Annotated in this window: 223 protein-coding genes (2 of these 223 running past the window's edge); 88 read left to right on the forward strand and 135 right to left on the reverse strand. The window is 35.8% G+C overall.

What is annotated here, in order from left to right; genetic code table 11:
- From ypfJ to panB, 7 genes are all read right to left on the reverse strand, one after another.
- Positions 1–806: the 5' portion of a KPN_02809 family neutral zinc metallopeptidase gene (gene ypfJ, locus GS03_RS07950; protein WP_136152007.1), read on the reverse strand. Its footprint begins 49 nt before the window's first position; only the first 806 of its 855 coding nucleotides appear in the window; it begins with the start codon at positions 804–806; its stop codon lies beyond the left edge, outside the window.
- A 10-nt stretch (positions 807–816) separates the two neighbouring features.
- Positions 817–4,671, reverse strand: coding sequence for a PAS domain S-box protein (locus GS03_RS07955; RefSeq protein ID WP_168710287.1), 3,855 nt, complete (start codon positions 4,669–4,671; stop codon positions 817–819).
- Between the two features lie 152 nt (positions 4,672–4,823).
- Positions 4,824–6,155 (reverse strand): aldehyde dehydrogenase, encoded by a 1,332-nt coding sequence (locus tag GS03_RS07960; protein ID WP_136152009.1) that lies wholly within the window; start codon positions 6,153–6,155, stop codon positions 4,824–4,826.
- A gap of 60 nt (positions 6,156–6,215) precedes the next feature.
- Entirely contained in the window at positions 6,216–7,553 is a 1,338-nt protein-coding gene (locus GS03_RS07965) for a hypothetical protein (RefSeq protein ID WP_136152010.1), read from the reverse strand.
- A gap of 56 nt (positions 7,554–7,609) precedes the next feature.
- On the reverse strand, positions 7,610–8,302 hold the full coding sequence (locus GS03_RS07970; protein ID WP_168710288.1) for an RluA family pseudouridine synthase: 693 nt from the start codon (positions 8,300–8,302) through the stop codon (positions 7,610–7,612).
- A gap of 2 nt (positions 8,303–8,304) precedes the next feature.
- A complete protein-coding gene (locus GS03_RS07975; RefSeq protein ID WP_136152012.1) occupies positions 8,305–8,856 on the reverse strand; it encodes a hypothetical protein in 552 nt (183 codons plus the stop codon).
- Positions 8,857–8,866: 10 nt separating this feature from the next.
- Positions 8,867–9,685, reverse strand: a complete 819-nt coding sequence (panB, locus tag GS03_RS07980) for a 3-methyl-2-oxobutanoate hydroxymethyltransferase (protein ID WP_136152013.1) — start codon at positions 9,683–9,685, stop codon at positions 8,867–8,869.
- A 236-nt stretch (positions 9,686–9,921) separates the two neighbouring features.
- Between panB and GS03_RS07985 the strand changes: the two genes are divergently transcribed.
- The 4 genes from GS03_RS07985 to GS03_RS08000 all read left to right on the forward strand — a co-directional run bounded on the left by GS03_RS07985 (position 9,922) and on the right by GS03_RS08000 (position 12,284).
- Complete coding sequence (locus GS03_RS07985) at positions 9,922–11,085, forward strand: sigma-54-dependent transcriptional regulator (protein ID WP_136152014.1); 1,164 nt, start codon at positions 9,922–9,924, stop codon at positions 11,083–11,085.
- Positions 11,085–11,702, forward strand: a complete 618-nt coding sequence (locus tag GS03_RS07990; RefSeq protein WP_136152015.1) for a DEAD/DEAH box helicase — start codon at positions 11,085–11,087, stop codon at positions 11,700–11,702. Before GS03_RS07985 ends, GS03_RS07990 begins: the two co-directional genes overlap by 1 nt.
- A 62-nt stretch (positions 11,703–11,764) precedes the next feature.
- Positions 11,765–11,980 carry a putative signal transducing protein gene (locus tag GS03_RS07995; protein ID WP_136152016.1) on the forward strand — a complete coding sequence of 72 codons (216 nt, stop codon included), beginning with the start codon at positions 11,765–11,767 and terminating at the stop codon, positions 11,978–11,980.
- Positions 11,981–12,059: 79 nt separating this feature from the next.
- Positions 12,060–12,284, forward strand: coding sequence for a hypothetical protein (locus GS03_RS08000; RefSeq protein ID WP_136152017.1), 225 nt, complete (start codon positions 12,060–12,062; stop codon positions 12,282–12,284).
- Here GS03_RS08000 and GS03_RS08005 read toward each other — a convergent pair whose 3' ends face one another.
- Complete coding sequence (locus GS03_RS08005) at positions 12,285–13,508, reverse strand: MFS transporter (protein ID WP_136152018.1); 1,224 nt, start codon at positions 13,506–13,508, stop codon at positions 12,285–12,287.
- Between the two features lie 172 nt (positions 13,509–13,680).
- On the opposite strand from GS03_RS08005, the gene GS03_RS08010 reads away from it, so the two are divergent.
- Entirely contained in the window at positions 13,681–15,315 is a 1,635-nt protein-coding gene (locus tag GS03_RS08010) for an ABC-F family ATP-binding cassette domain-containing protein (protein ID WP_136152019.1), read from the forward strand.
- Between the two features lie 91 nt (positions 15,316–15,406).
- Here the strand turns inward: GS03_RS08010 and GS03_RS08015 are convergent, their stop codons facing one another.
- Positions 15,407–16,234, reverse strand: a complete 828-nt coding sequence (locus tag GS03_RS08015; protein WP_136152020.1) for a DUF6929 family protein — start codon at positions 16,232–16,234, stop codon at positions 15,407–15,409.
- A gap of 27 nt (positions 16,235–16,261) precedes the next feature.
- Between GS03_RS08015 and GS03_RS08020 the strand changes: the two genes are divergently transcribed.
- From GS03_RS08020 to GS03_RS08040, 5 genes are all read left to right on the forward strand, one after another.
- Positions 16,262–17,137, forward strand: a complete 876-nt coding sequence (locus GS03_RS08020; protein ID WP_136152021.1) for a PPK2 family polyphosphate kinase — start codon at positions 16,262–16,264, stop codon at positions 17,135–17,137.
- Positions 17,138–17,182: 45 nt separating this feature from the next.
- On the forward strand, positions 17,183–18,565 hold the full coding sequence (locus tag GS03_RS08025; RefSeq protein ID WP_136152022.1) for an MATE family efflux transporter: 1,383 nt from the start codon (positions 17,183–17,185) through the stop codon (positions 18,563–18,565).
- Between the two features lie 57 nt (positions 18,566–18,622).
- Positions 18,623–19,528, forward strand: coding sequence for a prohibitin family protein (locus tag GS03_RS08030; protein WP_136152023.1), 906 nt, complete (start codon positions 18,623–18,625; stop codon positions 19,526–19,528).
- A gap of 38 nt (positions 19,529–19,566) precedes the next feature.
- Positions 19,567–19,797: a hypothetical protein gene (locus GS03_RS08035; protein WP_136152024.1), complete on the forward strand. Its 231-nt coding sequence runs from the start codon at positions 19,567–19,569 to the stop codon at positions 19,795–19,797.
- Between the two features lie 130 nt (positions 19,798–19,927).
- Positions 19,928–20,605 carry a hypothetical protein gene (locus tag GS03_RS08040; RefSeq protein WP_136152025.1) on the forward strand — a complete coding sequence of 226 codons (678 nt, stop codon included), beginning with the start codon at positions 19,928–19,930 and terminating at the stop codon, positions 20,603–20,605.
- Positions 20,606–20,610: 5 nt separating this feature from the next.
- Here the strand turns inward: GS03_RS08040 and meaB are convergent, their stop codons facing one another.
- Positions 20,611–21,699, reverse strand: a complete 1,089-nt coding sequence (meaB, locus tag GS03_RS08045) for a methylmalonyl Co-A mutase-associated GTPase MeaB (protein WP_136152026.1) — start codon at positions 21,697–21,699, stop codon at positions 20,611–20,613.
- Between the two features lie 97 nt (positions 21,700–21,796).
- On the opposite strand from meaB, the gene GS03_RS08050 reads away from it, so the two are divergent.
- Both GS03_RS08050 and GS03_RS08055 read left to right on the forward strand, forming a co-directional pair.
- Positions 21,797–22,708, forward strand: a complete 912-nt coding sequence (locus tag GS03_RS08050) for an AEC family transporter (RefSeq protein ID WP_136152027.1) — start codon at positions 21,797–21,799, stop codon at positions 22,706–22,708.
- 88 nt (positions 22,709–22,796) lie between these two features.
- Entirely contained in the window at positions 22,797–24,200 is a 1,404-nt protein-coding gene (locus GS03_RS08055; RefSeq protein ID WP_136152028.1) for an FAD-binding oxidoreductase, read from the forward strand.
- Between the two features lie 197 nt (positions 24,201–24,397).
- On the opposite strand, the gene GS03_RS08065 is transcribed toward GS03_RS08055, so the two are convergent.
- The 10 genes from GS03_RS08065 to GS03_RS13430 form a co-directional block, all read right to left on the reverse strand.
- A complete protein-coding gene (locus tag GS03_RS08065) occupies positions 24,398–24,976 on the reverse strand; it encodes a hypothetical protein (RefSeq protein WP_136152030.1) in 579 nt (192 codons plus the stop codon).
- 84 nt (positions 24,977–25,060) lie between these two features.
- Positions 25,061–27,058, reverse strand: a complete 1,998-nt coding sequence (locus tag GS03_RS08070; RefSeq protein WP_136152031.1) for an OmpA family protein — start codon at positions 27,056–27,058, stop codon at positions 25,061–25,063.
- A gap of 68 nt (positions 27,059–27,126) precedes the next feature.
- The gene (locus GS03_RS08075) at positions 27,127–28,884 is read right to left on the reverse strand and encodes an Ig-like domain-containing protein (protein WP_136152032.1); all 1,758 of its coding nucleotides are present in this window, start codon (positions 28,882–28,884) and stop codon (positions 27,127–27,129) included.
- 156 nt (positions 28,885–29,040) lie between these two features.
- Positions 29,041–29,562 carry a helix-turn-helix domain-containing protein gene (locus GS03_RS08080; protein WP_246034036.1) on the reverse strand — a complete coding sequence of 174 codons (522 nt, stop codon included), beginning with the start codon at positions 29,560–29,562 and terminating at the stop codon, positions 29,041–29,043.
- A gap of 276 nt (positions 29,563–29,838) precedes the next feature.
- Positions 29,839–33,180, reverse strand: coding sequence for a preprotein translocase subunit SecA (gene secA, locus GS03_RS08085; protein ID WP_136152034.1), 3,342 nt, complete (start codon positions 33,178–33,180; stop codon positions 29,839–29,841).
- A gap of 93 nt (positions 33,181–33,273) precedes the next feature.
- The gene (locus tag GS03_RS08090; protein WP_136152035.1) at positions 33,274–33,495 is read right to left on the reverse strand and encodes a DUF2795 domain-containing protein; all 222 of its coding nucleotides are present in this window, start codon (positions 33,493–33,495) and stop codon (positions 33,274–33,276) included.
- 164 nt (positions 33,496–33,659) lie between these two features.
- Positions 33,660–34,229: a cob(I)yrinic acid a,c-diamide adenosyltransferase gene (locus tag GS03_RS08095; protein WP_136152036.1), complete on the reverse strand. Its 570-nt coding sequence runs from the start codon at positions 34,227–34,229 to the stop codon at positions 33,660–33,662.
- A 44-nt stretch (positions 34,230–34,273) separates the two neighbouring features.
- On the reverse strand, positions 34,274–35,134 hold the full coding sequence (locus tag GS03_RS08100) for an ATP-grasp domain-containing protein (protein WP_136152037.1): 861 nt from the start codon (positions 35,132–35,134) through the stop codon (positions 34,274–34,276).
- Between the two features lie 5 nt (positions 35,135–35,139).
- Positions 35,140–35,838 (reverse strand): ABC transporter ATP-binding protein, encoded by a 699-nt coding sequence (locus GS03_RS08105; RefSeq protein WP_136152038.1) that lies wholly within the window; start codon positions 35,836–35,838, stop codon positions 35,140–35,142.
- Between the two features lie 39 nt (positions 35,839–35,877).
- A complete protein-coding gene (locus tag GS03_RS13430) occupies positions 35,878–36,009 on the reverse strand; it encodes a hypothetical protein (RefSeq protein ID WP_262712297.1) in 132 nt (43 codons plus the stop codon).
- A 183-nt stretch (positions 36,010–36,192) separates the two neighbouring features.
- On the opposite strand from GS03_RS13430, the gene GS03_RS08110 reads away from it, so the two are divergent.
- Positions 36,193–36,861 (forward strand): hypothetical protein, encoded by a 669-nt coding sequence (locus GS03_RS08110; RefSeq protein WP_136152039.1) that lies wholly within the window; start codon positions 36,193–36,195, stop codon positions 36,859–36,861.
- 58 nt (positions 36,862–36,919) lie between these two features.
- Here the strand turns inward: GS03_RS08110 and GS03_RS08115 are convergent, their stop codons facing one another.
- Both GS03_RS08115 and GS03_RS08120 read right to left on the reverse strand, forming a co-directional pair.
- Positions 36,920–37,699, reverse strand: coding sequence for an O-methyltransferase (locus GS03_RS08115; protein ID WP_136152040.1), 780 nt, complete (start codon positions 37,697–37,699; stop codon positions 36,920–36,922).
- Between the two features lie 79 nt (positions 37,700–37,778).
- On the reverse strand, positions 37,779–39,641 hold the full coding sequence (locus tag GS03_RS08120) for an ABC-F family ATP-binding cassette domain-containing protein (RefSeq protein ID WP_136152041.1): 1,863 nt from the start codon (positions 39,639–39,641) through the stop codon (positions 37,779–37,781).
- A 39-nt stretch (positions 39,642–39,680) separates the two neighbouring features.
- On the opposite strand from GS03_RS08120, the gene GS03_RS08125 reads away from it, so the two are divergent.
- Positions 39,681–40,841, forward strand: a complete 1,161-nt coding sequence (locus GS03_RS08125; protein ID WP_136152042.1) for a glycosyltransferase family 2 protein — start codon at positions 39,681–39,683, stop codon at positions 40,839–40,841.
- Positions 40,842–40,915: 74 nt separating this feature from the next.
- A complete protein-coding gene (locus GS03_RS08130) occupies positions 40,916–42,208 on the forward strand; it encodes a dihydrolipoamide acetyltransferase family protein (protein ID WP_136152043.1) in 1,293 nt (430 codons plus the stop codon).
- Positions 42,209–42,226: 18 nt separating this feature from the next.
- On the opposite strand, the gene GS03_RS08135 is transcribed toward GS03_RS08130, so the two are convergent.
- A complete protein-coding gene (locus GS03_RS08135; protein WP_136152044.1) occupies positions 42,227–42,679 on the reverse strand; it encodes a hypothetical protein in 453 nt (150 codons plus the stop codon).
- Positions 42,680–42,943: 264 nt separating this feature from the next.
- On the opposite strand from GS03_RS08135, the gene GS03_RS08140 reads away from it, so the two are divergent.
- The 9 genes from GS03_RS08140 to ftsY all read left to right on the forward strand — a co-directional run bounded on the left by GS03_RS08140 (position 42,944) and on the right by ftsY (position 48,496).
- Positions 42,944–43,279 carry a helix-turn-helix domain-containing protein gene (locus GS03_RS08140; protein ID WP_168710289.1) on the forward strand — a complete coding sequence of 112 codons (336 nt, stop codon included), beginning with the start codon at positions 42,944–42,946 and terminating at the stop codon, positions 43,277–43,279.
- Positions 43,280–43,403: 124 nt separating this feature from the next.
- A complete protein-coding gene (locus GS03_RS08145; RefSeq protein ID WP_136152046.1) occupies positions 43,404–44,180 on the forward strand; it encodes a 3'-5' exonuclease in 777 nt (258 codons plus the stop codon).
- An 80-nt stretch (positions 44,181–44,260) separates the two neighbouring features.
- Positions 44,261–44,872, forward strand: coding sequence for a fumarylacetoacetate hydrolase family protein (locus GS03_RS08150; RefSeq protein ID WP_136152047.1), 612 nt, complete (start codon positions 44,261–44,263; stop codon positions 44,870–44,872).
- A complete protein-coding gene (locus tag GS03_RS08155; RefSeq protein WP_136152048.1) occupies positions 44,872–45,216 on the forward strand; it encodes an Hpt domain-containing protein in 345 nt (114 codons plus the stop codon). The genes GS03_RS08150 and GS03_RS08155 overlap by 1 nt, the downstream gene beginning before the upstream one ends.
- Positions 45,217–45,413: 197 nt before the next feature.
- Complete coding sequence (locus tag GS03_RS08160) at positions 45,414–46,670, forward strand: competence/damage-inducible protein A (RefSeq protein WP_136152049.1); 1,257 nt, start codon at positions 45,414–45,416, stop codon at positions 46,668–46,670.
- Between the two features lie 159 nt (positions 46,671–46,829).
- A complete protein-coding gene (gene rpmB / locus GS03_RS08165) occupies positions 46,830–47,066 on the forward strand; it encodes a 50S ribosomal protein L28 (RefSeq protein ID WP_121313180.1) in 237 nt (78 codons plus the stop codon).
- Between the two features lie 26 nt (positions 47,067–47,092).
- A complete protein-coding gene (rpmG, locus tag GS03_RS08170; RefSeq protein WP_035126304.1) occupies positions 47,093–47,275 on the forward strand; it encodes a 50S ribosomal protein L33 in 183 nt (60 codons plus the stop codon).
- Positions 47,276–47,303: 28 nt separating this feature from the next.
- Positions 47,304–47,456 carry a DUF4295 domain-containing protein gene (locus GS03_RS08175; protein ID WP_136152050.1) on the forward strand — a complete coding sequence of 51 codons (153 nt, stop codon included), beginning with the start codon at positions 47,304–47,306 and terminating at the stop codon, positions 47,454–47,456.
- Between the two features lie 86 nt (positions 47,457–47,542).
- Positions 47,543–48,496 (forward strand): signal recognition particle-docking protein FtsY, encoded by a 954-nt coding sequence (ftsY, locus tag GS03_RS08180; RefSeq protein WP_136152051.1) that lies wholly within the window; start codon positions 47,543–47,545, stop codon positions 48,494–48,496.
- A 186-nt stretch (positions 48,497–48,682) separates the two neighbouring features.
- Here the strand turns inward: ftsY and GS03_RS08185 are convergent, their stop codons facing one another.
- The gene (locus tag GS03_RS08185) at positions 48,683–49,756 is read right to left on the reverse strand and encodes a serine hydrolase domain-containing protein (RefSeq protein ID WP_136152052.1); all 1,074 of its coding nucleotides are present in this window, start codon (positions 49,754–49,756) and stop codon (positions 48,683–48,685) included.
- Positions 49,757–49,916: 160 nt separating this feature from the next.
- Here GS03_RS08185 and GS03_RS08190 point away from each other — a divergent pair, with 160 nt between their 5' ends.
- Positions 49,917–50,333, forward strand: coding sequence for a hypothetical protein (locus GS03_RS08190; protein ID WP_136152053.1), 417 nt, complete (start codon positions 49,917–49,919; stop codon positions 50,331–50,333).
- Entirely contained in the window at positions 50,333–50,629 is a 297-nt protein-coding gene (locus tag GS03_RS08195; protein ID WP_136152054.1) for a DUF721 domain-containing protein, read from the forward strand. Before GS03_RS08190 ends, GS03_RS08195 begins: the two co-directional genes overlap by 1 nt.
- Here the strand turns inward: GS03_RS08195 and GS03_RS08200 are convergent.
- Positions 50,626–51,069: a DUF4268 domain-containing protein gene (locus GS03_RS08200; RefSeq protein ID WP_136152055.1), complete on the reverse strand. Its 444-nt coding sequence runs from the start codon at positions 51,067–51,069 to the stop codon at positions 50,626–50,628. The genes GS03_RS08195 and GS03_RS08200 overlap by 4 nt on opposite strands.
- A 67-nt stretch (positions 51,070–51,136) precedes the next feature.
- Between GS03_RS08200 and GS03_RS08205 the strand changes: the two genes are divergently transcribed.
- From GS03_RS08205 to GS03_RS08215, 3 genes are all read left to right on the forward strand, one after another.
- Positions 51,137–51,775, forward strand: a complete 639-nt coding sequence (locus GS03_RS08205; protein ID WP_136152056.1) for an NUDIX hydrolase — start codon at positions 51,137–51,139, stop codon at positions 51,773–51,775.
- 44 nt (positions 51,776–51,819) lie between these two features.
- Positions 51,820–52,656, forward strand: coding sequence for a lysophospholipid acyltransferase family protein (locus GS03_RS08210; RefSeq protein ID WP_136152057.1), 837 nt, complete (start codon positions 51,820–51,822; stop codon positions 52,654–52,656).
- Between the two features lie 124 nt (positions 52,657–52,780).
- A complete protein-coding gene (locus tag GS03_RS08215) occupies positions 52,781–53,800 on the forward strand; it encodes a fibrobacter succinogenes major paralogous domain-containing protein (RefSeq protein WP_136152058.1) in 1,020 nt (339 codons plus the stop codon).
- A gap of 104 nt (positions 53,801–53,904) precedes the next feature.
- Here the strand turns inward: GS03_RS08215 and GS03_RS08220 are convergent, their stop codons facing one another.
- The 3 genes from GS03_RS08220 to GS03_RS08230 all read right to left on the reverse strand — a co-directional run bounded on the left by GS03_RS08220 (position 53,905) and on the right by GS03_RS08230 (position 56,090).
- The gene (locus GS03_RS08220) at positions 53,905–54,864 is read right to left on the reverse strand and encodes an alpha/beta fold hydrolase (protein WP_136152059.1); all 960 of its coding nucleotides are present in this window, start codon (positions 54,862–54,864) and stop codon (positions 53,905–53,907) included.
- 87 nt (positions 54,865–54,951) lie between these two features.
- Positions 54,952–55,590 (reverse strand): hypothetical protein, encoded by a 639-nt coding sequence (locus GS03_RS08225; protein ID WP_136152060.1) that lies wholly within the window; start codon positions 55,588–55,590, stop codon positions 54,952–54,954.
- A gap of 5 nt (positions 55,591–55,595) precedes the next feature.
- Positions 55,596–56,090 (reverse strand): RNA polymerase sigma factor, encoded by a 495-nt coding sequence (locus tag GS03_RS08230; RefSeq protein ID WP_136152061.1) that lies wholly within the window; start codon positions 56,088–56,090, stop codon positions 55,596–55,598.
- Positions 56,091–56,208: 118 nt separating this feature from the next.
- Between GS03_RS08230 and GS03_RS08235 the strand changes: the two genes are divergently transcribed.
- On the forward strand, positions 56,209–57,039 hold the full coding sequence (locus GS03_RS08235) for a CvfB family protein (RefSeq protein WP_136152062.1): 831 nt from the start codon (positions 56,209–56,211) through the stop codon (positions 57,037–57,039).
- Here the strand turns inward: GS03_RS08235 and GS03_RS08240 are convergent, their stop codons facing one another.
- The 11 genes from GS03_RS08240 to recF all read right to left on the reverse strand — a co-directional run bounded on the left by GS03_RS08240 (position 57,040) and on the right by recF (position 68,178).
- On the reverse strand, positions 57,040–58,266 hold the full coding sequence (locus tag GS03_RS08240; protein WP_136152063.1) for a serine hydrolase domain-containing protein: 1,227 nt from the start codon (positions 58,264–58,266) through the stop codon (positions 57,040–57,042).
- A gap of 146 nt (positions 58,267–58,412) precedes the next feature.
- Positions 58,413–59,207, reverse strand: coding sequence for an energy transducer TonB (locus GS03_RS08245; RefSeq protein WP_136152064.1), 795 nt, complete (start codon positions 59,205–59,207; stop codon positions 58,413–58,415).
- A 170-nt stretch (positions 59,208–59,377) separates the two neighbouring features.
- Positions 59,378–59,929: an RNA polymerase sigma factor gene (locus GS03_RS08250; protein WP_136152065.1), complete on the reverse strand. Its 552-nt coding sequence runs from the start codon at positions 59,927–59,929 to the stop codon at positions 59,378–59,380.
- Positions 59,920–61,026, reverse strand: a complete 1,107-nt coding sequence (locus GS03_RS08255) for a glycosyltransferase (RefSeq protein ID WP_136152066.1) — start codon at positions 61,024–61,026, stop codon at positions 59,920–59,922. The genes GS03_RS08250 and GS03_RS08255 overlap by 10 nt, the downstream gene beginning before the upstream one ends.
- A gap of 74 nt (positions 61,027–61,100) precedes the next feature.
- Positions 61,101–61,712: an FMN-binding negative transcriptional regulator gene (locus GS03_RS08260; RefSeq protein ID WP_136152067.1), complete on the reverse strand. Its 612-nt coding sequence runs from the start codon at positions 61,710–61,712 to the stop codon at positions 61,101–61,103.
- Between the two features lies 1 nt (position 61,713).
- The gene (gene murB, locus GS03_RS08265) at positions 61,714–62,727 is read right to left on the reverse strand and encodes a UDP-N-acetylmuramate dehydrogenase (RefSeq protein WP_136152068.1); all 1,014 of its coding nucleotides are present in this window, start codon (positions 62,725–62,727) and stop codon (positions 61,714–61,716) included.
- 27 nt (positions 62,728–62,754) lie between these two features.
- A complete protein-coding gene (gene asnB, locus GS03_RS08270) occupies positions 62,755–64,602 on the reverse strand; it encodes an asparagine synthase (glutamine-hydrolyzing) (protein ID WP_136152069.1) in 1,848 nt (615 codons plus the stop codon).
- 4 nt (positions 64,603–64,606) lie between these two features.
- Complete coding sequence (locus GS03_RS08275) at positions 64,607–65,674, reverse strand: glycosyltransferase (RefSeq protein ID WP_136152070.1); 1,068 nt, start codon at positions 65,672–65,674, stop codon at positions 64,607–64,609.
- Between the two features lie 7 nt (positions 65,675–65,681).
- The gene (locus GS03_RS08280) at positions 65,682–66,356 is read right to left on the reverse strand and encodes a DUF2461 domain-containing protein (RefSeq protein ID WP_136152071.1); all 675 of its coding nucleotides are present in this window, start codon (positions 66,354–66,356) and stop codon (positions 65,682–65,684) included.
- A gap of 1 nt (position 66,357) precedes the next feature.
- A complete protein-coding gene (locus tag GS03_RS08285; protein ID WP_136152072.1) occupies positions 66,358–67,059 on the reverse strand; it encodes a rhodanese-like domain-containing protein in 702 nt (233 codons plus the stop codon).
- 39 nt (positions 67,060–67,098) lie between these two features.
- Positions 67,099–68,178: a DNA replication/repair protein RecF gene (gene recF / locus GS03_RS08290; RefSeq protein ID WP_136152073.1), complete on the reverse strand. Its 1,080-nt coding sequence runs from the start codon at positions 68,176–68,178 to the stop codon at positions 67,099–67,101.
- 123 nt (positions 68,179–68,301) lie between these two features.
- Between recF and GS03_RS08295 the strand changes: the two genes are divergently transcribed.
- From GS03_RS08295 to GS03_RS08320, 6 genes are all read left to right on the forward strand, one after another.
- Positions 68,302–69,090 (forward strand): tetratricopeptide repeat protein, encoded by a 789-nt coding sequence (locus tag GS03_RS08295; protein ID WP_136152074.1) that lies wholly within the window; start codon positions 68,302–68,304, stop codon positions 69,088–69,090.
- Positions 69,091–69,163: 73 nt separating this feature from the next.
- Positions 69,164–69,658 (forward strand): 6,7-dimethyl-8-ribityllumazine synthase, encoded by a 495-nt coding sequence (gene ribH, locus GS03_RS08300; protein ID WP_136152075.1) that lies wholly within the window; start codon positions 69,164–69,166, stop codon positions 69,656–69,658.
- 157 nt (positions 69,659–69,815) lie between these two features.
- A complete protein-coding gene (gene mutL / locus GS03_RS08305) occupies positions 69,816–71,666 on the forward strand; it encodes a DNA mismatch repair endonuclease MutL (RefSeq protein WP_136152076.1) in 1,851 nt (616 codons plus the stop codon).
- Positions 71,663–72,496, forward strand: a complete 834-nt coding sequence (locus tag GS03_RS08310; RefSeq protein ID WP_136152077.1) for a rhomboid family intramembrane serine protease — start codon at positions 71,663–71,665, stop codon at positions 72,494–72,496. Before mutL ends, GS03_RS08310 begins: the two co-directional genes overlap by 4 nt.
- A 3-nt stretch (positions 72,497–72,499) precedes the next feature.
- A complete protein-coding gene (locus GS03_RS08315) occupies positions 72,500–73,369 on the forward strand; it encodes a rhomboid family intramembrane serine protease (RefSeq protein ID WP_136152078.1) in 870 nt (289 codons plus the stop codon).
- A gap of 20 nt (positions 73,370–73,389) precedes the next feature.
- On the forward strand, positions 73,390–74,439 hold the full coding sequence (locus GS03_RS08320; protein ID WP_136152079.1) for an endonuclease/exonuclease/phosphatase family protein: 1,050 nt from the start codon (positions 73,390–73,392) through the stop codon (positions 74,437–74,439).
- Here GS03_RS08320 and GS03_RS08325 read toward each other — a convergent pair whose 3' ends face one another.
- The 14 genes from GS03_RS08325 to GS03_RS08390 all read right to left on the reverse strand — a co-directional run bounded on the left by GS03_RS08325 (position 74,440) and on the right by GS03_RS08390 (position 86,683).
- On the reverse strand, positions 74,440–75,054 hold the full coding sequence (locus GS03_RS08325; protein ID WP_136152080.1) for a WbqC family protein: 615 nt from the start codon (positions 75,052–75,054) through the stop codon (positions 74,440–74,442).
- A 20-nt stretch (positions 75,055–75,074) separates the two neighbouring features.
- Entirely contained in the window at positions 75,075–75,452 is a 378-nt protein-coding gene (locus GS03_RS08330; RefSeq protein ID WP_136152081.1) for a four helix bundle protein, read from the reverse strand.
- A gap of 36 nt (positions 75,453–75,488) precedes the next feature.
- Positions 75,489–77,042: a signal peptidase I gene (gene lepB, locus GS03_RS08335; RefSeq protein ID WP_136152082.1), complete on the reverse strand. Its 1,554-nt coding sequence runs from the start codon at positions 77,040–77,042 to the stop codon at positions 75,489–75,491.
- Positions 77,043–77,109: 67 nt separating this feature from the next.
- Positions 77,110–77,814 carry a 4-hydroxy-tetrahydrodipicolinate reductase gene (gene dapB / locus GS03_RS08340; protein ID WP_136152083.1) on the reverse strand — a complete coding sequence of 235 codons (705 nt, stop codon included), beginning with the start codon at positions 77,812–77,814 and terminating at the stop codon, positions 77,110–77,112.
- Positions 77,815–78,372, reverse strand: coding sequence for a DUF5683 domain-containing protein (locus GS03_RS08345; RefSeq protein ID WP_136152084.1), 558 nt, complete (start codon positions 78,370–78,372; stop codon positions 77,815–77,817).
- On the reverse strand, positions 78,372–79,271 hold the full coding sequence (locus GS03_RS08350) for a ParB/RepB/Spo0J family partition protein (RefSeq protein WP_136152085.1): 900 nt from the start codon (positions 79,269–79,271) through the stop codon (positions 78,372–78,374). Before GS03_RS08350 ends, GS03_RS08345 begins: the two co-directional genes overlap by 1 nt.
- A 3-nt stretch (positions 79,272–79,274) precedes the next feature.
- Positions 79,275–80,042, reverse strand: coding sequence for a ParA family protein (locus GS03_RS08355; RefSeq protein WP_136152086.1), 768 nt, complete (start codon positions 80,040–80,042; stop codon positions 79,275–79,277).
- Positions 80,043–80,156: 114 nt separating this feature from the next.
- Positions 80,157–81,038, reverse strand: coding sequence for an SDR family oxidoreductase (locus GS03_RS08360; protein WP_168710290.1), 882 nt, complete (start codon positions 81,036–81,038; stop codon positions 80,157–80,159).
- Between the two features lie 111 nt (positions 81,039–81,149).
- A complete protein-coding gene (locus tag GS03_RS08365) occupies positions 81,150–82,076 on the reverse strand; it encodes a T9SS type A sorting domain-containing protein (protein WP_136152087.1) in 927 nt (308 codons plus the stop codon).
- A 198-nt stretch (positions 82,077–82,274) separates the two neighbouring features.
- Entirely contained in the window at positions 82,275–83,885 is a 1,611-nt protein-coding gene (locus GS03_RS08370; RefSeq protein WP_136152088.1) for a tetratricopeptide repeat protein, read from the reverse strand.
- Between the two features lie 70 nt (positions 83,886–83,955).
- The gene (locus GS03_RS08375; protein ID WP_136152089.1) at positions 83,956–85,083 is read right to left on the reverse strand and encodes a methionine aminotransferase; all 1,128 of its coding nucleotides are present in this window, start codon (positions 85,081–85,083) and stop codon (positions 83,956–83,958) included.
- Between the two features lie 78 nt (positions 85,084–85,161).
- Positions 85,162–85,668, reverse strand: a complete 507-nt coding sequence (locus GS03_RS08380; RefSeq protein WP_136152090.1) for a YybH family protein — start codon at positions 85,666–85,668, stop codon at positions 85,162–85,164.
- Between the two features lie 129 nt (positions 85,669–85,797).
- On the reverse strand, positions 85,798–86,256 hold the full coding sequence (locus GS03_RS08385) for an SRPBCC family protein (RefSeq protein ID WP_136152091.1): 459 nt from the start codon (positions 86,254–86,256) through the stop codon (positions 85,798–85,800).
- A gap of 16 nt (positions 86,257–86,272) precedes the next feature.
- On the reverse strand, positions 86,273–86,683 hold the full coding sequence (locus GS03_RS08390; RefSeq protein WP_136152092.1) for a DUF1801 domain-containing protein: 411 nt from the start codon (positions 86,681–86,683) through the stop codon (positions 86,273–86,275).
- Positions 86,684–86,812: 129 nt separating this feature from the next.
- On the opposite strand from GS03_RS08390, the gene pyrR reads away from it, so the two are divergent.
- Both pyrR and GS03_RS08400 read left to right on the forward strand, forming a co-directional pair.
- The gene (pyrR, locus tag GS03_RS08395; RefSeq protein ID WP_136152093.1) at positions 86,813–87,346 is read left to right on the forward strand and encodes a bifunctional pyr operon transcriptional regulator/uracil phosphoribosyltransferase PyrR; all 534 of its coding nucleotides are present in this window, start codon (positions 86,813–86,815) and stop codon (positions 87,344–87,346) included.
- A 44-nt stretch (positions 87,347–87,390) separates the two neighbouring features.
- Entirely contained in the window at positions 87,391–88,320 is a 930-nt protein-coding gene (locus tag GS03_RS08400) for an aspartate carbamoyltransferase catalytic subunit (protein WP_136152094.1), read from the forward strand.
- A 31-nt stretch (positions 88,321–88,351) separates the two neighbouring features.
- Here the strand turns inward: GS03_RS08400 and GS03_RS08405 are convergent, their stop codons facing one another.
- The 9 genes from GS03_RS08405 to GS03_RS08445 all read right to left on the reverse strand — a co-directional run bounded on the left by GS03_RS08405 (position 88,352) and on the right by GS03_RS08445 (position 99,614).
- Positions 88,352–90,580, reverse strand: coding sequence for a DUF349 domain-containing protein (locus GS03_RS08405; RefSeq protein ID WP_136152095.1), 2,229 nt, complete (start codon positions 90,578–90,580; stop codon positions 88,352–88,354).
- 173 nt (positions 90,581–90,753) lie between these two features.
- The gene (locus GS03_RS08410) at positions 90,754–91,872 is read right to left on the reverse strand and encodes an endonuclease (RefSeq protein WP_136152096.1); all 1,119 of its coding nucleotides are present in this window, start codon (positions 91,870–91,872) and stop codon (positions 90,754–90,756) included.
- 4 nt (positions 91,873–91,876) lie between these two features.
- Positions 91,877–93,097 carry an RsmB/NOP family class I SAM-dependent RNA methyltransferase gene (locus GS03_RS08415; RefSeq protein ID WP_136152097.1) on the reverse strand — a complete coding sequence of 407 codons (1,221 nt, stop codon included), beginning with the start codon at positions 93,095–93,097 and terminating at the stop codon, positions 91,877–91,879.
- 119 nt (positions 93,098–93,216) lie between these two features.
- Complete coding sequence (locus GS03_RS08420; RefSeq protein ID WP_136152098.1) at positions 93,217–95,181, reverse strand: KUP/HAK/KT family potassium transporter; 1,965 nt, start codon at positions 95,179–95,181, stop codon at positions 93,217–93,219.
- 144 nt (positions 95,182–95,325) lie between these two features.
- Positions 95,326–96,828 (reverse strand): hypothetical protein, encoded by a 1,503-nt coding sequence (locus GS03_RS08425; RefSeq protein WP_136152099.1) that lies wholly within the window; start codon positions 96,826–96,828, stop codon positions 95,326–95,328.
- 168 nt (positions 96,829–96,996) lie between these two features.
- Positions 96,997–97,458, reverse strand: a complete 462-nt coding sequence (locus GS03_RS08430; protein ID WP_136152100.1) for a sensor of ECF-type sigma factor — start codon at positions 97,456–97,458, stop codon at positions 96,997–96,999.
- Positions 97,459–97,462: 4 nt separating this feature from the next.
- Positions 97,463–97,876: a hypothetical protein gene (locus GS03_RS08435; RefSeq protein ID WP_136152101.1), complete on the reverse strand. Its 414-nt coding sequence runs from the start codon at positions 97,874–97,876 to the stop codon at positions 97,463–97,465.
- A gap of 30 nt (positions 97,877–97,906) precedes the next feature.
- Positions 97,907–98,449 carry an RNA polymerase sigma factor gene (locus GS03_RS08440; protein ID WP_136152102.1) on the reverse strand — a complete coding sequence of 181 codons (543 nt, stop codon included), beginning with the start codon at positions 98,447–98,449 and terminating at the stop codon, positions 97,907–97,909.
- Positions 98,450–98,507: 58 nt separating this feature from the next.
- Positions 98,508–99,614: a GyrI-like domain-containing protein gene (locus GS03_RS08445; protein ID WP_168710291.1), complete on the reverse strand. Its 1,107-nt coding sequence runs from the start codon at positions 99,612–99,614 to the stop codon at positions 98,508–98,510.
- An 85-nt stretch (positions 99,615–99,699) separates the two neighbouring features.
- Here GS03_RS08445 and GS03_RS08450 point away from each other — a divergent pair, with 85 nt between their 5' ends.
- On the forward strand, positions 99,700–101,304 hold the full coding sequence (locus GS03_RS08450) for a class I SAM-dependent methyltransferase (RefSeq protein ID WP_136152104.1): 1,605 nt from the start codon (positions 99,700–99,702) through the stop codon (positions 101,302–101,304).
- A gap of 25 nt (positions 101,305–101,329) precedes the next feature.
- Here GS03_RS08450 and GS03_RS08455 read toward each other — a convergent pair whose 3' ends face one another.
- Positions 101,330–101,518 (reverse strand): hypothetical protein, encoded by a 189-nt coding sequence (locus tag GS03_RS08455; protein WP_136152105.1) that lies wholly within the window; start codon positions 101,516–101,518, stop codon positions 101,330–101,332.
- Positions 101,519–101,596: 78 nt separating this feature from the next.
- On the opposite strand from GS03_RS08455, the gene GS03_RS08460 reads away from it, so the two are divergent.
- Positions 101,597–101,980, forward strand: a complete 384-nt coding sequence (locus tag GS03_RS08460; RefSeq protein WP_136152106.1) for a pyrophosphohydrolase domain-containing protein — start codon at positions 101,597–101,599, stop codon at positions 101,978–101,980.
- Positions 101,981–102,218: 238 nt separating this feature from the next.
- On the opposite strand, the gene GS03_RS08465 is transcribed toward GS03_RS08460, so the two are convergent.
- From GS03_RS08465 to GS03_RS08475, 3 genes are all read right to left on the reverse strand, one after another.
- Positions 102,219–102,710 carry a GNAT family N-acetyltransferase gene (locus GS03_RS08465; RefSeq protein WP_136152107.1) on the reverse strand — a complete coding sequence of 164 codons (492 nt, stop codon included), beginning with the start codon at positions 102,708–102,710 and terminating at the stop codon, positions 102,219–102,221.
- 10 nt (positions 102,711–102,720) lie between these two features.
- Positions 102,721–103,716, reverse strand: a complete 996-nt coding sequence (locus GS03_RS08470; protein WP_136152108.1) for a Gfo/Idh/MocA family protein — start codon at positions 103,714–103,716, stop codon at positions 102,721–102,723.
- A gap of 98 nt (positions 103,717–103,814) precedes the next feature.
- Positions 103,815–104,882, reverse strand: a complete 1,068-nt coding sequence (locus GS03_RS08475; RefSeq protein ID WP_136152109.1) for a branched-chain amino acid aminotransferase — start codon at positions 104,880–104,882, stop codon at positions 103,815–103,817.
- A gap of 282 nt (positions 104,883–105,164) precedes the next feature.
- Here GS03_RS08475 and GS03_RS08480 point away from each other — a divergent pair, with 282 nt between their 5' ends.
- The 5 genes from GS03_RS08480 to GS03_RS08505 all read left to right on the forward strand — a co-directional run bounded on the left by GS03_RS08480 (position 105,165) and on the right by GS03_RS08505 (position 107,935).
- Positions 105,165–105,659, forward strand: a complete 495-nt coding sequence (locus GS03_RS08480) for a DUF4920 domain-containing protein (protein WP_136152110.1) — start codon at positions 105,165–105,167, stop codon at positions 105,657–105,659.
- Between the two features lie 152 nt (positions 105,660–105,811).
- Positions 105,812–106,279 (forward strand): hypothetical protein, encoded by a 468-nt coding sequence (locus tag GS03_RS08485; RefSeq protein ID WP_136152111.1) that lies wholly within the window; start codon positions 105,812–105,814, stop codon positions 106,277–106,279.
- A gap of 2 nt (positions 106,280–106,281) precedes the next feature.
- Positions 106,282–106,944 (forward strand): tRNA (5-methylaminomethyl-2-thiouridine)(34)-methyltransferase MnmD, encoded by a 663-nt coding sequence (mnmD, locus tag GS03_RS08490; protein ID WP_136152112.1) that lies wholly within the window; start codon positions 106,282–106,284, stop codon positions 106,942–106,944.
- Between the two features lie 431 nt (positions 106,945–107,375).
- Positions 107,376–107,591 carry a hypothetical protein gene (locus tag GS03_RS08500; protein WP_136152114.1) on the forward strand — a complete coding sequence of 72 codons (216 nt, stop codon included), beginning with the start codon at positions 107,376–107,378 and terminating at the stop codon, positions 107,589–107,591.
- 149 nt (positions 107,592–107,740) lie between these two features.
- Positions 107,741–107,935 carry a hypothetical protein gene (locus GS03_RS08505; RefSeq protein ID WP_136152115.1) on the forward strand — a complete coding sequence of 65 codons (195 nt, stop codon included), beginning with the start codon at positions 107,741–107,743 and terminating at the stop codon, positions 107,933–107,935.
- A 34-nt stretch (positions 107,936–107,969) separates the two neighbouring features.
- On the opposite strand, the gene GS03_RS08510 is transcribed toward GS03_RS08505, so the two are convergent.
- A complete protein-coding gene (locus GS03_RS08510) occupies positions 107,970–108,911 on the reverse strand; it encodes a LysR substrate-binding domain-containing protein (protein ID WP_136152116.1) in 942 nt (313 codons plus the stop codon).
- 114 nt (positions 108,912–109,025) lie between these two features.
- On the opposite strand from GS03_RS08510, the gene GS03_RS08515 reads away from it, so the two are divergent.
- From GS03_RS08515 to can, 4 genes are all read left to right on the forward strand, one after another.
- Positions 109,026–109,310 carry a hypothetical protein gene (locus GS03_RS08515; protein ID WP_136152117.1) on the forward strand — a complete coding sequence of 95 codons (285 nt, stop codon included), beginning with the start codon at positions 109,026–109,028 and terminating at the stop codon, positions 109,308–109,310.
- 61 nt (positions 109,311–109,371) lie between these two features.
- On the forward strand, positions 109,372–111,027 hold the full coding sequence (locus GS03_RS08520; RefSeq protein WP_136152118.1) for a SulP family inorganic anion transporter: 1,656 nt from the start codon (positions 109,372–109,374) through the stop codon (positions 111,025–111,027).
- An 11-nt stretch (positions 111,028–111,038) separates the two neighbouring features.
- Positions 111,039–111,722, forward strand: a complete 684-nt coding sequence (locus tag GS03_RS08525; RefSeq protein ID WP_136152119.1) for a carbonic anhydrase family protein — start codon at positions 111,039–111,041, stop codon at positions 111,720–111,722.
- A 96-nt stretch (positions 111,723–111,818) separates the two neighbouring features.
- Positions 111,819–112,454, forward strand: a complete 636-nt coding sequence (gene can / locus GS03_RS08530; RefSeq protein WP_136152120.1) for a carbonate dehydratase — start codon at positions 111,819–111,821, stop codon at positions 112,452–112,454.
- A gap of 46 nt (positions 112,455–112,500) precedes the next feature.
- Here can and GS03_RS08535 read toward each other — a convergent pair whose 3' ends face one another.
- The 4 genes from GS03_RS08535 to GS03_RS08550 form a co-directional block, all read right to left on the reverse strand.
- On the reverse strand, positions 112,501–113,718 hold the full coding sequence (locus GS03_RS08535) for an LETM1-related biofilm-associated protein (protein ID WP_136152121.1): 1,218 nt from the start codon (positions 113,716–113,718) through the stop codon (positions 112,501–112,503).
- A gap of 120 nt (positions 113,719–113,838) precedes the next feature.
- Complete coding sequence (locus tag GS03_RS08540) at positions 113,839–114,414, reverse strand: YdeI/OmpD-associated family protein (RefSeq protein ID WP_210726610.1); 576 nt, start codon at positions 114,412–114,414, stop codon at positions 113,839–113,841.
- Positions 114,415–114,422: 8 nt separating this feature from the next.
- Entirely contained in the window at positions 114,423–114,950 is a 528-nt protein-coding gene (locus GS03_RS08545; protein WP_136152123.1) for a superoxide dismutase family protein, read from the reverse strand.
- A gap of 70 nt (positions 114,951–115,020) precedes the next feature.
- Positions 115,021–115,545: a hypothetical protein gene (locus GS03_RS08550; protein WP_136152124.1), complete on the reverse strand. Its 525-nt coding sequence runs from the start codon at positions 115,543–115,545 to the stop codon at positions 115,021–115,023.
- Between the two features lie 114 nt (positions 115,546–115,659).
- Here GS03_RS08550 and GS03_RS08555 point away from each other — a divergent pair, with 114 nt between their 5' ends.
- Positions 115,660–116,916: a TPR end-of-group domain-containing protein gene (locus GS03_RS08555; protein WP_136152125.1), complete on the forward strand. Its 1,257-nt coding sequence runs from the start codon at positions 115,660–115,662 to the stop codon at positions 116,914–116,916.
- Here the strand turns inward: GS03_RS08555 and GS03_RS08560 are convergent.
- The 3 genes from GS03_RS08560 to GS03_RS08570 all read right to left on the reverse strand — a co-directional run bounded on the left by GS03_RS08560 (position 116,913) and on the right by GS03_RS08570 (position 118,906).
- A complete protein-coding gene (locus GS03_RS08560) occupies positions 116,913–117,383 on the reverse strand; it encodes a hypothetical protein (protein WP_136152126.1) in 471 nt (156 codons plus the stop codon). The genes GS03_RS08555 and GS03_RS08560 overlap by 4 nt on opposite strands.
- 4 nt (positions 117,384–117,387) lie before the next feature.
- Positions 117,388–118,356, reverse strand: a complete 969-nt coding sequence (locus GS03_RS08565; protein ID WP_136152127.1) for a YitT family protein — start codon at positions 118,354–118,356, stop codon at positions 117,388–117,390.
- 79 nt (positions 118,357–118,435) lie between these two features.
- Complete coding sequence (locus GS03_RS08570; protein ID WP_136152128.1) at positions 118,436–118,906, reverse strand: hypothetical protein; 471 nt, start codon at positions 118,904–118,906, stop codon at positions 118,436–118,438.
- Between the two features lie 195 nt (positions 118,907–119,101).
- On the opposite strand from GS03_RS08570, the gene yaaA reads away from it, so the two are divergent.
- Positions 119,102–119,860, forward strand: coding sequence for a peroxide stress protein YaaA (gene yaaA, locus GS03_RS08575; RefSeq protein ID WP_136152129.1), 759 nt, complete (start codon positions 119,102–119,104; stop codon positions 119,858–119,860).
- 61 nt (positions 119,861–119,921) lie between these two features.
- On the opposite strand, the gene GS03_RS08580 is transcribed toward yaaA, so the two are convergent.
- From GS03_RS08580 to GS03_RS08650, 15 genes are all read right to left on the reverse strand, one after another.
- The gene (locus GS03_RS08580) at positions 119,922–120,272 is read right to left on the reverse strand and encodes a hypothetical protein (RefSeq protein WP_136152130.1); all 351 of its coding nucleotides are present in this window, start codon (positions 120,270–120,272) and stop codon (positions 119,922–119,924) included.
- A 101-nt stretch (positions 120,273–120,373) separates the two neighbouring features.
- A complete protein-coding gene (locus GS03_RS08585; protein ID WP_136152131.1) occupies positions 120,374–121,963 on the reverse strand; it encodes a DHA2 family efflux MFS transporter permease subunit in 1,590 nt (529 codons plus the stop codon).
- 39 nt (positions 121,964–122,002) lie between these two features.
- Complete coding sequence (locus tag GS03_RS08590) at positions 122,003–123,085, reverse strand: HlyD family secretion protein (RefSeq protein ID WP_136152132.1); 1,083 nt, start codon at positions 123,083–123,085, stop codon at positions 122,003–122,005.
- 13 nt (positions 123,086–123,098) lie between these two features.
- Positions 123,099–124,424, reverse strand: coding sequence for a TolC family protein (locus tag GS03_RS08595; RefSeq protein ID WP_136152133.1), 1,326 nt, complete (start codon positions 124,422–124,424; stop codon positions 123,099–123,101).
- Positions 124,414–125,037 (reverse strand): TetR family transcriptional regulator, encoded by a 624-nt coding sequence (locus GS03_RS08600; protein ID WP_136152134.1) that lies wholly within the window; start codon positions 125,035–125,037, stop codon positions 124,414–124,416. Before GS03_RS08600 ends, GS03_RS08595 begins: the two co-directional genes overlap by 11 nt.
- A 159-nt stretch (positions 125,038–125,196) precedes the next feature.
- Positions 125,197–125,958, reverse strand: a complete 762-nt coding sequence (gene trpA / locus GS03_RS08605) for a tryptophan synthase subunit alpha (RefSeq protein WP_136152135.1) — start codon at positions 125,956–125,958, stop codon at positions 125,197–125,199.
- A gap of 2 nt (positions 125,959–125,960) precedes the next feature.
- Positions 125,961–127,148: a tryptophan synthase subunit beta gene (trpB, locus tag GS03_RS08610; protein ID WP_136152136.1), complete on the reverse strand. Its 1,188-nt coding sequence runs from the start codon at positions 127,146–127,148 to the stop codon at positions 125,961–125,963.
- 3 nt (positions 127,149–127,151) lie between these two features.
- Complete coding sequence (locus GS03_RS08615) at positions 127,152–127,751, reverse strand: phosphoribosylanthranilate isomerase (protein WP_136152137.1); 600 nt, start codon at positions 127,749–127,751, stop codon at positions 127,152–127,154.
- Between the two features lie 26 nt (positions 127,752–127,777).
- The gene (gene trpC, locus GS03_RS08620; protein WP_136152138.1) at positions 127,778–128,563 is read right to left on the reverse strand and encodes an indole-3-glycerol phosphate synthase TrpC; all 786 of its coding nucleotides are present in this window, start codon (positions 128,561–128,563) and stop codon (positions 127,778–127,780) included.
- Entirely contained in the window at positions 128,560–129,558 is a 999-nt protein-coding gene (gene trpD / locus GS03_RS08625) for an anthranilate phosphoribosyltransferase (RefSeq protein ID WP_136152139.1), read from the reverse strand. The genes trpC and trpD overlap by 4 nt, the downstream gene beginning before the upstream one ends.
- Positions 129,555–130,127, reverse strand: coding sequence for an anthranilate synthase component II (locus GS03_RS08630; RefSeq protein ID WP_136152140.1), 573 nt, complete (start codon positions 130,125–130,127; stop codon positions 129,555–129,557). Before GS03_RS08630 ends, trpD begins: the two co-directional genes overlap by 4 nt.
- 48 nt (positions 130,128–130,175) lie before the next feature.
- Positions 130,176–131,570: an anthranilate synthase component I family protein gene (locus GS03_RS08635; protein ID WP_136152141.1), complete on the reverse strand. Its 1,395-nt coding sequence runs from the start codon at positions 131,568–131,570 to the stop codon at positions 130,176–130,178.
- A 253-nt stretch (positions 131,571–131,823) separates the two neighbouring features.
- Positions 131,824–132,390, reverse strand: a complete 567-nt coding sequence (locus GS03_RS08640) for a YceI family protein (RefSeq protein ID WP_136152142.1) — start codon at positions 132,388–132,390, stop codon at positions 131,824–131,826.
- A 22-nt stretch (positions 132,391–132,412) separates the two neighbouring features.
- Complete coding sequence (locus tag GS03_RS08645; RefSeq protein ID WP_136152143.1) at positions 132,413–133,045, reverse strand: NAD(P)H-dependent oxidoreductase; 633 nt, start codon at positions 133,043–133,045, stop codon at positions 132,413–132,415.
- A 9-nt stretch (positions 133,046–133,054) separates the two neighbouring features.
- Positions 133,055–133,513 (reverse strand): MarR family winged helix-turn-helix transcriptional regulator, encoded by a 459-nt coding sequence (locus GS03_RS08650; protein ID WP_136152144.1) that lies wholly within the window; start codon positions 133,511–133,513, stop codon positions 133,055–133,057.
- 165 nt (positions 133,514–133,678) lie between these two features.
- Between GS03_RS08650 and GS03_RS08655 the strand changes: the two genes are divergently transcribed.
- Genes GS03_RS08655 through GS03_RS08665 form a run of 3 tightly spaced genes read left to right on the forward strand, consistent with a single transcriptional unit; the run spans position 133,679 to position 136,004 of the window.
- Positions 133,679–133,999, forward strand: a complete 321-nt coding sequence (locus GS03_RS08655; protein WP_136152145.1) for a rhodanese-like domain-containing protein — start codon at positions 133,679–133,681, stop codon at positions 133,997–133,999.
- A gap of 10 nt (positions 134,000–134,009) precedes the next feature.
- Complete coding sequence (locus tag GS03_RS08660; protein WP_136152146.1) at positions 134,010–135,314, forward strand: NAD(P)/FAD-dependent oxidoreductase; 1,305 nt, start codon at positions 134,010–134,012, stop codon at positions 135,312–135,314.
- 3 nt (positions 135,315–135,317) lie between these two features.
- Positions 135,318–136,004: a M15 family metallopeptidase gene (locus GS03_RS08665; RefSeq protein WP_136152147.1), complete on the forward strand. Its 687-nt coding sequence runs from the start codon at positions 135,318–135,320 to the stop codon at positions 136,002–136,004.
- Here GS03_RS08665 and GS03_RS08670 read toward each other — a convergent pair.
- From GS03_RS08670 to tsaD, 6 genes are all read right to left on the reverse strand, one after another.
- Positions 136,001–136,570 (reverse strand): hypothetical protein, encoded by a 570-nt coding sequence (locus GS03_RS08670; protein WP_136152148.1) that lies wholly within the window; start codon positions 136,568–136,570, stop codon positions 136,001–136,003. The genes GS03_RS08665 and GS03_RS08670 overlap by 4 nt on opposite strands.
- A 3-nt stretch (positions 136,571–136,573) precedes the next feature.
- Positions 136,574–137,752: a THUMP-like domain-containing protein gene (locus GS03_RS08675; protein WP_136152149.1), complete on the reverse strand. Its 1,179-nt coding sequence runs from the start codon at positions 137,750–137,752 to the stop codon at positions 136,574–136,576.
- A 76-nt stretch (positions 137,753–137,828) separates the two neighbouring features.
- Complete coding sequence (locus GS03_RS08680) at positions 137,829–138,788, reverse strand: zinc metalloprotease (RefSeq protein WP_136152150.1); 960 nt, start codon at positions 138,786–138,788, stop codon at positions 137,829–137,831.
- A gap of 211 nt (positions 138,789–138,999) precedes the next feature.
- A complete protein-coding gene (locus tag GS03_RS08685; protein WP_136152151.1) occupies positions 139,000–139,641 on the reverse strand; it encodes a DUF4159 domain-containing protein in 642 nt (213 codons plus the stop codon).
- Between the two features lies 1 nt (position 139,642).
- Positions 139,643–140,350 carry a 16S rRNA (uracil(1498)-N(3))-methyltransferase gene (locus GS03_RS08690; RefSeq protein WP_136152152.1) on the reverse strand — a complete coding sequence of 236 codons (708 nt, stop codon included), beginning with the start codon at positions 140,348–140,350 and terminating at the stop codon, positions 139,643–139,645.
- Between the two features lie 5 nt (positions 140,351–140,355).
- Complete coding sequence (gene tsaD / locus GS03_RS08695; RefSeq protein ID WP_136153092.1) at positions 140,356–141,378, reverse strand: tRNA (adenosine(37)-N6)-threonylcarbamoyltransferase complex transferase subunit TsaD; 1,023 nt, start codon at positions 141,376–141,378, stop codon at positions 140,356–140,358.
- 100 nt (positions 141,379–141,478) lie between these two features.
- Between tsaD and GS03_RS08700 the strand changes: the two genes are divergently transcribed.
- The 5 genes from GS03_RS08700 (at position 141,479) to GS03_RS08720 (ending at position 149,925) form a co-directional block, all read left to right on the forward strand.
- Positions 141,479–145,996, forward strand: coding sequence for a translocation/assembly module TamB domain-containing protein (locus tag GS03_RS08700; protein ID WP_136152153.1), 4,518 nt, complete (start codon positions 141,479–141,481; stop codon positions 145,994–145,996).
- Positions 145,997–146,142: 146 nt separating this feature from the next.
- Positions 146,143–147,129, forward strand: a complete 987-nt coding sequence (gene pfkA / locus GS03_RS08705; protein WP_136152154.1) for a 6-phosphofructokinase — start codon at positions 146,143–146,145, stop codon at positions 147,127–147,129.
- A gap of 117 nt (positions 147,130–147,246) precedes the next feature.
- Positions 147,247–148,254, forward strand: coding sequence for a type I glyceraldehyde-3-phosphate dehydrogenase (gene gap / locus GS03_RS08710; protein ID WP_136152155.1), 1,008 nt, complete (start codon positions 147,247–147,249; stop codon positions 148,252–148,254).
- A gap of 34 nt (positions 148,255–148,288) precedes the next feature.
- Positions 148,289–149,140, forward strand: a complete 852-nt coding sequence (locus tag GS03_RS08715) for an N-acetylglucosamine kinase (protein WP_136152156.1) — start codon at positions 148,289–148,291, stop codon at positions 149,138–149,140.
- A 410-nt stretch (positions 149,141–149,550) separates the two neighbouring features.
- A complete protein-coding gene (locus GS03_RS08720; RefSeq protein WP_136152157.1) occupies positions 149,551–149,925 on the forward strand; it encodes a methylglyoxal synthase in 375 nt (124 codons plus the stop codon).
- 3 nt (positions 149,926–149,928) lie between these two features.
- Here the strand turns inward: GS03_RS08720 and GS03_RS08725 are convergent, their stop codons facing one another.
- A complete protein-coding gene (locus tag GS03_RS08725; protein ID WP_136152158.1) occupies positions 149,929–151,665 on the reverse strand; it encodes a tetratricopeptide repeat protein in 1,737 nt (578 codons plus the stop codon).
- Between the two features lie 422 nt (positions 151,666–152,087).
- Between GS03_RS08725 and GS03_RS08730 the strand changes: the two genes are divergently transcribed.
- The gene (locus GS03_RS08730; RefSeq protein ID WP_136152159.1) at positions 152,088–152,405 is read left to right on the forward strand and encodes a hypothetical protein; all 318 of its coding nucleotides are present in this window, start codon (positions 152,088–152,090) and stop codon (positions 152,403–152,405) included.
- Between the two features lie 36 nt (positions 152,406–152,441).
- On the opposite strand, the gene GS03_RS08735 is transcribed toward GS03_RS08730, so the two are convergent.
- The 6 genes from GS03_RS08735 to GS03_RS08760 form a co-directional block, all read right to left on the reverse strand.
- A complete protein-coding gene (locus GS03_RS08735; protein WP_136152160.1) occupies positions 152,442–153,026 on the reverse strand; it encodes a hypothetical protein in 585 nt (194 codons plus the stop codon).
- A 61-nt stretch (positions 153,027–153,087) separates the two neighbouring features.
- Complete coding sequence (locus GS03_RS08740) at positions 153,088–153,585, reverse strand: hypothetical protein (protein WP_136152161.1); 498 nt, start codon at positions 153,583–153,585, stop codon at positions 153,088–153,090.
- Between the two features lie 147 nt (positions 153,586–153,732).
- Positions 153,733–154,161 carry a hypothetical protein gene (locus tag GS03_RS08745; RefSeq protein WP_136152162.1) on the reverse strand — a complete coding sequence of 143 codons (429 nt, stop codon included), beginning with the start codon at positions 154,159–154,161 and terminating at the stop codon, positions 153,733–153,735.
- The gene (locus tag GS03_RS08750) at positions 154,158–154,619 is read right to left on the reverse strand and encodes a hypothetical protein (protein WP_136152163.1); all 462 of its coding nucleotides are present in this window, start codon (positions 154,617–154,619) and stop codon (positions 154,158–154,160) included. Before GS03_RS08750 ends, GS03_RS08745 begins: the two co-directional genes overlap by 4 nt.
- Positions 154,616–155,032 carry a HEPN domain-containing protein gene (locus GS03_RS08755; RefSeq protein WP_136152164.1) on the reverse strand — a complete coding sequence of 139 codons (417 nt, stop codon included), beginning with the start codon at positions 155,030–155,032 and terminating at the stop codon, positions 154,616–154,618. Before GS03_RS08755 ends, GS03_RS08750 begins: the two co-directional genes overlap by 4 nt.
- 209 nt (positions 155,033–155,241) lie before the next feature.
- The gene (locus GS03_RS08760) at positions 155,242–156,912 is read right to left on the reverse strand and encodes an ATP-dependent nuclease (RefSeq protein WP_136152165.1); all 1,671 of its coding nucleotides are present in this window, start codon (positions 156,910–156,912) and stop codon (positions 155,242–155,244) included.
- 549 nt (positions 156,913–157,461) lie between these two features.
- Between GS03_RS08760 and GS03_RS08765 the strand changes: the two genes are divergently transcribed.
- The gene (locus GS03_RS08765; RefSeq protein WP_136152166.1) at positions 157,462–160,998 is read left to right on the forward strand and encodes a T9SS type A sorting domain-containing protein; all 3,537 of its coding nucleotides are present in this window, start codon (positions 157,462–157,464) and stop codon (positions 160,996–160,998) included.
- A 261-nt stretch (positions 160,999–161,259) separates the two neighbouring features.
- Here the strand turns inward: GS03_RS08765 and GS03_RS08770 are convergent, their stop codons facing one another.
- From GS03_RS08770 to GS03_RS08790, 5 genes are all read right to left on the reverse strand, one after another.
- Positions 161,260–162,840, reverse strand: a complete 1,581-nt coding sequence (locus GS03_RS08770; RefSeq protein WP_136152167.1) for a Na+/H+ antiporter — start codon at positions 162,838–162,840, stop codon at positions 161,260–161,262.
- Positions 162,841–162,984: 144 nt separating this feature from the next.
- Positions 162,985–163,614: a hypothetical protein gene (locus GS03_RS08775; RefSeq protein ID WP_136152168.1), complete on the reverse strand. Its 630-nt coding sequence runs from the start codon at positions 163,612–163,614 to the stop codon at positions 162,985–162,987.
- A 67-nt stretch (positions 163,615–163,681) separates the two neighbouring features.
- Positions 163,682–164,035 carry an MmcQ/YjbR family DNA-binding protein gene (locus GS03_RS08780; protein WP_136152169.1) on the reverse strand — a complete coding sequence of 118 codons (354 nt, stop codon included), beginning with the start codon at positions 164,033–164,035 and terminating at the stop codon, positions 163,682–163,684.
- Between the two features lie 69 nt (positions 164,036–164,104).
- A complete protein-coding gene (locus GS03_RS08785) occupies positions 164,105–164,485 on the reverse strand; it encodes a RidA family protein (protein WP_136152170.1) in 381 nt (126 codons plus the stop codon).
- A 94-nt stretch (positions 164,486–164,579) separates the two neighbouring features.
- Positions 164,580–167,246 (reverse strand): putative LPS assembly protein LptD, encoded by a 2,667-nt coding sequence (locus GS03_RS08790; protein ID WP_246034048.1) that lies wholly within the window; start codon positions 167,244–167,246, stop codon positions 164,580–164,582.
- Between the two features lie 133 nt (positions 167,247–167,379).
- On the opposite strand from GS03_RS08790, the gene GS03_RS08795 reads away from it, so the two are divergent.
- The 9 genes from GS03_RS08795 to GS03_RS08835 all read left to right on the forward strand — a co-directional run bounded on the left by GS03_RS08795 (position 167,380) and on the right by GS03_RS08835 (position 177,818).
- Positions 167,380–168,537, forward strand: a complete 1,158-nt coding sequence (locus tag GS03_RS08795) for an N-acetylmuramoyl-L-alanine amidase family protein (protein ID WP_136152171.1) — start codon at positions 167,380–167,382, stop codon at positions 168,535–168,537.
- Between the two features lie 15 nt (positions 168,538–168,552).
- Positions 168,553–169,725, forward strand: coding sequence for an N-acetylmuramoyl-L-alanine amidase family protein (locus GS03_RS08800; protein ID WP_317128564.1), 1,173 nt, complete (start codon positions 168,553–168,555; stop codon positions 169,723–169,725).
- A gap of 94 nt (positions 169,726–169,819) precedes the next feature.
- Positions 169,820–170,779, forward strand: a complete 960-nt coding sequence (locus GS03_RS08805) for an MlaD family protein (protein WP_136152172.1) — start codon at positions 169,820–169,822, stop codon at positions 170,777–170,779.
- A gap of 10 nt (positions 170,780–170,789) precedes the next feature.
- Entirely contained in the window at positions 170,790–172,094 is a 1,305-nt protein-coding gene (locus GS03_RS08810; RefSeq protein ID WP_136152173.1) for a (Fe-S)-binding protein, read from the forward strand.
- Positions 172,095–172,209: 115 nt separating this feature from the next.
- Entirely contained in the window at positions 172,210–172,656 is a 447-nt protein-coding gene (locus GS03_RS08815; RefSeq protein WP_136152174.1) for an LNS2 domain-containing protein, read from the forward strand.
- Between the two features lie 79 nt (positions 172,657–172,735).
- Positions 172,736–173,527, forward strand: a complete 792-nt coding sequence (locus GS03_RS08820; protein WP_136152175.1) for a (Fe-S)-binding protein — start codon at positions 172,736–172,738, stop codon at positions 173,525–173,527.
- An 8-nt stretch (positions 173,528–173,535) separates the two neighbouring features.
- Positions 173,536–174,303: a phosphatase PAP2 family protein gene (locus GS03_RS08825; RefSeq protein WP_136152176.1), complete on the forward strand. Its 768-nt coding sequence runs from the start codon at positions 173,536–173,538 to the stop codon at positions 174,301–174,303.
- 8 nt (positions 174,304–174,311) lie between these two features.
- On the forward strand, positions 174,312–174,794 hold the full coding sequence (locus tag GS03_RS08830) for an ABC transporter ATPase (RefSeq protein ID WP_136152177.1): 483 nt from the start codon (positions 174,312–174,314) through the stop codon (positions 174,792–174,794).
- Positions 174,795–174,806: 12 nt separating this feature from the next.
- Complete coding sequence (locus GS03_RS08835) at positions 174,807–177,818, forward strand: glycoside hydrolase family 3 N-terminal domain-containing protein (RefSeq protein ID WP_136152178.1); 3,012 nt, start codon at positions 174,807–174,809, stop codon at positions 177,816–177,818.
- Between the two features lie 2 nt (positions 177,819–177,820).
- On the opposite strand, the gene GS03_RS08840 is transcribed toward GS03_RS08835, so the two are convergent.
- Positions 177,821–178,495, reverse strand: a complete 675-nt coding sequence (locus GS03_RS08840) for a hypothetical protein (protein ID WP_136152179.1) — start codon at positions 178,493–178,495, stop codon at positions 177,821–177,823.
- A gap of 4 nt (positions 178,496–178,499) precedes the next feature.
- The gene (locus GS03_RS08845) at positions 178,500–179,030 is read right to left on the reverse strand and encodes a GNAT family N-acetyltransferase (RefSeq protein WP_136152180.1); all 531 of its coding nucleotides are present in this window, start codon (positions 179,028–179,030) and stop codon (positions 178,500–178,502) included.
- 96 nt (positions 179,031–179,126) lie between these two features.
- Here GS03_RS08845 and GS03_RS08850 point away from each other — a divergent pair, with 96 nt between their 5' ends.
- On the forward strand, positions 179,127–179,909 hold the full coding sequence (locus GS03_RS08850; protein WP_136152181.1) for a hypothetical protein: 783 nt from the start codon (positions 179,127–179,129) through the stop codon (positions 179,907–179,909).
- Between the two features lie 51 nt (positions 179,910–179,960).
- On the opposite strand, the gene GS03_RS08855 is transcribed toward GS03_RS08850, so the two are convergent.
- Together GS03_RS08855 and GS03_RS08860 are read right to left on the reverse strand one after the other, a co-directional pair.
- A complete protein-coding gene (locus GS03_RS08855) occupies positions 179,961–180,380 on the reverse strand; it encodes a ribosomal maturation YjgA family protein (protein ID WP_246034050.1) in 420 nt (139 codons plus the stop codon).
- The gene (locus tag GS03_RS08860; protein ID WP_136152182.1) at positions 180,337–181,539 is read right to left on the reverse strand and encodes a serine hydrolase domain-containing protein; all 1,203 of its coding nucleotides are present in this window, start codon (positions 181,537–181,539) and stop codon (positions 180,337–180,339) included. The genes GS03_RS08855 and GS03_RS08860 overlap by 44 nt, the downstream gene beginning before the upstream one ends.
- Before the next feature lie 215 nt (positions 181,540–181,754).
- Here GS03_RS08860 and GS03_RS08865 point away from each other — a divergent pair, with 215 nt between their 5' ends.
- From GS03_RS08865 to GS03_RS08875, 3 genes are all read left to right on the forward strand, one after another.
- Positions 181,755–182,972 carry an NAD(P)-dependent oxidoreductase gene (locus tag GS03_RS08865; RefSeq protein ID WP_136152183.1) on the forward strand — a complete coding sequence of 406 codons (1,218 nt, stop codon included), beginning with the start codon at positions 181,755–181,757 and terminating at the stop codon, positions 182,970–182,972.
- A gap of 93 nt (positions 182,973–183,065) precedes the next feature.
- Positions 183,066–185,165: a glycoside hydrolase family 97 protein gene (locus GS03_RS08870; RefSeq protein ID WP_136152184.1), complete on the forward strand. Its 2,100-nt coding sequence runs from the start codon at positions 183,066–183,068 to the stop codon at positions 185,163–185,165.
- 15 nt (positions 185,166–185,180) lie between these two features.
- Positions 185,181–186,833 (forward strand): MFS transporter, encoded by a 1,653-nt coding sequence (locus GS03_RS08875; RefSeq protein ID WP_136152185.1) that lies wholly within the window; start codon positions 185,181–185,183, stop codon positions 186,831–186,833.
- A gap of 91 nt (positions 186,834–186,924) precedes the next feature.
- On the opposite strand, the gene GS03_RS08880 is transcribed toward GS03_RS08875, so the two are convergent.
- The gene (locus tag GS03_RS08880; protein ID WP_136152186.1) at positions 186,925–187,548 is read right to left on the reverse strand and encodes a hypothetical protein; all 624 of its coding nucleotides are present in this window, start codon (positions 187,546–187,548) and stop codon (positions 186,925–186,927) included.
- A gap of 281 nt (positions 187,549–187,829) precedes the next feature.
- On the opposite strand from GS03_RS08880, the gene GS03_RS08885 reads away from it, so the two are divergent.
- Entirely contained in the window at positions 187,830–189,017 is a 1,188-nt protein-coding gene (locus GS03_RS08885; RefSeq protein ID WP_136152187.1) for a M28 family peptidase, read from the forward strand.
- Between the two features lie 49 nt (positions 189,018–189,066).
- Here GS03_RS08885 and uvrA read toward each other — a convergent pair whose 3' ends face one another.
- On the reverse strand, positions 189,067–191,856 hold the full coding sequence (gene uvrA, locus GS03_RS08890; protein WP_136153096.1) for an excinuclease ABC subunit UvrA: 2,790 nt from the start codon (positions 191,854–191,856) through the stop codon (positions 189,067–189,069).
- Between the two features lie 307 nt (positions 191,857–192,163).
- Between uvrA and GS03_RS08895 the strand changes: the two genes are divergently transcribed.
- Positions 192,164–192,751: an RNA polymerase sigma factor gene (locus tag GS03_RS08895; protein ID WP_136152188.1), complete on the forward strand. Its 588-nt coding sequence runs from the start codon at positions 192,164–192,166 to the stop codon at positions 192,749–192,751.
- Positions 192,752–192,970: 219 nt separating this feature from the next.
- Here GS03_RS08895 and GS03_RS08900 read toward each other — a convergent pair whose 3' ends face one another.
- Complete coding sequence (locus GS03_RS08900; RefSeq protein ID WP_136152189.1) at positions 192,971–193,636, reverse strand: endonuclease III domain-containing protein; 666 nt, start codon at positions 193,634–193,636, stop codon at positions 192,971–192,973.
- Positions 193,637–193,690: 54 nt separating this feature from the next.
- On the opposite strand from GS03_RS08900, the gene bcp reads away from it, so the two are divergent.
- Complete coding sequence (bcp, locus tag GS03_RS08905; protein ID WP_136152190.1) at positions 193,691–194,143, forward strand: thioredoxin-dependent thiol peroxidase; 453 nt, start codon at positions 193,691–193,693, stop codon at positions 194,141–194,143.
- A 33-nt stretch (positions 194,144–194,176) separates the two neighbouring features.
- Here bcp and GS03_RS08910 read toward each other — a convergent pair whose 3' ends face one another.
- On the reverse strand, positions 194,177–195,643 hold the full coding sequence (locus GS03_RS08910) for a TonB-dependent receptor (RefSeq protein ID WP_136152191.1): 1,467 nt from the start codon (positions 195,641–195,643) through the stop codon (positions 194,177–194,179).
- Between the two features lie 137 nt (positions 195,644–195,780).
- Here GS03_RS08910 and GS03_RS08915 point away from each other — a divergent pair, with 137 nt between their 5' ends.
- Genes GS03_RS08915 through GS03_RS08925 form a run of 3 tightly spaced genes read left to right on the forward strand, consistent with a single transcriptional unit; the run spans position 195,781 to position 197,560 of the window.
- On the forward strand, positions 195,781–196,548 hold the full coding sequence (locus GS03_RS08915) for an MBL fold metallo-hydrolase (protein WP_136152192.1): 768 nt from the start codon (positions 195,781–195,783) through the stop codon (positions 196,546–196,548).
- A 4-nt stretch (positions 196,549–196,552) separates the two neighbouring features.
- Positions 196,553–197,053, forward strand: a complete 501-nt coding sequence (locus tag GS03_RS08920) for a hypothetical protein (RefSeq protein ID WP_136152193.1) — start codon at positions 196,553–196,555, stop codon at positions 197,051–197,053.
- An 18-nt stretch (positions 197,054–197,071) separates the two neighbouring features.
- Positions 197,072–197,560 (forward strand): hypothetical protein, encoded by a 489-nt coding sequence (locus tag GS03_RS08925; RefSeq protein ID WP_136152194.1) that lies wholly within the window; start codon positions 197,072–197,074, stop codon positions 197,558–197,560.
- A gap of 57 nt (positions 197,561–197,617) precedes the next feature.
- On the opposite strand, the gene GS03_RS08930 is transcribed toward GS03_RS08925, so the two are convergent.
- From GS03_RS08930 to GS03_RS08985, 12 genes are all read right to left on the reverse strand, one after another.
- The gene (locus GS03_RS08930) at positions 197,618–198,262 is read right to left on the reverse strand and encodes an alpha/beta hydrolase (RefSeq protein WP_136152195.1); all 645 of its coding nucleotides are present in this window, start codon (positions 198,260–198,262) and stop codon (positions 197,618–197,620) included.
- Positions 198,262–198,585, reverse strand: a complete 324-nt coding sequence (locus GS03_RS08935) for a hypothetical protein (protein WP_136152196.1) — start codon at positions 198,583–198,585, stop codon at positions 198,262–198,264. Before GS03_RS08935 ends, GS03_RS08930 begins: the two co-directional genes overlap by 1 nt.
- A 7-nt stretch (positions 198,586–198,592) precedes the next feature.
- A complete protein-coding gene (locus GS03_RS08940) occupies positions 198,593–199,846 on the reverse strand; it encodes a dihydroorotase (RefSeq protein ID WP_136152197.1) in 1,254 nt (417 codons plus the stop codon).
- On the reverse strand, positions 199,843–201,771 hold the full coding sequence (locus GS03_RS08945) for a vWA domain-containing protein (protein ID WP_136152198.1): 1,929 nt from the start codon (positions 201,769–201,771) through the stop codon (positions 199,843–199,845). The genes GS03_RS08940 and GS03_RS08945 overlap by 4 nt, the downstream gene beginning before the upstream one ends.
- A gap of 47 nt (positions 201,772–201,818) precedes the next feature.
- Positions 201,819–203,162: a DEAD/DEAH box helicase gene (locus tag GS03_RS08950; RefSeq protein WP_136152199.1), complete on the reverse strand. Its 1,344-nt coding sequence runs from the start codon at positions 203,160–203,162 to the stop codon at positions 201,819–201,821.
- A 70-nt stretch (positions 203,163–203,232) separates the two neighbouring features.
- A complete protein-coding gene (locus tag GS03_RS08955; protein ID WP_136152200.1) occupies positions 203,233–203,715 on the reverse strand; it encodes a YdeI/OmpD-associated family protein in 483 nt (160 codons plus the stop codon).
- Between the two features lie 55 nt (positions 203,716–203,770).
- Positions 203,771–205,819, reverse strand: coding sequence for a M3 family metallopeptidase (locus GS03_RS08960; RefSeq protein WP_136152201.1), 2,049 nt, complete (start codon positions 205,817–205,819; stop codon positions 203,771–203,773).
- 179 nt (positions 205,820–205,998) lie between these two features.
- Complete coding sequence (locus GS03_RS08965; protein WP_136152202.1) at positions 205,999–206,235, reverse strand: hypothetical protein; 237 nt, start codon at positions 206,233–206,235, stop codon at positions 205,999–206,001.
- 210 nt (positions 206,236–206,445) lie between these two features.
- Positions 206,446–207,966 (reverse strand): carboxypeptidase-like regulatory domain-containing protein, encoded by a 1,521-nt coding sequence (locus GS03_RS08970; RefSeq protein ID WP_136152203.1) that lies wholly within the window; start codon positions 207,964–207,966, stop codon positions 206,446–206,448.
- A gap of 87 nt (positions 207,967–208,053) precedes the next feature.
- Positions 208,054–208,818: a TIGR02757 family protein gene (locus tag GS03_RS08975; RefSeq protein ID WP_136152204.1), complete on the reverse strand. Its 765-nt coding sequence runs from the start codon at positions 208,816–208,818 to the stop codon at positions 208,054–208,056.
- A complete protein-coding gene (locus GS03_RS08980) occupies positions 208,811–210,505 on the reverse strand; it encodes an LIC_10190 family membrane protein (RefSeq protein WP_136152205.1) in 1,695 nt (564 codons plus the stop codon). The genes GS03_RS08975 and GS03_RS08980 overlap by 8 nt, the downstream gene beginning before the upstream one ends.
- Positions 210,506–210,509: 4 nt before the next feature.
- Positions 210,510–211,169 (reverse strand): ABC transporter ATP-binding protein, encoded by a 660-nt coding sequence (locus tag GS03_RS08985; RefSeq protein WP_136152206.1) that lies wholly within the window; start codon positions 211,167–211,169, stop codon positions 210,510–210,512.
- A 149-nt stretch (positions 211,170–211,318) separates the two neighbouring features.
- Between GS03_RS08985 and folE the strand changes: the two genes are divergently transcribed.
- Entirely contained in the window at positions 211,319–211,990 is a 672-nt protein-coding gene (gene folE, locus GS03_RS08990; protein ID WP_136152207.1) for a GTP cyclohydrolase I FolE, read from the forward strand.
- A gap of 44 nt (positions 211,991–212,034) precedes the next feature.
- On the opposite strand, the gene GS03_RS08995 is transcribed toward folE, so the two are convergent.
- The 5 genes from GS03_RS08995 to serC form a co-directional block, all read right to left on the reverse strand.
- Positions 212,035–212,349 (reverse strand): DUF6787 family protein, encoded by a 315-nt coding sequence (locus GS03_RS08995; RefSeq protein ID WP_136152208.1) that lies wholly within the window; start codon positions 212,347–212,349, stop codon positions 212,035–212,037.
- A gap of 31 nt (positions 212,350–212,380) precedes the next feature.
- On the reverse strand, positions 212,381–212,890 hold the full coding sequence (locus GS03_RS09000) for a DUF6146 family protein (RefSeq protein ID WP_246034063.1): 510 nt from the start codon (positions 212,888–212,890) through the stop codon (positions 212,381–212,383).
- Positions 212,891–212,979: 89 nt separating this feature from the next.
- Entirely contained in the window at positions 212,980–213,384 is a 405-nt protein-coding gene (locus tag GS03_RS09005) for a hypothetical protein (RefSeq protein ID WP_136152209.1), read from the reverse strand.
- 152 nt (positions 213,385–213,536) lie between these two features.
- Positions 213,537–214,499: a D-2-hydroxyacid dehydrogenase gene (locus GS03_RS09010; RefSeq protein WP_136152210.1), complete on the reverse strand. Its 963-nt coding sequence runs from the start codon at positions 214,497–214,499 to the stop codon at positions 213,537–213,539.
- Between the two features lie 136 nt (positions 214,500–214,635).
- Positions 214,636–215,727, reverse strand: a complete 1,092-nt coding sequence (serC, locus tag GS03_RS09015) for a 3-phosphoserine/phosphohydroxythreonine transaminase (protein ID WP_136152211.1) — start codon at positions 215,725–215,727, stop codon at positions 214,636–214,638.
- Between the two features lie 350 nt (positions 215,728–216,077).
- Here serC and GS03_RS09020 point away from each other — a divergent pair, with 350 nt between their 5' ends.
- Positions 216,078–218,747: a T9SS type B sorting domain-containing protein gene (locus tag GS03_RS09020; protein WP_168710293.1), complete on the forward strand. Its 2,670-nt coding sequence runs from the start codon at positions 216,078–216,080 to the stop codon at positions 218,745–218,747.
- Between the two features lie 10 nt (positions 218,748–218,757).
- Here GS03_RS09020 and GS03_RS09025 read toward each other — a convergent pair whose 3' ends face one another.
- Positions 218,758–219,816: an acyl-CoA reductase gene (locus GS03_RS09025; RefSeq protein ID WP_136152213.1), complete on the reverse strand. Its 1,059-nt coding sequence runs from the start codon at positions 219,814–219,816 to the stop codon at positions 218,758–218,760.
- Between the two features lie 133 nt (positions 219,817–219,949).
- Between GS03_RS09025 and GS03_RS09030 the strand changes: the two genes are divergently transcribed.
- Entirely contained in the window at positions 219,950–220,300 is a 351-nt protein-coding gene (locus tag GS03_RS09030; protein WP_136152214.1) for a 4Fe-4S dicluster domain-containing protein, read from the forward strand.
- A gap of 51 nt (positions 220,301–220,351) precedes the next feature.
- Here GS03_RS09030 and GS03_RS09035 read toward each other — a convergent pair whose 3' ends face one another.
- Both GS03_RS09035 and GS03_RS09040 read right to left on the reverse strand, forming a co-directional pair.
- On the reverse strand, positions 220,352–220,879 hold the full coding sequence (locus GS03_RS09035) for a hypothetical protein (RefSeq protein WP_136152215.1): 528 nt from the start codon (positions 220,877–220,879) through the stop codon (positions 220,352–220,354).
- A 147-nt stretch (positions 220,880–221,026) separates the two neighbouring features.
- The gene (locus GS03_RS09040) at positions 221,027–223,480 is read right to left on the reverse strand and encodes a TonB-dependent receptor plug domain-containing protein (RefSeq protein ID WP_136152216.1); all 2,454 of its coding nucleotides are present in this window, start codon (positions 223,478–223,480) and stop codon (positions 221,027–221,029) included.
- 155 nt (positions 223,481–223,635) lie between these two features.
- Between GS03_RS09040 and GS03_RS09045 the strand changes: the two genes are divergently transcribed.
- From GS03_RS09045 to GS03_RS09065, 5 genes are all read left to right on the forward strand, one after another.
- Positions 223,636–224,793 (forward strand): hypothetical protein, encoded by a 1,158-nt coding sequence (locus GS03_RS09045; protein WP_136152217.1) that lies wholly within the window; start codon positions 223,636–223,638, stop codon positions 224,791–224,793.
- Positions 224,794–224,881: 88 nt separating this feature from the next.
- Positions 224,882–225,976, forward strand: a complete 1,095-nt coding sequence (ychF, locus tag GS03_RS09050; protein ID WP_136152218.1) for a redox-regulated ATPase YchF — start codon at positions 224,882–224,884, stop codon at positions 225,974–225,976.
- Positions 225,977–225,984: 8 nt separating this feature from the next.
- Entirely contained in the window at positions 225,985–226,638 is a 654-nt protein-coding gene (locus tag GS03_RS09055) for a porin family protein (RefSeq protein WP_136152219.1), read from the forward strand.
- A gap of 180 nt (positions 226,639–226,818) precedes the next feature.
- Entirely contained in the window at positions 226,819–228,675 is a 1,857-nt protein-coding gene (locus GS03_RS09060; RefSeq protein WP_136152220.1) for a DNA topoisomerase IV subunit B, read from the forward strand.
- A gap of 27 nt (positions 228,676–228,702) precedes the next feature.
- Positions 228,703–230,686 carry the 5' portion of a DNA gyrase/topoisomerase IV subunit A gene (locus tag GS03_RS09065; protein ID WP_136152221.1) on the forward strand. Its footprint extends 728 nt past the window's final position, so only the first 1,984 of its 2,712 coding nucleotides appear in the window; its start codon is at positions 228,703–228,705; the stop codon falls past the right edge of the window.

Consider the following 230,686-nt stretch of genomic DNA (forward strand, 5'->3'; position numbering starts at 1 on the left):
TTGTATCCTTTTTTGAACCATTCAATACGCTGCTTTGATGAACCATGTGTAAACGATTCTTGATTCACGTGACCTTGCATTTTACTTTGAATAGCATCATCGCCAACCGCATTGGCGGCACTCAGTGCTTCTTCAATATCGCCTGCTTCTAAAAGTTCCTTGTTGTAATGTGCCCAAACTCCGGCATAAAAATCAGCCTGAAGCTCCAGGCAAACAGAAAGCTTATTCGCTTCAGTTTCACTTCTCTCTGACTGTAACTGTCGAACCTTATCTGAAGTTCCCATCAGTTTTTGAATATGATGACCCATTTCATGGGCAATAACATAAGCAATGGCAAAGTCGCCACCTTGAGCGCCAAAACGTGATTTCAATTCTTCAAAAAAGCGTAAGTCCATATAGATTTTTTTATCTCCGGGACAATAAAACGGACCAGATGCAGAAGTTGCGCTGCCACATGCTGTTTCCACGCCATCATCAAAAATTACCATTCCGGGTTCTTCAAAAGTCATATTGTTTTCGTCAAAAATGGTCGTCCAGGTTTTGGTATTATACACAAATACCGATTCTGAGAAATCACCTAATTCCTTTTCCTCGGCAGTTAATTCCCTGGTTTGTGTTTGCTCTTCCGTTTGTGTTCCCTGTGTTTGTTCGATAATATTACCAATTGTTTGACCGGTTTCACCGCCAAACATGTTAAGTAGTAAAACTATAATACCAATTGCACCGCCGCCAAGAAGGGCTTTTCCTCCACCTGACATTCCTCTACGGTCTTCAAAATTTCCGCTATCCTGTTTTAACCATTTCATAATTGTAAAGTTAGTTAATACTTATCCATTGACTTATGATTTTAATTAAAAAATCTTTATCAATTGGTTTAGGAATGTAGTCGTCCATTCCAAATTGTATGCATTTTTCTTTTTCTCCAACAATGGTTCCTGCTGTTAGGGCAATTATCGGAATTTTTTCTGCTTTTGGTATTTTTCTAATTTCTACCGTTGCGTCATATCCGTTCATAATTGGCATTTGAATATCCATCAAAATCAAATCCGGAATCACGGTCTGTATTTTTTCAAGCGATTGTTTTCCGTTTTCTAATTCAAAAATTTGTGCATTTGGCAAGATTTGTTTCATCAACGTTTTTGCCAAAAGCATATTTATCTTATTGTCTTCAACTATAAAAATTATCTTTTCTTCGTCACTAACTATATTGTTTGAAGAACCTGCATTAGAAACGGTTTTAGAACTTTTAGCGATTGCTTGTTGGTTTGAAAAGTCAACTTCAAGCACGAAACTAAATTCACTTCCTTCTCCGAATTCACTTCCAAGCTCCAATTTGCTATCCATCAAATTTAAAAGTTGGTTTGAAATCGAAAGCCCTAAACCAGTTCCGCCAAATCGTTTGGTTGTTGAGGTGTCTTCTTGAGAAAACGCTTCAAAAATTCGCAATTGGTTTTTCTTTTTGATACCAATTCCGGTGTCTTTTACCGAAAATTTTAATTTGATTTTGTGGTCATTTATATATTCAAAAACCGAAACTGATAAATCAACTCCTCCTTTTTCTGTGAATTTTACTGCGTTGCTTAATAGATTGATTAAAACTTGTTTCAATCGAATATAATCTACGAATATGTATATTGGTACATTTTGGTCAATCGCTAAATTAATATTGAGCTTTTTTAGATCTGCTTCATATTTTACTAAATCAACTACCTGATTCGTAATTTCGGACAGACCGACTTTTTCAATATTGAGTTCTAATTTACCTGATTCAATTTTGGAGAAATCCAGAATATTATTGATAACTTCCATCAATGAATTTGCCGATTGATTGATTGTATCCATGTATTTCTTTTGGATGTCTTCGAGGTTTGAATTCATCAAAAGCTCAGTAAATCCAATAATCCCATTTAAAGGAGTTCGGATTTCGTGACTCATATTGGCCAAAAATTCCGATTTTGCTTTGTTGGCAGCCTGTGCATAATTTTTTTCTTTGATGGCTTCTTCGGCTTCCATTCTTTGGGTAATATCGATGAAAATACCAACGATAAATTCTATTTTTCCGTCTTTAAAAATTGGCTCTCCAAATTCTTCTACCCATATAAAATGACCGTCCTTATGAACTATTCTATAGATTAAATGGATTTTTTGTTTTTCATTAAATAATTCTTCGGCTTTACTTCTTATGATTTTTATGTCATCCGGATGAACCAAATTGATATAGTAAATTTTATTTTGCAGAAAATCTTCTTTCGGATAACCCGTTAATTTTTCAATTTCGTCGTTCAGATATATTTTTGACCATTTCTCATCATATTTTGAAAGATGAACAGAACCTGGAATATTATTTGCTAAAAGCTGGAACTTTTCCTCACTTTCTTTAATCATTGACTCGTTAAGATTTCGCTCTATCGCATAGGATATATTATTGGCTAATGTTTGCAGCGTTGAGATTTCATCACTTGTCCATTCTCTTTCTTTTTGGGTTACTATAAATACGATGAAGCCATACAGGTTTTCTTTAACAAAAATGGGCAGGAATAATGTTGATTTTGTGTTTAATGATATGAAAAGCTCTCGGGTTACTTCATTTTTTATCTTTTTGGTTACTGAAAAATAAGGTTGATTTTGTAGCAAATTTTCCATTACGTCTGCAATTTTATCGTAAGGAACATTCAAAATCATTGGGTTTAACTGGGTCAAAGATTTTGTTTCACCTGACCATCTGTATTTTTGGATTAGCGATTTATTTACAGGATCATTTTCAAAAAAAGACAATATATCAACTTGGGTAACATCACCAATATTTTCTAAAATACCATTAAAGATCTCATCATTGTTTTTAGACATTAAAAAGCGCTGTGTATTTTTACTGATAACAGTTAAAATATCACTCTTATAAGACAGCTTTTTATCTGATTCTAAAAGCAACTGAGATTCTATGGCAATGGCAATCAAATCGGCAACAGAGCGTGAAAAGTTTATATCTTCACTATCCCAGTCTACAGGTTTTTCTACTTTCTCAAAGCATAAGATTCCAATGATTTTACCATTTATCACTATTGGAGTATCCAACAAAGATTTGATGTTATATTTTGGAAAATAGTCATAACAAAGTTCCTGTGTAATATTATTGTCGTATACATTTGAAGCCACAATCTGCATTCCGGTTTCTATATTCGCAAAGTAATTAGGATGCGTTGCTTTATCAATAAAGAAGTTTTTTTCATAACGGTCACTTTCCAAATAATACATGCTTTCACAACGAATGCCATCGGGAATAGCTACCCAATAACTCACTCGGTCAAGGCTGCAATTTGTACTAGCAACTTTTAGAATGTTTTTGAGAATTCCGTTGAAAGTATCTTTGTTAGAATAACTTTGAGATGTTAGTTTTTTTAATGTTTCATTGTGGACTCTGACTTTTTTGCTTCTGTTATAATGTTCTATTTCGAGATTTTTTACCAGCGTAACATCTCTTGCAATAGCTGAAAAACCTACAATATCGTCATTTTGGTTTCTCTTCATGGTTACTTTTTGAGAAACCCAGATGGTGTCTCCGTCTTTTTTAACCAACGGAAAAACCAGGTCAACATATTGATTGCTTTCTTTTGGAATATCTTTATAGAAATCGACAACAAAGTCTATGTAATCGTTTCTGATAAACTTAAAAAATGGCATGTCTATAATTTCATCTTTTGAATAACCAGTTGTCTTTTCTGTATACTGATTGACATAAGTAACATTTGAATTTAAATCAATTTCATAAATCAAATCTGCTGCTGATTCAATTAGGCTTCTATATTGATTCTCAATGTTAATTTGCTCTGTTACATCCTGACCGATACCAATAACTACATCATCGGAGTATTTCTTGTCTTTCCACTGAATGTATTTGTAGTCGCCATTTTTACATTTTAGTTTTCGGACATACAATCGGTCATCAATATAATCATCATGATAACCTTCGCCAACAAATTCGGAATCTTCCGTTAAATCCCAGAATCCCATTCCCATTACTTCATCGACAGTATAACCCAAAATATCTTTAATAGATTCGCTGCAAAATGACACTTCTCCTTTTTTGTTGGTTGTCATAATCAATGAATTTCCATTGTTTACTATGATGTTTGCAAAAAGAAATTTATTTTTTGTTTCAATTAATGCCAAATGCCTAGCGCTATGAATTGTAGTGGTTAGTATAAAAGAACAGATGAGAATAATAGTGTAGTTATGCGGAATCAATTCAAAACCATACGAACTAATAAGAAGCAACAGGCAGGTAATTACGAATAGCCAATAGTGAAGAATGTTTTTTAAGACAAAATAGGAAAGGAAGTATATCAATATCAGACTAACATAGCATATCAATTCAAAATCATTAAAAAACACGTACGCAACAATAAGTCCAAAATATCCAAAATAACAGAGTAAAAAAATGGATTTAATACGTTTGGCAAAAAATCTTGTTCGGGTACAAAGCAGATAGAAAATTAATAATGCTATTCCAATCAAGACATTAGGAACTAGAAAACTGGTAGTGCGTACCTTAAAAACCTCCAGAATCGATTCGACCAGCGGAATTGTAATTCCAAAAAAGAGCAAGTAAAGTTCGTATTGTTGCTCTTTTGGTTCAAATTCTGAATGATTGCGCAGGTTTAATTTTTTTTTCAAAGAATTGCTTGTCGCAAAATAAGCTCCATAAAGTAGCAGCAGCAAAACGGCTATTATTATTAAATTATTGGTGTTTGAAAAAGTAAAAAAATCGGCCAACGTTATTCAGATTTATGAGGTTTTTGGTTTGGTTTTATCAAAAATAAATAAATTTAGGACAGCCATTTTAATATTTTCTTTAAAATATTTATTTTTCCTTTATAGGGCGCATACCGAATCGGAATATCAAGCCAATTTGCTTTTTTGACAACAGCTTTGCGATGCGTAAAAGTATCAAAACTTAACTTACCGTGATAGGCACCAATACCACTATGTCCAACTCCTCCAAATGGCAATCTTTTGTTGGAAAAATAAACAACTGTATCATTAATGCAGCCACCGCCAAAAGAATAATTTTGGATTATTTTTTTGGCGAAAGCGCTGTTATTGCTAAAAACATAAAGCGACAAAGGCTTTTCGTATCTTGAAATTATGGAAACCAAATCAGCTTCGTTTTCAAAAGATAAAACAGGAAGAATTGGGCCAAAAATTTCGTCTTTCATAATCATGCTGTCCAAAGCAGGCTCGTTAATAAGTGTTGGCGCTATGTAAAAATCGGTTTCATTGATTTGACCTCCGAAAATTACATTTTCATCTTTTATCATTAAAGCCAATCTTTTCCAGTTTTTTCCATTGATGATTCTTGCAAAATCGGTAGACTTTTCCGGATTTTCTCCATAAGCAGCTGTGATTTCCTTTTTTAATGATTCGATAAAAGCTGCTTTTATTTTATTCGAAACCAACAAATAATCTGGCGCAATGCAGGTTTGCCCAGCATTTAGGAATTTGCCCCAAACGATTCTTTTGGCTGCCAGTTTTATATTAGCCGTTTCGTCAATAATACACGGATTTTTTCCACCAAGTTCTAATGTTACCGGCGTTAGGTTTTCTGCCGCTGCTTTGGCTACTATTTTACCAACAGCAACGCTGCCTGTAAAGAAAATATAATCCCAGCGTTGTGCTAATAATTGTTGAGCAATTTCAATACCGCCTTCCACACATTTTACATGATTTTCATCAAAAGTTTCGTTTATTATTTTGGCAACAATCTTTGAAGTGTTTGGCGTTAGTTCCGAAGGTTTTACCACCACTTCATTTCCTGCAGCAACGGCAGCGATTAAGGGGCATAATGCCAATTGGTATGGATAATTCCACGGAGCAATAATTAATACTTTACCATAAGGTTCTTTATAGATATAATCTGTTGACGGGAAATTTAAAAGAGAAGGCAAAACCAGTTGAGGTTTTGCCCATTTATTTATGTTTTTAATGGTATGATTAAGTTCAGTCAGTATGTAAGCTGTTTCACTTATAACCGCTTCAAAGGCTGGTTTTTTGAAATCATCATAGAGTGCTTTTATGATTTCCTGTTCATGCAACTGAACACAATTCAATAATTTTAATAACGATTGTTTTCGGTAATTTATATCTGTTTTAAAATTCATAACTTGACCAGATTGGTTGAGCAAGTTACATTTTTAACAAATACAATTCAATTTTATTATTTATAAAAATGCCCAACGGAATCCGGTGTAAATATCGGCTTGTTTGCTATCGCTGATAAGTGCTGTTACGATAGAGCCTGAGCCAAGGTAGAAACCTCTGAATCGGAATCCGATGCCGACATTCGTTCCTGAAACTTCATTGTTGTTGATTGGTAAATAGGCTTCAAAAAAACCGATGTTAAATCGCGGTGTGACTGTAAATGAATTGATTGAAGTGATTTGATCGTTCCCGTCATCATCCTGCATTTTTTGTTGTAAAAATCCGGAAACATAGACTTTAGGTATAATTTTAAAATCAGCATATAAATTAATCATCGCTGGTAATTTTACTTTGAAATCCTTTTCTCCTGATATTTGGGTTAAATAGCCGTTGTCTAACAGTATTTGCTCTACTTCTCTTAAATTATCCACATCATCAAATTGACTCAAATCCAATGGGTCAGTACTTGGAATATTCAAAGTATAATTGGTCGATTGGTTATTATCGTCTTTCAAAGTCATGCTGCCAAGGTTTTTTATAGCTAAGCCACCTTTGATTTTATAGCCTTTACTTCCGTCTTTATATTGGTAATTAAATCCGATGTCTACAGCAGTACCGTTTAAACCTCCAAAAACAGATTTTCCATAATCACTAAAATTCGTAAAACTATCTGCTAAATTACCGGAATAAGCAATATTCAATGTTGCCGGAGAGTCTGTTGTCAGATAAGCACTGCCTAAATTTTCAGTAATTTCTCCGTTTAGATTTTTCAAACCAAAGTTAGAATACGAACCCGGAAATAAAAATTTTAATGTAAGACCAGCACTAAAGCTGTGCTTTTCATTTTCGAATAAAGTTCTGGCAGCGGACAGTCCAATTTCTCCATAGGCGACTCCGTTTAAACGCTGATTATTACGGCTATTGAGCGATGTAGTGCTTAGTATCAAATTATCATTGGCAATAGCATCTCCAATCGCAGGATCAACATCAATAATATTAAAATTTGCATGAGCTTTTGTGGTAATGCCGAAACCCCATTTCATCCATTTCATGGCAAAACCCGGTCCTAATATCTGTCCGTCAAAACGCATGTCTACGGGTTCTGTTCCCTTAAAAAGTAAATCTTCAAAATTGGCATCGGAGTTGATATCGCTGAACCCAATTTTGTTATTGGCTACATTAAAACTCAATCCGTAGATATTGACTTCAAATCTTTTAGAAAGATTGGAGAACTCTGCAGGGTTTTCGGATCCGTTTAAAATTCCAACGCGATTGGAAGTGCTAATTCCGGAGAAATGGTCTTGTGCAAAAGCGTTAAGACCAATCAGCAAAGTGAGGCTTACAATTATTCTTTTCATAGCTAGTATTTTTTACGTGAGGGTTATATATAAACGTAAAAATACACTTTTTAGTATTAAATCGAACTCCAAATGGCATCTTTTGGTGTTGGGCCAATAATTTCCAGTACTTCTTTTGAAACCGGATGTGTAAAAACAAGCTTCCGGGCGTGAAGATGTATGCCACCATCGGGATTGCTACGGTCAAAGCCATATTTTAAATCGCCTTTTATTGGACAACCAATAGCGGCCAGTTGTGCTCTTATCTGATGATGTCTTCCCGTATGCAGATTTATTTCAAGCGTAAAATAATTGTCGAGCGTTTTGATGATTTTATAATCCAGACTGGCTTTTTTGCTTTCGGGAACTTCTTTTATATGCGCTTTGGAAGTATTGTTTTTCTCATTTCTTTTGAGATAATGGACTAAAGTATCGCTATCTTTTTCAGGTTTGTTTTTAACAACTGCCCAATAGGTTTTTTGTGTTTCCCGATTGGCAAATAATTCATTCAATCGTGTCAATGCTTTTGATGTTCGGGCAAAAACTACAATTCCGGTTGTTGGCCGGTCTAATCTGTGAACCACGCCAAGAAAGACTTCTCCGGGTTTGTTGTATTTTTCTTTGATGTATTCTTTAACAACATCCGACAAAGGTTTGTCTCCGGTTTTATCTCCTTGCACAATATCGCCAACGCGTTTGTTTACCACAATAATGTGATTGTCTTCGTGAAGAATTTGGAGATTGTCTTTGGTGGAAATTACTTTAGGCATAATTAATATTTAACATCCAACAGTTTCCACGCCCCTTCGTTTTTATACTCATTTATGGCTTGTAAGAAAGAAGCTTTTTTGTCTTCGGAATAATAATCGGATTCTCCCTTAAAAACATATTTTTTTTTACATTTTATGACGTCCAGACTAACCATTCCGCATTTAACAGTATCCAAGGTTAAAACACTTTCTTCCTCTTCAGAATAATCATCATTTGCCGGACCATAAGTTACTTCCTTATCATCATAATCTAAAATAAGTTTTTTGTTTTCAATTTTAAAAGTTCCGGTGTTGTAGCTTTTTAAGGGAATACAATAAAAATCACTGATGAAAGTTCCGTTTTTTAAAAACACAATTTTACCATCACAGCAATCACAGCCATCATTATAAGCGATACAATCTTCTGTGTTTAATTTAGGTGAAATGTAAAAAACTTTTGAATACAAATCAGAAGTCTGCAAAGTCTCTTCAACAGGTTTTACGATGGTCTCAGTTTCTTTATTTTGACACGAAACCAAAGCAATAATAAGAAGTAAAACAATACTTTTTCGCATCAAAGGAGATTTAATATTGCTCTGATTTATTGGGAAAATCTTTAGACTTAACATCCGTCACATAATTTCCAATCGCAGTAGTCATTAGTTCGTATAAATTCAAGTAGCGTCTAAGGAAACGTGGACTGAATTCATTGTTCATTCCAAGCATATCGTGAATAACCAATACTTGTCCGTCAACGCCGCCACCGGCACCAATTCCGATGACAGGAATTGAAATTGTTTTGGCTACTTTTTCGGCAAGTGATGCAGGAATTTTTTCCAAAACCAACGCAAAACAGCCTAATTTTTCTAACAATTTAGCGTCTTCCAGCAATTGTTCTGCTTCGGCTTCTTCTTTAGCGCGAACTGTGTATGTTCCGAATTTGTATATAGATTGCGGTGTTAAACCCAAATGTCCCATAACCGGAATTCCGGCGTTCAAAATACGTTTGATGCTTTCCTTGATTTCACTTCCGCCTTCCATTTTTACTGCATGTCCACCACTTTCTTTCATAATTCTAATAGCTGAACGCAAGGCTTCCTTTGGATCCGATTGGTAACTTCCAAAAGGCAAATCAACCACAACCAAAGCACGTTCAATAGCGCGAACAACACCCGAAGCGTGATAAATCATCTGGTCTAACGTTATCGGCAAAGTCGTTTCGTGACCCGCCATAACATTACTGGCAGAATCGCCTACCAAAATCACATCAACACCGGCAGTATCAACAATTTTTGCCATCGAATAATCATATGCGGTAAGCATAGATATTTTTTCGCCATTGGCTTTCATGTCAAATAAGGACTTGGTGGTAATTCTTTTGTAATCTTTTTTTGCTGTAGACATAGTTGTTCGTTTTGAAATACAAAAGTATTAAATCTATTTTTGATGCAACAAAAGTAAGGCTGTTAATCTGAAATTATACTACTTTTGTCAAAACTGATTAGGAGCGAAAGGTTCGGTCTGCAGCATAAACCATTTTCCTGCTTTCCGCGTTACAAGGTAACTGCTTCAATCAGGGCTGGATAGTCAGCTATAAAAGGAATTCAAATAACCGAATAACCAGATAACCAAATTTACAAATGCCCAAAATATTAATCATTGAAGACGAAGTATCTATCCGCAGAGTATTAACCAAAATACTTTTAGAAGAGAGTGATACTTATATTGTTGAAGAAGCCGAAGATGGAAAGCTTGGTTTTGAAAAAATCAAAAACGAAGATTATGACTTGGTGCTTTGTGACATCAAAATGCCAAAAATGAATGGCGAAGAATTACTCGAAGCCGTTAAAAAAATCAAGCCCGAAATTCCGATGGTGATGATTTCCGGTCACGGTGATTTGGAAACTGCTGTCAATACGATGCGTCTTGGTGCCTTTGATTATATCTCAAAACCACCCGATTTGAATCGATTACTGAATACGGTTCGAAATGCTTTAGACAAAAAGCAATTGGTCGTAGAGAATAAAATTTTGAAGAAAAAAGTTTCCAAAAATTACGAAATCATTGGCGAAAGTGAACCCATCAATCAAATCAAACTGATGATTGAGAAAGTTGCGTTAACCGATGCCAGAGTTTTAATTACGGGACCAAACGGAACCGGTAAAGAATTAGTGGCGCATCAGTTACACGAAAAAAGTGAAAGAGCAGAAGCTCCAATGATAGAAGTGAATTGCGCTGCAATTCCATCTGAACTGATAGAAAGCGAATTGTTCGGTCACGTAAAAGGTGCATTTACATCTGCCGTAAAAGACAGAGCCGGAAAATTTGAAGCTGCCGATGGCGGAACGATTTTTCTAGATGAAATTGGTGATATGAGTCTTTCGGCGCAAGCCAAAGTGTTACGTGCTTTGCAGGAAAGTTTGATACAAAGAGTTGGTGCCGACAAAGACATCAAAATCAATGTTAGAGTTGTTGCTGCAACCAATAAAGATTTGAAAAAGGAAATTGCAGAAGGAAGATTCAGAGAAGATTTGTATCATCGTTTGGCGGTAATTTTAATCAAAGTTCCATCGTTGAATGACAGACGAAGTGATATTCCGTTGTTGATTGAACATTTTGCATCTAAAATAGCTGAAGAACAAGGAAATGCTACAAAAACGTTCTCTAAACAAGCCATTAAATTATTACAGGAATACGATTGGACAGGAAATATTCGTGAACTCCGAAATGTAGTGGAGCGTTTGATAATCCTTGGTGGAAACGAGATTTCGGAAACCGATGTAAAACTATTTGCCAGTAAATAATGAATCTAAAAAAAATAAATCCAAACCTCCAGAAAGCACTTATTGAAAACGGTTTAACCGAAGCCAATGAAATGCAGCAGGAAACATTTTCTACCATCAAAAGTGGGGCAGATGCCGTAATTCAATCACCTGGAGGAACCGGAAAAACAACGACTATTGTTTTAAACGTAATTCAGAAATTAGAAAAAACTTTAGACGAAAGTACCAGAGCTTTAATCATTGTTGAGAACAAAGAAAAAGTATTGGAAATGGAAGAACTGTTCTTAAAATACGGAGCTTATACCGATTTGAGTATTTTGGGTGTCCATGATAAAGGCGATCTCGATTACGATAAAAATGTGGTTTCTATGGGATTGGATATTTTAATTGGTACGCCAAATAAAATCAATGCCATGTTTTCATCGGCTGGATTTAACAGCAATACCATTAAGTTGATGATTGTTGATGATGCCGAAGTATTATTCAGAAGCAGAATGGACGCAATTGTCCATCGCTTATCAAACAGTATTGAAAAAACACAACGTTTATTCTTTTGTTCCCAAATCACCGAAAGAGTAGAATCGCTTGCTGATAAAATCATGATTGAACCGGTTTTCTTCGAAATGGAAGACGAATAACTCATAACTCATAATTAACTAACGTTCCGTTCGCCAAAAGGCTCGGGTCATAACTCAAAACAATGGGCTTAATAAAAATATTTTCAGGAGAAGAAATTCTGGCAGTTAGCTTAAAGGAAAAACTGGAAGAATCAGACATCAACGTTGTCATTAGAAATAACAATCAGGCTAATGTTTTGCCAAGCATACAAACGGCTAAAGCAGTCGAATTATTCATTCAGGAAATTGATTTTGGTAAAGCACATCCTGTGATTGAGGAGTTTCGATTGAGTATTTAAGGTGAAAAAAATAATCAGAATAGTACCTTTTTTTCTTTTTGTATTGATTCTCGATCGCTTTTTCTTTTTACCAGGCAGAATGGATGCGACCTGGGAGTATGAAAAAGGAACTAATCTGGGAGATCCAATTACATTCGACAATATTGAAATTATCAATAATTTTGAAGTTATGGTTCGAAAGGCAGGAGAATTTAATTCGTGTTATCTTTTAGGATGTTATTTTGGGAACTTGTATTTGCTTGATTCAAAAACCTTAAAATACACAAAATATGTTGAGTTGGAAGAATATGTTTTTCTGGATTAACTATTTAAAAATCTTCAATCTACTGACCAAAACTGAAATAAATACTCCAAAAACACCTATAATAGCAAAGGAGTATTTCAAACTTGTCAGCTCTGCAATAAAGCCAATCAAAGGCGGACCAATTAAAAACCCAAGGAAACTAATACTCGACACTATCGTCAACGCAATGCCTGTGGGCACATTTTCGTTGTTCCCGGCAATGCTAATCACTGTTGGAATAACATTGGAGACACCAAAACCAACCAACATAAAAGCAAAGGTACACGGAATGAGATAAGGCAGCAGCACCGCCATATATAAACCGGCAGATATAACAATTCCGCTAGTGATGAGTACTTTCTTGACGCCATATTTCGCAACAAATACATCACTCAAGAAACGCCCGGAAGCCATGCTAATCATAAACGAGGTATAGCCCAAAACTACTAAAGCACCGGGAACTTTGACAATCTCTTTAAAATACACACCACTCCAGTCGAACATGATGCCTTCGCTGGCCATGCAACAAAAAGCAATAATACCCAGCCAAATCAAACTGGTATCAGGGTTTTTGCGAAATGAATAACTTTCTTTTTTTTCGGTTTTTATGACTTTAGTAGCAATAATGAATTTGTAATTGGTTAAAACAATGATAATGACCAACACAAATGCAACTAAGAAATGATGATATGGAGTGAACTTCAAGCTCAACATCAGTAAGCTAACTAATGCGCCACAGAAACCAGCCAAACTCCACGAACCATGAAACGAACCCATGATAGGTTTGTCAAATAATTGTTGCGTATGCACGCCTTGTGTATTCACAGCAATGTTGCAAAAGTTTCCACAAACGCCAAAGATATACAATCCGGCAGCCAATTGCCATTTGGCAGAAGCCAAGCCCAACAAAGTAAGGAAAAACGAATAGAGTAAAAGTGCAATAATCAATACTTTTCGGCTACCATATTTGGTGACAGTTCTACCCGAAAAAGGCATGGCGGAAAGCTGACCCGCAGGCAATGCAAAGAGTAAGGTTCCCAATCCGGCTTCACTTAATTGCAGCATCGATTTGATATCCGGAATTCGGCTTGCCCAAGTCGCAAAACAAAATCCCATTCCGAAAAAGAACAAGGCAGTAGCGAGTCGAACCCTATTCAGATAGGAACGTTTCTTATTTCGAAACTTTTTTTTAATCTTGGCTTTGGGTAAAATCCGCTCTAAAAAACTATAGTCTATTAATGGCATGATTCCGAATTTATGCTTAAAAGTAAACATTTCCTTTTGGATAGAAAAGACTCAAAATCTTTATCAACCAATTATAACGTTATTGTTACTAAATTGCCTCTGAAATTAATCAGAAAAGAAGCATTTTCTGTTTGCTTAATTAACCTATCTTTGCCGCTTCAAAAAATGCTATATGATTACTGTTAACGACATAGCCGTTGAATTTGGCGGCACCACACTTTTTAGCGAGGTAACTTTCGCTATCAATGAAACTGATAAAATTGCCCTTATGGGTAAAAATGGCGCCGGAAAATCAACTTTACTTAAAATTGTAGCCGGAGAAAACAAACCTACACGAGGCGCAATTACAGCTCCAAAAGAAGCGGTGATAGCTTATCTGCCACAGCATTTATTGGCTGCAGATAATTGTACGGTAATGGAAGAAGCTTCAAAAGCGTTTGCTGAGGTTTTCAAAATGAGAGATGATATTGACGAAATCAACGAGCAGCTTACAATTCGCACTGATTACGAAAGTGATGAGTATATGAAGCTGATTGAGCGTGTTTCGGAGTTGAGTGAGAAATACTATTCGATTGAAGAAGTGAACTATGAAGCAGAAGTAGAGAAGGTGTTGAAAGGATTAGGATTTGAAAGAGACGATTTCAATCGCCCAACTTCTGAATTTTCGGGTGGATGGAGAATGCGTATTGAGTTGGCTAAAATTCTTTTGAAACAACCCGATTTGATTTTGCTTGATGAGCCGACGAATCACCTGGATATGGATAGTATTCAGTGGCTGGAAGATTTCTTAATCAATCAGGCGAAAGCCGTAATGGTGATTTCGCACGATAGAGCCTTTGTTGATAATATTACCAATCGTACGATAGAAGTTACGATGGGAAGAATTTATGATTACAAAGCCAAGTATTCTCATTATTTGGAGTTGCGTAAGGACAGAAGAGTTCACCAACAAAAAGCGTATGATGAACAGCAAAAATTCATCGCAGATAATCAGGCTTTTATTGATAGATTTCGTGGTACTTTTTCTAAAACAGATGCGGTTCAGTCACGCGTTAGAATGCTAGAAAAAATTGTTCCGATTGAAGTTGATGAAATCGATAATTCGGCATTGAAATTGAAATTCCCACCATCAGTTCGTTCGGGACAATATCCTGTAATTGTTCGTGATTTGGAAAAATCCTATGGCGACCATTTGATTTTTAAAGATGCTAATATGGTAATCGAGCGTGGTCAGAAGGTGGCTTTCGTGGGAAAAAATGGTGAAGGAAAATCGACTATGATTAAAGCCATCATGAAAGAAATCGAAATCAACAGCGGTAACGTTGAGGTTGGGCACAATTCACAGATTGGTTATTTTGCCCAAAACCAGGCTGCATTATTGGATGGAGATGCTACCATTTTTGAAACGATTGATAACATTGCCGTTGGTGATGTGAGAACGCAAATCAAGAATATTTTGGGAGCATTTATGTTCCATGGTGATGACATTCAGAAAAAAGTAAAAGTGCTTTCAGGTGGAGAAAAAACACGTTTGGCAATGATAAAACTATTGCTTGAACCGGTTAACTTATTGATTCTGGATGAGCCTTCTAACCATTTGGACATGAAAACCAAAGACATTATTAAAGAAGCTTTAAAAGACTTTGACGGAACGCTGATTTTAGTTTCTCACGACAGGGATTTCCTTGACGGATTAGCAACCAAAGTTTTCGAATTTGGTAACAAACGAGTAAAAGAACATTTTGAAGATATCAAAGGTTTCCTGGCTCATAAAAAGATGGAAAGTCTCAAGGAAATTGAGAAGTAACAGACACTTTTTATTTTTTGAAACTTTGTGTCTTTGATTCTTTTCGAGAAATAAAAAACAGCTCGCAAAGTCACAAAAGCGCAAAGAAAAGTTATTGTTTTTTGAGCACTAATTTATAAATAGTCGATACCAATTCCTCGGTATCATTATCCTCACAAAGCAGCAATTCGATTTGAGTTGCTGTTTTTTTGTACAATGTCAATCCTTCAAATTTATGCTTGTCACTGATTTGTATTGAATTTTCAAGCTTCATCGTTTTTAAATCGATTGTTCCGATGATACTGCCCAGAACTTCACCATCTAAATAGGTTGAGGTTGTGTCTTCGGCGGAAGCCAGAAAATAAATTTTATCATCAACTAAGATTGCATCAGTGAAAGTAGCTGGTACATTTTTGATTTTAGGCAGATTGAAAATCGTAAAGCCTATTTCTGATTTATTTCGACTATTGTAAACGGAAATTATTCCATTTTTGCCTTCAGTTCCATTACCTCTTTGAAATAAAAAAAGATTCTTTTTGTTCATAATGAATCCTTCAATATTGAATTCATCATCTGAAAAATTAAGTTGATGCTTAATCTTTTGATATAGATCGGCAATATCATTTTGTTTTACAGAATCAGCTTCAATATTGTATTGAAACGAAAGATTACGCTTTTTTGTTGAACCAGATCCAAGAATTGCAATTGCATCTCCATAAAAGGTAATTGACTCAAAATCGGGTTTATCTTTTTTGGGAATGTTTTCCTGGGCATTCTCTACCAATGGAATTTTGTTCAATTTTTCATTGGCAATATTATATTCATACAGATAGGTACTGTTATCTGAAATTATATAAAGCAAATCATTGTGATAGAGTAGGCCTGATGCTGAACCTATACCTATGATTTTGAAAAGTACCGTGAGTTGAAATTTTTCCATAGTTTTACAAATATAAATACTTACGTTATGAAAAACATAAATCCGGATGATTTTAGAGTTATCGATAAAATAGAATTGTCAAAAATTCCGACTGAGCTAAACATTGATGCCGATGATGATGAGAAAGAAGAAGAGTTATTAAAAATTCAGCAAAAGCTGAGTAAGCGACAGGATGCGATGTATGCTCACAATCGGTATGGTGTTTTGATTTGTCTGCAAGGCATGGACACCAGTGGAAAAGACAGTTTGATTCGTGAAGTTTTCAAAGAATTTAATCCGCGTGGCGTTGTGGTGCATAGTTTTAAAACTCCCAATTCAACCGAGCTTGAACACGATTATTTGTGGCGTCATTATTTAGCTTTGCCCGAAAAAGGAAAGTTTGCTGTTTTCAACAGAACACATTACGAAAATGTTTTGGTTACGCGTGTGCATCCCGAATATATTATGTTTGAGAACTTGCCCGGCATTGAAAAAGTAGAAGACATTACACCAAAATTCTGGGAAAACAGAATGGAACAAATCAATAATTTTGAAAAGCATATTGCCAATAACGGAACCCTTGTTTTGAAGTTTTATTTCCACATGAGCAAAGAAGAACAACGCAAGCGATTGTTGAAACGATTAGAAAATCCGGAAGACAACTGGAAGTTTTCGACCGGCGATTTAAAAGAGCGCGAACGTTGGGATGATTATATGAAATACTACGAAGAAGCCATCAACAATACTTCTAAAGAGCACGCACCTTGGTTTATAATTCCGGCCGATGATAAAGAAATGGCACGTGTTATTGTAGCTAAAATTATTTGGGAAGAAATGCAAAAACTTACTGATATTCAGGAACCTGAATTAGACCCAAAAGTAAAAGACAATATTGATTTGTATAAGGAACAATTGAAAGGGTAAAACGATATATCTTTGCATTCCAAAACTTCGGAAGAAAATTGCAAAATGAATTTATCCCAATACACCAAAGAGTTCTCCTATAATATGCAACTGGCGTATCCTGTAATTATTGGGATGCTTGGTCATACCTTAATTGGTATTGTCGATAACATCATGGTTGGAAAATTAGGAAGTACTGAGCTTGCTGCAGTTTCTTTGGGCAACAGTATGATTTTTGTCGCGATGTCACTTGGTATCGGATTTTCAACGGCTATTACGCCAATCGTTGCCGAAGCTGATGCCGAAAAAGACAATTCAAAAATCCGTTCGGCTTTTCATCATGGATTGTTTCTATGTGTTATTTTAGGATTTTCGCTTTTTGGATTGGTGGTTTTGGCCAAGCCGATAATGGAATTATTGCACCAGCCTAAAGAGGTAATCGCATTGGCAAAACCTTTTGTTGATTGGGTTGCTTTTTCGTTAGTTCCGCTTATCATTTATCAAGGATACAAACAGTTTGCCGATGGAATGTCGATGACCAAAGTTTCAATGTATGCCATTATCATGGCAAATATTTTGCACGTAATCATTAATTATTGTTTGATTTATGGTGTTTGGATTTTTCCAAAAATGGGAATCATTGGTGCAGCTTTAGGAACTGTCATTTCGAGGATTGCAATGGTTGTTTTTATGCACATGATTTTGTCCCGAAGAGAAAGATTAAAACAATACTTCCACGATTTTAGTTTTGATGAAATCAAGAAAGAAATGATTAAAAAAATCGTTAATCTTGGTTTGCCTTCAGCGATGCAAATGCTTTTTGAAGTGGTGCTTTTCACTGCCGGAATCTGGCTTTGTGGCAACATTGGAAAAACCAGTCAGGCTGCGAATCAGATTGCGCTGAGCTTGGCTTCCATGACGTTTATGTTTGCTATGGGTTTGAGTGTGGTTTCAATGATTAGAATCAGTACCCAAAAAGGTTTGAACGATTATAAGCAATTGGTTGTTGTGGCGCGTTCCATATTTTTATTAGCAATACTTATTGAAATTCTGTTTGCTATAATGTTTGTGGCATTGCATCAAATTTTGCCGTATTTGTTTTTAAATATGGAAAACCAATCCCAAATATTAGACAATCAGGAAGTGATTGCTATTGCGGCTAAATTGCTTTTGGTTGCTGCAGTTTTTCAGATTTCTGACGGAATTCAGGTTGTTGTTTTGGGAGCGTTGCGAGGTCTGCAGGATGTGAAGATTCCGATGTATATAACTTTCGTGGCGTATTGGATTGTTGGCTTTCCGATTTCGTTTTATCTCGGAGAGTATACTTCATTAAAAGCTGTTGGTGTTTGGATAGGATTATTGGCGGGATTGACTGCAGCTGCGGTTTTCCTGTTTATTCGATTCCATTATCTGACTAAGAAAATGATTTCAGAAAATGCTTCCAAATAATTTGTAACTTTTTTTGAGACTTGCGTATAATCACCGTATAATTTAAAAACTCAGAAAATGATACTTTCACTTATTATTGGTGTTATCTTAATTATTGTCAGCTTTACATTAAAAAACAACGAAAATCCCCTTTCCAAATTTGCAAATCTTTTTAGGATTTTTGGTTTCGTTGTAATTCTTATCGGTTTATTATCTTCAGTATTCAAACAAATTGACGCAGGAAAAGTGGGCGTAAAATCACTTTATGGAAACGTGCAGCCTGATATTTTAGAAAGCGGTTTGCATATTGTAAATCCACTTTTAGATATCACCGTTTTTGACATTCAAACCCAAAACTATACAATGTCGGCCATTCATGAGGAAGGCGCGCAGGAAGGTGATGATGCTATCAGAGTTTTATCAAATGATGGTTTGGAAGTTATTATAGATTTAACCGTTTTATATAAAGTTCTACCAACAGAAGCTCCTAAAATTTTAAAAGGAATTGGTCAGGATTATACCGATAAAATTGTGCGTCCGGTAACCAGAACACGTATTCGTGACAACGCTGTTTATTATGATGCAGTAGCTTTATATTCGACAAAAAGAGAAGAATTTCAACAACGAATTTTCAAATCGATTGAAGATGATTTCAAAAAAAGAGGTTTGGTTTTAGAGCAGCTTTTAATTAGAAATATCAATCTTCCAAGTTCTGTAAAAGCTTCTATCGAAAGTAAAATTAATGCCGAACAGGATGCTCAAAAAATGACCTTCGTTTTGCAGAAAGAAAAACAGGAAGCAGAGCGTAAAAGAGTAGAAGCACAAGGTATAGCGGATTATCAGAGAATTATTTCATCCGGCTTGACCGATAAACAATTGCAATACGAACAAATCAAAGCACAAAAAGAAATCGCGACTTCGTCTAATGCCAAAATTATTTTTATGGGCAAAGGAAGTGCTCCGGTTATCTTGTCGGATAAATAGATTATTCGTTTCTTTGTGTATTCAAAAAATAATACAACATGGAATTACCAAAATTTTTACTAGCAGACAATTCTGATTTACCCGAAGATGATATTTTTATCATTCATCTTGATTTTCCACGTTTTATAATCAATTTGAAAGATGACGAAGTAGAGTTTATGGAAGATTTAGAAGGTGAAGACGAAACCGAATTAGAAAGCGAGATGGAACATTTAATCACTTTGGCGGGAGAATTCTACGACAGAGAAATGGAACGCTACGGAGAGTAGTTCGGGTTTAGAAAATATATTTAACAGCTGTTTGAATTTTCAACAGCTGTTTTTTTATGAATTGAAATTAAGGTTGCTATTAATAAATAAACTAATTTTAAGGTATTATTTAATCTTAAAAATTGATATTATGAGAACTTTTACTAAATCAATTATTGCGGCTACTTTTATTTTAGGATGTTTTCTTTCTCTACAGGCGCAGGAATCCCAAAAAATTAATCCTATTAGTTCTAATGCTATGCCTAATCGAATTTCGATGAACGTTACCATAGCCAAACAAACACAAGGAGCAACATTTGGAGAGAAAGTTAAAAGCGAAAAAATAAATGTAACCGTTGTTGATGATGGTTGTGTAATTTTATTTTCTTCGGGTGAAGGATACAGAGTTAGTGGCACTAATAAAACTATAGTAGGATTATCTCCGGATGAAGCACGAACTTTTGGCGAAAAAGTAAATCAAGGTTTGCACGCTGCTGGAAGTGCCGTTGCACAACGAACTGCTATAGTGGGAGGTGCTTTGCCCGGAGGTGCTATAATTTCAGCAGCAGTTTCCAGTGTGGGTAATTTAGCTGGTGCAGGAGGTGGCGCAGCTGCCGCTTCGTATGCCAAAACACAAAGTAAAGTATATAAAATTCAGGACGCTGATGCCGACACCGCAATAGAATTAGCTGATGGAGAATATGAATTGAGCTTCATAGTGTTAAAAGGCAGATTGAAAACTCAGGTTCGTATCGGTTTTAGTGTTGAAAAAGGCATATTAAAAACGAAACATGATACCGCTAAGAATTCGGTTGGCAACATCAGATAAGCGTTTTATTTTTTAAAATACTTTTCCAGCAATTGCATAGCAGCAGCAAAAGGTGAGATTTCATTATTGGCTACTGCTTTTTTATTTGCTTCCAATAGTTTTATGATGTCTGCATGATTGTAGAAATTGGATTTTAACTGCTCATTGATGGTTTCCATCATCCAATATTGATTTTGCTCTTTGCGCTTTTCTTCAAAATAATGATTGGCTTTAACCAACTCAAAATAATTGGAAATCGTTTCCCAAACCTTGTCAATTCCTTCTCTGGTAATGGCACTACAAGTCGCCGCAGTTGGAATCCAACCTGATTTTTTTGCAGGAAATAAATGCAACGCGCGGTTGAATTCGGTTTTGGTTAGTTTGGCTTTATTGATATTATCGCCATCGGCTTTGTTGATGACAACAGCGTCGGCCATTTCCATAATGCCACGTTTGATACCTTGCAATTCATCGCCGGCACCGGATATTTTTAGCAATAAAAAGAAATCAACCATCGAGTGAACCGCGGTTTCGCTTTGTCCAACACCAACCGTTTCAATAATGATAGTATCAAATCCTGCCGCTTCACAAAGGATAATAGTTTCACGAGTTTTTCGAGCTACGCCACCCAAAGTTTCTCCCGAAGCCGATGGTCTGATATAGGCGTTTTCGTCTTTTACCAATTCTTCCATTCGGGTTTTGTCGCCCAAAATACTTCCGTGTGAAATAGTGCTGCTTGGATCAATGGCTAAGACTGCCACTTTTTTTCCTAATGAAGTCAGGTACTTTCCAAAAGATTCAATAAATGTTGATTTTCCAACGCCGGGAACGCCTGTAATTCCTATTCGAACCGATTTATTTGCATAAGGCAAACAGCCACTAATTATTTCATTGGCTTTCGCCAAATGAGTGAGATTGGTACTTTCTACCAAAGTAATTCCACGACTTAAAGCCACTTTATCATGCGCTAAAATACCGGTAATCAATTCAGTTGCCGAAGGTTGTATTTTTCTGCTTTTGGAAATTTTTTCCAATGAAGAAGCACTGAAACTTTCCGGCTGCGGAATACCTTCTTTTTCGTGTAGTGCTGATTTTTTGTTTTGCTTTTCGTTCAAAGGAAAATCATTTGGGTAAATTTAGTAAAATATTGTTTGCCAATAATTCTTTTCCGTTTTTTTGCCTTTCCTTTGCAGAATAAATTTTTTACCTCGAATGGATAACATTCTGTTGATTTTTCTCTGTTTACTCATGGGTTTGGGTATGCAACGAGTAGCAGCTTTTCCAAAAAGCGGACACTTAGCTCTTAACCAATTTATAATTTATATTGCTTTGCCGTCTCTGGCTTTGTATTATATTCCTAAGGTTTCGATTTCTACGGATTTACTTTATCCATTAGGCGTAGCCTGGATTGGATTTCTCTTGTCTTTTGTTTTCTTCTATGTTATCGGAAAAAAATTAGGTTGGCCCAATCGGCTTATCGGTTGTTTGATAATTACAGCAGGTTTGGGTAATACATCCTTTGTTGGTTTTCCGATAATTCAGGCGCTTTATGGTGACGAAGGTTTAAAAACAGCCATCATAGTCGATCAACCGGGAACGTTTGTCGTCATGGCAACACTTGGAATTATTACGGCCGGAATTTTTGCCAAAGGCAATACAAGCTCAAGCGATATTGTTAGAAAAATTTTGCTGTTTCCACCTTTTATTTGTTTTGTCATTGCGTTAACTATGAATGTTTTGAAAGTTGATTTTAATGAACATTTTGATACGGTTTTTCAAAAATTAGGCGCAACGGTAACTCCATTAGCTTTGGTTTCCGTCGGCTTGCAGTTAAAGGTTGATAAACGAAGCCAGCATTGGAAATTTCTCCGGTTGGGATTACTTTTTAAATTAATTATTACACCGGCGATTTTCTTTTTGCTTTACAAAATTTTATTAGGAGGCAAAGGCTTAGCAGTTGATGTTTCTGTCATGGAATCGGCAATGGCGCCAATGATTACTGGAGCCATTTTAGCTTCGAATTATGGTTTAAAACCAAAATTGAGCAGTATGATGGTGGGAATTGGAATACCTTTATCTTTCCTGACACTAGCTTTTTGGTATTTTATTTTAAACACATTTTAAATTACCATGGGTTTAAACCCACGGCAATTCAAAAAGTATTTGCCTTTTTCTTTTGTTATAGTTACTTTTACTTTTCAAATTATAGCTCATGTCATTATCTCCCGAAATACTTCAAAAATTATCCAATATAGTTGGTGATTCTTTCATTTTCACTGATAAAGAAATCTTAAATCATTACGGTCACGACGAAACAGAAGATTATGTTTTTCCGCCAAACGTTGTTGTTAAACCGGCAAATGCTCAGGAAATTTCAGCTATACTAAAAGTGGCCAACGAATATAAAATTCCGACAACGCCAATTGGCGCCAGAACTGGTTTGAGTGGTGGTGCTTTATCGGTTTATGAAGGTATTGGTTTGTCAATGGAACGTCTGAATAAAATTCTGGAAATTGACGAGCAAAATCTGCAAGTCACAGTTGAACCAGCCGTTATTAATCAGGTATTGCGTGAAGCTGTTGCCGAAAAAGGCTTGTTCTATCCTGTTGATCCAAGCAGTATGGGAAGTTGTTGGATAGGTGGAAATATTGCCGAAAATGCAGGCGGAGCAAGAGCTGTTAAATATGGCGTGACCAAAGATTATGTGCTTAATTTAGAAGTGGTGTTACCCAATGGTGAAATCATTTGGACAGGCGCAAACACACTCAAAAATTCTACAGGATATAATTTGACTCAATTGATGGTAGGCAGTGAAGGAACGCTTGGTGTAATTACAAAAGCAGTTTTAAAATTGTTGCCAAAAAACAATCATAATGTATTAATGTTGGTTCCGTTCTATGATGCAGCCCAAGCTTGTGAAGCTGTTTCTGCGATTTTCAGAGCGGGAATTGTTCCAAGTGCTTTAGAGTTTATGGAACGCGAAGCGATTGACTGGACGTTACGTTTGGTTGAAGGAATTAGTGTAAATGTCAAACCCGAACACCAGGCGCATTTGTTGATTGAAGTCGATGGAAATTATCCTGAAATTTTGATGCTTGAAGCCGAAAAAATCATGACAGTTGTTGAACAGTTCGATATCGATGAGGTTTTGTTTGCGGATACCGAAGACCAGAAAGCTGCTTTATGGAAAATGCGTCGTTCAGTGGCTGAAGCCGTTAAATCGAATTCAATTTATAAAGAAGAAGACACCGTTGTACCAAGATATATGCTTCCTGAATTATTATCCGGAATCAAGAAAATAGGAGAGAAGTATGGTTTCAAATCGGTTTGTTATGGTCATGCCGGAGATGGAAATCTTCACGTCAATATAATCAAAGGCGATATGACCGATGATAATTGGGAAACGCAAGTGCCATTGGGAATTCGTCAAATATTTGAACTAACGGTTTCTCTAAAAGGAACACTTTCGGGCGAGCATGGCATTGGTTATGTACAAAAGAATTTTATGGACATTGCCTTTTCCAAAGCACATTTGGAGTTGATGGAAAGTATAAAGCGCGTCTTTGACCATAATAATATTTTAAATCCGGGAAAGATTTTCCCTGATGAGTTATAAAAATAAAAATCCCGATTGCTCGGGATTTTTATTAATCTCTTTTTGGAGAATTTTTCTTTTCGCGTTTTTCAGCTTTCTTTTCTTTTGCCGTCTTCAGAGGTTCTTTTTTTACGGCTTTCTGAACGTCTTTTCCTTTTGCCATGGTATAAATATTTTTGAATGGTTAGTAATAGTGAGATAAAGGTAAATACTATTTTTTATAAACCCAATTGTTTTTTTATGCTTTCGCTAAAAATCGCCTGAAAAGAAGCTAACTGATTGGCATCATCCAAGTTAAAAAACTTCCATTCATTGTTGGTTGTTTCATCTATGACAGCTACATAAGTTGTCGTTCTTCTTACGTTAAAGCTATTTCTTTTGGGTTCAAATGTTACGTCTTTACTTTTAGTAATTTGCTTTAACCAAGTGGCTTTTTCTGCAGATGTTTCAGTAGTTAATTTGGTTTCAAAAAAGTAACGCAATGGATTTCTGAAGGTAATCACGCAAAACGATTTGCCTTCTATTTTCTTGATTACACCATATTGAAAAGGCAACGTTTCCAATTGTTCGCGTAAACGGTATTCATCGTTTCCATAATATTTATCGAGTTTTTCGAGCATCAAATCTTTGCCAATGCTCTTTACTGTTTCTGGATGTAATAATGAAACAATGCCTTCAAAATCCATTAGGTAATTGGCTTCATAAAATTTTTTGGAAGCTACTTTCATACTTTCAGATGATTGTGAGAAAGCTGAAATGCTTAGGAAAAAACAGCATAATGGTATTAGATTTTTCATTTTCATTTAAATTTGATATTCAAATATAAAAAATCCCCAACAGTTTTTGCCATTGAGGATAATTTAAAGTGATTAGACTAAAAGCTATTTTTTTGTCAAAATATCAATCACAACGGTTCTGTTATAGAAACGCTCTTCAGGATATTTGTTTTCAAATGGTGCGAGATTTTCATCTTCCCCATCTCCATGAATATCAAAAGTTATGTTGTTAGTGCCTGCATCAGCCAAACTTTTTATTAATATTCCTTTTACATCGTTGGCTCTGGCCAAAGATAAATTTTTGTTATAATCGGTTTCACCAATGATATCTGTATGTCCTGTTATAATAACGGTGTCACCATTTCTAATTTTAGGGGTTACGATATCGGTTAAATATTTTTCATAAATAGCAATCGATTTTGATTCATTGAATTCATACAATACACTAAAACGAATGCTTTCCTGAACTACTGGTGCTACATATGGCACTATATGCACGGTAGTTTCTTTAGTCAAGGTTTTACCAGCAGCAGTTGTTCCCGTTAAAGTTACCATATAGTCACCTTCGGGCTGATTACCCAATATGGTTTTGACAGGAATGCTAACTTTTGGTTGTGCAAAAGGACCGTAGTTTTTGCTTTTGCCTCTAGAATCTTTTAAATTAACAGACCAAGTGGTGAAACTTTCTTTAGAGGCTGATGTATCAAAAACTACTGCGTCACTATTGACTGCTTGTTCCATAGAAATAATTTCGATAGGTTTCAAAGGCGCCTCGGGACCACTTTGAAATTCCATTAACAAGGCTGGTGATGAACTTTCAATAGAAACTCTTCGGTCTCCTTCTCTCAATAAAGCTAGTTCTAAAGTTCCACCAGGTTGCTCAGAAGCGATTACAGGTTTTACTCTTCCTTCAATGGCGATACGGTTTCCATTAATACTGAAAACGTTGACCAAATAGTTCTTGATAGATTGTGCCATGGCACGACCATCATCAGCACCGTTATCAGAAGAACCTACTAAAGTAATTGTGCTTGATGGATTTTTACCCATTCGGTCACCAAGAATATTTAAGATATTATAATATACTACCATCTGACGTTCTGAACGACCTGACATGTTTTTTGGAGTATCAAATGAGATTTGGTCTTCTTTAAAATCAGCCACTTGATTTTTCTTAAGTAAAATATAACGGCTTGATATTTCTGATGAACCCGCATCAAAAAACACATAATTACGAATTGGGAACACTTCTCTTACTTTTCGAGCAGTAGTTTGTTGCGTTGGAGCCGTAACAGTAAGTTGTGCTTCACCCGCAACAGCAGTTTCTATTGGATGACCTTGACCAAATTTCAGAATTACACCGGCTCTTAAAGTAGATACATTCCACGTTTCAGTAGAACGTGGATTTTGACCAAAGTAAGGTTGATAAGCCACAAATGGTGATACTACCCATTGAGTTTTGGCAGTTTCTGAGTTTATCGGAATGTCATAACCCATTCCAATTTGCATTGAAACTATAGTGTTTTTAACGTCACTCAAATCACCTTTTACAGCTGGATTGGCAGGCTGCAAAGGAAAATTAGGATTGGTTCCCAATTGGTATTCAAAAGATTTTGACTGATTGAATGCTATTCTTGGTCCACCATATAAATAAAAGTTACCATTAAAAGGAGCAAAACGTAAACTTGGTTCAATTGTGATGTAGCTCAATTTGGTTTTCAAATCGGCTGGACAATCACAAGGAGTAATCACTTGATTAAATTTACCACTTCTATCATCATAACCTGCTTGTAACATAAAACCAAAACGGGAATTTGGTGCGTGATATTCTATGGTTGGAGCCAAATATAATTCGATACCAAATCCATTATGGAAAGCAGTCGGTGATGTAAAATCGGCATTTAGTTGCTGAGTTGAACCTCTATAAAAGTTAAAGTTGGTTCCTGCTGCTGCGCCAAACCACCATTTGGGTTTGCTATATTGTGTCTCCTGTGCGTATGCGGAAGTTAAGCCGCACAATAAAACTAAGGAAAAAAGGATAGTTTTATAATTGCTGACCTCGATATTCTGAGCGGTCATGGGTGTTAAATTATTGTTTTTCATAATTGTATGTTTATAAATCCCTTCCGAAGAAGGGATTCTATTAGTGTAGAAGAAATAAAAGTTTTTAATTAAGGTACGTTTACAGTAGTATTCACCATGGTAACTGACGCTATAAGCGAAAGTGCTCTTCCGTTCAATACAGTTTGAGCAGCATTTCCTGCTGTTGAAAACGTCACTCCCGAGTTGGCAATGATAGTTCCTACCATCACACCACCGCCGGCAGCGTTAATGGTTGCAGCACTTCCTACATACCAAAAGACATTTTTAGCCAAGGCACCATTGATAAGGTTGACACTTTTAGCTCCGGTTGGTCCGGCTATTCCAACAGTTAAACCTGAAGCTGTTTGGAAAACCCATACCGCATTTGGATCACCTTGCGCATCCAATGTTAGGTTTCCGTTACTGATATTGAATGAACCACTGGCGGATTTATATATTCCGGGCGTTAAAGTAAGACCTCCTAATTCACCTGCTCCAGGATCAGTTCCGCCGGGCATAGAAGCCGGAGAAATACTTAAATAAGCTGCATTTGCATCGGCTAAACCTTGTGTGGCAATAGCAAATGAAGTCGCAGTTCCCGGTGCTGGTGGTGCTGTATAAATGGCACCTGTTACAAAACCTTTATTCAAAGGTGTTTCCGTATAAATTGCAGTAGCATCATGAAAACCAGTTACAAGTGTAGAAGCCGCTGTAGTTGAAATACTTCCGTTATTAATAACCGTATTCAACCCCTGATTGGTAACCCCGGCGTTTCCGCCAAAGGCTCCAAACATGGCTGCTGTTCCTAAGTTAGGAGCTATAGAATTATTCAAAGTGGTAAAATTCCATACATAATCATTAGCCAACGCTACTCCGGCAACATTTTTGGCTGTTGTGCTAATGCTTGCGGTATAAACAGTATTTTCTAAAAGAGGACTATTGGGTGTAAATGAAGCTGTAGTACCAAGATAAGTTACATTTCCGTTTATTGTATTTGTTCCTTGTTTTAGTGTAAAACTTGCCGGTATTGTTAACGGATTCATAGTCATATCAAATGTTGCAGTAACTACTTTATTAAGTAGTACACCATTTTCATTTGGTGTAGGACTTGTTGAAATTACTCTGGGAGCAATGATAGTACCAGTTGTAAAACTCCATGTGTAATCAATATTAATAGGAGTCCCTGCTGTGTTTTCAGCTCCAGTCGTAATAGTAGCGGTGTAAACCATATTGGCACTCAGATTAACATTTGGTGTAAAAAAAGCAGTGTTGCCAAAATAAGTAACTGCACCCGATATAGGTGTCACTCCTTGTTTTAAGGTGAAAGTCGTTGTGTTTATTGTCAACGGATTCATAGGCATATTGAACGAAGCGCTAAGCACTTTATTCAATACTACATTGGTTTCATCATTTGTTGGATTTGTTGCTATAACTCTGGGTTGTAAAGTAGAACCCGTAGTGAATGTCCAAATATAATCTTGTTGTAGGGCATTTCCGTTTAAATCTTTAACAGCTGTTGTAACCTTACCAACATAAGTAGTGTTTGGTGTTAGATTAAAATCAGGTGTAAAGGTTGCTGTTGTTCCCGAATAGGATATTGTTCCCGCAATAGTGGATGCGCCAACAATAGTAAATGAAGTCAAATCAATTGTTTCGGGATTCATCTCTTCATTGAAGGTCACCGTAATGATTTTGTTTAATGGCACGCTTGTAGCACCATCTAAAGGATTAGTTGCTGTTACGATTGGGCACACGCCTAAGGCTTCCTGAAAATCATCCTTAGCACAACTAGTAATTAAAGTTACAATAGCAATAGCTAATGTGACTAGTAGGTTTTTTTTTCTCATTTTGTTTTTAAATTAAAGACAAAGGTGACTTTTACTAGCTAGCTATTGTTATACAACTATTTGTTATAGTTGTAAAATTCACGGTTTTCTAAAATGAAATAAAAAATCCCCAACAGTTTGAACCATTGAGGATTGTATTTATCGCTATAGACTTTATTACAATTCTTCCAGTTGAATGCGTTTTTTGTATTGTTTTATTTTTTTAAAATAGGTTGGTGTTAGTCCGGTTACTTTTTTAAACTGATGTGATAAATGGGCTACACTACTATATTCCAACAGGAAACTAATCTCCGTTAACGATAATTCATCATACAAAAGCAATTCTTTAACACGTTCTATTTTGTTCAGAATGATATAATTGACGATTGTTGTTCCGGTAACTTCTGAAAAAAGGTTAGCAAGATGCGTATAATTATAATCTAACTCTTTACTCAAATATTCTGAAATATTTACTTTAGGATACTTTTCTGAGTAGTGAATCAGTTCTATAATGGCAGTTTTGGTCCTCTCGATGAGCATTGATTTTTTATCATCCATCAATTCCAACCCCTTTTTTAACAAGCCTTTGCGGAGTAATTCTCTATCTTCACCATGAATGGTTTTTTTTAACGTGACTTCACCTAAATCTACTGTAGAGTGTTCTAATTTTAATTTGTCTAATTCCTCTTTTACTGCCATTTTGCAACGAAGCGAAACCATATATTTAATGTGTATTTTCAATGTAAATGAGAATTGCGTTATAAAAGGAAGCAACTTTTGAAATCCAATAGTTTTTATATTTCCGATTCCAGTAAAGGTACTCCATTTGACGGCGCAAATCTAATTTACTTTGCACTAATACTTTTGTATAATTCTTATTTAGATTTATATTGTTCACAGTTTTTTGATACAAGCAAAAAAAAACCCAACAGTTTGTACCATTGGGGATTGTATAAAATTATGTTCAAAAATTTACTAGTGAACCAAAACCCATTCACCAGATGCAATCATGCTTTCGGCTTTTTTGAATTTCATGGTTTCGGTTTTTCCGCTCATCACATGTTTGATTGTAACAGTGTCGTTACGGTTAATTTTTGGAGTTTCGCGAACTATAGTTTCAGTTACTTGTGGTCGTTGTTGCATTTGACTTGCTTCACGATTCGCACTTTCGCTGGATTGAATTTCGTCTTTACTTTCGGTGTAATTTTGTTTTTCACGAACCTGACGAGCTTCCTGAATGCTTTGGTTTTGCTGTGGTAAATCACCTTTAAACAAGAACGAAATCACTTCTTTATTCACACCGTCAAGCATAGTTCTGAACAGGTTGAACGCTTCTAATTTATAGATTAGCAATGGATCTTTTTGCTCATGAACCGCTAATTGTACCGATTGTTTCAATTCGTCCATTTTTCGTAAATGCTTTTTCCAGGCTTCATCTACAATCGCTAATGTGATATTTTTTTCGAAGTCAGCTACTAATTGTGCTCCTTGTGTATCGTAAGCTTTTTTCAAATCGGTAACGACATTCAAGGTTTTGATTCCGTCAGAGAACGGAACGATGATGCGCTCGAAAGTGTTTCCTTCTTTTTTGTAAACATCAGTGATAATTGGCAATGCTTCACGTGCACTTCTTTCCGTTTTCTCAGTATAATAGGCCAAACCGGCTTTATATACTTTTCCTGTGATTTCCATTTCTGATAATTTCTCGAATTCGGCAGCTGAAACCGGAGAAGTTATAGAGAAATAACGAATCAACTCAAATTCAAAATTTTTGAAATCGTTTCTGCCTTTGTTTTCGCTTACGATTAATTCGCAAGTGTCATACATCATATTGGCAATATCCAGTTTCAAACGCTCACCAAACAAGGCGTGACGGCGACGTTTGTATACTACTTCACGTTGTGCATTCATTACATCATCATATTCAAGCAAACGCTTACGTGTTCCGAAGTTGTTTTCTTCCACTTTTTTCTGTGCACGTTCAATAGACTTGGTCATCATCGAATGCTGAATCACTTCACCTTCTTTCAATCCCATTCTGTCCATGATTTTAGCAACCCTGTCTGAACCGAATTTACGCATCAAATCATCTTCCAAAGACACATAAAACTGTGAACTTCCCGGGTCACCCTGACGACCGGCACGACCACGTAACTGACGGTCAACACGACGCGAATCATGACGTTCGGTACCAATAATTGCTAAACCACCAGCAGCTTTTACTTCCGGAGTAAGCTTGATATCGGTTCCACGACCAGCCATATTGGTTGCGATTGTTACTACACCAGGTTTTCCGGCTTCTTCAACAATCTGTGCTTCCTGTTTGTGCATTTTTGCATTCAGTACATTGTGATTTACACCACGTATTTTTAACATTCGGCTTAATAATTCTGAAATCTCAACCGATGTTGTTCCAATTAATACAGGTCTTCCGGCTTGTGATAATTGGGTTACTTCTTCAATAACAGCATTGAATTTTTCACGAACCGAACGGTAAATCAAATCTTCTTTATCAATTCTCGCCATTCCACGGTTAGTTGGAATTTCAACTACATCTAATTTATAGATTTCCCAAAGCTCACCAGCTTCTGTTACCGCTGTTCCTGTCATTCCGGCCAATTTGCTGTACATACGGAAATAATTCTGTAGTGTAATCGTAGCAAATGTCTGTGTTGCCGCTTCAATCGTAACCTGCTCTTTGGCTTCAATGGCTTGGTGCAATCCATCAGAATAACGACGACCATCCATGATACGACCAGTTTGTTCATCAACAATCAAAATTTTGTTATCCATGATAACATATTCTACATCTTTTTCAAACAGCGTGTAGGCTTTTAGCAACTGTGTAAGTGTGTGAATTCTTTCTGATTTTATTCCGAAATCCTGGAATAACTTTTCTTTGGCTTCAGCTTCTTTGTCTTTATCAAGATTTTGTTTTTCGATGTTGGCAATTTCAGTTCCAATATCGGGTAAAATGAAGAATGATTCGTCAGTATCTTTTGAAAGGAATTTGATTCCGTTATCCGTCAATTCTACCTGATTGTTTTTCTCTTCGATTACAAAATACATCGCTTCATCAACTTCCGGCATTTTACGGTTGTTGTCTGCCATGTATTCGTTTTCTGTTTTTTGAAGTAATGCTTTTACACCTTCTTCACTTAAGAATTTGATAAGCGCTTTGTTTTTTGGCAAAGATCTGTATGCTCTCAACAATTGGAAACCGGCATCTTTCATGTTTCCTTCTTTAAAGAAACGTTTGGCTTCGGTTAAAAATCCATTCGCTAACTGACGTTGTAAATTGTAAAGGTTTTCAATTTTTGGTTTTAATTCGTTGAACTCATGACGATCACCATCCGGCACCGGTCCGGAAATAATCAATGGCGTTCTGGCATCATCAATCAATACCGAATCCACCTCATCGACAATCGCATAGTTGTGTTTTCTTTGCACCAAATCTTCCGGCGAATGCGCCATATTATCACGTAAGTAGTCGAAACCAAATTCGTTATTGGTACCATAAGTAATATCTGCTTCGTAAGCTTTTCTACGCGCATCAGAGTTTGGCGAATGATTGTCAATACAATCAACAGTCAATCCGTGGAATTCAAACAATGGTGCTTTCCAGGTGCTGTCACGTTTCGCTAAGTAATCATTCACGGTTACTAGGTGAACGCCATTTCCTGTCAACGCATTTAAATAGAGTGGAAGTGTCGCTACCAAAGTTTTTCCTTCACCCGTTTGCATTTCCGAAATTTTACCTTCGTGCAATACGATACCACCAATCAACTGAACGTCGTAGTGAACCATGTCCCAGGTAATTTCTTTTCCGGCAGCATTCCATTGGTTTGCCCAATTGGTTTTGTCACCAACTAAAGTTATATAGGGTTTTGTTGCTGAAAGTTCTCTGTCTTTTTCGGTTGAAGTAACCGTAATGGTAGTATTTTCTTTGAAGCGACGTGCCGTTTCTTTGATTACGGCAAAAGCTTCAGGAAGGATTTCTTTCAATACTTTTTCTGAAATTTCGTAAGCTTCTTTTTCTAGAGCATCGATAGCGTTGTAGATATCTTCTCTTAAATCAATATCAGCGGTATTTTCAGCCTCTAGTTTTTTGGCTTCAATTTCGGCATCTTGTTTTGCTCGGGCTTGTTTTATTTTTTCTTTAAACTCCGCTGTTTTAGCTCTTAATTCATCATGGGAAAGTGATGCTAATACAGGTTCTAAAGCTTTTATTTTGGTTATGTAAGGTTGTGTAGCTTTGACATCTTTTTGAGATTTGTCGCCTACAAAAGCTTTGATAATGCTATTTATGAAACTCATAATTGGGTTGGTATTTTATATTTTTAACGGTGTGCAAATTTAAACAAAAAAAAAGCCCTCAATGGACTTTTCTCTTTTGTGATTTTTTATTTTTTAATATTCATCCTCATTCCAAAGGTAATCTTCGTCGGTTGGATAATCTGGCCAAATCTCTTCCATAGATTCGTAGATTTCACCTTCGTCTTCTATAGATTGTAAATTCTCAACTACTTCAAGAGGCGAACCGGTTCTGATTGCGTAATCTATAAGTTCGTCTTTGGTTGCTGGCCAAGGTGCATCACTTAAATACGATGCTAATTCTAATGTCCAATACATCTTCTATCGATTTTAATTTAATGCAAAAATAAATTTATTACTGAAAAAGTCAAGTTTTTTTTGATTTATTTTTAAATATGTTTAAGAACGTGTTTTTTTAGTGGTCAGAGCTCAGTTTTTAGTGGTCAATGAACGACTGCTTTCTGAATACTTTTTACTGAACACTATTTCCTCGGAATCCATTGTACTTCATCCGCGTTCAGGTCTTTGGACAACTTCCGTGCCAAGACAAAAAGGTAGTCAGAAAGTCGGTTTAAGTACTTTATTACAAGTTCATCTGTTGGTTCTAATTCGTGTAAATGTGTGGCTAAACGCTCGGCTCTACGGCACACACAGCGCGCAATGTGACAATATGACACAGTAGTATGTCCGCCAGGCAGCACAAAGTGTGTCATTTGTGGTAAAGCCTCTTCCATTGTATCTATTTCCTTTTCGAGAAATTCGATATCACTTTCTACAATTCCCAAATTTTGTAATCGGGGTTGACCGTTTTTCAGGGTTTCTTTTTCCGGTGGAGTTGCTAGAATTGCGCCAACGGTAAACAAACGGTCCTGGACTTCAATCAGCACATTTTTGTATAGCTGATTGATTTCCTGATCACGGATTAAACCAATGTGAGAGTTGAGTTCATCAACAGTTCCGTAACTTTCTATTCGGATATGATGTTTTGGGACACGAGTTCCGCCAAAAAGCGCTGTAGTTCCTGTATCTCCGGTTTTGGTGTAGACTTTCATGGTTGTAAAGTTGCTAAGGTACTAAGGCGCTAAGGTACTAAGTTTTATTCAGAGATTAAATCTAAAATGGCATTAACGAATCGTTGTTGTGAACCTTCGCTGTGATTAAAATACAAATCGGGTTCAATACACTCAACTTCCATAAGATGCAGTTGGTTGTTGATAATGATTCCGTCGACTCTTGCGTATAATAATTTTTCACTAAACGTATTTACAACATTTTGTGCCTGATTGATTAAATCCTGATTGGGTTCGGCAGAAACATAGTTTCCACCAAATTGGATTTGCACTCTAAAATCGTCTTTCGCCGGTTTTTTATTGACACAGTGGGAAAACTTTTTGTTGAAAAAGATAAAGGAAGTTTCACCTTCCGAGACGATTTCAGGTCTGAATTCCTGGAGTAATAATTCTTTTTCGGAAGCTATTGATTGGTATTGTAAATTAATTTGTTCCAATTGGTCAATTTCAAAGACTTTGGTAAGATAGGCACCGCCGGAATAAGCTGGTTTTATTACCCCTTTTGTCCAGTTTTTTGGAATGATTTCTTCTAAATTTAATGTTGTAGTTTTATCTATAAAAACCGTTGGAAGTATTTTGATTCCTTGATTTTCTAATTCCCGAAGATAAAATTTATGTTTGTTTTTTTGGACTATTTCAATGGCGTTCAGGGTTTTGATTCCTGAAGTTTGAATGTAATCAAGCCATGTATTGAATTGGTATTCTTTTTCAAAATAATCCCAGGTATTTCTAAAAATCAGGTAATCAAAATCGTTCCAGTTGATGGTTGTATCATCCCAAACGGTTGCACTTGCGGTGATATTATGTTTGGCTAATTCCGGGATTAAGAATTGATCGGTTTGATAGAGTTCGGGAAATTTTTCACAGGTTAATAAGGCAATTTTCATCACAATTACAAATGATCAACGTTTGGACTGTCACTTTCTATCATTCCGTCTTTTAAACGAATGACTCTGTGAGCATACTTGGCAATGTCTTCCTCGTGGGTAACTACGATAACCGTATTTCCGTTTTTGTGAATGTCGTTGAAAAGATTCATGATTTCGACCGAAGTTTTGCTGTCTAGATTTCCGGTAGGCTCATCGGCCAAAATAATAGAAGGTTTGTTGACCAAAGCTCTGGCAATGGCCACACGTTGGCGTTGTCCACCCGAAAGTTGGTTGGGCTGGTGATCCATTCTGTCGGAAAGGTTTACTTGTGTCAAAACTTCTGTCGCGCGAACATTTCGTTCGGATTTGGAATGGCCTGCGTAAATCATTGGCAAAGCCACATTATCTAAAGCGGTTGTTCGTGGTAAAAGATTAAAGGTTTGAAACACAAAACCAATTTCTTTGTTTCTGATTTCGGCTAAATCATCATCATGCATCTGGCTAACATCATTACCATTGAGAATATAAGTTCCCGAAGTTGGTGTATCCAAACAACCCAAAAGGTTCATAAGCGTTGACTTTCCGGAACCTGATGGTCCCATTAACGCTACATATTCTCCTTTATTGATTTGTAAATCGATGCCTTTTAAAACGTTGATGGTTTCATTTCCGAGTTGGAAATCACGTTTTAATTTTTTGATGTTTATTAATGGATTTGCCATTTTTTATTGCAGAATTTTGATAAAAGTAAGAAAAGAAAATTAATTTGTTGCCTGATGGAACCATTGTCCAAAATCATAGCCGGCTTTCGCTATAATTATTATTCCTAAAACAATTACAAACCCCAACAGTATTTTAAACTGTTTTGATTTTAAGAAGTTGTGAGTTTCCATGATTTAAATTTTAGTTTGGCTATTGGTAGGCTAAAAGATTTAATTGTTACAGCTGCATGACTAAATACAGATTGCAAAACAACAATGTAGCAATTGTGTAAAAGCTTTACATAAATGTATAACAAGTCAGCATTGAAAAGAAAGTAATTTTACATATAACTAATAATAACAAATAATAGTATTATGAAAAAAAGTGTTTATGTAGTCGGAGTTTTGGCAATGGTAGTTTTAGGATTTGCATCTTGTAAAGATGAAAAGCAAGCTCAAGCCGAAAAAACAGTTAATAATTATGTAGTATATGTTGACTCATTAGATAATGTATCCGCTGATGATGCCAAATCAAATTGGGAAGCAATTGATCAAAGCTATCAAGTTAGAATTTCTGAAGCAGAAGCATCATTAGCTGAATCAGATAATGAAGCCTTAAGAGAAAAATTAGCGGTTAGCAAAGCAAAATATGAAGCATTAAAAGCTAAGTATCAAGCAGAGTTAGAAGCAGAAAAACAGGTTGTTAGAACCCCAAATCAATTGTTGAGAGACCGATTTTTTGGAGAAGGTAAAGTTGGCGAAGACATGAATTTTTCGTGGGTAAACAAAGACAATATTTTACAGGTTTATCAGGACTTTTTAGATTCATATGAAAAAAATAAAGGCGATTTCACCAGAGAAGATTATGATGAAGTGAAATTGATTTATGAAGCATTAGACAGCAGAAAAAATACCGTTGAAAAAGAAGGTTTAACTTCAGAAGACAATAATAAAATTGCCTCTATAAAATTCAGATTTGCACCAATGTTCAAAATGAACCGTATTGGAGCCAAAGCAAGAGAAAATGAAGAAGCAAAAGAATAAATGATTAAATTGGTTTTGTTTAATTCGGGGAATGGCAATCAGGGATGGTTGCCATTTTTCATGCTCTAATCACAAAATGTTCCTTTGGTTGTTCTTGGCGAAAGAAAACAATTCCCCATTGAAAAGTATCAATAGTAACGGTAACTTTTGGATGTTTTTTTATAATTTTCCAAGCTTCTGTCATATCATTACTCCAATGAATGTCATCAAAAATCCAAACACTTTCGTTGGTTATGGTTGGCAATAATAATTCGAAATAATCTAAGGTTGCTTGTTTGGAATGGTTACCGTCAAAGTAAATAAGTTGGAAGTTGGAAGCTTGAAGTTGGGAGTTTTGCAAATAGTTTTTGAATTCCGTATTTACACATTCAACATTATTGATATTGAATTTTTGCAATTGATATTGACATTGAATAAGTGTGTTTGGGCATCCTTCTAATGTTGTAATTTTAGCTTTCGAATTTCCCAACGAAAGGGCAGAAGTCGCCAAACCTAATGAAGTTCCAATTTCCAAAATCCTTTCAGGCTGAAAATAATTGGTAATCCTGAAAAGTAATTCCGCTCTTTTTTTTGAAATTCCGGCATTCCCGGCAATTTGGTTTATCGCTCGAGTGTTGCTTTTAAAAACCTTTGAACCGGCACCAAAATCGATTACCTCAATGGTATCGTAGTTTTCTAAAAGCTCTTTTCTGTAGTTTTTGAGAATGGAATATTCAGCATATTTTTCCTTGTCATAAAAGCATTTGGTTACCAATGAAAATACAAAAGGCGAATGCACCCCGTGTTCGTTTTTGGAGTTCCAGAGGAAGTTTAGATATGATTTTATTATTTGTATCATATTTTCTCGCGAAGGCGCAAAGGCGCAGATTTTACTTTGCGGCTCAGCGACTTTGCGAGCCAATTATATTTTATAAAAATTACTCCATTTTTGAAGAAAGCTCAAACCAGCGTTCTTCTTTTTCTTCCATTTTTTTGATGATAACTTCCAGTTCTTTGGCTTTTGCCGTAATGTCAGCATCAGCGACTTTGCCTTCTGAAAATAAGTTTTCGATTTGCTTTTTCTCGTATTCCAAATCCTTGATTTCGCGCTCAATTTTGTTGAACTCTTTTTGTTCATTGAAATTCAAGCCTGTAGCTGTCGAACTATTTTGCTTCCAATTGACTTTTTCAGTACTAACATTAGATAAATTCTTTGGTTCAGCCGAATCTTCATACGCTCTGAAATCGGAATAATTCCCGGGGAAATCTTCAATCTGTCCTTCGCCTCTAAAGATGAATAAGTGATCCACAATCTTATCCATAAAATAACGGTCGTGCGAAACAACCAATAAACATCCAGGATAATCCAATAAGAAACTTTCCAATACATTCAACGTCACAATATCCAAGTCATTCGTTGGCTCATCGAGAATCAGGAAGTTCGGATTCTGAATCAAAACCGTACACAAATACAAGCGTTTCAATTCGCCACCACTTAGTTTTTCTACAAAGTCATATTGTTTTTTGGCATCGAACAAGAAACGCTCTAATAACTGCGAAGCCGAAATGATTTTTCCTTTTGTCAGCGGAATGTATTCGCCATATTCTTTGATGATATCAATTACTTTTTGTCCCGGTTTTGGATTGATGCCACTTTGGGTATAATAACCAACTTTTATCGTATCGCCAATCACAACTTTCCCTGCATCGGGAATCATAGTCTTGGTTAGAATATTTAAGAAAGTCGATTTTCCGGTTCCGTTTTTGCCAATGATTCCGATGCGTTCGCCCCGTTGAAAGTCATAAGTGAAATTGTCCAGAATGACACGGTCTTTGAATTTTTTATACAATTTATGAAGCTCAATAATCTTGCTGCCCATACGTTCCATATTGATTTCAAGCTCGACTACGTTTTCCTTTCTTCGACTTTCGGCAACGGCTTTTATTTGGTAAAAATCATCCTGACGCGATTTTGATTTGGTCGTTCTCGCTTTTGGCTGACGACGCATCCATGCCAATTCTTTTACGAAAAGGTTTTGAGCCTTGTCAATCGTTGAGTTTTCCATCGCAATGCGCTCTTCTTTCTTTTGCAGATAATATGAGTAATTGCCTTTGTACTGGTATAATTTTCCGTTGTCTAATTCGATGATTTCGTTACAAACGCGCTCCAAAAAGAAACGGTCGTGTGTTACCATAAACAGCGTAATATTTTCTTTAGCAAAATAACTTTCCAGCCACTCAATCATCTCTAAATCCAGGTGATTCGTTGGCTCATCCAAAATCAACAAATCAGGACGATTGATTAGAATTATTGCCAATGACAAACGTTTTTTTTGTCCACCGGAAAGATTTTTCACTTTCAGTTTTAAATCGTCCAGTTTTAATTTGGATAAAATTTGCTTGAACTGTGTTTCAAAATCCCAGGCATTAAAACGATCCATTTCGTCAAAAGCCAATTGGTATTTTTCCTCGTCTTCCGGATTTTCGAGCGTTTTTTCATAGCGTTCAATTACGTGTAGAATTTCGTTATCCGATGCAAAAATACTTTCCTCAATCGTAAGTTCTTCCTGAAGCTGATTGGTTTGGGAGAGAAACGCCATTTTGATGCCTTTTCTAACGACAACCTGGCCAGTGTCTGGCTCGTCTTCGCCATTGATAATCTTCATGATACAGGTTTTTCCCGAACCATTTTTGGCAATGAAAGCGATTTTTTGGTCTTTGTTGATGCCAAAAGAAATGTCTTTAAACAAAGTTCTTTCGCCAAAGGATTTCGATATGTTTTCTACTGAAAGGTAATTCACGGGTAACAATTTTTTGCAAAAGTAGATTATATTTGTCAAATGCAACTATCGGTTATCATCCTTAATTACAATGTGCGCTACTTTTTGGAGTTGTGTGTTTTGAGTGCGGAAAAAGCCATTCAGAATCTGGATGCCGAAATCATTGTCATCGATAATAATTCTTCTGATGACAGTTGCGCGATGATGAAACAGCGTTTTCCAAGCATCAGACTGATTGAAAACAAAGAAAACTCAGGCTTTCCAAAAGGAAATAATATTGCGGTTAAGGAAGCCAAAGGCGAATACATTTGTATTTTAAATCCGGATACGGTTGTTGCTGAAGATACGTTTGAAAAAGTGCTGGCTTTCGCCAAAAGCAAAACTGATTTAGGAATTGTAGGTTGTAAATTGATAGACGGAACCGGCAACTTTCTACCTGAAAGCAAACGTGGAATCCCAACACCTTGGGTTGCTTTTACTAAGATTTTTGGTTTGTATAAGTTCTTTCCAAAATCATCGTTGTTTAATAAATATTACGCCCAGCATTTAGATAAAAACCAAACCGGAAAAGTCGAGATTCTGGTTGGTGCTTTTATGGTCATGAAACGCGAATTGTATAACGAAATTGGAGGTTTTGATGAAGATTGCTTTATGTATTCGGATGACATTGACTTGAGTTATACGGCATTGAAGAGAGGAAAATCGAATTTTTATTTCCACGAAACAACTGTAATTCATTACAAAGGAGAAAGCACTGTAAAAGACGGAACTTATATGAATCGTTTTCAGGAAGCGATGAATTTCTTTTATAAAAAACATTTCAAAGTGTCGGTTTTCTTTTCCCTATTCATGAAGATTGGAATCGTATTCTTTTCATTTGTTAAAATGTTTCAGGGAAAAGTCAAGTCAAAAACAAGTCCGGAAAATTATCTGTTAGTTTCTGATAATGAAAACATAAGAGAAAAATTAGAAAACAAACTTCAAAAAAACGTAGAAAGAACGATTTTAGAAAACGGAAAAATAGTATTTTCGCAATCGATTTCGGAGAAGAAAAATGCGGAAGTAATTTTGGACACAAATTATCTGAGTTTTGCCGACGCCATATCTTTTTTCGAAACAAATAAAAACAAGTCGTTTACGCTTAAACTGTTACCAATGCAAAGCAATTTTATCATTGGAAGCAACAGTAGTAACGATAGAGGTGAAGTAATTAATTTGTAGAAAAACACGGTAATCGCTTTTTCTTTTATTAATTTTGCAGACGAAATTGAAAAACACAACTTTAGTTTACACATATGGCAAAGTTTGAATTGAAATTACCAAAAATGGGTGAAAGCGTTGCGGAAGCAACCATTACAAATTGGTTAAAAAACGTAGGTGAGAAAATCGATGCCGATGAAGCTGTTTTGGAAATCGCTACCGATAAAGTTGACAGCGAAGTACCAAGCGAAGTTTCAGGAACTTTAACCGAAATTTTATTTCAGGTAAATGACGTTGTAAAAGTTGGACAAACGATTGCTATTATTGAAACGGAAGGCGGAAGCGCTGCTCCGGCACCAGAAGTAAAAGTAGAAGAAGCGCCAGCTGCTGTAGTTGAAATTGCTAAAACAGTTGAAGCCGCTAAAGAAGCAGTTGCACCAGCCGATTTTAAATCATCAGATAAATTCTATTCTCCTTTAGTTAAAAATATCGCCACTGCTGAAGGAATTTCTGTAGCAGAATTAGAATCAATTGCAGGTTCCGGAAAAGATGGCAGAGTAACTAAAGAAGATATCCTAAATTATATTAAAAACAGAGGAAGCCAGCCAGCAGTTGCTGCTCAACCAGTTTCTGCGCCGGCAACTCCATCAGTTCAGGCTGTTCCTGTTTCTGTAAATGGTGGCGACGAGATTGTGGAAATGGATCGTATGCGTAAACTGATTTCAGGTTATATGGTCGCTTCGGTACAAACATCAGCGCACGTACAATCTTTTATCGAAGTTGATGTTACGAATATCGTAAAATGGAGAGACCGCGTTAAAAATGCTTTCGAAAAACGTGAAGGTGAAAAACTAACGTTTACACCAATCTTTATGGAAGCTGTTGCGAAAGCATTAAAAGATTTCCCTGGAATGAACATTTCGGTTGATGGTGAGTTTATCATCAAACGTAAAAATATTAACCTTGGAATGGCTGCTGCATTGCCAAATGGAAACCTGATTGTTCCCGTAATCAAAAATGCTGACCAGTTAAATTTAGTCGGAATGGCAAAAGCGGTAAACGATTTAGGAAACCGCGCCAAAGCTGGAAAACTAAAACCGGACGACACACAAGGCGGAACGTATACGGTAACGAATGTCGGAACTTTTGGTTCTGTATTCGGAACACCAATTATCAACCAGCCACAAGTTGGAATCTTAGCGCTTGGTGCGATTAGAAAAGTACCTGCAGTTATCGAAACTCCGGAAGGTGATTTTATCGGAATCCGTCAGAAAATGTTCTTATCACACTCTTACGATCATAGAGTTGTAGATGGCGCATTAGGCGGAAGCTTTGTAAAACGAGTAGCCGAATATCTGGAAGCATTTGATGCGAATAGAGAATATTAAAATAAATAAAAACCCTGACTACTCGTCAGGGTTTTTTACTATATCTCCATCAACAATAAATGTAGACTTATCCGAGAACCTGTATTCACCCTTTTTAAAAACGATGGTGTCTGCCATAACTACTTCGTATGTATAAACACCTTTAGGCAATTCATAAAAATACTCTTTGCCTCCTTTTTGGATAACCAGTTCTTTTTTGATTTCGTCACCTTCTTCGGTTTTACGGGTAATAATGAAAGTAATTTTGTTGTTTAGTTTGTTTTTAACACAAACATTTTCAATAACCGTCAGGTTTGCATTTTTAGCTTTAGAGGGTGTGAAAATGGCGATTAATCCACTGAACAGTATTTCGCCTCCTTTAACTACATACGACAGGTCAGATTGAGAAAAGGCTAACATCGGGCATAACAACATTATCAGTAATGCAGATTTGCATTTTGTTTCAGCTTTACTTTTTGAGATTGGTTTCATGATATAAAAGTTTTGAGATTAAGTAAAGCTAGCTGTCCATAGAAGTATATTTTGTTTTTAAGATTATGAAGTAAAGTTGCAACCCATTTATAAGATATCCTAAAGGAGAACTTTTAAAATCCATAATGATTCTTTTAAACTTCAAAAGAAAACTGTTGAATAAAAAAATAACACTATTTATCACACAATAAAGTATTAAAAATCACGTTATTAGTATAAGTGTTTCTGTTGACACGAATGCCTCTAACCAACTTTTATTTACTAATGACAACCGGAACCAAAATTCGCCTCTTCAGAGAGAAAAAAAGATTGTCTCAGGAAGAATTGGCTCACCTTGTAGGTGTTAGTCAAGTCACCATCGGAAACTGGGAACAAGGGAAAAGCATCAAGCACGAGTTTATCCGAAAATTGGCAATCGCACTTGAAGTTTCTACCGATTTTTTATTGGAAGATATCCAAAATGCAAACCTGCAGGCAAATCCAAATATGGAAACTTTTGGTAACAACTTCGAAATCACCATCAAAGCACCCAATCATTTGTTTGACGATTTAAACAAGAAAATGGATTTTATCATCAACCGATTTGGTGACACAAAGTAGTTTTATAAGTATAGTATTGCAATTCAATCCTGCTTTAAAAAATCAGGATTTTTTTATGTAAAAAAATAAAATAATCGACCAACGGTAACCGCAATATTTTATATTTGTCAACTAACTTTTTAAAATGGAATTAAAACTCACGCGTCCTATTTGTTTTTTTGATTTGGAAACCACAGGTATTGAAGTGGCCAAAGACAGAATAGTGGAAATATCCATTTTTAAAGTATTTCCCAACGGAAACAAAGAAAGCAAAACATGGCTGGTGAATCCAACAATTCCAATTCCACCATTTGCGACCGCCGTTCACGGAATTACCAACGAGAAAGTAGCCAACGAACCAACATTCAAAGAACTGGCTTCCCAAATACATGCAATGATTAAAGATTCAGATTTGGCCGGATTTAATTCAGACCGATTTGATATTCCGCTTTTGGCCGAAGAATTATTACGTGCTGAAGTCGACTTTGATATGAAAAACAGGGTTTCAGTTGATGTGCAGACTATTTTCCACAAAAAAGAGGAACGAACATTAAGTGCTGCTTATAAATTTTATTGCAATCAAAGTTTGGAAAACGCACATAGTGCTGAAGCCGACACGATGGCAACCTATGAAATTTTGAAAGCACAATTGGACAGATATGAAGATTTAGACAACGATATGAAAACGCTTTCTGAATTTACGACCCGAAAAAAATCGGTTGATTTTGCAGGTTTCATAGCGTTGAATAATGAAGGGCAGGAGATTTTTACTTTCGGAAAACACAAAGGCGCATTGGTTGATGAGGTTTTGGATAAAGAACCGGGTTATTTTGGTTGGATACAAAACGCGGAATTCCCATTGTATACGAAGAAAGTTTTAACCGGAATCAAATTAAGAAAATTGAATAATAAATTTAATTAGAACAAAGAGCAAAGAAGAAAGAGTAAAGACAATTTAAGAAGAATGTCTTGCTTCTTGTTTCTTGCTTCTATTCTCTTATCATGAAAATAATCTGTATCGGAAGAAATTATGTCAATCACATTGCCGAGCTCAATAACGAGCGTCCGGATGAACCCGTGATTTTCATGAAACCTGATACCGCAATTCTTCCAAAGAAAACACCTTTCACCATTCCCGAATTCAGTAATGATGTGCATCACGAAGTGGAAATTTTGGTAAAAATATCAAAAGTGGGTAAATATATCGACACTAAATTTGCCCATAAATATTATGAAGAAATAGGTTTGGGAATCGATTTTACGGCAAGAGATCTTCAGAACAAGTTGAAAGAGAAGGGTTTGCCATGGGAAAAAGCAAAAGCTTTTGACGGTTCAGCGATGATTGGTGACTTTCATCCGATAAATCAATTTAATTCAACAGAAAATATTACTTTTGAGTTGCAAAACAACGGAAAAACCGTTCAAAAAGGTAATACTAGTCATATGCTTTGGAAAATTGACGAAATAATTTCACACATTTCACAATATTTTACACTCAAAAAAGGCGACATCATTTTCACTGGCACACCCGAAGGCGTTGCTAAAGTGACACCAAACGATATCCTCGAAGGATTTATAGAAAACAAAAAAGTACTAAGATTACATATTAAATAATGGCAATAAACTACAACCTTTCAAAAGTTTACGCTCTTTCAGACAATGACCCTGAATTCGTAATGCAAATTATTACACTATTTGTTACAGAAGTCCCTGAAGACTTGAAGCAAATTGATTTAGGTATCAAAACAAAAGACCATAAACTGGCGTATAGCTATGCTCACAAAATAAAACCGTCACTAGATTTAATAGGAATGACGGTTGCTCACCAGGAAATTCTTGAAGTTGAAGCTTGGGGAAAAAGAGAAGGAAAGCGCAAAGAAATCAATGATACTTTCGCAAGTATTCAAAGTCAAGTGGAAAAAGCGGTAAAAGAAATCAAGAAAGATTTCGAATTGTAAAAATTGAAGCGATTGGTTCGGGAGTTATCGGTTATGGTAATTCCCGCTTTTCGTTTCAATCTTTTTTAAATTACCACGGGTTTAAACCCGTGGCTATTCAAAAAAGGATTTCCACTGCAATCGGGGCTAAAAAGCTAACCTTTTGATTTTTTTTAAACTCTGCAACTTTGCTACTCTGCAACTTTGAAACTTAATAGATGAAGGCAACCATAGTTACAATCGGTGACGAAATTCTAATCGGGCAAATTGTTGATACCAATTCGGGTTATATTGCCAAAGCGTTAGATAAAATTGGTGTGCAAACTACCGAAATGCTTTCCATTTCCGACGATAAGCAACACATTCTAAACACATTTTCGTCACTACAAAACAAAGTCGATTTGGTTATCATAACTGGCGGTCTCGGACCAACAAAAGATGATATTACCAAACATACTTTTTGTGAATATTTTGATGATACTTTAGTTGTAAATCAGGCTGTTTTGGCTCACGTTACCGAGATGATTGAAGGATTTTACAAACGTCCAATCACACAATTAAATAAAGATCAAGCTTTGGTTCCGTCTAAATGTGAAGTGCTTTTCAACAAAATGGGAACAGCGCCGGGAATGTGGATGAAAAAGGAAAATACCGTTTATATTTCATTGCCCGGCGTTCCGTATGAAATGAAATATATAGTCGAAAACGAGATTATTCCAAAGATTGTTAAAGAATACAAACGACCATATATTATTCACAAAACCATACTGACTTACGGTCAGGGCGAAAGCTTAGTGGCAGAACGAATTGAAGATTGGGAAAACAATTTACCAGAATTTATAAAGCTGGCCTATTTACCAAATCCGGGAAGAGTGCGTTTGCGTTTAACCGCTCGCGGAGAAAATAAAGAAGTTTTAGAAAAAGCTATTCAGGAAAATGTACAATCATTAGCCAAAATCATCGGAGACATCATCGTCGGTTTTGATGAAGACGAAACCATAGAAGTTATTATTGGAAGATTGCTTCGTCAACAAGGCAAAACAATAGCCACAGCCGAAAGTTGTACAGGCGGGAAAATTGCCCAAATGCTGACAGCAGTTTCAGGAGCTTCGCATTATTTTCGCGGAAGCGTGGTAAGTTATGCAACGGATACCAAAATTTCAGTACTGGGTGTCAATGCTAAGACCATTGAAAAGTTTACAGTCGTAAGCGCAGCAGTAGCTTCAGAAATGGCAGAGGGAATCAAAAAGCTAATGAAAACAGATTATGCAATTGCCACTACAGGAAACGCCGGGCCAACAAAAGGTGATGCTGATGCTGAAGTCGGAACTGTTTTTATTGCAATAGCAACGCCTGCGACTGTTTTTGTGGAAGAATTCAATTTTGGGCAACCACGTGAAAAGGTGATAGATAGAACGGCAAATAAAGCATTGGAAATAATGCAGGCGGCAATTTTAAAAAATGCTTTTAACTAAAGTCGGTTGTTAATAAATTTGTTCAAAAAAAGGATTCTTTTCTACTGAAAAAAAGCAAATAAAAAAAAAGCAAAAAATCTGCAATAATAATTTTGCTACAATGATTTATTTTTCTTAAGTTTGCACCCTGATTTTGAATAACGATAAAAGATAAGCATAATGTCAAGAGTTTGTGACCTTACAGGTAAAAGAGCGATGGTAGGAAATAACGTTTCTCACGCTATGAACAAAACTAAGAGAAAATTTTCTGTTAACTTAGTTAAAAAACGTTTCTATCTTGCTGAAGAAGACAGATGGATTACTCTAAGAGTAGCTGCGTCTACAATTAAAACAATCAATAAAAATGGATTGGCTGCTGTTTTGAAAAAAGCAAAAGTTGAAGGATTTATTAAATAATCTCTATCCAATAAAAATAAAGTAAGATGGCAAAGAAAGGTAATAGAATACAAGTTATTTTAGAGTGTACTGAGCACAAAGGAACAGGTCTTCCTGGAACTTCTCGTTACATTACAAACAAAAACAAAAAAAATACTCCGGATAGATTAGAGATTAAAAAATTTAATCCAATCTTGAAGAGAATGACTGTTCATAAAGAAATTAAATAATTCCGTTAAGGATTAAAGATATACAATCATGGCAAAGAAAACCGTTGCAACATTACAGACAGCTTCTAAAAGATTATCAAAAGCTATCAAAATGGTAAAATCTCCAAAAACAGGAGCTTATACTTTTGTTGAAAGCATCATGACACCAGAAGAAGTGGATAGTTTCTTAGCAAAGAAATAATTCCAATAAAATTTTATATCAAAGCTACTTTCACTCGGAAGTAGCTTTTTTATTTTTATATTTACGCAAAATTTTTTCCTGATATAATGAGTTTTTTTAAAAGAATATTTTCCTCCGAAAAGAAAGAAACCCTAGACAAAGGTCTGGAACAAACTAAAACCACTTTTTTTTCCAAACTAACCAAAGCCGTTGCCGGAAAATCAAAAGTTGATGATGAAGTTCTCGACAATCTTGAAGAAGTATTAGTTACTTCGGATGTTGGTGTGAATACAACACTAAAAATCATAAAGCGAATTGAAGAACGTGTTTCCAATGATAAGTACATGGGAACAGACGAATTGAATTTAATTCTACGCGAAGAAATTGCCGGACTTTTATCGGAAACCAAATCGGGTGAAGAAACGGAGTTTACAGTTCCTGCCAATAAAAAACCATACGTGATTATGGTTGTTGGCGTTAATGGAGTTGGAAAAACGACTACCATTGGAAAGTTGGCGCACCAATTCAAAAAAGCAGGTTATAAAGTGGTACTTGGCGCTGCCGATACGTTTCGTGCTGCGGCGATTGACCAATTACAGATTTGGGCTGATAGAGTAGGTGTGCCAATCGTAAAACAACAAATGGGAAGTGATCCTGCTTCGGTTGCTTTTGATACGTTACAAAGCGCGGTTACCCAAAATGCTGATGTGGTTATTATAGATACTGCCGGTCGCTTACACAATAAAGTGAATTTGATGAACGAGTTGACAAAAGTAAAACGTGTAATGCAAAAAGTGGTCGAAGATGCACCACATGATGTCTTATTAGTTTTGGATGGCTCAACCGGACAAAACGCTTTTGAACAAGCGACTCAATTTACAGCAGCGACAGAAGTTTCATGTCTTGCAGTTACTAAATTGGATGGAACAGCTAAAGGCGGCGTTGTTATTGGGATTTCAGACCAGTTTCAAATTCCGGTAAAATATATTGGAGTAGGAGAAGGCATTGAAGATTTGCAGGTTTTTAATAAATTTGAATTTGTAGATTCGTTTTTTAAATAAAAAATTATGAATAAAGTTTTATCTTTTTTTAAGGAATCATCCTCATTAAAATTAATAGCAATCAGTATCGGAATAGCAGTGCTTAGCTATTTTATAGAAAAACCATTACCAAGCATTTTCCTTGGGTTGCGACTATTTGCTTTTGTATTATTTGTTTACGCCATAATCAGATACAGAAAGTAATTTTTACTGATACAATGCACTAATTTTTGTCCAAAGCAATTCATCAAAATCTGATAACGCCAGGTTCTCTGCATCAGCAGCATCGCCCATTCTGATGACTACCATTTTTTTACTCGGAATAACATAGATTTTCTGGTCATTTTTACCCAATGCCATAAACATATCGTTTGGTGCTGTTGGAATAATGCTTCCTGGAAATTCCAGTTGTACTTGTGGCATATGATAACTCGCTTTTCCATTCAGCCACCATAAATAACCATATGCAAGATTGATATTCTGTGAAGTAGTTGTCGCCTGATTAAAATAGTTTTCGTTGACAATTTGTGCTCCATTCCACTTTCCTTTATTTAAAATCATCAACCCAAAACGTGCCATGTTTCTTGTAGTACTCCAATATACGCTTAATCCATCGCCACTGTTAACCCATGCACCACCAGTCATTCCAAGTTTATCTCTTAGTTTGGTATTGAAATAATTTGTCCAGGTTTGCCCTGAAGCATTCGCAACAACATCTTGTAACTTTACATATACATTATGATAAGCCCAACGATTTCCTGCATCAGCAACATATTGAAGATTCGCAGGCGATACATCATCTCCCAGAGCATCATTCAAACCTGAGTTCATCGATAATAAATTCTTGCAGGTAATCAGGTTTTCTTTGGCTAAAGGAGCGCTAGTCCATCCTGTTCCTAAATAGTCTGAAACTTTATCATTTATGTCCAACAAACCTTCTTGTTCTGCAATTCCCGTTACTATTGAAGTTAATGTTTTTCCGGCACTTGCCCAATACCAAGGACTTGTAGCAGTATGTCCATTGAAATAATTTTCCATCACAATTCTTCCGTTAACCAAAATGATAAAAGATTTTGTGTGTTTCAATTCCAAATAATCTAATAAAGGCTGTACGGCACTTTGATTCCAATTTAAATCTGCTATCGATTTTGTTGTCCAGGTTGTAGTTCCATCATTAGGTGGAAAATACATTTGCTCCTCAATAACCGGATTTGAAGACGAATCGGAACTACAGCTTGAAAGGAAAAGTAAAAGAAATGGAAGTAGAAATATTTTTCTCATTTTGAATAAATTTGTCTTTGGACTTTAAAGATATAAAATAGTTTAATGTTCAATTGTGGTCAATTGAGATTTTATCAAATCTCTAATATTTAATATCTATTTCCTATGACTTTGTAAATTTTAAAATTAAATTTGTCATTCATCAATTCGATTTTAACCAATGAAAAAAATAGGTCTATTGCTTTTTGTTTTGCTGCTAATTTCGTGTCATTCCAATGTAAAAAAAGAAGACGTCACAAAACTCAATGGCTATTGGGAAATCAAGCAGGTTAAATTCTCAACAGGTAAAACGAAGGATTATAAAGTCAATGAAACTATCGATTATTTTGAGTTAAAAGATAAGCATGGCTTTCGCCAAAAAGTCATGCCTCAGTTTGATGGAAAATTCCAAACCAATGGCATCAGGGAAAATATCAAAGTAATAGAAAAGAATAACGCTGTTTTCATCGAATACAACACAAAGTTTGGCAAATGGAAAGAAGAAATTATAACCATTGATGACTCAACTTTAGTTTTGAAAAACAAAGAAAAAATAGAATACACCTATAAAAAATTCAAACCATTCTCATTTAAATAATGGCAAAACGCACAAGCAACGAAGGTTCTATTGGAGATGTTTTAAAACAGTTTATTGAACAAAATAGACTCCAAGTCGGCATGGATAAAATTGACGTGGAAGACGCCTGGAAATCACTAATGGGAAATGGTGTTAACAGTTATACTAAAGAGGTAGTCTTAAAAGGAACAACACTTTATGTTTCGTTGACTTCTGCGGTGTTGCGCGAGGAATTGAGTTATGGCAAACAGAAGATTGTCAAAATGATAAACGAAGAACTTGGTAAAGAAGTTATTAAAGATGTGATCTTGCGTTAAGTATTGATTTCTAAATCTTTAATATAATCTTCGTGTTCAAAATAAAAATACTCAAACTGTGTCATTGTCTCGTTGAAAAAGTCAAAAATGGCTTCCCAATTATTTTTATTATTCAAACTCACGCCTAATTTTTCTACCCAAATCCGGCTGATAATTTTGCCGCTTTCTAGATAAAAATTACGCTCCAAAATAGCTTCAGGAAGATAATCTTCAAGTAAAATTGTCTTTAATGATTCAATCTTTTCAAAGTATATTTTACGCTTTTCTTCGTCTTTGGGTTCAATATCCAGAAGCACTTGCGCCTTTTTATTATCGATGTAAAACTTGAATGTGACATCCTTTATTTTGGTGTCATAGAGTAGCCATTTTCTGGGATAAGCAGCAGCAAATGCGGTCCAAAATTCCTTTTTTATGAGTAATGTTTCTTCTTTGCTATACATTTTAGTGTCGTAAAAGTTTGAGTGCTTTGTTTTTTTAAGGTAACTTTATATTCCTAAACTTATCAAGATGCGTTTCGACGAGTTCTTAAAATATGCACCAAAAGTACTAAATGTCGAGCTTCCGGCAACGCATGCGCATGTAAAAATGGTTCCTCCAAACCGTGAAGAATTGCTGCGAAACACCGATTTTACCAGAATAACACCAAAAAAAGCAGCAGTTATGATGCTTTTTTATCCCAAAGAAGAGCAAACGCATTTGGCATTAATTCTTCGGACTTCCTATAATGGTGTCCATTCTTCACAAATTGCATTTCCTGGTGGGAAAGTTGAAGTGGAAGATTTTGATTTAAAACAGACAGCCTTACGCGAAACTCATGAAGAGATTGGTGTGCATCCAACAGATATAAATGTCGTACGGGCTTTTACCGAAGTCTATATTCCGCCGAGTAATTTTATGGTTTATCCTTTTTTTGGTTACAGCCATGAAGAGTTATCCTTTGAATTACAGGAAGATGAAGTAGCCGGAATTGTAGAATTACCGCTAAAAGATTTTTTAGATGATAAAATTGTTGTTACAAGCACTATGAAAACATCCTATGCAGGAAGCATTGAAGTACCCGGATTTCAGGTTGAGCAGCACTTTGTTTGGGGTGCAACAGCCATGATGTTGAGTGAATTAAAAGAAACATTAAAATTGGTTTTATAAAGTTTTACTTTTTGTAGATTTGCCTCCTTAATAAAAATTGAATTATGGGTTTATTTAAAAGAAATCCTTTTGGTCATATACTCTTTATCAAAAAATGGTTAATCCGAATTTTCGGTGTCATCACGCACAGAAGATACAGAGGTTTCAACGAATTGCAAATTGACGGTTCCGAAATCATTGCTGCTTTACCCGATAAAAATGTACTGTTTATTTCCAATCACCAGACTTATTTTGCCGATGTTGTAGCGATGTTTCACGTTTTTAATGCTAGTCTTTCAGGAAGACAGGACAGTATTAAAAACGTTGGCTATTTGTGGCAGCCCAAGATGAATATCTATTACGTTGCTGCCAGTGAAACGATGAAATCTGGTTTATTGCCTCGTATTTTATCTTATGTTGGTTCGATTTCGGTAGAAAGAACATGGCGTGCAGGAGGAAAAGACGTAACCGAAAAACGCGAAGTAAATCCAAACGATACGGAGAACATCAGAATTGCACTCGAAGACGGTTGGGTAATTACGTTTCCGCAAGGCACAACCAAATCCTTTAAACCGGTTCGAAAAGGAACAGCACACATTATCAAACAATATAAACCTGTAGTGGTGCCAATCGTAATTGACGGTTTCCGTCGTTCATTTGACAAAAAGGGTTTGCGTATGAAAAAGAAAAACATCCTGCAATCATTCATTATCAAAGAACCTTTGGTTATTGATTATGAAAATGAAACCATTGAGCAAATCGTAGAAAAAATAGAATATGCCATCGAGCAGCATCCTTCGTTTTTAAAGGTAATTCCAGCCGAAGAAATTGAAGAGCAGGAACGTTTAAACAAACTTAGAGAATGGCATGTAGAAAAAAAAGAGACAGACATAACGAGCTAACGAAGTGAATCCCGCCTTAAAAGCGGAATTTTTACGCTTTTTACCGATTTTAAATTTTTGCAGTTGCACCTATTTGGTTACAGTATGTTTTCATTATATTTGCTTTCGATTAAATTTAAATAACATGAAAAAAATCCTAATTTTTTGTTTGGTTTCAGTCCTATTAGTTGGCTGTGCTGCCGATAGTGAAACTGGTGGTGAAGTAATTATTGATCCTGTTTTTAGTGTACAAACAAAATCGGTTGCGAGCATTGGTCACGAATCGGCTAATGTTTTTGGAGCTATTAGTCCATCATTTGTTGCTGCAACCACTGAATATGGTATATGTTATGGTTTTTCACCAAATCCTACTATTGAAGGTTCTTTTGCTGTTGGGGAAGGAATTAATCCGTTGACAGGAGGTTTTTCATGTAACTTAACGTCGCTTGCACCACTTAGAAATTATTATGTTAGAGCTTACGGAACAACGTCTGAAGGAACGGTTTATGGAGCTCAACTTAATTTTTCTACTTTAAACAGACTATATATTAATGGAAGTGCAGTTGTCGATGCTGATGGAAATAATTATGAAAGTATTGTTATCAATGGAAAACAATGGATGAAAGGAAATCTAAACGTTAGCAAATATAGAAATGGAGATGTTATTCCTGAAGTTACTGATATGGCAGAATGGGATGCTTTAACAACCGGAGCATGGTGTTATTATGAAAATGTTACTGAAAACGGAACTACTTATGGTAAGCTATACAATTGGTATGCTATTAATGATCCAAGAGGATTAGCGCCAACGGGATGGCATATACCAAGCGATGCCGAATGGACATCATTAACTAATTTCTTAGGAGGCACAACTAAAGCCGGAATCAAAATGAGAGACTTGGGAGAAACATGGTCAACTTCAGCTGTTTTGGCAACAAATCAAGCTGGGTTTAGTGCACTTCCGGGAGGATATGGTTATTTAACACACAACTATGACCCAGAAGATCAACCTTTCAATAGTATGGGCGATGTTGCTTTTTGGTGGAGCGCTACTGCATCAAATCCGACTACAGCTTATAGTTTAAATGTGAATCTGAACAATTCGGTGACCAGAGGTTCTATTCTAAAGAAAACAGCGCTTTCTGTTCGTTGTGTTAGAAATTAACTGACTTAGAAAAAGCAATAAAAAATCCCGTCTTGTTTTTTGGAACCAGACGGGATTCTTTTTTATAAATCTTTTTCTTTACTAACCGAAACCTCTTTTACAGTTTAACTCTTTAAAAAATCGTCGATTATGGGAAATAATTTCTTAGGTTCTTCTATCTGCGGATTATGACCGCTTTGCTCAAACATAATAAATTTTGCCTGTGGACAATATTCTTTGTATTTCACCATCATACTGGGTACGGCAACCCGGTCATAACGTCCGCCATAAATAAGAATTGGCATTTTTAGCGCTTTTAACTGTTTTCGATAATCAAAATTACCGATATCATTACCAACAATAAAATCGCCATCCTTTCCCACCATTTGATAATATAATTCCGAATTAAATAAATTTGGATAATCTCTATTTCTTGGATTTAAAAAGTTATTAGGATTGTATGCATATAAAAAACCATAAGGAACCTGACCATAAATTTCCTGATGTCTACTGTCACTGCTAATTCCTCCCTGTTCTCTGTATTTCATTAATTCGTCCCATACTTCAGGATAATTTTCTTTAATTTCATGGTTACTATTATCATCATTTTCCTGCCACATTACAAAACTGTGAAACCCATTTGCTATGATGAGATGATTCAGGTTCTCACCATATTTTACTGCATAGCCTTGTCCAACCAGACTGCCGTAGGAATGACCGAGTATGCTTATTGTATTTAGGTTTAATGCCTTTCTGAGTCCTTCGATGTCTTCAATATCTCTATCTAAAGTATATTCTTTTGGGTTTTTTGCTTTATCAGATTTTCCACGACCGAAGCCATCAAAATATATTAGCTGTATATTTCTATTTACACTCAACGAATCAAAAGCCCGTAAACCTACATGTGCGCCACCGGGACCACCAGAGATCATTATTAAAGGTCTACCTGTTCCAACAGTTACAACCCAAAGGTTTGCGCCGTTTATTTTATAATATTTTCCATCTTTAACACTGTTGGGAAATTGTTGTGCAAATAAACATGTGCAAAAAAAAAGGAATGCGGTAATGATGATATTCTTTTTCATTATTTAGGTGTTCTATTTGTTGATTTTTAAGATTATAGCTTATCAAACTTAATAAAAAAATCCCGACTTATTGCCGGGATCTTATTTTTACAAATCTATTTTCTTTAATTCTTTATAGTTGGTATTCAGTTTTCGGAGCAAGATACCATATAATAATCGGTAAAATAACCAGAACAGACCAACAAAAACTACAATGGTTAATAGCATAATACCAATCGTTACGCACAAAGTATAGTAATTAGATTCGTTGGCAATTTTGTTTTTCAGCATTTCCATTTTTGGGTTGTAAGCAAACGCAATGACAAAACCGGCAATTAGGCTTACGACTATCATTCCCAAGTTGTACCAAACATAATATTTCACTGTTTTTCGGGTTCTTAAGATGTCCTGCATCAATTGTTTGGTCGAGGCTGTGGTTGAAATTTTTATATAATTTTTATAAAAATTGAAGATAAACAACAATATCACAGCATAGTTGACAAAATTCAACGCTTTGAAATATACTATCATATTTTCGGCATGGAGTTTTTTCATGTACTCATCTGTGTTATATCCAACACTTATTGCTGTCCAAAACAAGACTTCAATAACGCTGATAATCAAAATCCATTTTACAATAGAGGATGATTTTTTATGCAGCATTGTATAAATTTCGCTTTCCGAAATTTGCTCGTAAGAATGGCTGTCTTTTTGCCAAGCTTTTTTTAATAAATCCAACTCTTCCATAATCCTTAGGGATTTAATATTTTTTTTAATTTACCTTTAATCCTGTTCATTTTTACACGGGCATTTACTTCGCTAATACCAAGTGTTTCTGATATTTCAGTATAATCTTTATCTTCTAAATAAAGAAATACCAGTGCTTTTTCAATATCATTCAACTGTTGCACAGCCTGATACATCAACTTAATCTGTTCTTCTTCTTCAAAATTGTATTCTTCTTGCGATAAAAAGTGTTTTTGCGATTCATAAGGTGTAGTCGCAACTGCTCGTGTACTTTTTCTGTAAAGCGTTATGGCAGTGTTTAGTGCCACACGGTAAGCCCAAGTTGAGAATTTAGATTCACCTCTAAATTTTGGGAACGCTTTCCATAGCTGAATGGTGATTTCCTGAAACAAATCCTTGTGTGCATCTTCATCATTGGTATACAATCGACATATCTTGTGGATAATGTTCTGATTGTCCTTTAATTGTTTTACAAATAATTGTTCTAAGTTGTCACTCATAGTCTCGTTAGTACAAAAAGCATGGGTTTTGTTACATGGGCAAAACTACATATTTTAAAATGCAATTTCAAGTTTCTAATTTATGTATCTTTGCACTGCAAAATTACAAGCATTCAAGATGGAAATCGGACATTACAATACACTCAAAATAGCACGTGAAACCAAAGTCGGACTTTTTTTAACCGATGGAAAGGATGATGTTTTATTGCCTTTAAAGTATGTTCCGAAAGAATATAATATTGGTGATGAGTTAATTGTATTTGTTTATCTCGACCATGAAGAAAGACCAGTGGCGACAACATTGGAGCCGTATATCCTGATGGATGAATTCGGATTGCTGCGTGTGAATTATGTCAATAATATTGGTGCTTTTTTAGATTGGGGTTTGGAGAAAGATATTTTGGTTCCATTCAAAGAACAGGCAAGACCAATGGAAAAGGGAAAACGCTATTTAGTCTTTGCATACATTGATGAAAAAACCAACCGAATTGTAGCTTCAAGCAAAACCAATCAGTTTTTGAACAATGAAAATTTGACCGTTGCTGTTGGAGACGAAGTAGATTTAATCATTTCGCATATTACTGAAGTTGGGATTAATGTCATCATCAACGATATCCACAAAGGATTATTATACAAAGACCAGGTTTATGACGATATCAGAACCGGAGATAGAATGACAGGTTATATAAAAGCCATTCGTCCTGATAATAAAATTGATGTTTCGCTTCAAAAATTAGGCTATCAAAACATTGAACCTAATGCTGAAAAAATCCTTGATGAACTAAGAGCCAGCAGAGGTTTTCTGCGATTGAATGACAACAGCCATCCGGAAGACATCAAAACGGTTTTAAAGATGAGTAAAAAGACATTCAAGAAAGCCATCGGTTCACTTTACAAAGACAAACTTATCGAGATTAAAGACGACGGAATTTATTTGGTCAAAGAATAATTATTCCCCAAGTTCCAATTCAGTTGGAACCGGAGTTTCAATTTCTGTTTTCTTTTTATAAAAAAGACTGCTTACCATACTCAGAGTGGAATAAGGTCGGTTTGAATATTTATTCCCCAAACAAACAACAGTAACGGTATCTTTTTTCACTGGCACAAATGAAGTATTGTTACCATGCCACCAACCATTGTGATAGATCATTTTTTCATTGTTTGGCGGTAAAAAACGCATCCGCATTCCCAAACCGTAATCTTTAATTGGCTTTGCTACATGACCGGCGCTATACCCAAAATAAGCTTCCTGTAAAAGTTCAGGTTTGATAAAATCTGGCGAATACGTTCCCAAATCAAATTTTACCAAATCTCTTGGCGTTGAATAAATATTTTTATCACCAACTAAAGCATCAAATTGATCCCAAGGAAAAATGGTACTTCCTCGATACGATTTGGAAGCAGTTTCTCTATCGGTTTCATAATTAAAAACATAAGTATTTGTCATTCCTAATGGTTTGAAAACCAATTCCTGCATGGCCTGACGATAGTTTAAGCCAGTTACTTTTTCGATGATTAACGCTAAAATTATATAGTTGGTGTTGCAATAATCAAAATGTGTATCATTTGGAGTTCTCAATCTGAATTTATTTTGTACCAATAAATCTAAAACATCCTGATTGGAAAGTATTTTTTTTCTGTTCCATCTTTTTTTCATCATACCAGGAAAGTTGGCATAATGAGGCAAACCACTTCTGTGATTGAGCAATATTCGGATAGTTGTTTGTTTATAAGGAAATTTTGGAAGCCAATCGGTTACCTTTTGATCCAGCATAATATTGTCCTGTTGCACCAATCTCAAAATGGCAGCAGAAGTCAAAACCTTACTCACGGAAGCTAAGTGAATAGGTGTGTACTTGTCAATCTTTTGACCGGTTCTTGCATTGGCGTAACCTTTATAATCTTCATAAATTACCCGACCATTTTTGACCACAATGAAAGCGCCACTATAAAAAGGAGAATTGATGTTTTTGTTATAAAAGGAATCGATAAAATGTCTTTTTTCTGCAATGTAGGCCTCAGAAATAGCTCCCATTTTTATTGGAAAAGAAGAAGTTATATGCAGACTGTCATCCTTTGGATTACCGTCATTAGAATTCACAATATCTCCAGCAGTTTTTGGACTGGAAAAGTAGAATAGGGTTGATAAAAAGAAAGTAATTAAGGTAATCTTCATACTTGCAATAATACCGTATTTGGTCAAAATAAAAACCTTTAGTTTCTAAAAGTTTTAAACGAGTTATTAAAAATAATAAACCTGACAAGTTTTAAAATACCGGTCAGGTTCAAGGGCAAAAAAGCAACAAATACTAACTTAAATTTTTATAGCGTAATTTTTATCGGAAGCGTGTAAAGTGTTCTCATTTTATCTCCGTCTTTATAGCCTGGTGACCATTTTACATTTAGTGATTTCAGCACACGAATAGCTTCTATTTCCAGTTTTCTATCAGAACTCCTTAATACTCTGATATTACTCATCTCACCATTTTTTTCAATAACGAAAGACATGATGATTCGGATATCTCCCAGCTTTTCATCAACTTCAGGCTTTTCAAAATTGTTTCCAACATATTCATAGAATTTTTTAATGCCACCAGGATATTCAGGAAGTCGGTCTAATTCAGTAAGAGTTACAGGACCATTATCAATTATAGGGGCAGTAACGGTTACAGCCGGACCTTCATTACCTGTATTTGGTGTGTCAGTTCCAGTTCCGGGTGTGGTACTTTGAGTTGTTGGTAAACTCTCGTTAGTTGGAACGTCTACAGAAAGTGGAGTTGCCGCTACAACCATATGTGAAAGGTTAGGTATAGGCTCAACCGGACTCGGATTGCTTGGCTGTGTTTGCTTTGGTTTTATTTCAGGCAATTTACCTAAATCAACTGGTGTGATTGCTTCATCAATTGGAATTAAAGGAACATCGATTGGCATTTTGTCAAGAGAAGTCAAAAGAACTCCAATACTCAAAAGAGAAAAGAGAAATAGAATGCCACCAAAAAAGGCAAATAAAGTAGTTTTAGGATTTTCCTGGCGTAATTGATACGCACCATAAGCTTTGTTTTTGTCTTCGAAAACTAGATCTATCCAGTTTTTTTCATAAATACTAACGTTTGACATGGCTATTTGTTTTTGAGTTAAGTATCTATGTTACATAAGCGAGATGGTTTTTACTATATAACGCAGGAAATTATAAAATAGTATGCAGATTTTAAAAAATTTTAAAATACAAACAACAAACTCCCTTAAAAACAGCGTTTTCAATATAGTTTTTCACAAAAAAGAAAGAGTTATTTTTTGCTTTCGATAATTTCAGCCAGCAGTTTTTTGGCGCGAAGCAATTTGATTTTGACGTTGCTCAAAGGTTCGTTGAGTTGTTCTGCAATTTCCTGATAACTCATTTCCTGAAAATAGCGAAGCTGAATTACTTCCTGATAATGCGGCTTTAATTCTTTAATGAATTGCAATAATCGGGATAAGTTTTGTTCTGTTATTAAAGCATCTTCAATGGATGGCGTAGTATCAGCAATATTATAAGCCTGATGGTCTTCCTCATCTGTGATTTCAACAAAGACAGTCGATTTCTTTTTGCGAAGCATATCAATATGAACGTTTTTGGCAATGGCAATCAACCAGGTGTTGAACTGAAATTCAGGATTGTAAGTGGCAATTTTATCAAAAGCTTTAGAGAAAGTTTCAATGGTAATATCTTCCGCATCGGTTTCGTTTTCGGTGCGTTTCAGCATAAAGCCATACACTTCATTCCAGTAATGGTCGAGCAAATAAGTAAAGGCAACCTGGTCACCAGTCTTCGCTTTTTCTATGTATGGATTTATCTCCAATGTACTGGTTTTGAGAAAGTATTAGTAACAAAAATATTCAATTGTGTAAAAATCAAAACGATTTCAATGATTGGAAACCAATACATTACGTCTTTCTCTTTTAGTTTTCCTGCTGCAAATCCCATCGTAATCCAGGCAAAAATATAGCGGAAACCAATGATACTTACCACAGCAATCCATTGAAATTGAAAGGCTAATAAAATGATTGGCAATAAAAGAAATAACAATTGCGAAACATAAAAAAGGCCCAACTGATTTCTGTCAAATAGTTTATAATGTTTGGCTGTCGAAACATGACGGCGTTTTTGGGTAAACCAATCTTTGAAAGACGTTTTTGGTTTGGAATAGGTGAAACTATCCGGTAAATAACAAACCGTTGTGTTCTTTTTTTCCGCTGCCTGATTGATAAACAAATCATCATCTCCGGAACGTATTTTCATATGATCCATAAAACCACGCACTTTGAAAAACTCTTCGCGTTTGTATGCTAAATTTCGACCAACTCCCATATAAGGTTTCCCAAGTTTTGCCCAGGAAAAATACTGCGTTGCCGTTAATAAAGTTTCAAACCTGATAATCTTATTCAGGAAGGAACCGCCAATTTTGTCATACGCACCATATCCTAAAACAATCGTTTTCTCCACCGTAAACTGTGAACTCATATTAGAAATCCAGTCTTTGGAAGAAGGCAAACAATCGGCATCGGTGAACAATAAATATTCATGCTTTGCTGCTTTAATCCCCAGCGTTAAGGCATATTTTTTATTTCCCCAAAAAGCTTCGTTGTTTTCTACTTTAACTAATTTAATGTTGGAATGCAGTTTTTCAAATTCTTCAAAAATATCCAACGTGCCATCACTCGAAGCATCATCAATTAATACAATTTCAAATTGTGGATAATTTTGTTCAACAAGCAACGGAATTAAATTTCTAACATTTTCTTCTTCATTTTTTGCGCAAACAATTACAGAAATCGGAATTCTTTTGGGCGTTCCGTTTTGTGGTTTAGCAAATGAAAATTTGCCAAAAACAACAATATAATAAAAGAATTGTATAACAACAATGGCAATAAATAGACAGAATAAAGTTAATAACATAGGCTTTTTCGACGTTTAAAAAGGATTGCAAATGTACAAAATCAATTATGAACTTTAGATTAAGAAAGCTGAAATTATTTCCTGTTTTTTCTCATTTCTTCAGCTACAGCAATTGCCTGATTGTCATTTGAGTTTTCCAATTTTGAAATGATAGTTTGGTAGTTTTTGTCGTCTCTATTTTGAGACAACTTTTTCTTGGCTTCGATAGCTGTAATTTCAATTTCAAACGAAACAATTCCGCGAGCCTGAAGCATTGTTTTCTTTGATAAATCTTCTACGCGAACAGGTTTCTCTGATTTTGCTTCGTATTTATTTACCAATCTTTTCAAGGCTTCAATGCTTTCTTCCAACGAATGAAGTTTGACTTTCCCGTAGACATGAACTGCAAGATAATTCCATGTTGGTACATTTTCATGGTCGTACCAGGAAGAAGAAATATAAGTATGTACGCCTGAAAAAACAGCTAAAATTTCGTCATTGGTTTTAAAACTTTCAGCCTGTGGATTTTCTCTTGAAACGTGTCCGACCAAAATTTGTTTTCCGTTTTTTTCTTCCAAAAGCAGTGGAATGTGCGTTGCCCAGAGCTTTCCATCCGTTTGATTGACTAAAATCCCAAACCCATTTTGATGAATGAAATTTTGGATGTCTTCCTGGTTTTCGTTTTTATAGAGTTCTGGAATATACATCTTAAATCACATTAACTTCCGCTTCAATCGCAATTCCGAATTCCTTTAAAATTGTCGCCTGAATGTCTCTTGAAACCGCTAAAATTTCCTGTCCGGTGGCGTTGCCATAATTCACCAAAACAAGCGCCTGATTTTTATGAATTCCCGCATCTCCAAAACGTTTTCCTTTAAAACCGGCTCTTTCAATCAGCCAGCCAGCCGGAACTTTGACTTCGGTTTCTGAAACTACATAATGCGGCATTTCAGGATGCAAAGCGTGTACCTTTTCGTATTGCGTTTTTGGTATGATTGGGTTTTTGAAAAAACTTCCGCTGTTCCCTAATTCTTTTGGGTCAGGCAATTTACTTTGTCTAATCGCAATTACCGCATTGGAAATATCTTTTAAAGTAGGAGTAACGACGTTTTGTTTCTCTAATTCCTTAGTGATATCACCGTACGAAGTGTTGATTTTATGATTGCGTTTGGTCAGTTTAAAAATCACTGATGTAATGATGAATTGATCTTTGGCTTCGTGCTTAAAAACACTTTCGCGATAACCAAAATGACAATTTTCCTTTGTGAAGGTTTTCATTACCTGAGTCGCAATATTCATCGCGTCACACGAAACAAAAGTATCTTTGATTTCAGTGCCATAAGCACCAATATTCTGCACCGGAGTTGTACCGACATTTCCCGGAATTAGTGACATGTTTTCTAAACCACCAAAGTTTTGATCAATCGTCCAAAGCACAAATTCGTGCCAGTTTTCGCCAGCCTGACTTTCAACCCAAACGTAATCGTCATCTTCTTTAAGGACTTTTTTTCCTTTCAAATCAATGTGAATGACCAAAGCCTGAATGTCTTGTGTCAACAGCATATTGCTTCCGCCACCAAGAATGAATTTTGGCTCCGATTGGTGTTCCTGCAAAATGGTTTTTAAATCTTCAACGGAATGAATAGCAACAAACTGTTTGGCTTTGGCTTCAATACCAAAAGTGTTGTATTTTTTTAGAGAGAAATTATTCTGAATTGTCATGCTCACAAAAGTAAGACAAAAGATTTTTTAAACGAACTTGCTATAGTAGTTTTTTTGCCATTTGTGAAGCATAAATATCGGCATGAAATAGGGTAGGATTTTGGTATTTCCTTTTCTGATTTCGGCAACCAATTTCTGGCCATCAACGTTTTCTAAAAACGGCATTTCAAAAATAGGGCTTTTGGCAAAGTTGTCTAATTCATCAACAAATCTCGGGAAACTCAACAAATAACTTCCCCAAGGCGCGCTGAGACCAATTTTTCTGAAATCAACAATTTCTTTTGGAAGTTTGTCTTCCATGGTAGTTTTTAAAATGAACTTTCCTTTCTTTCCGGTAAACATCCATTTGTCATCCAAGGTTCCCAAACCGGCAATTAATCGTTGGTCTAAGAACGGTTCACGGCATTCGATGGAAGTTCCCATAGTGCAGCGGTCATTTCTATCCAACAACGAACACATATAAGTATGTTGGTCAAAGTACAATGCCTGACGCTGAAGGCTTTTTGGATATAATTCCTGCGCTTCTTTTAATATTTGATAACGATATTCATTAGCTGGTTTTTGTTTATTTCCGTAAAACATATTAATGTCATCGGGATACACATTACAACCATTAAATATAACCAAATCAGAATTGTTATTTATTTTTGAATAGCGCAATAATTTATCATATCGTGGTCTTTTATTAAAAGTTTCAAACTTGCTAAGCTGCGAAATTACTTTTAATAAAGATGGATTTTTTAATGCTTTGTAGCGAACATAACCGCCCATTAATTCATCGGCGCCTTCGCCCGAAAGCAGTACTTTTACTTTTGGTTTGGCCAATTTTGCAATAGCCAATAAATGCGGTTCGTTAAGATGCATTAAAGGCTCGTCTTGGAAATAGGAGGTTTCAATCAGGTTTTGATACAGACTTTCATTTTCAAGCTTGGTATGATTGAAAGTGTAGCCATATTGATCGGTTATTTTTTTTGCCAAATGGTATTCATTGTGCTCTTCTTCGGAAAAACTGATGTTGAAGGTTTCAATTTTTTCAATTTTTTGCTCGTGCAATGAAGACAATATTGAACAAGAATCCAATCCGCCACTTAACAAAACACCAACGGCAACATCGCTGACCATTCTCAGTTTTACAGATTCAAAAAACGTTTCTTCAAACCATTTTTTCGGATTCAGAATTTGGGCATGATTTTGAATTTTTTCCTTTAAATTCCACCATCTTGTAGTTTTGTTTTTTCCTTCTTCATCAATAGTCATGTAATGTCCGGGCAAAATCTTTTTGATGTGCACAAACAACGTATTTTCTCCAGCCACAAATCGGTTAAAGAAATATTCTTCCATACCATCTTCAGAAACTTCTAACGGCACACCGGCAGCGAAAAGTGCTTTTTGCTCAGAGGCAAAATATAAAGTGTTTTGATGAATGCAGTAATACAAAGGTTTTACACCCATTCTGTCACGACAAAGCGTCAACTTTTTTTCCAGCGTGTCCCAAATCGCAAAAGCAAACATTCCGTTGAGTTTGTGCAGCATTTCCATGCCATATAACTCATAAAGCTTTAGTAAAACTTCAGTATCAGAACCCGATTTCAGTGCAATTCCTTTACTTTTTAATTCGGGATAAAACGATTGATAATTATAAATTTCTCCGTTGAATACAATTACGTATCTTCCGTCATCAGAAAAAAATGGTTGATGTCCTGCTGATGAAGTATCGATAATTGACAAACGTCTGTGACCCAAACCAATATTATTGTTGATATAAATGCCCTTGTCATCCGGACCACGATGCTCCAGAATGTCGCGCATTTTTACCAGCTGATTTTGATCAACCTGTTTATAATTTAAATGGAAAATACCATTGATACCACACATACAGTTACAGAGTAGTTGACTTGTTATTTATCAAATTGTGATACGCTAACGCAATTTTTTTCATATTGATTTTGTAGTTGGCATTCTCTTCTACAAACTTTCGATTTTGGGTTATCGCTTTTTTTGTAAACTCATTATTGAGAAATGCCCATTCCAATTCTTGGGCTAAATTAAACTCATTTTCGATACTGACAAGTATTCCGTTAACTTTTTGTTGTATCCAGCTTCTATTTCCGGGTAAATCACTTACAATGGGAAAGCAACCGCATGCCATTGCTTCAAAAAGTGAGGCTGAAACGCCTTCGGTTATTGGTGTGCTGATATAAAAATTAGCTTGCTGCAAATACCTTGGTATGGCATTATTATTAACCCTTCCGACAAAATCGACTTCATTTTCTATTTTCAATGCTGTAGCCAACAATCTTAATTTTCTTAATTCTGTTCCGTCACCAATGATGGTCAGTTTAAAAGGAATCTCACGTTGTTTAATAATTGAAAATGCTTTCAAAATCAAATCATGTCTATATTCCGGTTCCAAAGCACGAGTCACGACAGCATTTATCATTGTGTTAGCTGAAGCATCATTAAACTGAAAGAAATCCAAATTAATTCCTTTAGGCAAAATCATTACTTTGTCCATATTTACATGGCTTTCCTTCATATGTTCCGCCATAGTATTTCCCCAGGCATGAATTAAATCTGCCTTTTTGAAAGCATAATTTTGAAGTCTTTTTTTGAAAATATATAAAGGAGAATTATATGGCCATAAATCGTTGATGCCTTGCTGCGCAATTGCCACTGGTTTTAAACCCGAAATAGCAGCTAAATAACCATAACTGGTGGTTCGCTCCGCAATAACCATATCAGGATTGAATTTTTTGACAATGCTTTTTATGGTCAAAATCGCGTTGGCTAATTCAAAAAGTCTCATAATTCTGTTGATGCCGGTACTGCTAACGTGAAGTTCCCAAGTGACAATTTCGAAGTCGCCAAATTCCTTTAGACCATTCATCCAAGTAATAGCATCAGCGCGATAGGTTTCCCCAAGAAATAAAATTCTCTTTTTTGACATAAATGATTTATTCTTCGGTTTCTAAGGCACGTTTTAAAAAGTCATTCATCGGTTTTAAAACGATTAACTTTTCGGCTACGATTTTACTAAAATTTGGATCTAAAAATAATTTGTCATCAATCTTTTCAGATGCCGTAAAACTTTTCAATTTTAAAAACTCAATGGCAGGATGATTTGGGTCGAAATCTTTTGGTGCTTTCTTTAATGTATTATTTTCGTCACGGGTTAACGCGCCAAACTCTGATTTGAATTTTTTGTCGTTAACTATGGCTTCCAAATCTTCATAAAAAAAAGCAATTTCTTTTCTGATGCGTTTTAATTCATCCGGTTCAGGACACCAAACACCACCAGCGATAAAGGATTTTCCTTTTTCGAAATGAATATAATATCCCGGACTGTTTTTAGAGAATTTATTTTGGGTAAACCAAACACCCATATTGGTTTTATATGGCGATTTGTCTTTTGAAAAACGAATGTCACGGTTGATTCTAAACGTACAGTTTTTAACTTCCAATGGTTCCAATGATTTGTCCAAAGGTTTTAGGGCTGCCAAGATAGCCGCAATATAATTGTGATAATCTTTCTTGTAGTTTTCATACCTTTTCTTGTTGGCATGCATCCATTCGGTGTTATTGTTGGCAACTAAATCTTCAAGAAATTGGGCAGCTTCTTTGGTTATCATATTACAAATGTTTTTTTAAATCTTCTTCCGAAATATAGCCAACGTTTCGCCAAACTTCTTTTCCTTTTTCATAAACGATTATGGTTGGCAAACTGTCTAATTTCATTTGTTCTACGATGGTTTTGTTTTCATCAGCATCCAACTGCACGATTTTAATCCGTTCCTTCATTTCTGTTTGAAACTTCAAAATATAAGGATTCATTTTTTTACAAGGCGCACACCATTTAGCATTGAAATCAATCATTACTCTATCACCGGATTTTATTAATTCGCCATATTCCTGATCGCACATTCCAATGATTCTGCCACTTGGTTCTGAATTAGCATTGCCTAATGCTTTCCATTTCATAAAGCCACCATCAAGATTATAGATTTCCTTGAAACCCAATTCGGCCAATTTATCCGCAGCTTGCGAACTTCTTCCGCCAACTTTACAATACACAAAAATTGGTTTTGATTTGTCATAGGTTTTGGCTTTGGCAACAAAATTATCATCATTCCAATTCACATTTTTTGCATCAGCTATATGTTCGGCGCTATATTCTTCCGGAGTTCTAACGTCTAATAATTGCGGATTTTCATTTGCTTTCAACTTTTCAGCAAATGATTTTGCATCAACAGTTTGAATAGCTTTTGATGTTTGTCCCTGGCAACTTATAAATAGAAAACTCAAGAATAATAAGGAAATGAATTTTGATTGCATGCTTTTAAATTTTACACAAAATTACAAATTTGAGCGATACTAAAGATTAAAAATTTTATAAGTCTGATGTGTTGTTTTTACTATGTTTTCTGTGCGTTCAGGATGCGTATCGGAAATAAATAACTGACCAAATTCTTCATTGTTTACCATTTCAATTATTTTGCTCACGCGAAATTCATCAAGCTTGTCAAAGATATCGTCAAACAGTAAAATGGGTTTTTCGCCGCTTTGTTTTTTGACAAAATCAAATTGAGCCAGTTTCAATGCGATGAGAAATGATTTTTGCTGTCCTTGGGAACCAAACTTTTTAATCGGATAATTATCAATTTCAAAAGACAAATCGTCTTTGTGAACGCCAACCGAAGTATAGTGCAAAGCTCTATCTTTACTGATGTTTTCTTCCAATAAAGTCAAAGTATCTTTTTCAAACAAATCACTTTGATAAACCAATTGCACCGTTTCGGCCGAGTTGGTAATTTCACGATGGTAATTATTAAAAATTGGAATAAAATCTTTCAGAAACTTTTTTCGTTTTTCAAAGATGAATTGTCCAAGTGTGTTGAGTTGCTCATTATAAATAGACAAAGTATCGGTTTCAAAAACATGGTTTAGCGCAAAATATTTCAGCAAAGCATTACGCTGACTGATGATTTTTTGGTATTGAATCAATTGCTGTAAATACGAACTGTCCAGTTGCGATATAACCGTATCAATAAATTTTCTGCGGGTTTCGCTTCCTTCAATAATCAAATCGCTATCGGCAGGCGATATAATCACCAACGGAATAAAACCAATATGATCTGAGAACTTTTCATAAACTTTACCGTTTCGTTTCAGGACTTTCTTTTGTCCTTTTTTTAAACTGCATAAGATTTGCTCGCTTCTTTCGTTTTTTTCAAATTCACCATCAACCACAAAAAATTCTTCTCCGTGTTTGATGTTTTGCACCGCCAGCGGATTGAAATAACTTTTACCGTTTGCCAAATGATAGATAGCATCAAGGATATTGGTTTTTCCAATACCATTTTTACCCACGAAACAATTGATTTTGGTATCCAATTCGAAGGCGATTTCCGAAAAATTTTTGTAATTGAGTAATGAAATTCGCTTTAAAAACAATTTGGTTTTTGTTTAAAATTAATGCTCTAAACTTAAGAGGTGCAAATTATTCAAAAATATCCATAAAAATAGCTTTTAAATATGAATTAATTTTTATTTTTGCGCACACTAAATTAAAAATAAATGGCAACTTTTAACAAAAGAGGATATAAAGCACCAAAAGAAAAAGCAGAGAAATTAGACAATAACTACATTGAAGATGTAAATGTTGATGAAAAAGACAGCGCAACAGCAAAAGCATTTGATACTTTAGATCAATCGGCTTCGAGAGCTGAAGATTTTGTAGCCAAAAATCAAAAATATATTTTAGGATTCCTTACTATTGTGGCGCTAGCGACAGTATCTTATTTATTATACCAAAAATTTATTGCTGAGCCAAGCCAGGAAGAAGCAGCAAATGAATTATTTGTGGCGCAACAAAACTTTCAAAAAGCGGTTGATGCTTCGGGAACCAAAGCAGATTCATTATATAGTTTAGTTTTGAAAGGGTCTGAAGGGAAATTTGGAGTAGTGAAAATTGCTGACGAATATTCAGGAACTGATGCCGGGAATTTAGCGAACTACTACGCAGGAATCTCGTATTTGAATACTAAAAAATATGCTGAAGCGATTGCTAGTTTAGAGAAATTCAAATCGGATGATATTATGTTGAGCACTTTAGCAATTGGAGCAGTTGGTGATGCTTATGCGCAACAAAACAAGCAAAAAGAAGCTTTAGAGCATTATATCAAAGCAGCTGATGCTAACAAAAACGAATTAACAAGACCAAGGTATTTATTAAAAGCTGGTAAAACAGCATTGGTTTTAGGAAATAAAGCAGATGCTTTAAAGTATTTCAATGATATCAAAGATAATTACGAAGCAACTCCGGAAGCGCAAGCTGTTGATGCTTTGATTGGTTTAGCACAATAATTCAAAGAAAAAGTTTAGAAAAAGGATTAAGGATTGTATCTTTAATCCTTTTTTGTTTTTAAAAATAAATTTTATGGCAACTGCAAATAAGAATTTATCTAATTATGATAAAAATAGCCTTCCAAACGCGAAGGACTTTCGGTTTGGGATTGTTGTTTCAGAATGGAACGATCATATCACAAACGGTTTATATAATGGGGCAGAAGCTGCCTTGTTAGATTGTGGTGCCAAACCGGAAAATATTATCCGTTGGAATGTTCCCGGAAGTTTTGAACTTGTTTATGGCGCGCAGCGAATGATTGTTACGCAGGAAGTTGATGTGGTGATTACCATTGGCTGCGTGATAAAAGGAGAAACGATGCATTTCGAATTTGTTTGCGAAGGCGTAACCCAAGGCATCAAAGATTTGAATGTGCAAACCGATGTTCCTGTGATTTTTTGTTTATTGACCGATAACAACGAACAGCAATCCATAGACAGAAGTGGTGGCGTTCATGGAAATAAAGGAACCGAAGCCGCGATTGCCGCGATAAAAATGGCTGATTTAAGAAGGAAAACGAATTCATAATATTTGTTTTTCAATATAAAATAGAAGCCTATTCCATTGTGAATAGGTTTTTTATTTTTAGGCAGTTATTAACAACAAATCCGAATACTTTTTTATTAAATTTGCTAACTTCGGTTTTCCTACTGAATACTTATTACTGAACACTGAACACTAAAGAATGTCAAGCATAATTCAATTACTTCCCGATCATGTTGCCAACCAAATTGCTGCCGGCGAAGTAGTACAAAGACCAGCTTCTGTAGTTAAAGAATTATTAGAAAATGCTGTTGATGCCAAAGCAACCGACATAAAACTTATTATTAAAGACGCCGGTAAATCATTGATTCAGGTTATTGATAATGGACTTGGAATGAGTATTACCGATTCCCGTTTGTGTTTTGAGCGTCATGCTACTTCAAAAATTCGTCACGCGGAAGATTTATTTTCGTTGCATACAAAAGGGTTTCGTGGCGAAGCATTAGCTTCTATTGCTGCGATTGCACATGTCGAAATGAAGACCAAGCAGGAGCAGGATGAATTGGGAACGCACATCATTATTGAAGGCAGTAAGTTTGTTTCACAAGAACCTTCCGTGTTGCCAAAAGGCACTTCGTTTTCGGTTAAAAATTTATTTTTTAATATTCCGGCGCGACGCAATTTCTTAAAATCAGATACGGTGGAACAACGCTATATTGTTGATGAATTTCAGCGTGTCGCGATGGCGCATCCGAATATTCATTTTACGATGTATCACAATGGCAGTGAAATGTTCAACCTGCCAATTTCGAATTTCAGACAACGTATTGTCAATATTTTTTCGGGTAAAACCAATGAAAAATTAGTGCCGGCAAAAGAAGAAACCGAAATCGTAAACCTTCACGGCTTTATCGGAAAACCTGAATTCTCAAAGAAAAACAGAGGAGAACAATTCTTTTTTGTCAACAACCGATTTATCAAAAGTGGTTATCTGCATCACGCCGTTATGGCTGCCTACGAAGGTCTGTTAAAAGACGGTGCGCAGCCAAGTTATTTTTTATACTTAGATGTGCCGCCACATTCGATTGATATCAATATTCATCCAACGAAAACCGAAATTAAGTTTGACGATGAACATGCTTTGTATGCTATACTGCGTTCATCAATTAAACACAGTTTGGGGCAATTTAATGTAGCTCCTGTGTTAGATTTCGATAGAGATCCAAATTTAGATACGCCATATCAATATCAAAATAAAGAAGCTGAATATCCAACAATTCAGGTCGACCGTACTTATAATCCATTTTCAGAAGAGAAGCCAAATAAAGCTTTTGCATCTTCTTCCAATTATAAAAAACCGGAAGCGCAACCGAGTTGGGAAAGTCTTTATGTTGGTTTAAAACAAGCGGGACAAGAGATAGCCGAAATGACTTTTGAAAATGAAGCCGTAACTTCTTCGTTATTTGAAGAAAATGAAATGGAGCAGGAAGTTAAGCGAACCTATCAAATTCAAAAGAAGTATATCGTTAGCCCAATAAAATCGGGTATGGTTATTATCAATCAGAAACGGGCGCACGAACGCGTTTTGTATGAAGCCTTTTTGACAAGCATGACGGTGCATCAGGCATCAAGCCAGCAAATGTTGTTTCCGTTGCAGTTGTATTATTCGTCAGATGAAATCGAATTAATAGCCGAATTAAAATCTTCTTTGGAAAGTACCGGATTTATTTTTGAAGCGATTAACGAAGACAATGTGGTAATTTCGGGTTTGCCTGTCAATGTGACCGAAAGTGAAATTTCTATCGTTTTGGAAGAGTTATTGAGTGACTTGCATGATGGAATTCCGGATAGCAGTTTTAGTCAAAATGATACCATTGCCAAATCGATGGCCAAAAGTCTGGCAGTAAAAACCGGAACCTATTTAACCGAAAAAGAACAGGAAAATTTGGTGCACAATCTTTTTGCCTGCAAAGAACCGAATGTGTCACCATTTCAAAAACCAACATTCATCACGATGAGTGTGGAAGATTTAGATAAAAAATTCAGCGTATGATGCGAATGACCGATACTGTTAAGCAGTTACTTATTATCAATATTATATTTTATGTAGGTTCCAATATTGTTGGCGATGTAGCCTATCAATTACTTTCAGAATATTATCCAGGAAATTCCAATTTTAGGTTTTGGCAGCCATTAACTGCAATGTTTATGCATGCTCCAGTTTATGGTCAGGGAAGTTCAGCGGGAATTATGCATATTGTTTTCAATATGTTCGCTTTGGTTTCTTTTGGAGCTGCATTGGAACATTTTTGGGGAGCCAAGAAATTCATTTTCTTTTATATTTCCTGCGGATTAGGTGCGGCAGCGTTGCATACGGCGGTAAATTATTTCCAAATTCAATATGCTTTAGAGCAGCTTTCGAGTTTGAATTTTTCGAATAGCGATATCCATATTCTTTTAAGTACCGATTATAGCAGCGTTTTTGATGAAAAAGGGCAGATGGTAGCGAGTAAAGTGAAAACTATTTTAGATAATGCCCATTGTACACAAGAGCAGTTTAATATTTTGGCATCAGCAGTTCAAAATTTTCAATCGACTTCACTTGGAGCTTCCGGAGCTATTTATGGGTTGTTAACAGCGTTTGCTTTTATGTTTCCATCCGCAGAATTGGGTATTATGTTTATTCCAATTCCGATTAAGGCTAAATATTTTGTGCCGGGAATAATTGCAATCGATTTATTTTTAGGCTTTAGAGGAAGTTCTCTTTTTGGTGCCGGCGGAACTGGAATTGCCCATTTTGCCCATGTTGGTGGAGCATTAACAGGTTTTGTAATGATGTGGTATTGGAAACGAAATCAGTTTAATAAAAACCGTTGGAATTAAAATATGAATTTAATACAAGACTTAAAATTTCAATACAAGATTGGGAATGTAGGTGTCCGATTGATTTTTTGGAATCTCATTCTTTTTGCTGTACCTGAAGTTTTTTTTGCTCTAGCTCAACTTTTCCATGTCAATATTGATTACCTCAGTTATGTTAGCTTGTCTACCAATTGGAGCGATTTAGCTTGGAAACCTTGGTCTGTTTTAAGCTATGCTTTTTTCCATTTTGGTGTCATTCATTTAGTGTTTAATATGCTGATGCTGCATTTTACCACTCGATTGTTTCTTACTTTTTTTACACAAAAGCAACTGTTAGGCGTTTATTTGCTTTCAGCTATTTTTTCAGGACTTATTTATTTATTGGGTTATCATTACCTTCCGATGTTGGTTAATGTTAGTACAACTATGGTTGGTGCTTCAGGTGCAATCATGGCTGTCTTAATTGCCACAACTGCTTATCAACCCTTTATGGATGTTAGATTGGCATTGTTTGGAAAAGTAAAGCTATGGCAAATTGCAATTTTGTTTTTGCTTCTTGATTTGATTCAACTGCCTATGAATAACACCGGCGGACATATTGCGCATTTGAGCGGAGCATTTTTTGGCTATATTTACATCAGACTGTTGCAAAACGGAACCGATTTGAGTAAGATTGTAGACTCAGTATTGAATTTATTCAGTAAAAAGCAATCAACACCTTTCAAAAAAGTGCATGTTAACCCCAAAAAACCTGCCGTAAAAAGAGAGAGTAAAATTGTTGTCAAAGACAAAACACAACAACAGCTTGACGAGATTTTGGATAAAATCAGTCAATCGGGTTATGATAGTCTGACAGCAGAAGAGAAAGAGTTTCTGTTTAAAGCAGGGAAATAAGTATTCAGTTAAAAAATTAAATGAAAAAACTTTCGTGGTTTAATAAAGTAGTATTTGCATTCAATATAGTTGTTACTGTATTGACTTTTGTTGCTTATGTTTTACCATTTCTGGCACCCAAAATGTTTCCGCTGCTTTCGGTGTTGACCTTGATTTTGCCGCTGTTTCTTATTATAAACGCCTTGTTTTTTATTTATTGGTTGTTGCAATTAAAACGTCAGGTTATACTTTCCGGTTTGGTTTTATTACTTGGGATTACGTTTATTAATAAATTCTACAAGTTTTCGTCCCATGATATTGAGGCAACCGAAAAGGATTTTACAGTGATGAGTTATAACGTTCGCCTGTTTAACTTGTTTGACTGGATTGATAATGATAATGTTGGTAATACTATTTTGAGTTTTATCAATGAGCAAAATCCTGATATTTTGTGTATTCAGGAATATTCTGAAAATGCTAAAATTGATTTGAGAATTTACAAGTACAAAGCCATTTTTATGGAAGGCAAACAAATCAAAACGGGACAAGCTATTTTCTCTAAATTTCCAATTTTTAACCAGGGCGATTTCAAAATTCCAACAGCGGGAAATAATATCATTTATGCCGATATCAGAAAAGGGAAAGACACGATTAGAGTGTATAACATTCATTTGCAATCCATCAAAATTTCTCCCGATGTGAATGAGATTTCCGAGCATGTTGATGCTATAAACCAAAGCAAATCCCAACAACTTTTTAGCAGAATACGTGATGCTTTTAAGAAACAGGAACTGCAAGCTGAGATTTTAGTTAAGCATAAAAACGAGTGTACTTATCCTGTGATTATTTGTGGCGATATGAATAATAGTCCGTTTTCGTATGTTTATCGAAGCATCAAATCTGATTTGAATGATTGTTTTGTAGAATCCGGAAATGGGTTTGGCCAAACCTATAAATTCAAATATTATCCTGCCCGAATTGACTATATTTTTGCCAGTAAAAAAATGAAAGTCAAAAACTTCAAAACGTTTACCAATTTTGAAAATTCCGATCACTTTCCGATAATGACGAGATTGAGTTTTATTGAGTAACTAAAATTGTTGTTTCTTCAAATAATCCAACGCATATCTTCCTTCATTGAAAAGCAAATCCAAAATAGAAAGGTTGTTTAGATAGCCATGTTTGTCGCCAAAAACCTGTGTATAAGATTCAAAAGATGTAGTATCTTTTTTGCCGTTGATTAGATTTCTGAAATCGACTTTGTCATTTACTTCATGGAAATATTCGGTAGTTTCATCATAATCAAATTCCAAACGCAAACACTTAGATACAAATGACATTGTTTCCAAGTTCAAGTCCATCAAAAAGGTATGTTTCTTTTGAAAAATTGGGGCAATATCATCTTCAAAATATTCGAAGAAAGGTGAAGTTCTATAAGCGGCTTCCAGCGATTTGAAGTGTTGCTTTTGCCAATCAAAATCGTTCTCAATTCTTACTTCTTTTATACGTTGATGTCTTTCTTTGTTATGCTTAATCGGAACATTCAACAGCTGAATTCCGTTTGGACTGTAAATATACATTCGGTTACGGTTGGTTTGCTTCTGAAAATTATCTTCCATTTCAAACGTTACAATATCAGCTTTGGCAATCGCCACAAAATGACTGATTGAAGGAAAGTAACTTGGATGGATTAAGATGTTGTTCATTTGGTTATTCGGTAATTTGGTTATTTGATTTCGTTCGATTTGTCGATTTGATAATTTCTTAGAGAATTTAGTTTGTTAGTGATACTTTCTAACTGCTCTCTTAATTTTAAATAATCAACTTCTGAAACAAAATTTAACTCAAATGAAATAATTAATTGGTTGAGTACTTCCACAGCAGAGCCGAATGCAATTGTAGTAAAATGGGCTTTATCTTTATAGTTTTTTCGTGCTGAACCTTCAGCAATATTAGATGCAATTGATATGGAAGCTCTTTTAAGTTGTGATGTTAATCCAAATTTTTCTGTATCAGGAAAGTGTGTAGTTATTTCATAAACAGACTTGGAAAACTCTTTAGCTTCTACCCAAACTTCTAATTTTTCAAAAGAAAAGACATACATACACTTTACGAATAACCAAATTACCGAATAATCAAATTAACTATTTTTAGCTTTTCGTTTCTTCCAGAAATAATCTCCAACAAAATACAAGGCTAACAAACCAAGGAAATATTTGAAATAGGATTGTGGTAGCCCGTCACCGCCAACGGTTGTGAATAATCTTTCCCAACGGATTTTGTTAAGTCCTTTTCCGTTGCTGTCCCAACTCATCCAAATAAAAACTGGTTTTCCAACGATATGATCTTCCGGAACATAACCCCAATAACGGCTGTCTTCAGAGTTATGACGGTTGTCTCCCATCATCCAATAGTAGTTTTGCTGGAAAGTATAGCTTGTTACTTTTTTGTCATCTATATAAATGTCATCGCCAACCACTTTTAAATCGTGTTTTTCGTAAACGGAAATCAATCTCTTATAGAAAGGAAGCGTTTTTAGATTTAACGCAACTGTTTTTCCAGCCTCCGGAATGTATATCGGACCAAAATTGTCTCCATTCCAATTTGGATTGTGCGTAAAAATATTTGGTTCACCTTCTTTAGCAACTATTTGCGTAACCGATTTAATTCCGGTAACACTTCTGAGTGTTTCAGCGCCAGCTTTGGTTAATGCTCTTAAGTATAAAGTATCTCTTGCTTCGCTTTTAAAACCTGCACCATCAGTAGAACCAACTTGATTTAACAAATACTCAAAATCAAGATCCGGATTATTCATATCATAAGTTACCGCATAAGAATACTGTGTCTTGGCTCTTTCCGGTAAGATTAATTCTTTTCCGTTGATATAAACGGTTCCGTTTTTTATTTGCAACGAATCACCAGGTGTACCTTGACAGCGTTTTACATAGTTTGATTTTTTGTCAACAGGTTTTGCAATGCTTCTTCCTGAAGTGTCAAAGAATTTGTAAACTGTATCGGCTGGCCAGTTGAAAACAACAATATCATTTTTTTCTATTTTTTCAAAACCAGGAAATCTAAAGTAGGGTAATTGTGGCCAACTCAAATAAGATTTTGTTTTTATGATTGGCAAAGTGTCGTGAACCATTGGTGCAGCTACTGTTGTCATTGGTGTTCTGGCACCATAATGAAATTTGCTCACAAAAAGGAAGTCTCCAATAAGCAATGATTTTTCCAAAGAAGAAGTCGGAATAGTGTAGGGCTGCATCACGTAAGTATGTACCAAAGTCGCCACAACAATTGCAAAAAGTAAAGAACTAATGGTGTCACCGGTTTTTGTGGTTGCTACCAAACTTCTATCTGTAATGTATTTAACATCCTGTGTATAATTGATATAATAAATATAAAATCCACAAGTGAAAATGCCTAACAAAGTATCAGCAGTTGAGTTTTTGCCAAAGCTTCTCAGGGTTTCTACCCAAATCACAGGAAACATTATCAAATTGACAATCGGAATAAATAGGAGTAATGTCCACCAAGTCTCTCTGTTGATGATTTTCATCAAAATGATGGAATTATATACCGGGACAAAAGCTTCCCAAGATTTTCTTCCTGCTTTTTCGTATAATTTCCAAGTTCCCAAACCATGAACGATTTGGACTAAAAGGAAAAATATGAACCACTGATATAATGACATAAGGCCGAGTTTAAAAGTTAATGAGCTATAAGTTTAACTGTTGGGCGATTTGTTACAATTTTATAATTTATTTATGTAAATCCAACACATCTTTCATAGAGAAAATACCTTTTTTACCAATAATCCATTCGGATGCAATCACGGCTCCAAGTGCAAAACCTTCGCGGTTGTGAGCTACATGTTTTATTTCGATAAAATCAACATCAGAATTGTAAAAAACGCTGTGTGTTCCCGGAACATCGTCGATTCGTTTTACATCGATAAAGACATCATCTTCTTTTGGATTTTCGATTGCCCAATTGTTTTTATCGGTACGATTGATGACAGCATTGGCCAATGAAATCGCAGTCCCGCTTGGTTTGTCCAGTTTATGAATATGATGAATTTCTTCCATCGACACTTTGTAATCTTTAAACTTAGCCATCATCTTTGCCAGATAATCATTTAGTTCAAAGAACAAATTTACACCCAGACTAAAATTGGAACCATAAAGAAAAGCGGCATTTTTTTCGTTACAAAGTCTTTCTATCTGATGGTAATTTTCAAGCCAACCTGTAGTTCCCGAGATCACCGGAATTCCATGGTTGATAGCAGTTGAGATATTTTCAACGGCAACACTTGGCGCACTAAAATCAATAGCAACATCAGCTTTTTCTAGACCATCAAAAGTATTGTGTTCATCCTTTTTCAAAACAATTTCATGACCTCTTTCCAAAGCAATTCTTTCGATTACTTTCCCCATTTTACCATATCCTAATAAGGCTATTTTCATTTAGAATTTATAATTTAAAGTTAGACCTAAATTGGGTTTATAGTTGATTTCGTTTGGATAAACTTCGGGCTGAAAAGACAATTTATCGTTCACGTTAAACTGTATCAAATGCGCATCTACATTGGCATCCACAATATTTAAAATATAAAGACCAACAGAAATCATCAAGGATAAATCTCTATTTCGTTGGTAAAAACGTTGGGCTTGTACTAACCGATTATCGTCAAGATATTGATATTGGTCATCGTTAAAACCCAATAATCTACGCTTGTAAGCATTACGAACTTTATGGTATTTTTTATTGTTATCAATGTAAAAGTAAAGGCTGCTTCCAATGGCACCATACACAATTGGAATTTTCCAGTATTTTTTATTGTAAGCCTGTCCTAAACCCGGAAGAATGGCAGAATAAAAAGCTGCTTTTGTTGGTCGAAGTGGATCAATTTCCCTTAATTTCAGAGTATCTTTTGCCTTTAAAGCGTCGCCAATTTTCTGAGAAAAAACCGATTGATTTCCAAATAGAAATAAAAGCAAAACTATGTAGAAAATCTTATTCACTAACCTTTTATTAGTTTGATAATGCGGTTAAAATCTTCTTCAGAGTGAAATGGAATCGTAATTTTTCCTTTACCGTTTCCTGCAATTTTTACATCGATTTTGGAGCCAAAGAAATTTACAAATGCTTTTTTCTGCTCATCGTCAACTTTAAAAGAAGCAGTCTTTTTGGCTTTCGTTGCAGTAGGTTTAATACTGTCCTGATAATTTTTTACCAAAGCTTCAGTCTCACGAACCGAAAGATTTTGGCTTACTATTTTTTGGTAAATATCGGTTTGAACGTCCTGATTTTCTATATTGATAATCGCGCGACCATGACCCATACTGATGAATCCATCACGAATTCCGGTTTGGATAATTGGGTCTAACTTTAACAAACGCAAATAGTTAGCAATCGTTGAACGTTTTTTTCCAACACGTTCGCTCATTTGTTCCTGTGTCAATTGGATTTCGTCAATTAATCTTTGATACGAAAGCGCAATCTCAATTGGGTCTAAATCGTGACGTTGGATATTTTCTACCAAAGCCATTAACAACGACTCATTGTCATTGGCAATTCGGATGTAAGCCGGAACTGTAGTCAAGCCCACCATTTTTGAAGCACGCAAACGACGTTCACCCGAAATCAGTTGGTATTTGTTGAAGTCTAATTTTCGAACGGTAATAGGTTGGATTAATCCCAATTCTTTGATAGAAGATGCTAATTCCTGAAGAGAATCCTCATTGAAATTACTTCTCGGTTGAAATGGATTTATGGCAATTGCCTCAATATCTAACTCGATGATATTGCCCACCAATTTGTCGGCATTTTTATCACCAATCGATTTAATATCATTCTCAGGATCTTTCAACAAGGCTGATAAACCTCTTCCTAATGCTTGTTTTTTTATAGCTTTTGCCATAGCTTAATTGCTGTTTTTCTTGATAATTTCTTGTGCCAAACTTAAGTAGTTTGTAGCGCCTCTGCTCGTAGCATCAAAGTTAATAATACTTTCACCAAAACTTGGTGCTTCGCTTAATTTCACATTTCGCTGAATGATTGTTTTGAAAACCATATCGCTAAAATGTTTTTGCACTTCTTCAACCACTTGATTCGACAATCGCAAACGAGAATCAAACATGGTCAATAAAAGTCCTTCGATATCTAAATTGGCGTTGTGTATTTTTTGAACACTTTTAATCGTGTTTAATAGTTTTCCTAAACCTTCCAAAGCAAAATATTCACATTGAATTGGAATAACTACGCTATCAGCAGCGGTTAAAGCATTTAATGTTAGTAAACCTAAAGACGGTGCACAATCAATTAAGATATAATCATAATCATCTTTCACACTTTCCAACGCTTGTTTAAGCATGTACTCACGGTTTTCTTTGTCAACCAATTCAATTTCAATGGCAACCAAATCAATATGCGCCGGAATTACCGAAACATTTGGAGCGCTGCATGGAATTATAGCTTCTTTTGGAGTATTGCTGTGTTCCAGAATTTGATATGTACCAATAGCAACATTTTCCACATCAATGCCTAAACCCGAGCTGGCGTTGGCTTGTGGATCAGCGTCTATTAAAAGCACTTTTTTTTCTAAAACTCCCAGTGATGCTGCAAGGTTTACAGAAGTTGTTGTTTTTCCAACACCACCTTTTTGATTAGCAATAGCAATGATTTTACCCATTTGTTTTTTGTAGATTTTGAGCGGTAAAAATACAATTAATTATGGCTTTGCCAACGTAATTTTGTTAACATTCTTGTAAAGTTTTGAAGAGGAAAGAACTAGTTGAAAACTAATCTATTTACTGCCTTTATTCTTAATCATCATCTCCAGCATATCCCACATTTCCTGTGGAATTTTTTCTAAAATGTTGAATTGTCCCGCGCCTTGCAACCATTCTCCACCATCAATCGTCACCACTTCTCCATTAATATACGCAGAGAAATCGGAAACTAAATAAGCAGCCAAATTGGCTAATTCCTGATGGTCGCCAACTCGTTTTAGCGGTACTTTCTTTGCCATATCAAATTTTTCTGCTAAATCTCCAGGCAACAATCTGTCCCAGGCACCTTTTGTTGGAAATGGTCCCGGAGCAATGGCGTTCATTCGGATGCCATATTTTGCCCATTCTACAGCCAAACTTCTGGTCATTGCTAAAACTCCGGCTTTGGCAGTTGCACTTGGTACCACATAACCCGAACCTGTCCAGGCATAAGTCGTGACAATATTCAGGACATTACAATTGGTTTGTTTTTCGGCAATCCAATGTTTTCCAAAAGCGAGTGTACAGTTTTTAGAACCTTTTAAAACGATGTCAATGATAGTATCAAAAGCGTTGGCAGAAAGTCTTTCGGTAGGAGAGATGAAGTTTCCGGCAGCATTGTTAAGTAATACATCTACTTTGCCAAAAGCTTCTAATGTCTGAGCAAGCATGGCTTCTACTTGGTCATAATGACGAACATCGCACTGAATTGGCAGGCATTTTCCACCGGTTTCTTTTTCTAATTCGGCTGCAGTGGTTTTTAGTTTTTCTATATCACGGGAAGAAATGGCAACTTTAGCACCTAATTCTAAAAAGTATTTGGTCATGGCTTTGCCCAAACCGCTTCCGCCACCAGTTACTACTATTACTTTGTCGGATAAGGCATTATCGCGAAGCATTTTTGCTGAGAAATTCATAAGGTTTAATTTTCAGTAAATATAGATAAAACCTTTGAAAAAAATATGCCGAATTGTAGCATTCACTAACAATTCGGCATAAGCAATTAACTTATTTAACAAAACGATTTTTTATTTTTTGATGAACTTTTTAGTGCTGTTTTTTGTTTCATCCTGAATGTTTAAGAAATACATTCCTGCACTAAGATCACTAACATCCATAGTGTAAACATAAGTTGAATCCTGATTCACCGTATTTTGTTTTACGATTTTGCCTTCAGAATTGATTATTTTATACGAAACCGATTCAGAGAAACCATTTGGAACAATGTTCAATTCATTGTCAGCCAGCGTTGGATACACTTTTGCGTCTTGTGAATGATTATCAACTATCAGAGCGCTAAAATTAACAATAACATTGTCAACAATTAAACGTGAGCCGAAAGTTGGTATTGAACCTGCTTTAGCCATATTGAAAGAAATATACATAAACGCCGGAGTTCCTGGGTGCGTTACAGCAATTGGTGCATAAACATAAGTGTAAGTGTCGTGTACACCACTGATATCAAGAGAAGCCGTGCCTATTTCATTTCCGTTAGCGTCATTCACCACCAATGTAGCTTCGGCAACATCATTACCAGCAGGCAAAAATTTGTAATCAAATCCAAGTAGAATTATCGAACTGTTTGGATCAACAGGCACTCCGGGATTCCATCCTGGACCGTCTTCTTCGGGATTTTCAAAAAGGGTAGCCGTTCCCGGAATAACAATGTCTTGAGTCCAATTATAAGCATTGGAAACTTCCATGGCATATTGACCATCTTTAGCTTCGAATGAGGCATACACCATTGATGGAAAACACCAAGTGTATTGGATTTGGTCGCCAAGCTGCTCACCGGTTTGAGCATCAAAAACAATTTCTTGCAAAAAAGTCATTCCCCAATTACTTGGAAGGAAATTGGGTTTGACATTTTCAAAGTTGCCATTAACAACTTGGGCTTGAGAGCAAAAAGGGGCAACTAAAAGCGCCAGACTTAAAATAAAATAGTTCTTTTTCATAACAATTATTTTTTGGTTAATAGAATGAATCTTTTGAAATTCTTTTTACTCACGCCCTATATTTTTTTGGTGTTCGTGAATCTTTCGATTTCATAGCAAATTTCAAAAACAAAGCTAATTTTAAATTTCTGTGCAAACTAAAATAATAGGTTGACAATAGGTAAACATCGTGAAAAAGCCCAGTATTATTGACTTTGTTTACACTGAAAGAATAAAATCGGTAAGGTTTTCTTCGGTGTTTAGTTGTAGTTTTTTGCGCAAGCGGTGACGTGCTGTTTTGACACTGTCAGGAGAAATGTTTAAGATAGAAGCCATTTCCTTAATCGATAAATTCAATTTGATCAAGGCGCAAATTTTTAAATCATTGGAACTGATTTCAGGATATTTCTGTTTTAAACGTGTGTAGAAATTCTTGTTGACGCTTTCAAAATAATTGTCAAAATCTTTCCAGTTGTTGTCCTGAATAGTGTATTTGCTGACCAGCTTTTTGATTTCTTTTTCCGATGTTGGTTCTTTTCTGTTGAGTATGGTTTTTATTTCATCGAGCAATTCGTTTTTTTCTAACATTTGAATTGTCACAGCACTCAGCTGACTTTCTTTATATTCGATGTCGTTTTGGAATTGCTGCTCTTTAAGTTGTTTTTGTTCTTCCATTAGATTTACCAATTCCTCTTTGGTTTTGAGTAATTGTTTGTCTCGCTTGTTGATTCGTTTCAGAAAGAAATATAAAATGGTAAACACTACAATCAATAAGCCCAAAAGCGTTATCAAAAGATAATTGGTCAGTTTGGAAACTTCTTTTTCTGCAGATATTAGTCGCAGCTTTCTGTTTTTCTCAGAAACATCAAATTGCACTTCCAGACTTTTTACAATTTGTTCTCTTTCGAAAGAGTAAAAACTGTCTTTAATGGCGATAACTTCATTTTGCAATTGGCTTACTTCTTTGAAATTTTCTTCTTTCCTTTTCAGTTCAATTAAAGCTTCTATCGTTTTGATTTCAAAAGTTTTATCCGAAAGTGGTATTGAAATTACTCTGGCTTTATTAAAAAGAGATTCAGCCTGAAGGAAGTTGTTGTCAAACTTAAGATACCATTTTCCAATGGCAACATAAGCGTTAACCAAAGCTTGTTTATTCTCAGAAGTTATGGCTAGATTCAGTGATTTTTTAAAATAATCTAAACTGATTTCTTTTTGGTTTTTGGCTGAAGCAATTTCACCCAATCGACAATAAGATGACGGAAGATAGGCGATGTTATTCCCTTTCTCAAATTCTTTTAAAGCCAAAGTATAATAGCTTTCGGCTTCGGATTTTTCATTCTTTAATTCGTGCAAAGAACCAAGACTATTGTACGCCAATCCCAATGTTCCGGAAGTATCGTTTTTGCCTTTTAGTTCCGCAACAACTTCACTGCTTAAACGCATGGCTTCGTCGTATTTTTTTTGACGAACGTAAATGGTACTGATGAGTTGCAAACATTTGTAACGGCCAATCAACGCTTTTTCGGGATTTGTTTTCTCCAGAAGTTTATATTCATTAAGTGATTGAGTGACAAATTGCAATCCTTTTTCAAGGCTGGAACCATAAGAACAGATTCCTAGATAGAGAAGCGATTCAGCATTGTCAGCGGTATTTTTAGCTGCCTTTGCTTTTTCGTGTGCCTGCCAAAAATATTGAAAAGCTTCGTTTTCGTTGTCTTTTACCAAGGCCGCCCAACCTTTTTGCATCAACGGGTTTTGTGACGGCGAGGCATTTCCGCTTAGCGAAAGAAACAAAATGATAGAAACTAAAACTGATCGGATGAAATTCATAATCCAAAATTAGATTTTTTTATTGGCATTCCTAAAATTAGAGGTGTACAATAAGTAAACAGTTATTTATTTATAATTTCATCAATCGTTCTGCGGCTTCAATTAGTGTTGAATCATCTTTGGCAAAACAAAAACGAATGCATTTAGCATCCTTTTCATTGGCATAGAAAATAGAAATCGGAATGGCAGCCACGCCAAATTCGGTTACAAGTCTTTTGGTGAACGTCAAATCATCTTCGTTTGAAATTCCAGCATAAGAAGCAACCTGGAAATAAGTGCCTTCGCAAGGCAAGAGTTGGAGTTTGGTTTCTTTCAATAAATTACGGAAGAAATCTCTTTTCTGTTGGTAGAAATTCCCCAAACTGTAGACATCAACTATATCTAAATATTCTGAAATCGCAATCTGCGAAATGCTGTTCACACTAAAAACCAGGAACTGATGTACTTTTTTGATTTCTTTCATCAAATGTTCCGGCGCAATGACGTAGCCAATTTTCCAGCCGGTAATATGAAACGATTTCCCAAAAGAAGAAACGGTGATGCTGCGATTCCACAATTTTGGACGATGATGTATTGAAATGTGAGGCTGTTCAAAAGTGATGTATTCATAAACTTCATCCGAAAGTACAATCAGGTTAGGGAAGGAGTCAGCAAGTTTTTCCAATTGAATAAAATCACTTTCTGTCCATGTTTTTCCTGTTGGATTATGCGGATTATTGGTGATGATAAGTTTCGTTTTCTCATTTGCCACTTCATTTATCTTTTCCCAATTGGGTGTATAATCATCATTGAGCGAAATCCGAATTGGTTTGGCATTACACAATAAAATTGGTGCTTCATAGCAATCATAACTCGGATCAAGAATAATAACTTCCTCATTTGCATTGACTAAAGCCTGAATCGTGGCAAATATTCCTTCGGTCGCGCCAGCGGTGATTAGGATATCCTCTTTTGGATTAACCACTCTTTGATAGGATTGCTGTGTAAGGTTGGAAATCTTTTCTAAAAGCGGCGGATATCCACTCATTGGGGCGTATTGATGTACGTTTTGGGTTGCCAATCGAGCGACAATATCAGTTAATTGTTTGTCAACCGGAAAATTGGGAAAACCTTGTGAAAGATTGATGGCATTGCACTCAGTTGCCATTTGTGACATTACTGTAAATATAGTGGTGCCAATATGCGGAAGTTTGGACATATACTTTTTTTAGGAATTTAAAAATACAAAAAAAGCACCTCCAATTGGAAGTGCCTCTCAAAATAAACTGTGATAGAATTATTTTTTTTCTTCTTTAGGCATATCTGATGCACCCATATCTCGAATGCAAACATATTTACCATCTCTTTTTTCAAACAGTGCCATATAATTCCCGCTGGCTTTTTTCGTTCCTGTAGAATCAACTAATTTGTAACTGCCTAATTCTACTACCTGATTTCCATCACTTGAAGGAAAAACTTCGTTGGCAGTATAAGAGATTTTATTACCGCTTCCCATATTTTTAACCTGGTCAGCTAACTTGGCATCAACTGCTTGCTTGCCAGCCAGCGGTGCTGCGTTTTGCTCATAACTAACTACATCATCAGAGTAATACACAATTGATTCCGGCTTTCCGGCATTCATGGCATCAGCAAATGCGGATTCCATAGTTTGTAATTCGGCTTTGATAGCTTCTTTGTCAACAACTGGTGCTGCTGCAGTTTCTTCTTCTTTTTTTGGTTGACAGGCAATAACTAAAGCTGTAATTATTGCTAGTCCAATCCCTTTTAACATCTTGTTTTTCATAAATTGGTTGGTTTAAATTAATATTAGTTTTTAGGCTAAACCACAAGACTAAGGGCAGTTAAAGGTAATGATAATTTATTTACTGTCAGATATTTATTCAATAAAATATTAACCGGTAGTGAGAAAAATTTAGGACATTTTGGCTAAGACTACTTCGAGCTTATCAAAGTTTTCTTCGTTTTTATCGACTACATATGGTTTTAGTTTGTTGCATTCTTCAACCGTATTAAAAAGCATTTTAAAAACAATCTTTGTGCTGTCGTTGGATAGTTCTTCAAAGGTTGCCAGAATTTGAAACAGCGGTTTTGAATGACGTTTCCAGGCGATTAGCGTTGGTTTTTCTATTTTGATGAACTCCACTTCATTGACGTAATTTCCTTTGTCCGGACCGTGCATTATAAAGCTCCATTTTCCACCAACTCTAAAGTCGAATTCGTTAAACGTGTTGGTAAAACCTTTTGGTCCCCACCAATTTTTCAAATGATTGGGTTCTGACCAGGCTTTGAAAACCAGCTCTATTGGGAAGTTTACAGTTCTCGTGCTTACAATTTCGCTGTCGGGTGTGGTTGCGATTATTTCTGATGACATTTCCATACCATTAGTTTTAGTTATTTTTTGCAGCTGTAGTAATGATTTCTTCCAAGACTTTCAGATTGATATCTTCCAGCTTGTTAATATAAAGACAGCCAACACCTGTTTTGTGTTTGCCCAATTTTTCTAACATTTCAGCCTGTGCCTGCAGATGCAAAGGAAACAGCGATAAGTTTGCCTTGCGTGGAGAAAAACCAATCTTAAGCCAATCGACTTCGCGCCCTGAGGCCGGACTTTTATACCTGATATTCCCAAAACCAATCACGGAAGCGCCCCACATTTTTGGTTCTAGACCAGTTGCCTTTTTCATCATTTCCAATATTACAAAACTGTCTTTGCGTTTTTGTTCCTCGGCAACGCCATTTAGAAAATCGAGTACACTGGCGTCGTTTTCCTTTGTTTTTATTTCTGCTGGTTTGGCCATGGGATTGTTTTCAGTATAGTAAAATTAACAAAAAACACACACGAAACATTTTGTCAAACACTTAAAATTTACCGCGCAGTTGACACACTCAATAAAAAATACTACTTTTACAACCCAAACAACACTATCATGAGTCAAAAAGTATTGCTCACTTCCAAAGAAGTCAATATCATACTCCATCGTTTGGCTTGTCAGTTAATCGAAAATCACCTCGATTTTTCCAACTCAGTTCTCATAGGCATTCAGCCACGCGGCGTATCACTTGCAGAACGCTTGAAGACCATTTTAGAAACCGATTACAACATCAAAAATATTTCGCTAGGCTTTTTGGATATTACGTTTTTTCGTGATGATTTCCGTCGTGGCGAAAAACAATTAGAAGCAAATAAAACGCAAATCGACTTTCTGGTAGAAGATAAAAAAGTAGTCTTTATTGATGATGTGCTCTTTACCGGAAGAAGTATTCGGGCTGCGCTGACCGCCATACAATCCTTTGGAAGACCAGCTGAAATAGAATTATTAGTATTGATAGACAGACGATTCAGCCGCCATCTGCCAATACAACCCGATTATCGCGGTCGTCAGGTAGATGTGATTAACGATGAAAAAGTAAAAGTCTGCTGGAAGGAGAAGGATGGGGAAGATGCGGTTTATTTGAGTTAAGTCAAAAGGGATAAGTATAAAAAGAAACACACAACTAAAATAAAATGTCCGAGCTATCAGTCAACCATTTATTAGGGATAAAATATCTGAACAAACAGGATATCGATTTGATATTTGAAATAGCTGACCATTTCAAGGAAGTCATTAATCGGCCAATCAAAAAAGTGCCATCACTGCGCGACATTACCATTGCCAACATCTTTTTCGAAAATAGTACACGAACCAAATTGTCTTTCGAGTTAGCTCAAAAAAGACTTTCTGCAGATGTGATTAGTTTTTCGACAGCACAATCTTCGGTAAAAAAAGGAGAAACGCTGATAGACACCGTAAACAATATCCTTTCGATGAAAGTGGATATGGTAGTTATGCGTCATGCCAATCCTGGTGCCGCTTACTTCTTATCACAAAACGTAAAAGCAAGCATCATCAACGCTGGAGACGGAGCACACGAACATCCGACACAAGCATTGTTGGATAGTTATTCTATCAAAGAAAGACTGGGAGAAGTAGGAGGAAAGAAAGTGGTAATCGTAGGCGATATTCTACACTCACGAGTTGCCTTGTCGAATATCTATGCGCTGCAAATGCAAGGTGCCGAAGTAAAAGTATGCGGACCAAAAACCCTGATTCCGAAGCACATTGAAAGTCTTGGCGTAACCGTTGAACCAAACCTGCGAAAAGCACTTGAATGGTGTGATGTGGCGAATATGCTTCGCGTTCAAAACGAAAGAATGGATGTGAATTACTTTCCGTCAACACGGGAATATGCTCAGCAGTATGGTGTTGACAAACAGCTTTTGGATTCTTTATCCAAAGAAATTGTAATCATGCATCCCGGACCAATAAATCGTGGTGTAGAAATCACTTCAGATGTTGCCGACTCCAAACAATCGGTCATCTTAGACCAAGTCGAAAACGGTGTTGCTATTAGAATGGCGGTAATCTATCTTTTGGCTTCTAAAATACAACCATAAAAAAATCCCGAACTAGTCGGGATTTTTTGTTTTATTCTGATTTGATACTTCTAAGTTGTTTTAGCTTTTCTTTCCAAGTGGCTAATTCTTCTTTTTGTTTCTCAATATTAGCCATTACTTCTTTCACCATTGGATTATCTGCTTTTGCTCTTCCAAAGAACTGAATGTTATTCTCCAATTGGAAAAGATTGCTTTGTACTTCTTCAATTTTACGCATGATGAATACTTTTTCGTTATCCAATTTTCTGGTGTTTTCTGCACCTGAAAGATTGTCTAAACGATTTGCATAGCGCACCATTTCATTGTCTTTTTTGCTTGAGCTTAATTTTTCAAACAAAGCATCAAGGATTTTATTGAATTTTCCTTCGATGTGTCTGCGTGCGAACGGCACTTTTCCAAAACTTTTCCAGGTTTCGATATGTGCTTTGATGGCATCCAAATCGGCTTTGTGTTCACCAATAAGTTCAAATGATTTTATGGTTTCTAAATAGGCTTTCTTCTTGTCAAATGCTTCAACTTCTTCGGCATTAGCTTCGGTTTTCTGCTCTTTTAGTTTTTCGAAATATTCGTTACAGGCACCTCTGAATTCACCCCAAAGTTTATCAGAAAACTTTCTTGGCACATGACCAATTGTTTTCCATTCTTCCTGAATTTGTTTGAATAAAGGTGTTGTTGCAGCAAAATCAGTACTATCTTTTAATTCAATTGCTTTGGCAACTAAGGCTTGTTTTTTAGAAAGATTATCATTTTGGTCTTTCTTAATGTCTTTGTAGAAAGAGTTTTTCAAAACATTAAAACTTCTAACCGCATTTTTAAATTCGGTCCATGTTTGGTCTGTAACTTCAGGCGGAACTTTTCCGGCGCCGAAGAACTGATTACGTAAGGCTTCTACTTTTTCAATCTGGCCTAACCAAGCTGCATGAGAGTTTACTTTTTCCTGAGCTAAAACTTCTATTTGGGCAATGATTTCTTTTTTCTTAGCCAAATTAGCTGTTTCCACTTCACGAAGTTTTTCAAACAATCCTTCGCGTTTGTCGTGCATTTGTTTGGTCAATTCGCTGAATCTGTTCCAAATTTCTTCACGGCTTTCTCTTGAAACTGGACCAATATCTTCTTTCCAGATTCGGTGTAAATCCTGCAATTCACGGAAAGCTTTATTGATATCTTCTTCTTTTACTAATTCTTCAACACGCTCAATGATTTTAAGCTTTTGAACCAAATTGTGTTTGAAATCCAAATCGCGAATTTCTCTATCCAAGTGTAATACATCGTAGAAATTCTCTAAATGAAAGTGGTAGTTATTCCAAACGTGATTGTATTTGTCCTTTGGAATTGGTCCAGCCACTTTCCATCGGTCTCTGATATCGTTAAATTTCTTTAAAGTAACCGGAATACTATCCTGACTGTGGATTAGATTCTTTAATTCCTCTACAATCGCCAATCTGGTTTCTAAATTTGCTTTTAGATTGTTTTGCAGGCTTTGGAAATGGCTATTTTTTTTGTCTCTGTATTGAGAATATAATTGGTCAAATTTGATTTTTAAAGGGAAATGATAATGAAAATCTTCGGTAGTATCCGGATTTTCAGCATGGAATTCCTCTTTCTTTTCATCAATAAAATGATGGTATTTTGATAAGAATGCTCTTTTTAGTTCTTCAACATGATCCTTAACCGACATTAGTTTTTCGACAACAACTAATTCGCCTAATTCGTCCACCAATTGCTCCATTGAAAGTGTGTCGTAATCAAGCATTGGAATATCATGACGCTCTTTTAAGGTTTCGTCTTCGCTTTCCTCTGCGTTTACTTCTTCGATGGCATTGATTACCGATTGGCTATCGCTCTCGATTACCGGAGTATCATCGGCAACCTGTTCATCAGTCAATTCAACTGTCTCTTCTACTTCTTCAGTTGTAGCTTTTGATTTAGTTTTCTTTACTTTAGGCTCAACAGTTTCTTCAACAAGTGCTTCTCTTTCGGCAGCAACTTCAAGTTCATCTTCTGTAAGCGCTTCGGTTAGAATGGCAGCTTTTTGCTCAACCACTTCTTCAATGGGAGCTTCTACTTCAGCAACAGCTTCAACTTCAACAGCAGTTTCCTCCGCCAGTTCGCTAACGCTCGTTTCCGCTTCAGAAATAGGTTCTGCTCCTTCTTGATTTTCAACAAGAATCTCTTGATTTTCAGCGATGGTCACTTCTTGTGATTCATCGGCTACGCTTCCATCTGCTTCAAGCAGGTTATCATTCTTTTCTTCTAACATTTTGTAAAATGTTTTAAGGGTTACACATTTTGAGGGCGAAAGATACTAAAGAAGCACCGAAAATTCAAAGAAAATCAACGATTTCTCGTTTAAAGGAATGCAAATGGCGTATTAAAAACAAAAAAAAGTTGTTGAATTTCAACAGCTTTTTTCTATAAATTGGAGTTATAAATCTAGTTTACCAACACTTTTTTGGTAACAGAATTAGTCGCAGAAGATAGTTTTAAGAAATAAAATCCTTTTGGCAAATTGCTAATTGTGTAGGTGTTGCTTTCCATAATTGGGTTTTTTATTTGCTGTAAAACTTGTCCGTTGATAGCGATGATTTCTATTTCATCTATCGTAACTTCGGTTTCAATATTTACTGTTCCGTTGCTGGATGGGTTTGGATAAATTTTAACTTCATCAATTGAACTAAAGTTTTGTGTACTCAAGGCTGCACATGCTGCAGTCCAAACTTGGCAAACATACTCAGGATGATCTATGTAAGGATTTCGATTGCCTTGATAATTATAAATAGCATTGTTTCTTGCAATCTCTTTTGTACTTACAGGATCTTGAATATGCCAGGTGAGTAGAATATTTAAAAATGTAGGAGACAAAGCGTTGTTGGCAGTTCCATCAAACATATTTTTAGACACTACGGTAGTGGTGTTGTAAAAGTCTACCATACTATCCTCATAACGAGTTACAAAATAAAATATGCTTCTGGCGATGTCGCCTTTAAACTCATCAAGAGGTTCAAAAACAGTATTGGTATAACCAGCGGAATATCCTGAGTTAACATTAGGGCCTAATTTAGAACCATTTAGGGTTGTACTATTTGGATTATTTACCCTCCCATAAGGAAAGTTATCTCTTAATCCGTTTACTTTTCCATCCGTAGGTGCTACGTGGAAAGGGTCGTTTTTCATTGGATCTATTGCAACATTGTCAAAGAAAGCTTGAGGCACAATGTGTTCTCTGTTGTAACAATCTCCTTCATTTGTATAAGAGCCACATTGCTGACCACTTGAAGTAAAATTATATGGATCGGGACCAGTTGGATTCTCAGAGTACATATCTAACAATGAATTGTCATTTTCATAATTAGTATCACGAAAGGCAGCGTTTGTGTACAAACCCCATAAAGAACCATAACCTTGGTCTACATGTCCTGTTGTAATTCTGGTTTTCAGTTGTGTTTTTAAGGTATAGCCCGTTCCTGTCGCGGAGTTATAATATCCAGCAGGTATTTGAGCAAAACCAAGAATTGCAATATTGAGTAATAAAAGGGTAAATATTTTCTTCATTTTTTTATATTTCTTTTTTTCTTTCTAATAGCGCCATGTAAAATCCATCAAATCCAGTTTCCTGAGCAAGGATTTTTGTTTCCTTAACAAAATTAAATGTTTTTCCGGTTTCTGTTGCTAAGAAACGCTTAATTTGTTCCTGATTTTCAGAGGGTAAGACTGAGCAGGTTGCATAAACTAATTTGCCGCCAGGCTTCACAATTTTGGAATAATTCTCTAAAACTTCGGCCTGTACTTTTTTGATATTATCGATAAATTCAGGTTGCAGTTTCCATTTTGCATCAGGATTTCTTTTCAAAACTCCCAAACCGCTGCATGGTGCGTCAATTAAGACTCTGTCTGCTTTTTCGTGTAGTTTTTTGATCACTTTGGTAGTGTCAATTATTCGGTATTCTATATTGAAAGCGCCGTTTCTTTTGGCTCTTAATTTCAATTGTTTTAGTTTACTTTCATACAAATCCATAGCAATTAATTGCCCTTTGTTTTGCATTAATGAAGCCATGTGTAATGTTTTTCCACCAGCACCGGCACATGTGTCAACGACTCTCATTCCGGGTTGAACATCTAGGAAAGCGGCTACTAATTGAGAAGATGCATCCTGCACTTCAAACATTCCTTCTTTAAAAGCATCGGTCAAAAACACATTTGCTCTTTCTTTTAAGACTAATGCATCGGGTTGGTCTTTCAAAGATTCGGTTTCAATATTTAAATCCATCAAAAGAGAACGAAGATTTTCCTTTGTTGTTTTTAGGGTATTTACACGAAGAATAACTTTTGCTGGTTGGTTTTGCGCTGCAATTTCTTTTGTCCAAAGTGCTTCACCCAATTCTTTTACGCCCAATTCATCCATCCAATCCGGAATAGATTCGCGCATTTTTCTTATTTTAGAAAGTTCGTCAAATCGTCCTTTTATTTTTCTTTCCGGAGTTCCTTCTAATTGTCTCCAATCCGGAATTGGATAGCCTCGTAAAACAGCCCAAACGGCAAACATTCTCCATAAATCTTCACGATTGAAAGGTTCTTTTACTTCGGCAATTTCGGCATACAATCTTTTCCAGCGAACCACTTCATAGATAGTTTCGGCAACAAATTTTCTGTCGGAACTTCCCCAACGTTTGTCTTTTTTCAAAGCACGGGCAACCACTTTATCAGCGTATTCTCCTTCGTTGAAGATAGCGTTTAAAGAGTCAATGGTGGTATAAACTAAATTTCGGTGTAATCGCATAGTGTAAAAAAATCAGCGGGCAAAGATATGTTTTTTTATAACCTAAGTTGTTAATTTTTTCAGACTATGCATTAAAAACAAGTAAGAGTTGTTTTTTTGATAGTTGACAGTTGGGTTTTTTAATTAATTCTTGTCATTTCAAATTTCTCTGGTGCATGAAGTACCATTGGGAATTGCTCCACTTTTACCGAACTACTATCTAAGCCAAATCCTTTTTCTTCAGACAAACTCAGTTTTTTGAGGATAAAATAACTATTCATTACAATTTTCTCAAAGAAAGTTAAATCACTGTCATTGGAAAGGAATTTCTCTGAAAGCACAAATTTGAAATCACCAACAATATTGTTTTTATTCAAGGATTCGTAACGGCTTGTGATATCAACTTCACCATTTTGAACCATATCCCTGATTACTTCTTTGAACATCAGGTTTATTTTGGTTGGTTCTCTAAAGCCCAAATTGAAATCGACTCTGTACAAATCATCCTTAACAATTTCAGTAACCCTATATTCTCTTTTATAAGGTTCATTAAGTATATTAACATGTACAAACCAATACATATCGGCTCGCTTAGGTCTTTTTTGCAAAATGGAATACATTACTTTTTCTTCAATTTCATCTGTTCTAGTGGAATTGGTCATGTATATCAAATGCGTTGCATATTTTGGAATTGATAAATCAATACTTAACTCAGCAAGTACTTTTTTATAGCTGTCAATTTTGACAATTTTGGTATATGCCTTGCTAATTTTCTTAGCCATAAACCAAACAGTCATAATGCCTATCAAGACACAGGCAATCATTAAAGTTACATAACCGCCATGTGGGAATTTGTCCAAATTGGCAATAAGGAAACTAATCTCTATGCCTAAATATAATGTGATTATGGCACCAATAATGATCCATGAAATCCTTTTCATTATCAGATAATAATTCAAAAGGATAGTGGTCATAATCATGCAAAGTACGATTGCCAAACCATAGGCAGCTTCCATATTTCCAGATTCTTTAAAGTGCAGTACAATTCCAACACAACCAATAAACAAAAGCCAGTTTATGGATGGAATATACAATTGTCCTTTTAAATCGGTTGGGTATTTGATTTTTACTTTTGGCCAAAAGTTCAATCTCATGGCTTCATTAATAAGTGTAAACGAACCGCTAATCAATGCTTGTGAGGCAATTACGGCAGCCATTGTAGCTATGACAATTCCAATTGGTTGAAACCAACTTTCCATCATTAAATAGAAGGGATTGGCATTTTTCCCTCCTAAATTCATCAAAGTATCTCCTTCGTGTTTTATTAAATAAGCACCTTGACCAAAGTAGTTTAGTACCAGAGTAGTTTTTACAAAAACCCAACTAATACGAATGTTTTTCCGACCACAATGTCCCATATCAGAATAGAGCGCTTCTGCACCAGTAGTACATAAAAAAACAAAACCTAATACATAAAATCCGTCAGGATGAATTTTTAATAAGTGATACGCATAATAAGGATTTAAGGCATGGAAAACCTGGAGGTTAGAACCAATTTGTATGATGCCAAGAATACCAAGCATGCTGAACCAAACAAGCATCATTGGTGCAAAAAATTTGCCTACTAATTTGGTTCCAAATTGTTGTATGGTAAACAAGACAAAGAGAATTCCTATTACAATTGGAACGGTATTAATATTTGGGTAAAAGGTTCTGATTCCTTCTACAGCAGAGGCTACAGAAATCGGTGGTGTAATAATTCCATCTGCCAAAAGCGCACTTCCTCCAATAATTGCAGGGACAATCAACCACTGAATTTTGGTTCTTTTAACTAAGGCATATAGGGCAAAAATTCCACCTTCACCATGATTATCAGCACTTAAAGTGATAATTACATATTTAATAGTAGTTTGTAATGTCAATGTCCAAAAGATGCAAGACAATCCACCCAAAATAATATCTTCGTTGATTACGTGGTTTAATCCAATTATGGCTTTCATTACATATAAAGGAGAAGTTCCTATATCGCCATAAATAATTCCTAAAGTAATAAGTAATCCTGCAACGCTAAGTTTGCTATGAAGTTGATGATTATGAGCACTCATAAAAAATTTATAAAAACGGATACAAATGTACTACATTTTTAAAATCAATTCCTTTTTTAATTATTTAATTTTTAGTATTAATAATAATAAAAGCACCACATTTCTGCAGTGCTTTTTACAAACAACTAAACTTATTTATTAAACCTAACTTCTTCTGTTTCCTCTAGAATTTCCTTCACTTCTTTGCGAATTTCCTCTTTGTTGTGAAAAGTCTCTCGGACTTGAATTTCTTTGAGATTCCTGAGCTCTTTGATTTCCGTAGCTTCTTGGGCTTGATTCACTTCTTGAACCATTTTGAGCTGCTACATTTCTTGGAGATTCCTGGCTTCTTTGATTTCCATAATTTCTTTGACTTGATTCGCTTCTCGGATTATTTTGAGTTGTCACACTTCTTGTTGATTCTTGACCTCTCTGATTTCCATATGTTCTAGTTGATTCTCCACTTCTAGGGTTCTCATAACTTCTCGTATTTGATTCGCTTCTCGGATTATTTTGAGTTGTCACACTTCTTGTTGATTCTTGACCTCTCTGATTTCCATATGTTCTAGTTGATTCTCCACTTCTAGGGTTCTCATAACTTCTCGTATTTGATTCGCTTCTCGGATTATTTTGAGTTGTCACACTTCTTGTTGATTCTTGACCTCTCTGATTTCCATATGTTCTAGTTGATTCTCCACTTCTTGTGTTCTCATAACTTCTCGTATTTGATTCGCTTCTCGGATTATTTTGAGTTGCTACATTTCTTGGCGATTCCGTACTTCTTGTATTTCCATAACTTCTAGTACTTGATTCGCTTCTTACATCTCTGGTGTTGTTTTGAGTTCTAACATTTCTAGAAGAACCATTGTTATAAGAATTGTTTCTGGTACCATTATTATAAGCAACCTGATTTCTATTACTTCTATTGTTATCTAATTCATATCTGTTAGTATAACCAGAATTTCTGTGAGAGAAAGAACGAGTTGGATATTGTCTTTCATAGTAGTTTCCTCTTCTTCCATTATAGTAATAATTGTTATACGCTACACCGCATCTTCTGTAATTTACATAGTTATAATGATGATTAAAGTTGATATAAATTCCTATGTGGCTATGATAAGTGTAAACTGGGAACGGAGACCAGGCAACATAAAAACTTGGATAATATCCCCAATACCAAGAAGAATAGTAAGGACGGTAATTTGAAACCCAAAATGAAGTGTAAATTACAGGTGTGTATGCATACACCGGCTCATAAATATAGTTGTCACCATACATATAAACGTTACCTACAACTTGTACCTGAACCTTATTATATCGGTCTCTTTCGACTTCAACCGTTGCAATATCCTGATAATTATCACGACCAAGAACAGATTGAATTATAATCAGATGGACATTTCCTTCCACTGTTTCGATAACACGTAAATAATCAACCCGGTTGTCACCATTCAAATCTAAATTTGAAATTTGAGCATTTGGATCGTTCAATCTTCTTTCAAAATCATCTAAATTTTTAGAATCACCAAAAATTGAAGCAACAGCCCGCAAATCTAAATTATCACTAATTTCAGAATTGTTTGCCGTAACCGTAGTCCTGTCCTGAGCAAAAACACTTGTAATACTCAATATCGACAGCATCGTTAAGGATAAAATCTTTGTTTTCATAATTATATTTTTTTTAGTATTGAATAGTTTCTTTTTGGATTAACCAATTACTGTGCCACAAGAATTTTTGAACAGATTTTAACCTAATCTTAACTTAGTTAAAGTTGTTATTTGCTTATAAATCAAATGTCTGTAACAAAAAAGAGAGCTAAATGCTCTCTCTCTATTTTATTTCCCTAATTTCTTATTTCGATATTGTTGCAATAATTTTCGGTTGAAGTTTTCTTCAGCTTTTTTGAGTTTCAGAATTTTTACAGGAGAAATAACTCCCTTTAAGCTAGAAACAAATTTCTTTTTTAACTGATACAACTCGTCTTCTGTACTTTCCATTTGAGCCAACATCGTTGTGGCATCTTTTTCAGATAAGTTGTCAAAAGAATCATCATCCATTCTGTTTAAATAACCTTTTAGCTTTTGTTTTTTAATTTCCTGTTGCTTGTCTTCAAAGGCATTGAACAAAGGCCAAAATTTTGTTGCTTCGTCCGGAGTCAATGATAATTCATCAGTTATGAAAGCCACTTTTAGTGCTTTAATTTGTTCTTTCTTTTTGCGTACAAACGATCCGTCCTGAGCAAATGCATTCAGTGAAATGAAAGCTATAAGTAGTGGAAGTATTTTTGAAATTTTCATAGTATTAGTCTATTATGTATTGTTCTAAATTTGAGTTTGAGTTTAAAGCATCTTCGATAGCTGCGTCATCAACATTGAATTCGAGTTTCATTTTATCTAAATCTTCCTGTTCCAATAAATCAACAATTTGTTCTTCAGAAATATTTGATTGATAGGCAATATAATTCTCCAATGTAGCCGAATCAATTTCTTCCTCTTGGGTAGAATATTTAGTATATATTGGAACAGACAGCATCAGAATAAGAATTGCTGCCGCAGCATAATACCAGATTTTTTTAGAACTAAAAATCGAAATGACTTTTGGTTCCTGCTTTGGTAATTGTGCTAAAATTTTCTCTGAAAATGTATCAAAGTAACCATCAGGAGTTCTAAATCCGGAAGTTATTTTGGGTTCATTATCTAGTTTAAAATCTTTCATGGGCGTTTGACAAAAGTAATGTTAAATGGTTTAATTCGTTTTTACAAATTCTTCGATTTTCTTTACAGCGTGATGATACGATGCTTTTAGCGCACCAACCGATGTTCCGAGAATCTCCGACAGTTCTTCATATTTTATTTCCTCGAAATATTTCATTTTAAAAACCAATTGCTGTTTTTCAGGTAGCAGCGCAATCGCTTTTTGCAACTTGACTTGGATTTCATTGCCATCAAAATAAGTATCTGCTTTTAGGTTATCTACAAGTTTGGTCTGCATGGCTTCGCTAGTGGTACCGTTGCGTTTTGCTTTTTGATTGATGAATGTAATCGCCTCGTTGGTTGCTATCCGATACATCCAGGAAAACAATTTGCTTTCTCCTTTGAAATCTTTTAAATACTGAAAGACTTTGATAAATGTATTTTGTAAAACATCATCAGCATCATCGTGATTTAAAACAATATTTCGAATGTGATTATACAACGGTCGTTGATAATTCTGCAAGAGTTTTTGAAACGCAACATTTTGCGTTTTCGGATTTAATAGTTCCTGAATAAAATCCTTTTCGTCTTGCAAAGTGAAAATTTAGCTGATTGGAATAAAGATAACGGAAAAGGTTTAATCTACTAAAAAATTATGGATTTTCCGTTGGAACTGCCATTGGTTCTTCAGATGTAACAGCTTGAGTTGGCAAAGTTTCAAGAGGTTTAGGTAACACTATCGCTTTTGGAAAAACCGGAATATAAATCTCCGTAACCCATTTTGAAGGCTGTTTGATATCGTCAATGGTTTTGACATAAACTTCCGTATAGCTTCCGGCAAAGTTTTCTTTGAAACCATTATCGGCTATGTACTTTTTGGCTTTTGCCCAAGCTTCTTTACTATGAGAATAATCACCGGTCAAAGTAGTTTTCAAACAGGTAAAAGCAACAATTTCTCCAGAAGCTACATCACTTCCGTCGGTAATAGATATTAGTTCTCTAACCGGAATGCAAATAGAAATAGTAGCAAAATCATTGGCTACATCATACCTGTCGTAGTTAACAAATGGTTTTCCAGCCATAGGAATTTTGTTCTTTTTGAAAAAGTGTACCATTCGAGCCATTAGAATTTTAGTGTTTTTACCAACACTTTTAATATGACAGGAAACAGTTTGTTTCAGACAAAAACCTGATGGTCGTTGCACAATCCCATTAACTTTAATGGAATAGGTTTTCATTTCGTAGTGCAATGTTTTATCAAGATTTCGTAGGCTTTTTTCATAAATATCTCCCAAAATTGAAGTTATACCGCCTTCGAAAAAAGTTGTGATTTTGGTCATAATGTCCATTTTCCCTTTACTATGAACCGTTATTTTGGTTCCACCAATAGTATCTTTAAATTTCCAGGAAATGGTGGCTGTTGTTCCGTTGTAATTGGCTTTTTGAGCAAGACTGTCATTTTCTTTTACAAATACTGTTCTAATAGAACCTTCATCTGAACCGTTTTCAAAAGCACATTTTGCTCCTGCACCTATTGTTTTTGCATCATAATTGAATTTGATATTGGAGTCTTTTTGCATCCAGGAACCAAAAGTTTCCCAATTTTTATAATCATTTACGTAATTAAAAACAGTACTTCTTGGTGTTTTGATGATGCTGCTTTTAGTAACTTCAAAATCGCCTTTTTGTGTGGCGACATAAACCGTAATTCCAACTAAGGCTAAAAGGATAAGCAAGAAGATATATTTTAAAATTCTCATGAAACTATGTTTATAAAGTGTCACAAAGTTATGAATTTTATAGTACCAATATTGATTATATTTGTTAGCAATCAAATTTAAATTGATGAAAACTAAAAGTGAACTTCGCGGTATTTTATTCAGACATTTAGACGGAATTGTAACCATTCCTGCTGCGTATTCTTTGCACAAAAAAGGTGTTTTAGATTATATGCTGCAACAGCAAAAAGCATCACTTCAGGAACTTACAACCAAGTTTAATGCTAACGAAGGTTATCTCAATGTGGCACTTCGGGTTTTGGCTTCGCAAGGTTGGCTTGTTCAACATGTTGACAACCAAAAAGATGAAATAACTTTTGCCGTCAATGATAAAAGTGAAACTGCCTTTTCATTGATTCCGATTTACAAAGATGCTTTCAGTTTGATGCAGTTTTCAGAGCATTTCCATCCGCGAAAATTTGAAGTAGAACCGTTTGAAATACTCAATCAGTTGTTTTCAAAATACAAATCAAACTTCGGAATTCAGTTTTCAGATGATGCCAAAATAAGAGCCATCCAGGAGCAGGTTTTATATCATATCGAAGGTGTTTTGGTTGGACCAACAATTGTTATGCTTGGTATGACGGGAATGTTTCATAAGTATTTTATGGAAACGTCTTTCCGTCCGGAAGAGTTTCACAAGAACCCGGAATGCTTTAAAGAAATACTCGACTTCTTGTCACATTTAGATTGGTTTACTAAGAAAAATGACAATTACCAATTTACCGAAACCGGTTTGTTTTATGCCAAAAGAGCCGCTGCTTATGGTGTTACGGTTTCTTATATTCCGACGCTTAGAAAGATGGATGACTTGCTTTTTGGCAACCCTTCAATTCTACGAAATATTGGTGAACACGAAGAGGAATTGCATGTTGACCGAAAAATGAATGTATGGGGAAGCGGAGGAGCGCACGCTGAATATTTTAAAATTGTAGATCAAATAATTATTGAACTGTTCAATCGTCCGATTGCGGAACAACCTATCGGAATTTTGGATATGGGATGTGGTAATGGTGCTTTTTTGGAACATATGTTTGATGTAATTGAACGCCAAACCGCCAGAGGCAGAATGCTCGATGAACATCCGTTGTTTTTGGTTGGTGTCGATTATAACGAAGCTGCAATAAAAGTAACGCGAGCCAATTTAATCAAAGCCGATATTTGGGCAAAAGTAATTTGGGGCGACATCGGAAGGCCACAATTATTAGCGGAAACACTGCAGGAAGATTACAAAATCGATTTGAAAGAATTGCTAAATGTGAGAACCTTTTTAGATCACAACAGAATTTGGGAAACACCAACAACGAAAACACCAAACAGAATAAGTTCTTCAACCGGAGCTTTTGCACATCGTGGACAAAGAATCAGCAATGCTGATGTGGAAGACAACTTATTGGAACATTTAAAAAAATGGTCGCCGTTTGTAGATAAATTTGGGTTGCTGTTGATAGAACTCCACACTATTGCACCCGAACTGAAAGCCAATAATCTTGGAAGAACTGCAGCAACCGCTTATGACGCCACGCATGGTTTCTCTGATCAGTATATTGTAGAGATTGAGGTGTTGCACAAAATTGCTGCCGAAGCCGGATTGTTTTCGGATGAAAATGTATTTACTAAATTTCCAAATTCAGATATAGCAACAGTAAGCGTTAATCTGTTGAAAGGCTAACTTGTCATTCCCGCGAAGGTGGGAATCAATGCTTTGTCACAATCTTAATGACAAATAGCAGCGCGATAAAAAGCAGAAAAGCAATCAGTATTTTATAACTTCCTTTATACACTCTTTGGTGAAGTGCTTTGTCTTTTCCGTAAGCGAAATAAACTGCGATTACAAAACAAACAAAAAAGATTGCGGCGAAAGCCCATTGACCAGTTGTGAACATTTATTTCAAATTTTCAACAAATTTACTCAAATGTATTTGAAAGTTGTAATTTGCATCAACAATAAATTTCACTAAAAAATGCAAAAACAAATCAACGCAGTAAAAGAATTCCACACGGCTTTTGGTCTTGGTGTGAGTCACGAAATGAAAGGTGATTTAGGAGAGTCAAAAAACATGCTTCGCTTCAATCTGATGAAAGAAGAAAACGAAGAATATCTGGAAGCGGTTCAGAATAATGATTTGATAGAAATAGCTGATGCGCTTGGCGATATGTTGTACATACTTTGCGGAACAATTTTAGAACATGGACTACAACACAAAATAGAAGAAGTGTTTGACGAAATTCAACGCTCAAATATGAGTAAACTTGACCACGACGGAAAACCGATTTACCGCGAAGATGGTAAAGTACTCAAAGGACCAAACTATTTCAAACCAAGTTTTGAGGAGATACTAAGATAGTCAAATTATTCTTTAGAGTCCTCACGATACTTGAGTATATGACGTCTTAAAAAACCGCCAAACATCAAAAGGGAAATCCCAATCACAAACCGGTATGGATATAACGACGAAGTAGGTTGTGTGAGCGCAATAATGACCAAAACTAAATTTACTAAAGTTAGTAGCGACAAAAGAATCAAAGTTATTTTTCTCATAAGGAGTAGATTATATGATGGTTAAAGATAATGCTATTTTTATTCTATTGCAACTCATATTCCACTTCATTGTATTCCAAATCGGCAATTTTTGTAAAGTTTAGTCTTTTCAGAAGTTTGATTGCTCCGGTGTTATCCTGGCTTGTTATAGCCCAAATACGTTTTAATCCAATAGTATTTAAACCAAAGTCAATGGCTAATAACATAGCTGAAGTCATATATCCTTTTCCCTTATATTGGGATAATAAAATACAGCCAAGTTCACCTTCTCCTTTGTCAAGTCCACGATAATAACCACAAGTCCCAACTATTTTATTGGTTACATTGTCGACAATGCCCCAATGAATAGAGTTTCCGTCGTTATAATCATTTTTAATTTTGGATTGCATTGTTGCTGCCTCTTCCAATGTTTGAGCCTGAACGCCATCATAAAAAGAAATTTCAATGAGGTCGCCATGATCGGAAGTTGCAATTTCACGCAATATTATTTTGTCGTCGGCAATAATAGGGTAGTTGTCGTAGGGAGGAAGTTTCATTTTAGCTTAGTTATAAAACGCCAAGGATTTTATCCATCACCCAACTGGTATGAGTAGCTGTAGCGCCATTAGAAGGATGATTAAATTCATTTTCAAATAGCTGCCTTTTCATATTTTGCACATGTGGTAGTTGTACGGTTTGAGGATTATCAATATAAACTTCCTCGAGCAGACCATTGCTTTCGAGCAGTAGCGGATTTTCTTCAAAAACTGAGAAGGTGATTTTACCTTTGCTGCCAAAGAGTTCCACAGTATCTTCAGTACGTTCGCAGCCAAAGTTCCAAAATCCGGTTCCTGTTATATTGCTCTCATGAATCCAGCAGGCCGTTACAGCATCTTTAGCCTGGTACAATTGCTGTTGGTTCAAGCTGATACCATAAACAGCCGCAACATCTCCTAATAGATACGTGAATAAATCCAAACCATGACTTGCTAAATCATCAAAATAGCCACCCGGCGCTACTTTTGCATCAGTGCGCCAGTTATAAACTCCCGACAAATCATTGGCATTTGGAGCTTTGCTAAATTTCCAGCTGATATGTCTTAACTCACCAATGGCGTTATTGTCTAACCATGTTTTTACTTGTTGGAATCGGGGTAAAGAACGTCGGTAATAGGCAACAAATAAAGGAATGTTTTTACTTTTAAAAGCCTCATATATCGCAAGGCTATCCTGGTAACAAGGTGCTAAAGGTTTCTCAATGCAACAAGGTTTTCCGGCAGCGGCTACCTGAAGTGCATAGTACTTATGAGAATCGGGTGGCGTAGCAATATAAACTGCATCAATATCGGAATCTGCAATCAATTCTTCCGCAGACAAATAGTATTTGGCAATGTTGTGTCTTTGGGCATAGTCTTTCAGTTTGTCTGTATCTCGTCGCATGACAGCGGCCAATTGAAATCCGTCCACCTGCTTATAGGCAGGACCACTTTTAACTTCGGTTACGTTACCACATCCTATAATACCCCAACGAATGTTGTTAGCATATTCTTTTTTATCTGCCATGTGCTTGTTTTTTGCTAAAGATAAAGATTTAAACAAAAAACACATAAAAAAACTCCGGGTTTCCCCGAAGTTCTATAGTTGTAAAATGTGATTGTACATTACACCTTAACTGTCCAGCCAAAAGTATCTTCGGCTAGTTTGTATTGTACTTTAGTTAGTTTGTCCTTTAATTGTATGGCAAGAGAGTTTTCAATTTTTGGTAATTCATAATAATCTTCCTGATATTGGAAACCTACAATTGGGCTAACCACAGCTGCGGTTCCTGCACCAAAGATTTCTTTTAAACTTCCGTCTTTTGCACCTGCAATTAATTCAGAAACCAATACCGAACGTTCTTCAACTTTAATACCGTCGCGTTTGGCTATAGCAATCAAGCTTTTTCGGGTAACGCCATCCAAAATTCTTTCGCTGGTTGGTGCGGTGTAAATGGTATCGTTAAACCTAAAGAAAACATTCATGGTTCCGGCTTCTTCCAGTTTGGTGTGTGTGGCATCGTCTGTCCAGATGATTTGCTGGAATCCTTTTTCCTGTGCTAGTTTTTGAGGATAAAATTGAGCCGAATAATTCCCGGCTGCTTTTGCTGCACCGATTCCACCATTGGCAGCACGACTATAGTGTTCGGCAATAATCACTTTCACTTCTCCAGAATAATAGGAGCGGGCAGGCGAAAGGATAATCATAAATCTATATTGTGATGACGGTTGCGCAATAACGCCCGAACCAACTGCAATCATAAAAGGTCTGATATACAATGTGTTCCCTAATCCTTTTCTCACCCAGCTTCTTTCCATATCCACGATGGTTTTCAAACCACCAATAAAGATTTCTTCCGGAATTTCGGGCATTGCCATTCTCACCGCCGATTTGTTAAAACGATCCAGATTTTCGTCCGGTCTAAAAAGCCAAACGTCATCGTTTTCATCTTTATAGGCTTTCATTCCTTCAAAAATGGCTTGTCCATAGTGGAACACTTTTGCTGAAGGATCTATTAAGAAAGGTTCGTAAGGTTTGATAACGGGTTTTTCCCATTTACCTTCTTTAAAATCACAAACCAACATATGGTCAGTAAATACATTTCCAAAGGTAAGATTTTCAAAATCGACTTCATTAATTTTTGAGGAATTTGCCTTAACTATATCGATTTCGCTAGTAGTTTTTAACATCATTTAATAATGGATTTAATTCAGAAAACGTTTCATATCATTGACAATTAACATTTTATAATTTGTTTCCCGAAAATTATAGTTGTGTTGTTAGTTTTTTGTAAAACTAATAAAAATATGGTTCTATTTTGCATCCCTAAAAAAAAATGAATACTTTTTTTGAAATGACATTTTTTTCCCTATTTCAGAGATTAATTTCATAATAAAAACTCAAAATAATTGTTAATTTAGTAATTGATTTTTGCCAAACTGTTTATATTCGCAATTCATTAAAATATTACAATTATGAAAAAAGTAAATGTTATCCTGATTATGCTGTTATTATGTGTTGGAACAGCAGTGATGGCGCAGAAAAAAGCCAAATCTTTTGACGATAAAGAGTACGCTTCGTTTGGCGATAAATTCAAAGTATCTAAAATTTATACTAAAGAACAAATGTTGAAAAAGTATAAAACACTTAAAAAGGGTGATACGATTACGGTTCAATTTCAATCAAATATTAAAGCGGTTTGTAAAAAGAAAGGTTGTTGGATGAAAATGAATTTAGCAGGTGATGATGAATCATTTGTAAAATTTAAAGATTATGGTTTCTTCGTTCCATTGAATGCAGATAACAGCGAAGCCATTGTACACGGTAAGGCGTTTGTTGATGTAGAATCGGTTGAATCGCTAAGACATTACGCTAAAGATGGCGGAAAATCTGCAGCAGAAATTGCCAAAATCACTAAACCGGAAGTTACTTATTCGTTTTTGGCGGATGGTGTTTACATCAAAAAATAATTTGAAGCTGAAATAAACTAGCCCCGATTGCAGTGAAAATCCTTTTTGTTTTGTCACCCTGAGCGCAGTCGAAGGGCTTTTTAACAAAACAAAAGATTGCAACGGAAAGCGGGAAATAGCTCCTAAAAGATACTTAAATAACTTCAGTATAAATGAAAAAAATAATTGCAATTGTTTTAGTTTTTAGTTTTTTTTGCTTCGCCAGTTCGCTTATGCTTGTGTCCTGTCAGAAGAAAGAAGCGAAGGTTGAAGAAGAGAAATGTCCTCCGACCAAAGAAAAGAAACTCGAAATGTATCAAATGTCAGAAATGGCCGCTTTGATGGAACAAATGTATGTCGACAACAAGCGATTGAAAGAACGCATTCAAAAAGGCGATACTCTTGGGACATTTCCAAAGCACTTTTTGAAAATTCATACAGCAAAGTTTACTGATGAAACGGATAATGATTTGTTCTTTAAACAAAAAGCAAAAGACTATATAGCGGCGCAACAGTTGATTTATAGTGATCCGAAAAATGCGGAGCAACATTTCAATGCAGGAGTTGATGCCTGCTTAAAATGCCACGAAAGCAAATGTGGCGGACCAATTCCGAGAATCAAGAAATTGTATATCAAATAATTTTGAAACGCGAAATTATCAAAACCAATGATGGTTCAACAACCATTCATTTGCCGGAGTGGAATGAAAGTTATCATTCAAAACACGGCGCCATTCAGGAAGCTTATCATGTATTTATAAAAAATGGGCTAGCTCTTTTCGAAGCAAAGCCCATTTCTGTTTTAGAAATTGGTTTCGGAACTGGCTTAAATTGTTTTATCACGTATTTAGAATCCAAAAAAAGCAATCAAGTTATTGATTATGTTGGAGTAGAAGCTTATCCTGTTGTAACTGATGAAGCCTTGCAAATGAATTACCCAAAGGAGATTAATGCAAATGAATCAACAATTTTTGAACGACTGCATGAATGTCAATGGGAACTACAGTATGTACTTTCGGATAATTTTACACTAACCAAGCGCAAGCAGTTTTTTCAGGATATTCAGGATGTTGCTGCTTTTGATTTGATTTATTTTGATGCCTTTGGTTTCAGGGTGCAGCCTGAGCTTTGGTCAGAAGCAATCTTTGCCGCCATGTTTAAGGCTTTAAAGCCAAATGGTATTTTGGTGACTTACGCTTGCCGGACTTCTATAAAAAACGCAATGTTATCAGCAGGTTTTTCTGTAGAAAAATTGCCAGGTGCTCCAGGCAAAAGAGAGATGTTGCGCGCCACTAAAGCAGTTTGAAATTTTAACATATTTAAAGCGTTAAATTTTAGACAATTTTTAATAAGAGGGAAATAAATTTTTTTACATTTGGGATACCTAAACCCGTTCTTACCCTATTATATTAATTTAATCCAAGTAATTTTCTATGTCTAAATCAATGTTAGACCACACGAAGAATGTGTTGAAAAGAGTCAGTTTTGACGTCTCTCTTTTTTGCAAAGAACTTGAAAAAGCATGTAAAGTCCTGTTACCTTTTGAATTAGAAGAATTGGCTTCATGGCTTTCAAAATTTATTAAGGAAAAACCAGAACTGCAGCATTGTATGTTGCTCATTAACAATAAATAGAACTAAAGGAACTTAAACGGTTCCTTTTTTTATTTAACATTTGTTTAAAAACCTCAAAAGTGTTTTTTACGTAACTTTAAGTGTACTTTTAAACTTTACAGTTATGGGACAGTTAATGTATGATTACACGAAAACTTCGATTGTAAAAGTTAGTAAAAACAAAGAGCTATTTGTGAAAGAATTAGTTAAGGCATCAAAGATACTACTGCCTTACGAAAGAGAAAATCTAATCAATTGGTTATTTTATTTTACTGCTGATAAACCAGAAGCGCAAAAATGGCTTTATGAGATGCTAGATAAAAAGATTTTAGTAAGTTAAAACTTTAAAAAATTGTTAATAAATGCATTTCATCGACTAAAATAGTGTTTTGACGATATTTTTTGGCATATTTTTTTGTACAAGAACTTTTTTTGATATACTTTTACTAAACGTTCTTACAATAAGATAACCCCAAATCTTAACCAAATATGCCTAGAATGATCTATGATTACACAAAATCGGTACTCGAAAGAGTAAGCTTCGATCCTGTTCTTTTCACAAAAGAACTAAAAAAGGCGATTAAAAATTTATTGCCTTACGAGGTTGAACAATTAAAAAAATGGTTGCAATTCTTTACGAATGAGCATCCTGAATTAAAACAATGTTTGTCTGTAGTTAGTTAGCAGAGAGAAAATAAGGAGTTTGTGCAAAAGCTCCTTATTTTTTTTGTAGTGGACTTATGATTTGTACATTCTGAAAGACAATCGCACCTTTTACAACTCCGGCAATAGTGCTTCTCAAAGCATCAATAATGTGAATTTTCAATTCGTTTTTCGGAAAAATTAAACTTACTTCACGTGCAGGTTTTGGTTCTTTAAAATGACGCAATTTGAGCTGGTCTTTTTCTTTTAAATCCAGAGTGTGCAAATAGGGAAGCAGTGTAGTTCCTAAACCTTCATCGGCTAGTTTAATAAGTGTTTCAAAACTTCCGCTTTCAATTTGAAAATGCGCTTTTTCATTGGCAGCTACATTTTTGCACAAATTTAAAATGCCATCTCTAAAACAATGTCCGTCCTGAAGTAACAGGATTTCATCTATATTCAAATCATCAACTTCAATTTCCTGCTTTTGAAAATTGCGATGACCTTCTGGAATATAAGCCACAAAAGGTTCAAAATACAAAACAACTTCTTTTATTTTTTCTTCCTGCAATGGCGTAGCGGCAATCGCGGCGTCTAAATGACCGTTATTGAGTTTTAGTATAATTTCATCGGTATTTAACTCTTCAATGATGAGTTTTACTTTTGGGTATTTTTTGATAAAATTATTGAGAAACATAGGTAGCAATGTCGGCATTATCGTTGGGATTATTCCTAGACGAAATTCACCTCCAATAAATCCTTTTTGCTGATCAACAATATCCTGAATTCTATCTGCTTCGTTAACAATATTTTTGGATTGATTGACAATTTGCTGCCCAATTTCTGTCAACTGAATAGGTTTTTTGGTTCTGTCAAAAATTTGTATGCCCAATTCTTCTTCAATTTTCTGAATCTGCATGCTCAAGGTTGGTTGGGTAACAAAACATTTTTCGGCTGCTAGCGTAAAGTTCTTGTATTCAGCTACTGCCAGAACATATTTTAATTGTGTAATTGTCATTATATAGTAAAATTTGATACAAATATAAAACCTATAAATTAAATTTATAGTTAACGAGTGTTAAAAATATTATAATACGTTTCAAAAGCTATTTTGAATAACTACTTTTGCGATATGAAATTCTTCGCCAGATTAATATTATTCGTATTTGTGACGTTTCTTTCAACGCCAACAGTGGTTACGTTGATTAAGAAGAGTTCAGACACGTCTATATTTTACAGCTTTGCAGAAGAAGAAATCCATAAACAGATAAAAGAAGTTAAGGCTGAAGTAAAACAGCAATTTGATTACCCTTTTTTGGATTTACAAATTAAGAATACTACTATCATTTCTGAGAACTTGTCACGACACGATAATGTGGCTTCAGAAATCTTCTCTCCACCGCCCGAGTTTAGTTAAATAAAATTTCGAGCCATCAATCTTTTTGATGGAAATATTTTTATTAAACTAAATTTTAGGTATGACAAAAAAAATCAATCTTTTTGCAAACCTTAAATCTGACTTTGCATCAGGTTTAGTGGTTTTCTTAGTAGCACTTCCATTATGTTTAGGAATTGCTTTGGCTTCTGGTGCGCCATTATTCGCCGGTATTATTTCGGGAGTTGTTGGCGGACTTGTAGTAGGCTATTTGAGCCAATCCCATATTAGCGTTTCTGGTCCGGCTGCGGGTTTAACAGCTATAGTTTTAACAGCTATAAGCGATTTAGGAACTTTCAATGCGTTTCTTTTGGCAGGTTTAATTGCCGGAGTCATTCAATTGGCGCTTGGTTTTATTAAGGCAGGAAGTATTTCCAATTATTTTCCAACAAATGTTATCGAAGGAATGCTTGCCGGAATTGGGGTGATTATTTTCCTGAAACAAATCCCGCATGCTTTTGGGTATGACCCAGATCACGAAGGTGATTTTGGTTTTTTTCAACCCGATGGAGAAAACACTTTTTCGGAAATATTTCATACGTTGAATCACATACAACCAGGCTCAATAATTATTTGCTTAGTGTCTCTTGCGATTTTAATCGCATGGACTAAAGTTAAGTTTTTAAAAGATCTAAAACTAGTTCCGGCAGCTTTGATTGCGGTTGTAGTTGGTATTCTTTTAAATGAATTTTTTATCCAAACAGGAAGTAGTTTGGCTATAGGAAGCGAACATTTGGTAACATTGCCGGTACCGACTTCTTTTGAAGAATTAGCTAGTATTTTTGTTGCTCCCGATTTTTCTGCGATTACCAATTCTAAAGTTTGGATTGCAGGAATTACCATTGCTGTTGTGGCTTCTATTGAAACTCTTTTGTGTATTGAAGCTGCTGATAGAATGGATGTTCAAAAAAGATATACGGATACCAATATTGAACTGAAAGCACAGGGTGTTGGAAACATTATCAGTTCGCTGCTTGGCGGTTTGCCAATGACATCGGTGGTCGTAAGAACTTCGGCTAATAATAATGCCGGTGCCAAGTCGAAGATGTCAACCATTATTCATGGCGCTTTGCTGCTGGTTAGTGTTTTGTCAATTCCGGCACTTTTGAATAAAATTCCGCTGGCCACTTTGGCTGCTATTTTATTGTTGATAGGGTATAAATTAGCCAATCCAAAAACAATCAAGCATTTCTGGGAAAAAGGAAAATATCAATTTGTTCCTTTTATAGCAACATTTGTTGGTGTGGTTTTTACCGATTTGTTAAAAGGTGTTGCTTTGGGAATTGCAATCAGTATTATTTTTGTTTTAAAAGGCAATTTGAAGCGTGCTTACAATTTCAGAAAAGAAGAATATGCTGATGGCGACGTCATTCATATCGATTTAGCACAGGAAGTTTCGTTTTTGAACAAAGCCGCCATTAAATCAACGCTAATGGCTATTCCGGAGAATTCAAGAGTGATTATCAATGCACATGATACCGTTTATATTGCCCATGATATTTTGGATTTGCTTCGCGAGTTTAAAACTACTCGAGCCAAAGACGAAAATATCAAAGTAAAACTGAAAGGTTTCAAAAAAGCATATCAGCTCGAAAACAGTGAAGAAACTCCTAATAAGGTTAGCATTGAACATTATTATGATGTGATGAAAAGAAAAACCGTTAAGAGAGAGATTATTGACGAAAAATTTAATGATTAAAAAAATAAAATATGAAAACTTTAAATAAAGAAATGCAAGCTTCTATTACACCAAGAAAAGCTTTGGAAATATTAAAAGAAGGAAATACCAGATTTATAAACAACTTAAAAGCACACAGAAATTTACTGGAACAGGTTAATGATACTCGTGATGGACAGTGGCCATTTGCAACAATTTTGAGTTGTATAGACAGTAGAACATCGGCTGAATTAATTTTTGATCAGGGACTAGGTGATATTTTTTCAGTTAGAATTGCAGGAAATATTGTCAACACGGATATTTTAGGCAGCATGGAGTTTGCCTGTAAAGTAGCTGGCTCAAAACTAATTGTGGTACTTGGACACAGTAAATGCGGAGCGGTAAAAGGAGCGTGCGATCATGTGGAAATGGGGAATTTAACAGAATTGTTGTCTAAGATTCAACCGGCAGTTTATCAAGAGATAGAAACCAAGGAAGAACGAAATGCAAGTAACGCAAGTTTTGTTGAAAATGTCGCAGAAATTAATGTGAAACGAAGTGTAAAAAATATTATTGAGCGTAGTTTTGTACTTGAGCAAATGATTGCAAAAGGCGAAATCGGAATTGTTGGCGCTATGCATAATATTGAAACTGGAGAAGTTGTTTTTTATGATGACAGCCAGTATATTAATGATGAAATGAATCCAAATTTCTCTGTTGCCGAATTAAGACATTAAGAAGTTTGATTACTAATCCAAGAACCATCAACTGCATTGTCAATCATTTGTAGTTGGTGGTTTTTATTTGCTATATTTGACATTAAACTTGAAAACATGAGCGATTTTTATAAAAAAATACTAGATAACAATAAGGAATGGGTTGAAAGAACATTGGAGAAAGACCCAAATTATTTCAAAGATTTGGCCAAAGGTCAAACGCCGCCACTATTGTGGATTGGTTGTTCTGACAGCCGTGTTCCTGCAAATGAAATTATCGGAGCCAAGCCGGGAGAAGTTTTTGTACACAGAAATATTGCCAATATGGTTGTCCATTCTGATATGAATATGCTAAGTGTTCTGGATTATGCCGTAAATGTTTTAAAAGTAAAGCATGTAATTGTTTGCGGACATTATGGTTGTGGTGGTGTGAAAGCGGCCATGGGTAACGACTCAATCGGAATTATCGACAACTGGATTCGACATATTAAAGATGTGTACCGTTTGCACGATGCTTATCTGGATTCTATTACCAATGAAGATGAGCGTTTCAATGCTTTTGTTGAAATAAATGCCAAAGAGCAGGTTTTCGATTTGTCCAAAACATCTATCGTTCAAGCGGCATGGAGAAGCGGGCAGGAGCTTACGTTACACGGTTGGGTTTATGGTTTGAATTCGGGATACGTAACCGATTTAAAAGTGAACATTAGTTCCAATAAAGATTTGGATGAAGTTTATCAACTAAAGTTTTAAAAAATCGCCTTCGGGCGATTTTTTATTTATACTGCTTTGGTCAATACTATTCGTCAAATGGACTTGGGTCTCTTTCCTCGTTTTCGTTAAAGGCTGACGGTAATAACTGTGGAATGAATTTTATCAGAATCGGCAATAATAAAGCGCCACCAGGCAAAAGAAAAATAGTTAATGACGGAACCGATTTGCAAATGTCGAGCAGCTGGACTTTGATTTTTTTCTTTTCTTCTTTATCCAATTCTTTATGAGTTGACTTTGCCAACAAGTGCATCAGTTCTTTGCTTTGAGACAATTCTTTTACTAACCTTTTTTTGTTTCTGTTGATTAGGATTTGTACACTTTCGGTAGTGTGGTCATAGAAATTCTTTACCGGATTGGAATTGTTGAAATACGGAATTTCGTTTTTATATTTTACAATAAAATCATTAATAAAATTGATGCTTTCCGTAATAAAAGATTCTGTAACTTCTAGTTTCTCTCCAAGTTTATACAAAAAATAACGCTCTTCATTTTCGACTTTTTCATCGCTCCACAAACTGATTCCGGCCAAATCAACCATATAGAATTTTTCTAAATCGTTGCTCAGATAACTCAAATCCAAGTCATCGATGGTTTTAATTTTTGTATCGGAAAACTTATTATAACGAACAGACGATTCAAAAAGTTTAGCCAACAATTCATCATGAACAGAAATCCCGGTTTTAGATTTCAGCGAAAGCGAAATAATGCTGATAACAATATCTTCAATCCGATTGAAATATTTTTCGGGAAGTGAACCTTTTTCCAGGTATTTCTTGAATGCCAGAACATCCACAAAAAGCAACGCATTCGTAATTACATGAGAGAAGTTTTTGCTAAACAAATCTTCATTGGTCTGCACTCTGTCATGGATAATCTTTTCCAGTTTGCTTGAATCGGAACTGCTTGGTAATATTTTTTGTAAAGGATTAAAACCTTTTGGCGTCAGCAAATTATAAAATGCAACTGCTTCGGTAATGAAATTGTTTTGGTCAATATCTTTTTTGGTCAGACAATACAGTTCATAGAGTGTATTGAGCATACCAATTTTTGAAATTTCTTCAGGAAGCCTACCTTCAAATGAAATGGGATTTGGAACGTCAAAGCTGACGATGTGCCCAAAAATAAAACCTGTAGCTCGAGTTCGGATGTAGAATGCTTCCTCAGAATCCATAATAGGCAATTCTGAAACTTTTTGTTCAATAAAGAACTTGTCTATCCAACCTGGAGCTGATGGGTTAATCATTTAAATACTTTTACAGTGCAAAACTAAATCTTTTTAAACACAGATTTCACAAATTATCACAGATAAAAGCTTTTTGAAATTAAAAAATCTGTGATAATTTGTGAAATCTGTGTTCAATTTTTAAAACGTTCCTCTCGATTTGATGTTTTGTTCACAAAGGGAAATGATTTCTACGATGCGGGCTTTTCTGGTTTCTTCTCTTTTGGCTTGGTTGAGCCAGTACAGATAGCTTTTTCTGTATGATGGACTAAAGGAATTGTAATTATCTAAAGCTTTTTTATTTTTGGCAAAAGCTGCTGCTAAATCTTCGGACATTTCCAAATTTTCTACCCCATCAAGTGTTGACCAGGAACCATTCTGTTTGGCTATTTCAATCTTCTTTAAACCACTTTCGTGCATTAAATCATCAGCAATCAGTTTTTCGATATAGGTTTTGTTAAGTTTGCTCCAAACGCTTTTGTCTTTACGTGGCGTGAACATTTGACGTCTGCGTTCGTCATCTAATTTTTTTACAGTAGAATCAATCCAGCCATAACAAATCGCCACCTGAACAGCTTCTTCCCAACGCATGCTTTGAGCTTCGCTGCTTACTTTATAGAAAACTAAATGAACGCCTTTTGACGAATGATGATTTTCGTGCAACCATTCGCGCCATTCCTGAGCATTTTTGAAGTATAAAAGTTCTTTTTCTTCCAATATAATTATTACTTAATGATAGCAGAACATGCCAATCGCGCACCAGCATTTCCTGTTGGTTGTGTTGTATAGTCATCGGCTTTTTCGTGCACAATTACAGCTTTGCCTATGATGTCTTTGGTTTCATCGCCACAACCAATACACCATTCACTGGTTTTGAACAATACTGTAGCATCGCCATTTGCATTGGCATAAAAGTTATCCATATCGCCTTTGTGGTGTTCGGCATCCGTCCAACGCCCATGTTTTTTATACGTTGGATTCCAATGGCCACCGGTTGAAGTAGCATCAGCAGCAGAGCAATCCGACTTTTCATGAATGTGAATCGCGTGCACTCCGGGTTTTAAGCCGTTGAAATTGGCAGTGAAAGTAACTTCTCCATTTTTCTCTGTGAAAGTACCGTTGCCTCTGACATTGCTGCCACTTTTGGATTCAAAAATGATATTGACTGTTTTGCTTTTATCATTCGAAGAAGAACTTTTACAACCGAAAATCAGCAATCCAATAGCTAAAATTCCTATGACAATTTTTTTCATGAGTAGTTTCTTTTAGAATTATAAAAGTAAACAATTCACTTGTGCAATCCTTTTAAATTTAGGTTAAAGTTTACTTTGTTTTTTCGCCTACAAAATAATCACTCTGAGATTTGAACAATACATTGAATGTAGTCAAGCTGCCATAAATACGGGTAATGTATTGTTGCAATTCTACTTTTTCTATTTCTTCAAGATTGCTGGCGTTTATCTTTTGTTCCATCACACGCAGACGGTCACGAAGCATTACTATTTTGTGAAAGAAAACATCAATCGGTACATCTTTGTGAGCCAAACCGGCTTGACCGGGAACCAATTTCATATTGCCACCTTTCCACTTATCGCCAATGGCAACAGGTTCTCCAAGTCCGTTCCATTTTTTTAGAATAGAAAGTAAACTTTGTTCCACATCATAGAAGCTAATCGTGTCAACTTCGTTTTCTGCTGCTTCGATTACTTCAAATTCGCTATCGAGATCTATGGTTTCTAATCCGCCATCAATAAAGGTTACCCAATATTCTTTAGAAGATACATTCGTTACAACTCCTTTGCCATATTCGGCGTGATTTATTCTGGAACCAATTCCTAGTAGTTTCATGTGTTTATATATTAAGCCACTAAAATAGGAATTTGTTCGAAATAAAAAAACTCTCAAAACTGTAATAAACAAATCGTTTGTGCGTCATACCTCAAACTATTTAACTGCAGCTCCATGAAATGTTTGAACTTACTTCTGATTTTCTTTTTATTGAATAGCACGTTAAGCGTAGCCCAAACGCAAAGAGAAATCTACAATTCAAGTGTCAGAGCCTACGAAGCCAAAGACTATAAAACCTTTTTGCAGCTTACGCAGAAATTAGACAGTCTTCGTTCTTTTCATCCAACCTATACTTATAATTTGGCTTCGGCTTATGCTTTGAATGGTAATTCTGAAAAGGCATTGGCCACATTGAAAAAGTTGGTTTTGATGAATAATACAACCGCTTTTGAGACAGATGATGATTTTAAATTCTTAAGCGAAACAGAAGGTTTTAAAACCGTTGTAGCGCTAAAAAACAGCCAGAATGCTATTGTTTCTAATTCTGAAATTGTAGTCACTTTGAGCGAAAAAGAATTGCATCCTGAAGGATTGACTTACCTGCCAAAATCCAAAACATGGCTGGCATCAAGCATCAGAAAAAGAAAGATTATTGCCTTTGATATCAAAACCGGGCAATGCAAAGATTGGCTTTCAGCAGATAATATGTTGGCTGTTCTGGCATTGAAAGCTGATGCTAAAGAAGAATTTCTTTGGGTTGCTACAGCTGCCTTTCCGGAAATGGAAAACTTTACTAAAGCAATGAATGGTAAAGCTGAGGTTTTAAAAGTAAATATAAAAACCAAACAAATAGCCAATCGATTTGCAGTAGAAGGTAACCATATTTTTGGAGATTTGATTATCGACAATAAAGGCGTTGTCTATGTTTCTGATAGTGGTAAACCTATACTTTACAAAATTGAAAATGATATAATGACCGAGTTTGTTTCGTTTGAAAAAGACGGTCTTAATATGCAGGGATTGGCATTTAACACCCAACAAAGCAAACTCTTTGTGGCCGATTATCTAAAAGGAATTGCAGTCATTGATATACCAACTAAAACAAAAACATGGTTAGCTTTCCCAGAAAGCACATCCGCTAAAGGAATTGATGGCCTGGTGTTTTATAACAACACTTTAATCGCGATTCAAAACGGAGTAAAACCGATTAGAGTCACAGCGTTTAAACTCAATGAGCAACAAAATCAAATCAGTAGTTTTAAAATACTTGACAATAACAGACCAGAATTTGATGAACCGGCATTAGCAACAATCGTTGGAACCAAAGTTTATTTCTTTGCCAACTGTCCATGGAAAGCTTATGATGAAAATGGTGTTTTGGATGTGACTAAAGTTAGTAATCCGATACTTTTTAGTTGTAAACTGAATTAATTATCATGAGAAGTGCTGCAGTCTGTTTTAGTCAATTGAACACCTGAATCAAACTTAACTTTGTTGATATCTTTAAAAAAAGTTCCATCCTGATCCATTTCTCCATAGCCAAGGATTGCTTTATCATCTTTTAACTCAAAGGCAACCTGTCTCTTACTTGTTTTACCTTCTGAGCGAAAAGTATAATCTGCAATAAGAATTTGATCTGTAAGTTTACCTATAATAAATCCATTATTGTTATCCTTTTCCGCAAAGGCAAAATTTAATTTTCCGGTTACGCTGTCTGAATCCGACATATAGTGTAATTGCAATTCAATTTTATCGCCTTTCAAATCATAGGCATAACATTCATTGCTTGATGGGGATTTCATTGGTTTTTCAATAACTTTAGTTGGAGTAACAGTTTCCTTTTTGCAACTTATAAAAAGCATTAAAAAAACAATTGAGAATAAGATTCTTGATTTCATAATATTAATGTTTTAGCGGTCTTTTTTTAATCATACCGCCTTTGGTGTCTTTGACACTGTTCATTACCACAAAAGCAGTTGGCTCAATTTTCTCGATTTCGGTGTTGAGTTTGTTAAGCTCTAATCGGGTGATGACGGTGTAAATAATATCGACTTCTTTGGTTTCACCACGCTTTCCATAGCCACCTTTTCCGCTATAAACGGTTACACCTCTTCCCATATTATTAATAATCATTTGACGCATTTTTTCGCTGCGCGATGAAATTATGGTCACGCCAATATATTCATCAATACCTTCAACAATAAAATCGAGTGTTTTGGATGCGGCCAGATAGGTTATCATCGAATAAAGCGCTACTTCAATACCAAGAAAATAAGCGGCAGCTGCAAAAATAATGACATTAATTACGACGATGATATCGCCAATGGTAGTTCCGAATTTCCGACTGAGATAAATTGCCAGAACTTCAGTGCCGTCAATGACTGCGCCACCACGAACCGAAAGACCAATGCCGGCACCAAGAAAGAAACCACCAAAAACAGCGACCAATAAGTTATCGGTTGTGACATCCGGGAAACTAACAGTTGCCAAACAAACAGAAAGTCCGGTGATGGCTAATGCAGTTTTGATAGCAAACGCCTGCCCCATTATTCGGTAACCCAAAATGACAAAAGGAATATTAACACCAATGATTAAAAGATAGAGTGGAATGGAGGTTAAGGCAGAAACAAGTAGCGAAATTCCGGTAGCACCACCATCAATAAAATGATTGGTTAACAGAAAACCTTTGAACCCGAATGTCGCTGAAAAAATTCCCAATGTGATTAAAAAGAAATCTTTGACATGACGTTTGGCCAGAATTGCAAACTCACGATAGCCTTTAGCCAAAGCATAATTTGAATAATTTGTACTTTTCTTTTTAGGCTTTTTGAGTATGGTTCTGATTATTATTTTCTGCCAAAATGAATTCATAGTATTGTTGTTTTAGAGCATTTAACGCTTGGTCAATATACAACAATTTGCCCGAATTCCAACCCCTTTAACAGGGTTTTTAGAGTGGTTTTGGAGTAACTTCTTTTGTGGAAATGGCAGAAACCTTGTTTTCAGCATTTATCGTTACAAAAAGTTCTCTTTTATAAAGTTTTTTTTCATAATCAATGTTGTAACGAAAATTATATTCACTTGTTTTTTTGTTATAAGAAATCTCAATTATATTGATTCCCAAAAATCTTCCATTTCTTTGATTGATTTTTTGGCAAACGGCGGAAATTTTTTCTTTTGTTGCATTCTTCCGAACCTTATCTGTAGCTTCGTTTGTGCTGAAACCTCTGAATCTTGAGACATTACAGGTTTCCAATAACCTTGTTCCCAAATCATCAGCTCTTTTTTTCTTAAGTATTTCCGCGTCAGTTAGTTTTAGTAAAGTTATATTCTCGGTAGTTGTGTCTTTTTCAACAACCGCTTTTTTACTTTTACACGAAACGATAAGCAACACGCAACAAAACAAAATAATTTTTTTCATCAGATTTTGATTTTATAAAGAAATAGACAATAATGATTTGGTTTTCACAAAATTACAATGTGACTGAAGGGTATTTGTTATAAAATTTCACAGAATCCTTATAAGATTTGCCAATTCTTTCATCGTAATAATTCATTTTACCGTATATGGTTTTCAATATTGAATTTGTATTTTTGGACATCAAATATCTGTCAAATGAAAATCGTTATATCGCCAGCCAAATCGTTGAATTTTGAAAAAGAATTGCCTACAACTACTTTTTCTGAACCTCAGTTTTTAAAACAGGCCACCACTATTCAGAGAACCTTAAAAAAGAAAAAGCCGAAAGCCTTGTCACAGCTTATGGATATTTCTGAAAAACTGGCAGAACTTAACTGGCAGCGTAATCAGGATTGGAGCACACCTTTTACAACGGAAAACGCGCGTCAGGCGGTTTATACTTTTGATGGCGATGTGTATTTGGGTTTGGATGCTTATAGTTTACCATTGGATAAACTAGAAGTGCTTCAGGATAAACTCCGAATCCTTTCAGGATTATATGGTTTGCTAAAGCCGCTCGATTTAATGCAGGCGTATCGGCTAGAAATGGGGACTTCTATACCAATTGGGAAAAATAAAAATCTGTATGAATTCTGGAAAAAAACAATTACCAAAGAATTAAACAGCGAATTGAAAAAAGGCGAATTGTTTATCAACCTGGCAAGCAACGAATATTTTAGTGCTGTTGATACCAAAGCATTGAAAGTTCCGGTAATCACACCAGAATTTAAAGACTACAAAGACGGTAACTTAAAGATGATTAGTTTTTTTGCCAAAAAGGCGAGAGGCATGATGGTTCGCTATATCATTGATACCAATGCGGAAACCATTGACGACCTGAAAGGATTTAATTATGAAGGTTATGCTTTTGATACGAATTTGAGTAAAGGAAATACATTGGTTTTTACGAGGTAGATTCATTCTGAATGTATTGAATAAAGAATAATAAAAAAGCCCCAATTTCTCGGGGCCTTTTTTATTTCATATAATAATACTCTTCGTATTCCATGCTTGTTTCTCGTGTTACTTTGCGTTGGTCGCGAGCCAATTCTCTCATGGCTTCAACGCCTTTCTTAGCGCAACGTTTTATTTTGGTCAATCTTGAGGAAAAGTCCAATAGCTTATTTGCATCTTCCGGACTTAATTTTGTTTTTAATTCATCCACGAAGGAAGTAAACTCTCTAACAACTTCACGATTTTCATCATAATCAGTTTTCAAATCGTCTAACAACTCATCGATTTCTTTGCTTATTTCTTTGCAATGATCTTCACTTTTCTTGTGAAGCTCTTCGATGATTTTCTTTTGATTCTTACCAAAAAGTCCCATAATGTTTGATTTAAAGGTTGATGTTTAAAAACCTGAAAACCAAATTTAGGAAATAGTTTTTAAAAAATGAACAAATTGTTAATAACTTGTAAATTAGTTAATTAATGCATGGCTTCGCTCATATCTACTTTGTTTTTTCCTTTTTTTACCAGTAAGATAAACGGAATGCAAAATAGAAAAAGCAAGCCCAAATAAAGGAAAATATCCATATAGGATAAGACCGAACTTTGTTTGGTAATGCCAAAATCTATGACCTTATACGCTTTTTGCAATGCCACTTCGGGGCTAAATCCCTTAGACATAAATCCTCTTTGCAAAGCATGTAATCTGTTTTGTACTTCAATTCTTGTTGGGTCTAAATGTGCAATCAGGTTTACACGGTGTTCCTGACCAAAACGGGCAATGAAAGTGGTGATAATGGCAATTCCGAAAGAACCTCCAAGCTGACGCATCATTCCGGTAAAAGCGGCACCTTCACCAATACTTTTTCCTTTTAATGCTGAAAGCGATAAGGTTGTAATGGGAACAAAAAGAAATCCTAAACCAAATCCACGAACAATAAGCGGCCAAAACATATGCTCTTCGCCGGTATCTGGTGTCATAATATCATGCATCCAATACGTAAAAACAAAAAACATCAAAAATCCGAGTGCCACCAAATAGGTTTGAGGAACTCCTTTTTGTATCATCTTACCAATAAAAGGCATCAGGACTGCCACAGTGATAGAACTCGGAACTAAAAGTAAACCCGCATCTGTCGCTGTCCAACCCAAAATAGATTGGGTATAAATCGGCACAATGAATGTACTTCCATACAATCCAAATCCCATGATAAAGCTCATTACTACACCGACTTTAAGGTTACTGTCTTTAAGTACACTTAGGTTTACAATAGGGTATTTATACGTGAGTTCGCGCCAAATGAAAAAGAATAAGCCAAGGAAACTGATTACGGCTAAAGTGCTAATCGTATTGTCATTAAACCAATCGTCCTGCTGTCCGTGTTCTAAAATGTATTGCAACGAACCTATAAAAGCAGATAGCAATCCAATTCCCAACCAATCGACCTGATTGGCTTTTAGTTTTTCACCATACTTTGGACTTCGGACAAAAGTTAAAGTCAATAGTGTTGCTACAACTCCGATTGGCACATTGATATAGAAAATATAAGGCCAGGAAAAATGATCAACAATATAACCACCTAAAGGCGGACCAAGCGTTGGGCCAACAATAACTCCCATTCCGTAGATAGCTTGCGCCATTCCACGTTTTTCGATAGGATAACTTTCGGTGATAATGGTTTGCGCTGTTACTAATAGAGCGCCACCACCCAAACCTTGGATAAATCGGAAAGCGACTAATTCCCAAATGGTAGAGGCATTTCCACACATGAAAGAAGCAACCGTAAAAATGATAATCGAAGCAGCAAAGTAATTTCTACGACCAAATTGCTGTGACAACCAACTCGTCATCGGAATTACAATAACGTTTGCAATTGCATAAGCAGTGATTACCCAGGCTACATCAGTTAATGTGGCACCAAGGCTTCCACGCATATTGTTAAGCGCAACGTTTACAATCGTGGTATCAACAATTTCGAGCAACGCACAAAGCACTGCGGTAATCGTGATGATTGTCCTGCGAAAACCATATTCTACTAAATCTTCCTGAACTACTGGTGCTTTAGCCATTTTAATTGTTATTTTAAATTTTGAATTCTAAATTTTAAATTATTTCAAAATAACATCAACATCGGCATTCATTCCGGAACGCAATAATTGCAGTTTGTCTTTTGGATTGTTTTCTGTGAAATTAATTCTAACAGGAAGTCTTTGCACGGTTTTTACAAAGTTTCCACTGGCATTATCTGGAGGCAAAAGGGAAAATTTTGAACCGGTTGCCGGAGAAAATGAAGTGATTTCACCTTCAAATTCAGCACCCGGAAACGCGTCTATTTTTAGTTTTACTTTTTGACCCGAACGCATTTTGTCTAATTGCGTTTCTTTGAAATTGGCAATAACCCAGGTTTCATTGTTGTTAACGATGTAAAATAATGATTGTCCCGCTTGTACCAATTGTCCCGGTTGAATGTCAACTGTAGAAACCTGACCGTCAATAGAAGCAGTGACAACAGTGTAACCCAAATTCAAATTAGCAGCATCTAAACTTGCCTGTGCTTTTTTGATATTGGCAGCTGCCACTTGGACTTGTTTATTACTTACGTTAGTTCTTGCAGATGCTACATTTCTTTGAAAAGCGGAAGCTTTTTGTTGGTCAATCAAAATCTGTAACTGGCTTTGCGCTTCCTGTTTGGCGGCTTCGGCTTGTTCAAATTGTTGTTTTGTAATCGAATGATTTTTGTACAAATTATTATAACGGTCAAAGTCGGCTGAAGCTCTGCGTAATCTAATTTTAGCCGTTTCAATTGAACCATTGGCAGATTGCACGTTTGCGTCAGAAACAGAAACACCTGCTTGTGAAGTTCCGATATCGGCTTTAGCCACTTCGAAACTATTTTCGGCTGCAGCCAAATTCGCTTTAGCTTCTTCGACTTTCACAATGTAATCGTTGTTATCAATCACAAAAAGAGTATCGCCTTTTTTGACAATATCATTGTCTTTAACCAAAACTTTGGTAATATATCCCGAAACCCTTGGGATTATTGGATTCATTTTTTTTGCCACTTGCGCGTCATCAGTCGTTTCGTGTGACAAAGAATGAATGTATTTGTAACCGCCATACACTATTCCTAAAACCGCAAGGGCAATGAATATTAAACGGAATTTTTTATTTGTAGCTGCTTTATTTTCCATGGTTTTGAATATTTTATTTTTGATTGATGTTTAATGACGCCGTTAATTTTCCGGAAGCAAATTGTAATTCGTAATACTTTTGAGCCACATCGGCTTTAGATAACGCCTGATTTATTTTGGCCTGTAATTGTTGAAAGTCAGCTTCCAGCAAATCATTGGTATCCGAAAGACTGTTGTCGTATTTGTCTTTTACGATTCTGTAGTTTTCAGTCGCCTGAATAACAGCTTTGTCGTAAACCAAACTTTGTTTCAACGAAAGATTGTAATTTTCCTGTGCCTGAAACACTTCTTCTTTGATTTGGTCAGTCATTAGCGATAAAGCGATTTCCGTTTCTTTGGTTTTGCTTTGTGCCAGTTTTACGTTTTTACTGTTTTTGAAGATGTTTGATAAATCATAAGATAAACCAACACCAACATTCATGGCATTCGTAACAGTAAGCACATTATTCAAATCAAAAGCTATGTAACCTCCGGTTAAAGACAATGAAGGATAATAGTTTGCTCTGGCGATTTTAATACCGCTTTCGGCCGCCTGTTTTTTAAGTTCCAATGATTTTAAATCGTTTCGTTCGCCTTGCCCTGAATTTACCTGATTGCTCGCCATGTCTCTTTTTACGGCTTCAATATCGATGTCGACTAGAGTGTTTTCAGGTAATTTTAATAAAGTGATTAATTTGTAGTTGGCAATAGAAGTGTTTTTCTTAGCATTATCCAACGATAATTGCACATTGGATTGTTGTAGTTGCGCTTTCAGCAAATCATTTCGGGCAATCAGACCGTTTTCTTCCATAGCCGTAAAATCTTTCACACGCTGGTCTGCAGTTTTTAAATTGTCTTCAATCAGCTCAGTCATTTGCTGGGCTTTGTAAAGACTGGCAAACAATTCTACGACTTCCAAACCAATTTGCTCTTTAGAATGCTTTTCAGAGAAGGTTTCTGCTTTATACATACTATCAGACTCGTTAATGCTGTTCTTTAGCTTAAATCCATTAAAAACAGGCATAGATGCATTTACTTGTCCCAATAGCAATTGATCAACTTTCAATGGTTTGGCTGGTTCAGATGAGGTGCTATTCGACTGGAAATTTGAATCGACATGAGCGCTCGATAATCTCAGGTATTGTCCGGATGCTTTCACACTTGGATAACGATTATTTTTGGTGACGTCTAACTCTAGTTTCGCTGTTTGTACTTTGGCTTTGGCTAATGATGCAGCATCGCTATTGCTGACAGCCATTTCTACAGCTTCTTTCAAGGTAAGTAGTTTTTTTTCTTGCGCTTGATTTTTGGTAAAAACCAGAATCAGCAAGGCGATTAAAACCAATTTGTTAATTTTCATATACAAGTAATGCTTTTATGGTTTTTTGAATGTGCTGTGTGAGTGTAGTGGCGATATAATTTTCGTATTCGGCTTCCGTTTTTAAATCAAAGATTTTCATGTATAACGGCTTGTTCATGTGGAATTGGAAATAGGTTCCCATGATAATAGGAGGAAGCAGGGCAACATTGATGTCTTTGTGGAATTCGCCGCTATCTTGTCCTTCTCTGATAATGTTTTTGAATGTCTCTAAGTTATTTTGTTTCATTTCGGTGAAGCTATCAAAGTTCAGTTCTCTTTTTTTGGTAGAAAACTCAAAGTGGATAATTTGATAGATGCAGCGGTTTTTGTTTATGCGGCTGATATAAAGCTCAACCATTTTGTCAACCTTAGCGAAAGGAGGAATGTTTTCATGGTAAAGGCTTTCCAATTGCAGGCGCATATCTGAAATCCTGTTCAGTACTAAGGCTTCCAGCATTTTCTCTTTAGAACCAAAATAATAAGATATCATGGCAATATTGACATTGGCTTTTTTGGCAATATCCCGAACCGATGTTCCATCAAAACCTTCTTCTGCAAATAACTGTTCAGCTACCTGAAGAATCTCTAATTGTTTTTCATTAAATTCAGTCATGATTTGTGTGTGTTTAAACCGAGGACAAAATTAAACAACTGTTTAAATTAAACGTTTGTTTAATATATTTTTAACATGAAATTAACAAAAAAGCAACCATAGATAAATACTATAGTAAATAATTAAAATATTAATTATCAATGCTATATAAAAAATTATCTAAAGTATATTTTGGATAAATGTAGAAATGCCTGAAATAGGATTGCTAGCAATGAATTGAATAAAACTACTGCCAATGATGACTCCTTTTTGGTGTTTTGTGGCTTGTTCAAAAGTGGTTTTGTTGCTAATTCCGAAGCCAATTATCTGCGGGTTTTTCAAATTCATGGATGCGATTCTTTCGAAATATTCTAATTGATTGTCGTCAAAACTATCTCTGCTCCCAGTCACACTAGAACTGCTGACCATATAAATAAACGCATTGGAATTGGCGTCAATCAATCGGATTCGCTCTTCCGAAGTTTGTGGTGTGATTAAGAAAACCATAGCAATACCATAGCTTTCAAAGAGTTCTTTGTATTCAGAAATATAAATTTCTAACGGCAAATCCGGGATTATCAAGCCGTCAATACCGGTTTCCTGGCATTTTTTTAGAAAGTTATCTGCTCCAAATTGCAAAATGGGATTAAAATATCCCATTATGATTAACGGAATTTCTACTGTTTCTCTGATGTCTTTGATTTGCTCAAACAGAATTTCGGTCGTCATTCCGTTTTTTAAAGCTTGTGTAGAACTCGCTTGAATAGTTGGTCCATCGGCCAATGGATCGCTAAAAGGCAAGCCGATTTCAATCATATCAACCTTGTTTTCGGCTAAACTTTCAATTAAACTTTTAGTGTCGTTTAAATTAGGGAAACCTGCTGAAAAATAAATAGATAGTATTTTTTTATTCTCTGATAATTTGTTTTGGATTCTATTCATTTTTATAAGTTGAAATAGTTGATATACGTATTCAAATCTTTATCGCCACGGCCGGATAAATTAATTACAACAACATCTTCGGGCTTGAATATCTTTTGATGCAAAACCGCCAAAGCATGTGCGCTTTCAATCGCTGGGATAATACCTTCGGTTTTGGCTAATGCAATTCCGGCTTTCATAGCGTCATCGTCTGTAATAGCGATGAACTCAGCTCTTTTAGTCTTAAACAAATGCGAATGCATTGGACCGACACCAGGATAATCCAAACCTGCAGAAATAGAGTAGGGCTCGGTGATTTGTCCGTCCTGCGTTTGCATCAACAGTGTTTTGCTTCCGTGAATTACTCCGATTTTTCCAAGGATAGAAGTCGCGGCACTTTCTCCGGAATCAACGCCTTTTCCGGCTGCTTCAACAGCGATGAGGTTTACGCTTTCATTATCCAAAAAATGATAAAAAGCCCCGGCAGCATTGCTTCCACCACCAACGCAGGCAATCACATAATCCGGATTTTCTGTATTTTCATGTTCTAAAAGCTGCTTCTGAATTTCCTCTGAAATCACACTTTGAAACCGTGCCACCATATCGGGATAGGGATGAGGTCCAACAACGGAACCAATGATATAAAACGTGTCAAGAGGATTGTTAATCCAATCACGAATCGCTTCGTTAGTAGCGTCTTTCAGGGTTTTTGATCCTGAAGTTGCGGGACGAACTTCGGCTCCAAGCATCTTCATTCGGGCTACATTTGGTGCCTGGCGTTCAATATCGATTTCGCCCATATATACAATGCATTGCAAACCCATAAGTGCACAAACCGTTGCGGTAGCTACACCGTGTTGCCCTGCACCGGTTTCGGCTATGATTCTGTTTTTGCCTAATCTTTTGGCTAACAATATTTGCCCAATGGTATTGTTGATTTTATGTGCGCCGGTATGACATAAATCTTCGCGTTTTAAATAGATTTTGGTTTTGAATTCTTCCGACAACCGTTTCGCAAAGTACAATGGCGTTGGTCTGCCGACATATTCTTTCAGCAGCGAATGAAATTCGTCCTGAAAAGAAGCTTCAGCAGTTATGGATAAATACTGTTGACGCAACTCTTCCACATTCGGATATAACATTTCAGGGATGAATGCGCCGCCAAATTCGCCATAAAATCCATTTTCGTCTACATTGTAACTCGTTTTCATAGTTTATTTCTTAAAAGCGTTTATAAGCTGTTTTGTTTTTTCTGTTGATTTTAATCCGGGCGATAATTCCAGTTTGCTGTTGCAGTCAATTGCAATGCAATTTTTGGAATGATCTTTTTTAAGAAATGATATTATTTCTTCGATGTTTTCTACTCCAATTCCCCCACTTAAAAAGTAAGGTTTGTCTAAATTATAGTTTTCTAAAACAGACCAATCGAAAGTAAGACCGTTGCCTCCATAATTGGTTCCCTTGGTATCAAAAAGAAAGCAATCGCAATAGTTATAATATTTATTTAAAGTGTTAAAATTAAATAGGTTATAGACGCTAAATGCTTTTATCACTTTAAATTTGTTTTGCTGTAATAAATGACAAAATTCAGGACTTTCATCTCCATGTATTTGAATAAAATCCAATTCATATTGCTTTACTTTTTCCTGAATTTCTTCCAATGAGGCATTGACAAAAACACCAACTTTTTTTATCGCCTTTGGCAAATTTGGAATATCGTCTTCAAAATTGCGCGGTGACTTTTCATAGAAAATGAAACCCATAAAATCAGGCTGCAATGAAGCTATTTCGCTGATATTATCAGGAAACTTCATACCACATATTTTGATTTTAACTGTCATTATTCTTTTAGTTGATTGATAAATTGCTCCAGACTTTTGCCTGGACTGTCAGTTTTCATAAAATTCTCTCCAATTAAAAAGCCTTGAAATCCGTGACTTCTCAATAGATTTATGTCGTTCGTTGTGGTTAAACCGCTTTCAGATATTTTGACAAAGTCATTCGGAATGTGATTTACCAAATCAATACTGTTCTGCAAACTCACTTCAAATGTTTTTAGGTTTCGATTGTTTACGCCAATCAAATCAAGGCTTGGCATGATACTTTTTTCTAATTCTTCCAGGTTGTGGACTTCAAGTAAAACCTCTAAAGCCAGTGATTGCGCAAACTCCGAAAGCTGTTTGATTTCTTCTTTGGATAAAACGGCAGCAATCAGCAGAATGGCATCAGCACCAAAGGCTTTAGCTTCCAATAACTGATATTCATCTACAATGAATTCCTTGCGCAATAACGGAATCTGGACTGATGCTCGTGCCAAAAGCAAATCTTCTAACGAGCCGCCAAAATATTGTGTGTCAGTTAAAACAGAAATTCCTGAAGCACCCGCATTTTCATAACCTTTCACCACTTCTTCTGCCGAAAAACTGTTGTTAATTGTGGCTTTAGAAGGCGAACGGCGTTTGTGCTCAGCGATAATCCCAAATGGTGAATTGATTATCGACTTGCGCAAAGAGTTCGTTTTTTTATTGAACAAATCGGAGTTTTCCAACTGCGCAACCGAAACTATGCTCTTCTTCAGAGCAATTTCCTTCTTTTTACTGGCGATTATTTGATCTAAAATACTCATGCGTTTTGGCTGATTTGTTGCAGTTTTTGTAATTTTTCTAAAGCTTTTCCCGATTGTAAACTTTCTTTGGCTTTAGCAAATGCATTAATTATTGAAGAATTCTCAACTGTTGAAATCGCCAGCGCTGCATTGGCACAAACCACATTTTGTTGTGCTTCAGTTCCTTTTCCGGAAATGATATTCATAAAAATTTGCGCTGATTCTTCTATGGTTTCTCCGCCTTTAATTTCTTCGAAGTACAATTTTGACAATTTGTAATCATCAGCATTGACAATACTTTCAGAGTTTTTGGTAATCATCTTGGCATCGGCAGTTAACGAAATTTCATCATAACCATCCAAAGCATGAAGAATCGTATAATTCACATTGGTGTTTTGATACAAATACGCATACATACGCGCCAATTCCAAGCTAAAAACGCCAACCAATTGGTTCTTTGGAAACGATGGATTCACCATTGGGCCAAGCATATTAAAGAAGGTTTTAACGCCTAATTCTTTCCGAATCGGACCAACATTCTTCATCGCCGGATGGAACAAAGGTGCATGAAGTATGGCAATATTGGCTTCGCCCATGCATTTGGCAAGAAAGTCTTTTTCATTGCTGAATTTCACGCCTAATGTTTCCATCACATTACTCGATCCAGAAATGGAAGAAACTCCGTAATTTCCGTGCTTTGCAACGTGAATTCCGGTTCCGGCAACTACAAATGAAGCAAGTGTTGAAATATTGAACGTATCTTTTCCATCACCACCGGTTCCGCATAAATCTATTGTATTGTACGCAGAAAAATCTACCGAAATACAAAGTTCCAAAAGCGCCTCACGAAAACCTGAAAGCTCCTCAATGGTAATGTTCCGCATCATATAGACTGTCAAAAACGAAGCAATTTGGCTTGGATTATATTGCCCAGAAGAAATGTTGACCAGAACTTCTTTGGCTTCAGCTTTTGAAAGCGTTTCGTGATTTATTAATCGGTTTAAAATTGTTTTCATGAGTTTACCCAGTTTTCTAAAATTTGTTTGCCAAAAGGCGTCAAAACGCTTTCGGGGTGGAATTGCACACCTTTTACATCAAAGGTTTTGTGGCGTAGTGACATGATTTGTCCGTTTTCATCTGTTGAAGTGATTTCCAAAACAGTTGGAAAATCAACATTGGCAACTACCCAGGAATGATAACGCCCGACTTCAAAATCATTTGGCAAACCATTAAAAAGCGTTTCGTCTGTTACAGATTGCGTCACTTTTGTAGCAACACCGTGATAGACTTTATCAAGGTTTATAAGGCTTCCGCCAAAAACTTCTCCGATGGCTTGTTGGCCCAAACAAACACCAAGTATGCTTTTGCTTTCGGCATACTTTGAAATCACAGCTTTGAGCAAACCGGCTTCATCTGGTATTCCCGGACCTGGTGATAATAAGATTTTATCAAAAGCTTGTAATTCTTCCAATTCAAATTCGTCGTTTCTGAACACAGTAACTTTTGTATTCAAATCTTCCAGATAATGAACAAGGTTGTAAGTGAAACTATCGTAGTTATCTATAACTGCTATCTTATTACTCATGACTTTAATAATTGTTTTTTTGGTATTCGTGAATCTTCGATTTCATAATTATATTGTTTCTGCTAATTCCAAAGCTTTATTCAAAGCTCCTAATTTATTATAAACTTCCTGCATTTCGTTTTCTTCCGAAGAACTTTCTACGATTCCCGCGCCAGCCTGATAATGCAATTGATGATTTTTGGACAGGAACGTCCGAATCATAATGGCGTGATTAAAATTGCCTTCAAAGTCCATAAAGCCTATCGCACCGCCATAAAAGGTTCTGTTGGTATTTTCGATTTCTTCTATTAATTGCATGGCTTTGTGTTTTGGGGCACCGCTTAACGTTCCGGCGGGAAAGGTGTTGGCAACCAAATTCATTGAACTCCCGGTTAGTTTTCCGGTGACTTTGGAAACCAAATGAATCACATGCGAAAAGAACTGTACCTCTTTGTATTTTTCCACTTTGACTTCAGTACAATTTCGGCTTAAATCATTTCGAGCCAAATCAACAAGCATAACGTGTTCGCTGTTTTCTTTAACATCTTCGGATAATTTTTTGGCCAATTCGGCATCTTGTTCGTCGTTTCCTGTTCGTTTGAAAGTTCCGGCGATTGGATGTATTTCGGCATGCTTATTAGAAATTACGAGCTGCGCTTCGGGCGAAGACCCAAAAATCTTGAAATTTCCATAATCAAAAAAGAACAGATAGGGTGAAGGATTTATATTTCGCAAAGCGCGATAAACATTGAATTCATCACCTTTAAAAGCTTGTGAAAATCGTCTGGATAAAACTAATTGGAATACATCACCACGATGGCAGTGTTTTTTGGCTAAAGCTACATTCGATTTAAATTCGGCATCAGTCAGATTAGAAACCGAATTCCCTTCTTTGGTAAAGCGATAACTCGCAAAGGTTTTGGTTTGCAATAGTTGCTCAATTTCCTTGATATTATTGGTGTTGTCAATGCTATGGCAAAAGATATAGGCTTCGTTTTTGAAATGATTGATGGCGATAATATTTTGGTAAACCGCATAATACAAATCCGGAATTGCTAAATCATCGGTTCTTTTCTGAATGCTTATTTTTTCGAAATATTGCACCGCATCGTAATTGATATAACCAAACAAACCATTGTTAATGAACTTGAAGTTGTTGTTTTCGGGTTTGAATCGCGAGGCAAATTCTTCAATCACTTTTGGAACATTCACAGCAGTGGAAATAGCAATTTTTTCAGAACTTCCATCAGGAAAAGAACTCACAATGGTATTATTTTCAAGTTTTATCGAAGCGATAGGATTGCAGCAGATATAGGAGAAACTATTGTCGGCAGTATGATAATCGCTGCTTTCGAGCAAAATGCTATTTGGAAACTTATCCCGAATTTTGAGATAAATGCTAACCGGCGTAATCGTGTCGGCGAGGATTTGTTTGTGCTGTGTATGTAATTGAAACTGTTGCATATGAAAGTTGTTAAAATGAAAAAAGACCTGCCGTGAATGACAAGTCTTTTATATTATTTGGATAAATGATACCAATAATGGACTATTTCACGACGACTGACGTAAACTATTCCACCACCAAGTATTATTTAAAATGTTCATATTTTATTTTTTGTATTAAACAAATATAGGAATGTGTTTTTGATTTCCAAACAAAAAATAAAAAAACCTCGAAAATTTCTTTACGAGGTTTTTCATAGCAATAATTCCCTAATTAGAACTGTAGGTTAACAGTTAAGTCGAAATCATCATTGATCGCTTTGTCTCCAATGCTTTCAAAGAAGCTTTTTGAACCGTATTTGATATCGTATTTAGTTCTGTCAATTTTTACAACAGATGAAGCTGTATTTCCTTTTACTGCCAAATCAAAAGTTACAGGGTTTGTAATTCCTTTGATTGTTAAATCAGCTGTTACAGTATAAACACCAGCTGCTTTTGTAGCAATTTTTTTGAATACTAAAGTAGATGTTTTGAATTTTTCTGTACTAAAGAAATCATCTGATTTTAAATGTCCGTCTAATTTTGCTTTCCAATCACCTGATAAATCAGTTGTGTTTACAGATGTCATGTTTACAGTGAAATTCCCACCGGCAACTTTTCCTTTTTTGAAAATTAATGTACCGTCTTGGAAATTAACAGTTCCTGAGTGTTCTCCGGTTACTTTTTTTGCATTCCAGTTAATGGTGCTCTTTTCAACATTGATTTTTTTACTTTGTGCTGTAGCTACTGTTGTTCCGAAAGCTACGAATAATGCAATTGCAATTGTTTTTAAATTTTTCATTGTTTTTAATATTAAGTATTGATTATAAATTTATAAATAATTCTTCGTTTGATTTGCGCACTTTAACATAGTGTTGGGTTGTGTCTTCTTCGTGACGATAACCAACAGTAGCAATTAAAGAAGAATTTAATCCTAGTTTATCCAGACCAAGTATTTCATTGACTTTTTCAGGTTCAAAACCTTCCATTGGTGTTACATCAATGTTTAATTCGGCAGCAGCATTCAAAAGATTTCCCATTCCTAAATAGGTTTGTTTTGCTGTCCAAATATTTCTTTTCTCTACCGGAAGTGTCGTAATTTTTGACTTCATGAAATCACCATATCCTTGTATTGCTTCAGTTGGCAAACCTCTGGTTTCTGATATATTGTTTAAATAATTATCAATTTCGTCATCACCAAAATCAGTTATATTAGCAAAAACCAATAGTTGTGATGCTTCTACAATTTGAGATTGTCCCCAAGCTGCAGGCTGTAATTGTGCTCTCAATTCAGGATTGTCAATGATTAAAACTTTGTAAGGTTGTAATCCATAAGACGAAGCTGATAAACGAATCGCTTCTTTTAAAGTTTCTAAATCTTCTGCTGATACTTTCTTTGTAGTATCAAATTTTTTGGTGGCATAACGCCAATTGGCGTTTTTTATAAAATTTGTCATAGTCAGTTATTAATTAATCGTTCTGTATTTTTCTAATAAGGTATTCAATTGTTCTAACTCGGCTTGAGTTAGGTTTTTTGCAAAAAGCTTTTCGTGTTCCAATACAAAAGGATCTAATTCATTTAAAATATTTAATCCTTTTTGTGTAATCAGTACTTCAATTTTTCTGCGGTTATCCGGGCAAACTTCTCTGGTTACAAAATCTTTGAGAAGTAATTTGTCAATCAGTCGGGTAGTGTTGCTGTTTTTGGCTAACATTCGTTCCTGAATGATGCACATATTAGCAGGACAACCTTTTTGACCACGAAGTATTCTCAAAACATTATATTGTTCGCTCGATAAATCATATGGTTTCATTATTTCAGCAAACTTATCATTGATAACGTTTTGCGTATACATAATATTCAGAATGACTTTTTTGGCATCATCCATAGTTACTGTCGATTTTATTACGTCTTCTATTTTCATAATTACCAGTACAATATTTGTAGGTACAAATGTATAACATATTTTCATTTGTATATACAAATGTTTGTTATTTTTTTGTTAATTTTTAATAGAGTGGAAGTTTAGCCTTTTATCAATGGGATTTAAAATAACAATGAAGTATATTTGTTATTCAAATAATAAAAGATGAATTTATCACAAGAAGACTGGAAATCAAAATTAGAAAACGATCCTAATGCCGTTATCCTTGATGTTAGAACAGAGGAGGAATGGAATGAAGGGATTATTCCCAATGCCGTTTTAAACGATATATATAAAGGACAGGGATTTCTATATAAATTAGACGAATTGGACAAATCCAAAAACTATTATGTCTATTGCAAAGCTGGTTCAAGAAGTGCTCAAGCCTGTGCTATCATGAACCAAATGGGTTTTGAAACAACGTTTAATCTGGAAGGCGGTTTTATGAAATGGAAAGGCGATGTTGCTTTTCGCGATGAAAATTAATTGATGCCAAATGAACATTCCAACGTCAAAAAATCCTCGTGTTGTTATTATTGGTGGCGGTTTTGCCGGAATAGCAATAGCCAAAAAACTTCGAAATAAGAATGTTCAGGTGGTACTGATTGACAAGCACAATTACCACACATTTCAACCTTTATTATATCAGGTTGCAACTGGCGGATTAGAAGCCGGTTCTATTGCATATCCAATCCGGAAAGTTATTCAGGAATATAAAGATTTTTATTTTCGATTGACTTCGGTTAAAGAGATTGACACCAAAAATCAAAAAATAATCTCCGAAATAGGGGATTTGGATTATGACTATTTGGTCATTGCCACAGGTTCCAAAACCAATTATTTTGGCAATAAAGAAATCGAACGCAATTCGATGTCAATGAAAACGATTCCACAGTCGTTAAATATTCGAAGTTTGATTTTGGAAAATTTTGAACAAGCGGTTTTAACCAAAAATCAAGCGGATAGAAATACCTTAATCAATTTTGTTTTGGTTGGTGCCGGACCAACAGGTGTGGAGCTTGCCGGTGCGTTGGCCGAAATGAAAAAAGCAATCCTTCAAAAAGACTATCCCGATTTAGATATTGATAAAATGCAAATCAATCTTATTCAAAGTGGTGACAGAATTTTGAATACGATGAGTGAGAAGTCATCTAAAGCTGCTGAAAAATTCCTGCTGGATTTAGGTGTGAAAATTTGGAAGAATGTCCGAGTAACCAATTATGACGGAAGAACGATAACCACAAATACCGATTTAAGCTTTGATTCTGCCACCGTAATTTGGACAGCAGGCGTTCAAGGCGTTAAAATAATCGGACTAGATCCAAAATCTTTAATTGAAAAAGTGGAAAGAATTCGGGTAAACCAATACAATCAAGTGGTTGGCTATGATAATATATTTGCCATTGGCGATATATGTTCAATGGAATCAGAAAAGTATCCGCAAGGTCATCCCATGATGGCGCAGCCGGCCATTCAGCAAGGGAAATTGTTAGGAGAAAATTTGGTTAAGCTAATCCATAAAAAACCGATGACTCCATTTGAATATAACGACAAAGGTTCGATGGCCACTATTGGACGAAATCTGGCAGTTGTCGATTTACCGCATTATCATTTCAGTGGTATTTTTGCCTGGTTTGTATGGATGTTTGTGCATTTGTTTTCATTAATTGGCTTCAAAAACAAAGCGGTTGTTTTCCTCAATTGGGTTTATAATTATATTCGTTTTGACCGCGAAGGACGATTAATCATCAGACCATTTAAAAAGAAAAGTTTCACTACGTTTACGAGTGATGAAGTTTAGATTATGAAAAAAGTAATTCTTTTATTTCTCATAACTCTATTGGTTTGCTTCGCCAGTTCGCTTACGCTCGTGTCCTGCAAATCAACTTATCTTGATTCAAAAAAATCACCAGCTTTACTAGATATAGCTAAGGAAAATGACAGCAACGCTTTTGTCAATCTTCGAAATTACAGCAACGATTTTGTGTTTGATATGAAATATGCTACAGCCGATAATTTCCTAAAAGAAAAAGTATATCCTTGTGATGAATGTTTCCTGCGGGTTAAAACGGTGAAAGCTTTATTGGAAGCCAACAAATCGTTTTTGACAAAAGGCTACAGAATAAAACTCTACGATTGTTACCGACCAAAAGCAATTCAGAAAAAGATGTGGAAAATCGTTCCCGATGCTAATTTTGTGGCGAATCCAAAGAAAGGCTCTATTCACAATCGTGGTGGCGCAGTCGATATTTCGCTGGTTGATTCACTTGGTGCAGAAGTTAATATGGGAACCAAATTTGATTTCTTCGGAGAAGAGGCAAGTCATAATTACCAAAACTTATCGGAAGAAATTTTGGCTAACAGAAAATTTTTAAAAGAAATTATGCTGCAACACAACTTCAAATCGTTTGATTCGGAATGGTGGCATTATAATTTAAACGGAAGTAATAAAGACGAAGTTTCTAACCAGAAATGGCATTGCGCTGACTAATTTTCAACACACTTCAAATAGTTGATAAAGTAACTTTCGGGTTGATAGGTTTTTTTGTCCAGCTCAGCCGTAAATTCTGTTTTAAAAGGATAATCTATTGTTTCTCCGGCAAATTTTATTCTTATATAGGTTACAGGCGAAACTTTTAACTCTTCATAATTTTCCTTTGAAAACACAAATGAACCTATCAAAATCCTGCTATTTGGGCTATTCTCATTTTGAATTAATGTACCACAAGAGTCATTTCCGACATATATCAAAGTCACAATTTTACCATTATTTAATTGCAAATAAATACGTGAATTCGCATCAAAACAATTGGCTTTGATAAAGCCTGAACTTCTTCGTAAAATTTGTGCTTCAAGACCCAAAATACCATTGTTGCTGGTCAGGTTAAAAAAAACATTGGTAGAATTACCCGCAAAACTTCTCTCAAAAACGATAAATTGTTTGGTCGATTTATAAGTACCTAAACTATCGGTGACATTGGTATCTATTTCGCATGGCTTTTGAGAAAATACATTCAGGCTGGCAAAAAGAAATAAGGCTAAAACTATCTTGTTCATTATCTATTTTAATTTGCCGCAAAGTAAAACTATTTTATTATTATTTACATCAGTTGTGAAAAAACAATACACATTTCCGCCATCTTTAATTTTCCATTTTTTGCGAATGTTTTCAACCGTTTCCGGAAAATTCCGAGTGGTAATATTGGCTTTTTTGTTTTCCAAAACCGATTTCATATTTGATTTGTTGTATTCAAAGCAGTTTTCAATTTCAAAAACTCTTCCCGGAAAATCAATCAAAGTATCCGAAGTATAAAGATGCGAATGTTGGTGCAGCTTTTCAACCTCAAAATGAGTTGTAATTTCATCAAATCCACCCGATTTCATGATAGCGGCGTTGGGTTCGTAAACATATTTTTTTGGCAAACTATAATTTGAAACTGATGCGTTTCCGAGTTTAAAAGTAAATTTTTCTGTCGCATCTTTTGTCAGGTTGCAAGTGACAATTTCAATGCTTTTAGAATAATTTTTTTCTAAAATCCAAAGCAATTCTTTGACTTCATTTTCCAGCGCAACAACGTGAATGGCTTTTACATTTTTCAATTCTGATAATCCGGCGGTTATATCAAGAATCGGAGCTGTTTTTATCATGATGTTATTGGCAAATCCAAAATAAAAATCCAGCAATTCAGGAACATTCGGCAAACAATCTTTAAGCATAAATACTTTGCCTTTAGCATCATTTCGTCTGGAAGGATCAATATAAATCCAGTCGAACTTTTGATTTAATTTTGCCAGAATTTCAGAACTGTCACCTGCAAAACATTCCATATTTTTTAGATGCAATTGTTCAATGTTATGCGCAACAATTTCCGATAATTCCGGATTGATTTCGCAATGAACTAGCTGATTTACTTTTTTGGAAAAATAAAAATCATCTACACCAAAACCGCCAGTCAAATCAATCAGTTTGTCGCCGGAAATTAATTCTGATTTGTATTCAGCCGTTTTTTCAGAAGAGGTTTGCTCAACAGAAATTTTGCCTGGATAATATATATTCGAAGTTTTGAACCAAGTGGGAAGTTTGCTTTCGGCTTTCTGTTTGGCCGCAATTTGATTTAGAATTGTTGTCCAGTCCGAAGCTGGAAATTTGTTTTTTTGCAACGCTAATTTAGATACATCAACATTTATATTTGAAGTAATAAACTCTTGAATTTCTTCCGATAAAATGGATTTATCCATAGGTTGTAAATTTCATTAAAAATAAAAAAAACTCGCCAGCAATGACGAGTTTTTAGCAAATTTATATAAATAATTATTATGGTTGCGCAAAAGAAAATCTAGCTCCACCAGAAGCAAAGATGGCGTCCATTCTGGCTTTTTGACCTGCAGAGAACATGTACATTCCTCTATCATCAGTATAATCCATATAATTCATAGTCATTTCAACCGGAGCTCCTGAGCAAGTACTGTAATGTGGATAAGTAGGAACGCCATAATTTGGTGCGTTATGAGATGGCGTATCAGAAACTAAATCATTTCCGCAAGTAGCATCACCCCAAATATGACGAAGGTTTAACCAGTGACCCACTTCGTGAGTTGCCGTTCTTCCTAAATTATAAGGATAGCTTGAACTTGAATTGCTGTAAACACCAAAATACAATGGGTCGATTACAACGCCATCAGTAGCAGATGAACCGCCAGGAAACTGGGCATAACCCAAAATTCCACCACCAATAGTTCCAACCCAAAAGTTTAATTTTGTAGATGGACTAGTCGGATCTAATCCGCCTTGTTTTGATTTCTTGATAGCATCTCTTGTTCCCCATGAAGTTTTAGTAGTTGCTTTTCTAATAACCTGGTCTAAAACAAATGAGATTCCAACATTAGCTTTTACACCTGAAAACAAAGCCGGAACTTGATTATAATCAGTGTTTTGAGCATTGAAATCTTTGTTTAAAACATCAATTTGAGATTGAATTTGAGCTTGAGAAAGATTTCCGGCCGCATTTCTATACAACACATTTACAACAACAGGAATTTCAATTTTGCCATTTACCAAACGATATTGGTTTGGGTTTCGTAAAGCATTTTCAGTAAATTCCTCGATTTGACTCATCTTTACAGCCAGTTCCGGATTTTCTTTTAATTGTCTTTCCAGTACTTCCTGAGAAGCACAAGCTCTTTTTGATACTTTAGGGGTGATTTGTGAATCATCTTCTTTTTGACAAGAAAACAAAGCCATAATGATGGCTAAGGATAAACAGGTTTTTTTCATTTTAATTTGGGTTTTTTTTCGCTGCGCTCCAGATTAAATAATTTTCTTAATCTCAAATGCCTCGAGTGGTTAATTAATTAGCACAATTTTATGAAATATTTTAGCAGTTTGCTAAAAAAGGATGGCTACTTTTCAACAAATCGATGAACAACATCAATTTTTAGGATTAACCATTAATTGCCCAATAAAAAAGAAAGAAATAAACTATAGGTTAATTATTGAAAATATAATTCAAAATATTAGCACCCATTTTTAATGCTTTTTCGCGCACTTCTTTTGGGTCATTATGAACTTCCGGATCTTCCCAGCCATCGCCCAAATCACATTCAAACGTGTAGAGCAATACCAATCGGTTGTCAATAAAAATCCCAAACGCTTGCGGACGTTTGCCATCGTGTTCATGGATTTTTGGTAATCCATTGGCGAAAAGATTTGGCTTTTGAAAAATAGGATGGTTTGCAGGCACTTCAACCAAATCATTGTTAGGGAAAATACGTTTTATTTCTCTGCGGATATATTGATCCATACCATAATTGTCATCGGCATGAAGAAATCCACCGGAAAGTAAATAGTTTCTCAGGTTGCTGATTTCGGCATCGCTAAAAACCACATTGCCATGACCAGTCATGTGTACAAAAGGGTAAGAGAAGATTTCAGAACTTCCGGGTTCAACCGTAGCCGGTTTTGGTTTGATATAGGTATTAATCGTTTGATTGGCGTATTTTATAAGGTTTGGCAATGAAGTCGGATTCGAATACCAATCACCACCGCCACTGTATTTTAGCAACGCAATTTCCTGAGAGAAACCTGTTGCTGAAATCAATACAATAAAAAGGAAAAATAGTTTTTTCATGTTAAGCTTCATTCTTAAAAACCACGCTGTGACAAGCCACAATAGCAGCTGTTTCTGTACGTAACCGTGTTGTTCCCAAAGATACAGGAATAAAATTAGCAGCAATCGCCTGTTGGATTTCTTTAACAGAAAAATCACCTTCAGGACCAATCAGTATGGTTACGTCTTCATTGGGTTTTAATTCATTTTTCAACGATTTCTTAGCTGTTTCCTCGCAATGTGCAATAAATAATTGTCCGGAATTTTGAGTTTTGACAAAATCTTTAAAGCTGATAGGGTCGTTTAATTTTGGCAAATAATAATGCAAAGATTGCTTCATCGCTGATTCTAAAATCTTCTGAAACCGATCTATTTTGATTACCTTTCTTTCGGAATGCTCACAGATAATTGGCGTTATTTCCTGGATTCCAATTTCGGTTGCTTTTTCCAAAAACCATTCGTAGCGTTCGTTCATTTTGGTAGGAGCAACAGCTAAATGCAAACGAAATTTTGATGCTTGCTGTTTCTCAAAAGAAACAATTTTTACGGTACATTTATTATCTGATGCAATGGTAATTTCGGTTGTAAATAAAAAGCCTAAACCATTTGTAACGTGTAAAATATCGCTTTCTTTTTTACGCAGCACTTTAATAATATGCTTGCTTTCTTCTTTGTCAAAAACAAAGGAAGTCTGGGTTTCGTTTATCGTTGGATTATAGAATAACTGCATCGTTTTTAAAATTCTATTCGTGCTTTAGAAACCACATTAGCATCCGAAAATTTATCGTGTAAATATTTTTGATAACCTACAATTCCAATCATCGCAGCGTTGTCTGTAGTGTATTCAAATTTGGGAACAAAAGTTTTCCAGCCGTATTTGCTCTCAGCATCTTTCAACGTCTGACGAATACCCGAATTCGCAGAGACACCACCACCAATCGCAATCTGGTTTATTCCTGTTTCGGCTACAGCCAATTTCAATTTATCCATTAAAATTTCGATAATGGTATGCTGCACCGAAGCACAGATATCGGCTTTGTTTTCTTCGATGAAGTTTGGATTTTCGTGCACATTTTTCTGAACAAAATAGAGTATCTGTGTTTTTAAACCGGAGAAACTAAAGTTCAAGCCCGGAATTTTTGGTTTGGTAAACGGATATTTTTTTGGATTACCTTCTTTGGCAAATTGGTCAATCAATGGGCCGCCGGGATAAGGAAAGCCTAATATTTTTGCTGTTTTGTCAAAAGCTTCACCAACAGCATCATCAGTAGTTTCGCCAATAATTTCCATATTGAAAAAGTCATTGACTTTCACAATTTGAGTATGTCCACCCGAAATGGTCAAGGCCAAAAATGGAAATTCAGGTTTGTCAAATCCTTCTTCGTCAATAAAATGTGCCAGAATATGAGCATGCATGTGATTCACAGCAATCAGCGGAATATTCAAAGCCATAGCTAAAGATTTTGCAAAAGAAGTGCCCACCAAAAGTGAACCCATCAATCCCGGGCCTTGGGTAAAAGCGATAGCTGACAACTGATTTTTAGTGACATTAGCTTTCTTTAATGCCACGTCAATAACCGGAACAATATTCTGTTGGTGTGCTCTAGAAGCCAGTTCAGGAACGACACCACCATACTCTTCATGAATGCTTTGTCTGGCTACAACATTGGAAAGAACAACATCATTTCTTAAAACTGCAGCTGCAGTATCGTCGCATGAACTTTCAATAGCCAGTATAAAAACTTCTTCAGGATGCATAAAAGGCGCAATTTTTGATTTATATTTGACAGTCGATCTGAGAAAATCAAATGTAAAGATTTTTACAAAGGTAATTTTCTTTCCCAAGTCAAAAGAATAATTGGAAAAAATTAAAACAAATAACGGTTTTAAAAGATTTCGAAAAATACTTATCCGCACTATTATTGCGCTGTTACTGCTATTGTTACTGCTAAGCATAGCGCTTTCTCTTCCGGTTGTGCAAACTAAAATTGCACATTATGCCACCGATAAAATCAACAAAGAATACGGAACTCACATCAATATTGAAGAAGTTGCTGTAACTTTTTTTGGTGGCGTTAAACTCAAAAAAGTTTTGATTTTAGACCATCATAACGATACGCTGATTTATTCACAACGTATTAAAACCAGTATTTTAGATTTGAACAAGCTCATAAATGGGAAGTTGCTTTTTGGTGATTTGCGATTGGATTATTTTTATTTGCAAATCAAGAATTACAAAGGAGAGAAACACACGAGTTTGGATGTATTTGTTGATGCTTTTGATGATGGAAAAAAGGCTAGTGGTAAGTTTCTGATGAAATCGAAGAATGTTTATCTTACCAACAGCCGTTTTGTTATGCTGGATTATAACAGACCAAATCCCAAAGATGTTGATTTTACCAAATTAAATGCACACCTAAAAGATTTTCAAATCAAAGGTCCAAATGTTACGACAAATATAAACTCCATGACTTTCCACGACCATCGTGGTGTTCAGGTCGACAATTTAGCAGCAAATTTTACGTATACCAAGTCAAATATAATTCTGGAGAAGTTAGAAGTAACTACCAAAGAATCTTTTTTGAAAGGTCATGTAGTTTTAAAATACAACAAAGACAATCATGATTTTAGTGATTTTAATAATCGGGTAAAATTTGATGTAACCCTTGACAGCACTACATTGGCAACCAATGACATTCGTCATTTTTATAAAGAATTGGATAAAAACCAAAAGTTTTCCCTGAAGTCAAAAATCAAAGGAACACTAAATGATTTTTACGCGACCAATGTTGATTTAAAAGATTATAAATTTTCGACCATCAGAGGCGATGTCAATTTTAAAAATCTGTTCCCACGTGCTCCCGGAAAGTTTTATATGAAGGGAGATTTCAAACGAATAACCTCAAATTATACCGATTTAACGAAACTGTTGCCGAATATTCTCGGGAAAAAACTGCCAACTTCTTTGCATAAACTTGGGCAGTTTAATTTTGTCGGAGATATTGAAGTCACGCAACAATACATTAATGCCGATTTTGTGATGAATACGGCACTCGGAATAATTGAATCCGATTTGCATATGTCTGATATCAATAACATTGACAACGCTAAATACAACGGAAATATCATTTTGGATGGTTTTGATGTTGGCGACTTAATCAATGATAAAACCATCGGTAAAGTGAGTATGAATATTGATGTTGATGGTAAAGGATTTACTCGAAAATACATCAACACCTCTTTTGCAGGCGATGTTTATCAATTGAAATATAACGGTTATAATTACACCAAAATTATTGTAGACGGTAGCTTCAAACAGCCAATATTTAAAGGAGAATTCTATGTAAATGATCCAAATTTATTTATGGATTTCAACGGAATTCTGGACTTATCCAAAAAAGAAAACATCTACGATTTCCACTCCAAAATTGATTATGCCAATTTGGTAAAACTGAACTTTATTAAAGATTCCATTTCTGTTTTTAAAGGCGATATCGTAGTAAAAGCAACCGGAAATTCTTTTGACAATCTGAAAGGAAATCTGTTACTTACGAATTCCTCTTACCAAAATAAAAAAGACTTGTTTTTTGTGGATTACCTAAACATCAATTCGAGTTTTGATGCCAATGGAGAAAGAGCAATTGTTATCAATTCTCCTGATGCCATTGATGGTTCGGTGGTTGGAAAATATAAATTCAACCAATTACAGAAAATGGTAGAGAATTCTTTGGGAAGTTTTTATTCCAATTACAAACCCAATAAAGTGCTACCCAATCAATACCTGAAATTTGATTTTGATTTAAACAGTAAAATTATAGAGATATTTAATCCGGATATTTCTCTTGCCAAAAACACAAAATTAAAAGGAAACATTAGTTCGGACAGCAAGAATTTCAAACTCGATTTCAGTTCCCCAAAAGTAGTTGCCTATGACAATACGTTTGATAACATTTTAGTTCAGGTTGACAACAGAAATCCTTTGTATAATGCCTATGTTCAATTAGATTCGATAAAAACGAAGCATTATAAAATCAGGGATTTTAGTATGATTAATACGTTTTCGAATGATACGCTACAATTCAGAACCGAGTTTAAAGGCGGAAAAAAAGGCAATGATTTTTACAATCTGAATTTTTATCACACGATAAATAATGAGAATAATAACGTGGTTGGTTTTAACAAATCTGAACTGCAGTTCAAAGATTATTTATGGTTTTTAAATGAAAAGGAAAACCCTGAAAAAAGTAAAATTGTCTTTGATAAAAAACTCAGCAATTTCTCGTTCAATGATATAGTTCTGTCACACGGAAACGAAAGCATCAATTTTATTGGCTCATGGAATGGTAAGAGGAATAAGGATTTGCAGCTCACATTTGACAATGTCAATCTGAATAAAGTCACGCCCGATGTCGAGAAATTTAAGTTTGACGGAAACCTAAACGGGAAGATTAATTTCAAACAAAGCAATGCCATTTTTCAGCCTACATCAACCTTGCAGATAGACAGTCTAAAAGTCAATGATATTGCGCTTGGGAAAATGAATTTGGATATTCAGGGAGACGAAACATTGCGTAAATTTCATTTGAATTCCAATTTAGAAAATCAAAATGTAGAAGCTTTTGCTGCCAATGGAGACATTCAGATTGTTGATGACAAAACCTTATTAGACATTGATTTGAGTTTTGATAAATTCAACCTTGGCGTCCTAGGAAAAATAGGAGGAGATGTTATTACCAATATTAGAGGATTTGCTTCCGGAAACGCCAGAATTGATGGTGATATTAACGATTTAGATTATAACGGAAGACTGTTTGTTGATGAGGCCGGATTGACAATTCCGTATCTAAATACCGATTATGTGTTTGATAAGAATTCCGTAGTTGATGTTACCGAAAACAAATTTATAATCAGGGAAACCAATATTACCGATACTAAATTCAATACCAAAGGAAATTTGAGCGGCTATATCAAGCACAAACAATTTGGCGATTGGCAGTTGGATTTGTCTATTTATGCCAAACGACTTTTGGCTTTAAATACGGTCGATCAGGAAGATGCGGCTTATTATGGAAATGCTTTTATGAATGGCTCGGCAAGTATAAAAGGGCCAACCGGCAATTTGATGATAAAAGTGGATGCGGAATCCGCTAAAGGGACGGATATTAAAATTCCGATAAACGATGCCGAAGCCATTGAAGACAGCAAATACATTCGTTTTAAAACGCCTGAAGAAAAGAAAAAGAAGGCAAATGCAAACGTTGCGCAGGCTAATAATTACAACGGACTTGAATTGGAATTTAATTTTGAGATTACCGAAATTGCCAATATTGAAGTAATTCTTAACAGAGAAAGTGGCCACGGTATGAAAGGCAAAGGAAACGGAACGCTGCTGTTTAGAATCAACACCTTAGGAAAATTCCAAATGTTCGGAGATTTCTCAGTGGTTTCCGGTTCCTATAATTTTAAATACGGTGGATTAATTGATAAGAAATTCGATGTAAAAAAAGGAGGCTCTATAAATTGGACTGGAGATCCAATGGCAGCAGTTTTAAATCTTGAAGCCGTTTATAAAACTACCGCAAATCCTGCGGTTTTAATTGACAATCCATCATTCAATAAAAAGGTTGATGTTGAAGTTATTATTGGTGTCAAAGGAAATTTGACCAGTCCTGAACCCGATTTTAATATCAATTTTCCAAATGTCGGAAGCTCATTAAAATCGGAGATTCAATATAAACTGGATGATAAAGATGCCAGACAAACGCAGGCGCTTTACCTGCTTTCTACAGGTAGTTTCTTGAGTCAGGATGGAGTTAACCAAAATCAGTTATCCAATAATTTATTTGAAAAGGCCAGTAGTCTTTTTAGTGACATATTCTCGGGAGATAATGATAAGATTTCTATAGCACCTGAATATATTGTTGCCGACAGAACTCCGGGACAACAAACGGACGGACGATTTGGCGTTACCGTTTCTTCTAAAATAAATGACCGAATTACGGTTAACGGTAAAGTCGGTGTACCTGTTGGCGGAATTACCGAAACTGCCATTGTTGGCGACCTTGAAGTGCAGTACCGTGTGAATAGAGACGGTACGCTTAATTTGAGAGTATTCAATAAAGAAAATGACATTACTTATATTGGTCAGGGAATTGGATACACTCAAGGAATAGGAATGTCTTACGAAGTTGACTTTGATACTTTTAAAGAATTGGTAAACAAGATTTTCAAAAAAGACGTAATTGAAACAATTCCACCCAATGTCAAAATCGAGGTAGATGATTCAATGCTTCCTGATAGTATTGAGAAACCCGAAGAAAAAGACAAGAAAAATGTAGAGCTAAAGCCAAACCAAGAGGCAATTCCGGTTGAGTAATTGCATCGCAATCTCGCTAAAAATCTAATAAATTAAAAAAACTTATCAACTAAAACGTTTGAATTTGTTCATTATATTAATAATATAATAATATGGGTCAAACAATGGTTCTTCTTTGCTAATTTTACATTTTAATACTAAAAAAAATGCCAAAAGCTATAAAAAAAATTGGTGTACTGACTTCAGGAGGTGATTCACCCGGAATGAATGCAGCCATTCGTTCAGTAGTTAGAACTTGCGCCTATCACAACATTGAATGTACCGGTATTTACAGAGGTTACCAGGGAATGATTGAAGGCGATTTTAAAGAAATGGGAGCAAGAAGCGTTAACAACATCGTAAACAAAGGTGGAACCATTCTAAAATCTGCGCGGTCAAAAGAATTTATGACTGTGGAAGGCAGAAAAAAAGCCCATCAAAATTTAGTGAATGCCAACATCGATGCTTTAGTAGTTATCGGTGGAGATGGTTCTTTTACCGGTGCCGAAGTTTTTAACAATGAATTTGGCTATCCTGTAATGGGAATTCCAGGCACTATTGATAATGATATTTTTGGCACAAGCCATACATTAGGATTTGATACCGCTTTGAATACAGTGGTAGAATGCATCGATAAAATCAGAGATACTGCCAGTTCACACAACCGTCTTTTTCTTGTCGAAGTTATGGGAAGAGATGCAGGTCACATTGCTCTAAATGCCGGAATTGGCGCAGGAGCAGAAGAAATCCTTATTCCTGAACAGGATTTAGGTTTGGAACGTCTGTTGGAGTCATTGCGTAAAAGTAAGGCTTCCGGAAAATCATCAAGTATTGTGGTTATTGCCGAAGGCGATAAAATAGGGAAAAGTGTATTCGAACTTAAAGATTATATAGAAGAGAATATGCCTGAATACGACATCCGTGTTTCCGTTTTGGGACATATGCAGCGAGGCGGCGCACCATCTTGTTTCGACAGAGTGTTAGCCTCACGTCTTGGTGTAAAAGCTGTGGAATCACTATTGGAAGGAAAATCAAATTTTATGGTGGGTATCTTAAATGATAAAGTCGCACTTACACCATTAGAAAATGCCATCAAAGGTCATTCAGAAATAGACAGAGAATTATTAAGAGTATCTGATATCATGTCAACATAAAGAGGGGATTTGGTTATTTGGTTATTCGGTAATTCGGTAACAAATAACCAAATAACCAGATTAACACCCGAGGCCAAAGGCCGAATTGAACGAAGTTAAATTAACAATTAAAAAAAAATGTCAAAAGTAAAATTAGGAATAAACGGTTTCGGAAGAATAGGAAGAATAGTATTTAGAGAAACTTATAACAGAGATAATGTAGAAGTAGTAGCCATCAATGATTTATTAGATGTTGATCATTTGGCTTATTTATTAAAATATGATTCAGTTCACGGTCGTTTCAACGGAAAAGTAGAAGTAAAAAATGGACAGCTATATGTAAACGATAGATTTATCAGAGTTACTGCCGAAAGAGATCCAAAACTAATCAAATGGGATGACAAAGATGTTGATGTAGATGTGGTAGCGGAATGTACCGGTTTCTTCACAACGATTGATACGGCAAAAGCGCATATCGATGGTGGTGCCAAAAAAGTAATTATTTCAGCGCCTTCGGCTGATGCTCCGATGTTTGTTATGGGAGTAAATCACCTTGATGCTAAAGCCACTGATACTGTAGTGTCTAATGCTTCATGTACAACCAACTGTTTGGCGCCATTAGCCAAAGTAATCAATGATAATTTCGGAATTGTGGAAGGTTTGATGACGACAGTTCACGCTTCAACATCGACGCAAATGGTAGCTGACGGACCATCCAGAAAAGACTGGAGAGGCGGACGTGCTGCAAGTGTAAACATTATCCCATCATCAACCGGAGCTGCAAAAGCAGTTGGAAAAGTAATACCAGCATTGAACGGAAAACTTACAGGTATGTCTTTCCGTGTTCCTACGGTTGACGTTTCTGTAGTTGATTTAACAGTTAAAGTTGCCAAAGAAACTTCGTATGACGAAATCATGGCTGTCTTGAAAAAAGCTTCTGAAAATGAATTAAAAGGAATCCTTGGTTTTACCGAAGATGACGTAGTTTCTCAGGATTTTGTTTCTGATCCAAGAACCTCAATCATTGATGCTAAAGCCGGAATTGGTTTGAACTCAACGTTCTTTAAATTGGTTTCCTGGTATGATAACGAATATGGTTATTCAAGTAAATTGATTGATTTATCTGTTCACATAGCAAATCTTTAACTCATAACTCATAATTCATAACTCATAATTCCATATGAAATTACTAGTTGATAGTGGATCTACCAAAGCCGATTGGATTGCCATTGATGATAACGGAAAAGTACTTTTCACTACGCAGACACTGGGTTTAAATCCGGAAGTTTTAGATGAAGCCGAAATAATCAATCGTTTGGAAGACAAATTCGATATTTCGCATAATAAAGACAAAGCTTCGCATCTTTTCTTTTACGGTGCCGGTTGTGGAACCGATAGAATGAAAAACTTTTTGACCAAAGTGTTTAAGCAATATTTTACCAAAGCGATTGTTTCGGTTTATGAAGATACCTATGCCGCGGTTTATGCGACCACGCCAAAAGACGAAGAAGCCATAGTGTGCATCCTTGGAACAGGTTCTAACTGTAGTTATTTTGATGGTAAAGTGTTGCATCAAAAAGTGCAATCGTTAGGCTATATCGCCATGGATGATTGTTCAGGAAATCGTTTTGGAAGACATTTGTTACGAGGGTATTCTTTTAACAAAATGCCGGCTGAATTAGCCAAAGAATTTCAGGAAGAGTACAATCTTGATCCGGATTATATCAAGCATAATTTATACAAAGAGCCTAATCCAAATGCCTATTTGGCAACCTTTGCCAAGTTTTTGATTAAACACAAAGACACCGATTTCTGCAAAAAATATATCTACGCCGAACTGGAAGATTTTGTAGAAAACTATATCATGCAATTTGAAAATCACAAAGAAGTGCCGGTGCATTTTGTGGGTTCAATAGCGTTTTATCTGAAAGATGAATTAGAAGAAATTTTAAACAAATACGATATCAAAATTGGCAACGTACTCCGAAGACCAATTGACGGTTTGATTGCGTATCATATTTTGAATAAATAAAATAACGTCATTGCTTCGGGTTCTCGATACGATTTTTGCTTCGCTGCGCTACACAAAAATCACTCGAACTGACGAACCCTGATGCCGTCACTTCGAGTGTCCGCCGCGGCGGATGTATCGAGAAGTCATAATACAAGGTCTACTATAAACGTAGGCCTTTTTTTTCGGCCTTAGACCCGAGCCCGAAGGGCGAACGGATGAAATAATCTGCAGGCGAGTGTCAATTAATTGAAAAATCCGTAAAAAGAAAAGCTGTTTGAGCAGGGCCGAGCGTAAAGAAACAGTTCAGCGAACTGTTTTAGCGAAGGAGCCAGGAGGCGCGCTGGCAATAGCCTTGATTTTTTGTTTCTTTTGCATCAAGGCAAAAGAAAATAAACAAACAAACCATTATATTTGTGAAAACATCACTCATGGAAATAGCAATAATAGCCCACGACGGAAAAAAAGCCGACATGGTTCAGTTTATCAATAAAAACAAAGCCATACTTCAAAAAGAAAACATAAAACTAATTGCTACCGGAACAACAGGAGGCAAAGTTGAAGCCGTTGGGATTAAAGTAAAGAAAATGCTTTCCGGACCACAAGGTGGCGATGCCCAAATTGCGGCACGCGTCGCCGAAGGAAAAACCAAAATGGTATTGTTTTTTAAAGACCCAAACTCAAGCCATCCGCACGAACCGGATATTAATATGCTGATTCGGATTTGTGACGTTCACAATGTGCCTCTGGCAACCAATGAAGCTACCGCACAATTGTTATTGTTGGGCTTGGATGAGATAAAGTAACTATTACCCAACTACATCATCAGCTTTATTCTCAACAAGGGTATCTAACTCTGGTTTATCTTTTTTCCATTTAAGAAATCTGATTTTCTTACGCTGTAGCAAATGATTTACCACTTTATGCTCTATATAATGATGAAAAGGTAAGAGCATAGCAATCAAAATGATTTTAATAGAAAGAATTTTCCAAGGCTCACCATGCGTTAAATCGTGAATGGCAGTGTCGAATAGCAGAATCAGGAATTCAAAAAAGAAAATAAAAGCAAAAAAGCTCAGGCCTCTGATTATCGTAGTACTCGAACTAAAAACGCCCAAAAGCACTAGCAAGATAAATACGGAAGCGAGCCCTGCTGTTATACCCATGTATTGGATGTTGTGGCTTGCCCTCGTTTCTGCTTCCATGCGTTGGTTTTCATTTTCAATCTCCAACACCACCAGGTCACCTTCTTTAGACAATGCCGCCGCACTGTCTTTGTATTGCATCCAAAGCTGTTTGTAGTGATAGGCTTTCTGATAGTTTCCATTTCGCGAAAAGAGTGTGTCCAAATTGGCATAGCGCTCCATATGATCCTCAACATTATTGCCAAAGCCTGTGCCGGTATCTGCTTTAGCGTAATAAGCGGCTGCACTATCCGGATTATTGAGAAGTTTATAATAATTACCTGTTAGGGCATAGTAGTTCCAACTGTTGATTTGGTCTTTTCCCATTGCCGATTTCATTTTTTTTAGAAAATTCCGTGCCGAATCTTTTATGCCCAGTTTTGTATAACAGTTGGCAAGCTGCCCGTAATAATCATAGAGACCACCGCTGGATACATTTCTGAAGTAATTTTTTTTGATGTCATCCTTTTGCAATAGGCGCAGCATATTTTCATAATCATTAGACATACTATAAATATCCAACAGGTCTTCATCTTCCGATAAAGGGTTGTGCCTTTTTTTGCGCAACTTGTTGGTTTCCTTGTAATAATACTTAGCCGTTTCAAATTCACCCACATTGGTATAATAGTGCGTCAGCAGGTGATAACCACCTTCTATCCAGTCGGGCCAGTTTTTCTTTTTACCGGTTTCCAGTATTTTCAAGGCATATTCCTTTGCCTTTGAATACTGTTTTAAAGAATTGTAAAACCAAAACATTTGCCAGTAAGTGTTTAAGGCCACACGACCATCACCAACTTTTTCTGCCAGCGCGAGCTGTGTTATATACGATTTGTACTGTAGCAATCGTTCTCCTTTGCTATTGTGTATATACCCCATAGTCACTCCCACCTCGTACGCCAATGAATCAAAACCGTTTTCTCTTGCTATAGCATTAGCTTCCTGAATTAGCTCAAAACCTTTAGCGGTATTGCCCTTTATTTGATATTGTAGACCACTGCTGTATAAATAATACCATCCCTGGAATTCCTCATTTTTTTCTGCTTTGGCCAGGGCAAACATTTTGTCTAAGTACTTCTGGGCTTCGTCGGGCCCTGACAACCCAACTATAAAGCGATAGGTGCGCAATTGAAGGTCTGCATTATTGCTGAGCTCGGCGTTGAGTAATATGCCTTTTTTGTATTTGTCCATTTCCGCTGGCCTCACCGATGAAGCTATTTTTTGGTAGAGGCTGAATTTTGCTTCAGGATCTTTTACCTTTTTTAATTCACGGGTAAGACTGTCAATTATAGGTTCATTCTGCGCCTTTAGATTGGATAAAGGGAATACAATTATCAGAAGAAAAAATAGTAATCGTAATCGCATAGTATTGTTTTTGAGGTAAATATAAATAAAATACCTTACAGATTGTAGTTGCTACTACTTCAAATTTATCTTGTTTCAGAAATCTTTGTTGGCGGTTGTAGTTCTTTATGGTTTTGGTAAGAAGATTCAAGTTTACACTGTTTCTTTACATCAGAACCAGAACAATCTCTAAATTATATAAAACCCACCATACTATTATATAACATAGTACCAGCAGTTTAGCTTAAATTTGGCATACAATTCTAACGATAGGCGTAATGGAAAAGTATTGTACAATCCTACTAGCTACATTCCTTATATGCTCCTGCAACCCAAAGGAGCAAGACAAAAACATCGTTATAAAGAATACCCAAACTATTGATACCACAAAACATAAAGCAACTGCCAAGGCTGTGAATGAACAACTGGCAGATACCATACGGATGGTCGTAAAGGACAAGAAAGGAAGCTACACCGCCATTGGAACTATTGATTCCATACATCCTCGGATTTATATAAAGTTTACCAACAAAACTACCGGAAGCTTACACGCCATGGTTAAGCCATTACCATTAGGAAGTGAAGGTAACATACGGTTTAACCAAATACTGTTTCCCAACAAAATGGCTGATGGCCCCTTTGGCCACGACCTATTCATAAAACTAAAACAAACTGGCGAACACACCCTCATCATTGGTCATTCGTTAATGGCTGAGAATCCTCATAGCGGAAGGTTTATGGTGGAGGTAATTACGAATTAATAGGAGAGGCGGGTGCTAGGTCTATATGGTATACGTTTAGTATTCTGGAGTTTGCTTTTGAATTCTCTTCACCAAATTGTCTTCCCGCTTAATCATGTTTTCCAATTCTTTCTTTTTTGGTACATTCTCGTTTTGATACTTTACTATTATTGATGTAGTCAGTATTATCTTTAAAATGGCATGGCTGTCCTCAATGGAGGCTTCCTTATCAATAATAGTCTTGGAAAGTTTGTCGAGCTCTTTACTTTTTTCAAAATACGCGTTGTTGCTTTTTTGAATAAACGCGAGTATCTTTTTTCTTGTTATACTGTCCTTTATCAATTCTGCCTGATTCCTTGCCGACGCGTAAAAATCAATAGACTTACGGTTATAGCTATAATAGCCGTCAAGAGTCTCTCTTGTATCCAGATTGTCAATGTCTGATTCTAATTGTTGCAATTCGGGGGTATTTAAAACCAGTTCCTGGTATAATTCCTCCACAAGATTCCCTCTTGAACCTGACCTAAATGATACTTTTTCCTTTAGCGCTTCGGGGATTTCTTTTTTGTTGGGAGCTTCGGCTCTTTCGTTTTTACAGGAAAATAAGGTGATTACGGTTAAGAGTAACAATAGTTTTTTCATGGGTTTGTTTAATAGTGGTTTTAAAGATAGCAAAAAGTTCAACAAGTAAACTTCATTATTGTCATACTGACGATGGAAGCATCTCTTCCAACTTCACAATATTTCTGTAACACCAATAAAGCAGCACAAAGCCAAAAACACCAAAGGAACAATCAATCAACTGCCAATAAAACGGAATGCCTCTTATAGGTCCGGCGATAAACGCTAAAGGGAAAACCATACAACAGGCAATCATCCCGAATTGAATTACCCAAATATTCTTTACAGGATCTCTCAACGGACCAATAAACACAACCGCAATGACAAGGTGAGCAAAAGCAAGCCAGTCAGTGCCATAACTCAGGTAAGGATACTTTGCGTTGGTGTCTTTTACAGCAAAATAAACCTGATTAATCCAGTTTTGTAAAGTTACGGGAAGCATAGAACTATCCGAATGTAATAGCGCCAATTCCGATTCGATAGGGAATGCGGTAATACCGCTTAATGCCAATCCTATTATAAAAAGGATAATTAGGTTTTTTATTCGTTTTCTTAATTGGGTTTCAGTTGATGATGTCATAGAGATTGCTCTATATAACCCAAATATATAAAATTCCTGATGTTTTCTTGTAGCGTATTGTAGTTAGAGAGAATAGAATTATTTAGGTACGGATTGCAAATTCGCACTATTTAGGTAGTATATAATTCAATAAACACAGATAAATAATCAATCTTTTTTTATTACTTCTGTATTTTCTTTTAATGCTTTCGCTATATTAGAAAACTTTACTAAATCTAGCATTATGACATCTAAATTAGCCTGAAGAGTTATACTGCTTATAAATGCTCTCAAATATGGAAAACCAATCGGAATTGAATTTGTAAAAAAATATTCAGGAACTTCATCAAAGCTATATGATTTGTCAAATTCAAAAATAAAAGTCGGATTAGCACTAATCAATACCTCTTGAGTTCCTTCATCAGTTGCTTCAAAAAATAAGTGTAATTCATAAATCCCGGTTGTTTCAAAATACTTTCCAAATGGTTTAAAAGACATTTTTATCTTATATTCTATAGTGTTATCTATATCTACAGAAAATCTTGGAATAGTAAAGTCGACAAATTTAAACGCTTTAGGTGCTTCTTCTTGAATCATAATGATAATGTATTAAAAAAAGAAAAAGACCCTATGTTTTTAGGGTCTTTTTCTTTATGGGTATTATAAGAGTATTCGCTTGGCGGTTCTGCTAAAACAGCTGAATTACAAATAAGTTGAGAAGGGCTATATCTTCTTGCTTTAACTGGAGAATTAAATATTTCACCAACTAAAACATGATTAGAAACACCTAATTCTAAAATCGGATTTTCAACTTTGATTAATATATTTTCTGTAATGAATAATATATCTTCTTGCGGAAATAAATTTCTAAATTTTTCTTCCAATACAATTTGTTTATCAGCAAATTGTCTGTCTTTCTCAAAACAATGAACAGGCTTAACTTCTATAATATGTGTATCTATAATAGAATCAAACTCGTATCTTATCTCTAAATATTTGTGGGTGTTATATAAAGCGAATAATTCTTCTTTTAAAAAATTTGTTGCTTCTTTCATAACTTTGTATTTAATATATTGATAACCTCTTTACTTATTTTGTATGCTTCAACGCTTTGGTCTTTTTCAACCTTAACATTTTTGTAATCTGAAATAGTTCTAAATTTACGCAATAATACAATTTGGTCTCTTACAGTTTTCGCATAATATTTATCATATTTCACACTTAATGCATTATGAATTAAATCTATCGGATATGTATGTGAATCTTTGGACATAGGTCTCCCTTTTGATTTAGCGATATCTTCCGCCACTTTATCAAAAGTTATTCCAATTCGATTTAGCGTATGACTAATCATTTGGAAAACTCCATAATAAGAGCAGTGTACGCTTGGAGCATAATTATATTGTTCTTCAATTAGCACTTTTGCCGCATCGAGATTAAAACCAGATTTTTCTTTTAAAAAACTCAATTTTGCGCAAAGATATAAAATTAAACACTTAATAAAAATATAAATAATGTTACAAACAAATTTAATCAAATATAATGATTTTAAGATACATCCGACAAAACGGATATTTTTTTTTACAATTGCTACCCAAAAAACTAACATTTTCAGGCAATTTCCGGCCAAGAAAAGCTAAGCAAATTATTGTAACAACCGACTTTTAGCCGTCGTTCTTAATCAATCAATTCTGCGATTTGCATTCCAATTTGGCTATTAAAATTTTCCAAGCCTTTAGATTTTCTAACAATAAATCTTGATATAACTCCTTTCTGCTGGCTTCCAATGGGTTTAATTAATTCCCGTGCTTCTGTATCAAAAGCTTCATAACTTCCTGCGTGTCCTTGAGAATCGATTTCCTTTTTAAATGCAGTTTCAAAATCGTGTTCTAAAATAACTAATTTAGATAGTGGAGCTGTGTTACTATCCATTATTTTAACTACATCAACATTATCAATAATATCATTAATAGTTATACCAAAACAATTAGCAATATTTGTATTTGAAGACACCTTATTTACGGAGTTGTCATTATCAAAAACTACAATGATTGGAATTTTAAATTTTGAATATAACCGCCAGTATTTTGGAATTTGATTTTTACCATTTACTCCAATGACTGAAATCCCCATAGGATTACAATCAATATCCAAAATAGACAATAGTTCTGGAATTACCAATTCTTCTGTTTCTCCTTCAACCAGTACTAAGTACCTTGCAAAAAAGCCTTCATTAAGTTTGAAATTTGAGGTTGTTTTATAATACTCTGACAAACTTTCTAAAGTAACTTTGTGTGCTGGAACACCAGTATCTATGCAATGTTGCATCAATTCAGTTTTTGAACAAGTAATTAATTTTGTATGAAGTTTATTTTCATTTTCTTCGTCATCAATTTTCACAACTCTTCCGATTTCATCAAAAAATTCAGTGTCAATAAATGAATCGGAATGGGTTGAAATAATTACTTGCATTCCTGATTCTGCAATATCTCTTAATTCCGAAAATAAATGTCTTCTAGCTTGTGGATGCAAAAACAACTCAGGTTCTTCAAGTGCTAAAATTCCATTCATAGCACCGTCAATACTTTTAAAATTTTTCGCAAAGCTTTTTAGTAAAGCAATTAGAATAAGATTTCTCGCTCCTTCTCCTAATTCTGATAAGTCTAATGGTTTGTCTGCACTTTCTGGATCAATTCCAAGAATTTGCATTGTTTTAAAATAATTAGTTGGTGTGAAAGGTTGAAAATCAACTTCCAATTGAGTTTTAAATTTTGGAAGTAAGGCACTATAAAACTCTGAGAAATCTGATTTAAAAAGACTAAAACCTGGAACTGTATCGAATATTTCTACAAGCTCTCCAAATTTTTTGTTTAATTGACTTTTGATTTCTTCAGTAACATTTTTATGGAAAGCTTTTCTAATTCTTCCAATTAGAGTCCAATCATAAAAAGATAAATGCTTGTCTAATGTTCTGTCTGCGCCAAGATAAGTTGAAGGAAAATCTTCTTTAATTTGACTTGTGAATGGCATTTTTACTGTTTGGTCCCAATTAGAAAAATATGTAATTCCCCATTTACTTTCATGTGGTGAAAATTTTACGCTGCGACCATTATCAAAGAATAAGCTAATTTCAATTTCAGCTTCTTTATTTCTTAGATAATAATCATGTTCTTCAAGCTTTTCTTTACCAATCCAACTTTCTCCGCAAATTAAATCTATTGCTCTAATAAGATTTGATTTTCCAGAATTATTTTCTCCAACTAAAACAAGAATTCCAGATTCGGGATAGTTAAATTCTAAATCTTTGATTGATTTGTAATTCTTGATTTTAATTTTCGATAGTTTCATATTTGGTTATATTTCCTTAATAGTTTTAGACAATCACGGCTAACTTATAAACAGCCGCAACACCGCCTACTTACAAGCATACTTTTTTACTCCCGATAAAACTTCTGTGGTATTTGTTCCGGTAGGACAAAGCTAAAGTAAGAATAAAATTAACAAGTGGTTGGTTTTTGTTAATAATTTTCCCTTCGACTCATGATAATTATCGGAACCGGGTGAATGAAAGAAATGGATTCCCGCCTGCGCGGGAATGACAAAAACGATCTGCAGGGAAAGACAATCTTTCGATAAGGCTTCAACATTTTGTCGACGTGGCTTCGACAAACCTTCGACGCAGCCTCGACAAACCTTCGACAAGGCTTCGACAACTTGTCGACCGTAAGCATGAAAAGAGCACTTCTAAATCCCAAGGCTTCGGGACAGGTGAAAAGTAAGAATCCTTTTAGTGCCTCATTTTGAACAAAACAATGTAAAAACTTATGTAAAAACTTATGTTAGAACTTGTTACTGATTGATATTTACCTAAATTTGTGCCTCTTAAAACAGGATGCTATGAAATCGAAAATTACCTTATTATTACTATTATCTACGCTATTCGCACATGCCCAATTGGAATTTGAGGAAAAGGTGGTGATAGACAAATCGCTGTTTGTTTCATCGATGAGTATTTATGCTGCCGATTTTGACGGAGATGGTGATAAGGATATTTTGAGTTCCTCCCAATCGGACAACAGGTTGGTATGGTTAGAGAACCTCGATGGTACGGGTAACGATGTTGCACTTCATACCATTTCATCAACCATTCAGACACCTTGGGGCGTTTCTGCCGCCGATTTTGATGGTGATGGCGATATGGATGCTGTTGCCGCCGCCTCGAGTAGCAATAACGTAATTTGGTATGAGAATACCGATGGCAACGGTACGTTTGTACAAAAACAGGCTTCATATGCCTTTCAGGTAAACCTTGTAATGTTCGCAGATATGGACAATGACGGTGATACCGATGTAGTTTGGTCTTCCAAAGCAGATGGTACCATAAGAGGTTTTAAAAATGATGGGTTGGGAAATTTTGGTAACTCATTTAATGTGGAAACCGGTGTTTACTCTGTCGTGAGTATTTACCTTGCCGATGTGGATGGTGATAGTGACATCGATATCCTGTCCGGCTATTCGCTGGACGGCACTTCATACTCGTTCGCATGGTACAGAAATAATGGTACAGCAACCAGTTTTGGCAGCAGGTTATTCATATCTAGCGCCCCATCAATCACCTCTGTACATGCAGGCGATTTGGATGGTGATGGTGATATGGATGTGGCCTCGTCAACAGCAGGTGATGACAAAATTGCCTGGTATCAAAACACCAATGGTCTGGGCGTGTTTGGTACGCAACAGGTGCTGACGACAACGGCAGATAACGCTCAGGTGGTAAACATAGCCGATGTAGATGGTGATGGCGATAAGGATGTGGCTTTTGGTTCTATTGATGACCAGACTATCGGGTGGTTCGAAAATGTAGACGGCGCCGGGAGTTTCGGCAGTGAAATTGTTATATCAACAAATCCCGGTTCCATAAGGGAAATTAGTTTTACAGATATGGATGCCGATGGTGATTTGGATTTCCTTGTTTCTGGTGGCAAAATTACGTTGTTCAATAATACCAATGGCGCAGACACTTACATACCCAATATCCTAACCAAGCATATTGATGGCGGACGTATTGTGGCTGCGGATGATTTAGATGGCGATGGCGATAAGGACATCGTTGCCGCTTCCTATTGGGATGATAAGATTTCATGGTTTAGAAACCTCGATGGGCAGGGCAATTATTATAATACGCAGACTATCCTGTCTACTGCATTGAACGGAGCAAGTTCGGTTTTCATTGGAGACGTTAATGGCGATGGGTTTAAGGATGTATTGGCTACGGCTTATCTGGATAATGATGTAGTTTGGTTTAGAAACACAGATGGCCTTGGCAATTTTGCAGCCCCACAAGTTATAGATACTGACCTGTATCTTTCCTCCAGGGTATACCTTTCTGATATCGATAATGATGGTGATATGGATGTGTTTGCTTTAGGAACCACACGAATCGCATGGTACGAGAATCTTGATGGAGTAGGTGGCTTTAGCGCCCAGCAGTCCATAGATAATATTGCCAATTTTACCATGTATGATATAGCTTTCGGTGATTTGGATGGCGACGGAGATAAGGATATTTCCGTAGCGGGAAGTTATGGGATGATGCGCTATATTAATAGCGATGGCCAGGGTACTTTTGGTGGAAGGATATTGGTACAAAGTACTACGAATAAAGGGGTTTCCACCAAAATTACAGACATCGACGCCGACGGTGATAATGATCTTGTCTATCTCGGCTATGTGGGTACCGACAATTCCAACGCTTTTGTGGGTTGGTCAGAAAATTTAAATGGATTAGGAAACTTTGGTCCGATTCAAATCTTCAGTACTCTCGTTTCCTATCCTAAAAGTGTTATAGTTGGCGATTTTGATAATGATGGCGACATGGATATAGCTTCTTCTTCAACAGGCAATGGTGGTCTTATAGCATGGTATGAGAATACGGACGGTCAGGGAGCTTTTGCCAATACACAACAGATTATTTCCCAAACAATCATTAGTCCGAACAACCTATTTGCTGCGGATATCGATAACAATAATACCTTAGATATTGTATCCATCTCTGAAGATGATAAGATTTCGTGGCATAAAAACTCAGGCATCCTGCCAGCAAATAGTATTAGTGGAAACGTTCGTTTTGATTTGTTGGGCGATGGCTGTACCGAGACCGATCCGTTATTAAGCGGAATCTTGGTGGTGGCCACAGATAATGCGGGCACTAATGCTACCTTCACTCAGGAAAACGGACACTTTCAGATTTATACGACTGAAGAAGGCACGGTAACCACAAGAATCGCATCGCAAGCTGACTATTACGCACCAAGTCCGGCCACTTTTGTGTCTAATTTCACAGGTCAGGGCAACGCTGACGAAGTCAATTTTTGCGTACAACCCATCGGTGATATTCATGACTTATCGGTTAGCTTTTATCCTACCAGACTAACAAGACCGGGTTTCAATACGTATTATCAGATTGTTTATAGAAATGAAGGCAACACCTTATTAAGCGGTTCCGTTAGTTTTGAGTTTGACAGTTCGAAACTAAGCTATCTGGGTGCAAGCCAGACTGTTTCTTCACAAACCGCCAATACTGTGACCTTTAATTTTACAGGGCTTTACCCTTTCGAATCAAGAACTATCAACTTAGAATTCTATGCCTTTGCACCTCCTGCAACAAATGCTGGAGATGTATTAACACCCACAGTTACCATAAATCCCGTAACAGGAGATTACACACCGAGTGACAATGTATTTTCCAGTAGCCAAATAGTGGTAAGTTCCTATGACCCTAATGATATTACCTGTCTTGAAGGCGACCAGGTACTGATAGCAGATGCCGATAAGTACCTGCACTACCTCATACGCTTTCAAAACACGGGCACAGCAGCTGCCACCACTGTTCGTGTAGACAATGTCCTGGATAACAAACTGGATTGGACCACGATGAAATTGGAAAGCCTGAGCCACCCGGGCAGGGTTACTATCCATAATGGCAGTGAGGTGAGTTTTCATTTTGACAATATCAACTTAGCGGACAGCACCCATGATGAACCTAATTCTCATGGTTTTATCGCATATAAAATCAAACCGCTAAACAATATAGTTGTTGGTGATATTGTACACAATACCGCTTCAATCTATTTTGATTTCAATCCCGCTGTTGTTACCAATACAGCAGCAACAACCTTTGTTGAAGCTTTGTCTGTGGTAGATTTTGAAGCAGATACCGTTTTTGTCTATCCTAATCCTACGAATGGGATTTTGAATATTGTTTCCAAGGTTTCAATTGAAACCATTGGTCTCTTTAATCAGCTGGGACAATTGGTGCTTTCAGGTAAAAATGTTTCCACGATTGATGTTTCTTCTTTGAGTCAGGGTGTTTATCTGATGACTTTAAAGGATATATCAGGTACAACCTCTACAAAAAGGATTGTTAAGAAGTAATAACAATGTTGGTTCGTTTGATTAAGTAGGAGAAAATAACCTGGAGAATAGACATGTAGGTTTCGCTACATTTTTTAATCATCTGAATGACTTAAACGATTATAATTGCTGTTTGTCAATTTTATTTTTTTTGAAATAGAAACACCTATATATTTAAATTACCATAGCATTAGTAGGTTAAGTTTATGGTAGATTTGGGGCAAAAAGGGTGAAAAGAAATTTTCACCTTTTTTATTTTATGTACGATTTTCTTTCTTCTTCCTAAAGATGCCTAACCTTTTCTTCCTCCATATCCAAATTATGCTGTAGCTTACGAACGATTCCTTCATCCAGATTTCCATTCTTACGGTTCTTTTTAATCAACCATTTTTGTTGCTGTTTAAGAATGTTGAGATAGATGATTTTACCTTCGGCGGTCATTTCGGTGTCTTCGGTTAGCATTTTGCTGGCTTCCCATTTGTCGGCAATTTTTTGGAGTAGTGGCTGCTCTTCCAACGCCTTTCCGTATTGGTTTTTTAATTGTTCCAAGGCAAATTCCGCCATCTCGTATTTCAGCAGTTTATACTGTTGTTGTTCTGCTGCTTCCTGTTCGGGTGTCATTAGGCGCATTCTGCGTATAAAGTAGGGCAGTGTTAATCCCTGTAAAATCAGGGTTAGCAGTATGACCACAAAAGTGATAAAAAGAATAAGGTTCCGTTGCGGAAAAGGATTTCCATTATTTAAGTATTCCGGAATCGATAAGGCTGCTGCCAACGATACCACACCGCGCATTCCCGTCCAGCCAATGATGAAGGGAGTTTTCATTCCGGGGTTAGTTGTTTGGGCAACCGTGATAAAATTGCGCATAATCAAGGTAGTGATTACCGCACCGTAAGCCGCCAGTATTCTTACTACAATCAAAACAACCGTAATCAATACACCATAGCCAATCGCCGAAGTTAAAGGGACGCCTTCCTTTTCAAGTCCGTCAGTAACCGCCGGAAGCGATAGCCCAATTAGGGTAAACACGAGTCCGTTGAGTACAAAAATAAGACTCTGCCACACATTATAACCCCGCACACGCGAGGTACTCGTAAGGAAAGAATACCGGTTATAAGATAAATACAACCCCGCACTCACAACAGCCAACACTCCCGAACAATGAGCTTCCTCAGCCGTAAGATAAATGATATAAGGCATTACCAGGGTAAAGACTATATCCATATTGGCATCGGTAGGAAGGTATTTGTGGAGTTTCATAAAAAGCAGTCCAATCAGCAGCCCAATGGCAATACCACCCAATACCATCCAGGAGAAACTCACCACCGCTTTCGAAAAGATAAACTGAGTCGTACTAACCGCAACTAAGGAGAACCTAAAAATGATTAGCGACGAAGCGTCGTTCAAAAGACTCTCGCCTTCCAAAATAGAGGATATGGTGCGTGGGACTTTTACAAATTTTAAAATGGCACCGGCACTTACGGCATCGGGAGGCGATACTATGCCGCCTAATAAGAAACCTAATGCCAGTCCAAATCCGGGTATAAAATAATCCGCGACTAAAGCAACAGACATTGCCGTCAGGAATACTACGACAAAAGCAAAGCTTAATATAATCCGGCGCCAATGCCAGAGCTCTTTCCAGGAGATAGCCCAGGCTGCTTCATATAACAGCGGCGGAAGAAATATTAAAAATATAAACTCCGGATTTATTTTTATGGTTGGAATTCCCGGAATGAAACTAATCAATAATCCGGCTATGATCAATAAGATAGGGTAGGCAACCTTAATCTTCTCGGCTATCATCATGATGAAGACTATGGAGAAGATGAGAATGAGGTAAAAGGGGAAGCTGTCTAACATGAGTTGGAATTTAAATAGCTACAAAGATAGGGTAATTTGGTGATGCGGTTATTTGGTTATTTGGTTTTGGAATAAGTTTATAAAAAATCCCCAACTGTTTACACAATCAGGGATTAGATGAGTTATGATAAGTTATAATAAGTATTAGTTGCTTAACGAACTTATAAAGTTATCGGTTAACAATCTTCCAATGTTTGGATTATTAAAATTGATGTTTACACTAAACAGATTGTTGTTTATAAAACTATTGTACAAATCCTGAGTCAGTAATAATTCACCGGTTTTGGGATCATATAATCTTGTTTGCACTTTGTAGAAATCATATTTTCCTATTTTCATATCGGCGCTCGTCAAATCAAATTTGAGCGTTTCAATATTAGAATAGGTATCATTCATTAATTTAATTATGAAATTTTTATGTTCTTCAAGTGATGTTATTTGGGATCCTGCTAAAGATTCAAAAGCGGCAGTAAAAGTATTTCTTTTATCTACTTCAAAACCTATTAAATGCGGGCTGGTTGGTTTAGCAATTATTCCACCCGGAAGCCCTTTTTTTTGTAATTCTTCAACCTTCTTTACATCGGTGATGACATAGTTCATTGGAATTTTTATTTTCCAGTCAAACCGATAACAAGTGTATACACTGTTTTCTATTTTGCCGTTTTCAGTCTCTTCAGTAGGAGTAGCGGTCAAAACTTCTTTGTCATTAGTTTCCTGAGAAAAAATGAAGTTAGAAGATAATAGCAGTATAAGGAATGCGAATTTTGCTTTCATTTTAGTTTTATAATTGGGATTACCAAAAGTAGAAAAAACAAATTGTTTTCACAATCAAGGATTTGTTTTAAAGGTCTATGCCGAGCTGTTTCTTTATTTTAGGTGCCAGTTTGGCTTTAACCAACGCATGCGATTGCTGCAGGTAATGCTGCCATTCATTGGGACGCATTTTACTGATGTCTTCAATCAGCACCCATTTGTATTTGGCAACATAAGGAGCAGGTTTAAAGTATAAGCGGTTAGCCATTTCATCAAATTCTTCTTCGGTAACTTTGAAGGATGCCGAAGTAGGCGATTGGTTTAAGCCTACTACACAGAACATTTTTCCGCCAACCATAAATACCAAATCATTACCCCATTTAATGTCTTCTGTGACATAAGGAAGTTCGAAGCAGATATTTTTGATGTCGTCTATGTTCATTTCTGTTATGGGTTATTTGGTTATTTGTTGATTCGCATTATCAAATAACCGAATCCACGAATAACCGAATTATTTAACTGCTGTCATCGAAATCTCCACATTCACGCCTTTTGGTAAACCAGCAACCTGAACGGTTTCGCGTGCCGGTGCTGTTTTCTCGTCAAAGTAACTTCCGTAAACGGAATTGATACGAGCGAAATCACCCATGTTCATAATAAAGATGGTCGTTTTTACCACGTTGTCAAAAGTCATGTCGGCAGCTTCAAGAACGGCTTTCATGTTTTCCATAACCTGTTTGGTTTCGGTTTCTATATCATCAAGGACTAATTCCATAGTCACAGGATTCAATGCTATTTGCCCCGAAGTATAAAGTGTGTTTCCAACCAAAACAGCTTGGTTATAAGGTCCAATTGGCGCTGGCGCTTTGTCTGTGAAGATTATTTTTTTCATTGTTATGTGGTTATTCGTTTATTTGGTTATGCGGTTATCTGGTTATCTGGTTATGCGGTTAAATATCAAATAACCAAATAACCAAATCCACAAATTACCTAAGCGTTTTATCTGCCTGATTTCGTTTATCCCATTTGATATCGCTCAAAACTCCCGATTTTATTCCGATAAAAAATCCCCAATACGGATTATCTCCAAACGGTACCCAATTGAAATCCATTCGCCAACTCAGCAAATCCCGTTCAAATCGAAGCTGTGTAAACGTAACTCCTTTTTGTACAAAATCATAACCTGTTGAAGCACCAATTTTCCATTTGGGTGTTAAATCAGTATTCATAGAAACCATTAGCGAGTTTCCGGTTATTTTTTTCTGACGGTTGTTATTAGAATACGTCAAAGAATAGGCAAGGGTGACATTCCAAGGCAATTTATATTTAAAGAGTTCATTTGAAGCATTGTCTTTTTTGTCATCATCGTCACCAAATTGGCTCTGTCGTCTGTCACTCAAATCGGTATTGCTACCAAACAAATCGTCTTCACGACCACCATTTCTCTCGCCTTGGCTATTTTTATTTTCTGCATCATTCCCATCGTCACTAGAGAAAGCATAGTTTAAAGTCATATTAGCGCTGGTCATTCTAAACAAACTACCACCGTTGTCAATGTTCCAGGTATCGATTCGTCTTCCGGTGTTGCTGATTGCGTAAGGATCGAGTGTCATACCAAAATTTACATTCATCTTTTGTTTAAACAATAGTGTACCACCGCTAACACGTAGTGGAGACCATTTTAATGAATCGGCAGTAATATCATAATTTGTTGAAAAATTCAGGTTGTTCAGCAACATTATTTTTTTAGGCTCTGTTTTGGTTGTATCTTTCTCGGTTACTTTAGCTTCAAAAGTATTACTCAAATTAAATCCTAAATTATTGGACATGTTTTTTCCCGGTGAACCAAAAATTCCGTTGTCAAATCGCGTGTACTCTTTTATCATGGTACCACTTCCGTCAGAATCGTAGGTGTCATAGTATTTTGAAAAACTTGGCGTATAACTATAAGTTACATTTGGACGCATTACGTGTCGGATTGCCTGTATTTTTTTCTTCTCACCAAAATTAAACGTTCCATAAACAGTTGTTCCTAATCCGGCGCTAAAGGAATAGGTTCTAAAGGCATCAAATCCTTGTACTTCATTATCAACGACTCTGTTCTGCGTTGGGTCATACTGACGTCTAATCGTTTTTAAATACCATACTTCATTGTAATTCATCGAAGTTGTGGCACTAAGATATTTAAAGACTTTAAAGTTTGTACTCAGCGGAATAGAGTGTTGAAAACCAGTTTTAGCATCCCTGAACATTTGCGGTTTAAAGAAAAGCGAATCGGTAGTCTGAATTCTGTTTTCACCTCTTAAGTTGTATTGTAAATTGATATTCTTAAAGAAGCCCTTTTTTGTTCCGTCTTTTGGTGCAAAAGGATACATTCGGTCAACACTCACTTGCAAAGTAGGCAAGGTCATGTTAATTTGTTCTGTGTTTGTATTTTGCGAATGTGTAGCTGTTATAGACATATTCACTTGTGGCACAGAGTTGAATGTTTTAGAATAAGAAATCGAAGAGCTCAGGGTGTTGTTCAATCTTGAACCTACGTTAACCTGATTGATAGAATTGATAAAATATTTACTGCTTCCAAGATTTACCGAAGCTGAAAAACGAGAGTTCGGATTTGATTTAGAATCTTTGGAATGTGACCATTGGATGTTGTAAATGTTAGTTCTCGAATAATCAGGATAACCTCTTTCGCTATTGATTAGGTTTTCAAAACGGATATTTACATTTCCAAAAAATTTATATTTCTTGGCATAGGACGATTCGAAACGCATGGCATAACTTCCGTTGGTGTAATAATCACCAAGAACGGCAAGGTCGTAGTTATCGCTTAACGCAAAATAATAACCACCATTTTGCAATGAAAAACCTCTGGTGTTACTGTCGTTATAATTTGGAACAATTATTCCGGAACGGCTTTTCTCTGACATTGGAAAGAAAGCAAATGGCAAAGCTAAAGGTGTTGGAACATCGGCAATAACCATATTGGTAAATCCTACTACCACTTTTTTCCCTGGTACTAATTTTACTTTATTGGTTTGAAAATAATATTCAGGGTCTTCTATGTCTTGCGCTGTGGTAAATCGCGCTTTTTTCATAAAGTAAACGGAGTCGTTTTCTTTTTTTGTGATTTCGGCTTTTACTTTAAACTCACCCTGGTCTGTTCTTGAATTCCAAACCAACGCTTTTTTAGTTTTAAAATTAAACCGGATAGAATCGGGTTCGACAACATTACTTCCTTGTTTAAAAAGAGGTCTTTGTGTATAAACTCCGGCAGAGTCTTTTATCCTTCCGGCATAAACTTCATTTTTATCATAATCAATGACAATGATTCCCGATTTCAGTTCAATATCCTGATAATAAACTTCAGCCTGATTGTAGAGTGTGATTAGCTTTTTCTTTTGGTCAAACTTTTCGTAGTCAACTGCTTTACGTTTTATCTTATCTTCCAATAAAGGCTTTTTCTTGATGCTGTCAGGTACTTTAACTTCGGTTACTTCTAAGACAGGTTCTGTAGTTTTTTCAGGTGTAGTTTGCTGATTTTTAGGAGGGAAAGAAGTGGTTTGCTTCGGACCATCTTGTGAATATATTTTTGCGTTTCCCAGTGTTAGGAAAATTGTTAAAAAAACGATATAAAATAAGTTTCTTTGCAAAGGTTTAATACTATTTTTGTAGAAATATGGCTTGATTTTTGACGAGGCAAACTTACACAATATTTCCGGTCAAAAATAAGGAAATATTGGTATTATAACCTTTCGGTTTTAATTAAAATTAACTTTTGAGTTTATGAGATTTTTAAATAGCATAAAAACCTGTTTTACAGTGCTTTTCTTTTTTAGTATGCTGAATGTTTTCGGACAATCAGATGCTAATAAGTTTTCGATAGTATTGGATGCAGGTCATGGTGGAAAGGATCCCGGGAATTCCTATCACGGATATGTTGAAAAAGACATTGCTCTAAAGACCACTCTTAAAGTGGGTAAATTTCTTGAAAGAGAAAAGGATTTTGCAGTGACCTATACCCGTAAAACTGACGAATTCATAGAATTGGTTAACCGTCCAAAAATTGCCAACAAGATTGATGCTAATTTATTTGTTTCCATTCATTGCAATTCGGTTAAGAACTTTGAACCTGCCGGAACAGAAACATTTGTAATGGGACTTTCAAGAACCGATATGAACCTGGAAGTTGCCAAAAAAGAAAACTCAGTTATATTACTGGAAGATAATTACAAAAAAAATTATCAGGGATTTGACCCAAGTAAACCGGAAAATTTGATAGGATTGCAAATAATCCAGGAAGAGAATTTGTATAGCAGCATTAGCCTTGCCACAACCATTCAGGACAATTTCACCAATCGTTTAAACAGAAAAACAAGAGGGGTAAAGCAACAACCTTTATGGGTTTTAGATGCCGCCAAAATGCCGGGTGTTTTGATTGAGTTAGGTTTCTTATCCAATAAAGAAGAAGGTGAATATCTAAATTCTGATGAAGGGCAAACCGAAATGGCACGCCAGATAGCAAACGCTATTATTCATTATAAAAAAATGTACTTCAATGAAACTTTAACCGAAGAAGATATAAAGGACATTGATAAAAAATATGCCGAACAAAAGGAAATTGCGGATTCCGTAATTACGAAACCTGATGACTCGAGCCCAAAGGGCGAACAGGCAAAGCAAACTGTAAAAGCGGAACCTGGTCAGGTATTATATAAAATTCAGCTCTTTGCCAGTTCCAAAAGGAAAGACTTACATTCAAGTGATTTCAAGGGATTAAAAGATATTTCGTTTACATTTGAAAACAATCTATACCGTTATTATTACGGTAAGTCATATGATTTAGAGTATACGAGAAAAATGTATAGTGAAGCCAAAAATCATGGTTTTAAGGATGCATTTATTGTCATGTTTGCCGATGGAAAAGCGTCAGCTTTAAAATAATTAATTAAGTAGATTTTGAAACTAATAAAACAACTAAGGATAATAACAATAGCAGCGTTTGCTATTTTGTTTTTTTCTAATACAGCCCATTCTCAAAAATTTAAAGTAACACTCGATGCAGGTCATGGCGATCATGATTATGGCGCCGTGTATCATGGGCATATTGAAAAAAATATTGCTTTAGCAGTAGTATTAAAAGTCGGTAAACTATTAGAGAAAACTTCCGGTATTGATGTAATTTATACCCGAAAAGGAGATCAGTTTATTGATTTGGTTGAGCGTGCTAATATAGCCAACAGAGCTGATGCCGATATTTTTGTTTCCATACATTGTAATGCGAATGCAAACAACGCTGCAGATGGTTGTGAAACGTATGTAATGGGTATGTCTAAAAATGCTTCCAATCTTGAAGCGGCGAAACGAGAGAACTCGGTTGTAACTTTAGAGAAAGATTACAAACAAAAATATGAAGGTTTCGACCCAAAATCTCCTGAATCTTTTGCCGGAATGATTATGGCTCAGGAATTATATTTAGATCAGAGTATTGCCCTAGCGGGAAAAGTCCAGGCACAGTTTATTGGAATAGGCAAGAAAAGCCGTGGCGTTAAGCAAGCACCTTATATGGTTTTGCACAAAGCGTACATGCCAAGAGTTTTGATAGAAATGGGTTTTATTTCCAATCAGGCTGAAGGGGCAAAACTTGATTCAGAAGTAGGACAGCAGGAAATAGCGGAATCTATTGCCAATGCGATTATCGGTTACAAAAAAGAATATTTTGGCACCAGTGATAATGATAATACTATCAAGCCATCACAACAAATGGAAGAAGTGAAAAAGCCAGATACAATCGCTAAAAAGCCAACAGTAAAAATACCTGAGGGTAAAAAACCGGAGCCAAAATTGGAGCCAAAACCGGAAGTGGTAACATCTGGAGTAGCTTCATTCAAAGTACAGCTTTCAGCTAGTGGGACAAAATTAGAGACGATTCCAAGTAATTTCAAGGGTTTAAGTAATATTTCTGTTTCAGCGGAAGGGAATTTATACAAATACATGTATGGAGAAACGACCAATTATGAAGAAGCAAAACGACTATTAGCCGAAGCCAAAGCCAAAGGATATTCATCAGCCTTTTTAATTGCTTTTAAAAATGGTAAGAAAGTATCAGTTCAGGACGCATTAAAGCAATAATAACAAGGAGTTTTAATTATTTATTTTAACTTTGCCACTCGAGTCTCGTCCTAAAGACGAGACGAACAGTACAAAATAAAAAAAAAGATTTACATTGAAAATCACTAGAGAAATCAAGACTGCAATTTTAGTAATTGCATCTATTTTATTATTTATTTGGGGTTATAGCTTTTTAAAAGGCAGAGACTTACTTACTGATTATAAAACATTCTACGTTCAATATGACAATGTTGAGGGTTTGGTTAATTCGGCACCTATAACAATCAACGGACTTAACGTTGGAAAAGTCAGCGAAATAAAATTCTTAGGTACGACAGGCAAAATCCAAGTGTCATTACAAATCAAATCTGATTTTCCTTTTTCAAAATCAAGTATTGCTTCTATCTACGAACCAGGTTTAATTGGAGGCAAGCAAATTATGATTACGCCTAATTTTGAAGATAAATCGGTTGCCGAATCTGGAATCACTTTACAAGGTGATGTAAAACCGGGTTTAACTTCATTGGTAGCAGAACGATTAACACCACTTCAGGAAAAAGTCGAAAAAATGGTAGTTTCTGCGGATGCGCTTCTTAAAAATGTAAACTCTGTTTTGGATTCCAAAACCAAAGCGAATCTAAAAAGCAGCATTGCCAATCTTGACGAAACTTTAGCCGAATTCAAAGTGGCTTCCAAATCAGTAAACGAAATGTTAGCTGAAAACAAAGGAAAAATCAACTCAACCATGGCAAATGTGGATAAAGCATCCGCTAATTTTGCTAAAATATCGGATTCGATTTCTAAAGCAAACATTGGTAAAACGGTTAAAAGTTTAGAAAAAACATTAGCAAGCGTTGATAAAATAATGGCTGACGTTCAATCGGGTAAAGGGACTTTAGGGAAACTTGCCAAAGATGAAACGATGTATACTAACTTATCCAAATCATCAAAAGAATTGGAATTGTTACTGCAGGATTTTCGTTTAAATCCAACGCGTTATGTAAACGTATCGCTCTTCGGAAAGAAGAACAAACCTTATAAAGCACCCGTAAACGATACTATTAAAAAGAAGTAAAGTGTAAGCCATGATGTATATCGACAACATACTTTTTGCTATCATCCTTATTGCGGGAATTGGTTTTTTTGCTAAAAATGTAAAGAAACTAAAGCGCAACATTAATCTTGGTCATGATGTTAACCGCACTGATAATCCATCAGCACGCTGGAAAAACATGGCAATGATTGCGTTGGGACAATCCAAAATGGTAAAACGTCCGGTTGCGGGATTGCTACATATTATAGTATACGCCGGCTTTATCATTATCAACATTGAAGTACTTGAAATCATTATTGACGGACTTTTCGGAACACACCGAGTATTTTCATTCCTTGGTGGATTTTATGGTTTCTTAATTGGTTCTTTTGAAATCCTTGCGTTATTGGTTTTAATAGCCGTAATTGTTTTTTGGATTCGAAGAAATATTATCCGATTAAAGCGTTTCGCCAGTTCCGATTTGAAAGGCGCGCCAAAAAGAGATGCTGATACGATTCTGTATTTCGAAATGGTTTTGATGTCGTTGTTCCTACTTATGAACGCAACCGATTTGCATTTTCAGGCAATGAATTCCGGAAACATCATTTCACAATATATTAATCCTTGGTTTACTTCATTAGATTTGGCTCAAGTTGAAGCTATTGAACTAACAGCTTGGTGGATGCATATTATAGGAATCTTGGTCTTCCTGAATTATTTATACTATTCAAAACACCTGCATATTCTTTTGGCTTTTCCAAATACGTATTTTGCCGATTTGAATGCTAAAGGAAAATTCGATAATCTGGAAAGTGTTACCAAAGAAGTAAAACTGATGATGGATCCAAATGCCGATCCATTTGCAGCGCAACCTGTTGATGAAAACGCGGTTCCGGGTAAATTTGGAGCTTCTGATGTACAGGATTTGAATTGGGTACAATTGCTAAATGCCTACACTTGTACCGAATGTGGTCGTTGTACTTCATCCTGTCCGGCAAATCAAACCGGGAAAAAATTATCGCCACGTAAAATCATGATGGATACGCGTGACCGAATGGAAGAAGTGGGAAGAAATATGGATGCCAACAAAGGAGTTTTTGTTCCGGATAATAAATCGTTACTGAATGATTATATAACGGCAGAAGAGCTTTGGGCGTGTACATCTTGTAATGCTTGTGTAGAAGAATGTCCGGTAAATATCAGCCCGTTGTCAATTATCATGGATATGAGACGCTATTTGGTAATGGAGCAAAGTGCTGCGCCACAATCGTTGAATGCAATGATGACCAATATTGAGAACAACGGCGCACCATGGCAATACAACCAACAAGACCGATTAAATTGGAAAAATGAATAATAACTGAATCAGGATGTGATTTATCGCATCTATTAAAATAAAAACAAATGACCAAAAATGTGAGGCTTGGGAATTTGTCAAATGAATGTGAAATATTAAAAAATTTAGAAAAAAAATGAAAGCGGAAGACATTGAAAAAAACTTGCAAAGTATTACCGAAAACGGCCAACATTTAAGCCCGATTTTACCTGAAGGAATTAAGAATTATTTAATCGATATTGACGGAACTGTTTGCGACGATATTCCAAACGAAGAGCCGGAAAGAATGCTGACTGCAGAGGTTTATCCTGATGCATTAGTTACGTTAAACAAATGGTTTGACGAAGGTCACATTATATTCTTCTTTACTTCAAGAACAGAAGCACACAGAGAATATACCGAGATTTGGTTGAAAAAACATGGTTTCAAATATCACGGAATTCTATTCGGAAAACCACGTGGAGGAAATTACCACTGGATTGACAATCACTTGGTAAAAGCAACCCGTTACAGAGGAAAGTTCACCAATTTGATAGAAAAAGAAGTTACCATTCAGGTGTTCGATGACGAGCATCACGACTAGGTAATTCGTGGATTTGGTTATTTGTTGATTTGAATTTTCAAATAACCGAATAACCGCATAACCGTATAAACATTAAAAAATGTCAGAAGTATTAAATGTGCCAACCATGGCAGAAATGATGGCTCAAGGCAAACAACCCGAAGTACTGTTTTGGGTTGGTTGTGCCGGTAGTTTTGACGACAGAGCAAAGAAAATCACCAAGGCATTTGTGCGTATTTTAAATCGTGCGAATGTCGAGTTTGCTGTTTTGGGTACTGAAGAAAGTTGTACCGGTGATCCGGCAAAACGTGCGGGAAATGAGTTTTTGTTCCAAATGCAGGCGATGATGAATATCGAAGTGCTGAATGCCTACGAAGCTAAAAAAATTGTTACTGCCTGTCCGCATTGTTTTAATACCCTGAAAAACGAATACCCTGAATTGGGCGGAACCTACGAAGTTGTACATCACACTGAATTCCTAAAACAATTATTAGATTCAGGAAGATTGACTATTGAAGGTGGACAATTCAAAGGAAAAAGAATTACGTTTCACGATCCATGTTATCTTGGAAGAGCAAATAATGTGTACGAAGCACCAAGGGATTTAATCCAAAAACTGGATGCTGAGTTGGTAGAAATGAAACGCTCAAAAGCTAACGGTTTATGTTGTGGTGCCGGTGGTGCCCAAATGTTCAAAGAACCGGAACCGGGAAACAAAGACATCAACGTAGAAAGAACCGAAGATGCCTTGGAAACCAAACCCGAAATAATTGCGGCTGGTTGCCCATTTTGTAATACGATGATGACGGATGGTGTTAAAGCCAAAGAGCAGGAAGCGAATGTTAAGGTAATGGACGTGGCTGAATTAATCGCTAACGCACAGGATTTATAGTCTGATTAATGAATTTGAAAACAAAGATTATATTTTGTATTTGTTGTTTTGCTTTTTTTGTTTCTAATGCGCAATCCGTTTCAGATACAATTCCGAGTCAAAAAAAGGATTCTATTCAGTTAAAATTCAAGTATAAAAGCCTAATCATTCCGGCTGTTTTTATTGGTTACGGGATTTTTGGATTGGAAAGTGGTCAGATTAAGGGTTTCAATTCCGGTATTAGTACTGAGGTTACAGAAGACATTGATAAGAAGACATCCATTGACGATTTTTCACAATATGCACCAATTGCAGCTTTCTATGGTTTAAGCCCTCTTGGAGTAAAAAGTAAAAATAATTTTAAGGATAAAACGATAATCTTTGCGACATCTTATCTTTTAATGGGATTGACTGTTAATGCCTTTAAAAAGACAGCTTCTGTAGAAAGACCGGATGGAAGCAGCCTTAATTCATTTCCTTCAGGACATACAGCAACTGCCTTTTTGGGAGCCGAATTAATGATGCAGGAATATAAAAATGAATCGGTTTGGTACGGAATTTCAGGCTATATTGTAGCTGCAGGAACCGGAGCTTTCCGAATGTATAATAACCGACATTGGCTTACCGACGTTGCAGCCGGAGCCGGAATAGGAATTCTTAGTGCTAAAGCTGGTTATTGGTTATATCCAATTACAAGCAAATGGTTCACAAAAAAGAACTCGACAAATACTAAAACAGCAATGATTCCGTTTTATAATGGAAAGACAACCGGTTTTGCATTTGTAAAAACATTTTAATTAAAATTATGTATATCCCTTTTGAAAATTTACCTGAAGACTCTAAAATTTGGATTTACCAATCTAATAGAAAATTTTCAGACGATGAAATGACTGAAATCGAAAATGATTTAAAAGCATTTGTCGAAAATTGGTCAGCGCACGGAACTGGATTAGAAGCTTCATATTTATTGAAATACAATCGTTTCATCATTCTTGCTGTCAATCAGGAAGTGCAACAGGCAACGGGTTGTTCTATCGATTCTTCTGTGAATTTTATTCAAAATCTGGAACAAAAATACGAAGTTGATTTGTTGGATAAAATGAATGTGACGTTTAAAAACGGAGAACACATTGCGCATAAATCGTTGATTGATTTTAAACGAATGGCTAAAGAAAAAGCCGTGACCGCCAATACCATTGTTTTTAACAATTTGGTGAATAGTATCGAAGAATTTAACGAAAACTGGGAAGTTCCTGCTGGCGAAAGCTGGCACAGCCGTTTCTTTTAAGCCCTAAATTCTATGAAAAGGTTATTAGTCAGTATAGGTTTATGCACAGGATTGCTGTTTTTGGTTACGAATTGTTCGTCAACTAAAAATAAGCAAACAGCTGTTGTTCCTGTAGCTGAACCGACGCCTGAAGTAGTTGTTCCAATAGATGAAACTGTTTATCATCCACATCCCAGAAAGAACTTTTTCCCTGAAACTGATATCGAAACACGTTGGGTTGACAGTATTTATAATCAAATGTCTTTTGATGAAAAAGTAGGACAACTATTTATGGTTGCTGCCTATTCTAATAAAGATGCCGCTCACGTTGCCGATGTTGAAAAGTTGGTTACCGAGAATAAAGTCGGTGGATTAATCTTTTTTCAAGGCGGACCAATGCGTCAGGCACGCCTAACTAATAAATACCAATCACTTGCTAAAGTTCCTTTGTTTATTGGTATTGACGCCGAATGGGGTTTGAGCATGCGAATCGATTCAACCTTCCGTTTTCCGTTTAACATGACTTTGGGAGCCATCAAAGACTTGAAATTGGTTGAGAAAGTAGGAACAAGTTTGGCTAAGGAAAGCAAAAGAATGGGAATTCATTTCAACTTTGCGCCGGTTTTAGATATCAATACCAATCCAAAAAACCCAATTATTGGGTATCGTTCTTTTGGTGAAAATAAAGTTAGTGTTACGGAACACGCTATTGCCTTAATGAATGGCGCACAAGGTCAGGGAGTTTTTTCTACAGGAAAGCATTTTCCGGGTCACGGAGATACAGCAACCGATTCGCATACTTCTTTGCCAACCGTTAATGCTACTTTAGATCATTTAGATAAAGTAGAATTGTATCCCTACAAGCGAATGTTTGATGAAGGTTTGGTTTCGGTAATGGTAGCGCATTTGAATGTTCCTAGTTTGGAGCCAAGAGAAGGTTATCCAACTTCTATTTCCTATGATGTTGTTACCAAATTGCTTAAAAAGGATTTAGCTTTTGATGGACTTATTTTTACTGATGCCTTAAATATGAAAGGTGCAGCCAATTTCAGAGCTCCAGGCGATATTGATCTGGAAGCTTTTATGGCGGGAAATGATATTTTACTTTTTGCAGAAAATGTACCGCTTGCCGTAGAAAAAATTTGTGTGGCGTATCAGGACAGTCTTATTTCAGATGAAAGACTGGCGCAATCAGTAAAGAAGATTTTACGCTATAAATTCAAAGCAGGATTGAACAACTACAAACCTATTGAAGGCATCAATTTGTATAACGATTTGAATCCGAAATCGAATGAAACGCTGCAGTATGAATTGTATGAGAATGCGGTTACCGTTGTAAAAAATGATGGAAATATTCTTCCAATTAGAAACCTGAATCAGAAAATTGCCTATGTAAAATTAGGTGATGACACCAACAGCTCGTTTGTCACTACTTTAAAGAAATATACCGAAGTCACCGAAGTTGCTGATGCCAATATTGACAGCTTAATGGTTAAGTTAACCGATTATGAAACCGTAATCATTGGTTACCACAAATCGGATAAATCCTGGTGGAAAGCACCTGAACTAACAGTGCCTGAATTACAGGTAATTGATTCGATTGCCTCCAAAAAGAAAGTGATCATCGATTGTTTTGCCAAACCGTATTCCTTATCAAGAATTTTGAATTTTAATGAAATACCGGGTGTAATTGTATCCTATCAAAATGGAAACATAGCACAGGAAGTTTCGGCCGAATTGATTTTTGGAGCGATTGATGCCAAAGGATTGCTTCCGGTTTCTATCAATAGTTCATTAAAGGCTGGCGATGGAATCACTACTCAAAAACTCAACCGATTGGGTTTTGCAACTCCGGAAAGTGTTGGTATGAGTTCAGAAAAACTGAAGCAGATTGAAACCTATGCACAAAAAGCCATTGATGGAAAGATGACACCAGGTATGCAGGTTTTGGTCGCCAGAAAAGGGAAAGTCATTTATCAAAAATCTTTTGGAAAACAAACCTATGAAGGCGATGTTAGAGTGAAGAACAGCGATTTGTATGATGTAGCATCGGTAACCAAAATGGTCGCTACTTTGCCAAATGTGATGCAGGTTTACGACCAAAAGAAAGTGACACTTGAAACTACTTTAGGCGAAATGTTGCCAATATTCAAAGGTTCGAACAAGCAGAAAATTACGTTTAAAGAATTGTTGTCGCACTATGGCAGAATGCAGGCGTGGATTCCGTTTTACACCGCTACATTAGACTCAGCCAAAATGCCAATGGAGAAATACTATCGTAAAATGTATAGCGAAGGATTTACCAAACGCGTTTCGGATAGTTTGTATTTAAGAGATGATTATCATGATACCATTATGAAGCGAATCATCGATAGTCCACTGATTGATAAAAAAGAATACCGCTACAGCGATTTTACCTTTATCATTTTGAAACAATATTTGGAGAAAATCATGGGCAGGCATTTGGATGAATTGGCTGCGGACAATTTCTACAAAACACTTGGGATGAATAATACACTTTTTAATCCGTTGCATAAATTTGATAAAAGTGTGATTGCTCCAACCGAAATCGATACTTATTTCCGTCATGATACCATTCAGGGTTATGTTCATGATATGGAAGCCGCAATGGAAGATGGAGTAGGCGGTCATGCCGGAATCTTTTCCAATGCTATGGACATCGCTAAGATGATGCAGATGTATCTGCAAAAAGGAAATTATGGTGGCGTTCAGTACTTCTCAGAAGCTACGTTCAATGATTTTAATACGTGTTGGTTTTGTGGCGAAGGAAATCGTCGTGGATTAGGATTTGACAAACAACAAATAAGTGGTGCCGGTCCAACATGTGGCTGTGTTTCGATGTCGAGTTTTGGTCACACTGGTTTTACGGGAACTATTGCCTGGGCTGATCCGGAAACGGATATTGTTTATGTTTTCTTATCGAATAGAACCTATCCTGATTCTAATTTGCCAAACAAGCTTTCAAAGGAAAACATCCGTGAAGACATCCAAAAAATCATTCAGGAAGCGATTATTGAGAAATAAATTTATTCGTCGTTATAATCAGAGTTGTCAGATTGTTTTTTGGCTTTGGCCGATTTTTCTTTTTGATTGTTGAACTTTATATCGCTAATTTTTTTATCCATATAATATAACTCGTAATCGAGGTCTTTGTATTTTTCGAAAACTACAAAAAACAATTCCGCAGTGAAGTCTTCATGTTCTGTTTCGCCAAAATAGATAATACTCAGGTTTGGTTTTTCTTTAGTTCCAAAATTTACCGGAATTTCTACATTCGTATAACCTTCCTTATCGAACTGGTCAAAATAGTCTTTGACGGCTGGATTATACTCGGGCAAACCTTCCCAATCCATCTTTTTGCCTTTCTCATTAAATAATTCGAATTTGGTATATGGAATGAATTCAGCAACATCAATAACTCCCAGATATCCTTTATAATCAGCCAAGCGATAACGAATTTTATTTACATTATCTATAAGTGAAAATCCGCTTAATTTAGCTCTGTTGTCAGGTGTTGATAGAATTTTTGCTTTAACCATAACTTTCTTCAATTCATCATTCTTGACCTTTAAATCTCTCATGCCAAATACACTAACGTTATCGACCAGCTTAGCTTTTACAATTCGGATTTTGATGTCTTCATCTTTTGTTTGAGCATTTATGTTTAGTGCGAATAAAATAAAAAGGAGTGCTTTTTTCATATCATTATAATTTTTTAAGTAACAAACGAAATCCAAAAACAGGAAGCTCGCCCTGCATAAAATCTAAATCTTCCGATCTTTTAAATCCTATATTTTCATACATTTTCCAAGCTGTTTGCATTGCTTTTGTGCTGTGAATGATTACTTGTGACAGCTTTTTATCTTTGGCTTTTTGGATGCAGGCTTCGGTTAAAAGTTTTCCCAAACCTTGTCCACGAGTTTCAGGATCAATGGCAAGCAATCTAAAAGCCGCAGCGTTGGTTTCTGAGGTCGCAGTGCCACCAGAGCCATAGTATTTCATATCAGCAAAGAAAACAACTCCACCCAATACTTTGTTGTCTTCTGAAACGATTACTAAAAGCTCAGTATTCGGTTTAGTAGTAAAATCACCAATATTCGAAAGCATGGCATAATAGGCGGGCTGTTCGGTTGGTTTTGGAAATCCGTCAAGTTGTGAATAAACATTAACCATCAGTTTGCCAATGGCTTCGAACTCATTAGGCTTCGCATTTCTTATCGTATAATTTTTAGCCATTTTTGGGTTATATGGGTATTATTGAAAAATCGAAAAAAAAACTATAACAAAATAAACATAAATATTTACTACTTTTATAGAAATAAATTTAATAAAATGAAAAATTTAAAAATTCTTATCGTACTTATCGGTTTGTTTTTCCTGATAACATCATGTTCAAGTGAAAGTAGTGCAGGATACGGAACCATGAGAGTCATTGGAAAAGCGACCTACACTAATCCGGCTGCGGGCAGAAACACTACAACAACGCTTAACAATGATGTGGTATTGACCAGTTTTAAAATCAACGTTAATGAAATCTCATTCAAATATGCAGAATCAGATGATGACGATGATAATGAAAACGGTGACAACGACAATGACAACGGAGACGACGACCATGATGGTTTTTTTGACGGAGACGATGAAGTCGAGTTAAATGGCCCATGGGAATTAGATTTACTAAATCAAATAGCCCCAGTCACTACTGTATCTGTTCCTAATGGTACTTATGAAGAAGTAGAATTGGAATTAGGGAAAAATTTAGTAAGCACTTCTCCGTTGTATAACAAAACAGTAGAAATACGAGGAACAATTAATGGAATACCATTTGTTTTCTGGCATGATTTTGAGCAGGACTTAGAAATTGATTATGAAGATGCCGGCCAAAATCTTGTAGTCAGCAACAACTCTTTCGATTTAGTTTTTAACTTCGATTTAAACCAGTTGTTGAGTGAAGTTGACTTGAGCGCAGCAGTTGATGGCAATGGTAATGGCATTATTGAAATTGGGCCAAACGATACCGATGGAAACAATGCTCTGGCTCTAACATTAAACGAACATCTGGGTGACTGCGGAGAAATGGAAGGTGGAGAGCATGAAGATGGTGATGATGATTAATCAATTGGAAATTTAATTCAAATAAAAACCTATCTTTTTAGATAGGTTTTTTTATGTCTTCTTACTAATAAAATATTCAATTGAAATCACAATAAGTATTCCTGCAACATAAGAAATAATATCTTCCCAGGAAAAAGAAGTTCCGATAACGGTTCTGGCAATTTTTGAATGTTGTAATTCTAGCTTTTCAACAATATTCAGGTATTGCAGAAATTCTATCGCAAATGAGAATAGCAAGACAAATAGTGCAGCAGTCAGCACTTTTAATTTAAAAAATGACTTTACAAAGCAATAAATTAGGATTACAACCAGAACATCTCCAAAGTAAGGACGCACAAAGTTGTCATGTACATAAAGCGCAATTAGCGTCTCGATAATGAAAAGTGAAATAGTTAATGCAAAATATTTCAGGTCGAATTTTATCATATCATTCCTCACCATCATCATCCAGTTTGAATGGATAATCGCCAAAAAGGCCGGCTAGTTTTTTAGCTTGATATGTCTTTCTTGTAAACTTATTAGACAGCACTATAATCGTAACTTTCTCTTTTCGTAAGTTGATAAAACAGGAAGTGTTTCCGTGCCACCAACCGTTATGATAATAATAAGGTTCGCCTTTTTCAAACTCTGACATTCTGATACCTAAACCATAATTACGAATTCCTTTGGCTTCATAACTATATCCTTTATACACCTTTTTGAGCAAATCCGGATTCAGGAAAAAAGGAGCATAGCGTGCTTTGTCGAATTTCAATAAATCTCTCGGAGTGGAATAGATGTTTTTGTCACCATAAATTCCGTCCAGATAATCAATTCCAATTTCTACATTATTTCCTTTATAAGACGGAGCAATGATGTCACGATCTTTTGCAATGTCAAAAACAAAGGTATTGGTCATGCCAAGCGGTGCAAAAATCATTTCTTTCATTGCTTCAGGATATTTCAATCCGGTAACCTTTTCAATAATCAAGGCAAGCATTGCATAATTGGTATTGCAATAACCAAATCCGGTGTCGGTTGGTCTCTCTAAAGTAATTCCTTTCTCTACCATAACCTTTACAATATCTTCATTGGTCAGGGTTTCTTTTTTATCCCAATTGCCATTTTCAAAAGTAAAGTAGGCGTAATTTCTCATGCCGCTACGATGATTAAGGAGTGTTTGAATAGTAACTTCAGGATAAGGAAAGTTTTTGATAATCGTATTTACCTTTTGGTCCAAGGTAATTTTTTTAGCATCAATAAGCATCAGAATTGCTGTAGAAGTCAATACTTTACTCACAGAAGCAATATGCAATGGCATATTTTTAGAAATCATTTCCCCAGTTCTTTTATTGGCATAGCCCATATAATTTTCATAAATTATCTGACCGTTTTTGGCAACCAAAAAAGCTACGTTATCATTCTTCTCTGACCATGTTTTTTCAAAATAACGACTAACGCCATATTTTTTGTCATTGATATAAGCCGAAGTAAGTTTTGGCAATTCCTCTTGCAAAGGCTGCATTACCGGAATACCGTTTTTATTCATTTTAATTATGCCATCATCCGTCTTCTCTTGCTTTGAACAAGAAATAGTAAGCAGAATAATAGCAAGCAATTGGGTAGTATAGAGACTAATTTTGGATGTCATTGCAATAATATTGAAAAACAAATATAATTATTCATTAAAGGCATAAAGTTACTTTTTAAGAAAGCTTTCAACATGTTTTTCACAATTTTTTATGATAAATTTATAAAGCTTTACTAATCAATAGCAACGATAAAATTGGGCAGAATTTATTTTTCAAAAAAAGTTTTGAAAACGTTTTCGTTACTACTACTTTTGGCATCACAAAAAAGTACCCGATGAAGTTTGGAATTATTAAAGAGCGAAAAAATCCACCCGATAGAAGAGTAGTTTTCACTCCGTCAGCATTAGTTCGTTTGCAAAAAGAGCATCCCGATGCCACAGTCAAAGTTGAAAGTTCGGATATCAGAGTTTTTACTGATGAAGAATATAAAAAATTAGGCATTGAAGTAGTTGATGATGTTTCAGATTGCGATGTTCTTTTTGGGGTAAAAGAAATTCCGGTTGATTATTTAATTCCAAATAAAAAGTATTTCCTCTTTTCGCATACCATTAAAAAGCAAGTGCATAACCGAAAATTGCTTCAGGCTATACTTGATAAAAAGATAGAGTTATATGATCATGAAACTATAGTCGATGCAAGTAACAGACGTTTGATTGGCTTTGGTCGTTATGCAGGAATTGTTGGAGCATATAATGGTTTTAGAGCATTCGGGATAAAATATGAGTTGTTCAATTTGCCAAAAGCAGAAACGCTGCAAACAAAAGAAGATTTAGTTGTTCGCCTGAAAAGACAAATTTTGCCAAACATCAAAATTGTTTTGACCGGTCATGGCAAAGTCGGAATGGGAGCAAAGGAAATTCTTGATGGCATGAAAGTAAAACAGGTTTCTCCGGAGGATTTCTTAAACAAAATATATTCAGAAGCTGTTTACACCCAAATTGACGTTTTGGATTATAACAAGCGAATTGACGGCACTGTAGCTGGAGATAATAATGATTTTTATAAGCATCCTGAATCTTATACTTCTAACTTTGAGCGTTTTACCAAAGTTGCTGATATCTTCATGGCAGGTCATTTCCACGGAAACGATGCTCCGGATATTCTGACTCTTGAAATGCTTCAGGCATCCGATTGTAAAATAAAAGTTGTTGCCGATATTTCCTGCGATGTTGATGGCCCAATAGCCTGCACCATAAGATCATCAACGATTGCGGAACCGTTTTATGGTTTTTTACCAATCGAAAACAGAGAAGTTCCTTATACGCATCCGGGTTCAATAATGGTTATGGCAGTTGATAATTTGCCATGTGAATTACCAAAAGATGCGAGCGAAGGATTTGGCGAAATGTTTATGGAACACGTAATTCCGGCTTTCTTCAACAATGATAAAGACGGAATTCTGCAACGTGCCAAAATTACCGAAAACGGAAAACTAACAGAACGTTTTGCTTATTTACAGGACTATGTTGACGGACACACCGTTCACAGCTAAAAAATCCTTTAAGTTAATAACTATATAATAATCCCGATTCGCTCGGGATTTTTTGTTTTTAAAAAGTTACTATATTTAGCAAAATTATCTCTTATGAAAAGAATTGCCTTTATCGGATTACTGTTCTTAGGATTTCAGGTTACTGCGCAAAGCGTGCAATCGCCATCCAAACAAATCACTCTTAATTTTTCCTTATCAAAAAATGGAAATCCGACTTATGAGGTTTCCTATAAAAACAAACCCATAGTCCTGAATAGCCGTTTGGGAGTTAAGTTAAAAAGCGGAGGCGACTTGACGGCTGATTTTAGTATCGATAGTGTTCGCCAAAGAACCATAAATGAAACTTGGAAGCCAGTTTTGGGTGAGCAGTCCAACATCAAGGATAACTACAACGAACTAACTATTGCGCTTTCGCAAAAGACAACCGGAAGAAGAATCAATATCATTTTCAAAGCCTTTGATGAAGGTGTTGCTTTCCGTTATGATTTTCCAAAACAAGCCAAGTTGGATTACTTTATTATTTCAGATGAAATGTCTGAGTTTAACTTGACTGGCGACCACAAAACATTTTGGATTCCGGGCGATTTTGACAGTCAGGAATACGCCTATAACGAAACGAAACTTTCAGAAATAAATACTGAAAAAATAGATTTGAATAATGGAATTGGTTTAAAAAGCATTGCAGGTAAACATGTTATTCAATCACCGTTAATGATGAAATCGACAGATGGTTTGTATCTTAATATTTTTGAAGCGGCTGTGGTCAATTATCCAATAATGCATTTGGATTTGGTGCCAAACGAATTCAAATTAAAATCACGTCTAGTTCCGAATGCTATTGGCGATAAAGCCTATTTGCAAGCACCTTGTGTTTCGCCTTGGCGTACCATTATGATTAGCGATGACGCGCGCGATATTGTGAGCTCTAAAATGATTTTAAATCTAAATGAACCATCAAAAATTGAAGACACATCGTGGATAAAGCCGATGAAATACGTTGGTGTTTGGTGGGAAATGCATGTGGGAAAATCAACCTGGGATTATGCCGGTTCACAAAACGCACAAAATGCAGCTGATGGTCAGTTAAAACCAACCGGAAAACATGGAGCAACAACAGAAAATACTAAACGTTATATTGATTTTGCTGCCAAAAATGGTTTTGATGGCGTTCTGGTTGAAGGCTGGAATGTTGGCTGGGAAGACTGGTTTGGCAACTGGAAAGAAGATGTTTTCGATTTTACAACGCCTTATCCTGATTTTGATTTAAAAGCCGTGAATGATTATGCTAAATCAAAAGGGATTAAAATGATTATGCATCACGAAACCTCTGGTTCTGTGGCGAATTACGAGCGACATTTGGATAGGGCATTAGAATTAATGAAAAAATATGGTTATCCGGCTGCGAAGTCGGGTTATGTTGGAAGAATCATTCCGCGTGGCGAATTTCATGATGGTCAAACCTTGGTAAATCATTTCAACTTTGTGGCTCGACGATTTGCAGACTACAAATTGATGGTAAACTCGCACGAAAGCTCAAGACCGACAGGTTACAGCAGAACCTATCCAAATTATATTGCAGCCGAAGCAGCGAGAGGAACAGAATTCAATGGCTGGAGTAACGGGAATCCGCCAATGCACGAAACCATTTTGCCATTCACCAGATTACTTGGTGGACCAATGGATTATACACCCGGAATTTTTGAAATCAAGATGAATCACTACGATCCAAAGAAAACGGAACAAGTACATACGACTTTGGCTAAACAATTGGCACTATATGTAACCATGTATTCTCCATTGCAAATGGCAGCCGATTTACCTGAGAATTATGATCGCTATTCAGATGCTTTCCAATTTATAAAAGATGTCGCAGTTGATTGGCAGGACAGTAAATATTTAGAAGCTGAGCCTGGAGATTATCTTACCGTTGCCAGAAAAGACAAGCATTCAGAAAAATGGTTCCTCGGCGCTATCACTGATGAGAATGCAAGAAGAACCAAAGTAAGCCTTGCATTTTTAACGCCAGGAAAAAAATATAGAGCCATCATTTATCAGGATGGGAAAAAGGCACATTGGCAAAATAACCCAAAGAGTTATGAAATTATTGCTAAAACAGTTACTTACAAAGATTTCATCCAATTAAACATGGCAGCGGGTGGCGGAACTGCTATTTCTTTTGAACCAATTAACTAATCCAAAACTATATTTATGAGTACAACCAAAACCAATTATCCTGCGCTTTATACCCTTATTACAGTCTTTTTCTTTTGGGGTTTTATTGCTGCCGGGAACAGTATTTTTATTCCTTTTTGTAAAAGTTATTTTTCTTTAGATCAATTTCAATCACAGCTGGTTGATTTTGCTTTTTACACTGCTTATTATATTGGCGCTTTGTTGCTTTTTGCTTTTGGAAATAGCAGCGGAAAAGACATTGTTGGAAAATGGGGTTACAAAAAAAGTATAGTGTACGGATTATTGTTTTCGGCACTTGGAGCCGGAGCAATGATTTTGGCTGTTGAAGCTAATTTGTATGCCGGAATGTTAGTAGGATTGTTTATCGTAGCATTAGGTTTTTCATTGCAACAAACGGCAGCAAATCCGTTTGCAATTTTATTAGGTAATCCAAAAACAGGAGCAGACAGGGTAAATCTTGGAGGCGGAATCAATTCATTTGGAACAACCATTGGACCGATAGTAGTGGCTTTAGCCTTATTTGGAACTGCAGCTTCGGTTTCAGAAGACCAGATTAAGAGTCTGGAATTAAGCAAAGTTGTTATTTTATATGTTGGCGTTGGATTACTATTCATTGCAGCAGCAGGCTTATTTTATTTTTCCAAAAAGGTGCCAGCAGGCATTTCAGATGAACCAATGGAAAAAGCGAACAAAGCTTTATGGACATTAATTGTAATGACAATCTTATTGGCAGCATGCTTTATTCCAATTTTTAAAACATATCAAATTGATACAGCAAGTTTGAGTACTGCTGATATGGCTGATTTAGAGCAATACAGAATGAACTGGCTTTTAGGCGCTTTGGCCGTGGTAGTTGGTGGAATATTATTTTCGTATGCTTCAGCACAGAAAAAAGCCGAAGGTTGGGGAGCAATGCAATATCCGCAGTTGGTTTTGGGGATGCTTGCCATTTTTACTTATGTCGGAGTAGAAGTCGCTATAGGAAGTAACCTCGGAAGTTTGTTGAATCTGAAGGAATTTGGGAGTCTGCAATCGTCTGATATTGCTCCTTATGTTTCGATGTATTGGGGAAGTTTAATGATTGGACGTTGGGCTGGTGCCATTAGTGTTTTTAATTTAAAAGGCAGCAGCAAAACATTAGCATTGATAATTATTCCGTTGATAGCATTCGGAATTATCTTGGGCGTTAATATTCTTTCAGGAAAAGATATGAAACCTTTGTATTATTATGTTTTCTGTGTACTTATTCAAATTGGTGCTTTCTTTTTAAGTAAAGACAAACCAGCCAGAACCTTAATTATTTTCGGGGTTTTCGGAATGTTAGCAATGATAGTTGGTTTGTGTTCATCAGGAACTATTGCAATCTATGCTTTCTTAGCTGGTGGTTTAGCCTGCAGCATTATGTGGCCGGCAATTTTTAGTTTATCCATTATTGGTTTAGGAAAATATACTTCTCAAGGTTCGGCGTTTTTAATTATGATGATTTTGGGTGGTGGAATTATCCCACCAATACAAGGAAAACTATCTGATATCATTGGAATTCATCAATCCTATATTATTACGGTTGTTTGTTTTGCCTATCTGACATTATTTGCCTTTTTGGTAAAAGGCATTTTGAAAAAGCAAAACATTGATGTTGACACTATAGAAATGGATGAAACCCATTAATCCGAAAATTAGATAAATCAAAAATCCCGCATCGTCTTTCAACTTTGCGGGATTTTCTCATCAAAACCTAACCAATCAATCTAACCTAAACTTATTTATTTTCTTTATCGTCTTCAACTTTTGCTTTTGTACCATCAGCTTTGTAATAGTAGTAATCGTTATCATTATAGTTTGATGCTGTATAATTGTCATCGTTCCAATGATTGTTGTAGTTGTAAGCATATCCGGAGTTACTGTAACCTTTTATGCGTCCAACGGTATCAACGATTTCGCCTCTTCGGTTGTAAATGATTCTCATTCCTCCAATTTGTGCAAGCGCAGTTCTGTTGTATTTCATATAAACAGTTCCGATACGACTTACCCTATCTCTGCTGTCATAATTGATAAACGTGTTACCAATTCGTCTTACTCTACCAAAACTATCATGTTCAATTCGTGTACCATAATTTACTGGTCTTCTTGCCTGAACTGTAGTTCCTCTTTTTCCGGCGCCTTTATAAAAGTAATCGCCTTGACTGTCTTCCGGACGAGTGTTAAAATCAAATTCTCCATTTGGAAAAACGAAAAACTCAATTCCTCGCTCAGTAAATGAGATTGGCTCATCAAAGCTAAATCTCGTTCTTTTTTCTTCACCAGATTTGTTGATTATTTCTGATGCATTCGCTACACTTCCAACCAGTAAAATGCTAGCTACTAAAAGGGTAATTTTTTTCATAATCATTCTAATTTGAGTTTTTTGCTTACTCTTTCGATTTTCAGCTTCTTCGAACAAATTTTATTGTTGATTAGGACTTTTCAATAGGTGTGCCAAAACGCAAAACAGAATTCTTAAGGTTTGATTAAGATAAATTAACTGATGGATATTCAGCATTTTAAAAATCGGATTACTGATTTTATTTCCAAATTAAATTATTATAGCTAAGAAATAATTGCATTTTTTTAGTACATTTGTTGCCGATTTGCAAACAGAAACAAACAATCATTATCATATTATCAATGAAAAACCTACTACTTTCATTTTTCTTTCTTTTATTAGTTACTAAAGGTTTTGGTCAGGAATATATTCCTTATTATGGTTCAATAGTAGAACAATGTTCTCAGGCAAATATCACCAACAATTTAACAGCCTACGAAGCATTGGGATTAAAAAGAAGAGGAACTGTCTCTCTGCAAAATACTTTAGATTGGCTAAAAAACAAATACCTTGAATTTGGTTATACAGCAAATCAAATTGTGGAAGATTCCTATACGTATACTGGTTCAACAGCAGTATGTAAAAACCTTATTGTTACCAAAGTCGGTACCGTTTATCCAAATACATATGTAATTGTTTGTGGTCATTATGATTCCATTGGTGGCTCAGGAACTAATGATAACGGAAGCGGATTAGTTTCTATTTTGGAAACTGCCAGATTGTTGCAAAATATCCCAACAGAATATTCAATTAAATTTATCAATTTCAGCGGAGAAGAAGACGGTCTAAAAGGAAGTCAGCATTATGTGAGCGCTATCGTAAACGGAACTACTCCAAAAATGGATATTCGTTTGGTTTTAAATTTGGATGAAGTTGGTGGCGTTGCTGGTTTGACTAACAATACAATAACTTGTGAAAGAGATACAAATAATTCTCCTTCAACGAATAATGCCCAATCAAGCATTATGACTAACCAATTGATGACTTGTGTCGAATTGTATTCTCCTTTAAACGCACAACTATCTTATGCTTATGCTTCGGATTATATGTCGTTTCAAAGTAATAATGAAATTATAACCGGGCTTTTTGAAACCAATGAAACAACCCATAAACACACTAATACGGATTTGTTAATTTATATGGATCCTGTTTATAATTATAATGTTGCCAAAGCTACAATTGGAGCCACAATGCATTTTGCTGTGGCTGCAACATCAGCTTTGGGAAACGACCAATTTCAAAATGAGAACCAAGTGAGTTTCTTTCCAAGTCCGGCCAAGGATGTTTTGAATATCAACATTGGAAGCATCATCGATACCGATTATTCTTTTTCTTTAATTGATTTGCAAGGCAAAATAGTTATTAATAAACACGTCGAAAATGCACATTTGATAGAGACAGTTTCTTTAGATGGTTTGTCAAAAGGCATGTATCTTGCGGTTTTGCAGACATCGAATAAAAGAATTGCTAAGAAAATTATTGTGGAATAATTTGATTAGATAATATAAAAAAGCCTCCCAATTTGGAAGGCTTTTTGTTTTATAGCTTATCTTTTAGATAATATCCGGTAACGGAATTTTTGTTTTTCACAATATCTTCGGGTGTTCCTACTGCTAGAAGTTGTCCACCGTTTTCACCACCTTCCGGACCTAAATCAATAATCCAATCGGCACATTTTATCAAATCCAGATTGTGTTCAATCACAATAATCGAATGGCCTTTTTCAATTAATGCATCGAATGAAGCTAATAGTTTTTTGATATCGTGAAAATGCAAACCTGTCGTTGGTTCATCAAATACGAACAATGCTTTTTCTTTGGTAACACCTTTTACTAAAAACGAAGCCAGTTTAATACGCTGTGCTTCACCGCCTGAAAGAGTTGAAGAAGATTGTCCCAATTGCACATATCCCAAACCAACATCTTGCAGAGGTTGTAGTTTCTGAGTGATTTTTGTCTGTTTGTTTTCGGTAAAAAAGGCAATAGCATCATCGATAGTCATCGTTAAAATGTCATCAATATTTTTACCTTCAAAAGCTACTTCCAAAACTTCTTTTTTGAAACGCTTTCCACCACAAGTTTCGCAAGGCAAAGAAACATCGGCCATGAAAACCATTTCTACATTTATTGAACCTTCGCCTTTGCAGGTTTCGCAGCGTCCACCATCAACATTAAAAGAGAAATGCTTGGCCTGATAACCACGAACTTTGGATAGCTTTTCTTTGGCATACAAATCGCGAATGTCATCATACGCTTTGATATAAGTCACAGGATTTGAACGCGAACTTCTCCCAATTGGGTTTTGGTCAACATATTCAATGTGTCTTATATGCGAAAAACTTCCCGATAATTCTGTGAATTGACCGGCTTTGTCTCCAATGCCTTCTAACTTTTTCTGCATCGCCGGAAATAGAATTTTCTTTACCAACGTACTTTTTCCACTTCCCGAAACTCCGGTTATAACTGTTAAGCTTTCTAATGGAAAAGCGACATCTACATTTTGAAGATTGTTTTCTCTAGCGCCTTTTATTTCAATAAAATTGTTAGACTTTCTTCTTTTTTTCGGAACAGAAATTTCTAATTCTCCGTTTAAATATTTTGCTGTTAAAGAATCAGCTTTTAAGATTTCATCAAATGTTCCTTCGGCAACTAATTCACCACCAAAAGTTCCGGCTTCGGGACCAATATCAATAATCCTGTCAGCAGCTTTCATAATATCTTCATCATGCTCAACCACAATAACAGTATTTCCTAAATCACGAAGGTTTTTCAAGACTTTGATTAAGCGCTCGGTATCTTTTGGATGTAAACCAATGCTTGGTTCATCGAGTATATACATTGAACCAACCAAACTACTTCCAAGCGAAGTAGCCAAATTAATACGCTGTGATTCACCACCGGAAAGCGTGGCCGAGTTTCTGTTCAAAGTCAGATAATCCAGGCCAACATCACTTAAGAAAGCTAATCGATTATTGATTTCTAATAATAAACGTTTGGCAACTTTTTGATCATATTCTGAAAGTGTAAGTTCATTAAAGAAAGGAATTAATCTCTTGATTGATAAATCAACTAATTCCGAAATGGTTTTTCCTCCAACGGTTATATAGTTTGCTTCTTTGCGTAAACGCTTGCCTTTACAAGTTGTACATTTGGTTTTACCACGATAACGTGACAACATTACGCGATTCTGAATTTTATAATTTTTCTCTTCCAGTTCATGGAAGAAATCATTCAATCCGGTGAAATAACTGTTGCCTTTCCAAACCAAATCTTTTTGTTCGTCAGTTAATTCGAAATAAGGCTTGTGTATCGGAAAATCAAATTTATAAGCACTGTTTACCAATTGGTCTCGATACCAACTCATACTTTCACCACGCCACGGAAATATAGCATTTTCAAAAACAGAAAGTGCTGTGTTCGGAATCACCAATTCATCATCAATACCAATGATATTGCCGTAACCTTCGCAGGTTGGGCAAGCACCATAAGGATTATTAAAGCTAAAAAGATGAATGTTTGGTTCTAGAAAAGTAATGCCATCCAATTCAAAATTAGAACTAAAAGTCAATCGCTTATTAGAGTCCAATTCCTGAAGATAACAAATGCCTTTACCTTCAAAAAAAGCAGTTTGCGTTGCATCTGCCAAACGATTGAAGAATTCTTCTTCCTCTTTAACTACGATTCGGTCAATAATTAAAAGAATGTCTTTATTATCAAAAGAATGTTGATCAATTTCGTCTAAACGCACCATTTCGTTGTTCACCAAAATTCGGGCAAAACCTTGCTGTAATAACACTTTTAGTTTGTCTTCCAATTGTCTTCCTTGTTCCAAATGAATAGGTGACAGGAGCAGCCATTTGCTGTCTAAAGCAAACGTTTTAACTTTAGCAATAACATCGGTGACGGTATCTTTTTTTACTTCATTTCCCGAAACCGGTGAAAAGGTTTTCCCGATTCGGGCGAAAAGCAGTTTTAAATAATCATAAATTTCGGTAGAAGTTCCGACGGTTGAACGCGCATTAGTTGTATTTACTTTTTGTTCAATGGCAATTGCCGGCGCAATTCCTTTGATGTATTCCACTTTTGGCTTGTCCAATCTTCCCAAAAACTGACGTGCGTAAGATGATAAACTTTCCACATAGCGACGCTGGCCTTCGGCATATAATGTATCAAATGCCAAACTCGATTTTCCTGAACCCGAAAGTCCGGTAATGACAACCAATTCGTTTCGTGGAATTACAACATCCAAATTCTTTAGATTGTGGATTTGAGCGCCTTTAATCAGGATGTTTTTCTTAGGTTCAAGAGTAGCAATTTCAGTACTTTTCATAGCAAAAAAAGGAATAAACGCAAAGGTAATCATTTCCCAATTTATTTCTTATAATAGGTCGTAACCAAATTGTATCTATTTCTATAAATTTATTGAAGAATTAGATGTGGATTTATCAAAATTTATCAGCAACAAAATAATGTTCATTAACTTTTTTTTTATTTTTTTTCAAAATTAATTTGTTTAATTCATAAATTTTATGTTAAATTTGGTCAATAAATAACTCTCAAACCCCATTTGCCTATATAAAAAATTACTTTTTAGATTAAAAAACTCTCTTTTTTAACCCTTACTAAAAGGTAATATTATGGCTAAATCAAATCTTTCTGATGCAGTATTAGTTAATAACTACATCGCTGGTGATGAGAATTCTCTTGCTTTATTAATCGACAGACACCAATCCAGAATTTACGGATATATCTTTTCCAAAGTTTCGGATAGAGATTTAACGGAAGATATTTTTCAGGAAACTTTCTTCAAGGTTATCCACACGCTAAAATCAAAAAAATATTACAATGAAGAAGGTAAATTTCTATCATGGGTTTTGCGAATAGCAAGTAATCTTATTGTGGATAAATTCCGTAATGATAAAAAGATGCCTCTAAAAAGAGATACTGAGGAATTCTCTATTTTTTCGAACATAAAAGATAGCTCTCTGGATATTGAAAAAAAATTAATCAAAAATCAAGTTGATATTGATTTAAAAATGATAATTCAAAAGTTGCCTCATGATCAAAGAGAAGTGATTATGATGCGTTATTATTCGGATATGAGTTTTAAGGAAATAGCTGATTTTACTGGCGTTAGCGTTAATACAACACTTGGAAGAATGCGTTATGCGATTACGAATTTAAGAAAGGTCATAGAAAAAAATAAAATTTATTTACCTTCTTAAACAATAAAATATATTTTTTTGCGTTATTATATAAATCTCTAAAACCAATTTCATTTTTATATGGCAAAACTTTACTCTAAAAGAAAATTAGCACCAAAAAAAATGTTACCTAAAAAAGAAACTATTCGTTTAATCCTTCAATATTCATGTGCATTAAATATTGTTAAGATTGGTAACATCAATTTCGATCTCATTGCTAATTAAAGCACCCCGTCTCGTTTAAACGAGACGGGATGTTTTTTTATAATACTCATCCAACACTGATTTTCTTCCAATAAGTTTGGTAATTGGGTCATTTTCTATATTCCAGCCTCTTGCCGGAGAATATTCTCTGCCATACCAAATTATTTGAAGGTGTAAATCGTTCCAAAGTTCTTTTGGAAAAATAGCTTTAGCATCTTTTTCGGTTTGTTGAACATTTTTTCCATTGGTTAAATTCCAGCGATACATTAATCGATGGATATGTGTGTCTACAGGAAAAGCGGGAACGCCAAAAGCTTGTGACATCACCACACTAGCTGTTTTGTGACCAACAGCCGGTAACTCTTCTAAAGCTTCAAATGATTGTGGAACAAGTCCGTTATGTTTTGCAATTAGTATTTCCGACAATCCATAAATGCCTTTTGATTTCATTGGAGAAAGGCCACATGGTCGTATAATTTCTTTGATTTCCTCTACCGATAGTTTCACCATATCATAAGGATTGTCTGCTTTAGCAAATAGGATAGGAGTAATTTGATTGACACGAACATCAGTGCATTGAGCCGAAAGCAAAACGGCAATCAGCAAAGTGTATGGATCTTTATGGTTAAGCGGAATTGGAATCTCAGGATAAATCTCTTTTAACGTATTTATAACAACTGTTGCACGTTCTTGTTTGGTCATTTTAACTAAATTTGAATCGTAAAAATACTAAATAAAACTCAGCAACTTTAAAAAATGACAACACTGCAAAAAGGAGACAAAGCACCTGATTTTTCAGGGTTTGACCAAGACAATAAATTTCACCAATTAGAAGATTATGCCGGGAAAAAGTTGGTTGTTTTCTTTTATCCAAAAGCGGATACACCAGGATGCACAGCAGAAGCTTGTGATTTAAGGGATAATTTTGAACGGTTTAAAGCTAATAATTATGAATTACTTGGCGTTAGTGCTGACAGTGCTAAAGCTCAGGCTAAATTTAAAACTAAATTCCACCTGCCTTTTCCTTTATTGGCAGATGAAGATAAATCAGTTATTGAAGCTTTTGGCGTTTGGGGGCCAAAAAAATTCATGGGCAGAGAATATGATGGTATCAACAGAACTACTTTTGTTATCAATGAAGAAGGAATAATTGAGGAAGTTATTACCGATGTGAAGACTAAAGTACATGCAGCCCAGATTTTAAAATAAAAAAAAAGCCAAGAGTAAATCTTGGCTTTTTATTTATACTTTCTGCATTACTCTGTTCGGGTCATATCCAAAAAGTTGGTGTTTCTTTATGATTTCTGCAATTCCTGTAGGAAGTAGTTCTTCCCAACCAGGAGTTCCGGTACTAATCATTTTCAACACTTCACGTGAGAAAATTTTAAGATGTCCTTTGTCAAAATCAGTGATATCAACTACTTTTCCGTTATAAGCAAAGAATTTGTACAATTCTTTCATACGAGGATGCACTTTTAGATTTTGGGAATTAATGATTTCTCCGGTTTCATCTTCCATTGGATACAAGAAAACTTTTAAATCACGGTAGAATAATTTTCCGAATGCTTCCAGAATTCCACCACTCAAATGACGGTAATACTTTTCGTCAAAAATGTCAATCAAATTATTTACTCCCATGGCCAATCCCATTCTGGCTTTGGTATAGCTGGCAAAATATTCGACTACTTTATAATATTCCTGGAAATTTGAAATCATTACAGTTTGACCTAACGAACATAATAATTCGGCTCTGTCCATAAAATCTCTTTCATCAATTTCACCTTCAGAGCGCAGGTTTGATAAAGTTATTTCGAAAACTACCAAGGCATTTTCTTTTTCAACTTTGCTTTCTTCGAGGAACATTTTTAATGATTTCTCATACATGTCCATATTTACCTGAGTAACAGGACGGAAACTTCCTCGTAATGCTAAGATGTTTTTCTTGTAAAGAATAGAAGCCGGAAGAATATTTTGCCCATCCGGACCAAACATTACCGCATCGGTCATACCATTTTTTACTAACTGTAAACTCATCAATCGGTTATCCACATTGGCAAAACGTGGCCCGGAAAAATTGATTGTATCAATCTCTAGTTGATCTTTATCTAAATGATCATATAGATAACGCAATAATTTTTTTGGGTCATTGTATTTATAAAACGCACCAAAAATCAAATTAACACCAAGTACTCCAAGCGTTTCCTGTTGTAATCTGGCATCATTTTCTTTAAAACGGATATGTAATGTGATTTCATTATAATCTTCATCAGCCTCAACTTGGTATTTTATGCCAACCCAACCGTGACCTTTGAATTGCTTTGCAAAATCGATAGTCGAAACAGTATTGGCATAACTAAAAAACAATTTGTTTGGATGTTTGTCTCTGCTTAATCGCTTTTCTATTAATTCAACCTCGTGACTTAACATGTTTTTTAAACGGCCTTCAGTAACATACCTACCATCATCTTCAATTCCGTAAATAGCATCACTAAAATCTTTATCGTAAGCAGACATCGCTTTCGCAATGGTTCCAGAAGAGCCACCAGCTCTAAAAAAATGTCTTACTGTTTCCTGGCCGGCGCCAATTTCTGCAAAGGTTCCGTAGATATTTTCGTTAAAGTTAATTCTCATTGCTTTGTCCTTCAATGAAGGAATTTGCTCTATAACTTTATCTCCTTTTAATTTTATATAAGAATCTGATCTTTCCATAAGAAGTTTAATACTTTGGCAAAGTTACTAAAATACCTTTTTTATAAAAGATAATTAACTCCTATTTTTGTAATTATTTACATTTAAAAAATTACTTTTATAAGTAGTTAAAAAACAGCATCAAAAATCGTGCTATTATGCAAGTTTATTTTCTTGGTACCGGGACTTCACAAGGCATTCCAGTTATAGGAAGTAATCACCCAGTTTGTAAAAGTGCTGATCCAAAAGATAAAAGATTGCGTGTTTCGGTTTGGGTTAGCTGGGAAGAAAATTCAGTTGTCATTGATTGTGGTCCCGATTTCAGGCAGCAAATGCTGACTTCCGGTTGTGAAAAACTTGATGCCATACTTTTTACACACGAACATGCTGATCATACTGCCGGTTTGGATGATATTCGCCCTTTTTTCTTTAGACAGAAAAAGGATATTCCGGTATATGCGCATTCTCGGGTTTTAGAAAACCTAAACAGGCGGTTTGATTATATTTTTGAAACGGAGAACAAATATCCGGGAGCACCCGGAGTTCAGACTTTCGCAGTAAATAACAATGAAGATTTTAAAATCGGGCAAACTAAAATTACGCCCGTAGAAGTCAATCACGGAAACCTTCAGGTTTTTGGTTATCGAATTCAGGATTTTGTATATTTAACCGATGTAAAAACTATCGATACCGCTGAAATTGAAAAGCTAAAAGGAGTAAAGGTATTGGTTGTGAATGCTTTGCGCGAAGAACCACATCAAACACATTTTAGTTTGCAGGATGCATTAGATTTTATACATTTGGTTCAACCTGAAAGAGCTTATTTGACACACATCAGTCATCTCTTGGGTTTTCATGAAGAAGTTCAGCAACGATTGCCGAAAAATGTGTTTTTGGCTTACGACAATTTAACAATTACGCTTTAGTTTTATGAGAAAATCACTTTTTTTATATCTTTTTATTATTGCTGTTTTGATGAATATTTTTACCTATAAATATTTTACATCAAAAGCGGAAGACGAGCAAAAAGCAAAATCGGAAGTATCGGATACAGCTTCTGTAAAGCCCACGGAAGGTACCATTACTAATGATCCCGATGTTTTTTCTTTGGAAAATAATGACCGTGCTCAAAATTATTTGTATGAAAGTTATAAAGTAAATGATGTTCCTGCTTTTGCCGAAAAAGTGAAACAGGCACTTTTGACTTATAATGATAGCCCGGAAGGAAACAAATATACCGATCAGCCAAAAATGGGTGAACAGAAGTTTATAATCAATAGCATGAAATTAATAAACCATCGTTGGATTGTTGCCAATTATAGCAATGGTCAACTTTGGGGAGAAGTATTGTTGAAATATTTTGTTGAAGAGAATGGCAGTATTTCATTTGAAGTAATGAATTCTTATTTATATCCTACTAATTTAAATTAGTAGTTAACACATTTGAGTATGAAAAAAATTACCACGATTTTAATTATAGTACTAATCGTTACTTCATGTAAATGGATTGATCAGAATGAGGATGTAGCTGCCGATGCAAAAGCTGCCGCAGCTGTAAAAGACTCTACTATGGTTAATGATAAAGATGAAAATGGCTGTTTAGCTTCTGCCGGTTATGTTTGGTCAAAGGTGAATAAGGAATGTGTAAAAGGTTTTTCTGGTATTCAGTTAAACCCAACAGACAAACAGGACAATCAGGACGAAACGTTGAGCGCTTATGTGTTGTTTAGCGAAGATGCCAGTCAGGCTGAAGTGTTTCTTCCAAAAGATACCACTTCTATAGTTTTAACAAGAGCAGCTGAAGGCAAACCATGGATTTTAAAAGAATGGCAACTCGTTCCATGGAAAGGATATGTACTCAAAAAAGGCGCTGTGACTATGTTTGCCGGTGATGGTGAGATAGGTAAAAAGGAAATAGAAACCGATACGGAACAATAGCAATTGCAATAGCAATAACAAAAAAGGTCTTGAATATAAATCAGGACCTTTTTTATTTTATGATTGTAACCAATTTTTAAAATCAAAGAAGTTTTGTGGCGCCACGCCATGACCCACAGGATATTCCTTATACACCACTGGAATTCCCAGACTTTCTATAACGGGTATCGATTTTCGTGCCCATTCAACTGGTATGACCTGATCAACGGTTCCATGTGAAGCAAAGATTTTCAAATTACTAAAATTATTGTTTTTGAAATCATCAACTGCAATTTCTGTATTCAAATAACCACTCATAGCAACCAATCGCTGTACTTTTTCAGGATACGACAAAGCGACTGCGTAACTCAAAATAGAACCCTGGCTAAAACCAATCAGTGTCACTCTGGCTGAATCAATAGGATAAGCATTAACCAACTCATCAATAAAATAGGCAATAATGTCTCTCGATTGTCGCGCCTGACCAATATCTGAAAACTTATTTTCATCGGCATCAAAATTAATCGCATACCAGGCATAACTTCCATACATCATGTTATAAGGTGCGCGCGCAGAAATAACATAATACTCATCCGGAAGTTCGGATGCAAACGAAAACAAATCTTCTTCATTACTGCCATACCCGTGAAGCAATAGGAGTAAAGGATTTTTGTCCAGTTTTATTTTAGGTTCTCTTACTAAGTGTTGAAGCGATAAACTCATTATAGGCTTTTAAAAGTGTTTTGGAATAACTTACCTACCAATGGCAACTCTCTTTTTTGACCTTGTAATGCTCCCGAAAAACCATAAACCCAAAGGATGAAATAAAAAAGGTAAAAGGCTGAAGTAACTGTCCAGCTATTGGCATAACCTACAAAATAGCCCAGCAAAAAGAACGAAAGAAACAAACCTAACGCTTGTCTGATATGAAAGGAACCAAAATCGCTTCTGTTTTCTTCCTGATTCATAAATATGGCTATCACACAACCAATGATGGTTAAGTAAGCAACAATTGCCGTGTTTTTTGATTTTTCAAAATTTTCCATAAACTGTTTATGATAAAATTAATTTTCCTTGATTGTAAATTCCGATGGCTTTTCCTTTCATTGGTTGTCCAAGAAAAGCCGCATTCTTTGATTTTGACAAAATATGCGCTGCGTCAAATCTCCATTTATCTTCTGTAGTAAACAATGAAATTGAAACTTTATTTTTTGCTGCAATCTCTTGACCTTCAATTTTTAAAATAGTTTTACCGAAAGTCAATTTCTCTATTATTTTTTCTAAAGGAAGTACGGTTTGCAATGCTCCAAAAGCACTTTCTAAACCAATCGTTCCGTTTTTAGCCAAATCAAATTCCATCTTTTTGTTTTCAATGTCAATCGGATTGTGGTCACTCGTGATGCAGTCAATCGTATTATCTTTAATTCCGGCAATTAATGCTTTTCTGTCTTCTTCAGTTCGCAGTGGCGGTGACACTTTGTATCTCGAATCAAAACCTTCCAGTTTTTCATCTGTCAAAACCAAATGATGTACGGCAACACTGCAAGTAACGTTTAATCCTTTTTTCTTCGCTTCTTTGATTAGCGCTACTGATTTGGCTGTCGAAATGGTTGGAATGTGTAATTTCCCGCCAGTATATTCCAATAAGAATAAGTTTCTGGCAACTATCAGTTCTTCGGCTAAGTTGGGAATTCCTTTTAATCCTAAGCGTGTAGAAACGATTCCTTCATTGGCAACTCCATTTCCCTTGATGTTTTCATCCTGGCAAAATGCGATTACTAATCCATCAAAATCCTGTACATACTGCAAGCCAATTTTCATCAGATTGGCATTGGACAAACTCTTTCCATAATCTCCAAAAGCTACTGCTCCGGCGTTTTTCATATCATAGAGTTCGGCTAAATCTTTTCCTTCACTTGCCTTGGTCAAAGCACCAATCGGAAACAACTCGGTAGCAAAACCTTTAGCTTTTTGTTTAACAAAATGTACTTGTGATTGATTATCAATGATAGGATAGGAGTTGGGTTGTAAAGCAATGCCTGTAAATCCACTTTTAGCCGCTACTTCCAATCCATTGGCTATGGTTTCCCTGTCTTCATAACCCGGTTCACCAAATGAAACGCTGGTATCAAACCAACCTTGCGAAATATGAAGTCCTTGCTTTTCAAATTCCTGATGTGTATCCGATTTGGGTAATGATTTCCCAATTTTCTCGAAGATGCCATTCGTAATTTTTACATCAACTGTTTGGTTGTGAAACGGACTTTTCGGGTCAATAATCGTGGCTTTTCGGAGGATTAGGTTCATTTTACAAATTTTTGAATGAGTACTTCTAATGCTAAAAAGAGTAAGGCTAAAATCACAAACCATTTCCAGATTTGCGTGTCGGTTCTATCGGTCTGAATGGTATTGAATACAGTTTCGATATCATCAATTTCGGTAAAGTTGCTTGCAGCATCTGGGTTTGCCAATGCCAAATTACTTTCGGTACGATTATAATTAAAACTAATATTCTGCACCAGATTCGTTCCGTTAAAGATACTAAAATTCCCGGCTTCTGTCGGATTGTCATTAAAAGTCATTTTGACTTTGGTGTTCAACAATTGTTGCACGGGAATAAAACTTTCGGTATTGTTTTTTACCGTTAGTATCTCATCTTTTGACAACAATGCATCCACTACAAATGGTTGGTCTTCTCCAATAATAAGCGCATTTACACCGGTTTTCTGACTGCTTTGCGTCATATTGTAAAAGGTTGGAACTATCAGTGGTGAGTTTTGGAAATTACTGTTGGTTTTGTTGATTGGAGCCGCAAAAACATATACTGAAGATAAGTCATTTGGCAACGAAGTCAGAAACGGACTTTGATCATCATAAGTCAATATCGATGGCGTTGTGCTGCTCAAACCGAAAGCTATTTTAGTCGTCGGATATTGAAAATTATCAATCTTCTTTTCAAACACCGAACTGAATAACGGATGATTAAAATTGATTTTTGTTACCTTTTTATCTGCCTGTGTTGCGGTTTTGAATTGCATTGCACCAAAGTTGGCTAAAAACGAATTCAACGCTGTTGGATTGCTTTCCTGAGCCGGAATGACAATCAGGTTTCCACCTTTTGTGACAAATGATTTTAGTGTAGTTTGCAATGCCTGCGGAATTTCTTTTAATTCATTCAGCACAATCGCATCTTGTTTTTCTAACAGATTATAATCCAAATTCGCTAGCGGGAAGTTGTTGTAACTGAACTCATCATTCGTATAAATACGCGCCAGGAAATTACTCTTATCTGTATCACCAATACTGATAACATTGGTCAGACTTGGTTTTGAAATACTGAAGTAATAGGTGTTGTCATACGCTAAACCTTTATCAGCAACGGAAACATAGCCATGAAAATCTTCTTTTGGAATGGTGAAGTTGATGGTTTTAGTATTGGTTTCAAAGTTAATCAGCGTTTTAGCTGTCAACTTATTTTTATTGTACAAGGCAATTGGAATATCCTTGAAGTCTTCGCCATTTGCGGATAGTTTTATTCCAATTTCATAAAAGCTGTCCAGTGTTTGTTGAATATAAACACTGTCAATGGCAATGTTATTCTTCTGTTCTGCTTCGGGAATGATGAAGTACACATTATCTTCTTTTCTAAAGCTTTTGGTTTGATTGGTTTCTAAACCAACCGCATCTGTAATAACAATAATATCTTTGTTGAAAGCAGATTTGCGTGCGTTGACTTTTGCAATCAAATTATCCAAACGAAATGCCGATGCACTGTATTTCAAGTCCTGCAAATCTTTTTGAATGGTCTTGATATCGGTGTTCCAATAATTATCCGAATTAGTAATCAACGAGAAGTTTTGTGCTTCGGGAGTATGCTCCAGTAAATCCTGAACGGCGCGTTTTAAGAGTTCCCCTTTTTTGCCTTTGGCCTGCATACTATAGGAATTGTCCAGAATAATATACATTTCATTAGTATTCATTTTACTGTCTTTGGCAGCAAAGAAAGGTTGGGCGAAAGCCAATATCAAAAAGGCAAGCAGCAATAAACGGGTAAGAAGCAGCAACCATTTTTTGATGGTGGAGCTTTTTCGGGTTTGTATTGAAAGTTCTTTTAGGAATTGTACGTTGGTGAAATACTCTTTCTTGAAACGACGTAGTTGAAATAAATGAACCAGAATTGGGATGACCAATAAGAAAAGAAAGTAAAGGACTTCTGGGTGTTTGAAATTCATTTCTAATTTTGATTTGTCAAAAATAGCAATCAATTGTCAATTATCAACTATTTTTTCTTCTTTTTCGCCGCTCTTGTTTTCAATATATTTCTATTAACTGACGTTCCGGTTTTTTTCTTGGTTTTTGATGGACCGCCAAGGTTAACTTTTGTATTCTTCTTTGCCTTCTCATGAAAAGACGCGCCACCTTCCAGTTTGTTGGTTTTCAAAATGACCTTCATTTTCTTTTTGTCTTTTTCAAACTCCAATAGGCGTGTAGCCACTTCAACGGTTGTCGGCAAATCTAAAATCTTGATTTCCTTATCCATCAGCATTTCTGCTTCTATCTGGATTTCCTGCTCATTCGGACCAATCAAACTAATCGCAATACCCGATTTGTCGGCACGACCCGTACGACCAATTCGGTGAATGTATTGTTCCGGAACTTCCGAAAACTCTACGTTGATAACATGTGTCACATCCGAAATATCCAAACCTCTAGCCATAACATCTGTGGTAACAATTCCTCTGATTTCACCAGCTTGAAAGGAAGCCATAGTCTGCAAACGATAGTTTTGTGATTTGTTCGAATGGATGATTCCAAATTGCTCCGGATAGATTTCATCCAGCTTGACTGCCAGTAAATCGGCCGTTTTTTTATTGTTCACAAAAAGCAATACTCTTTCTAAAGCTTCGTCTTTTAGCAATTCTACAATCAGATTTGTCTTGGTCAAAAAGTTAGGCACAAAGTAACCTAGCTGTTCTATTTTTTCTAATGGTGTTCCCGATTTTTCTAGAGTAACTTCATCAGGAAAATCAAAGTACTCTTCCAACATATCATCTACCTCATCGGTCATGGTTGCCGAGAATAAGATGTTCTGACGTTTATTCTTTAACATCGATAAGATAGAAGTAACCTGAGTCCTGAAACCTAAATTCAGCATTTCGTCAAACTCGTCAATCACCAGTTTTTGCAGACTGTCAAAACGAATAACATTGTCCAGAGCCAAATCCATTACACGACCCGGAGTTCCAACTAAAACATCGATTCCCTGATAAACGGATTTCTTTTGTGTATTAATATTCACACCACCGTAAACACCGAGCGTTCTTACCGACATGTATTGCGTTAACTTTTCAACTTCAGCAGCTATTTGAACTACCAATTCACGTGTTGGCACCAGAATCACAATTCGTGGTGTATCGGTTGCAACAAACTTCCATTGTTTTAATATTGGCAATAAATAAGCAAAGGTTTTACCCGTACCTGTTTGTGCAATTCCCATCACATCGCGGCCTGACATAATCACTGAGAATGATTTCTCCTGAATAGGCGTAGGCGTTGTCAGCCCCAATTCGTCAATGGCTTTTTGTAATGATTTAGGAAGATTGAATTGCTCGAAAGTGCTCATTAGTATTGTAATTTGGCGCAAAGATAGGGAATTCAGATTTAGCAGTTTAGAAGAATCACCTAAGTCTTGCCTAAGGTTTGTCTCGTCCCACAAATCGGTTTTCGCCATTTAAGAAGCCAATGGCTTTTGCAACGTTCTTTATAATGCTTTCTTCAGTTTTTAAAGCAGAAATATAACGAATGATTTCCTTTTGTCTTGAGGGAGGCAATAGTTCAAAAGTGTTGCGTGCTTCTGGGTTTTCCTGAAGTGCTTTTACAAGTTCAGGATGCGGTTGTAACGTTCTGTCGTTTGGGTCAAAGGCAATGCTGACATCAATCATTTCCCCAATTCGTTTAGGCGAATTGGTAAGCATTGTGGTGTTGATATACAATCTCCATTCGCCTCTATACCGAACCAATGTTTGCGTGTAGGGTTTACTGTTAATTGTTCCAAAAATAGGAATGTAACCTTTGTCCTTTCCGGCTTGTTTAAAAATAACCTTTAGGACTTCTTTCGGAACAAACACAAATGGATTGATACCGATTATACCGATTTCAGCTTTGAATTTCTCCATTGCTCATTTCTGAATAAACCTTATTATGAGTTGGTTAAGCTGCTAATTTTTTAAATTAAAGCCCAAGGCTTTTAACATAAGCCTTGTTATCCGATGGTCTTCCCAAGAATTCATTAACCGCTTTTACAATATCTTTTTGAGTTCCGTTAGAAAGGATTAATTGACGGTATCTGATTCCGGTTTTAGTATCTAAAAGCCCGTTCTTTTCAAATTGGGTAAACATATCCATCGCATATACTTCAGACCATAAGTAGCCATACATATACACCGGATGTGTATTCACGTGTATCCAGTTAGCCTGATAATGTGTTTGTGCATAGAAATCCATGACATCCAATTGCTTATTGGTTTGTTGCCAAATGTCATCGGTTGGCGTTGGATTAGCCGCGTTGTATTTGTCATACAGATTCATGTCATACAAACAACGTTGCAGCATTTGTATAGCCCCTAAACCAGAGCCCACTTTTTTAGACTCAAGCATTTTATCAAAAGTTGCCTTTGGCAGTGTTTCTCCTGTTTTGTAGTTTTTGGCAAACGTACTTACAATGCCGTAATCCAAAACCCAATTTTCAAATATTTGAGACATGGCTTCTGTAAAATCGGCTTTTGATTCCTGTTGAACCGAGAATTCACCATGATAAGACATCATGTTCATAATATGTCCAAATTCATGAAACAGCGTTTTCAATTCTTTCTGGCTCAATAGCGAAGGTTGTGTTTTAGTTGGTTTTGTGAAATTCCCAAGCAACATGGCTACCGGTATTTCTTTTCCTTTTCCTGAAACTATGTTTACACCATAAAACCAGGTTTCTTTATTTGGTCTTGGAAATAAGTCCAAATAAAAGCGTCCTTTCAGTTTTCCGCCTTCATATACCTCATACATATCTACGTCATCATTCCAAACCGAAGGATTAGCTACTTTTTTAAATTCTAATCCCAATAGTTTTTGATAAATGTCCATCATTCCTTTTAGGCATCCTTCCATTGGAAAGTACTCGCGTAGTTCTTCGTTGTTAATTTGGTATTGCTTTTTGATTATCTGATTTTTATAAAAGGAAACATCCCAAGGTTCCAATTTAGCTTCCTGGTTGGCTGTTTCGACTTTCTTTTCAGCATCTAAAAGTGCCACATCGTTCTTTGCTTTTTCTTTAGAGCGGCTAATCAAATCATTCAGAAAATCCCATACGTTCTTTGGATTTCCGGCCATTTTCGGAACCAATGCATACGCCGCATAGGTTGGGTATCCCATTAGTTTCGCCAATTCGTCACGCTTCTTTACCATTTCGTCAAGAATCGCCAGATTTTTATCGGCAGCTCTGTTATAAAATTTAATGTAATATGACTTTCTTGTTTCTTCTGATTCCGCGTTGCTCAAAACAGGATCACTCGTTGAGTTGATAATCGGGATTTCATACTTTCCTTCCGCCACTTTGTAGGTCTGTTTAAAACTTTCCGGTAAACCGGCAGCACCTTTTTCATCAAGGATCAAGATTTCTTTAGAGGAATTCATATTAGTAGAGTAAGAAGAAGAGAGTTCCCCAATTTCCTTAGTCAGGCTTTTGTATTTAGCAAGCTTATCAGCACTCAGGTTAACTCCAGAACGCTCAAACCCTTCTATCATATCATCTACCAATAGCTTCTTATTCCCTTTAAGTTGTTTATAGGCTGCCGACTTTTTAAAACCAATCATCTTATCATAAATTCCTTTATCAGAATAGATAACCGTTCCGAGTGAATCAAGCAACTGATAACTGGCTAAGCCTTTCTCACGAATAGCGGCATCGGTAGAAACCCAGTACAGCATAAAGCAGTTGTTACTTGTGGTTCCCATTTTGTTTTTGATTTCATCCATAGCACCAAAAACATTGCTGAAGGTTGCTGTTTTTTGTTTCTTAATGGCAGCAACCATTTTGCTTACTTCATTAATGGTGTGGCCGGCATAGTTTTCCACATTTTGTGAAGTTACCTTCGCATAGTCAACCACTTCATTGCTGGCCACAAGGAATGGATTGTTTGAGGCTTTTATATTGGATTGAGAAAAACTGTTAACTGAGAATAAACAAATAGGAAGTATTAAATAAAGCAGTTGCTGTTTTAAAGACATGATGTTGTATTTTATATGAGTTTTATTGGACGCTAAAGGTAATCATTTTTTCAAATTACGAATTGCGATTTGTGTTAGAGTGTTCTACATGCGTTTTTGTTACATTTCATTGCACAAAAAACACTCGAACTGACGGATAGAGTACTAGCGCCACTTCGAGTGTTCTCGATAAGCTTAATTTACAATTCAAGCTTTTTTCCTTTGTATTTTATAGGTGTATCTCCAAAGCGTTCCCTTAAAATGGCTTTTAGTGCAAATAGCCGGTAAAGCTTCAGATCAGCAGGCAGCTCGTCATTCTGTCTGTCAAAATAAAACACAACCAGTTCCTTATCGCTCATTCCTCTAAAATGCGGCTTACATCTTTCAATTTGATTGATATCGTCAATGCTTAGTTTTATTTCAAATCCTTTTTCCATTTGGTTAGCTTTAAATACCATACTGTTATCAAGGACTGGTAATTAATTGCTAAACAAACTTTACAATAAAACCTATAGCTATAAAGGCATAAAAAAATTGTGCATAACAATGCAATCCCGATAAAATTGTGTGGTATTTATTCCAAGGAGGAGTAACAAATGTAAGAAAAAATCAGATGCAACGTTTGAAAATAGTAAAAAAGTTCACTGTTATAATTGATCACTAACCTGAAACTGTTTCATTTCTTCCAAAGGCTCAATGGCACCGTAATCTTTCCATATTTTTGGGTCGTAGCGTTTGAGCTGCGTAAATTTAAATTCTTCTTCATTGATTGCTTCTATGCCTGCATCAGAACTTTCAGATTTAAGGATGTTCAGGTATTCTTTTTTGGTTTTCATATTGGCTTCAATTTTAAGGTCAATAGCCAATACATCTTTTTCCTTATCCGTGAGTTCAATAAATTTTAAAGGCCTGTTAATATAAATATACTGACCTGTTTCCAAGGTGGCATATTGAAGATAATAGCCGTCACCTGAAGGATTTTGTTTGTAAATGATGGTTCCGTTGCTAACGTTTTCAGATGATTTTACTCCGAGAAGGAATTTCATATTAAAACCGCTTACTTTTTCCCCTTCCGCTAAAGTATAATCGGCGCGTAATACGGCATAATCGCTTTCAGAAATATAGAGTTTGCCAGTATATATTGCTTTACTTTTACGTGGTCGGAATGAGAGCACATATACAAATTCATGGTCTTTTGAATAGACAACACCTTCATAGGTGTAGTCATATATTTCGGGGTTTTTGACAAAGTTAAGCTTGTCGCTGTAGAGAAAGTTATTTTGGCAAATAAAGGAATTAAGGTCTGATTTTGAAGTAGTCAACTGGCTTGGTTTATTTTTCTTATTCTTATTGAAATCTTTGCGCAGCGAAATAGTATCGCGCGAGCCAAACCAACCACTTTTAACCCGATAATATTTAGTAGTATCTAAATGCTGCAGGATTAGGTTTTTGGATTTTTCCTCTATATCGTCAAGCGATGACGAATTATTTTCATCCTTAAGTTTGATAGCTTTGATGACATCGAGTTTGGATAAAAAAGATAGTTTGTCTTCTTTTTTCTTTGTGACAGTGTAATAATTACAAAGCATGTCACTGTATACCACCGGCGGCTGGGAGATTAGTTTAGATGTAAATTTTTTTATCTGACTGTTTACTGATTTTAAAGCATCCTTAGTAAAACCTGTTGATTTTTCGATATCAAAATTTAATGTTGAAGGTTTTAGTCCACTAGTTTCCCTGAAAAAAACTTTGTTTTTTACGGGTTGGAGCTCGCTTTTATAATGCTGGTTTAGATGCTTTTTAACTTCTGCCATTATGCTTAATGCATTTGGTTTTATATTGGAGACGTTGACATTCTCGAGTTCAACTATCCCGGCTTGAAGCGAAACAATCAGTTGATGGCTTTTGAGTTCGTCTACAGTCATTTTACGATTTTGATATCCCAAATAGGAAACATCAATGGTAGAAGCATCACTGCTGTTATTTTCTGAAATGGTAAAATAGCCTTCTGCATTAGAAACTACATTTTCCGAATTGTTGATAATTACATTAGCATAAGGAATACTTTCATTGGTTTTAGCATCAACAATTTTTCCGGTAATGCTTTGGGCGACGCTTGCCTGTATGGTAAGCATGATTGAAAGGATTGTAAACAGTTTCTTTGGCATAAAGTTAAAGTTAGATTAGTAAATAGAGACGTTACGAATGTAAGTAAAATTCTTTACTTTTTAAAAGATAGATAATCAATTTTCTTTTCAAAATCCTTCAAAAACACCTAACCCAAATAGCGCGAAGTCATATTTCACTGGGTCATTAGCATCAAGTTTGCGCAAAGCAGCATCTAACTCAGCTAAGGCTTTGCTATCGTTTTGCTTACGCGTAAGTAAGCCAAGTTTTCTAGCAACATTTCCGGAATGCACATCAAGCGGACACGAAAGTGAAGCAGGAGAGATGCTTTTCCAGATACCAAAGTCAACGCCTTTTTTGTCCTGCCGAACCATCCAACGCAGAAACATATTGATGCGTTTAGCAGCAGAACCTATTGACGGATCAGAAAGGTGTTTCATCGTTCGTGATTGGTGAGCAATCTCAAAGAACAGTTTTTTGAATTCGGCTATGGAAGGCTGCATGGTCAGCGCTTGTTGGTTTTTAGCGAAAGCCATTTCAAGGCCATTATGAGTAGTATAAATATGCTGCAGTGCTTTGACAAAGGTTTTAAAATCGTCGCTGTTAAAGGTGCGATGCACAAAACCATCGAGCTTTTCCAATTGGGTATCGTTGTGCCACATAATGAAATCATAAGGCGAATTGCCCAGCAGTTCCATCATTCGTTTGCTGTTGTTGATAATCATCTTGCGGTTTCCCCAGGCAATAGTGGCTGTCAAAAAACCGGCAATCTCAATATCTTCTTTTAATGAAAACTGATGCGGAATCTGAATCGGATCGCTGTCGATAAAATCTAAAGTATTGTACTGAATCACTTTTTCGTCAAGGAATTCTTTGAGTTCGGCTTTATTCATGACCGCTTATTTTTTGGGCATAAAACCCATCATTTAAATCGGTGCTTCGCTGTTGCGGAATATAGAAAAATCCCTGTTCAAAATATTTTACCTGTTCGGCATTAACACAAGGCAAATTTCCGTTACCGGTTACCCAAAAGAACGAAGTGTCAACCGGAGAGTGATAGAGCATATTTCCAACACTGTCACCTTTGTATTCGGGCTTCCATTTAGAATTTGGTTCCGGAATAAGGATGTTCTTTAAATGAAATGTACTGTTTTGAGAAAGCAATGCATTTGCTGTCAGGTTTTCAAAAGACAACGGAACAAAGACTAAAATCCCAACTACCATTAAGCTTAAAGCATAGAAACGAAGTATCCATTTTGGATTGGTAATCCATAACGACATCCATAACATCAAAAAGAACAAAGTGAAATACACATAAAAGCGATACTGCGGTGAACTAAAGCACAATACGACTGCCAATACTAAAAAGGCAAAATAGATTGTCCAAAGTGCTTTTGGCAAACGCTTTTTGAAGATTATAATAGGCGTAACTAAAAGTGTCAGCAGTGATGCAATCCCGATATAACGCGACATGCCATTTTGTAAAAAGTAATGCTTGACAAGATCCAATGGCGATGCGCTGGAAAAAGCAGCGTGATCGATATAAAAAGAATGCATCACACCTTTGCTAAAGAAGAAATTCATGATAATGGCAGGAACCGTATAATCCAAATCATCCATTCTGAAACAAAGTAACGGAAACAATGGATAGCCTGTGAGCATGGTGTTTTTTATAACAAATAAGAGCAAAACTATACCACCAAGGCTACTTACTAAAAGCAGTTGTTTCTTTAAAACGGCAAAGTGCTTTAGCAACAAAATCAAAGGAAACAGCAATAAAACAAAGGCAGTAACTTTTATAAAAACAGCAAACAACGCAAAGATTGTAATGATAATGAAAGTGTCTTCAGTAGCTTCATTTTGGAGATACTTCGAAAACAAAATAAGCGCAAATACATACACCGGAAAATCAGGTGAAGGCGAACTGATAAATTGAAACAGGAATGCATACGTCAACGGCAATAAACCAAAAAGTAAATCCATTCGATTGCCTTTGGTGAAATAGGAGTGCAGCTTTTGAAATGCAAACAAATTTACCAATAACAAGCAAAAGCCATTCAAATCATTAAACTTATCATAGAGAAACGAAAAACTATACACGCTTTGCGTAATATGCCAACCGCTGGCTTGCCCAAAGAACAGATGCAAATTCGCCAATCCTTTGACAAAGCCATACTCGTTGAGCCATTTGATGGTTTGGACATAATAGCTTTCGTTATCAATGATAAAAGGCAAAGAAGCACTTTGTGCGATTATCAATAAACTACTGAAGGCAAACAGTATTTTAACTGTAAACGAGAACGATTTGATTTTGGATAAGGTCGTCTGCCAAATTAAAATAAAAACCGCTTTGTTACGGTACCAAAAAAGAATAGAGAGTACAATTAAAATAGCATGAAACGCAATAGCAATCGGACCAAAGAACGCCCATATCGTAGCCAAAAGTGTAATGGGGAATAATCCTAAAATAGTGGTTGTGATAATATCATACTGCCTGATGCGAAGCGCTTTAGAAAAGGAAATACCAAAGCTAAATGCTGTGAAGAAAATATAAAGCCAACTAAGTAGAATTAGTATCATACCATCAAACGATTAGTCCGTCTTTCATGACCAACTTTCGGTCAGCCATATTGGCAAAAGTCTCGTTATGGGTAACGATAACAAAGGTTTGCCCAAATTCATCTCGTAATTTAAAAAACAACTGATGCAGGTTTTCAGCAGATGCTGTATCCAAATTTCCGGAAGGTTCATCGGCAAAAATAACAGCCGGTTTGTTTATCAAAGCGCGGGCAACCGCCACACGTTGTTGTTCACCGCCGGAAAGCTCGTTTGGTTTGTGGTTTATTCTGTCGGATAAGCCAAGATAATCCAATAATTTTTTGGCTTCCGCTTCTGTTGTAGCTTTTTCTTTTCCTGCAATATAGGCGGGAATGCAAACGTTTTCCAAAGCGGTAAATTCGGGTAACAATTGGTGGAATTGGAATATAAAACCAAGATGTGTATTTCTGAACTTAGATAATGCTTTGTCTTTCATTATCAATAAGTTTTCTTTGTTTATCTCAAGTGATGTATCACTTTCTTTTGCAGGATTGTCGAGTGTGCCCAATATCTGTAACAAAGTCGTTTTCCCTGCACCTGAAGCTCCAACAATGGAAACAATTTCACCTTGCTTAATGTGTAAATCAACGCCTTTTAAAACATGTAAACTATCGTAGTATTTATGGATATTTTTGGCAATAATCATTAGAATGAATTTTTCACAAAGTAACAAAGTATTTTCTTTTATTGAATAGTATAGTTTTTATTTATGCTTGAATAATTTTTAAAGTTGTGTTAATTAAATTATTTTGTTTAATTGTTTTCTACATTTGTTAAACAAAATAATTAATTCTTATGAACAGTACCATTGAAAAAGAATTATTTGAAATGATCGGAGACAATCATCAAATGACTTCTGCAGAGACACCTTTACGTGTTGATGCTTTCCAAAAATCAGATAAAGATAAAATGTTAGCCATAGAAAACCATTTCTTTCAAATCATGGAAGAGCTTGGACTTGATATGACCGATGACAGTCTGAAAGGAACGCCACACAGGGTAGCCAAGATGTTTATTCAGGAAATATTTTCAGGTTTGAATCCAGCCAACAAACCAAAAATATCAGTTTTTGAAAATACATATCAATATGATAAAATGTTGGTGGAAGCAGATATCAGTTTCAACTCTACTTGTGAGCATCATTTTTTGCCCATTATTGGAAAAGCACATATAGGTTATGTTTCCAGCGGAAAAGTAATAGGTTTATCCAAATTGAACCGAATAGTCGATTATTACTCAAGAAGACCACAAGTTCAAGAGCGTTTGATTATGCAAATCTTTAATGAACTTAAAACAGCTTTAGAAACTGAAGATGTTATTGTGGTTATGGAAGCCAAGCATTTATGTGTTTCGAGTAGAGGAATTAATGATGAAAGTAGTTTTACTTCAACGATACAATACAGTGGAATTTTTAATGAAAAAGAAAATAGGAATGATTTCTTTAGCTTAATTAAGAAAGAGAAATAAATAAAGAGAGTTGTTAGGTTTTTTTGAATGAAAGAATCCTCAGTTTATTTGGGGGTTCTTTTTTTATTAACCAAAAATCCTAAGCCACAAGCACGAAGCATTTTCTTTTCGAAAGCCCAAAAGAAAGTAAACTGTCCAAACAGGAATCCGAAACTTACAAGCAACACCTGATATACCGGAAAGATAAGGATAATGTATAACGGATAATATTCCCAAGGATTGGATTTGCTGATTCCGAGAAAAGCTAAGATGGGTTTTGAAAGATAGGCTGAGGTTGAACCGGTGACTGCAAATACTACAATAATGACAAAAACCTGCCAATTTGATTTAATATTCCAACGTTCTTTGAAGTTTGCCATTTATTCTAAAAGTTGTACAAAGCTACTTAATTTATGGTCTTGGAGCAAATCCGCCCAACTGTTGTTTGTTGGCAATTTGAAAATAAATCATATAGTTGTATATCAAATAGTTCACTTCATAACCGTAATGAATGTTGTTGTCATAATTGATTTGCATTTCATATAGATTCGGATTGAAACGTTGTGGCTGCATTGCTCTGCGGTTCCATTCCGAAACAAAAATCTGATTGCGGCTTTCTAAATAACTTTCCGAATAAAAACCTCTTGGTTTGGCGTTACCGTATAGCCAGGAATTAAATCCACCGTCAATAATAATGACTTCATATTCTAAGGAATCATTGGCAATCCTGACAACATCTGAAGCTTTTGGAGCGTCTGATGTTTTTGCTTTTGTTGTAATATTTTTATCGAAATGACAGGAAGCTAAAGCAACAATTAGAAGTAGTGGAACAATTATCTTTTTACTCACGCACATTGTTGTTTTTCGGTATTCGTGACCCGAGCCAGAAAGGCGAACGGATGAAATAATCTTCGAATTCATGGCTAATTAGTTTGCATAAAATTACTAAAAACAAACACTACTTGTTCCAACTTTAACATATAAAAAAACCACGCTTAGCTTGGTTAGATTTATAATTCAAAGTTATAGACGGCAAATTTTTTAAAATGATTCCGAACGAAAGTATGCTGATCTTTATCACTCATCTTATCTGTATTTTGGACTTCAATTTTAATAGAGTCGTACAGGTGATTTTCCTTTAAAAGATTGTGCAACTCCATTTTTGCATTTGTTGGCCCGAATAAAATTATTTCATCAAATCCCCTGATAACATTCGCAATATTCTTGAAGTATGTATTTTGTTTGTGCTGCTCCTTATTGTGCATTATGTTTTCACTACGCTCAAGTGTTTCTCCCTTATCCTGAAAAGTATAATTAGAAGAAATAGTTTCAGTTTCTTTTATTTCTGAAGAAAATTCGATTAAGCACGCATTAGAATGGTCCATCCAAATACCTAATTTTTTTTTTGTTTTCATAGCTGTGAATTTTAATTAATTCTGCTTAACAAATTTGATGGTAAACAACGGATATATTGTTGTACTAATTAAGATAAAGATTATATGATTCACATATGGGGAACAAAAAAACCACGCGAATGGCGTGGTTTTCAAAACATTACTATGTTATATTATACTTTTTCTGCTTTTAACAAACTGATAACCTGTTCTGCCAATTCAGTTCCGATTCGGTCTTGTGCTTCCAAAGTAGCCGCACCAATATGTGGCGTCAAAGAAATTTTTGGGTGCATCAATATTTGAATTTCCGGAGTTGGTTCATTTTCAAAAACGTCTAATCCGGCAAATAATACTTTTTCTGAGTCCAAAGCTTCAATCAATGCTACTTCGTCAATTACACCGCCACGGGCACAATTCACGATACCAACACCATCTTTCATTTGTAGAAACTCATCTTTTCCAATCACATAACCTTCCTGTGCTGGAACGTGAAGCGTAATAAAATCAGCGTGTTTGAACACATCTTCCATTGGTTCAGTGATAAATTCAACATTGATGAATTGTCCGTTGTAGAAATCTACTTTTACTTCGGCATTATCTACAAATTTATCGGCAGCAATTACTTTCATTCCAAGTCCAAGTGCCATTTTTGCAACCGACTGACCAATACGTCCAAAACCAATAATTCCTAAGGTTTTACCACGTAATTCAATTCCGTTAGCGTAGGCTTTTTTCAAGCCATCAAAATTGGTATCACCTTCTAAAGGCATATTTCTGTTTGAATCCTGTAGAAAACGAACGCCTGTAAACAAATGTGCAAATACCAATTCGGCGACACTTTCAGAAGAAGATGCCGGCGTATTAATAACGTGCAATCCTTTTTCACGAGCATAGTCCACATCAATATTATCCATTCCAACACCACCGCGACCGATGATTTTCAGACTCGGACAATTGTCAATAATATCTTTACGTACTTTGGTAGCACTTCTCACAAGGATAACAGAAACCTTGTGTTCATTGATATAATTGGCTACCTGCTCTTGTGCAACCTTAGTTGTAATCACTTCAAAACCACCTTTTTCTAATGCTTTGATTCCGCTTTTAGAAATTCCATCGTTGGCTAATACTTTCATTTTTATTGTCATTGCGAGGAACGAAGCAATCTCATCTTAATGCTCATTCTTCATTATTATTTAATTATTTTCAGGAGCTGCTTCCCGCTTTCCGCGCTACATGGTAGCTTGCTTCAATCGGGGCTAGGGCTATCTATTAAACTGTAACTTCGTTTTGTTTTACAACTTCTTCCAGTTTCTTCATTACATCAACCAAAACCTGTACGCTTTCTAATGGCAGCGCATTGTACATAGAAGCTCTGTAACCACCAACAGAACGATGTCCGGCAATACCAGATATTCCGGCTTCTTTCCACATTTTGTCAAATGTCTCCTGATTCTTTTCGTCAACCAATAGGAACGTAGCGTTCATATTACTTCTGTCTTTTTTATCAGCTGTTCCAATAAACAATGGATTTCTGTCAATTTCAGTGTAAAGTAAATTCGCTTTAGCTTCGTTTACTTTTTCAATAGCAGCAATTCCACCTTGAGCTTTTAACCATTGCAAAGTCAATAGGCAGGTATATACCGCGAAAACTGCAGGCGTATTGTACATGCTTTCCGCTTTAATATGTTTTTCGTAATCCAATATACTCGGAATAGTTCTTCCAGATTTTCCTAGGATTTCCTCTTTTACAATTACTAAAGTCGCTCCGGCAGCACCCATATTTTTCTGTGCTCCTGCATAAATCAAATCGAATTGTGTAAAGTCTAAACTTCTTGAGAAGATATCCGAACTCATATCACAAACTACAGGAATGTTAGTTTTTGGAAACGATTTCATTTGGGTTCCAAAAATCGTATTGTTGCTTGTGCAGTGAAAATAACTTGCATCAGCTGGAATAGTATAATCAGTTGGAATATGATTGTAATTTTGTTCTTTTGAAGAAGCAACCACAACTGTTTCACCAAATAGTTTGGCTTCCTTAATCGCATTGTTTGCCCAGGTTCCGGTGTCTAAATAAGCGGCTTTTCCGTCAACTTTCATCAGGTTGTATGGCACCATCAAAAACTCCAAACTTGCTCCACCTTGAAGAAACAAAGCCTGATATCCTTTTCCTTCTAATCCTAAAAGCTCTAAAGCCAAAGCTCTAACTTCATCCATCACAGCAACAAAGTCTTTACTTCTATGCGAAATTTCAAGAAGCGATAGATCAGAATTATTAAAATTTAAAACGGCTTGAGCTGATTTTTCAAATACTTCTTGTGGCAAAATGCATGGACCAGCACTGTAATTATGTTTTTTCATGGTGACAGATTTCTAATTTGTGAGTTGCAAATTTCGGAAACCCCTTTTTAAAAAACGTTTAGAAATTGGCAATATTATAACGATGTTATTAACGAAAACGTTTTAGTTTATAACAATTATTTGGCGAATTTATGATTAAAAATAGTATTGACACAATTTTGTATCAATGAATTAACACTTATCAATAATAGAAGAAAAAACTTATGTGTTTTAAGTCTAACTAAAAGTTAGTATATTTGTTTAGAAGCTATTATAAATAAAAAAAGATAAAACTTTGTATTCATAAAAATTGGTTATTGAAAAAGGCAAAAAAAATAAAATTCAACTTTAAATTAATCAAGCTATTATGCTTGTTATTCTTAGTCTGTATTCCGCAGGAATTCTTCGGACAGGAATTCGAGTGGGTATATAGTACTAAAGGAACCGATCTAAATCCAAGTTTGCCACGAGGAATTGTAAAACAAATAATAACGAATAGCAATAATGATATCTATATAGCCGGATGGCTTGATGGAAATATTGATTTTGGAGATGGTCAGGCCGGATTTGTTCGTAATACCATGACATCAACAACTAGTTTTGTTGCAAAACTTAATGAAAACAAACAAGTTATATGGGTAAAAGAATTGAGAATGGCTGCCTATGCTATAAACACAATTATATTAGATGAAAATGAAAATGTAATAATAAGTGGTAGAGCTACTCCACACGCCACTACTTTATATTTCAATTCCAATCCGCCTAATCCATTGCTTCCCAATATTCTTGCTCCAACTCACGAAAATTTAACTCCTATAGATGTTTACGGGTTTATTTATAAATTAGATTCAAATGGAAATTATATTAATGCCAAATTGTTTAAAGACACACTAATCAGTAACATAGTAAAAGACCATAACAATATGATCATTGCTGTTGGATGCACTGTGGAATATGATACTGTTATTCCCAGTGACTATAAACAAAAATGGGGTTTTATAACCAAATTAGACACGAATCTAAATAGTATTTGGGAGAAAACAGTTAACAATCAAAGTAGTAATAGTAATAATGGTTTTGGGTATGTTGCTTGCGATAGTCAAAACAATATTTATTGCACAGGTTCGTATACTAACCGTTTTGTTTATGGAAGTACAACTTTGCAAGATGATGAGACAAGTCAATTTGTGAGTAAATTATCTCCAAATGGTGATGAAAGCTGGATTGTAGAGTTTCATGATTTTTCAGTATCTCAAATACGTATTGATAATTCAGATGGCATTTATTTTTTCGCCAATTATGCAGCGCCATTTTCTGTAGAATTTAATAACCGACTTGTTGAAAATCTACCAATTGTTTTAGACAATGAGTTGGTTTTGTTTAAAATTAACGTCAATGGAAACCATATTTGGAATATTCCAATGTATGGTAGAGGCGAGCAGGAAATAGGAGATTTTACTTTTAATAGTCTTGGCGAATTGATTATTCCGGTAAAATCGGGAAATAACACCGAATTTAATTTTGCAAATCATACGACTATAGCAACCAATACTGCCAATACGGTTATACTAAAAGTAGCCTCAGATGGAGATCTTGTTGATTATAAAAGAATTTATGAAAATACGGCACAAAACAGTGTTTATACTTATGCAATTCATACTGATTCTGATGATAATATTTTGATTGGTGGTACTTTTAACAAGACAACCGATTTTGATCCACATGTCTCTAATCAGCATATTTTAATTCCGGAATTGTTTGAAAATTTTGACACAGGTCTTTTCTTTAACGATTTTAGAGGTTTTGTTTTAAAACTTAAAAATTGTGAATCGATACCTTTTTTTGGGGATACTTATGAGTTTTGTTCAGGTGCATATCCCAATCCAACAATTGCCGATATAAAAGATAGCGGTCCAAATATAAGTTTTTATAGTTCAATGACTTCCAGTACTGCATTAGCCAATAATTTTCAGCTAACAAATGGTCAAACCTATTATTATGAAAACAATGTAGATAGTTGTGCTAATATTGGACGATTTCCTTTGCAGATAATCATTTTGCCACAGTCAAGCCCACCAATAGTTAGCGCTGAACAGCCTTGTTTTTTTCCGGAATTGCAACTCTCAAATTTGAATATTCAAGGACAAAACTTATTGTTTTATCTTAGCGCTTTGGATGAAGAAAGTGTTAGCGATAGTCTTTATGTTAATCCAAACACAACGTATTACGTTACTCAAAATGATAATAACTGCGAGAGCAATCGTGTTTCTTTTTCAGTGCATCAAATGATGTTGTTAACCGATAATTACACGGCAGCTGTTTGTGATGCTGATAAAAACGATACTGAAATTGTAAATCTGTCTCAGTATGTTCATTATTTTACAGGTTCATCTGGCAGTAATTTTTCAGCTTCCTATTTCAATTCACATGCTGATGCTTTGAATGATCAAAATTCTATTTCAAATTTTGCTAATTTTCAAGCTACAAACCAAACTGTTTTTATTCGAGTATTTTCAGATAATGACAGTTGTTTTGAAATTGTTGCCCTTAATCTGACAATGGTTTATCCACCAGTAATTACCGAAATAAAAGTTAATGATTTGGCAGAAAATAACACCGTTACAATTTTACCTTATGATGGAAATTACAGCTATTCATTGGATGGAATACATTATCAGAGCAGTAATTATTTTGAAAATTTAGATAGCGGCATTTATCATGCTTATATAAAAGATAATACGGCTGATTGTACTACTGTTTCTGCCCAGTTTTATGTATTAGCTTATCCAAAATATTTTACACCAAATGGAGATGGGACAAATGATTTTTGGAGAATAAAAATGTCGCAATTTCAATTTTCAATCAATGTTGAAATTTATGATAGATATGGGCAATTGATTACTTTCTTTGATAAGAATAGTGTAGGTTGGGATGGAAAACATGGCGGAAAAGAATTACCGGCAAACGATTATTGGTTTAAAATAATTAGAACCACCGATAAAGAAACTATTTATCGCGGGCATTTTTCTTTGATACGATAGTTTTTGAATTTTATATCGAAAGCAAAAACTTCAAAGTATCCACATTATCAGCGTAATCCCAAAGTTTAGGTTGCTGCGTTTGTCCAAAAGGAATCGAATTTGAAATCAAATCATTCGAAACAATACACTGAATTTGTTCGGCTTCGTTTGTCAAACGCTTTTGCAAATCAGCAATGTCTTCGTAGTATTCATAAAACACAGATGAAATAGGAGAGGCGTAGCTTGCATCTTCTTTCAGCGTCAGGAATTCGTTATCGAGTAATTTGAAATTACTCATTAGGAAAACGGCTTTGTTATAATCGTAGTTGTTGGAATATTTCTCGTAATAGATAACGTCTTTGTATTCATAAATTGCTTTAAAGAAAGCCTCAAAGCTGTAACCTTTTGGCACAAAAAGTTTGGAAACATTACGGCAACCCAATCCAAAATACCTAAAAATATCTTCACCAAGATTTACCAAATCGTCATGCGATTCTTTTCCGTTTAAGACAGCAACCGAGTTTCTGTTTTTGCGAATGATATTCGGCTTGTCTTTAAAATAGAATTCGAAATAGCGCGCGGTATTGTTACTTCCGGTGGCAATGATGGCATCGAAGTTTTCTAATCTTCCATCGGTGAATGAAATGTAATAAGATAATTTTGGCTCAACACTTATCAGATAATTGGCTAGAAATTGTATCAAATGCTGATCATTAGAAGAAGCTTTTACCAATACTTTATGACCGGTAATCAAGACCGAAAGAAAATCGTGAAATCCAACTAAAGGAATATTTCCGGCTAGAATCAAAGCAACTGTTTTTTGCTTCACCTCTGATAAGTCGTATTTTGACAACCATTCATTTAAATTGTCTTCAGCCAACGCTTCTGCCCAGGACTGAACCGCAAAGTAAACCTGCTCAGGTGTAAACCATCCGTTGTGTGATTGAGAAAGCGCCAATAAGTCTTTGAATTTTTCAAAATACAAATCGTTATGAAGTACATCATTACCTTCAAGCTGTTCGGCTAAAGTAAATTGGCTTAAAAACTTTCCTAGTTCAACAAAGGATAATTTAACGTTAATAGAATCCATTTAGATTTGGTTATGAAGGGTTTTGATTGTAATTTTGCACAAAAATAAGATAATAGAAAATAGAATAAAGAGAAAAGACAAATAATTGTCTATATTCTATTCTCTATGTTCTATTATCTAAAATGAAAAAGAAATGGCAATCATAATAACGGACGAATGTATAAACTGTGGTGCTTGCGAACCTGAGTGTCCAAATACTGCGATTTATGAAGGTGCAGACGATTGGAGATATAAAGACGGAACCAAACTTAGAGGTAAAATAATTTTGCCTGATGGCACCGAAGTAGATTCGGATGCGGCACAAACGCCAATCTCGGATGATATTTATTATATCGTTCCGGGTAAATGTACCGAGTGTAAAGGTTTTCACGAAGAGCCACAATGTGCGGCTGTTTGCCCTGTAGATTGTTGTGTTCCCGATGACAATCATGTCGAAAGCGAAGAAACACTTCTCAACAGACAAGCATTTCTACACAATGAATAAATAAAAAAATCCTGAGCTTTGACTCAGGATTTTTCATTCAAACGCACACTGTTATTTCTGCAAATTGAATACTTCAACGGTAATCTTATCCGTTTTCTCATCATAGGTTTCTAAAACTAGGTTTCCGTTAGCATCAAAGTGGCCAACCGAAAATTTATCTTTGTTTTTATAGATGTAATTATTGTTTGATGTTCTTCTCAATAATGAAATAGCATTTGGGCTCGTAACTTTATAACCGGATTTGTCAGCAAGCACATGATATCGTTCTCCGTTATAGGAGTAATAGGCAGAGTGGTCAACATCAACAATTTTTACATCTCCGTCAACACTAACTTTAGTAGTTACCGTTGCCTGAGTTGGTGTAGGTTGAATATCCGTATTCAATGTCCCGCTTGGCACATCTTTGAGCTCGATATTCTGAACCTCTTTTATTTCTTCTTTTTTAACAACTTTATGTTCTCCTTTATCGTCTTTTACCGTTGTAGTTGTTATTACTGTTTCGGTTTTCTTGTTTTGATTTTGCGCCTGAATGTTCAATGAAAGTAAAAGAGCAGCTGCTCCCAGAATTATAGTTTTCATAATAATTATATTAATGATTAGTATGATACAAATTTACTTTCCAACAGCTTGAATGACGTTACATCATTTTGAGTTTAAGTTATACCTTTCACATAAAAAAAACCTGAGTGTTAACTCAGGTTTTATATTCGTTATATTGTAATCAAATTAGAACTTGAAACTAAGTCTGGTATAGTAATAAGCTCCGTTAAAGCCCATTTGAACGGCATCCCAATAACCACCGGCTTCTGTATTTCCGGATTCGTCTTGTTTCGTTGGATAAACATTGAATAAATTATTGCTTCCTACGGTCAATTTTACTTGTTTGATTATTTGGAATCCAAGCGTTAAATCGGTTACGATTTTTGGATTGTAAACATTGTCCGCACCTGCATAATCCACAAGAACTACTTTACTGAATCGGGTGAATGCTGTTCCTATATCAAACCATTTTCTTTCATAGTTTAAGTTTAAACCAAACTTATTATTTGGTGCAGATGCTTTTAAGAATGCAATCTCACGTGCTCCGAAGAAAGTTTCCTTGTCTAAAGTTCCGTTATTTACATGAGTAACCTGCATGCTGTTGATGTTTCCAATTAATGTGGCGCCAAATTTAGAGCTTCCAAAAGTATTTCTCCATGACATAACAACATCAATACCTTGCGTTACAGTGCTTACACCATTCACAAAAAATTGTGCCGAATCAACACCCATGTTTAATGCAGTAGCATCAAAATAACCGGTAAGCACAATTCTGTCGCTTACGTTTATTAAATAACCATCGATAGTTGCTGTAAATTTCCCGAATCTACCAGTCAAACCTATAGAACCATTTCTTGATTTTTCTTCTCTTAATTTATCAATTCCAAAACCTTGAGTAACCGCGCTTCCATTGGCAGCCAATAAAACTTCAGAGGCACCACTCGCATTAAAGTTGGTGAAACTTGTGTTAAAGTATATTTGAGCCAAAGATGGTGCTCTAAACCCTGTACTAAACGAACCTCTTAAACTTACATTATTGCAAAGTTTATACTTGTATGCCATTTTAAGGTTTAGTGTATTTCCAAAGTCGCTGTAATTTTCATAGCGAAATGCTGTACCTAAAAGGAATTCATCAGACACATCTAACTCAGCATCAACATAGGCGGCAACACTGGTTCTTTGTTCATCAACTTCATTTTGTGGACTAAAGCCAGGGAATCCCTGAGAACCACCTGGTCTTGGATTACCCGAAACAGGATCAATTGGAGCGAACTGTGTTGGTGGAGTAATGGTTGGGTCAATCGGATCTCCGTTGGTATCATAAGTTGCCCAGGAACCTTCTTCTCCGGCAGTAATATCGTATTGTTCTATTCTGTATTCACCACCAAAAGCAAAGTTAAGACCATTTAAAACCGATTTAAAGTTTCTCGAAAAATCTAAATTAGTTGTGTTTTGGGTCAAGCTAAACCCACCGGCATCAAACTCGGTTGGAGAAAGTTCTTCCAAACTCGCATTAAGAGTTCCTTTGATGGTATAATCAAATTTATTTTGACCAAAAGCATTGCTTAAATCAATTTTCCAGTCACCAGCCTTGGCTTTAAAACCAAAAGCGGCAGAATTATCAATTATTTTTGAAGTGATTCTTGGCGTATAACCACCAGGGTAAATTGATTCTACAACTCTTTCACCGTCATTTCTGGTAAAAGCATAGGCATCAGTATTTCTATCATTTCTTCCACCAAAAGTATAAAAGTCAATACTTTTCGAAAGCGGAATCTGTATGTTTGCCATCAGATTATAACTCTTGATTTCGGCATCCCCAAAACCTTTTCTGAAATCAAAAGAAGGACGAAGAGTTTTGTCTTTTGACAAATATTCTCCGGTGAAATTTGCAAATCCACCATTCTTTCCAATTTTAACACCATAATTGGCTCCGGCTTTTACCGAAAAACCATCATAGTTCTTGTCTTTTCCATAAGAGTTTCCGTTTCCGTTTTGGTCTAATCGAAAACCTGGCGTGTTTGGCGTTCCAGGAAGAAAATCGCCTTCGGCATCATTTCTGTAAATTCCGGTTGTAATCGCCCCATTGAATTCATTGACATTATCATTTAAAACAATATTAATTACACCCGCAATAGCATCAGAACCATATTGTGCAGCCGCACCATCACGAAGAATTTCTATTCTTTTGATAGCGGTTGCGGGAATAGCATTTAAATCGGTTCCGGTGTTACCACGACCACGGGTTCCAAATAAGTTGATTAACGAAGATTGGTGTCTTCTTTTTCCATTGATTAAAACCAAAGTTTGATCTGGTCCCATTCCTCTTAATGAAGCCGGGTCAATGTGGTCAGCTCCGTCAGAACCGGATTGTTTATTGGCATTAAATGAAGGTGCTAAATATTGAAGCAATTCGTTGATTTCAATTTTACCACTTTGTGTTGTGACATCTTTTACATTAATGATGTCGATTGGTACAGCCGAATTTACAACCGTTCGTTTGGTATTTCTGGAACCTACAATTTGTACTTCTTGTAGTGCCTCAACTTTTGTCGAATCCGATTTCGTTCCGGTGGGCTCATTTTGAGCAAAAACTACCGAAATCGGTGCAACCAATAATAGTAAAGTAATTTTTTTCATAAATGTTTGGTTTGATGTTAGTCCTGCAATTTAATATTTTTTTGATTGGTTTTTTAAGAAAATTACCGAAAAATTCATAAGTATTTAACACTTAGTCGATTAAATTTGTTTTTGTAATTGTCTTTTATTAAACTTGTTTACCCCAAATTTATGATATGAAAAGGATAATTCTATTATTGCTTTTGATATTCAGCAACAGCGTTTTATCTCAAAACGTCGAGAAAACAATTGTATTAATTGATTTCGACACCAATCTCCCTATAGAAGATGTAACCGTTTATATTGCAAAAACAAAACAGACTTTGTTAAGCAACGCAGAGGGAAAAGTTACTTTTGTCTTAAAAGGGATTTCTACAATACAAGCAACTCATTCCGCTTATAACGAAATCAAATTAAGATCCACACTCCTGAAAGAGAAAGTTAATGTGTTTTATTTAAAAAACAATGTGAACGGTTTGGACGAAATCATTGTTACCAAAAAGCATCCCCAAAAAATACTGAATGAATTGGTTCATAATTCCAAAAATAAATTAACGATTCCGGCACGATTAAAAGTCTATTCCAGAGAGTTTTTAAAGCTCAATGGGAATTATGCTTATTACAATGACGGACTGCTGAATTTTCAATTATATCGAAATGATAAAAATTTTAAGAACACAATTTTAATTGAGCAAAACAGATCTTATGGTTTATTAAATGATGAAATCAGAGATGATGCCTTGGGGTACAATCTGGATAACATCATGGAGAATTATTATAACTTTAAATACCTTAATCCTCTTTTAGATGTTGACAGCAAGTCAAAATATGATTTTTTGATTAAAACCTATTCCGCCAATTCTGATTATAATTTAATGGTTGTAACTCCCACAGAAGGTAATAAAGGTTTGCGTGATGATTACACCATACTTTACGACAGAACGAAAAAATTGATTGTAGAAGTAAGTACCATAGTTTCTCCAACTACACTCGCCAATGTTAAAGAGAAGAAAGTTGTTGGATCTAAAAATATTTATAAATCTTCTTTTAAAGCAATTTATAGAATTGAAGATTCCGAATATTATTTAATAGGTTCAAAAGAAGAAATCGGTTTTGAAAAAATTGAAAGAAAGAAAACAACCGATATCGAAGTTAAGAATTGCTTTGTAGTAACTCATTTCAATGATAAACCCTTCACTTACAAAGATTATGAGGCTTTTAAGGACAAAACATTGTACAATAAAAAGAACAGCATATTAACCAATTACTGGGATGTTTCCGGACTAACATCTACCCGTGAGGAGCAGAAAATAATTGCTTCCTTCGAAGATTAAGAATCAGCTGTCAAACCTCTTCCAAAAGCTTTTTGCTTCTTGATTTTATTACGCTATATTTGCACACTTTTTATAACAAAAATCAAAAATGAAAGCAGGAATTGTAGGATTACCAAACGTAGGGAAATCAACTTTATTTAATTGTTTGTCAAACGCAAAAGCACAAAGTGCCAATTTTCCGTTTTGTACTATCGAACCAAATATTGGTGTGGTAAATGTTCCTGATCCAAGAATAAACCGTTTGGAAGAATTGGTAAAACCGGAACGTGTTCAGATGGCAACTGTTGATATTGTTGATATTGCAGGTTTGGTAAAAGGAGCAAGCAAAGGTGAAGGTTTAGGAAATCAATTTCTTGCAAACATCAGAGAATGTAATGCAATAATTCACGTGTTGCGTTGTTTTGATAACGATAATATCATCCATGTTGATGGCAATGTAAATCCGATTCGCGATAAAGAAACCATCGATATTGAGTTGCAGTTGAAAGACTTGGAAACTGTTGAAAAACGTTTGGAAAAAGTAAATCGTGCGGCTAAAACAGGTAACAAGGAAGCGCAAACTGAAAAAGCCTTGTTAGACAGAATCCGTGAAGCGTTATTACAGGCAAAATCAGCCAGAACGGTTACGGCTCAAAGCAATGACGAAGAAGTTTTATTGGAAGATTTTCAATTGATTACCAACAAACCCGTTTTATACGTTTGTAATGTTGATGAAGATTCGGCTGCGACCGGAAATAAATATGTGGATCAGGTTCGTGAATTAGTAAAAGATGAAAACGCCGAAGTTATTGTTTTGGCTGTTGGAACTGAAGCGGATATAACCGAATTAGAAACCTATGAAGAACGTCAAATGTTCCTGGAAGATTTAGGTTTAAAAGAACCAGGTTCAGCAGTTTTGATTCGTGCGGCTTACAAACTTTTGAAACAACAAACTTATTTCACAGCCGGAGTTAAAGAAGTTCGTGCGTGGACAATAAACATTGGCGATACAGCACCAAAAGCGGCCGGAGTTATCCACACTGATTTTGAAAAAGGATTTATCCGTGCCGAAGTTATCGCGTTTGACGATTATTCTAATTTAGGTTCAGAAGCAAAAGCTAAAGAAGCCGGAAAGCTGAGAGTAGAAGGTAAAGAATACATTGTAAAAGACGGTGATGTGATGCATTTCCGTTTTAACGTTTAATTCGTTTTATGAAGAAATTAGTATTTACAATCTGTTTAGTTGCTTTGGTAAGCAATGGTATTTTTGCTCAAAGTAAAATTAGACTCGGAGTTAACGGCGGGATGACTTATTCCAGTTTCAGAGGCAATAAAGCTGCAGAAGAACTCGATGCAGGTTTTGATTTTTTAGTTGGAGTTTCTGTGGAATATCCACTCAAAGATAAATTGTCTCTATTGGCTAATTTGTCTTACGACAGAAAAACTGCAGCCGGAACTCCCAGTGGGTTTATTCCTAATCCTGAAGATCCTGCTATTGGGAACCTTAATGCAGAAGCTAATTATCAATATATTACGCTTCCGATAGTATTGAAATATAAAATCGGAGCTAAGCAAAGTTTTTATGCTGATGCTGGATTATTTGTTGGTTATTTGCTAAAATCTCAAACACATGAAGATTACTACAACTCTACTGATGACACAACAAGTTCAAATAAAAAGTTAGATGCCGGTTTGGTTCTGGGTTTCGGTAAAAATTTCAAACTTAAAAACAATCAGGAAATTACCATTGAGCTTAGAGAAAATCTCGGGTTGCTCAATACCAGTAAAGTGAATGTATCCGGAGGGAACTCAGTTAAAACAAATTCACTAAACTTGATTTTAGGTTATTCATTTGATATAAAATAAATTCACATTAAAAAAAGCAACCTGTAGAAATTCTACAGGTTTTTTTATGCTCAAAAACTGCCAACTGCTACTGAATAATGCCAACTATTTTTTGTCAATATCATTATTAATAACTTCTGATTTTATACTTTTATTTCCATGCGATTTCCACTATATTAGCACCAACTCGATAATTTTCAAATGTCAGATCAAAATCAATATACAGAAGACAATATCCGTTCGTTAGACTGGAAGGAACACATTCGTATGCGTCCCGGAATGTACATCGGAAAACTCGGTGACGGTTCTTCACCAGACGATGGTATTTATATTCTTCTCAAGGAAACCATTGACAACTGTATCGATGAGTTTGTCATGGGTGCAGGGAAAGTCATTGAAGTAACCATCAAAGACAAAATGGTTTCTGTGCGCGATTACGGTCGTGGCATTCCGTTAGGGAAAGTTGTTGATGTAGTTTCCAAAATGAATACCGGTGGAAAATACGATTCAAAAGCGTTTAAGAAATCGGTAGGTCTGAATGGAGTGGGAACCAAAGCGGTGAATGCGTTGTCCAATTATTTCCGTGTGGAATCGGTTCGTGACAACCAACAAAAAGCGGCTGAGTTCTCTGCCGGAAATCTTACCATCGAAGAAGATATAGTTGAATCAACCAAGCGAAGAGGAACCAAAGTTTCTTTCGTTGCCGATGAAACCATTTTCAAAAACTACAAATACCGTAACGAGTACATCATCAAGATGCTCAAAAATTACTGTTATTTAAATCGTGGTTTGACGATTTATTATAATGGTGAAAAATACTTCTCAGAATATGGACTAAAAGATTTATTGGAAGAAACCATCTCGGAAGATGATATGCAGTATCCGGTAATTCATTTGGAAGGCGAAGACATCGAAATCGCTTTGACACACAGTAAATCACAATATTCAGAAGAATACCATTCGTTTGTAAACGGCCAGAATACCACACAAGGAGGAACACATTTAGGTGCTTTCCGCGAAGCAATTGTAAAAACCATCAAAGAGTTTTATAACAAACCTTTTGAAGCTTCGGATATTCGTAAATCAATTGTTTCTGCGGTTGCAGTAAAAGTAGAAGAACCTGTTTTCGAATCACAAACAAAAACCAAATTGGGTTCTACCGAAATAGGTCCGAAAGGGCCATCGGTGCGTACATTCGTAAACGACTTTATCAAAACAAAACTTGATAACTTTTTGCATAAAAATCCTGAAGTTGCTGATTTATTACTGCGCAAGATTTTACAAGCCGAGAGAGAACGTAAAGAACTTTCAGGAATACGTAAATTAGCGAAAGACAGAGCAAAGAAATCAAGTCTACACAATAAAAAGCTACGTGACTGTCGTGTGCATTTAACCGATGCCAAAAACCCGAGAAGTTTAGAAAGCACATTGTTTATTACCGAGGGAGATTCGGCTTCGGGTTCGATTACCAAAAGCCGTGATGTGAATACTCAGGCGGTTTTTAGTTTACGTGGAAAGCCTTTGAACTCCTACGGAATGTCAAAGAAAATCGTCTACGAAAACGAAGAATTCAATTTGCTACAGGCCGCTTTGGATATCGAAGAAGACATGGGTGATTTGCGTTATAACAACATCGTAATCGCTACCGATGCCGATGTCGACGGTATGCACATTCGCTTATTGTTGATTACATTCTTCCTGCAGTTTTTCCCTGAGTTGATTAAGGACGGACATTTATACATTTTGCAAACGCCGTTATTCCGTGTGCGAAATAAAAAGGAAACCATCTATTGCTATAGCGACCAGGAACGTGTTGATGCGATTGAAAAACTAAAACCAAAACCTGAAATCACACGATTCAAAGGATTGGGAGAAATATCACCTGATGAGTTCAAGCATTTCATTGGTGAAAGCATCCGATTGGATCCGGTAATGTTAGATAAAGCCACGTCAATTGAGACATTACTTGAATTCTATATGGGTAAAAATACACCGGACAGACAGGTTTTCATTATCAATAATTTGAAAGTGGAATTGGATGTGGTGGAGAAAAATTAATTAAAAGATACTGAATAGTCAGCATAAATGAACAACGACGAAGAAGACGATATAATTCCAAACGAAGACGAGAACGAAAACAACGAATCGTTTGATGACGCTGCCGATGAAGGTTTTGAAGACCTCAAAGGTTCAGGTGATCATTTTTACGATCATGAAGAAGTCAATCCCGAAGATACCATTACCAAAGTTACAGGAATGTACAAGGATTGGTTTCTGGATTATGCTTCCTATGTAATTCTAGAGCGTGCTGTTCCTGCCATTGAAGATGGTTTCAAACCGGTACAGCGTCGTATCATGCATTCGATGAAGGAACTTGATGACGGGCGTTACAACAAAGTGGCGAACATTGTTGGACATACCATGCAGTATCATCCACACGGTGATGCGAGTATCGGTGATGCAATGGTTCAGATTGGTCAAAAGGATTTGATTATCGACATGCAGGGAAACTGGGGAAATATCCTCACAGGTGACAGCGCTGCAGCTTCGCGTTATATTGAAGCGCGTATTTCTAAGTTGGGCCACGATATTTTATATTCTCCAAAAATTACCCAATGGGGAATGTCTTATGACGGTCGACGTGCTGAACCAATAAATCTTCCGGTTAAGTTTCCGTTGTTATTGGCGCAAGGCGCAGAAGGAATTGCGGTTGGTTTATCCACGAAAGTGCTACCACACAATTTCATCGAGCTTATTGAATGTTCGATTAAGGTTTTAAAAAACAAACCATTTACGTTATTCCCTGATTTTCCAACAGCTGGAATTGCAGATGTCTCCAATTATAATGATGGTTTGCGTGGCGGACGTGTTCGTGTGCGTGCCAAAATTGGACAATTGGATAAACAAACCTTGGTGATTACCCAGATTCCGTTTTCAACCAATACTTCAACTTTGATTGATAGTATACTGAAAGCGAATGAAAAAGGAAAAATCAAAGTCAAAAAAATAGAAGACAATACGGCTGCCGAAGTAGAGATTTTAATCCATCTTCCGCCAGGCGTTTCTCCTGATAAAACTATTGATGCGCTTTATGCATTTACGGCCTGCGAAACTTCGGTGGCGCCATTAGGCTGTGTAATTGAAAATCATAAACCGTTGTTTATTGGTGTTTCTGATATGTTGAAAATTTCAACAAACAGAACGGTTGATTTGCTAAAACGTGAGTTGGAAATCCAGTTGGATGAACTCGAAAACAAATGGCATTTTGCTACGCTCGAAAAGATTTTCATTCGTGAGGAAATGTACATCGATTTCAAATTGTATTCCGACAGAGAAACACTTTATGTGTATATGTATGACCGTTTCAAACCTTTTTCTAAATCGTTTGTGCGCGAAATCAATGATGATGATTTGCAAAAGCTGACGCAGATTCCGATGATTCGTATTACGCGTTTTGATTCGGATAAAGCGGATGATGCAATTTCCAAACTGGAAGCAGAAATGGAAGAAGTAAAGCATCATTTGGCTCATATCATCGACTTTGCTATCGACTTTTTCCAAAAGCTAAAAGACAAATACGGAAAAGGCCGTGAACGTCAAACGGAACTGAGAAGTTTTGACAATATCGAAGCAACTAAAGTGGTTTTGCGAAACACCAAACTCTACGTAAACAAAGAAGAAGGTTTCTTTGGAACCGGTTTGAAGAAAGACGAATATGTAGCCGATTGTTCGGATATTGATGATGTGATTGTGTTCCTGCGTGACGGAAAAATGATGATTTCAAAAGTGGATGACAAGAAGTTTGTTGGGAAAGACATCATCCATATTGCGGTATTTGATAAGAACGACAAGCGTACCATTTACAATATGATTTATCGTGACGGAAAAAATGGTTCGACATTCATTAAACGTTTTAATGTTTCGGGCGTTACACGTGATAAGTTTTACGATTTGACTCAAGAAAAAGCAGGTTCGCAAGTCTTGTATTTCTCGCATAATCCAAACGGTGAAGCCGAAGTTATTACGGTTTTACTGCGTCAGGTTGGAAGCATCAAGAAACTGAAATGGG

It is taken from the genome of Flavobacterium sangjuense (assembly GCF_004797125.1).
Lineage (GTDB): Bacteria > Bacteroidota > Bacteroidia > Flavobacteriales > Flavobacteriaceae > Flavobacterium > Flavobacterium sangjuense.

What these genes read in the sequence shown, in the direction of transcription:
- GS03_RS08025 (WP_136152022.1), top strand. Translation starts at nt 17,183, where the DNA reads ATGAATTTATCCCAATACACCAAAGAGTTCTCCTATAATATGCAACTG.
- GS03_RS07960 (WP_136152009.1), bottom strand. Translation starts at nt 6,155, where the DNA reads ATGAATTTTAAAACAGATATAAATTACCGAAAACAATCGTTATTAAAA.
- GS03_RS08090 (WP_136152035.1), bottom strand. Translation starts at nt 33,495, where the DNA reads ATGTATTGGACATTAGAATTAGCATCGTATTTAAGTGATGCACCTTGG.
- GS03_RS07970 (WP_168710288.1), bottom strand. Translation starts at nt 8,302, where the DNA reads ATGCCTAAAGTAATTTCCACCAAAGACAATCTCCAAATTCTTCACGAA.
- GS03_RS08190 (WP_136152053.1), top strand. Translation starts at nt 49,917, where the DNA reads ATGAAAAAAATAGGTCTATTGCTTTTTGTTTTGCTGCTAATTTCGTGT.
- GS03_RS08500 (WP_136152114.1), top strand. Translation starts at nt 107,376, where the DNA reads ATGGGACAGTTAATGTATGATTACACGAAAACTTCGATTGTAAAAGTT.
- GS03_RS08420 (WP_136152098.1), bottom strand. Translation starts at nt 95,181, where the DNA reads ATGAGTGCTCATAATCATCAACTTCATAGCAAACTTAGCGTTGCAGGA.
- GS03_RS08880 (WP_136152186.1), bottom strand. Translation starts at nt 187,548, where the DNA reads ATGAAAAAAATTACCCTTTTAGTAGCTAGCATTTTACTGGTTGGAAGT.
- rpmB (WP_121313180.1), top strand. Translation starts at nt 46,830, where the DNA reads ATGTCAAGAGTTTGTGACCTTACAGGTAAAAGAGCGATGGTAGGAAAT.
- trpC (WP_136152138.1), bottom strand. Translation starts at nt 128,563, where the DNA reads ATGAGTATTTTAGATCAAATAATCGCCAGTAAAAAGAAGGAAATTGCT.
- GS03_RS08750 (WP_136152163.1), bottom strand. Translation starts at nt 154,619, where the DNA reads ATGAAAGAAGCAACAAATTTTTTAAAAGAAGAATTATTCGCTTTATAT.
- GS03_RS08050 (WP_136152027.1), top strand. Translation starts at nt 21,797, where the DNA reads ATGGATAACATTCTGTTGATTTTTCTCTGTTTACTCATGGGTTTGGGT.
- GS03_RS07975 (WP_136152012.1), bottom strand. Translation starts at nt 8,856, where the DNA reads ATGCGAAAAAGTATTGTTTTACTTCTTATTATTGCTTTGGTTTCGTGT.
- GS03_RS08650 (WP_136152144.1), bottom strand. Translation starts at nt 133,513, where the DNA reads ATGAAAATAGAAGACGTAATAAAATCGACAGTAACTATGGATGATGCC.
- GS03_RS08145 (WP_136152046.1), top strand. Translation starts at nt 43,404, where the DNA reads ATGGAATTAAAACTCACGCGTCCTATTTGTTTTTTTGATTTGGAAACC.
- GS03_RS08860 (WP_136152182.1), bottom strand. Translation starts at nt 181,539, where the DNA reads ATGACATCCAAAATTAGTCTCTATACTACCCAATTGCTTGCTATTATT.
- ribH (WP_136152075.1), top strand. Translation starts at nt 69,164, where the DNA reads ATGGCAACTGCAAATAAGAATTTATCTAATTATGATAAAAATAGCCTT.
- GS03_RS08260 (WP_136152067.1), bottom strand. Translation starts at nt 61,712, where the DNA reads ATGTATATTCCAGAACTCTATAAAAACGAAAACCAGGAAGACATCCAA.
- GS03_RS08370 (WP_136152088.1), bottom strand. Translation starts at nt 83,885, where the DNA reads ATGAATTTCATCCGATCAGTTTTAGTTTCTATCATTTTGTTTCTTTCG.
- GS03_RS08885 (WP_136152187.1), top strand. Translation starts at nt 187,830, where the DNA reads ATGAAAAACCTACTACTTTCATTTTTCTTTCTTTTATTAGTTACTAAA.
- dapB (WP_136152083.1), bottom strand. Translation starts at nt 77,814, where the DNA reads ATGAAAATAGCCTTATTAGGATATGGTAAAATGGGGAAAGTAATCGAA.
- GS03_RS08950 (WP_136152199.1), bottom strand. Translation starts at nt 203,162, where the DNA reads ATGAGCACTTTCGAGCAATTCAATCTTCCTAAATCATTACAAAAAGCC.
- GS03_RS08770 (WP_136152167.1), bottom strand. Translation starts at nt 162,840, where the DNA reads ATGTTAGACAGCTTCCCCTTTTACCTCATTCTCATCTTCTCCATAGTC.
- GS03_RS08615 (WP_136152137.1), bottom strand. Translation starts at nt 127,751, where the DNA reads ATGAAGTTTCCTGATAATATCAGCGAAATAGCTTCATTGCAGCCTGAT.
- GS03_RS08375 (WP_136152089.1), bottom strand. Translation starts at nt 85,083, where the DNA reads ATGTCCAAACTTCCGCATATTGGCACCACTATATTTACAGTAATGTCA.
- GS03_RS09040 (WP_136152216.1), bottom strand. Translation starts at nt 223,480, where the DNA reads ATGAAAAAAATTACTTTACTATTATTGGTTGCACCGATTTCGGTAGTT.
- bcp (WP_136152190.1), top strand. Translation starts at nt 193,691, where the DNA reads ATGACAACACTGCAAAAAGGAGACAAAGCACCTGATTTTTCAGGGTTT.
- GS03_RS08005 (WP_136152018.1), bottom strand. Translation starts at nt 13,508, where the DNA reads ATGCCATTAATAGACTATAGTTTTTTAGAGCGGATTTTACCCAAAGCC.
- rpmG (WP_035126304.1), top strand. Translation starts at nt 47,093, where the DNA reads ATGGCAAAGAAAGGTAATAGAATACAAGTTATTTTAGAGTGTACTGAG.
- GS03_RS08080 (WP_246034036.1), bottom strand. Translation starts at nt 29,562, where the DNA reads ATGGCAGTAAAAGAGGAATTAGACAAATTAAAATTAGAACACTCTACA.
- GS03_RS08930 (WP_136152195.1), bottom strand. Translation starts at nt 198,262, where the DNA reads ATGAGTTTATCGCTTCAACACTTAGTAAGAGAACCTAAAATAAAACTG.
- GS03_RS08140 (WP_168710289.1), top strand. Translation starts at nt 42,944, where the DNA reads ATGACAACCGGAACCAAAATTCGCCTCTTCAGAGAGAAAAAAAGATTG.
- pyrR (WP_136152093.1), top strand. Translation starts at nt 86,813, where the DNA reads ATGAGTCAAAAAGTATTGCTCACTTCCAAAGAAGTCAATATCATACTC.
- GS03_RS08425 (WP_136152099.1), bottom strand. Translation starts at nt 96,828, where the DNA reads ATGAAAACAAAGATTTTATCCTTAACGATGCTGTCGATATTGAGTATT.
- GS03_RS09030 (WP_136152214.1), top strand. Translation starts at nt 219,950, where the DNA reads ATGGCAATCATAATAACGGACGAATGTATAAACTGTGGTGCTTGCGAA.
- GS03_RS08360 (WP_168710290.1), bottom strand. Translation starts at nt 81,038, where the DNA reads ATGAATTTCTCAGCAAAAATGCTTCGCGATAATGCCTTATCCGACAAA.
- GS03_RS08865 (WP_136152183.1), top strand. Translation starts at nt 181,755, where the DNA reads ATGAAGTTTGGAATTATTAAAGAGCGAAAAAATCCACCCGATAGAAGA.
- GS03_RS08385 (WP_136152091.1), bottom strand. Translation starts at nt 86,256, where the DNA reads ATGTCATCAGAAATAATCGCAACCACACCCGACAGCGAAATTGTAAGC.
- GS03_RS08875 (WP_136152185.1), top strand. Translation starts at nt 185,181, where the DNA reads ATGAGTACAACCAAAACCAATTATCCTGCGCTTTATACCCTTATTACA.
- GS03_RS08110 (WP_136152039.1), top strand. Translation starts at nt 36,193, where the DNA reads ATGAAAAAAAGTGTTTATGTAGTCGGAGTTTTGGCAATGGTAGTTTTA.
- panB (WP_136152013.1), bottom strand. Translation starts at nt 9,685, where the DNA reads ATGTCTACAGCAAAAAAAGATTACAAAAGAATTACCACCAAGTCCTTA.
- GS03_RS08850 (WP_136152181.1), top strand. Translation starts at nt 179,127, where the DNA reads ATGAAAAATTTAAAAATTCTTATCGTACTTATCGGTTTGTTTTTCCTG.
- GS03_RS08475 (WP_136152109.1), bottom strand. Translation starts at nt 104,882, where the DNA reads ATGATGTTAAAAACTACTAGCGAAATCGATATAGTTAAGGCAAATTCC.
- GS03_RS08325 (WP_136152080.1), bottom strand. Translation starts at nt 75,054, where the DNA reads ATGAACAACATCTTAATCCATCCAAGTTACTTTCCTTCAATCAGTCAT.
- GS03_RS08020 (WP_136152021.1), top strand. Translation starts at nt 16,262, where the DNA reads ATGAAAAACATAAATCCGGATGATTTTAGAGTTATCGATAAAATAGAA.
- GS03_RS08555 (WP_136152125.1), top strand. Translation starts at nt 115,660, where the DNA reads ATGAAATGTTTGAACTTACTTCTGATTTTCTTTTTATTGAATAGCACG.
- GS03_RS08435 (WP_136152101.1), bottom strand. Translation starts at nt 97,876, where the DNA reads ATGAAAGATTTTAAACTAGATAATGAACCCAAAATAACTTCCGGATTT.
- trpD (WP_136152139.1), bottom strand. Translation starts at nt 129,558, where the DNA reads ATGAAAACAATTTTAAACCGATTAATAAATCACGAAACGCTTTCAAAA.
- GS03_RS08680 (WP_136152150.1), bottom strand. Translation starts at nt 138,788, where the DNA reads ATGAAAAAAACCTGTTTATCCTTAGCCATCATTATGGCTTTGTTTTCT.
- GS03_RS08310 (WP_136152077.1), top strand. Translation starts at nt 71,663, where the DNA reads ATGATGCGAATGACCGATACTGTTAAGCAGTTACTTATTATCAATATT.
- GS03_RS08330 (WP_136152081.1), bottom strand. Translation starts at nt 75,452, where the DNA reads ATGTATGTCTTTTCTTTTGAAAAATTAGAAGTTTGGGTAGAAGCTAAA.
- GS03_RS08840 (WP_136152179.1), bottom strand. Translation starts at nt 178,495, where the DNA reads ATGAAAAAAGCACTCCTTTTTATTTTATTCGCACTAAACATAAATGCT.
- GS03_RS08640 (WP_136152142.1), bottom strand. Translation starts at nt 132,390, where the DNA reads ATGAAAAATTTAAAAACAATTGCAATTGCATTATTCGTAGCTTTCGGA.
- GS03_RS08985 (WP_136152206.1), bottom strand. Translation starts at nt 211,169, where the DNA reads ATGATTATTGCCAAAAATATCCATAAATACTACGATAGTTTACATGTT.
- GS03_RS13430 (WP_262712297.1), bottom strand. Translation starts at nt 36,009, where the DNA reads ATGGAAACTCACAACTTCTTAAAATCAAAACAGTTTAAAATACTGTTG.
- GS03_RS08735 (WP_136152160.1), bottom strand. Translation starts at nt 153,026, where the DNA reads ATGAAAAAACTATTGTTACTCTTAACCGTAATCACCTTATTTTCCTGT.
- GS03_RS08485 (WP_136152111.1), top strand. Translation starts at nt 105,812, where the DNA reads ATGAAAAAAATAATTGCAATTGTTTTAGTTTTTAGTTTTTTTTGCTTC.
- GS03_RS08785 (WP_136152170.1), bottom strand. Translation starts at nt 164,485, where the DNA reads ATGAAAAAAATAATCTTCACAGACAAAGCGCCAGCGCCAATTGGACCT.
- GS03_RS08550 (WP_136152124.1), bottom strand. Translation starts at nt 115,545, where the DNA reads ATGAAACTACTAGGAATTGGTTCCAGAATAAATCACGCCGAATATGGC.
- GS03_RS08070 (WP_136152031.1), bottom strand. Translation starts at nt 27,058, where the DNA reads ATGAAAAACAATAATTTAACACCCATGACCGCTCAGAATATCGAGGTC.
- GS03_RS08780 (WP_136152169.1), bottom strand. Translation starts at nt 164,035, where the DNA reads ATGAACATAGACGACATCAAAAATATCTGCTTCGAACTTCCTTATGTC.
- GS03_RS08760 (WP_136152165.1), bottom strand. Translation starts at nt 156,912, where the DNA reads ATGAAACTATCGAAAATTAAAATCAAGAATTACAAATCAATCAAAGAT.
- GS03_RS08815 (WP_136152174.1), top strand. Translation starts at nt 172,210, where the DNA reads ATGAAAGCGGAAGACATTGAAAAAAACTTGCAAAGTATTACCGAAAAC.
- GS03_RS08685 (WP_136152151.1), bottom strand. Translation starts at nt 139,641, where the DNA reads ATGAAAAAACTATTTTTCCTTTTTATTGTATTGATTTCAGCAACAGGT.
- GS03_RS07985 (WP_136152014.1), top strand. Translation starts at nt 9,922, where the DNA reads ATGCCCAAAATATTAATCATTGAAGACGAAGTATCTATCCGCAGAGTA.
- trpA (WP_136152135.1), bottom strand. Translation starts at nt 125,958, where the DNA reads ATGAATAGAATCCAAAACAAATTATCAGAGAATAAAAAAATACTATCT.
- GS03_RS08115 (WP_136152040.1), bottom strand. Translation starts at nt 37,699, where the DNA reads ATGATACAAATAATAAAATCATATCTAAACTTCCTCTGGAACTCCAAA.
- GS03_RS08535 (WP_136152121.1), bottom strand. Translation starts at nt 113,718, where the DNA reads ATGATTAACCCATCAGCTCCAGGTTGGATAGACAAGTTCTTTATTGAA.
- GS03_RS08955 (WP_136152200.1), bottom strand. Translation starts at nt 203,715, where the DNA reads ATGGAGAAATTCAAAGCTGAAATCGGTATAATCGGTATCAATCCATTT.
- GS03_RS08095 (WP_136152036.1), bottom strand. Translation starts at nt 34,229, where the DNA reads ATGAAAGTCTACACCAAAACCGGAGATACAGGAACTACAGCGCTTTTT.
- GS03_RS08105 (WP_136152038.1), bottom strand. Translation starts at nt 35,838, where the DNA reads ATGGCAAATCCATTAATAAACATCAAAAAATTAAAACGTGATTTCCAA.
- secA (WP_136152034.1), bottom strand. Translation starts at nt 33,180, where the DNA reads ATGAGTTTCATAAATAGCATTATCAAAGCTTTTGTAGGCGACAAATCT.
- lepB (WP_136152082.1), bottom strand. Translation starts at nt 77,042, where the DNA reads ATGTCATTATATCAGTGGTTCATATTTTTCCTTTTAGTCCAAATCGTT.
- GS03_RS08945 (WP_136152198.1), bottom strand. Translation starts at nt 201,771, where the DNA reads ATGAATTTCAAACACCCAGAAGTCCTTTACTTTCTTTTCTTATTGGTC.
- GS03_RS08590 (WP_136152132.1), bottom strand. Translation starts at nt 123,085, where the DNA reads ATGGAAAATAAAGCAGCTACAAATAAAAAATTCCGTTTAATATTCATT.
- GS03_RS08995 (WP_136152208.1), bottom strand. Translation starts at nt 212,349, where the DNA reads ATGGCAAACTTCAAAGAACGTTGGAATATTAAATCAAATTGGCAGGTT.
- GS03_RS08585 (WP_136152131.1), bottom strand. Translation starts at nt 121,963, where the DNA reads ATGGCTAAAGCACCAGTAGTTCAGGAAGATTTAGTAGAATATGGTTTT.
- GS03_RS08830 (WP_136152177.1), top strand. Translation starts at nt 174,312, where the DNA reads ATGTATATCCCTTTTGAAAATTTACCTGAAGACTCTAAAATTTGGATT.
- GS03_RS08565 (WP_136152127.1), bottom strand. Translation starts at nt 118,356, where the DNA reads ATGAATTCATTTTGGCAGAAAATAATAATCAGAACCATACTCAAAAAG.
- GS03_RS08895 (WP_136152188.1), top strand. Translation starts at nt 192,164, where the DNA reads ATGGCTAAATCAAATCTTTCTGATGCAGTATTAGTTAATAACTACATC.
- GS03_RS08040 (WP_136152025.1), top strand. Translation starts at nt 19,928, where the DNA reads ATGAGAACTTTTACTAAATCAATTATTGCGGCTACTTTTATTTTAGGA.
- GS03_RS09060 (WP_136152220.1), top strand. Translation starts at nt 226,819, where the DNA reads ATGTCAGATCAAAATCAATATACAGAAGACAATATCCGTTCGTTAGAC.
- GS03_RS08355 (WP_136152086.1), bottom strand. Translation starts at nt 80,042, where the DNA reads ATGGGTAAAATCATTGCTATTGCTAATCAAAAAGGTGGTGTTGGAAAA.
- GS03_RS08230 (WP_136152061.1), bottom strand. Translation starts at nt 56,090, where the DNA reads ATGAGTGACAACTTAGAACAATTATTTGTAAAACAATTAAAGGACAAT.
- GS03_RS08150 (WP_136152047.1), top strand. Translation starts at nt 44,261, where the DNA reads ATGAAAATAATCTGTATCGGAAGAAATTATGTCAATCACATTGCCGAG.
- GS03_RS08225 (WP_136152060.1), bottom strand. Translation starts at nt 55,590, where the DNA reads ATGGAAGAGTTGGATTTATTAAAAAAAGCTTGGCAAAAAGACAGCCAT.
- GS03_RS08655 (WP_136152145.1), top strand. Translation starts at nt 133,679, where the DNA reads ATGAATTTATCACAAGAAGACTGGAAATCAAAATTAGAAAACGATCCT.
- GS03_RS08715 (WP_136152156.1), top strand. Translation starts at nt 148,289, where the DNA reads ATGAAATTACTAGTTGATAGTGGATCTACCAAAGCCGATTGGATTGCC.
- GS03_RS08255 (WP_136152066.1), bottom strand. Translation starts at nt 61,026, where the DNA reads ATGTTATTAACTTTATTCTGTCTATTTATTGCCATTGTTGTTATACAA.
- GS03_RS08245 (WP_136152064.1), bottom strand. Translation starts at nt 59,207, where the DNA reads ATGTCAAACGTTAGTATTTATGAAAAAAACTGGATAGATCTAGTTTTC.
- GS03_RS08900 (WP_136152189.1), bottom strand. Translation starts at nt 193,636, where the DNA reads ATGACCAAACAAGAACGTGCAACAGTTGTTATAAATACGTTAAAAGAG.
- GS03_RS08275 (WP_136152070.1), bottom strand. Translation starts at nt 65,674, where the DNA reads ATGTCAAAAAAGAGAATTTTATTTCTTGGGGAAACCTATCGCGCTGAT.
- GS03_RS08730 (WP_136152159.1), top strand. Translation starts at nt 152,088, where the DNA reads ATGGTCGTAAAGGACAAGAAAGGAAGCTACACCGCCATTGGAACTATT.
- GS03_RS08595 (WP_136152133.1), bottom strand. Translation starts at nt 124,424, where the DNA reads ATGAAAATTAACAAATTGGTTTTAATCGCCTTGCTGATTCTGGTTTTT.
- GS03_RS08980 (WP_136152205.1), bottom strand. Translation starts at nt 210,505, where the DNA reads ATGATACTAATTCTACTTAGTTGGCTTTATATTTTCTTCACAGCATTT.
- GS03_RS08285 (WP_136152072.1), bottom strand. Translation starts at nt 67,059, where the DNA reads ATGCAATCAAAATTCATTTCCTTATTATTCTTGAGTTTTCTATTTATA.
- GS03_RS08580 (WP_136152130.1), bottom strand. Translation starts at nt 120,272, where the DNA reads ATGGGACTTTTTGGTAAGAATCAAAAGAAAATCATCGAAGAGCTTCAC.
- serC (WP_136152211.1), bottom strand. Translation starts at nt 215,727, where the DNA reads ATGAAAAAACATAATTACAGTGCTGGTCCATGCATTTTGCCACAAGAA.
- GS03_RS08175 (WP_136152050.1), top strand. Translation starts at nt 47,304, where the DNA reads ATGGCAAAGAAAACCGTTGCAACATTACAGACAGCTTCTAAAAGATTA.
- GS03_RS08570 (WP_136152128.1), bottom strand. Translation starts at nt 118,906, where the DNA reads ATGAAAAAAATTATTTTGTTTTGTTGCGTGTTGCTTATCGTTTCGTGT.
- GS03_RS08240 (WP_136152063.1), bottom strand. Translation starts at nt 58,266, where the DNA reads ATGAAGATTACCTTAATTACTTTCTTTTTATCAACCCTATTCTACTTT.
- GS03_RS07990 (WP_136152015.1), top strand. Translation starts at nt 11,085, where the DNA reads ATGAATCTAAAAAAAATAAATCCAAACCTCCAGAAAGCACTTATTGAA.
- GS03_RS08525 (WP_136152119.1), top strand. Translation starts at nt 111,039, where the DNA reads ATGAAAACTTTAAATAAAGAAATGCAAGCTTCTATTACACCAAGAAAA.
- GS03_RS08810 (WP_136152173.1), top strand. Translation starts at nt 170,790, where the DNA reads ATGATGTATATCGACAACATACTTTTTGCTATCATCCTTATTGCGGGA.
- GS03_RS08845 (WP_136152180.1), bottom strand. Translation starts at nt 179,030, where the DNA reads ATGGCTAAAAATTATACGATAAGAAATGCGAAGCCTAATGAGTTCGAA.
- GS03_RS08455 (WP_136152105.1), bottom strand. Translation starts at nt 101,518, where the DNA reads ATGTTCACAACTGGTCAATGGGCTTTCGCCGCAATCTTTTTTGTTTGT.
- GS03_RS08295 (WP_136152074.1), top strand. Translation starts at nt 68,302, where the DNA reads ATGGCAACTTTTAACAAAAGAGGATATAAAGCACCAAAAGAAAAAGCA.
- GS03_RS08135 (WP_136152044.1), bottom strand. Translation starts at nt 42,679, where the DNA reads ATGAAACCAATCTCAAAAAGTAAAGCTGAAACAAAATGCAAATCTGCA.
- GS03_RS08820 (WP_136152175.1), top strand. Translation starts at nt 172,736, where the DNA reads ATGTCAGAAGTATTAAATGTGCCAACCATGGCAGAAATGATGGCTCAA.
- GS03_RS08465 (WP_136152107.1), bottom strand. Translation starts at nt 102,710, where the DNA reads ATGAAACTTCCTCCCTACGACAACTACCCTATTATTGCCGACGACAAA.
- GS03_RS08125 (WP_136152042.1), top strand. Translation starts at nt 39,681, where the DNA reads ATGCAACTATCGGTTATCATCCTTAATTACAATGTGCGCTACTTTTTG.
- GS03_RS08320 (WP_136152079.1), top strand. Translation starts at nt 73,390, where the DNA reads ATGAAAAAACTTTCGTGGTTTAATAAAGTAGTATTTGCATTCAATATA.
- GS03_RS08975 (WP_136152204.1), bottom strand. Translation starts at nt 208,818, where the DNA reads ATGAATAAAGCCGAACTCAAAGAATTCCTTGACGAAAAAGTGATTCAG.
- GS03_RS08480 (WP_136152110.1), top strand. Translation starts at nt 105,165, where the DNA reads ATGAAAAAAGTAAATGTTATCCTGATTATGCTGTTATTATGTGTTGGA.
- GS03_RS08065 (WP_136152030.1), bottom strand. Translation starts at nt 24,976, where the DNA reads ATGAAAAATCTAATACCATTATGCTGTTTTTTCCTAAGCATTTCAGCT.
- GS03_RS08740 (WP_136152161.1), bottom strand. Translation starts at nt 153,585, where the DNA reads ATGACATCATCAACTGAAACCCAATTAAGAAAACGAATAAAAAACCTA.
- GS03_RS08745 (WP_136152162.1), bottom strand. Translation starts at nt 154,161, where the DNA reads ATGATTCAAGAAGAAGCACCTAAAGCGTTTAAATTTGTCGACTTTACT.
- GS03_RS08010 (WP_136152019.1), top strand. Translation starts at nt 13,681, where the DNA reads ATGATTACTGTTAACGACATAGCCGTTGAATTTGGCGGCACCACACTT.
- GS03_RS08210 (WP_136152057.1), top strand. Translation starts at nt 51,820, where the DNA reads ATGGGTTTATTTAAAAGAAATCCTTTTGGTCATATACTCTTTATCAAA.
- GS03_RS08015 (WP_136152020.1), bottom strand. Translation starts at nt 16,234, where the DNA reads ATGGAAAAATTTCAACTCACGGTACTTTTCAAAATCATAGGTATAGGT.
- GS03_RS08545 (WP_136152123.1), bottom strand. Translation starts at nt 114,950, where the DNA reads ATGAAAAAAATTGTCATAGGAATTTTAGCTATTGGATTGCTGATTTTC.
- ftsY (WP_136152051.1), top strand. Translation starts at nt 47,543, where the DNA reads ATGAGTTTTTTTAAAAGAATATTTTCCTCCGAAAAGAAAGAAACCCTA.
- GS03_RS08910 (WP_136152191.1), bottom strand. Translation starts at nt 195,643, where the DNA reads ATGGAAAGATCAGATTCTTATATAAAATTAAAAGGAGATAAAGTTATA.
- GS03_RS08765 (WP_136152166.1), top strand. Translation starts at nt 157,462, where the DNA reads ATGAAATCGAAAATTACCTTATTATTACTATTATCTACGCTATTCGCA.
- pfkA (WP_136152154.1), top strand. Translation starts at nt 146,143, where the DNA reads ATGCCAAAAGCTATAAAAAAAATTGGTGTACTGACTTCAGGAGGTGAT.
- GS03_RS08915 (WP_136152192.1), top strand. Translation starts at nt 195,781, where the DNA reads ATGCAAGTTTATTTTCTTGGTACCGGGACTTCACAAGGCATTCCAGTT.
- GS03_RS09000 (WP_246034063.1), bottom strand. Translation starts at nt 212,890, where the DNA reads ATGAATTCGAAGATTATTTCATCCGTTCGCCTTTCTGGCTCGGGTCAC.
- GS03_RS08510 (WP_136152116.1), bottom strand. Translation starts at nt 108,911, where the DNA reads ATGACAATTACACAATTAAAATATGTTCTGGCAGTAGCTGAATACAAG.
- murB (WP_136152068.1), bottom strand. Translation starts at nt 62,727, where the DNA reads ATGACAATTCAGAATAATTTCTCTCTAAAAAAATACAACACTTTTGGT.
- GS03_RS08925 (WP_136152194.1), top strand. Translation starts at nt 197,072, where the DNA reads ATGAAAAAAATTACCACGATTTTAATTATAGTACTAATCGTTACTTCA.
- GS03_RS08720 (WP_136152157.1), top strand. Translation starts at nt 149,551, where the DNA reads ATGGAAATAGCAATAATAGCCCACGACGGAAAAAAAGCCGACATGGTT.
- GS03_RS08835 (WP_136152178.1), top strand. Translation starts at nt 174,807, where the DNA reads ATGAAAAGGTTATTAGTCAGTATAGGTTTATGCACAGGATTGCTGTTT.
- GS03_RS08405 (WP_136152095.1), bottom strand. Translation starts at nt 90,580, where the DNA reads ATGTTAGAAGAAAAGAATGATAACCTGCTTGAAGCAGATGGAAGCGTA.
- can (WP_136152120.1), top strand. Translation starts at nt 111,819, where the DNA reads ATGAGCGATTTTTATAAAAAAATACTAGATAACAATAAGGAATGGGTT.
- mutL (WP_136152076.1), top strand. Translation starts at nt 69,816, where the DNA reads ATGTCAAGCATAATTCAATTACTTCCCGATCATGTTGCCAACCAAATT.
- GS03_RS08795 (WP_136152171.1), top strand. Translation starts at nt 167,380, where the DNA reads ATGAGATTTTTAAATAGCATAAAAACCTGTTTTACAGTGCTTTTCTTT.
- GS03_RS08935 (WP_136152196.1), bottom strand. Translation starts at nt 198,585, where the DNA reads ATGGAAAATTTTGAAAAATCAAAAAACACGGCAATTGTTGCTTACTTA.
- GS03_RS08160 (WP_136152049.1), top strand. Translation starts at nt 45,414, where the DNA reads ATGAAGGCAACCATAGTTACAATCGGTGACGAAATTCTAATCGGGCAA.
- GS03_RS08130 (WP_136152043.1), top strand. Translation starts at nt 40,916, where the DNA reads ATGGCAAAGTTTGAATTGAAATTACCAAAAATGGGTGAAAGCGTTGCG.
- GS03_RS08675 (WP_136152149.1), bottom strand. Translation starts at nt 137,752, where the DNA reads ATGGATAAATCCATTTTATCGGAAGAAATTCAAGAGTTTATTACTTCA.
- uvrA (WP_136153096.1), bottom strand. Translation starts at nt 191,856, where the DNA reads ATGAAAAGTACTGAAATTGCTACTCTTGAACCTAAGAAAAACATCCTG.
- tsaD (WP_136153092.1), bottom strand. Translation starts at nt 141,378, where the DNA reads ATGCATCCTGAAGAAGTTTTTATACTGGCTATTGAAAGTTCATGCGAC.
- GS03_RS08940 (WP_136152197.1), bottom strand. Translation starts at nt 199,846, where the DNA reads ATGAACCTAATCCTCCGAAAAGCCACGATTATTGACCCGAAAAGTCCG.
- GS03_RS08520 (WP_136152118.1), top strand. Translation starts at nt 109,372, where the DNA reads ATGACAAAAAAAATCAATCTTTTTGCAAACCTTAAATCTGACTTTGCA.
- GS03_RS08600 (WP_136152134.1), bottom strand. Translation starts at nt 125,037, where the DNA reads ATGACTGAATTTAATGAAAAACAATTAGAGATTCTTCAGGTAGCTGAA.
- GS03_RS08725 (WP_136152158.1), bottom strand. Translation starts at nt 151,665, where the DNA reads ATGCGATTACGATTACTATTTTTTCTTCTGATAATTGTATTCCCTTTA.
- GS03_RS08220 (WP_136152059.1), bottom strand. Translation starts at nt 54,864, where the DNA reads ATGAAAAAGAATATCATCATTACCGCATTCCTTTTTTTTTGCACATGT.
- GS03_RS09005 (WP_136152209.1), bottom strand. Translation starts at nt 213,384, where the DNA reads ATGAAAACAAAAAAAAAATTAGGTATTTGGATGGACCATTCTAATGCG.
- GS03_RS08030 (WP_136152023.1), top strand. Translation starts at nt 18,623, where the DNA reads ATGATACTTTCACTTATTATTGGTGTTATCTTAATTATTGTCAGCTTT.
- GS03_RS08215 (WP_136152058.1), top strand. Translation starts at nt 52,781, where the DNA reads ATGAAAAAAATCCTAATTTTTTGTTTGGTTTCAGTCCTATTAGTTGGC.
- GS03_RS08410 (WP_136152096.1), bottom strand. Translation starts at nt 91,872, where the DNA reads ATGAAGAAAATATTTACCCTTTTATTACTCAATATTGCAATTCTTGGT.
- GS03_RS08515 (WP_136152117.1), top strand. Translation starts at nt 109,026, where the DNA reads ATGAAATTCTTCGCCAGATTAATATTATTCGTATTTGTGACGTTTCTT.
- GS03_RS08235 (WP_136152062.1), top strand. Translation starts at nt 56,209, where the DNA reads ATGGAAATCGGACATTACAATACACTCAAAATAGCACGTGAAACCAAA.
- GS03_RS08635 (WP_136152141.1), bottom strand. Translation starts at nt 131,570, where the DNA reads ATGCAACAGTTTCAATTACATACACAGCACAAACAAATCCTCGCCGAC.
- GS03_RS08630 (WP_136152140.1), bottom strand. Translation starts at nt 130,127, where the DNA reads ATGAGTAATAAGATAGCAGTTATAGATAACTACGATAGTTTCACTTAC.
- folE (WP_136152207.1), top strand. Translation starts at nt 211,319, where the DNA reads ATGAACAGTACCATTGAAAAAGAATTATTTGAAATGATCGGAGACAAT.
- ychF (WP_136152218.1), top strand. Translation starts at nt 224,882, where the DNA reads ATGAAAGCAGGAATTGTAGGATTACCAAACGTAGGGAAATCAACTTTA.
- GS03_RS09025 (WP_136152213.1), bottom strand. Translation starts at nt 219,816, where the DNA reads ATGGATTCTATTAACGTTAAATTATCCTTTGTTGAACTAGGAAAGTTT.
- GS03_RS08155 (WP_136152048.1), top strand. Translation starts at nt 44,872, where the DNA reads ATGGCAATAAACTACAACCTTTCAAAAGTTTACGCTCTTTCAGACAAT.
- GS03_RS08280 (WP_136152071.1), bottom strand. Translation starts at nt 66,356, where the DNA reads ATGATAACCAAAGAAGCTGCCCAATTTCTTGAAGATTTAGTTGCCAAC.
- GS03_RS08870 (WP_136152184.1), top strand. Translation starts at nt 183,066, where the DNA reads ATGAAAAGAATTGCCTTTATCGGATTACTGTTCTTAGGATTTCAGGTT.
- GS03_RS08315 (WP_136152078.1), top strand. Translation starts at nt 72,500, where the DNA reads ATGAATTTAATACAAGACTTAAAATTTCAATACAAGATTGGGAATGTA.
- GS03_RS08660 (WP_136152146.1), top strand. Translation starts at nt 134,010, where the DNA reads ATGAACATTCCAACGTCAAAAAATCCTCGTGTTGTTATTATTGGTGGC.
- GS03_RS08415 (WP_136152097.1), bottom strand. Translation starts at nt 93,097, where the DNA reads ATGCGATTACACCGAAATTTAGTTTATACCACCATTGACTCTTTAAAC.
- GS03_RS08690 (WP_136152152.1), bottom strand. Translation starts at nt 140,350, where the DNA reads ATGCAGTTATTCTATAATCCAACGATAAACGAAACCCAGACTTCCTTT.
- GS03_RS08400 (WP_136152094.1), top strand. Translation starts at nt 87,391, where the DNA reads ATGTCCGAGCTATCAGTCAACCATTTATTAGGGATAAAATATCTGAAC.
- GS03_RS09055 (WP_136152219.1), top strand. Translation starts at nt 225,985, where the DNA reads ATGAAGAAATTAGTATTTACAATCTGTTTAGTTGCTTTGGTAAGCAAT.
- GS03_RS08775 (WP_136152168.1), bottom strand. Translation starts at nt 163,614, where the DNA reads ATGAAAGCAAAATTCGCATTCCTTATACTGCTATTATCTTCTAACTTC.
- GS03_RS08200 (WP_136152055.1), bottom strand. Translation starts at nt 51,069, where the DNA reads ATGTATAGCAAAGAAGAAACATTACTCATAAAAAAGGAATTTTGGACC.
- GS03_RS08505 (WP_136152115.1), top strand. Translation starts at nt 107,741, where the DNA reads ATGCCTAGAATGATCTATGATTACACAAAATCGGTACTCGAAAGAGTA.
- GS03_RS08350 (WP_136152085.1), bottom strand. Translation starts at nt 79,271, where the DNA reads ATGGCAAAAGCTATAAAAAAACAAGCATTAGGAAGAGGTTTATCAGCC.
- GS03_RS08670 (WP_136152148.1), bottom strand. Translation starts at nt 136,570, where the DNA reads ATGAACAAGATAGTTTTAGCCTTATTTCTTTTTGCCAGCCTGAATGTA.
- GS03_RS08195 (WP_136152054.1), top strand. Translation starts at nt 50,333, where the DNA reads ATGGCAAAACGCACAAGCAACGAAGGTTCTATTGGAGATGTTTTAAAA.
- GS03_RS08825 (WP_136152176.1), top strand. Translation starts at nt 173,536, where the DNA reads ATGAATTTGAAAACAAAGATTATATTTTGTATTTGTTGTTTTGCTTTT.
- GS03_RS07995 (WP_136152016.1), top strand. Translation starts at nt 11,765, where the DNA reads ATGGGCTTAATAAAAATATTTTCAGGAGAAGAAATTCTGGCAGTTAGC.
- GS03_RS08470 (WP_136152108.1), bottom strand. Translation starts at nt 103,716, where the DNA reads ATGGCAGATAAAAAAGAATATGCTAACAACATTCGTTGGGGTATTATA.
- GS03_RS08365 (WP_136152087.1), bottom strand. Translation starts at nt 82,076, where the DNA reads ATGAAAAAGAACTATTTTATTTTAAGTCTGGCGCTTTTAGTTGCCCCT.
- GS03_RS09010 (WP_136152210.1), bottom strand. Translation starts at nt 214,499, where the DNA reads ATGAAAGTATTAGCCAACGATGGAATTTCTAAAAGCGGAATCAAAGCA.
- GS03_RS08380 (WP_136152090.1), bottom strand. Translation starts at nt 85,668, where the DNA reads ATGAAAAACAAGATGTTAAAAGGGATTGGACTAGCAATAATTACAGCT.
- GS03_RS08075 (WP_136152032.1), bottom strand. Translation starts at nt 28,884, where the DNA reads ATGAGAAAAAAAAACCTACTAGTCACATTAGCTATTGCTATTGTAACT.
- GS03_RS08965 (WP_136152202.1), bottom strand. Translation starts at nt 206,235, where the DNA reads ATGGAAAAAGGATTTGAAATAAAACTAAGCATTGACGATATCAATCAA.
- GS03_RS08185 (WP_136152052.1), bottom strand. Translation starts at nt 49,756, where the DNA reads ATGAGAAAAATATTTCTACTTCCATTTCTTTTACTTTTCCTTTCAAGC.
- GS03_RS08390 (WP_136152092.1), bottom strand. Translation starts at nt 86,683, where the DNA reads ATGGCCAAACCAGCAGAAATAAAAACAAAGGAAAACGACGCCAGTGTA.
- GS03_RS09045 (WP_136152217.1), top strand. Translation starts at nt 223,636, where the DNA reads ATGAAAAGGATAATTCTATTATTGCTTTTGATATTCAGCAACAGCGTT.
- GS03_RS08205 (WP_136152056.1), top strand. Translation starts at nt 51,137, where the DNA reads ATGCGTTTCGACGAGTTCTTAAAATATGCACCAAAAGTACTAAATGTC.
- GS03_RS08450 (WP_136152104.1), top strand. Translation starts at nt 99,700, where the DNA reads ATGAAAACTAAAAGTGAACTTCGCGGTATTTTATTCAGACATTTAGAC.
- GS03_RS07965 (WP_136152010.1), bottom strand. Translation starts at nt 7,553, where the DNA reads ATGAAAAGAATAATTGTAAGCCTCACTTTGCTGATTGGTCTTAACGCT.
- GS03_RS08055 (WP_136152028.1), top strand. Translation starts at nt 22,797, where the DNA reads ATGTCATTATCTCCCGAAATACTTCAAAAATTATCCAATATAGTTGGT.
- GS03_RS08000 (WP_136152017.1), top strand. Translation starts at nt 12,060, where the DNA reads ATGGATGCGACCTGGGAGTATGAAAAAGGAACTAATCTGGGAGATCCA.
- GS03_RS09035 (WP_136152215.1), bottom strand. Translation starts at nt 220,879, where the DNA reads ATGAAAACTATAATTCTGGGAGCAGCTGCTCTTTTACTTTCATTGAAC.
- GS03_RS08445 (WP_168710291.1), bottom strand. Translation starts at nt 99,614, where the DNA reads ATGAGAATTTTAAAATATATCTTCTTGCTTATCCTTTTAGCCTTAGTT.
- GS03_RS08035 (WP_136152024.1), top strand. Translation starts at nt 19,567, where the DNA reads ATGGAATTACCAAAATTTTTACTAGCAGACAATTCTGATTTACCCGAA.
- gap (WP_136152155.1), top strand. Translation starts at nt 147,247, where the DNA reads ATGTCAAAAGTAAAATTAGGAATAAACGGTTTCGGAAGAATAGGAAGA.
- GS03_RS08460 (WP_136152106.1), top strand. Translation starts at nt 101,597, where the DNA reads ATGCAAAAACAAATCAACGCAGTAAAAGAATTCCACACGGCTTTTGGT.
- yaaA (WP_136152129.1), top strand. Translation starts at nt 119,102, where the DNA reads ATGAAAATCGTTATATCGCCAGCCAAATCGTTGAATTTTGAAAAAGAA.
- asnB (WP_136152069.1), bottom strand. Translation starts at nt 64,602, where the DNA reads ATGTGTGGTATCAATGGTATTTTCCATTTAAATTATAAACAGGTTGAT.
- GS03_RS08665 (WP_136152147.1), top strand. Translation starts at nt 135,318, where the DNA reads ATGAAAAAAGTAATTCTTTTATTTCTCATAACTCTATTGGTTTGCTTC.
- GS03_RS08100 (WP_136152037.1), bottom strand. Translation starts at nt 35,134, where the DNA reads ATGAAAATTGCCTTATTAACCTGTGAAAAATTTCCCGAACTCTATCAA.
- trpB (WP_136152136.1), bottom strand. Translation starts at nt 127,148, where the DNA reads ATGAAAACGAGTTACAATGTAGACGAAAATGGATTTTATGGCGAATTT.
- GS03_RS08560 (WP_136152126.1), bottom strand. Translation starts at nt 117,383, where the DNA reads ATGAAATCAAGAATCTTATTCTCAATTGTTTTTTTAATGCTTTTTATA.
- GS03_RS08970 (WP_136152203.1), bottom strand. Translation starts at nt 207,966, where the DNA reads ATGCCAAAGAAACTGTTTACAATCCTTTCAATCATGCTTACCATACAG.
- GS03_RS08960 (WP_136152201.1), bottom strand. Translation starts at nt 205,819, where the DNA reads ATGTCTTTAAAACAGCAACTGCTTTATTTAATACTTCCTATTTGTTTA.
- GS03_RS08430 (WP_136152100.1), bottom strand. Translation starts at nt 97,458, where the DNA reads ATGAAAATTTCAAAAATACTTCCACTACTTATAGCTTTCATTTCACTG.
- GS03_RS08645 (WP_136152143.1), bottom strand. Translation starts at nt 133,045, where the DNA reads ATGACAAATTTTATAAAAAACGCCAATTGGCGTTATGCCACCAAAAAA.
- GS03_RS08920 (WP_136152193.1), top strand. Translation starts at nt 196,553, where the DNA reads ATGAGAAAATCACTTTTTTTATATCTTTTTATTATTGCTGTTTTGATG.